Consider the following 230,686-nt stretch of genomic DNA (forward strand, 5'->3'; position numbering starts at 1 on the left):
CGGCGTAATCGTTAGCAAGACGGTCTGGAAACTGGGGAAAATTATCCCGACAGCAACTGCCTCAAGCAACCGCCCGATCATCAAAACGGTAAAATTCGGCGCCCAGATACATAGCCCGGTCCCGATCGCAAAAATCAGTTCAATCGCCTGAAATAACCGTTGAAACGGAACGTTATGCAAAAGCCACGGGCTAACCGGAATCATTAACGTCATCACCAGCATAAAACCGGTTGTCAGCCACGCGACCGTATCCGCGCCTAGGCCAAATGCCTTCATAAACGCCGGATACGCGGTACTCAAAGAAGACTGCGAAATTGACATCGAGAACGTTCCTGTCAGCAAAGTTGCCACAAACGCACCGCGATGTCTTATCGTTGAAACACTCATAACATCATCGATTTCTATTTAGTATGGTTGGAGCCTCACATTTTCATGCCCATTTTTTCATAGGACTGCATACCGCCCATCCATAATTCAGATGGCTTGACGCCGCGCTCTTTTGCCAACGCCTTCATCAACGTATCCATGTCCATCAACTTATATTCCTGTTTTGGCTTATTCGGATCAAACGTTTCGATTTGCGCCATCATGCCGCCATCTTCATGCTCGAGGATGTGGCAGTGATACATGTAAACGCCGGGCAAATCAAACCGAACCAGTAGCCGAACCGTTTCACCTGGGTTAACGCCAATGGTATCTTTGTAGCCATGCTCATTCGGATAAGGTGCGTGACCGTTACGTGACAGAACCAAAAATTGTGTGCCATGCACATGGAACGGGTGAACCATACCCGGTGCCTCATTGCTGTTAGTGACATCCCAATACTGGGCCTTGCCAATCGGTTGAGTAGCGTCAATTCGCTGCATTTCAAATTTCTTGCCGTCAATGGCGACACTTTCATCCATGCCCTGCATGACCACATGCCGAATTGGCAAAGCAGGATCCACTGCCAGCGCATTCACGGTGAATAACTTATCCGGCAACTGGGTGTGATCCGGCTCAAATGCATGAATCCGGAACTTTAAGATTGGCACGTCATCCGTGAACAGAGTCACCTCGTCGCCTTCATGATACTGACCAAAATCAACGATGACTTCATCCCGTTCAGCACAGGTCATCATCAAATGGGTCAATGAAACTGGCTCAGGCAATAATGAACCATCCCCGCCAATCTGGGTAAATGGCAGATCATCGGAAAAATGCAGACGCCATTCACGACGATTGGCACCGTTCAAAAAGCGTAACCGAACTTTTTGCGTCGTGACGTCAAAATAAGGATTAACTGTCCCGTTGATCATAACAGTCGGGCCGGCAATCCCATCAGGATCATAATCAGCGCGGTAATCCCACTGATTGTTCTCATGAAAGCGCCGATCCTGCAAAATGACCGGAATGTCATCCACGCCATAATTCCGTGGCAATGGCAGACGCTCCTCATGGTCATCTTTGACAATGACCATCGCCGCTAGTCCATGCCATACCTGCTCCGCCGTTTCCGGGCACGGATGGGCGTGCAGCCACAGCGTCGTAGCCGGTTGATCCAGCGTGAAATCAATTTGCTTACTTTCACCAGGATAAACCGGCGCGTGACAGCCGCCGTCCACATAAGGGCCACTCACATCGGCCCCATGCCAATGAAACGTTGTTACTTCAGGCAACGCATTTTTCAACGTCACGTGAACGTGCTGACCACGACGATAAACAATGGTCTGCCCCAACAAGCTGGCATTGTATCCCCAAGTTTTGGTCTTGGGTCCCGGCAGCAGTTGCGTCTCACCCGCTTCTGCCGTGACTGTGTAATAAACATCAGTTGCCGTCTCTTTGTCAGGCTTCAACAAAGGCGGTACGTTCAAGGGTTTGGCTGGCGCATCGCTTACCTCAAGCGGCACATAGCCGCCATCATGCAAGTCAAACGCCGGCTCATCAAAGAAATAGTCGGTATAGGTTTTCATCATCGGTCCCCCCTTAATTTGAATTTTAGCACTTTTTAGGGTTGCCATAAATACAATTTAGAATTAATCTAAACTAGGCGCGTATCCATCAGCGCCGTTTGGGGAACTTTTTTGAAAAAGGAGGAAATGAACATGCAAACAATGTCAAAGTCAATGGGCTGGTTCATGCTGGCCCTCAATGTCGTGTTGCTGGTGCTAATTGCTACCATGCACAACATGGCTGCGATGTGGTTAATGGGTATTATCATGTCGCTTGATGCCATCTCGGGGTTAATCTCAGCCTATCACGCTGACCGCGAAACGCATCATCAAGGCCACGCTCCGCAACATTAATGTGCCCAACCAGCTGTCCGATTTCGACCATCGATGAACCCCTCAATCAGTTATATATGTTGACACATACATATGTTAAATGCATCATGTGTTAGCAATCAAGATGAACCAGGGGGGATGAGCATGCAGCCACTTTCCATTACGAAAAAGCATGATATGACCGCAGCCCTTCGGGTTGAATACTTCTCGACGGCTTGGATGGCTTTTGAATTCATCATCGGTTTATGGTCAGGTCTTCAAGCCGGTTCGATTCTATTAATCGCGTTTGGGCTAGATAGTTTTCTTGAAATCATTTCAGGAGCAACCTTAATCTGGCGACTTAAAAAAGAAAACAGCGGCGCACCCGCAGCCGTTGTAGCCGAGGCTGAACGGCGCTCGAGTCTTGTGGTCGGCAGCGTTTTGCTACTGCTGAGTCTTTATGTGATCGGTGTTTCCGGCTTCAACCTTGTGACCCATGCTGCGGCCGAAAGCAGCTTTAGCGGGATTGGAATTGCCATTGCCTCTGTGTTGTTGATGCCGATTCTGACGTTGAAAAAACGCCATCTTGGCCAAAAGCTGGCTTCTGCAGCATTAGTCGAAGACGGCATGTGCAACATCACCTGTGCGTATATGGCCGCTACGGTTTTGCTTGGCAGTTTGTTAACCTGGCTGCTTAATTGGTGGTGGGCTGATTCAGTGGCTGCCTTGATTCTGGTTTACTTTGTTGCGAGTGAAGGTTGGGAAAGCCTACAAACGGGATTAGACCGTGATTGAATTCATGGTTCATTACCACCTCGAATCAAAATGACCTTAAAGTAACATGCCTTGAATGTTAAGACATCTTGCTTTAAGGTCGTTTTATATTCAAAAAACAATCCGCCAAACCCATTTCAGAAAAGAGCGATGACATTTATGACTGCCAACTCGTTAAAATTAGTCGAATCAGCTAAGCTTGCTGAAGCCGAACGCATTTTTAAGCTGCTGAGCAACCCGATCCGACTACAGATGTTGAAGTTACTCGAACAGCGGGAACTCAACGTCAGCAAGCTCGGCGACTTATTGGGGCTCGAACAATCGGTTGTCTCCCATCAGCTGGCACTCCTGCGTAAGCATCAGCTGGTCAGCGCCAAGCGAGTGGGCAAGGCGAATTACTACCGCTTGGACGATCCTCACATTATCACGGTGATCGACGCCATGCTCGCCCACGCCGACCACGTCGCCCGTGGTAAACGACATGGTGAGTAACAACACGCGTAGCAAGGCCCCCTTATGCCAACTAAACAGCGCCACCCGCAGATTCCTTTACGAAAATCCGCGAGCAGCGCTGTTTTTGATGCGAATCCGGCCAATTACTAGCCGACTTCACACATGAGCATGTCTCTGTACTTTATCAAAGGCTTCGAGCACTACCCCGCCAAGTCATCGTGGATCTTGTCGAGATTCCACTTCATCATCATATAATACGTGTCGCCTTGCTTGCCTTTTGCCGCAAGGGAGTCGGTGAAGATCTTGGAATAGATCGAAAGTCCGGTTTCTTTAGCTACTTTGTTCATCGACTTCGGTGAGACCGATATTTCGACGAATAAGTGTTTAACCTCTGACGCCCGGATCTTAGCCAAAACCGTTTGCATTTGCTCTGGCGTCCCTTGAGCTTCGGTGTTGATTTCCCAAATGTAGGCCGGAGTCACGTGATAAGCCTTGGAGAAGTACTTAAAAGCACCTTCTGATGTTACCAAAACGCGTTGTTTTTCCGGAATGTCCAGGAACCGTGATTGCGCCGTTTTATGCAGCTTTTGTAACTTGGCAACATACTGATCACTGTTCTTCTGATAATAATCGGCATTCTTGGCATCTTTTTCCTTAAGCACCTTGGTGATGGTCTTAACGTATTGAATCCCGTTAGCCAAATCCAGCCACGCATGCGGATCTTCTTCCTTGACGTTGGTTGTCAAATGTTCTGGTGTAACCCCGGCAATTGCGGAAAAGACGTCCTTACCAAAAGCTTTGTGTGATGTTTTTACCAGTTTTTTGAACCAGCCATTGCCACCGGTTTCGAGATTCAAGCCATTGTGGAAAACAAGATTGGCTTCGCTTGTCGCCGCCACATCGGTCGGTCGCGGTTCGTATTCATGCGGATCGGTACCGCGCTTCACAATACTATAAAGTTTGATCCGCTCACCACCGACATTTTGCACCATATCTTCGAGAATCGAGTTGGTTGTCACAACCCGTAACTTTTGGCCGGTGCTGGCAGCGTCTTTTTGCGCATTACTGCGGCTATTGACGAACCAAAATACGCCACCGATCATAACAATTAACGCGCCAACTGTGATTAAAATCTTTTTCATCGAACAATCTCCTCCGCTGTCTGAGTCGTCGCGGCTTCCTTGGTCCGCTGACGCTTGCTAAAACTAAAGAATGCCTGCTTCGGCGAGAAAATAAATGAGATAGCGAATAGGACGGCGGCTACGAGCACGATGGCCGGACCGGATGCCCAGTTTAAGGTAAAGCTGAAGTACAGGCCGGTGATAGATGAGATCACACCCACACTAGCTGCCATGATAAGCATGGTTTCGAGACGGTCAGTCCACAGAAAGGCCGTTGCTGCTGGAGTGATCAGCATCGCAACCACCAGAATGATCCCGACTGTCTGCAAGGCTGAAACTGTCACCAAAGTCAAAACAAGCATCAAGGCATAGTGAATGGCCGTGGTGTTTAACCCATACGTCTTGGCGAAGGTATTATCGAAGGACGTGATCAACAGTTCCTTATAGAACAGAACCACGAACAGGACGACGATGCCTAAGACGATCGCGGTGGTCATGATGTCGCTATCGCTAACCGCCAAAATGTTACCGAACAGAATGTGGTGTAAATTCGTGGCGCTTTCTGCCATTGAAATCAAAATGAATCCTAAGGCATAAAACGCACTGAACACAACGCCGATCGGGGTGTCGGTTTTAATCTTGCTGTTAGCGGCTACAAAACCGATTAATAAGGCGGCAATAATCCCAAACACCGACGCGCCGATCATCACGTTGACGCCCAGCATATAGGCAACCGCCACACCCGGCAGCACCGCATGGGAGATCGCATCGCCCATCAACGACATGCCGCGCAAAATAATGAAGCTACCGATCAATCCGGACATGATACCGACCATAATCGCGGTCACTAATGCGTTTTGCAGAAAGTCATACTTGCCTAACGCGTTAAAAAATTCAATCAATGAGTTCATGCGCTCGCCCCCTCCTTAGTTGCAAACAATACATTGGAAAGGTCCGCCGAGAATGCCCGTTCAATATTTCGGGCCGTATAAACTTCTTCAACCGGTCCTTCAGCAATAATGCCGTGGTTCATGACGACAAGTTCGTCAAAATAATTCGATACCTTATTCAAATCGTGATGCACGACGATTAATGTTTTACCGGCATCCCGCCACTGGTTCAGAATCGTCATGATCTCTTGCTCACTTTTCATGTCAATACCGACAAATGGTTCGTCGAGAATCATGATGTCAGCTTGCTGGACGATCGCCCGTGCAACAAAGACCCGCTGTAGCTGGCCACCGGACAACTGACTGATTTGACGTTTGGTAAATTCCTCCAATCCCACTTGTTCAAGCGCATCATAGGCTGCCTGACGTTCTTTTTTCCCGGGACTTTTCAATAAGCCCAAGCGCCCATACGTCCCGGTCAGCACCAGATCCAGAACATTAATCGGAAATGTCAGATCCAGATCTTTACGCTGTTCAACATAAGCAATGGCTTGCTGGACTTCTTTGAGTGTTTTGCCAGAAAAGTCCACTGTTCCTGATTGGACCTTGATCAAGCCCAGTATGGCTTTGATCAAGGTCGATTTACCTGCTCCGTTAGGCCCAATGATCCCGGTGATTTTGCCTGCGTTAAAATGAACGGCAACATCAGCAAACACCGGTGTGTCAGCGTAGGCAACGGTCAGGTTCTTGACTGTTAACATAAGAACCTCCAATTTTAGGGTGACCTAATTTGCTTTCATCCTTAGCTTACAGAAAGCCGCGCCTACTGACAAGTGTTTTTAAGGCATACTTAAAAAATATTGGTAACCCATTTAAAGTTATAACTCATTAACCAAATTTCTTCGTGATGACCGCTAATTAAGCTAAATTAATAAGCAATGAAATCGAATACATAAATTCATCACTATTAGCCATAAAAAAAGGCCCATGAGCAATCTCATTGATTGTTCATAGGACTATGTTTATCTCTTTGTTATTTTAAGCATTTTCACGGCTCAATGTCTCGCTAAAAGCAATGAATCTTTTCAGCGGTAAGCCACTACTACCAACTGGCTTTGCGGACACCCGGAATCTGTCCTTTGTGTGCCAACTCGCGAAAGTTGAGTCGGGAAAGGCCGAATTTACGCATATACGCATGTGGTCGGCCATCCAATGCATCACGATGGTGTAGTCGAACCGGACTCGAATCACGCGGCAATTTGCTAAGTCCGATGTAATCACCTTTTGCTTTGAGTTCCGCACGCTTCGCCGCATACTGTTGAACTAATTTTTCCTGGCGCTCGGCCTTGGCGATCTTTGATTTTTTTGCCATTCGCTTACCTCTTTCTGTTATGAAGTGACCACACTGTCATTGTTGGTTTCGCAAATTGACAGGCGTATACTTCCTTTTATCGATTCTTTTGTTGTTTGCGTTTTGCCTCATGTAAAATCTTCAAGGCGCGCTTACGGGTTTTAATGTTTGGGCTTTTCATACGCCGCCGTGCACTCGCCAAATCGGTTTTTTCCAAAATTTTTCAGCTCCTTTTAATCGTAATCATTACGCTTAAACGACGGATTTAACCTTATCATGCCGGCCTTTTTGTTGTCAATGAAATTTTGGCAGCAATTGTTTTCGGATTAGAATTTAAAAATTTTGCTTGTCAATTTGCTCAGCTTACTTTATGGTTTAAAGCGTAATTATTACGTTTTGGAAGGAAGCGGGTATTTCTGATGAAGCGATTACTTGCAGGTATCAGTGTCGTACTGCTAGCCATTTTCGGCGTAGCGTGCGGTAACAATGGTGCCGCAAAGCAATCCAGCACTAGCAACAGCAAAATTCAGGTTGTTGCCAGCGTCGATTTTTATGGTGAGGTCGCCAAAGCGGTTGGCGGTAATAAAGTTTCGGTTCAGTCGATTATCGACAATCCGGCCGTGGATCCGCATGATTATGAACCAACTACTAAAGTCGGCAAGTCAGTTGCAAAATCTGACTTAGTGGTTGCCAGCGGTATCGGCTATGACGGTTGGATGGACAAAGTCGTCAAGTCAGAAAACAAGTCGAAAAATTACTTAAAAGTTGCTGACGATCTGATGGGCAAAAAGGAAGGCGACAACGAACATATCTGGTATGATCCGCGAACCATGCCGAAGTTGGCTAATGCCTTAGCCAACAAGTTCGCCAAGAAGGACCCGGCTGACAAGGCTAAGTTCAAAGCCAACGCGAAGAAGTATATCGCTTCCTTGGATGATCTCAACGCTTTAATCAACAAACTAAAAGCTAATGCAAATGGCAAACTCGTTGACGTTTCCGAACCAGTCTTCGGCTATGCCTTGGATTACATGGGTTATAAAGTCAACGATGAACACTTCTCCAAGTCTACTGAAGACGGTACCGATTACAGTGCCAAGGATATCCACGGTATCGAAACCGACATTAAAGAAAAGAAGATTGCCTTCTTCGTTAATAACATCCAGGCATCTTCCAAGACTGTAACACGTTTGGTTAAATTAGCCGAACAGAACAATGTTCCGGTCTTAAAGGTTACCGAAACGCTGCCAAAAGGTAAAAACTACCGCACTTGGATGACAAGCCAATATGAGCAGCTTGAAAAAATCCAGGATCAGTCATCATCCAGCGCCACTTCGGTAAGCAAATAACCTCTTTCTGGCCACGAGGGTTTGCCACACTTTTTCTCCTTTACTTTTAATTTCGGCAAGACACATCCCCTGTCGAATTCGTCAATCGCTTAGCTTTGATTACATGACAAACCATAGCTCCGGGTCAAAAGCACCGGACAACCCCGGCCAGAAGGAAAGCACGCATCGTAAACGGTGCGTGCTTTTTTTGTGTGAGCGTGAGTCGGCGCGTTTAGGGGTCGGAGTGTAAGCGGCCTCAGGCGCGATGACCCGGGCTTGCTCATTGCGACTGAGGTCCTTACACGCAGACTCCTGCGCCAGCGAACGCGTTATAGAAGCCAACACCTCCCTTCCGCCGCCTTCCACCCAAAATCGACAGTGTTACAATAAAATTGACTTACGAACAAGAAAGGAAGATGACCATGGCAAATGTCATGATTCTAGGCGCCCACGGACAAATTGCAACATTGGTACGCCAGCGCCTGTTGAAAGAAACTCAGCATCATCTTAACTTGTTTCTGCGTCACGCTGAGCGGCTGCAAAACGTTAATGACCAGCGGGAAACCGTTGTTGACGGAGATGTCACCGACACTCCCCTTCTGACAAAAGCCATGAACGGCAGTGATCTTGTCTATGCCAATCTAGGCAACAAAGGCATTGAAAACCAAGCCAAGTCAGTGGTCCAAGCCATGGATGCCAACAACATTAAACGGTTAATCTGGATTTCAACGCTGGGCATTTATGATGAAGTTCCCGGTGCATTTGGCCGCTGGAATCACAAAATGTTAGACGGTGGCTATCTGGAAACTTATGCGGCGGCCGCTAAAGTCATTGAGACGTCTGATTTAGCTTATACGATTATCCGTCCGGCATGGCTGTCCAACAAAAATATCGTGAGCTACGAGATCACCCAAAAAGGTGAGCCGTTCAAGGGAACAGAGGTTTCACGCCGCAGCATCGCGGATCTAGTCGTCAATTTAATCAACGATCCTAGCCAGCACATTGGTCAATCACTTGGGGTTGACCAACCGAATACGCAAGGCGACAAACCTTCCTTCTATTGAAACCCGTTCTTTGCCAATTAAAAAAGATTTCACCGGAAGCCTGCTCAGTAGGTAGCAACTTTTTAAGAGGACTCGGCGAATTTTTTTATATTATTAATTCCATAAACCGCGATCTGATATAAATAAATTGGAATCTAATTTTTAAGAGGGAATGTATCTATGCAAATTCAAAACCGCATCCGAAAATATACGTCGAGTTGGTTACTGTTAACGCTGCTGCTTGCAAGTCTAACGTTCTTGTTCAGCCCGCTAATCAGCCCGCCGACCGTCGTTGATGCGGGAAAGAATGTCCCGGTTTCTGGTTTAAATCGCAATGATGCAACGATTACCGACATTAATCAAAAAGATGTGACCCATACAGCGCGTCTTTCACGAGGCCAGCTTTATTACTTAACGTACCATTGGCAAATTTCCGATGGGGTCACCGTTAATGCCGGCGACACTGCCGAATTTTCACTGCCATCATCGGTGTTGCCGCAATCCGACATTAGCTTCAAAATATTAAACCCCGGCACCCAGGAAACGATTGGCAATGTTTTTGTTAAAGCAGGCAGCTCCCAAGGGCTCATCACCTTTACCGACTTTTTCAGCCAAAAGACGGTTAAACGCGAAGGCACCTTAAAACTCCAAGTCAATGGCCGCTTTAACGATCCCGATCACCAGCAGGTTAGCTGGTATATCAATAAAGCCGGCTGGGTGGTGACGCCGCCTAAGGGTAATCATGCAGCGGATTCGAACCAATATGTCGATTCACTGGGCAGACCAAAACTCTTTCAATGGCAAATCACGTTAAACCCTCAAGGCAAAACTATCCACGATGTTGTCCTGCATGATACTTTGGATGCAGGTCAGACATTTGATGCTTCGCATGCATTGACCGTAGCCACTGGCACATACAGTCAGAACGCCTTTCATCAAAATGGTACGATTAAAGTTACTCCTCAAGTAAACGATCGGGAAATGACGATCCCCTTAGGCACCATTACCACAGCCGTTGAAGTCAGCTTATGGACCAATCCGCTTTCAACCAGTTTTGGAAGTTTTAGCGGTGACAAGAACACCTGGAACAATCAGGTCACGGCAACAGGCTCGCAAGATAGCGGGCTGAATCCAACCGCCAAGGGTAAAATCACTTGGAATAACACTGGTGTTGGTATTGGCTCAGTCAGTCAGGTGAAGCTAACTAAAGTAGGTGCGACAAGACCGCAGCAACCATTAAAAGGGGAAACTTTTGCACTTTACCGCAATGATGGCAAACTTGTTAAAAACGGGCTGACGACTGACAAGAATGGCAGCTTATCAATTTCTCAGCTACTGGCTGGTCAGTATCAGTTTGTCGAAACCAAAGCACTCGCTGGCTACCGACTCAACCGACAGCCAATTAAATTCACTTTGACCAAAGATCATCCGCGGGTGGCCATCAAGTCAGCGGATATGCCGATAACACCTGCTTCATCATCAAATTCATCGAGCACTTCCAATTCGTCTGCATCATCGGCTAAGCCATCTTCTAAAGTATCGAGCAGCTCTAAGCCATCAAAACCTTCGTCTAAAGCCTCAAGAAGTTCAAAACCATCAGAGCCCTCGTCTAAGGCATCCAGCAGTTCAGAAACTTCATCTAAATCACCGAGCAGCAGCCCCAAGCCATCTGAGTCGTCATCTCAGGCATCGAGCAGCGTCAAACCGTCGAAACCATCCTCAAGCACCAAGCCGTCTAACCCGCCGTCAACGTCATCAAGCGCGCAGTCGTCTGCATCTTCCTCAAGCCATCAGGTTGCCTCTTCTAAATCGAGTTCGTCAGTTCCTGAATCAGCTTCCAGTACTGGGTCAAGTGATTCATCAGCAAGTCTTAAGCCATCAATGGGCGCTTCTTCATCAGCCCCTACTAGAGAATCCGCCAGTTCGACCTCTGAAAGTCATACGTCTCAGCCAGCCAAATCTGCAGTAACTTCTTCGGTAGCCAGTTCCGATACAGCTTTGCCAACGGACTCAGACACGAACACGCAATCCGGGCAAGACGATCCCTCAACTGAAACAATTAATCCCCACAGCAAGCACGCCTCCAAGCGATGGATGATCCTACCCAAGACAGGTGAACGCCTTGTAAGCGCCCTGTCCACTGCGATCGGCATCGTGTTAACTGTAGTCGGTAGCGTTCTGTTCTTTAAGAATCATCGATAAACATCAATTCAAACGCTTTTACTGAAAAGAATAGGCCAAATCAAGGGCTTATTCTTTTTCTCGTCTTTAGAACAAAACCGCGGTCATCCTTGATTCGATTATGGATCCCTCAAGACTGACAGCTGATCAAACGAATATTTTACTTGCGTCTATAGCCCTCAATACGCTACGCTTATGCTCGTAACGATTACGGTTAAAGGGGTTTTACGAATGATGAAACGAGTATTGACAGTCATCAGTCTACTATTATTGTCGGTTGTGGCGGGCGCTTGTGGCACAACCGCTAAGCAGTCCGGTGACAATGATAAAATTCAAGTCGTCGCTTCTGTTGATTTTTATGGTGAAGTTGCCAAAGCTGTCGGCGGCAAAGAGGTGCAAGTCACTTCGATTATTGACAACCCGGCAATTGATCCCCACGATTATGAACCAACCACCCAAGTTGGCAAGCAGATAGCGACTGCCAATGTGGTGATTGCTAATGGCATCGGCTACGACGGCTGGATGACCAAATTGATCAAGTCCGAGAACAAGTCTAAACAGTCTTTACGGGTCGCGGAAGATATCATGGGTAAACATGAAGGCGACAATGAGCACATCTGGTACGATCCGCGAACCATGCCGAAACTCGCAAACGCGCTAGCTGCCAGATTTGCAAAACAGAATCCAGACAAAAAGGCGACGTTTAAAGCTAACGCCAAGCACTATATTGCTTCACTCGGTAAACTCAATGACCTGATCGGAAAACTTAGGCAAAACGCCAAAGGCAAGAAAGTAGATGTTTCCGAACCGGTCTTCGGTTATGCGCTCGATTACCTCGGCTATCAGATTAACAACCGCCACTTTGCCCAGGCGACTGAAGAAGGTACCGATTATAGCGCTAAAGATATTCATAGCGTCGAAGAAGACATTAAGACAAAGAAAATTGCCTTTTTCGTTAACAATAGTCAAGCCAGTTCTAAAGTTGTCGATAGTTTCATTAAACTCGCAAAAGAAAATAAGGTTCCGGTTCTTAATGTCACCGAAACCTTACCTAAAGGCAAAAACTATCGCAGCTGGATGCTCAGTCAGTATCAGCAGTTAGAAAAGATTCAAAACCAAATAGCTGCTAAGTAATTTTGACCACCAATCGCTCCGATTTCGCTGTTTATTTTAGGAACTTTTCTTGGTCGCTTGTGAAACATTGTAACATCTGCAATCTTTTCGTAAACTTTTTGCAATGAATTCGTTTTCATTTGCCCTAGACCGATTGAATTTCTTTGACGTAGCTCCTACAATGTAGTTGTAAACAGGAGCAACCAAAGGGGAGATGTTTCTAATGTCATTGATCAAGCATACTTTTAAACGCGTTGAGCATCTGATCGCCACACCACGCGATCCCCACGAAGAAGAACAAGCCCGTTTGCAGGCTGACTTGTTCTACACAAATCTCAGTAGCCTACAACCAAAAACAAATGCAAGATTTTGATTGATGGTTACCACGGTTCTGGCTGTCTCGACGTTGGTTGAGGCGGCTTTTTTATGCGCAAAAGTTGCACACTTAAGCTCCGGACAATGTCAATCCTGTTACCATTGCCAGTATCCCTAACAGCACACTACTCAGACCATAAAGTGCTGCCAATCGCCATTGACGGTTCCTCAGCAAAATAAACGTGTCCGTCGTGAAAGTTGAGAATGTCGTAAATCCACCACAAAAGCCAGTTAACAAAAGTGGCCGTAAATTCGAAAGTACTGGCAATCCGGCCAGAAGACCAGCTAAAAATGCACCCAAAACATTAATCAACAGCGTAGCAAATGGCTTACCTGGCCATAAAGTTCGTCCCAACACGGTCACCCCGTAGCGACACACTGCTCCAAATCCTGTTCCAATCCCTATCAGTATTACCATAAAGCGCCATGATCCTTTCCAACCGTGAATTTGGCGACTAGTACGCCTACCACTACAGCTAGCATCCCTCCCAAAAGATTCACACTTAGCATCAAGATAGCCGCAAGCATATTCGTTCTGATCAGACTTACGAAGTTCAACATAAGCGTGGAAAATGTTGTGAACCCCCCGATCAAGCCTGTTCCAATCGCTAACAGTAACCATTCAGGCAAATCAAACTTCAAGTCCAATCCATAAGTGGTTACTGCCAACAAAAAGCTTCCTAGCAAATTCACGATCGTTGTTCCCATCATAGTTGCTTGATCTGCTGTTACTGCACTAATCAAGTAACGCAAAACACCACCGAAAAAACCGCCAACAAAAATACCTACCAGCCAGCCAAACCGTACTTGTTCTCGCTGTATCATAACTGTTCATTCTCCTTTTCGTGCGTCTCCTGCCAGCCATACATAAAAAGACACCTACCCTGTCATATATCCCAAGGTAGGTGTCATCAACTAAACGTATAGGCGAACACCATCGCCATTCATTTCAAAAAATTATAGCAAACTTTTCTCCACGAAAAAACCCGCATTCACCTGAACACGGGTTTTTCATTTTGCCATGTACATCGGATTTATGTTTCCGGTGGCCATGGTTTACGTTGTGCGTTGTTCCGCTCGTTGCGGCAGAAATTGATTGAATTGGGAGTAAATCAAATGACAACGCTCTCTAAAGCCTTTTTTGAGTAGCTGCGTGAACACCTCAGACGATGTTGTTGTGACCCCAAAGATGATCATACTTAAATCCGGTTAGGTTTTCAACTTGCGCTTTAACCTTCGGATCAACATCGGACATCTTACCACCGGCCTTCAGACGATCGATTTCGTCACGCAGAGCCTTGTGACTTTCACGATCCAATTTGAAGAAGTAAGAAGTGACAAATGCCAAGAGCAGCATGAGGGCGGTACCAAGCAGCATCCATAAGATCAAACCGTTTAACGCACCTGCACTTTGGCTTTTGGCTGATTCATTGAAGCCAAATGCTGATAGCACAATCCCGGTTAAGAACGGTGCCAGTGCAGAAGTGGTCTTGCGAGCAAACGTCATGATGCCGGCAAAAATACCTTCGCGCCGTTGTTTGGTGACCATTTCATCCACATCAGGAATGAAGGTGTAAACCGTCCACGGAACATAACCGGTACCAGAGTTTGAAATGCCCCACGTAACCTGAAGTGCGTACAAGGTCATGATGCCCCAGCTGGTACCTGCAGCCGAACCATAATAAAGACCGGCATAGCAAGCAACCGTAAAGAACATCATTAAGTACATAATCCGCAATAACTTAGACGGGCCAAGTTTGCTCATGATCTTCGGCCAGAACAGGTTACATGGAATACCAATGATTGAACCAACTGTCAGGATGTTCGAAGCTTCGGTTGGGTTACTCTGCATCGCATAAACAATGTAGAAGACATACGTCGCACCCACAATATCGCGGGCGGTAAATGAACTAAGATAAATAACTAAGTGAAGTGCAAAGGACTTGATTCGGAAAACCGAACCCATATCCTTAATCATGTTCCAAAGCGTTACCAAAGGATTTTCGCCTTTGTTGCGGCTTTCTTCGATGATCGCTTTACGTTCTTCAGGCGTACCGTCAGTTTCCCGCTCGAAAGTGGAGAAGTAGGTTAAGCCGATCGCAAGAATAAAGATGATGGCTAGGACAATACCAAGCGTTAAGAACGCGTTGGGATTGTTTTTACCCATAATAGCAAAGATCCGACCTGGCAACCATGATGCAAGGAACGTTGCAAGCGCTGACCAAAGCATCCGGGAACTGGACAAACGAGCTTTCATATCGTAATCATCTGTCATTTCAGCAGCTAAGGTCTCATAAGGAATCATGACCAGCGCCGTGAATGCTTCCATGAGCAGATAGGTAAACAGATAATACCAGAAGCCCATATGTGAAACCCAGATGACAACGTAGATAAACATTAACGGAATGGAGATCAGCAGGAAGAATCGTCTGCGTCCAAATCTCCGTCCCATTTTAGTTGCGCCAAAATGATCGGTTAAATACCCCATCAATGGACTAATTAATGAGTCAGCTACACGAGCAATGGCAAGAATCGTACCACCAAGGACTGGTGACAAGCCACCAAAGGATGTGTAGAAGAAAAGCATCCACGTTGAGGCAACCGTTAGCGCCCCATTACCAAATAAATCTGCGGCACCGTAACCAATAACATTACGCCACCGGACTTTCCTCTTCACGATGAAAGACCTCCCTGTTTGATTAACAACAAATATGAATCCGAATCCGCTTTTCGTAAACGTTTACAAAAATGAGATTAACATCGTTTTCGTAAAACCACTACCAAAATTAGGAGATTTTAGTAAAAGAAACGCGATTGCTATTGATATGTCCCAAAACCGGAACAAATCTACAGAGTCCGTTCATTTTGAGCCATCTGTCCAATCGGCAGGGTTTATAATCCCTGCCGCGAAAACTTGTGAAACATGCGGCAAGCGCTTCTTAAAACGTAGACCTTTTTACTAGAATGACCCGGAATTTACCGGTATCGACCATTGTTTCGAAGTTTCTCTTCACGCTGTTCGTCAAAAAAAGCGCCTGTTTTGGTCGCGTATTTTCACTTTGGGACAATGAAATACTAAGTTTGGAACAAATACACATTTCGCCAATCCTACTATTCTCGAGAATAGGTGATATTACGCAATTTATGCTCGCCTAGTCGCTTTGATTTTTAGTAAACGCTTAAACGCCATATTGATTTTTCAATATTTACAACGTACGCTAAGAAAAAGCGTTCTTTACTTATAAAGGAGTAAGTTAAATCATGTCAAACATAACAGCAGCATTGTACGCGCCAGATCATTTAAGCGTTAACTTGCAGCACTTTGCCTATAACGTTCAGCAACATCCCCGCTTCAGTTGGTGGAATCATAGTAGTTTCTCTGATGCCTCCCAAGCGGCGTATCAGCTAGTTGTCTTCAAGCGGCTTCAGGATCGCGATCACCAAACCTACCTATACGACAGCGGCTGGGTCCATTCAGCACAAAACTCAGCCGTCACTGCCGCAAACTTAGCAGACAGCTTGCATCCTGGCGATCTCTATTACTGGCAGGTCCGGATTAAAGACAATCTTGGCCACACCAGTGATTTCTCACAGCCAGCGAAATTCATTTGTGCTGACCCCGCACTGCCCGTTCAGCAAGGCATCTGGCGGCAATCGCAACCAAAATCTGGTGAAGAACTAGCCCATATCGGCAACGTCGTCTTTCTTCGCAGTCCGCAGTTGACCATTGACACGAACGATGTCGACACGGCAGTTGTGGTTGCCTTCGCGCGCGGCAATGAACCGATTTTTGCCCAAAGCTTTGACCTATACGTTAATGGCCACTGCCTCGGGGTCGGTTCCGCGCGTCAGCAAGAACACGATCACGGCACGGACCGCACGGCAGTTTACTATAATGTCTACGATGCCACTGATTACCTGGAAAGTGGCACCAATACGGTAGCAGCGCTGGCAACCGGCAGTTCAGACCGACGCGCTTTTTGGTGCCAGTTGATTGTGTACAAACATGACGGTACCAAAGAAGTCGTCACCACAGCTGATCCTAGCTGGCGGGCGCTGGACGGCAGCAGTGCTTTTGGCGACTTCGGGGTCAAAATCCGCTCCCAATATTTTGGCATGGTCAGTGAAAATATCGATATGCGCTACTACCCACAAAACTGGGCAAGCAAGACCTTCGATGACCATGATTGGCCAGCTGCTTGGCGCAACCCGCAACCGATGATCGCTGATGACGAAGTTCTGGTTCCCTATCGCAGTGAAAATACCGAGCGCATTGAGGTCCATGACGCCAATAAACGTATCGTCACTTTTTCACCGCAAAATCGGTTAATCGATCTAGGTAAAGAAATTATCGGCGGCCTGACCGTTGATCTTGCCAGTGATACGGATCAACGCGTGACTGTGCTGATGGGTGAACAACTCGAAGACAACGGCCACGTCCGCCACAACATGGCTTGCGGCCCTGACTACGTTGAAAATTGGACGCTGGTCAAGGGTGAAAATCATTTCACCACTTTGCAAATGAAAAATTTCCGCTATGTTGAACTACTTGGTTTCGAAGGTGACCTACACCTCGATGCCATTAATGGTTGGGCCATGCAGCAGCGTTTCCCGGACAACGAAGGCAACTTCCAAAGCGATAGCGACCTGCTAAACCGTGAATACGAGCTATCTAAGTACACGATTAAGGCCACTAATCAGGATGTTTTTGTTGACTCGCAGGCCCGTGAACGGCGGCCGTATGAAGGCGACTTGTTGGTTAACGCGAATACAAGCTACACAGTATCCGCGAATTATTCACTGGCCCGCCACTCCTTGGATTATTTAATCGACAACCCGACCTGGCCGGAAGATTACAAGCTGTTCGCAATTGAAATGGCTTGGCTTGATTTTCTTTACACCGGCGACGATACGCTACTCAAGACCCGTTACACGGCCTTGCAGTACAAGTTGAACCGCGGCAAATCCGCCGAAAGTTTTGACGGCGCATCGCAGAGTTTCAAAGGTTCACTAAAAAATAGCAAAGGTGTCGACAATTTCGATGAAAAAGTCGGATTGGTGACTAACGACGGCTTGGTCGATTGGCCAATTTCGGAACGCGATGGCTTTGTGGAAGGCACCTATAATACACCGTTCAACGCCATTTTCTACGGTGCTTACTCGACCATGGCCAAAATCGCCAAGGTTCTGCATCATGACGACGACGCGGCGCACTATCAAGATCGGGCAGCAACGATTAAAAAGAATCTGATCGACAAGTTGTACGATGACCAGACAGGCCGATTCTTTGATTCACTGAATGCCGACCAACCCTCAACCGCCATACCTCACACCATGCTTCAGCCTATGCGCTTTGCTATGGCGTGTATACTGACCAGGCAATGGCTGATCGTTTGAGCCAGTTTGTCGCTAACAACGGCCAATTCGTCGGCAGCATTTACTTTATCTACTTCATGCTCAAAGGCCTGTTCGAATCCGGTCACGCGGCAGACGCGATTACGTTGCTGACAGACCCGAACGATCAAAAGGATCACAAATCATTCGCCGCGATTCTCGACAGTCTGAAAGCCACCATCGCCCCGGAAGCTTGGAGCAATCACTACAAGCCGAACTTGACGCTGTCCCATCCGTGGGGTGCCACCCCGGGATTAACCATCGTTCAGGGCATTGCGGGCATCATGCCAATCGAACCCGGATTTTCTACATTCAGAATCAAAGTTCGTGCGGGCAACCTGACCCACCTGAACCTCACCACCCCGTCCGTGAAGGGCCTCATCACCGTTCATTATCAGCAAGACGCAGGCAACCAAACTCTAGAAGTTGCCGTACCGATGAATGCAAAAGCACAAGTCGAACTCCCCGCCCAAGCACACCAAGTGGCCGTGCAGGATCAATTCGGCAAAGATTGGACAACTGCCGTCCAGCACGATGATCAGACCTTGACCATTCCGGCCGGCAGCTACCGGATTACTTATCAACAAGGTACTGCGGGTAAGTAATGCGCATGCGTTTGAAAAAGGGAACGTAATCAAAAAAGAAGATGCGGAGTCCCTTGAGTTTGGTATGTAATTTCTTTGTCTGCAAAAAATGCCCTGAAATTCCAAACAAAATGGAATCTCAGGGCATTTTAGTTTGAAGTTAGTGTTACGAGAGTGAGTCATAGTTCTGCTGACTTGGTTTTAATTTGTTTTCGGATATTTTGATTTCCTCGGTTGAATAACTAGGCGGCGTTGGGATTTTCCAGATGTGGTATTCAAAACCGGGATCATTTCCATCCAGTAGTGCATCAAGCTCGTTAATTCCCCGCTGAACCTTGCTGATTGATTTTATATTGTCACTCATTCTAAACGCCCCTCAGCTTTTTGCTTTCCGGTACTTAGACAAACAGAGCGCACCGAAGAAACTCGAAACGACCAACAAGTGATGGCTAATGTGTTTATCTCGTTGAGCTAAGACCGATTAACGATTGGACCGCTTCTCTTGAGCTTCTTTGAAGCGCGTATTGAAACGGTCTAGGTCGATTTGATCACGCGGCGTTAAATGTCCGATTTCTTTAAAATGCAAGCCGTGTTTAGGAAAACTATAAAGACGGCCAATATCAATCCACGAGGGTTGTCTAAGACCGACGACCTGCCAGTCTTGAATCTGATAATACTGTCGTCGAATAAAAGCTGACTTATTTGCATACTTAGTCGTGATCTTGAAACCTGTGACGCGCGTTTCTGTCACACTTCGAACTAACACCGGCCGCTTTTTACCTCCGCTACCTTCGACAAAAGCAACATAAAGACTCACGAGATCATTCGTCTTCATTGAGCCACTCATCGACTTCTTTCGCGTCCTTGAAAACTGTTACTGGTGTATCTTCAGTGCTTTTAAGGAAATGTAAAGTCGCTTTCTCATTCTCGGTTAAAGCCGGCTTAAACGGTAGCGCACCAGTAGCAACAATTCGCTTATACAACATTGTGATTGCTGTCGTTTGCGTCAATCCGAGCCGCTCCAAGACCTGCTCAGTATCGTCGGCTAGTTCCTTATCAACTTGAACCTGTATCCGCTTCTTCTCTTGAACCGCCATGGTAAACATCACCTTCTTGTGGTTTGTACTCATTATATACTACTTTCTGAGTATAAAACAGGATCAACTCTGCATCTGCATAAAAACACCTTGAAATTCCAAATTGCTAGGAGTTTCAGGGCATTTTAGTTTGAAGCCGGAATATGTCACCGAGCCTTTTTCCCGGGCTCATAGAAATTCATATTTCGCTCTATTTCAAGAAAGTCAGATGAACGTTCTTGCCTCTTTGGGATTCTGTGCAATTATCTGAATAAGTTTACGTGTGGGCCCCTTTGAACGACGCCTACCGGATTCCCATGCGTCAGCAGTTTTCGGTGAAACTGCGATAATTCGTGCAAAAACACGTTGCATAGTTGGGGTTGGTTACCAGATTTTTTTGATTTCATCAGCCGAGCAATTGAGCGGTGTTGGGATTTTTCGAACGCGAAATACAAAACCTAACTCTTTCCCGTTTCAGTAGTACATCAAGCTCGTTGATTCATTGCTGAACCTTACTGGCTGATTTTACATTGTCGCCCTTAGCAAATGCTGACAAAAACTCGCTTGGCCTTTTTAGCATTATGGTATCTTCTTGTGTCCGGACGAAAATTAATGAAATATAGCTCAAGGGTGACTACTGAAAGTAACTGTAGGCTCTTGCACAAACTCTTTAGAAGTTCTGCGCAAAATACCAAAGTACGACAAGTTGAATAAAGGTGAAAGTAAGATCATAGGTCAACGCCCATTTGCTGTTTTCCGCTGTAAGAAAATACGCAGCAAAATTTGCAGTGATCAACAGGACATTGATAATCCAGATTAAGCCCTTTGTCCTTTTATCAAGTTTACCTTTGGATGTCTTAAGAATCCAAATGATGACAATCGTAGTAAAAACAATTTGAGTTGCATCACCAATATTCATTCGCCCACCCCTAACCTCTAAGTGATGCCGTTCACCGCGCGTCTTCCGAAAGTGACTTCAGACTTTTAAAATGAACCTTTAGAAGTTTCGCGCAAACGACCACATGATGACTAACTGGATAAAGGCAAATGTGTAGTTATAGGCAATTGCCCAATGGCTTCGTTCAGTCGCAATGATATAACCTGCGACATTCCCGACAATCACTAAGAGAACAACAATCCAAATTAGTTCCTTAGTTCTGCGATCAATTTTGCCCTTCGACGTGGCAATAATCCAGATAATCACGACTGGGGCGAACATAATTTGAACGATATCCCAGACAGTCATTTACGTCAGCTCCCTGCCTATTAGTCGTGTCAGACACCGGTCTTCAAAGTAAAAGGTCTTGTATAAGCGTAATTTATACCCATTCATTCATATCGGTCAACAAATTATACTCAGTCTTCTATTGCCGAACTATCAACATCCAAGTACCGTATATTAAAAAGAGCGTCTATAAATTATTTGTTATTTATATCCTGAGATTCTCACTAGGTTGATGCCCTGACTTTAAACTTTTCGAATTCAGGGAATTTTAAAAATACCGAGGTCAAATAACTTTCAATTTCATCCGGAAAACGCTATCATAAAGTTACCGGAGCATAGACTCCGTGTAAATTTAGTGGACCTCGAGTCCGTAGTATCGGCAACGATACTTGATGCCTGCCATAATGATGGCGAAAGGCATTTCTGTGGCTTGATAAACAAGCCACAGTGGCAACCTTATCCTTTTGGATGGGGTTGCTTTTTTGTGAGCGTGAACAGGAGCGCCTAGAAATCGGAGTGTAAGTGGCCTCAGACCTAAATGGCTGGTCTTTGGCCATTTAGGTCTGAGGCCCTTACACGTAGATTTCTGCGACTGTGAGCGCGTTATAGAAAGCGGAAGTCTGGTCTCACATTTGCCTAAAATAGAACCATCTTCCACTGAAACTATTTGGCGATTGCGACCAAGCTCCTTACACACAGACTCCTGCGCGGGGGAGCGCGGTGAGCGTGAGCCGGCGCGGTTAAAAGTCGGCCTGAAGATAGCTTTGGGTGAGAGGACTTCCACCTTGCAAGCACATCATATTAGGCATTCACCACTTCCCAATATTCACACCATCAAGCCAAACCTCGCCGACGGTTCGCAAGCTCCGTCAAAGCCAAGCCAACAATGAACAACCCTGCAAAGACAATACAAACGATCAAGGAGAAGTGCGTTGGGCTGATCATCCCGGTAAGACCATTCATGTAGAAAAACCAGAATAGCGCCATCAGCAACGCCAACAAATGCCCTGAGTTCAGTAAGCTTCCCATCCCTTGCGCCAATGCAACTGTCGCCACAGCCACAAATAGTAGCTGAAGCGCAGCACTAGGCGTCCGGACGATGAAAGGTACCATGATGACCAGTGCCAATCCGCCGCTGACCAACAATTCGGCCCATTTTTGGTGTTGATTCGCTGCCGGAACCGTATTCAGCCATGACTGCCAGCCGCGTGGTGATGAGCCTAACGCACTCAGCCATGGCAAGGCCAAAAGCCATACGATCGGCAAACCCGCTTCTTGTTGTGCTGCGGTGGGAACAAACCAGACAATCAACCAACTTCCCAGCAAAAGCGCGCGATAACGCCACGAACCGATGTGCCACTGACGTTTTGCTTCCACTTGCAGGAGTTGCGGCCACTGAAAATGTCCAGCCTGAATGGGAACATAGTCCGCTGGTACTGAAGCGCTAGACGTTGGCACTTGGGCTTGATGCCTTACTTTTAATCCACCGGTTTGCCGCGCCTTGTGCATCAGTAATGCCGCCACCAGTGCAATGCCTACCGCAATCAACATCTCACCGAGCATATAGGCCAGTGTTGTCCGGTCAAACGCCACGGGGCCAAAATGTAGCGACAGCTTGCCTTGCTGTCCTGCATAACTGCTGAACATTTGAATCCCATCGATTGGGCGACCGATGACACGTTCACTAGCGCGACTGACCGTATCTTGCAGTGACGTCAAGCCGCTGAGACTCAACAAGCGATGCCAAAATGCGTGCGGCTCCGATAGCTGCGTGGCATACACATACAGGAGACCGAACATAAAGACTGTGACCAATCCACTGCGGCGTTTAGCTGTGATACTTTCGACCAGTAACGCCAGCGCCGCAATCAAGGCCATACTCGGCAACAAGGCCAGAAACGGCGACAAAAGGGTGGCCAACCCTATGCTTTGTCCGGGAAACCGGATCACCACCATCAAACCGGTAGCAAACAGTGTTACGAACCACATTGACAGCAACACCAAAAAGTTACCGACAAATAAAGCCAGTCCATACGATAGCCGCGCAAACCGCGTTGCTGCAATCCATGGCCATACGCCACTAGTGCGATCGGTTTGCAGCGCATTTTCAACCGCGCCTATGCCAAAAAATGGCAACGTGAAGCCGAAAATCAGCGCAGCACAGATTGGCAACCAAGTCGGATTATCCGCCTGCCGAAAAATCTTAGGATCTAACGATAGGACTTTAATACCGGTGTTAAACCGCGGGGTACACAGAATCGCTAACACGACCACTGTTCCGATCATCAGCCAGAATGAGTGCTGGCGGGCTCTTTCTTTGAACGATGTTTTGATCATGGTTAACATGCTGATCACCGGCTTTCCAAAGCACTTAACGTTGCATCTTCCAACGTAGGCGTCACCGCCACTGCCTGAGGTGTTGGTGATTGCTTGGCAACGGTCCGAATATGAATGCCATCAGTGGCTTGCCGCATTTCGCTCATCGCCTGATCGGTCTGCGGTTCCGTCCCTTGCGGTAGCACATACTCCCACACGTGACCCGTCGCGGCTTGAATCAGTGCCGGCGCAGTGCCTTGGAAGACCAACTGCCCGCCTTTTAGCAACAACAATTGACTGGCAACGGCTTCGACATCTGAAACAATGTGCGTTGACAACAAGACAATCCGTGTTTGGGCCAGTTCACTTAACAAATTACGCATCATAATCCGCTCAATTGGATCAAGTCCGGCAGACGGCTCATCGACAATAATGATCTGCGGATCGCCTAACAATGCGGCTGCCAAGCCCACACGTTGCCGCATACCACCGGAAAAACCACCTAAACGTGCATGGGCGGCACCTTGCAAATGCATTTGCTGCAACAATGCCTTGATTTGGCGATTAGCCTTGGTCGTTGGCACCCCTTTGAGTGCGGACAAGTATTGCAAATACTCCGTTGCGGTCAACTGCGGAATAATCGGTACGGTTTGCGGCATATAACCCAATACCCGCCGCATTTTGCCAGGATGCCGTAAGATGCTTTGCCCGTTCAGCAAAACATCTCCAGCCGTGGGGCGCATTAACGTCGCCAAAATTTTCATAAACGTCGACTTTCCGGCCCCATTTGGCCCAATCAAACCAACTAAGCCACCGCTTTCAATCGTCACTGAAACATGATTCAAGGCCATTTTATTGTGAAATTGCATGGTCAAATTTTTCGTTGTTAGTTTCATAAAAATCAACCTCCGAACGCGTTATTTCACCTGATTGTCGCCATTGTGCGTCACTAGGCGAAGCTGCGTATCAGCCGGCCGGTTATAAGTGACGTTGTTTTCAGTTGTGGCACGTGTAAATATCTTGTTATCGCCAGAACCGGTGCGTAATTCATAGCCGCTTTGCTTATCTGCGCCGGTGACGACATTATCGCCATACGTATTGTTAACCTGATTCTTCCCTTTCAGCTCACTGTGCTTCATGTGAAAATCGCCACTGCTCAAGGTAAATTGTCCTTGGGTGATTGCGCTGTCGGTGACAAACAGATCACCGTATTTCGTCGTGACTTTTGGTTCACGCAATGTTGCGTTCGTCACGCGAACATTGCCGGAATCTGACTGCAACTGCAGCTCTGCCTGCTGAACATCGCTGACCGTCATATCGCCGCTGCTTGCGCTGAGCTTGAGCTGGCCGGTTTTGGCAACGGCGTAAGTTAAGTTACCGGAGTCAGTGTGGATCATCGCCGCCGTAATGGTTTGATCGCGTGGCACCGTAATCGTAATTTGCGGTGAACGTGTCTGACCGAGCATCATGCCAAAAATCGGCTTTCCTTTTTGCGTCAACTTGAGCTGACCGGAATGAACCGTTTGCTTAACGTGTCCTGATCCCACTGATCTGACTTGAACTTGATACCGCGCGCCGGTTTTCACAACCACGTCCATATCATTGGCAGTCACCGAGAGTCGCGAGAACGGTTTGACTTGCTGCGTTTTGGTTGTCGGGTTGGCGATAATGGGCTGTCCATGTACCACCGCAATCGGCTGCAACCCGTCATGAGCGGCACCGATGCCCAGCATGGTCAAACCAAGCACGATTAGCAGTCCACCAATTGCCAGGAATCTTTTCATCATAACCGGGTCACCTCCAAATGTTGCTTGCGGACACGCCGATAGATCCACCGGAAGAAGCGGGCCACCACGTTAAACATGCCTTGGGTCGTCCATTTCAGTAACGGTATCAGGAAAAGTCCCACGCCAATGGCTGCGATTCCTAAGCCCACGTAGCTCAACGCCACCATGGGATGGGCCAGCAGGAACAGTCCGGCGAAGATCGAAAAGGCACCGACGCCTAAGCCAAGGCCAGTGGCACCGGCGAGCACCAGCAGAATCGCCAAGCTAACTGCCGCAATCACAATCAGCAGTGCCAAAACGATGACAAACAACGCAATGGCAACCGGAACTGTCATCGGCGCCGACAAAATCGCCAATACAATGGTCTTGATCTGTCGAGCGTTGGCTTTAGGCGATGCCGCGGAGCCAGAAGCCGTGCTGCTTTTAATCGCATAATCTGCCAAAATCTGGCGACCAAGCTGCTGCGGTGTGCCGAGCGCCTTGGTAATTGCATCACCGTCCGTCAAGCCGCCATCTTCGGCATAATCCTGAAAAAAGGCAACGGCTTCTGCCCGTTCATCGCTGGTTAGCGGCGACAGTATTTGCGTTAGTGCCTGAAAATAAGCTTCACTACTCATGACCGTTTCTCCTCCTTCGCTTGGTTACCTGCGTCGGGCAGAAAATGCTCAATCTGCTGCTTGAAAGTTTGCCAATTGGTTTCGGTTTCCTGTAACAACTTGGTTCCGGCAGGCGTAATCCGATAATAGCGACGATTGCGCCCTTCGTATGGCTGATCGTAAGTCGTTAACGCACCTTGAGCTTTTAGGCGGCGCAACACTGGGTACAACGTGGAAGGGGAAATGCTAATCACCGCTTGAATTTGTTGGGTCAGTGCGTATCCGTATGCATCGGATTGTTGCAACACGGCGAGCACAATGCCATCTAATAGTTCCGCACTGAGCGGCATACTCATGAACCCAACCTCCTTCCTTATTACATCGTCGCCTATATTATACGTCATATAATATCATATGCAAGAAAGCTAAGCGAAAAAGGCTCAAACTCTTTGACAGTTATAAGCACGAAAAAACGGCCAACTCCTTCATACCAAAGGGATTGACCGCTTAGTGATACTTAGCGATTTATCGTAAACTTTCACTTATTAGGTCTATTCGTCGACTAACGTTGTTTTCATATCCACTTCTTTAGTGACAACGCCAGCTTGATACAGCGCCTTAGCAATGGCGTTTTCTTCAGCCACAATCGTGCTGTTGCCGTTAATCAGGGTCATGGAATAGGTTCGCCGTTCGACCATCTTTTGGATCACCGCATCTGAAAGCTTGAGGGTCTTGCTTAGCATGGCAATCAGTTGGGTATGGTGCGCATTCGCCCACGTCATGTCGTCATTCAACGCTGTGGTCAGCAACTTGCTTAATGACGTGTGATTCTTGGCATAGCTTTGCGTCGAAATCAGGAAGTCCCGGTTTTTGGACAGGCCGGTGCCGTTGGTCAGCAACTTGGCATTGTTGTTTACTTGCGCGGTTGCCGTGTACGGATCCCAGGTGACCCAGGCATCCACACTGCCTTTAGCAAAAGCAACCGACGCCGAACTCTGATCCATATTCACCAACTTGACATCGCTGGTTGATAGTCCGGCTTTCTTGAGCGCCTGGATGATCAGGTACTGGGCAGCAGTGCCTTTTTGATAAGCAATCGTCTTGCCTTTGAGTTGCTTGAGACTGGTGATGCCGCTATTTTTGCCAACCAGAATGCCGCTGCCGTATTCTTTCGTGGCCCCTGCGGCAATCAAAGCGATGTCGGTACCGGATGCCTTAGCCGTGACCGGTGGCGTATCGCCGACTCGCGCGTAGTCAATGGCGCCGCTTTTAAGAGCGGTCATCAGTGCCGCGCCATCCGAGAATTCCTTGAAGACCACTTGATAGTCTTTTGCCTTCAATTTCTTGGCTAGTTCGCCGCGCTGACGGGAGATGTCCACCGGGTCGGCTTTTTGGTAGCCAATCGTGACGGTTTCCTGATTGGTCGAAGCCGTGGTAGTTTGGGTATAGCCATACACGGCAACGCTGAACCACGCAAAGAGACTGACTAACAGTAAAATGAATCGAAATTTACGCTTCATAAAGTTTCCCGCCTCGCATGAGTTGGTCGCGTAGTTTCGGTCGCAAAACCTTGCCAGTAGTATTCACTGGAAAAGCTTTAACAAACACGACTTCGGTCGGACATTCGTAAGCAGCAAGGTGGTGGCGGGCAAAATCGAGTAAGTCAGCCTTGGCTTTTTGCGGATCAGCAGTTGGATCCTGCCGAATGACCACAGCCGTGACGGCCTCTCCGTACAGATTGTCCGGTAATCCAATGACCGCCACTTGTGCGATCCAGTCCAGTTCGTTAAGCACATTCTCGACTTTGGCTGGTGCCACCTTTTCACCGCCGCGATTGATCATCTCTTTGCGGCGGCCTTTGACAAAGAGGTAACCGTCTTGATCCAGATAGCCAATATCGCCGGTCAAGAACCAGCCATCGGCAAATGAATCAGGATGCGGCTCGAGATAATCGTGAATCACGTGGTCGCCGCGAAGGACAATCTCACCTTCGACAAATGGTTTTTTGGTCAACGTGCCGTCTGCCAATCTGATACGAAGATCCGTACCAACCGGTTTGCCTGCTGACCCGATTTTGGGTGCCTGAATCGGATTCAGGGTGCTTTGACTGGCCGTTTCCGTCATGCCGTAACCTTCCAAAACCTGCGTGTGAAACCGCGATTGAAACGCCACGAGTTTGTCTTCTGGCAAGGCGAAAGAAGAACTGCGGACAAACCGCAAATGGATATTGTCGTGATACGCTTTTAAGGCATTTTGGTTCATCAGCAGAATCGAAATGATCGTCGGAACCACCGACACCCAGGTCACGTGATTGTCTTCAATGGTTGGCCAAAAGGCACTTGCCGAAAACTTAGGCGCAATGACCAACTTACCACCGGATAGTCGGGTGGCCAAAACCGAAATCACCTGCGCATTGATATGAAACATCGGCATCACGACCATTGCCGTGTCATCCGGCGTTAGTGCGTGGCTCATAATGTCATAGTGGGCGGCGTTAACCAGCATTCGGTGCGTCAGGCCGACCCGTTTCGGTTTTCCCGTGGTGCCTGAGGTGTTCAGAATTAAAGCCAGATCATCTTCACGCGGCGCCATTTGTGGGGCGTTGATGCGATAAGCCAGCTGGCCTGCATCGGTTAGAATCGCCAATTCCGGCATGGTATGCAAGCGAACCCGCGCCCATGGGATCAAGGGTGCTTCCATGGCTTCTCCCAGGGCTGGCAGGGTGATGACCGCTTGATAGTGATAAGTGGTCCACTCGTTAAGCAATTCCGGTACCGGCGTTTTAGCCGCGATCGGATGGGCGACCGCACCAATTTCCCAAAGCGCCTGATTAAGCGGCAGGAAGACCGGTGAATTCGGCAAGACGATCAAAACCTGGTCCCCAGCGCCGATTTTCCGTTCGGCAAATTGCTCGCGTAAGGCAGCAACATCTTCTTCTAAGTCGCGCCCCGTGTACCACGTATTGGCAGCAACGGACTTAACTAAGGGATAATCACGATGATTGATGAGATTCTGAGATAACTGATCGGTGAGCTTGCTCATGATGCAGGACTCCTTTCGCAGATAACGACAACGATTGCGGACGGCCTATTAACCATCCAAACGGTGAAACTTTGTAACAGAACCAGGCGATCCCAAAAGAGACGCCGAGAATACCTAGATAACCAAGCGGCAACAGTAACAGCAGGGTCAGATTGCTAAGATGCATCAATCCCAGCACCCCGCTTAATAACGACAGTGCGATCGTTTGGCAAAGATAGACCCCAAAAGAAACTTGGGCACCATTACCAACTAAGCAAGCGAACCAGTGGGTAGGTTGCTTGGCGTGCCAGGTAGCATACTTTTGGCCAAGCAGTGCCACAAAAGCAATCATCACCACGTCATAGACCAACATATAAGGTTGATGCGGTGAAACGGCGGCGCTATGGGTCATGCCCAAAATCTGTTTATTAAAGACATAAAGCCCAATTGTGCCAAAACTGAGTATCAATGTGCTGATGCCGATGAGCAGTTGATGATCCAGCAACCAATCCTTGACTGCCTTAGCATGTAAGCTGAAAAGGCCACCGGCAATGAAGAAGAATTGATACGTGAAGACATTGACGCCATAAGCACGGAACCACCATAGCCAACCACTGGTATCGATGTGGGGCAGTCCGTATTTAATCCCGGCCACAATCAGCAGTTGTAAGCCAAAACTGGCCAGTGCCAAAGCACCGTGATGCCCTTCTGTCTTTTTAAACAGCCAAAGCATCGCCGGAAACAACAGATACAGTTGCAACGTGACTAAGACGTAATATAGGTAGAACTGATCGCCATGCAGGATAGCGCTGAGATAGTCCGGCCAGAAATTGGCAATGGTAAAACCGCCAATACCAAGCAAGATGGATCCGATCATCAGCAACGTATTCCACAAAACATAGGGAATGCCGACAGTTGTGAACCGTTTTTTGAAAAACAACGGCCAATTACGTTTCCGCGAATAGTAAACCATGGTCAGAACCAGTCCGGTCATGAACATGAAGCCCATCCGCGTGAAGTGGATCATCAAGTGCGTAGCAAGTAAGGCGGTGCTTGCGAATCCGGATGACAGCTGATGCTCAAACGCGGTTGTCGTATGATTCAACAAGACCCCGGCAATGAAAATCAGTCGCATCAAGTCAATTTCATATAGGTAACGATGTTTCTTAGCAGGCTTGGCAGCAGTAGCGGTTAATACTGGCTCTTTCATGAGGTCACCGGCTCTTCTGACAAGATCGCTTGCAACACCCGGGCAGCGGTTTGGGCCACTACTTCAGGCGACTGCCCCCGGGCTCCGGTCGTTTCGGCAACCAACTGGCCATCCCTGACGACAATAATCCGATCCGCCATCCGGGCTGCTTCGTTGACATCATGCGTGATAAGCAACGTACTCAGCTTTTGCTCGGTAAAAATTTTCAAAATGAGATCCTGCATCCGTTGCCGCGTCAACGCATCTAACGCGCCCAGCGGTTCATCAAGGAGCAACAATTGCGGCTTAGCCAGTAACGCCCGGGCCAACGCCAGCCGTTGCTTCTGCCCGCCGGAAAGTTGCGCCGGATAACCGGTGCTTTTATCGGTTAAGCCAACTGCATGCAAGAGACTTTTCGCCTCGCTGATGACCTCCGGATCCCGATTCTTAAACGAGACATTATCCAGATTGGTCAGCCACGGTAACAGACGGTCATTTTGAAACATCACCCGCATCACTAAGCCTTTTTCACGACTTAGGTGACCGGCTGTCGGCGCTTCAAGCCCAGCGATCAAGCGTAAAATCGTGCTTTTTCCGCCGCCGCTCATCCCAACCAAGGCCAGGAACTCACCTGGGTACAAGTTGAGCTGAATATCGTTCAGGACGGTTTTGTCACCGTATACTTTTTCCACATGTTGCAGTTTCACAATTGGGTTGGTCATGCGTCAACGCCTCCTTGTCGCCAGCTGAGGAAAAGTCGTTCCAGATTCTTAGCAATTACATCAGAAAGTTTTCCTAGCAAGGCGTAAATCAAAATACAAAGTAGAACCGTATCCATGCGCATAAATTCTTGGGCGTTGGTGGCCATGTATCCTAAACCGGAAGTGGCCGAAATCGTCTCGGCAACAATCAGAGTCGTCCACATGACACCAAGTGCGTAGCGAACACCCATCAGAATGTTGGCCAAGGCGCCCGGGAAAATCACGCGGGTGAACAATGCCCGTCTGGAAAGTCCATAAGCCCGGCCCATTTCCAGTAGCTCCGGGTCAGCGCCCGTAATCCCTTGATACGTATTGATATACATCGGGAACATGACCCCGATCGCCACCAACGCGATCTTAGCGGGTTCGCCAATCCCCATCAGAATAATCATCAAAGGAATCAATGACAGATGCGGGATATTGCGCAACATCTGAATGGGACTATCCAGCAGCGCGCGGATCGGTTTGACCAAGCCGTTGATGAGGCCAAGCACAAAGCCGACACTGCCGCCGATGGCAAAACCGGCCGTGGCCCGATATAGGCTAATCGCAATGTTCTTTGGCAATTCACCGTTTTGCCACAACGTGATGCCATCTTGGATAACGGTCGTCGGAGCCGGGATCAATGAACTGGTGACCCAGTTAAAACTGACTACAGCCTGCCAGCCAATCAGCACCGCCAGTGGCACGATCCATGGCAGTACCTTCAACCAATTCACGGATCGTCTCGTCCGCTTTTTTGGCTGTTGCGTCAGTGTCGTTACTTCTTGCATCAGCGCCATCTCCTTTAAGTTGATGGTGTTCATACTACGGGCAGCGACTTAAAGCTGACTTAAGTCAATTTGAAGAGTTTATGACCAAACCGTCATGAAAAAATGTCTTTTCGGGCGGGAAACGGCGTTGGGCCAGTAAATGAGCGGGTTGAGGGAAACGAAAATAACGGTTTTATCCCTTAAAAGCCGTTTTGCTAAATCACGAAGAGCCAAAAGATTTTTGACAGTTCGTTTTTGTAGACGCTTTCATAAAACCTGAAGTACACTAAGGAAAATGTCTTGCTGTTGGGGTAACCAAGGCGGTGATCATATCTCATGCTTACTATTTATGCCAATACTTAGGGGAAATATTGTCATGGCTGGTGTTAAACTATTTACCTCCGAATCCACCACTTTTTCACTTAACAAGGACAGTGACAATCATAAGAGTCCTCTATAAAGGCAAACCAGCCTCTGTTTGGGAGATCAGCCAAACTAGTGAGCGTCCTGATTGGGTAAAGGATGCTTTAGCCAAAAATCAAATCTACTGGCTAGACGACCGCGTTCGCATTCTAATGGCAGCACTGAGACCGCCAATTTCTGAAAAACCAAACATGGTTGCGGGTGACACTGATGCTGGATTTGGCGTCTACGCATATGGGTATGCAGGCGATTTTCTGGATGCCACTAATCAACGTGTGGTGTCGCGAAGAAGATTTTTGAAGGAATATGAAGTCCTGGAGTAGAAGAGAAAAGCTGAATAGTGACAGAAAGCCCCGGTCATGCGAGACTTTTTGCCACTGTTCAGCTTTTTGAAATTTATTCGATCATTTTAAACGAGCGATTCCGCCAGCAAACCGGCCATTGCCACAATTAATTCAGCAACTTCCCCTGCCCACCAAGATACTTGGTCGTCAAAGCGATAACCTGTTCAGCCGTTTGATCCACAAACTCTTGGCTAGTCTGCTGATTGCCTTGCACAATGTAGTACAGATGATTTGTTTCTGCCGTCACCTTTGTCTTTTCCACCTGGCGCGTCTCCAAGTGGCAGATGATTTCGTTGCTGTCATCAATGTAAGCATATTCGCCTGCTTTGACAGGCTCGGGTTGACCATTTGCACCGATGGGGATGAATTTCTCGGTGCCAGTCGTGAGTCGCAAATTGACATTGCCATCTATGCGGTCAACATCGTGGGCGCCAAGCGCTAAATGACTTTGAATCGAAATCAAATTATATAAGTCAACGACCGGATTAATCGGGGCCAACTCACCACGTTTCAGGATGAGCTTCAGCAACGTTGCCGGTGCCGGCGTGTTATTGCGTTTTGGCAAATGCACCGCGCGATGCAAATCCCAAAAGCCTTGAATGACCGGATCCGTTTTAATTTGGTCTCGATCCAACGTCGTCAGGACTTGTCTAATCTCGTTAGCAATCATTTCTTTTAGCGCCTGCGGATACGCGTGGTTATCCACGCCAGTTAATTCAGCGCCGCGGATTTTGACACCAAGTGCTAGTACTCTGGGGTCTACGATAAAGTTCATGTGAATGGCCTCTTTCTTTTTGCGTTGTGGGGATATTTGCGCAGATTGGGAGGACGGTTAAATGCTACTTTTGTGTTCTATAACGCGCTCCCCGGCGCAGAAGTCTGCGTGTAAGGACCTTGGTCGCAATGGCCTAAACCCGGGCCATCACGCCCAAGGCCACTTACACTCCGACTTCTAACCGCGCCGGCTCACGCTCACACCAAAAAAGCACCCATCCCCTATCATCAAAGGGACGAGTGCTGTCACGTGGTACCACCCAAATTTACATTACCTTCACAAGCAATGCCTCAACGACGCCGCAACAGCGTGCCGTTGCAGCGCCCATTGCGAGGTCCGGAAAGTTAACGGTTCCGACCGGCTAGCCTGCGTCAACAAACTAACAATATCGCAGGGCTCATCTTCACGGCTCGCTTGGTTATCCTTTCCCATCTTCCGGACTCGCTGCATACCTGCATCGCCGCTACTCTTCTCTGCATTTTTGAAGGATTAAATTGCTTTTATACTAGTGTCAAAGTTGCGGAAAGTCAATGACCCAAGTAGGAACTTTTTGAACGGCACCATTTTCCAATCAAGCACAAACTAACCTTTGATCATGTCTCATAGAAGGACTTTATTTGCTTGGAATCGTTGTAACGGCCTGGCGATTCTGGGAAAAGTTTTGAATGGAGACCGGCAATTGGCCGTTAAAGTACTGCTTGCCGATGCTGGCAGCTTGACTGAAGAAGTTCTTGACGTCCGACTGAAAAGCATTGGAATCATTTCCTTGCAGGCTCTTCAAGGCATCGGTGGCGGTTTGGCTGTATGTAATCAGCGCTTTGGTTAAGTCACCATTGGTATTTTTTGTGCCGATTCCGGATGCTGGCTGATTGTTCTGCAATTCCAAGGTAATTTTATCTAAATCGTCAACGCCTTTTTTAGCTGAAGCCATAATGTCTTTTTGGTCGTCTTTCACCGTGATCTTGGTTAAGGTTTGGATCACAGTATCCGAGATCTTGGTGTAGCGTTTCTGAAGCGCCTTTTGGTCAAACTTATTGGTCGTCACCATCGTCGAAGATTTTTTTGCCGACGAATCTGACGATTTTGACTGACAGCCAGCAATGCCGACAATCGTCACCATTAAGACCAATAAGCTCATTAATTTTCGCACGTTCCATTCCTCCAATGCGTTGTCATTCCTGTATGCCTGATAATTTCACCATGTCAATGGCTACAATACCATTTTCCATAGCTCCCAGCCAGTCAAGCCCTGCAATGGTTTGGCCGCTGCAAGCGCATGATCACTGACTTCCTGCCACCAAGTTTGATCCGTCAATAATTTCAATATATCAGTCGCCGCGTCAAGCACTTGCTCACTCGGCTTGACAATTCCCAGCTCGCCATTGGTTGCGCCATTCAGCATCTGATCGGCAATTTTTGCAAACGTGATGACCGGCGTGCCATAAGTGAGCGAGCTCAACAAATCAGCATCCCCCAAGTTGCCTAGATCTGCCACGATAAATGCCATTACCTGCCCCAAGTCGCCTGACTCCGCTAATGATTGGGTTTGAATATCCAAAAGTGAAGACAATCCGAGCGGCTCAATTCTTTTTAGCAATTGCTGAGCCAACGCTTGATCTTGATGCTTGACGAAAAGATCCAACTTCACTTGATTTTCTTTGACCTTAACCATTGCTAACGTGCTCAATAGCTGTTCAAAAATCGCCAAATTTTGATTGTCCAGCTCCATCGCCACTCGGCCTGGCAAGCGCTGTGCCCATGGCTTCACCCCAGGAACGGCGGACTGCTGGCTCACTGCTGCCGCAATGGGCACAACTTTTGCATATTGGGTTAAAGACGACGTAAAGGTCGCCTGAGGATCAGCAATTAATTGTCCAAAAGTAGCACGACCGCCGTTTGACTGCTCGGCTTGCTTGACGACGCTAACATCATCTTCGGTTCTGACAACTGGCACAGAATCAGTCATCATTTCTTGTCCCAACATGGGCAAAACGCGGCTTGGTTGATCCACCAATAGTTTACCCGGATGTTGCTTCATCACATGTGCTAAGCAGTATTTGGCAAACGACGTCCAATCCGTAAACTCAGCTGATTGTCCAGCCAAGTCCAACACGGTCAGATGTTGCAAAATGCCGTTACCATCATATTGACAAAACAAAAGTGGCATTCCATTCGCATAAAAATACACGGCTAGCCGCAATTGCCCATCCGCTTGAAAATACACGGTTTTCACCTTATTGCCTTGACGATCATAAACCTCGGCATAACTCTTACGGTTGTTATCGCCAAAGAACGTAATGGTATGTATCCGCTGTGCGGTCAACTCAGCTTCATCGTCAAAAGCTGTAACAGCATACATCAAATGGTCACCATTCAAAAATTGTAAATGGTGATCAACCGTCTTGGTTTGATAATCGTTCAGCTTCATAATGTCGCCAATCGTGTAAAGTGGTTTTCCCTCACTGGTGTCAGTGCCACGTAAAACATCGATAAGTGACATGACCTGATCCGACCGTAAATGAGCCTTTTGAACCTGCTCATCCAGATCTTCTTGCGCGCTCAAGACAATGATACTTGCCGGCACTTGGTGATCCGCAAATAATTGAAGTCGTTGTACCTGCTCTTTACCACTAGGTGTATCGCCTTCAAATCGATATGTTAAAAAATAAACCATGATTCTCCTCCGCATTCATTCTACCGATACCAACCCGCTCAATGAGGCATATATTCATGCCAACTCAAGATCGGCAACACCTCGCCTGCCAACCTCTTAACATCCGGTTGATTGACAAATTGCTGACTGATTAAATACGCCTGTGCCTTCACATTCGCCAGCAACGCAGTGTCAGGTTTGTCATAAACAATTGGCACCAAATGCGGATGCATGGCCGGCTCGTCAATAAGTTGCGCAAACAGGTCACTATCAGCATCGATATAAAGTTTGCGCTTAGTATGTTGAAAGTTTTGTAACAACCACCAAACCATTAGCTCATTTTCATCATCTAAGGCCTTAATCGGTTCCCCCCTCTCCGACTCTACCCAAAACTGATTAAAAGTCGGCAATGCCACAATGACTGGACGCCCGCTCATGTCAACCAGCATACGGTGCACCGAAGTCGTCACAAAAAACGGATCTGTTGCATTTTGCCGATGGATATTCGGCATTTCAGCGAAACGTTCAGTCATCATCAAGCGCCCTTGATGATCGTAACTATCCTCGCGACGCAACTTACCATCGCGAAAATAACTCACAACCTGCACCCGCTCCTGGTCATCACGTTCGACTTTAATCGCAGTTTGTCCATCTTGATCGACATAACGCGTCACGTGACTCCCCAAAGTTTGCTTAGGTGTCAGTTCCTTGGTGAACTCACTACCAAATGTGGCCGTTGCGCGACTAACACTGCCGCGTTGGTGTAAGGATGTATAAAAATTATGGTACGACGTTGGTGGTAAAAATAGCTTTTCTTTGTCACGATAACGCATGAACCGGGAAACTTTGCCAAAACCGAACCCGCCATCAATGATCGCTGGGGCCAACCCTTTATTTTTAAAATAATTCATCACCGTTGCAATCTTTGCCCACAGCTGCTGTGACATATCTTCTGGCAAAGTCTCTAAGTAAAAAAAGTCTTGCTTATCATCGCTTATTACGAAATCATTCGTTTTTTCAGTCGCATTCGTTGTTTCCTGTTTCTTTTTTGATCTATTCGACAACCAGCCCATGACTACACCCTACCTTCATTTAATGAGTGTTCTTTGGTGAAACAAACCAGACGCGCATGGCCAAAACAATGTCACTGTCACAAACAAAAACGCCAAAAGTCACTTATGTACTCATTATTTGGCAACCTTTTAATGCTTATGAACAAAGAAATATTTTGCATCTTCCATAGTAAATGACAAAAGTCAACGACACTAATAATTATAACATGGTCGTGATTCAGAACGCACTTCTACACCCACTTTTGGATTGGATATCTCTTGAAACGTCAGTCAAGATCAAAAAGTCGAAAAGAATTTTCAACTTTAGAGTAATTAATATTCAACAATAAAATTCTTTTTTAAATCGGCTCTTTGCTGTAAAATAGGCACATGGGATTTTGCCTGTTTCTCATTATTTAATTGTACTTAAATGAACGGTTTTATTTGGCTGATCGTCATCACGTCGGTTAGTCAGACAATGTTGTTGCTTGATGCTAATGTTTCGCCAGAACCTCTGGAGATTAAAGACAACAAGTTTAATAATACGTGCATCGGTCATGCGATTATGCCTTATAATACGATTGAGATTAGGTAATGTGTCAACTGGAATCAGCAATCTGGGCGAAAACGATGCCGGACTGGCACAAAGAACAAGACAATTAGCAGGTGAGAAATAATGCTTCAATTGTTTAGTAGAAATAGAAAACTTAATTTATGGGGTGGTTTAAAAATGAGTATCTTTGGGAAAAAAGGGCGGATCCAGTTTTTGCGCAATCAGCCAAACAAGCTCCAACAGGAAAGCGAACAAAACTTGAGCGCGGCGACAGGAGATAGCTATACTGGTCTGTTTTCGTCTGAATCATCTGTTAAGTCCAAACCAGAAGCTGCCTCCAAACCGCGTGTGCTTCCGGAAACCGGGACGAAAACCGCAGTGACAGATCGTCCGGTTGCCAATTTGCGTTCTGCGACTGCGTCTACCACAACGACGGCTACTGCCAAGTCGACATCTTCGTCACTAACGCAATCTGCCTCAACATCAACCTCTAACATGCACACAGGCTCGCAATCATCGTCAGCCGCTTCACGCACCAGTGTGGCAACTTCTGCAAAGTCAACGATGTCAGCTAAGTCACCAGAGGCTAGCAAACCGGCGATGGCAAAACCAACACAGAGCGAGCGCAAATCAGGAGAGGTACCAAGTTCGGCTCCAAAAACCGAAGCAACAAACATCACCGCCAGTTCGGCTAAAATTGACAATGCCAAGAACACCTTGAAACAAGCGATTTCTACATACAATGAGGCACGGCGAACGCTTCAAGCGAATATGTTTGCTAAACGTGCCGATTTGCAGGCAGCCCTAACCCAAAACAAGTTGACGTTGGCCCAAACACAACGCGACATCAAAGTCATGCAAAAACGCATGGCCCAAAATGATGGTAGTGAGTTAGTTCCTGCGCAAAATACAATTAGCGATTTGCAAAACCAAGCCAATAAAATTGCGAGCCAACTCAAGTCCAAGCAAGGCATCCTTGACGATCTCAACCGCCAACGCCGATCTCTAGAAAAGCAAGCGCAAATGACCCTTGAGCAGGGTAAGAAATTCAAGCAGGATGAAGAGGCAATCATGGCCGCTTTTTCCGGCATCAAAGATCCGGAAAAAGTTCTCGCCTTTGCCGATGCTCATCGTAAGCAAATCGATGACATTAAGGCCGGTGAAAAAAAAGCTAACCGCAACGCAGCTCAGCTTGAAGAAGCAGCTTGAAGATATTATCAATGAAATTAACCAAGCTAAAGATGAAATCACCAAAATCAATAGCGAACAAAATGCCAATGGCCAAGCCATCACCAATGCGCAACGCAAGCTTGATACATTAAAGGCTAAAGTGGCCAGTGATCAGGCTGACGACAAAGCCCAATTAGACAAGCTTCAGCATCAACAGGCCGATTTAACAGACGAGTCTAAACGTTTGCATGACCAGTTGCATACGCTCAGTGACGGCATCACCGCATGGCTGAACTTCTCGGAGCCGGTTCATGCTTTGGGTGAAGCTGATTATGCACCATTAATTCTGGATATTGATTCGTTCTCTGCACATGATTTTGAAGCGCTGGCCCCATTAAGTGACATGTTACAATCAATGCCAAAGAAACAGGTCGGTATTTTCACGACCTATTTCAACATCGATTTGGTTCCGACCATCGATGCCTGGTCAACGGCTAACAACTTCAATCCAGATGAAATCCAAATCATCAACTGCCTTTATCAATTGCAAAATGCTGGCGAGGGCGCCGAGAATGCCGCAACGTTACCTGCTAATATCAAAAATCGCCAATGGAATGAAAACCACACGGCCGAAACCATCACCATGCCGGATGGTCAAACCAACATGCTTGTCACCTATCAACTCGACGCCCAAAAGAAGCCGACCAAGCTCATTGCAAAGATTGCCTATCGCCAAGGTGACAAACTCACGAAAGAAAGTTTCTTCCGTAAGAATGGTGTGCTATCGGCCAACATATTCTATGACGTTGCCAACGGGATCACACGCAAAGAGTTCTACCGTCGTGACGGTTTGCTCGTCGTTTCAGCAACTTATGAAGGTCAGAAGTTAAGCGACATCAGCGTCTTCAACGAAGCCGGTCTGCAAATCAACTCTTTCGACTCCCTTACGGCTCTCAACGTTTGGTGGCTACAAAAGTCATTCCCACAGGAAGGCGCTATGATCGGCAACTTCAAGTCCAAAGCCTACCGTGATTTGACCGCCAAATCCGGCGTCAAGTTAGTGCCATTTGTCGATGAAGCCGTTGTCGACACAGACGACTTTACTCGCTGGATGGCCGATCACAAGCAACAGGCCTTTATCACCAACAACGTCACGACACAAAGCGCCTTAGCCAAAAAGGCCAAGCTGCCACTTTATGTTAATGTGCTCAATCAGGCACCATTACCGGTTCAACTTTCGATGCCCGCTGATTGATCATTAAACAAAATTTCCATAGAAAAAGGACTAGGCTGCAAGCCGGTCGTAATAAGAACCCAGCGCGGCGAGCTCATCCAAGTGAGCGCCAGCGCTGGGTTCTTATTGTTGTCTCTTCTGGTACTGACCGAAAAGATCGTTTATTCAGCTTGAATCATTTTACTGTCCTCAATCTGATGTTGTAACTGCAAATTTTCAAAACGCAGATTGTTGACCTTATCTTGCAGTGTCTTTGTTTGCTCTTGACTTTCTGCATACTTGTCGGTTAATCCCTTGATCGACTTTTGTGCCTCTTGGAGTTTGGCCTGCAATTCAGTCACAAACGCTTGTTGGCTTTCGCTTTGAACTTTTTGGCGATCAAGCACCTCTTCATGGGTTTGTCTGACCTGCTCGCGAATCTTGCCAAGCGCTTCATTCGTATCATTTAAATCCTTTTTGGTGTTTTCCAGCTCGTTCTTAGTCACAATCAGGTTGATTAAAATCTCACTGAGTTTATTGATCGTCTTGCTATGTGTGCGCTCGAATTCAGCGGAAGCATCCAAGTGTTGCGTAAGTTTTGTGGATAGAGCCGCCACTTGTTCTTGGTTCATTTGGCTTTGTTGCTGAAGTGCTTTGATGGCGACCATCACAGCGGTCTCTGTCTCTGAGCTGCGACCTGTAGCACTATGCACTTCAGTTGAGTCGGAAGTTTGGTCTGATACCTTTGGCTTTTCAGTAGTGACATGCTCAACACTCGATTGATTCTCCGAAACTTGTGTCATCTGTTGGTTAGGTACAGATGCGCCAGCGTCACCCTCAGTTGGAGCCTGTGAATGGGTTGAGTTTGCTGTAGAACTCAATTCTTCATTCTTTTCTGATGAGACTTCGATAACTTTTTCAACTGCGGCTTGTGAAGCTGACTTGGCTACATTCATTTCCGGCGTCGAGCCATTCTCCCCATCCTGAAGTTGTTGTGTTGTTTTTGCCGGATCCGATGAGGCGGTTGCAGCTATCTCGGTACGAGTATCACCTGCTGATGCAATGGCCGCAGCATCGGAAGCTTGCGCATCAGCTTCAGAGAGACTTTTATGATTGAAATGATCAATGTCAATCACATTGTCCGGTTTAAAGGCCATGCCTGCTGCCGGAGTTGACGCTTCGCCTTCTTTTTTCTCTTTTTCAGTAGCAGTTACTTTCAAATCCGCAGCATCATTAGCATCAGCCGCTGAAGCCGAAGATGCCGATTGACTGCTCGCAGATTGTTCAGAATCAACATAAAGTGTTAACTGATCGTTAGCAAAGCTCAGCTGCGCACCTTTGGAAATGCTCATTGTCCAGTTTTTGCTTTTCACTACTTCAGACTTTTCAGGAACGTCATCCGCCTGAGCTTGTTCCGCGTTACCGGATGGCTCTGATTCACTGGCTGTCGCTGTCCCTGCGATCCCTGTCTGTAAACCGTTGGCGTCCGTTCGGGGCAACAACTCCGCAAGGCCTGCGAGACCGTCATCCCCAGCCCTACGCAATTGCTTCTCCAACGCACCGAGAAGATCATCCTGATCTGACGTTTTTTTCTTAGCAAATAGGCCCATCTTCATCTTCCTTTCTAAAATCGGTTCACACGTTTCATTGTCAGTAATTTTTAAAGCAATGACGTGTGAGATTATCTCGCAACGTCAATTTTTTGCAGCAAATAGCCAAATTACGCGACCGCCACGGTTTTAATCGCAGGGTCAGCATTCGGCGTGGTCGCTTTTTGGTCAGCTTGCAACTGCTTCAATTGTGCTTGAAGGCTTGCAAATTTCGGCGAGTCAACATAAACAAAAGTTGTGTCTGGAAGCGGCACCGTCTGGGGATTAGTTTTCACATTGGCCATTGCCAAAGCTTTATCATACAGACTTTTATCACTGTAGGTTGGGGCTTCAAAAGCGTAATAATAGCTGTACTGATTTTTTTCGCTCGGCGATTGGGTAAATGCTAACCCCATCGTCGGACCGCCATACAGCAAATTTGCCCGATGTCCATAATGCCCATCGCCAATTGGCTCCGGATTATCCGATTCATCATATCAATCCATGACCAGATAATAGGCAATTTCCTGATTAAAGTGCATGCCCTCGATAATCCCCTTGCTGGCACCAATATCTTCAGTCGATCCGTGAGAACCATCGTGACTAAAGTTCGTCATAATCTCTTGAACCCGCTTAGTGGCAAAAGCCTCTTCACTGGCTGAATAACTCAGCGGTTTCTGGCCATTTGACGTGCGCAACTGATTCACATATTGTAGAAATTCACCAGCGATTTCTTTGGCGTCCGGCTTAAAGTCCGGATTAACGGCAAGATAAACTGCTTCTTTGCTCGGATAGTTAGTGGTGGAAGTGAATCTGGAGGCAGGGTTGCTGTCAGAGTGCGGTAAGGATTGGATAGCATTCTTTATACTAGCAAGTGTGGCACTGTCAGAAGGGATGGTGTACGATTCTTTACCTCCCACTCTTACTTTTCCCATTTTGGTAACGATAGTGCCGTTGGGATCGGTAAATTCGAAACGTTGAAAATAAATTCCTGGTAATGTTACCGGAACCGTACCATCAATTCTGATGTCTGACAAGCTAACCGCTTTCCCGGTGGAATTGACAGCAGATATTAACATTTTAGTTGGATTCCAACGCGTGCCCAAGGGAATGCTCATATCGAAAAGATTAATGTATGGTGTTAGCGTGGTGCTCTTCGATGTGTCTGTACTGTCACTATCGGTGGCGTCAGGGGTTTTAGGGGCAGGCGTCTTTGAGTCACCATTTTGATGGTCCTTGCCATTATTGTTATTTGTCGTTGCACCGGTACTGGATGAACCCGGAAACAATCCTTGGATCGTTGTTTTCACTTGGTTAATCACCCATTGAATCGGTGCCATGATGCCGCCAAGAACATCTTTAAACATCGTCATTGCCGATCCGGCAAACGAAGCAATCCCATTGACCACTGACACACTGATATTCAAAACGCCTTGCAGTGCGTTAATGATTGTTGGTGCAACTGTGGCCGTGATGTTTGAAACGCCGGTCAAAACACCTGAAAGTCCAACAACCCCCGCCACCGCCTTGACGATCGAAGCTGGTCCTAGATTCGTCGCAGTATCTAAAAGTGGGTTAATGGAGTTTGCCAGATTCTGACCAATAAATGGAATGGTTTTTAATACCGGTGAGATCACACCTTGAATCGCTTTACCAATCGTGTTAATGCCAAGGTTTAGCGCGCCGGAAACCAAACCGGTTGGGTCAATGCCAAGTGAATTAGCAACAGTAACTGCATCTTGAGCAGCTTTGATTGCACCACTGGCAAGTGGCAAAATCACATTAACAATTGGCAGCGATCCTGCTACGGACCGCAACCCGGAAACGATTGCGGAAAGCCCATCTAGAGCACCGTTAACGCCATTTTTGATGGCCCACTTAACCGCATCTCCAAGTGTCAAATTGTAGACGTCACTAATTTGCTTAACCAGTTGACTCAGGTCCGGAGCCGTAAGCCACGGTTGCGCCGCTGACGTACTCGTTGCGCCCAGTATGATTGCTGACGCGTGATCAGCTGCTGCTGCTGATGTGATTTCTTCCAGCTTTGCCTCATTTTGACTCTGTTTGACATTGGATACGTACTGATCAATGTGAAGACTGGCATTGATGGCTTGACGAACCCTAGCTTCTTGATTTTTTTCTACTTCATCGCTGGTTGCGTTAGAAGTGATTGATATAGGATCTTGGCTGCCACTAGAACTAGTCTTGATCTCACTTTCAGCGATACTTTGACGTTCAGGACTCATCGAAGGTCCCTCTTCACCATATTTATCGCTTTTGGTTAATCCAAGTGTGGTAGCAGGTTGCGAAACGTTTTGTGCGTTGCGACTTGGGCTGTTCTCGGAAGCTGTGGATGCCGAGTGTACAACCGGCTGTTCTGTCGTTGTTGCGGCCGTGTCATTTTTTTGGTGCGAGACAGCTTCATTTGCCAACGATTCCTCGTTGGCTGACGAGATTTTTTGCGCCTCCTGCTGCGGTGATATTGTTGGTTTTTCTTGAGCATCAACAGTTGCCCGATTATTTTGGTCCGGAGTCGCTTGCAAATCAGCCTTAATACCCTCTGGTGCTTCCGAATTCTGTGAATTAGCAGCTTGAGTTGTCTCCTTCTGAACCTGATCCGTCACTTTAATAGCAGTTTCTATATCCGATTGTGTATCTGCATTGACGTGATTTGTCATGACTGCATCCGCCAAAAACGCCGCGCTTGCAAAAGTTACAATCACACTTGAAGCATACAACCACTTTTTCCCAGATTTCCATCTTCTAAACCGGGTGATCTTAGTTTGTTGATTAAGCCACCTTTGCCCACTATGGTTCCCCATTATCTAATCTCCTTCTCCATAATTGCCAGCGTCAACGTTTAAGCAGTTCGCTCATAACCGCAAAAACAGTCTCCTTGTTCGTTTCATGATCTTTTGCACTGAAACTTAAAAAAGAAGTCAACCCAAAAGCTCGGATTAACTTCTTTCCCGCTTTCAGTGAACAAACGTGACTGTTCACATAAAAACTTTCTTACTCAACTTCGTGGACTGTGACAATTGTCTTTTCTTCAACTCTCTTACCAGATACCTCGTCATAAAATGCAACTTTAACAGGATAGAAACCTGGATTAGTAGGCCAAACTTGACCTTCGTATTCAAGCTTAGCTGATGGCACGTTAGCACCATCTGAATACGTAGCGTTTACAACGACATCGCTTGGATCAAAACGCAATCCAACTGGCAGCGAGATTGGTTTTAGTTTCAATTCTTCTTGCATAAATATCACCTAGGCGACCGTGACTGTCGCGTAACCGGTAACAACCTCGTTATCGTTCATTTCATTAACGAAGGAGTGCTTAACATAAAACTTACCTGGCAAATTAGTATAGATATTTCCTTCAACCTTGATGTTAGATTTTGAAATATCCTTACCATTACCATCCTGAGCGCTGACAATCGCATCAAAAGGATTAAAGCGTGCACCACGGAACAACTTAATGTCCTTCGTTTTCAACTTGCCAGCCTTAGAAGCAAGACTTTGGACCGTGTTGATCAAATCAGAGATTCCTGGCAATGAGCCGACATCTTTGATCAACAACTGAAGGTTTGGCAAATGAAGATTCAAACCAAGTAGGCTTGCGACCGCACCGATTCCACACCAATGGCACCGCCTATAACTGATCCGATTGGTGTCCCAACCAGCGTTGCAATCGTATCCGTCAAGGCAGTGATCCAACCAACTACAAATAACATGATTGGATCAACAATAATCCCAAGGCCGATAACACCGATAACACCACCGATGAAACCTGCAATCCCATCAACAAGCGTGCCAATAGGGAATGAGATAATCCAGTCGCCTAAAGTTTCACCGACAAGTGCACCGATGGCAGATCCTAAGGCTGTCCCGCTGACAATAGTATCAAGATTGCCATCTTTATCAGCTAATCCTGGCCCTGAGGTGGCCCCATAATAAGCACCAAGTGGAGCACCAATCAACCCGGTTAGCCAGCCCGTGATGCCAGGAGCCCAACCAAGGTCACCGGCCGTACTTGGATTGGCAACCATCCCAACGATCGGAATTAATCCAAGGATTGAGTTCAGAATGGTTCGGGGAATCCCCGCAACCAGATAAGCACCAAAGCCCCCTACAGCCGTTGCGATTGTGCCATAGAACGTACTACCAATGGCACCGCCAACCAACGATTCAACAAACTTACCGATTTCACCAAGTCCCGTCAGATCCGGAACAAGTCGCACTGGGTTGATATTCGTCGCCAGCCATGAAACGACATTCCAGATCGTTCCGGTAATGCCACTCACAATCCCGCCCAAGTCAAACCCAGCGAGTGAAGTTGACATGCTTGCCTTCGAGATGGACGACTTCAGCTCATTGGCAACGGCATCCTGTGCATCATTAATTTGCTTGGTCATCGCCTTATAAGAATCCTTGGCTTCGTATTTCTGCAAATCATCGGCAAAAGCCTTACCGATATCTGTTGCAAAGAACGATGCAGCTAAGGATTGAATGGCTGTCGCATCGGAAGCCTTTTCTGCTGCCGTCATGGCTTTGCTGAACGCGGCAAACTCAGGAATATCTGCATACGACTTCAAGGTTTCCAATAATGCCTTACCATCAGCAGTCTGCAGATATGCCGTCACAGCCGCAGAACTCTGAGCAGCACCCGAATCGGCTGCCAGCTTAGCTTCATCAAGAAGTTTCTTGCCGGCATCGGTTTTCATGAACTCAGCGACAGCAGCAGAATTAGCGGCTGCTTTTTTAGTAGCGTTAGCTGATGCCGCTGAAATACTCGATGACAGCGAGTTCAGCATTGCTTTTGCTTCGGGCTTACTTGCCAATGATTCTAACGATGCTTTGACGGCTGCTAACGAATTTAACGCCTTGCCTTGTGACGTTGTGTTAAATTCCGCAATCAATGCCCGTTGCTTGGCAGGATCAGCAGCTGCATCTGATAGCTGTTTCTTAAAAGCCAAAACAGCAGGATCATTCGCCAACGAGCCAGCTTCACTCAAAAGACTTGCTGCACTCTGGAGCTTATCGCCAAGCTGGGCAAAAGCAGCACTGCCAGCCGGCGTTTTCGCGTAAGATGCCGCGGATGATAAGAGATCAGCAAATTGTTGCGATGTTGGTGCACTGGAACTTGCTGTTGTGGCATCAATTGATGCTGCAAAGTCCATTCCTGCCTTTGTAGCGGCAACCGCAGCAGCGGAGGATGCCGCATTGGTCGTAGTTGCTGCGCCACTGTTTGCAGGTGCAGGTGTTGCAGCCGTTGCAACAGTAGCTTGTGAAGCTGCTGCACTCGGCGCCTGTGTCGAAGTTGCGACTGGCGCTGCTGCAGAACTTTCCACTGCTTTGACTGTCTCTGTTGCCACTGATGGCGCAGAAGGCTGCTCAACGTTTTTAGTTGTCTCCGCTGAAGCCTCACTTTGGACAGCCGCCGATGAAGCAGCTTTAGCACTTGCTGCAGCCTGGTCAACTTGCTGTGCCACTTGAATCGTGTCGGTTGTGACGTCGGCCTTAACTGTTTTCCCTGATTCTAAGGCACCCGCACCGATAATTGAAACCACCAGCGAAGAAGCGAATAACCACTTCTTGCCTTTCTTCCAAGAACGAAAATGCGTATTTTTAATCTGCGCTTTTTCGTTCCCCCTTTGTCTTTGTAAATTTTTCTTCATATGATTCGGCCCCACTTTTTCATTGTTTGCCCTTAGTTCATTCAAGCAAATTCAGACCACATTACGCTTCATGACGACGGTGACGTGTTGCACCGTAAAGAGATAATGCAGCCATCAAGCTAACGCCGGCTAACGCAATAGCGCCTGTAGCTTCGTCTTCGCCTGTTTGTGGTAGTGAATGGTCGCCACTAGTAGAACCATTGCCAAACTGATTTCCATTGTTTGCGGTTGATCCATTCGTAACACCGGTTGCTGACAATTTACCCACACTGTTGGCACCGGTTGTTGAACCACTACCATTCGTGCCATTGCCATTCAGACCAGTTCCAGTACCATTGGTTCCACTACCACCATTGTTGGTCGTATTAGCACCCGTACCATTAGTACCGGTTCCTTGACCGTTGCTACCATTACTGTTCGAACCGTTGCCACTATTGGTACCATTGTGATTAGCATCAGCGCCAGTACCCGTACCATTAGCGCCGGTTCCTTGGCCGTTGTTCCCATTACCGTTCGAACCATTTTCGTTATTAGTGCCATTGCTACCATTGTGATTAGCATCAGTGCCAGTACCCGTACCGTTATTACCGGTTCCTTGTCCGTTGTCACTACTACCGTTCGAACCGTTGCCATTATTAGCAGCATTGCTATTAGTACCGGAACCATTTGTACCATTCCCGTTACCACTGGCATTGTTACCGCTATTGGTACCATTACCATTGCCATTAGTATCAGGAAGTGCGCCATTGTTAGCTTGAGTAGCAAGATCCTTAGCAAGATCGCGATCAGCTTCAGCACGACTTGCCGCATTTGCAGCATTGTTAGCATCAGCAATCGCAGCATCGGCGTATCGCTTAGCAGCTGCTGTGTACTTAGCAGCTTCATCAGCTTTGCCAGCTTCTTTAAAGACGCCAGCTAAGGACTGAGCAATTTTGGCTGAATTTGCATTGGTCGCGGCATCTGTTGCATAAGATGCAGCATTTGAACTAGCCGTCGATGCATCAGTATTCAAGTATGCGATTTGCTTATTATTCGGATCATTCTTTGCAATAGCGGCAGTGGATGCTGCTGCATCAGAGGCCAAGGCCGCGGACTGTTTAGCAGTTTCTGCAGCCTTGGCTGCTGCGCCAGCATAATCTTGCGCCGCAGCAGCATTGCTAGCAGCTTTAGAGGCGGCGTCATTCGCCGCGTCGGTTGCTGTACTTGTTGCCTGAGCTGCGTCACTTGCTGCTTGAGAGGCTGCAGATGCGTCACCCTTAGATGCTGCATCACTCGCTTTAGCGGCGTCACTATTGATGGCCGCATCAGAAGGGTTGTTCTTCGCATCATTTGCAGCATTCTTCGCGGCATCGCTTGCTTTCGCGGCATCGTTGGCGGCAGCTTTGGCAGCATTGTTAGCTGCCTCCTGAGCAGCTGTCCGTGCCGCATCACTTGCCGTCTTGGCATCACTAGCTGCTACATTCGCTGCATCACTAGCCTTGCTTGCATCGCCTGCTTTAGCTGCTTGTTCAGCAGTTTTGGCAGCATCAGCCGCATGACTGGCAGCATCGGAAGCAGTCTTGTTTGCGTCCGCAATCGTCTTGTCATTTGGATATTCATTTGCATATGAACCAGTTTGCTTAGCAGAATCAGCTGCATCTTTAGCAGACTTATTTGCAGCATCGGCATAACCATTTGCGGCTGTGCTTGTGCCAGTATCGCCGGCTGACGAAGCGGCCTTCGCGGCATCCTTTGCCGCATTGGCCGCTTTCACAGCATCGGCTTCAGCACGACTTGCTGCGTTTGAGGCAGCTGATACATCGCCAGTCTTGGCAGCTGTATCAGCATCTTGTGCCGCTTTGGCAGCATCAGCGGCGGCAGCGGACGCCTGCTTGAGCGCATCAGCAATAACTGCATTATCACGGTACTTATTAGCGTAATCACTTGTCTGATTTGCTGAATCAGATGCCTGATTTGCAAAACTGTGGGCGTTAGCTGCGTAATCCTTAGCCGCGTTCAATGCAGCTTGAGAGGCCTTGGCTGCTGCCTTGGCCGCATCATTTGCTGCATTAGAAGCCCTTACAGCATCATCTGCTGCACGACTTGCCGCGTTCGACGCATCAGCAACGTTGCCACTCTTAGCAGCCACGTCAGCATCTTGAGCAGCTTTGGCGGCTGCCTTGGCTGCATCATTTGCCGCATTAGAAGCCTTCAAAGCATCATCCGCGGCACGACTTGCTGCATCGGATGCTTCCGCCACATTGCCACTCTTGGCAGCTGTGTCAGCGGCTTGAGCAGCCTTGGCCGCATCAGCTGCAGCGTCAGATGCTTTCTTGGCAGCATTTGAAACAGCAGAATCGTCAGGATACTTGCTTGCATAATCATTAGCCTGAGTTGCTGAGTCGGAAGCATCATTCGCTGAACTGTGTGCATTATCTGCGTAACCTTTTGCAGCATTCAATGCTGCTTCAGAGGCTTTTGCGCCAGCCTTGGCCGCGTCGTTTGCGGCATTGGATGCTTTCAACGCATCGTCCGCTGCACGACTTGCTGCATCAGATGCGTCTGAAACATTACCACTCTTAGCTGCCTTGTCAGCTGCTTGAGCAGCTTTGGCGGCATCGGTCGCAGCATCAGAAGCTTTCTTGTAAGCAGTTGAAACAGCCGCATCATCAGGATACTTGTTGGCGTAATCGCTTGCCTGGCTTGCAGCGGCTGCGGCATCGTTTGCTGAACTATGCGCATCATCAGCATATTCTGTAGCTGCCTGAGAAGCTGCTTCAGAAGCTCGTTGTGCTGCTTTTGCTGCGTCGTTTGCAGCATTTGCTGCTTTCGCGGCAGCATTTGCTGCGCGTTTGGCCGCTTCAGAAGCACTAGCTGCATCATGGTTCTTGGCAGCACTGTCAGCATCTTTGGCTGCTTTTGCAGCATCGGCTGCGGCATCAGCCGCTTTCTTGGCAGCATTTGAAACAGCAGCATTGTCAGGATAATTATTTGCAAAGTCGCTTGCCTGACTCGCTGAATCAGAGGCTGCGTCAGCCGATTTGTGAGCATCGGATGCGGCATTGTTTGCCGCACGCGATGCAGCGTCACTCGCAGCCTTCACTGAGCATTAGCTGCGTTTGAAGCGTCCGTGGCCGCTTTAGCAGCTGTCGAACTATCGCCATTACGAGCGGCATCACTCGCTTTGGCAGCAGCTGAACTTGCTGTGCTTGCTGCAGCGCTTGCGTTATTTGCATCGTTTTGGATATTGGCATCTGACGGATTATCAAAAGCATTTGAAGCGGCACTGGCAGCAGCATCACTCGCTTTGGCTGCGTCATCGGCTGCAGCTTTAGCGGCATTGCTTGCTGCACGTGATGCAGCATCACTAGCCGCGTCAGTCGCTGCCTTGGCAGCATTCGAAGCATCCGTGGCCGCTTTTGAAGCCGTAGAACTATCGCCTTTGCTTGCAGCGTCACTCGCCTTGGCAGCTGCTGTACTTGCCTGGCTTGCCGCGGCATTTGCCTTGTCCGCGTCACTTTGGATATTGGCATCAGACGGGTTGTTCGCAGCGTCACTCGCAGCCTTCTTGGCCGCATCGCTAGCTTTGGCTGCATCATCTGCCGCTGCTTTTGCTGCATTGTTCGCTGCGCGTGATGCAGCATCACTTGCGGCTTCATTCGCTGTCTTTGCAGCGTTTAAAGCGTCATTGGCTGCTTTGCCAGCCGTGGAACTGTCACCTTTGCTTGCAGCGTCACTTGCCTTGGCTGCTGCTGTACTTGCCTGGCTTGCTGCTGCATTTGCTTTGTCCGCGTCACTTTGGATATTGGCATCAGACGGGTTGTTCGCAGCGTCACTCGCAGCTTTCTTAGCTGCATCGCTAGCTTTGGCTGCATCATCTGCCGCTGCTTTTGCTGCATTGTTTGCCGCGCGTGATGCAGCATCGCTAGCTGCGTCGTTTGCTGTCTTGGCAGCGTTCGAAGCGTCCGTAGCCGCTTTTGAAGCCGTAGAACTATCGCCCTTGCTTTGTCTGCATCACTTTGGATATTGGCATCAGACTTGTTGCCTGCAGCGTCACTCGCAGCCTTCTTAGCCGCGTCGCTAGCTTTGGCAGCATCATCTGCCGCTGCTTTCGCCGCATTGGCTGCTGCGCGTGATGCAGCGTCACTGGCTGCGTCACGTGCCGTCTTGGCGGCGTTTGAAGCATCCGCGGCCGCTTTTGAGGCAGTTGCACTGTCACCCTTGCTTGCGGCATCACTTGCCTTTGCAGCTGCTGAATTTGCGGCACTAGCTGCTGTGCTTGCCGTATCCGCATCACTTTGGATATTGGCATCAGACTTATTGTTGGCAGCATCACTGGCTGCGTCGTTTGCTGTCTTGGCAGCGTTCGAAGCGTCCGCAGCCGCTTTTGAAGCCGTAGAACTATCGCCTTTGCTTGCGGCATCACTTGCTTTGGCTGCTGCAGTGCTTGCTTGGCTTGCTGCCGCGCTTGCTTTGTCTGCATCACTTTGGATACTGGCATCAGACTTGTTGTTAGCGGCATCGTTTGCAGCATTCTTGGCTGCGTCACTGGCCTTGGCAGCATCATTTGCCGCTGCTTTGGCAGCATCACTGGCAGCCTTAGAAGCAGCCTGACTTGCAGCTTCTGCAGCTTTAGCCGCTGTGTTAGCAGCATCGGAAGCAATGCGCGCATCACTTTCTGCTGTACTTGCGGCATTACTTGCTTTTGCAACATCCCCCGTTTTGGCAGCATCACTTGCAGCATCAGCTGCTTTTGCAGCGTCGGCAGCCGCTGAACTTGCTGTGCTTGCTGCAGTAGAGACAGCGCTATCAGAAGGGTACTTGTTGTGATTTGCTTCCGCCTGTTTTGCAGAATCAGATGCGGCATTGGCAGCTTTTCGAGCAGCATCGGCATAGATACCTGCCTGCGAATTAGAAGTGCTGCCGCCATTATCATTGCCACCGTCACCGTATGCAGCAGCTGCCTTCGCAGCGTCACTGGCAGCTGCACTAGCTACCTGAGCAGCGTTGGCAGCCTCATAAGCCTTCTCAAGTGCGGTTGGCACATCACCACTCTTTGCGGCGGTTGCTGCATCACTTGCTGCAGTGGATGCAACAGCGGCGGCAGAGGTCGCAGTACTTGTGGCTTTAGAAATTGCAGCATCGGAAGGATATTGTTTTGCATAACCTTCTGCTTTAGTCGCAGAGGCCGCGGCTTGGTCAGCAGAATTCTTTGCCTGACCAGCCAGTTCTTTTGCTCGCACCACATTAGCTTCACTTGTAGCCAAGCTTGCAGCATCGGAAGCATCCTTTGCAAATCCAGCAGCCTGATTAGCCGCGTCAGATGCTCCAGAAACGTTGCCGTTCTTGGCGGCGGTTGCGGCCGCTGTAGCAGCATCGGAAGCTTTAGCTGCAGCACTGCTTGCGGTATCCGCAGCATGAACAATCAGTGGATCGCTTGGATACTTATCTTTCGTTGATCCTGCCTGCTTAGCGGAGGTAGCAGCATCATCTGCAGACTTCTTAGCTGCATCTGCAAATTTTCCGGCATCGCTAACGGCAGCACTGCTGTTCGCATCTGATGCTGCAGACGCTGCTTTTGCCGCTTCAGCCGCTGCATCAGATGCAGTTGCGGCCGCTTGGAAAGCAATAGCAGCCTGACTGAATGCAGTATGCCGATCGGTCTTTGAAGCGGCTTCATCAGCAGCCTTAGCTGCATCAGAAGCTACCTTGGCAGCGGTGTCTGCTTTGGCAGCAGCCGCGGAAACCTTCGCATCAGAAGGATACTTTTTGGCAAAATCATCTGCCTGACTTGCAGATGTCGAGGCTTGATTTGCAGAAGCTTTAGCATTGTCAGCATAGCCTCGCGCCTCATTGGCATTTGCCTGGCTATGAGCCGTGGCAGCTGCATCAGAAGCAATTTTTGCGTCGCTCGCCGCGTCACTCGCTGCATTGGAAGCAGCAGATTCATTGCCATTCTTTGCAGCATCAGACGCTTGAGTTGCAGCATCAGACGCTTTAGCCGTCGCAGAAGAGGCGGTACTTGCAGCATTAGAAATCAAAGTGTCAGAAGGATACTTCTTAGCGTCAGTGCTTGCTTGGCTTGCTGAATCAGAGGCCGCATCTGCGGATTTCTTAGCATCACTCGCAAAGTCTTTTGCATCCGCTGCTGCGCCAATTGTCTTAGCTTTGTTCATGGCATCGGTCGCAACCTTGGCGGCGTCAGCTGCATCATTGGCTTCCTGCAAGGCTTTCGCAGCTTGTTCATTTGCTTTGGCAGCAAGTGACGAGGCGTTACTTGCTGCTTTTGCTGCTTCGTTAGCATACGAACCAGCAGCATCATAGTCGCCGGCTTTATTGGCCGCGTCTACTTGAGCAACTGCACTCTCAACCGCCTTATTTGCATCCGCAACCGAAGTAGCCAGTCCCTTAGCGCCTGCAGCGTCACTAGCTGCTGCTGACGCAAGTCCTGCTGTCTTAGTGTTAGCAGCAGACGCAACACTATTGAGATCTGCTAGGTCCTTGTTATCTGGATGTCTTGATGTAGCGCCAGAGGTATAGACGTACGCAGAACTGGCAGCTGTACTTGCCGTGTTTGCAATATCAGCGGCCGAATTTGCCGTCACCGTTGCTTGGCTTGCTGAAGTGCTTGCTGTAGAAGCATCAGAAGTTGGTTTCGTTGTATCTGTAGCTGGGATAACCCGAATAAAGAAATACCCTGTAAAGGCTCCGACAAATTCTGTTGCACCGGTTGCTTGTGCAGCTTGAACGGTATAAACAACTGCATACGTCCCCGGCTTGTTATAGTCTTCAACACTGTTCCATACGGGAATATTGGCATCCGTCTCCGGACGGCCAACTTGCTTGGCAAGCTCTGTGCTGATCTTAGGTAAAGGCGTGATTGCCGCAAATGGCCCATGAAACTGGCCATCCCCGACATCGGTTGTCTGTGAATAGTCAATGACACCTTCCGCTAAGCTTGCACTGAGCGTCACCCCATTACCTAAGTCAAAGGTTACAAGTTGTTCGCCTTGTGTTGCAGCACTCGCGACCGCATTGTCAGGAAAGGCGCTCTTGAAAGCTGCGTCCCCCGCATGAATCGTCAAGTTGTTGGCAGTCATCAAAACAGACTTATCGCCATTTTGATCCATGGTCAGCGATTTGGGAAAATCACCGCTATCACTCGCGACAGACCCCGAAGCCAGCGTAACCGAGCTTGCGGCTACTGGGTTTGCAGTTGCTGAACTTGCAGCTGCTGATGAAGCCGACGCAGATGCCGGAGTCGTTGCTGTTTGCACCTGTGACGCCGTACTTTGTGTCTGCACATTGGTAGCAGCTGCTGAACTTGGTGCAGCAGCTTGTGCCTGGGAAGCTACCTGAACGCTTGCCTGAATTGCAGCATCATTAGCCTGACTCTGTTGGGCAACCGCACTTTGCGGCGCACGACTCTGCGCGCTGGAAGCTGCTGATTGTTGTGCAACAGATGATGTTGGCGTCGAAGTATTGCTGAGTGCCGCCGCTGCCGCAATGGACTGCTCAACATTCGAGTCCGCATGAACCGGCGCCGATTCAGAAATAGCGACGCCAGCACCGCCGGCTAAGAACGCAAGGATACTATAAGCAAATACCCAACGCTTCCCCGCCTTATACATTTTGAAGTTCGTATTTTTCTTTACGAGCTTCTGCTTTTTATTGAACTTTTCCATTTGCTCGCCCCACTTAATTAAAAAATTGGGACACCATTGACCACATTCTTGATTAAAAATGTGAAAACGATGTCGCATAAATCTGTGGTCCAGTGGCAAAATCGAGTCTCAAGTTCGATTTACCATTTTTTCGCGCATTTTAGAATCAAGTTAGCCACTGTCTCAAAATTTTTTGGACAATAAAAAACATCAAGAACAGATATCCTGTATCATTGAAGTTCCTACACAAACAATGGAAGAGGATATTGTCTTGATGCAGAAACAGGATAGCACACACCGCCAAAAAGGTCAGCACTTAACATCACTCGAGCGCGGAAAAGTGGCCGGATTCCGCCAAGCTGGGAAGTCCAATCGTTGGATTGCTGCTGAAATTGGCGTCTGCCCGCAGACCATTAATAATGAAATCAAGCGAGGTACAGTAGATCAGGTCAAGAAGAGTAATGGCAAGCGCGTCTACCATCGACAATACCTGCCAGAGGCTGCTCAGGCACGTTACGAGACTGCACGCTTGAGCTGCCATCGTCCTGACAAGTTCGCCAGCGTACAGGTCTTCTTAGCCTGGTACGTACAGCGAGCTAAGCAGGACAAATGGTCGCCGGATGCTTCAATCGGCTATGCCAAGCGACACAAGCTGTTTACTCCTGAAGAGCTTGTTTGTGCCTCGACTTTGTACCAGCACATTGACGACCAACGCCTAGAGATTCGAAATATCGACCTGTTGGAGAAGACTAAGCGGAAGACCTCTCACCAGCACCACACCAAGGCTAAGCGCCTGGCTGGCCGCAGTATCGAGGAACGGCCTAAGGTCGTTGAACGATGCAGGCAGTTCGGTCACTGGGAGATGGATACCATTGTCGGTAAACGCAATGGCAAGGAGAGCGTCATCTTGACTCTGATTGAGCGCAAGACCCGTTGCCAACTTCTCCGCTTGATCGAAGGACGAGATGCAGACTCTGTGAGCTATGCATTGCGTGGAATCAAGCGCGAATGGGGAGCTTGCATCAAGACCATCACAGCCGACAACGGACCCGAGTTCACCGCCTTAAATACTGCTTTTGCTGGGACGGAAACTGAGATCTTCTACGCCCATCCTTACACGTCCTGCGACCGTGGCACCAACGAGGCACATAACCGGATGATCCGCCAGGACTTCCCTAAGGGCATGTCCCTAGATGACATTAGCCCTAGTCAAGTGCAGGCCACGCAAGACCGCTTGAATCAGTTGCCTCGCAAACAACAGGGCTACTGCACACCCCAGCAAAACTTTGAGGCCGAAGCTCGGCGCGTTCGCCGCATGGCCCAGTAGTCTCTCTAGCGCCACAACTTCTATTTGATAACGGCCTGTTCTGGGATTGTCCTCAACGACTGGCTAACTTGTTCTTGCAATTTACGTTTACCATTTTTTACAAAAGCTGCTGAAATACCGACTTAAGCCGGCCGACCACCATTAGTCTTACGTGATGTTTTAAAATCCGAAAAAGGCTAGTCAGGTATTGGCGTTCTAGCATGACCAATATTGCTAGCATTTGGCGATCAGCAAGCCCACAGCAACCCACCCAAGAGCTGGTATACGTCAGACAGCTTGATGATTGCATTTGTGGTTTCGCTTAAAATTTGATGACAGGCAAGTCACTATTCATTTGCCTGTAATTACGATCACCCCCAGATATTATGCCTGTTATTTTGACACATTCACATGTTATAACATTTCTCATACCATCACAACTCCAATGTTATAAAAAGATTTTTCAGTATTTTGACAACGTGTTATTTACTTTAAAAAATATTGTCAAAAGTTGACAATGTCAGCCTTTTATTGGCTATTTATGAACCTTTTACGATTTTTTGAGTTCTCAAAGATTCTTAAAAAGTCCACTAACGCCACTATTTTATAATTATTAATATTTTAAAATCTAAAATATCAGAATCTTAGTTGAATGTTATTTTTTCAATTTTTTGACTATCTGGAATTCTTGATGCATTCAATCTAGCTGCTTTCGAATTCTAGTTGCTTACTCATTCGCCTCAAATTTTAAGGTAAAAAAAGAGATGGTCATCGCCATCTCTTCCATACGTTAACAATTCAATTCTAAGGGTTCTAAATTTTGAAATTATAGTGCTTCTGCTGCCAACACTTTTGCACGCTTTTTCGCGGCGTAGTCGAACAGCGTCTGCCATTGTTCAAACGTATTATCGTCCGTAAAGCGCAACGCATTTTGATAAGCTTCCTCACTGAAGGCTGCCAGCTTGTCCTTATGCGTAAGCAAATCAATGATGGCGTCTGCCAAGCCATCATTATCGCCGTTTTTAGTCAGAATGCCGCTTTTACCATCTTCGAGAATGTCTGCCGGCCCATAGTGAATATCGTTTGCGATCATGGGTAATCCATGCGACTGAGCTTCGATTAAGGTTAGTGGAAAACCCTCAGCCCTTGATGGCAATAGCCCGACTTGGGCACGATTGTAAACCTCTGCGATGTTGCTGGTGTACCCTTTAAATAAAACACTATCTTCTAAGTGCATTTCTCTGACTAAGGCGCGCATCTTATCACCCACATCACCGTTAGCGTAACCCCACAATTCAAGCTTAGCATCAGGAATAACTTTGAGTACTTTTTCGAAGGCTTTAATTGAACTGTCCTGTTGCTTCTCTGGTGCTAGGCGGGCGACATGGACGACGAGATTATTTTCCCGTTGTGCAAACGGCACTTTACTGGCTTCAACATCCGCAGCCTTAACAAATGCAACCCTAATATTGAAGACTGGCGGCTTGGTTCCCCATCGTGCCTCCACGTCCTTTTTCTGCTGCGAAGATGGCGCAATAATACCGTCCCACTTATCAAGATTGTTCAGTGAGCTGGCATAGAAATTGTTCAATCGGTCATGCATGATATCTTTGTCATCAGCCAAATGGTTGTTGTGTAAATGCAACACTTTAAATGCTGTCGTCTCCATATATCGTAGTCCCCAGCCAGTCTCCGTAGTCCGATCGCTAATAAACACATTGTACCCACCATCGACTTTATTCAGCTGATCGTAGAAAAACCGTGTCAAATCATGTAGGCCATCGAACAAATAGTCCACACCTTCAAAATCATCTAACTTGTAAGAAAACTTCTCCTTGTTTGCCCGATTGAGATAATGCAGTTTTTCAAGCTTAACGTTCCCTTCCAAGTCCAGATAATGTTCTTGGAAGATATTACCGGCATTGTCAAAATACTGGTTCAGGCAAAGAAAGCCACGAGAATTCCACCAGCTCATCTTTGTTGTGCGACCGGTTGTATCAAAGTATTGAACATTACTGATTTCTCGTGGATTGGTGGCGCCTTGACGCAAATAGGCAATCCGATAGAGTTTATTGTCTTTTAAATACGTGATTTTGTTGTCTTCGGCTTTCTGCGTGATGTCATCCCCAACGGCAATGACATCATCAACCGTGGTTACGGTTTTTTCGACATGTGTGGTGCCGCAAAAATAATCGAACAGATTCACAAAATGATCGTCGCTGATCTTGGCATCAGTGGTCACATCATGCAGATTCATGGCAAAAACTCGCGTCACGATTTTCGCCGGAACTTGATGCTGATTGAATAAGTTCAGTCGCTGAATTTCTGCGCCTTCAATGCCTGATTTAGCAAACTGCATATTCTCATTTAAAAAATAATACATAACCCAACCTCCATTACAGACCTAAGACTTGCTGCCACTGCTTGTATACGCTGGCTTCATCCAAACGTTGGCTGACATTTTCCAACGCTTTTTGCCCAAACGCCGCGCGCTTTTCCGGATGTTGCAATAAATCAACAATGAGCTTTGCCATGATTGCCAAATCATTTTGCGGAACCAAATACCCGTCTTCTTTGTTGGCAATTTCATCGCTTGGGCCGTAATGGAACCGATAGCTGATAACCGGAAGGCCATGCGTCTGTGCTTCCAAGATTGCCAGCGGCCCACCGTCAGTTGCCGCTGTATTCAGCAGCATCGTGTACTGCTCATATCGCTGAGCCAAATCAGTCACGTAATCTTTAAAATGAACCTGCTTATCAAGTTTTAAGTCTTTGGTTAACGCTTCAAGCTTCTTTTGGTAATCAGCATCCCCATAACCGTACAAGTCCAATTCAACGCCAGGAATCTTATTGTTGACTAAACCCAACGCCCGGATCATCTGGTCAAGCTGCCGTTCTTCAGCAATTCGGCCGACGTACATTAACTTTTTATTGTCGACAGCAGTTGTAGCTTCAGTAGGTTTTTGCGGTAACGCCTTGGGATCGACCGTGACTGCTGGAATAGCTGTCACTTTTGCTGCCGGGAACCGCTTTACGATAGCATCACGTTGACTTGGTGTTTGAACGATGAAACCATCGATTTTGGCTGGATCGGCAAAAGCGGGTTTCAAATAACCATCTACGGGATTCGTTTGTGGATTGCCATTATTCACGACATGATTAATCGGAATGTAAATGAACTTTTTAGCCGCCTGCTGCATATTCCTTAATGGCAAAACGCCAACACCCGGGCGGTCGCTAATAAAGATGGTTTCACCCGGATCTGCATCTGCCAATTCATCTAGGAAATGTGTAAACAAGCCGTCCAGATCATCAAACTCCCGATCATCAAGAATCGTTTTGCCCTTCAAGACAACCCGAGTGAGCTGCATTTGATCGGCCTGATTACCGGCATAATAAGTTTCAATGACCGGCTTGCCATCCAAATCATAGTAGCGCTCAAATGTCAGCAGCCCATCACGACCAAAATATTGTGTAGCAGACCGAAAGCCGCGTGCATCCCATAAATCGCGTTCGACTTCATTGCCTTGATCATCCAAATAATTCTGGTAAAAAACGTGCCCAAAGGTTTCCGGTATGTACCCTACTTGCCGACGAAGCCGATCGCCATCAGTCACTTGACTCTGATTAGCATCAACTGATACCTCGTCAAGTGTTGGCAGATTCATTTCATCGTTTAGCACCGTTTTTTCCGGCATATCACTAGGAATGTGCTGAAAATAATCAAACATGTTCAACACATCCGTTTGCGCGAGCTTCATTTTTTCCAACGTTCGCACGCTTAGCCGATCAAAATCCCGGGTCAAAATGACAGCCGGTTGGTTGAATCGCTTGAACAAAGCCAAGCGTTTGGCCGCCGCGTGTTCAACACTCGAATTCTTTTGTAATAAATACTCATCCAAGAAAAAAATCATTTTTCTCCTCCACCATCCCAAATCAATATTGGCAAAGCATCATCTGTTCAACAACCTGCGATCATCACCTGCTGATCTGTATTTTGAAATTGAACATGGCTATATAACAATAGCTATTCTCATATAGCGCAAACTTAATATAACATACCCATCCTGATGACAAAATTATGAAGACTCGATATTATAAATAAATTTGTCATCAGGTCGTTTGAAAAACCGCCACGTCGATCTCTAGACTACTTTTGTGGCGTATCTGTCGGGAACTTAATCCCAACCATTTGGCGCAAATGATACACCACATTGTTGACATCTTCTGCTAACTGCAACCATTCCCGATACTTTTTACGATTTTCCGCCGTATACGAGTGTTCCAGCACTTCAGTAAAAGCCAATAACTCGCCAGTAAAGTGATACGTATAATCGGCTGACATCAGCGGCGTAACCTTCTTTTGGGCATCATAATGCTGAACCAGATGCATTTCGGTTAAATCATCAACCTGAATCAGTTCATGGTGGCCATTAACTTCCGTGGGCATATATGAATCCGTGGTAAACCCAAAGTGAAGCGTCACATAAAAATGGTCATATTGCAGGAAAGCTACTCCGGTACCGTCAACACCGGTTTCAACAGCAGTCGCAAAGTATGTTGCCGAGTTTAGCCGGCCAAATAGCTTCAAAGCTGCATAAATGGCGTAAACGCCTTTTTGCTGCAACGCGCCACCACAGGATGCCAAAGTAAATCCTTCAGGTTGGGCTCCTTCCAAAATGGCATCATATTCCGGTTGTTCCCGCATCGCAACCAAAGTAGCCCCTTGAATCATGGTCATTTTTTCAACTGCCGTTTCAATATTTTTAAAGTTTGGCATGTGAATCGGATAAGCCCCTTCAAAAAATAAAGCTCGGGGATGATCGGTCAACAACTGTTCCACCTCGGCAAACTCAGTGGGATTTGTCAAAGCTGGCGGCTGCACAATGACATGCTTATCAGCCTGAATTGCCTGCTTAATATGGCTAAAATGATCGCCATTAGGGGAGGCAATGAAAACTGTGTCAAAATTGCCGTTTTTAAAAAAATCAGCAATGTCAAAAAAGGTCTGATTCGTGCCATATTTTTTGGCATATTGATCTGCTTGATCAACATTACTGGCATACAAAGCGCCGAGCTCCCATTTGTTCGTCACACTTGCTGCCTGCACGAAATCGTCTGTTGCTTGGTTCGTGCCAATAAGACCGTAATGTATCATTTGAATTCTCCTCCAAAAATACGTCGTATAAGCGTACAGCATAACCTAAAGATAACATTTAATAAAGCTATTATATTCGGCATTTTATAATGAGTGTCAAGTGTTCGATATGCACCTCCTGATCATTTGATTCATAAATGAGGTTGCCGCACCAACCAGATAAATTGTTGAGCCTATCAACTAAAGCTCATATGTTAATAGGCAATGAAATATTTATTGATAGTACAATATCAAGATTTCGATGCCTAATTTTACCGTCCTTGTACAGACTTGTGCTACCATTTATACCAACAACAACAGGAGGTATTTAATCACATGAAAGCATACAGCTCTCCCTGGTTTTGGTGGTACTTTGTCCAGGGACTTATATTAACAGCCGGTTATTTACTAGCGGCCCAAGGCGCACAGTTCTGGTTATGGGCGCTTGTCTTAACCATTATCGAAGGTGGCTTGTTACTGGTCAGCGCCATTTCGGCACCCAAGCATTTGATCAGTCGCTTATTCAAGCTGCTAGCCGTTTTAATTCAGCTTATTGTGTATCCGCTTATTGTTTTCTACAGCGGTCAGCAATTCTTGCGTGTTTTGCCAGGCAATTTAAGTTTGATTCTGATAACGGTGCTGATTTTACTGGCTCATGTTCCATTTGCAAAAGTTCTATTCACGCCGGACCAGCACTATTTGACGCGGGTTATCACAACACTGGTGGTTGCGTTTATGGTGATTTACGCAGGAACCACTTTTACTGAAGGTTTGACTAAATCGGCGTTTGCTTCGCCTCTTTGGAGCTTTGCCGAAGCAGGCGTTTTGGCGGCAATTGTTTCAGTGCTAGTCGGCGCTATCGCCATGCGTCAGTGGGGGCTACCCCTCCCTAGCTGGCGTTTCAACCCGAATATGCAAGCCGGGGTCTTGATTGTTCTGGTTGTCTTTATCATTTACTTTACGCTCTGGAATGCTTTTAGCACGAACGATTCGTTTCAAAGCCTGTTCATCTGGTCATGGCATTCAAATCCCCTAACCTTTAACTGGTTTACTCAAGGACTTGAGCCGGGTATTGCCGAGGAATGGGAGTACCGTTATATGGTCTTAACTTTGCTGCTAGTCTGGTTGGGCCGGCATCGGTTGGCATTATCGGGCAGCATCTTCATAAGTGGTCTATTGTTTGGTGCTTCCCACCTGATCAATGTTTTGGGGGAACAAAATTGGTTTGATACACTTTCGCAGATTCAGTTTGCCGTTGTCTTCGGCTGGTTTATAGCCGCCGTTCATCTTTACGTTGGCTCCTTTAGTATCCCGATGCTTGTCCACGCGGCGGTCGATATTCTTAGCATGGTTGTCAGCAACACTGAGGCTTCAATCACCGGATCAATAACGGTTTATTTGTTCCAAGCCATCGTGGAAGTTGTCATGATTGGGCTGACCGTTTGGCTGTTGACTGGACCGCGGCGCCAAACCATGCAATAGACCCTAGATCGGATTATGCCGAAACAGAGCTCACTAGCCATTTGAACCCAATGTTAAACGCCGGCATACCTTCCACAATAAACGTGTGAAAAGTATGCCGGCGTTTTTATGTTGTCATCATCAAAAGCCGTTATGGCAAACTAATCATCTAACGGGCCTTTCCCAAGGTACGCGTTTAACATCCAAATATTTTTGTCCGTTTCTTCTTTGTACCCGTTGATCATGTCTTGAGTTGGAAAGTCGCGCTCTTGATCGGTGATTTCAATGGCTTTCTGATACTGGTCAGCCAAATACTTAAACTGCTTAACGAGACGTTGCATTAACTCCACCAGCGTGTACTGGCCAAACGCCACCTTTTCATCAGGCAACCCAGTATGTTCGATAAACTCATGGGTGGTCGCATACGGTGAGCCGCCTAAAGCAATGAGCCGCTCTGCAATTGCATCCAACGCTTCGGCTAGTTGATCTTTGTAATCATCCATCAATGGGTGAAGACGAAAGAAGTTATGCCCGCGCATATACCAGTGAATCTGTTGCACATTTGTTTGAAGCTGCATCAAATCCGCAATCAATTGGTTAAGCTGGTCAATGGTTTGCGGGTACTTAACATCAGACATCAATCATTCCTCCTTGTGTTTGGCACATAGTTTGCAACAACAACTTCATTATGGCACAGAGGAATTGTGAGGTTCTAGCAAAAAGCTCGGAGACATTAATTAATCATCAATCAATGACAAACCATCTGCTACCATTGAATGGCCGGAGACTGAACTGTACATTATTTGGCTGGCCAACGTAAGTCCATCCTAGACTTCGAATGAATTTAATCGCATCAACCATCGTCTTTGGAATTGTGTTGTAATTATCACTCCTGCCATCTGAGGCTATATACATCAAGTTAGATGGGGTCGTATAAAATGACCATGCAGCGCCGTCCGCGCCAGAATGACCTAACCCAAGCGCATGTCCGATTTCATGTTCGATGATGTTAGCAGTACCTTCGCTATCAATATATTTATTGACTGTAAGACTTGCCGAACCTGTGGTATTAAGCTCTATGGTGACAATATTTGCCGCGCCATAATGTACCGTTGATGCCCAAGAATTAGGGTTGTCCAAACTTTTTTCTTCAAAATTAATATTTACATTCGATGGGGAGTCGGCCTTTTCAAAGAGACCTGGAATCTCTGAATTCCATTTATCAATGGCGATTTGAATCTCATTAGCTAACGGATCATCATTACCAATCCAGTATTTGATTGCCCCATTCAAACCGTTTCCAGTGACCCCCTCATAAGCAGTTTTGTAACCATCCTGCCCCAAACTCAACGCATTTTTGTCAACCCAGTACCAATTTACGTTGTCATTCGAAATATGAACAGCTGTAATTTTTTTGCCACTTGGATTTAAGACGATTGCTTCTTCATTGGCCAAATAATATGTTCCGACCAAGTTGCTTGAATCATCCAAAACATGCCCGCTTCCAAATGTGTCCTGATATATTGGATAGTCGGTTGCTGTTGGTTTTATTGTATATATTCTACTACCATCACTTCGAAAATCCTGCCAATACGTTGGATTCGACTTGTCAACTTGGTACTTTTCTACGGATAAGACTTGATAATCAACCGCTAATGAGTTTTTATCCACCCAATACGAGAAATTGTCCGGCAATGTAACCAAAGCAGCTATTACACCATCACCTCGATCAATTTCACGAGTTACTGTTACAGTTTGTCCAACATAATTTTTGCCATTCACGTTAGAAAAATAAGCTAACGTATGCCATGGTTCTGAACATAAATTCCAGTCAGAAGCGACTTTTGCTTTATAGAAAACAATTTCCGCATTAGGTAGATTTAATGCTGGGCCGTTTTGATAAATATCTGAGGTGATAGCTAAGCTCTTCTTATCTACCCAGTATGAATAACCATCAGGCAATGTAACCAAAACAGCTATTACACCATTACCGAGATTAATTTCACGAGTTACTCTAACTGCTTGTCCAACATAATTTTTGCCATTCACGCTAGAAAATAAGCTAACGTATGCCATGGTTCTGAACATAAATTCCAGTCAGAAATTACTTTGGCATTATAGTCAACAGCTCTTGAGTTGGGTAGATTCACCGCAGGACCGTTTTGGTAAACATCTGAGGTGATAGTTAGACTACGTTCATCCACCCAGTAAGATTTTCCTGATGGCAAAGTAATAAGATCCGCGTACGCTATTACCCCCTTAACACGCTCGCTAATTGTCACCTTTGTCCCAATGTAACTGGCACCAATTATTGAACTGTAATAGCCAACCGTTTGATACCCAGGTGCTGTAAAGGACTTATTGAGCAAATTCCAGTCACTCTTAACAACTGCCTGATAGTTAACCTTTGTTGCTGTTGGCATATCATAAGCGGGGCCGCCTTTAAAAATGTCTGCTTTATTCTCTTCAGCTTGAACTGGCTGAGGTGCCAATGTCGGCACATTTAACAAAGTACCGGAAAATGCCATTAACATGATTACAATAACATTAACAATTTGATTAGTGATTTTCGAATGATTTCCAGCCATCATTATCACTCCTTAAAAATTTTTACAAATTACATAATTACACATTTCTTTCGTCTCCATACTCATCTAATTGGTTATTAAGCCAATATTCATTATTTCTTATTTTACAATAGATCTTTACAAAGAATATCGATTATCATTACGAATTAATTATTCGAAAATTCAATCAAGCAATCAACGTCCGCTACTCAACAACACTCAAGAAACTAGCGAGGAATAAATGAGATAACAACCATCAGCAATACGAAGGACCTCCGTTTTTAAGGTTATTAAAAAGAGCCAAACCGTTTTTAAAACAATGTCTCTTCTTGCATTATTCGCTTCTTTCTTCTTTTGTTAGTTTGAGCCGAATCATAACCGTTAAAAAATCTATTTATTCCCCACTACTGAACCGTGACATAGGTATAGCTAACAACATCAGTCTCGTTGGCTAGTGTATATTCAGCAAACCAAGACTTAATTCGATAGGTACCCGATTTTGCCACATCAACGTTCCCATCAACATTAATCTTGGATAGTGAAACAGGACTGATATCCCTGTAAAACGCCGCCACGATATTTTTTGGCGGATCGTAGTTTTGATCAGTATGAATTTCCAAGTTTTTAATGCTTAATTGCCCAATACCTTTTGCCACTTGTGCCGTCGTTGGATTTTAACGGAGGCTGTTAGAACCTACGACTCCTGGTGTATTTACAGCGGCCCGGATTGGTTGTTGTGCGAATGATAGGTCATCGAATAACAAGATGGCTGCAACTCCTGTATACACCCATTTTGGGATCTTATTCTAAAGGGTTCCCCTCCTTGCTTAGTGGCTCCTCCAACTTGGTTCCTAGGATTTTCCCCATGTTAACCACTTTATTTTTTCCATGTAGTGCATTTTTTAGTAACAATGTTAAACGCACGCACTATTTGTAAAATTAAACAGCGTCTTTCATCTGATTAATTTAATGTCAAGCGTTCTTCTTACGAATCAACATTATTACCGCGACATAAATATACGCTTTTGCCACATATATTCAAGAAATCGGTTTTTAAAAGTTGCATTTAAAGAGAAAATGAACCGCTCGTGATGTTCTAGAATCATTTAACGATAAAATAATTAAACGTATTCGATTATCAAATTTGGTTGAAGACCGATCCGCACTGTGGGCCATAGCAAAAGATTTGACTTACTTTTCCCACTATGGCATCAATAAATAAAGATGTTTATTAGCAATCTTAAAGCTGAGGAGCAGAGTATTTTGAAAAAATGGATTTGGGTGACAATCGGAACCCTTGTAAGTGTGGCAGTGCTTGGTATTGGCGGATGGTGGCTAATTGACCATTATCATTATCAGCAGCTGGTTGATCAGCCTACCGACGTCAAAAAATGGCAGGCAGATCCACGGCCTTTGCAGTCTGAAAGTGAAGCACAAAAACGAATTACCGAAATTCGGCAACCGTCGTCTAGTGTGCACCTGGCAAAGAAGACGAAGATGGCGGTGATCCCGGGGTTGCGAGGCACGTGGTCAATGGACAACAAAACCCGGCAAGCGGCCTTTGGAACTAACTGGGTGCCACAAGGGGTTACGCAATCTAAAAAAGCGCTCTATGTCAGCATGTACGATGGTGATCATCGGTTAAACTCCATTATTATCGAAATTGATGCCAAAACCGGTCGTTACAATAAGACGCTTATTTTGCGCTCCAAGGCGCATGTTGGCGGCATTACCTACGATCTCGACAAGCAGCGTTTGCTTTGGTCGGATGACAATTCGAAAGCAGGCGGTGCCGGGATCAGTTATGCCGCACAACGCGAAATTGACGCCTATCAGCCGCAAGTCAACCAGGCACCGCTGGCTTCGACACGGATTCCATTCCACCTGGCTAACCGCACCTCGGCCATGACCCTTTACAACCATCAATTGGTCTTGGTGAAGTACGGCAAAAAGACCACCGGCCGCTCGCTGATTGCCTTGCCTTTAAATGACGAGAACCTGCCAAATGCGATCACGCAAAAACAGTTTGACAAGATCGTCACCGACCTCGCCCCGCAGACGCAACATAAAAGCACGACCCAAATGTTAGACATTCTTTTCAAAACCCTCATCAAAAAGAAAATCATCAACTCTTACAATCCGGCGTGGGATCGACTTCAAGGCGTTGCGATTGCCAAAGATGGCGTGACGTTGTTCAGCCAGTCAAATGGCAGTGCGCCAGGCAAAATCTGGATCCGCATGGCCGTGGATAAAGGGTGGGAAAAGTTAGATTTTAAATCGCCAAAAGCTGGCGATAAAATGATCAATGTACCGAACTCAGTTGAGGAAATCAGCTTTAACCCTGATCAAAATGAGTTGCTCCTTATCTTCGAAAGTGGCGCAAAGGCTTATCGTGAAGAAGGCTGGTTCTTCCATCGGCCGCATTACATGGATCGGATCATGTACCTGCCTTTAACCGTTTAGAGCATTTTGCCTGAACATTAGTGATTGGAAATCATAAAACAGCCGTAACCTACTCGTCAGTTCAATGACTGCGAGAGGTTACGACTGTTTATTTTTAAGTCGGATAATTTTAACGGCATCATCTGCGTCACGGAAATCGATCGGCGAACAAAAACACAACGATCCTAAGATCATTGTGCCTGATCAACTATCCACCGCCTAACTTGATGTCTCACGTTTACCGCTCACGCTGGATCAACCTATACATAACTTGATCACCACCAACTTGGCTTGATTGTCTTGAGGTGGCAGTAATCGGATAATGCCGCGCGTCAAATAGTTTTCCTATGGATAGCGTTCTAAAGCGGACCAATATGTTAACTCGGTAAGTCGTTTGGCTTTCTTTTTGAAAACGTTTACGATAATATTCAAGCTATACATAACGCTCTATGGACGAAGCCATAAATGAAGAACATGAATGTTTCGTTAAACGACTTGCCGCGGAGGCTTTGGTTTCGGATGGCGTACAGTTGCCGCTAAGGGAAATCATTGCGATTCTTCCCTTGCCAGCCAATTTTCTGTCCGGGAAAATGCTGGCGCTAACAGCAACTGCCAACTATCTGTTGCCGAATACCTCTTTAAGCTTTGTCCGTTATCACGAAGACGAATCTATTTATTCGCAATCGGTACATCAAGTTATCGTGACGAAATTATATCATGGTAACGCTGAAAAGTTGCCGAAGATGCTTGCCGGTCCCGGCTATGCGTTTATTCCGTTATCTGCGCCTGATCATCGCAGTGTCATTTGGGTTGCTTCCCATCACCTAGTTGACCATGCTATTCAGCGTCGCGGAGGCAAGCAGATCATTACCGTCAAATTTTGCGGGAATATGAAAATGACTTTACCGACGTCTTATCATGCCGCGCATTTTTCGGAAATTTTGGCAGGCAGTCGGCTTTTGATGGATGTGACGGAACAACTGGCGCGGATCAGCGCAGGTCACGCACCGTTAGCTGACGATCCGCAGCATGAACACACAGTGCTGGTGGATCATCAGACTGCCAAGATATTGATGCATCACGTCAATGGGCGGCTTTGGCAACAAGGCGCTAAGCAGGCCGTTGGGGAAGATAGGTATATGTTGCAGTCGGTTAAGGAAAAAGGGCGCAATCCAGACGGCGTTTAGTTTTGCCTGTGCCTATCTAATTTGAATATAGTCTATTACAAATTTGCAAATTTTATTTAGTTGAAAAAGTGGTTAATGAATAATGCGATTGTTTATCAGCGCCTTTCCGAGTTAAGTCGGCTCTAGCTTAATCATCGGCAAATAAGGTACTATTGTCATAGAAGTATCAACGCAGAACTACAGCAACTTTCAATGATAAATGGCTGGTTAACAACGTTGATAACGGTCACCTGCCGGAATCAACGCACAAGACTGACGGAGGATTGATGATGATTAAACTAATCGCAACCGACATGGATGGCACTTTCTTGCGGAATGACATGAGCTACGATCGCAACTGGTTCGACCGACTCTATCACCAGCTGCAAGCACACCACATTTATTGGGTCATCGCAAGCGGCAATCAGTACTTTCAGCTACGGTCTTTCTTTGAGGACTATCCCGAAACCATTTTTGTCGCGGAAAATGGGGCCTACATTCGCGATGTCAACCACATCTATGCCCTAAATGCCTTTGCTCCCTCGATTATCCATCCGATCCTAACCCACCTTGAACAGATTCCTGATTTAAAAGTCTCCGTCAGTGGTCAAGCCGGCGCCTACACACTGGACACCATGGATCCAGATCATTTGGCGATCATGCGAAAATATTATCCTAAGCTGACGTTACTACATGACTACCATGAACTCGACGACAAAATCCTTAAGTTCTCCATCGGCTGTCCCCCAGAGCGTACAGATGCGATTGTTGCTGAATTGCGCAGTGCGCTGGCTGGCGTTGCGACTCCGACTAGCAGCGGTCACGGCGACATTGATTTGATTCGTCCAAACGTGAACAAAGCGCAAGGGCTTGCGCTGCTTGGGCAAAAGCTTGGGATTGACTTGTCCGAAATGTGTGCCTTCGGTGACGGCGGTAATGACTTGGAGATGCTGCAAGAAGTCGGTTTAGGTGTGGCCATGGCCAATGCCGATCCGCGTGTGGCCGCTATCGCTGATGCCACGACGACAAGTAACGAAGAACAAGGCGTTTTGAAGTTTATGGAAACACTGATAACAACCGATCAACGGCATGCCGTCAAAAGTCGCTGAACATCAACGCAACGCTTGCGATAAAGCTATCATTAAGTGAAAGACACCGCGAAAAGGGCGCTAGTTTTCCTAAGTCGAAAACTAACGCCCTTAATAGTTGATCTGCCTGATTGGGACCAAGTCTCAGTTTTAACCTTTAGTAGCCAGATCCTTGTTGATCACGATACTCTGATACATCCAAGTGGTGATCAGATAGTATAAACCATAAAGTACGATGAATACGCCGAACGGCACGATTAGGTTGTCATAAGGTGCCTGCAGAATCATTTTGAACAATTGTAATCCGAACAAAACGTGGATCATGCCGACGATACCTGGTAGAAGGAAGAGCACGCCGATTTCTTGCCGAATGGAGCGACGTAGCACCTGGGGACGTGCGCCGATTTTCTGCAACATCAGGTAGCGGCGCTTGTCGTAGTTAGCGCCGGATAAAATCTTAAACATCAAGGTCGAAGCCAACATTGCCAAGAACGACAGCCCTAAGAAGAAGCCCATAAAGGCAAGGCCAGAGTACATACCATTGAGAATGGAATACGACACGAATTTCTGATCGCTTTCATGTCCCCACAGCTTGGGATACTGTTTATTTTGCAAGTTTATAATCTTTTCAATGGTGTCATAATTTTGGTTGAAGTTTTTGACTCTAAAGGTCGTCAATGTTTCGGCATTCCCGAGTTTGGCAAAGGTCGCGTCATCTGCAACCCGCATTTGTTTTCCGCGGTTATTACCAATAAAGATCCCAATAGCGCCTGAGTATTGCGTTGCGATTTTGTTAAAGTTGCGGCTTGTTAACGTGACCGAGCGCAACTTGCCACTCCTACTCTGATCACGGATCTGGACCTTTAGCGGATGAGCGTCAAGTGCACGCTGGCTGATATAAACCGTTTTGGCATCTGACTTGAGCGTATACTGCTGCTTCTCAGTGACGCCTTGCAACTTTTTGATCTCAGCTTGCGTTTGGGCATTTGGTGATGCAACCGTCAAATCATAAGCAGTGTACTGACTGGCCAGCACGGGAATATCATGAGTAAACCCTAATCCAACCGTAATCGCCCCTAGTGCCAAGGCTACCAAAATGGACACAACGGACAGAATCCGCGTATAGTCGCGAATCCGGAAACTCAATTGCGACAATGTGAAAGTGTGCAGCTGTTTGGAAGCAAAGGAATGGTTGCGCTTCAACAAGGCAATCAAGGCCACAAAGACAGCGTTGAATAAGAAATATGTCCCCATCACGATGGTAACCAATGCAGTCGGGATGGCTTTAATGCCAATATGAAGCGCATTACCCATACAGTAATAGCCAATCGCCAGTAAAATTAAACCCAATACGATTTGCAAAGCGAAAAAGATTTTTTTCTGCTTAACCCGATTCGGCGTTTGCGCCTGCCGCAATAGCCGCATCATCGGCATTTTTAGCAACTTAGCCGTATTGTAAATCGCCGATAAAATGAACAAAACAACGAAGAACCCGAAAGTCCATAAAATCGCCGGTACCCAGATAGCGGAGAAGCCGGTTGCTTGGGCGTGCAAGGCATTAATCAACCATTTACCAATAAAATTGGTGCCGACTAACCCAATCAAAACGCCCGCAAACGTTGCGAAAATCCCAATCGCAACTGTTTCAAGAAAAATGAGCTGTCCGATCTTCCGCCCTTTTGCTCCGAGCATCATAAACATCGCATAATCACGTTGCCGCATACTCAGCAGGAAACTGTTGGCGTAAACAATATAGACAAACGTAATGATTGCCAGCAGTACCGCCCCAAAGCCAAAAATAAACGGCGTGTAGCTAATCGGCGAATTTTGTTTTAAGAAGCTGGTGTTCGTTGCCAGCGCCATGAACATATAAAAGACGGCACTGGCAATCACCAGACCAGAAAATAACACCGCATAGTCGCGGAAGCGGTTCTTTAAGCCGCCAAGTGCAAGTTTGCTTAACATAGATGCCGCTCCTTATTTTTGAAATGTGCCAAGCGTTTCCAGAATTTCCTGGTAGAACGCTTCCTGGCTCTTATCCCCATGCACCAACTCAGATTCAATTTGACCGTCTTTAATGAAAAGAATCCGACTTGCATAACTCGCTGAAAACGGATCATGCGTCACGAGTAAAATCGAAACCCCGTGATTCTTATTTAAATCATCCATCGTATCCAGCAACTCGCGCGCCGCTTTGGAGTCCAAGGCGCCGGTCGGTTCATCCCCAAACAAAATGTCCGGTTGCTGAACCAAGGCCCGTGCCGCGGCCACCCGTTGCTTTTGGCCGCCGGATAACTCGGTCGGATAATGATCCAACACCGCGGCAATGCCAAGCGTTGCCGCAATTTGATCAACCGCTGCCTGTTGCTTTTTGGCACTGACATTCTGTAGCGCCAGCGGCAAGGCGATGTTTTCACGCCCGGTTAAGTTCTCCAATAAATTGAAGTCCTGGAAAATGAAGCCGATTTTCTTGGCCCGAAAATCCGAAAGTGCATTGCCTTTTAACTTGGTCACATCTTCGCCTTTAATGCGAACAGCACCAGAAGTCGGGCGATCAAGTGTACTGAGAATGTTCAACAAGGTTGTCTTCCCTGAGCCAGACGCCCCCATGATGCCAACGAATTCACCGGGTTCAACCTGGAAACTAACACCTTTCAATGCTGGCGTCTGCTTTTCACCGCGTTTGCCATAAGTTTTGGTCACATTTTCAACCGTTACAACTGGTTGTTTGTCCATGATAATCCTCCATTTGCCTGTTTGCTTTTTTGAATAATGTCATCATACCAGCTCTAGACCGGCATTTCCTGATAATGGGCTAACAAACAGCCTTTTCAAGCTAACGTCTTTGTAAGCCACTTTAACTTTTCTTTACTTCTGGTTTTTCACAGCTGCGACTGTTTCGACAGCTGCGAAAAGAAAGTTGCTGGTGTACCGCCTGTTAATGAAGAGGCGGTCGTGTATCAGTGAGCATATCGTGGCAAAAGAAAAACAAGGCTTTGATCTTTTAAATCCCATCAACCGAAACCTTGTCGCTTCTTAATACTCACGCTATTGACCAAAGAGCAGTCGCTTAATCTAATTTCTGTCTTGCCGCTTTTGGCACATCTTTAGACGGAACACTTTGCCAGCGGGTAACGCCGCGATTTTTGTTGTAAGTCATTTTTAGGTACGCATTCATCTTCAAATGCCGGTCACGATAAACTTTAAACTTGAGTTGCTTGGCTTGACCCTTTTCATCATAACCGGTCAACTTATAGTCATACTGCTTGTTGCCTTCACTATCATTTGATTCTTTACCTTTTTCCGTAATCTTCGTATAGTAGCTCGGACCGCCGTAGCTAAAATGTTGATAAGCTTTCATGGCACCGAATCCCAGCACAATCAGGACAACCAATCCTATTAGCATTTTTTTCAATGTCGTTTCGCCCCTTTTTTAATTTCCAGCCGCCAGCTATTCAAAGAGAGGTTTGTTCCCATAGCTCTCAGGCTTTCAGTTAGTTTATCAAGCGTGCGTCCCTATTGAAAATAGAATTGTCTAACAAATCACAAGACGTAACTAACGGGTTTGTAAGCAAGTTCACTGTTACGACTTTTCGACGGGAAAAAAGTTGTGCAGCTCAATAGCGCGGCGCACCAGCGGGGATATGCTGACCACTTGAATGCTCATTGACCGCCAGCAAAGCACAACTAAACTTCACTCACTCGTCGTGCAAAACTATCTGGCTGGCACTTACCTCCAAGCTAGCCAAGACATCTTGCTGTTCGATGAAAGTGATCCAAGCCTGCCGCGAATCTTGATCTTCCTCTTTAATATAGCGTTTCAAGTTGCAATAAGCGCTGCACACAAATCGCTCCACCATTGCGTCAACAGCTTTATCTGCCATTTTAGCGTCGCACTGACTTGTCGCCTGTTTAAGCCGTTGGTAGACAACCGCGCGCCGCCGAAAATCACGTACAGCATGGCAATGGGACATCACATATTCTTTAAATGTATCATGATTCAAACTTCCGCCTTCTTTGGTTAATTGAGAGACCTAACTTGTTATCATTTTAACATGGTCTTTGGAAATTCAGAATATGAAGTGCGATGGCGGCTTTTTGTTTGTGATTGTCACGTTATAGGGAACGTTTTACGGCAGTGCATGAGGCAGATGATTCATGATCTCATTGTAGTATCTCAAACTGAAAGACACCTCCATAATGACGTTAAACACATAAAAATGTGAACTGCTGAATACCATAACGAAGGTAGTTCTCATAAATATCTGGTTGTATCAGACAATAAAGGCCACACGTAAAGGGTCACGAATTACAGTTCACACTTTTTATGCATTTGCTAAGGCTTTTCGGTCTAGCCATGATATACTGCCTATATAAAGCACAAAGGAGGGGCCCCATCATGCTTATTGAATTTTCCGTCCAGAATGCTACTTCTATCAAAGACGAAATGATCCTTTCAGCTGAAACAGGTGAACGTCTCAGCCGCCTCAAGGAAACTAATACCATCAGGGAAAACAACAGTTCACTGCTAAAAAATCTCATGATTATTGGTCCAAACGGCTCTGGCAAGGCAAATATCATCAATGCACTCAAATTGATGCGATCCATGGTCTTAAACGACCCTGATAAAATCACTACATCATTGCCGTATAATCCATTTAGGTTAAATACGCTTAATGCCAAAGCACCGACCAAATTTCAAGTTAAATTCAATTATGGAAATCAAACCTTTCAATATTCCTTCTCTTATGTTTCCAAAGCAATCGTTGCCGAGAAACTAACCCAGGTTCTCAAAACAACTGAACGGACGATTTTTGCTAGGGAGGGTCAAAATTATCCGGTGCTGGATGAGGAGCTTAAGAAAGTTGCCGCAAATACCAAAAAGAACTCACTTTTTCTTTTCAATGCACAAAAGGCAAATATCTCCGCGGCAATTACCGTTCTCGAATGGTTTCAAAAGGATCTTGTTTTCGTCAATAGCAAGAACATTATTCCTGACCAGCTAACCGAGTTAATGGATGACAAACGAATCAAAGATGAATTTCTACGCTTTCTTCGCTTTGCTGACTTCAATATTATTGATGTTAAAGTCAGAGATATTCCTTTGAGCCTCCCGGAAGAGATCAAAAAAATCATGGCGACTTTGCAACCAGAGATTGACCTTCCTGATACTCGAAAAGAACTCTATGCTTCCCACAAACAATACGATGGTAACGGCAACGTTATTGGTACTGAGGAAATCCCACTTACTCAAGAATCACGGGGCACCCAAAAAATTTTCCTGATTGCACTCTCTATCATCAATGCCCATCTTAACGGCAATGGTAAGACAATTCTCTTCGACGAATTTGATGATTCCTTACATTTCGAATTATCAAAAGCGTTAGTCGAAATCTTCAACTCTAAGCAAAATAGAAACCAGTTCATTCTGACCACCCACGAACTGCAACTGCTCAATTCGGAATTGCGAACGGATCAAATTTATCTGGTCGAGAAAGATTTTCAAGGCAGAAGTTCGCTTTACTCTGTTTTTGATTTCAAGGACAGCAAGAACACGGCTCGCCATGACGTTCAATATATGAAGCGCTATATTGAAGGCCGATTCGGCTCCCTGCCGCAAATTGATGTCGACGAGATGCTCAGCGCATTGAATGCCAGCAATCCACCAGCGAGGAAGTAATGATGCCCCGAAAATCACGGAAGATGCCTTATAAAAAGATCATCGCAATTTACTGCGAAGGCGAGTCAGAAAAAGCTTATTTCAAAATGTTAAAAAGAAAGTATCATGCAGCCAATGTACACGTCCACTCACCTAAATTGGTCATCACTTCCGTTGGCCTGAGTGGCATGTCGCTACTTAAAAAAGCCTTCCAAAAAGTTCAGCGACTAAAAAGCAATGAGCAGGCAGAAGAAGTCTATGTCGTATTTGATAGAGACAGCTTGGGACCAAGTGAAATTGCGGATTGTCGCAGGTTCGCCATGCAACACAACATGTCTATCATTTCTCAAATGTCAATCTTGAAATCTGGATCTTGATGCATTTTCAATCCGTCCGGCGCCCATACACACCAACTGAGTTAAACAGTATTCTGTCAGGTCCTGCTTTCTTCAACACCAATTACGAACGTTTTAAGGGAAAGCCTTACGATGACCTTCTTTATGACAAGGTGAAAACAGCTAAAATGAATGCTGATGCTCTAGAAAATGGATATTCTGAACCGCTTTTCCTAAATGATCCTTTCACAAATATGAACCATGCGATTCAAGAAATATTTGACGTCACCGAATTTTAAAAGCCACGCACTAAATGGCCGTTTGTCATGCAACAACCGATATGAAAGGCATTAAGCCATAACTTCTCCCAGCCCTATCACAATTAAGACAAGCGAAGTAGGTACCAAAACAATGCCACCCACTAACGAAGCGCGACGGTAAGGATCGTTTACGCCAAGGAGTTTAGCAACTTTCCCTGCCAATAAGACAAACAGGATGATGTTGGATGGTGAATCTTCAAGTGTCTCGCGAGCATCGTTTTCACGAAGCTTCAAGAAGACAGTGATAAACACGCAGCCGTTGAAAGCCAAGAGGAGCCCGAGTAAAAGTGTGAACATATCAGCATCCCTTTTTTCTAAATTGGGCTACATATCAAAAATCAATTTTGTTAAGTTTAAGATATTCCCACCACCTTGGCTGGTCAAGAGCCCTCTTTACTTTTTCAAGTTATATACCGCCGTTTTACACACACTCCGATAACAGCTGTGTAAAATGGCGGCATATGTCCGTGGTCAGAGGAATTATTGAAGGTTTAAGCTTATTTTAAAATAACACTCTGCACCTTAAACATTCACCGAGGCTTCCTGAAATCACTATGATATACTTGTCCTATAAAAAAGCGAGGACTAATCATGACCATTAAAAAGGGTGTTTATCTAATCAAGACACTTTCAGGCTCAGTTTATAAATTGGTCAACACCGACAATCAAAAATGGCTTGAAAGGGTTCCTTCTCAGGAATCCAGTTCATTGCGGCGGGACAATGAACGAATAATTGTTTATGAAGTTCTGAATCTTGCCGTTGGAAAACCAGCATTATTTGCGATAGAACCTCTCGGGTTAGGAAATGTAACTTTACGAGAAACTACTACGGTTCTCGAAATGATAGTCGTAGATCAAGCGGAGTGCTAAAGCAGACAGGGAGCTGTCAGTCCGCTTGGCAGTCTTAAACAAAGTGCCAAAAATGGCTGATGTCAGAATATGCTCCCTTAGCAATTGAGACCTGCTGAACTGCATCAACAAACGAACCTGTAAAAGGTTGAGATAATGGTCAACAACTGAATCGACACTGTCACTGCAAAGCTTGCAATGACAGCGTCGATTTTTTTTCAACAAAAAAACACCTTCCCAGATTTCGGGAAAGTGTCGATGCTCCAAATATTGATCGAATGATTAACGCTTGGAGAATTGTGAAGCTTTACGAGCCTTCTTCAGACCGTACTTTACGTTCCTCGGTTTTATACGGTTTAACCGAGTTTCAAAATCCCTTTATATCAACGTTTCTATTCACTCACTTTTATGGAATTTCAACGAGTTTTGAGCGTGACGCCCTAATTTGGTACAAAATGGGCATTTCGTAAAGCTACGATTAACGCAAAGCAAACGTACAAATGAACGTAAAGCAGGTTGCTCCCAGACCTGCTTTTTTCGTCCCTCAAAGTTCGCTTTATTCAAGAACAAATCAATAAATATGGAGGAAATTACATTGATGAAAGCAGCCCGGCGAACCCCCATTTTCGCCGCATTGATTATGCTATTCGCCCAACTCTTTGTCCCCGCCTCAATCGCCTTCGCCGCCAGTATGACCAACATCAAGGTTGCTGACTGGCATAACACTTGGCATCTATATTTGTTCAACGGTCTACATTGGACAGATAACGGTATGCATATGAAGAAAGTGGACGGCAAGGTTTCCTTCTGTGTGGAGCACGGGGTTAATCTCGATGCGAGTGGCTCCGGCTACAATCCCAGCGCCTACTCCGACAGTAAGAAGGATCAACTAGCCAAGATCGCGTACTATGGCTACTACCAGAACCCAACCAACCGTAACTACGCTGTGACCCAGATGATTATTTGGGAAACTCTTGGTGACACGCTACTAACGACACCGAACAAGACCTACCAGGCTGAAAAGAATGCAATTCTTGATAAGGTCTCCGCGCATGATCGCAAGCCATCGTTCAACGGCAAACAGATCACGCTCGCAGTTGGCGATTCAATCACGCTGACGGATACCAACGGACGGCTCGCGGCTTTCGCCCAGCAAACGTCGAACACCGCGAACCTCAAGATTGCAAAATCTGGCAACAAGCTCACGCTAACGGCCACTTCCCAGTCTAAGGAATCCGGTAAGGTGGCTTATGCAATCGCCAAGGCCGCTGATGTAGGTACCTCTTTCGTCTACACGAAAGGCTCACAACAGAAACTGGTCAACTTCAAGTTGTCCAGCAATGGTGAGTTCAGCCTGCCAATCAAGGTCAACTTGAATGGTAACGTGAAAGCCAAAAAAGTTGACGCCGACACCAACAAGGCGCTGCCGGGTGCCACGCTCCAATTTGAATACAATGGCACCACCAAGGCAGTCACAACTGGCACTGACGGCTATGCTGCTCTGAACGGGATCAAGGCTGGTACCAAAATCAAGATCAGCGAAGTTACCGCCCCGAACGGCTACGTAAATAAGGGTGAACTCAAGGAAGTCACCATCGAACCCGGCAAGACCGTTGAAGTTGTCCTCGGCAACAAGGAACAGCTCGGTAACGTGACCCTCACCAAGATTGGGCGTGAGTTCGGTAGTGACATGTTCAATGCCTACTACTCACTGAACGGCGCCGTCTATGGAATCTATACCAGCACCGGAACACGGGTTGGCGCAATCACAACTGATGGTAACGGCAAAGGCACCTTGCAAAATCTCAAGCTCGGTAGCTACTACGCACTGGAAGAAAAAGCCCCTGCTGGCTATGTTCTGAACACGACCAAGCTGCCGTTTGAATTGAAGTATGCTGGTCAAGCTGTCGCGGTCACTACGGCTCACGTCGATACGACCGATCAAGAACAACGCGGCACTGCCACCATCATCAAGGAAGACACCGTTACGGGTAAGCAGCCACAAGGCGCTGCCAGTCTTAACGGTGCTGTCTACGAACTCCACCGCGCAGCCGATGACAAGCTCGTGAAGTCGGTGACGATTGCCAACAACGCTGCATCTGTTTCCGGATTGGAACTGGACGATTACTACTGGCAAGAAGTGAAGGCCCCGACTGGCTACGTACTTGATCCGCAAAAGCATGCCTTCAAGCTGGCTTACGCAGGTCAAAACACCACCACTGCAACTGCACCCACGACGGTCAAGGAACAAGTCATCACTGGTGATCTCGACTTGCTCAAGTACGGGAACTACGACTGGACAACCCAAGGCAAGGGCACTAAACCGGTCATGCTCAAGGACACCCAGTTCACTGTAACCAGCAAGACTACCGGTAAGGTTGTTCGTACCGGTCTCACCGATACCCAAGGCTACGTAAAGTTCATGGATCTGCCTTACGACACCTACACCGTCACTGAAACCAAGCCCCCCACAGGCTACAACGGGATCAAGCCGTTCACAGTCGTTGTTGACGGTACCCAAAAGTCCCAGCATTACAGCATCGAAAACAAGGCTATCGAAGAAAAGCTGCGTGTTGTTAAGGTCGATACCGAAACCGGTAAGACCGTGCTGCGCGCTGGCGCGATCTTCCGGATCAAGAACTTGCAAACCAACAAGTACGAAGTCCAGCCAACTGCCGACAAGACTGGTACAACTGACAAGTTTGCTACTGACAACTCCGGGGAGTTGATCACAGCCGAAGCGCTCGGCTACGGCAAGTACCAACTCGAAGAAGTTCAAGCTCCAGAAGGCTATGTGCTGGCTAAGAAACCAGCCAAGTTCACCATCGACGGTAGCCATAAGGACGGCATCGTGGTCATTAAGTTTGCTGACCTCTCCCAAAAGGGTGTCGCTACCTTGACCAAGACCGGGGCTACCCCAGTCGCCGTCGAAAAGGTTGAAACTGAATACGGCGATCAGTACAAGTTCAAGTACGATTACACCGCACTCGCTGGTGCGAAGTTCGAGTTCAAAGCAGCCGAAGATATTACGACTGCTGACGGCACCGTTCGTGCCCACAAGGGTGCCGTGGTTGCTACCGGCACCACTGACGCTCAAGGTCAGATTCAGACCCCAGAACTCTATCTTGGCAAGTACACGGCAACTGAAATCTCTGCACCAAACGAGTTCATTATGAATACCGATCCGATTGCTTTTGAACTCAAGTATGCCGGGCAAGAAGTGACGGTAACCTCCACCTCACTTGAAGCAAAGAACGACTTCCAGCAGCTCGACGTTTCGCTAAACAAGCAAGAAGAAAGCATCACCGGCTGGAAGGACAACCTCCCAGTTATCAAGAACATCGCGGCCAACGGTCAGACTTTCGGCTTGTTCACGCAAGGCGAAACCAAAATCGGCGATACTGTGATTCCTTCTGAATCACTCGTCGCCACCACGACGGTCAAAGACGGCAAAGGTGAATTTGGCGCGATCCAGTTGCCAGAAGGCTACTACTACGTCAAGGAACTTGATGCCAGTGAGAAGCACGACTTGAATACCACGATGTACGGCTTCCATTTCCACACCACTGACAATGAGAAAATCAAGCACATCGACCTCAATGACGGCAAGGTGATTAGCAACAAGCTCCACGAAAACGAACTGTCATTCAAGAAGATCAATGAAATTGCCACGCTGGTTGCAGGTAAAGGCTACTCCTACGCGATGACCGGTAACGCTGCTGGTGCGATTTTTGAACTGCTCGATGCTGACAAGAAGGTCATTCAGACCATCACCGTTGGCAAGGATTCCACTGGTTCGATCAAGCACCTGCCTGTGGGCACCTTCTACCTCCGTGAATCCAAGCCTTCTGCTACCAACCTCGTTCTTTCCAAGGAAACCCTCAAGCTCGTATCCACTAAGAACGGCGTGACGGTTTTCGATAGCAAGGATAAGCAGATTGGCGAGACAAAAGCTGATACCAAGAAACCAACTATCGCCTTTGAACTGACCAACGACTTGATCAAGGGCACGGGCGAACTGACCAAGACCGACGTTTCTACTGGGAAGCGGCTGCCAAACACCAGCATCCGCATTCTGGACGAAAACGGCAATACGGTTGTATCTGGTCGCACTGACAAGAACGGGGTCTTCTCCTTTGGCAATCTGCCTGCTGGCAAGTACAGCTTCCAAGAATACGATGCACCAAAGGGCTACGAAATTAGCGAAGCCCTCGTGCCATTCGAAATCACTAAGAACGGTGAAATCGTGAAGGCCGTCATGACCGACAAGCAGACGCCTAAGCCAAACCTCCCACAAACCGGTAACGTGATGTCCGGCTGGCTCGTGGTTATCGGTGTTGCGATGCTAATCGGCGTCCTTGCCGCAATGGTTGTGATTGGCGGTGCCAAGAAGAAAGATGGCCAGTAACATGCGTATTTCTTCTATAAATATGTACCCAGATCCCGGTGGCGACGTCCTACTCCAGGGCGACATCGTCCTGGATCATGTGTTGATCTTGAAAAACGTGAAGCTCATCGAAGGTCAGTATCGCTGGTATATCCAGTTCCCGCGATACGCGGATGGTCGCACGGTTCACCCAATCTCCAAATCGTTTTATGACCACCTACTTCAACAACTAACCGAATACCATCACCAAGCCACAGCCGAGTAGCCCAACTACCCGGCTTTTTGAATACGAAAGGAAGGCTACACCATGGAACTCAAATTCGTTGCACCAAATATTGAAAAGACGTTCGGTCACCTGTACTTCGGCTCGCTCAAGCGCGAAGCATTAGAAGGTGATCGCGATAATCGCAAGGTCGTGTCGCGCACTTACGAGTTGTTCTCCGACTTGCAGCGTACCGACAACATCGAGATCACCATTCCGGCGAAGAAAGGTGACAAGGCCGAAAGCATTGAGGTTGATGCGCCAGTCACCATCATCAAACCGCGCATTGCGACCGTTGGCTACCGAATCGGTGAACAAGCCTTTGTGCGCTACATCTGCAATGCCGACGATATTGTCCCAGTCAAATAAGAGAAAAGAGGAACTTACATGCGATTAGCAGAAGGCATCGTTATCGACCTAGAAGAAACCTTTGGCGTCTTGAAATTCTCCGGCCAGCGCCGTGAACGCTTCGTGCAAGACGAGGACGGCAACCGTACCGACGACGTGAAGGAGCGCACCTATGACTTGAAGTCTATGAAACAAGGAATGATGATTCAGGTTTCCATTCCGGCCGAGGCTGGGGTCAAAGACTTCAAGTACAACCAAATCGTCACCTTAGTTGACCCAGTGATCGACACCGTAGCAAACGCGAACTTCAACCGCGTTGAAACTTCGTGGTACATGAAGGCCAAGAATCTCGTTATTGCCACCGCACCGGTCAAGCCGCAGGAGAAGCCAAACAACAATGACAAGAAATAGCTCACAGCGCCACTCCTCGCGCGCACCGCCACTGCGGCGGTGGCCTACCACTAACGAAAGGAGTTGATCACAGATGATGACTTCTACCCTGACCATAGTTGGTCGTGAAGTGTTCATTGACGACTATAACGAAGAAATCGACAACGACTACCGCCTTGACCCAGACGAGATCCTGCAAGACATGGTGGCACTCATGGAAGAAAGCCCTGAATCCTACCAACACCTGCATATCGACAGCGAACAGACTCTAACGACGGCATGAATAAGCTGTTCTCGTTCACTTCATACGAGGGTGAGGATGGCTTACGGCTCTCGTATCTGGGCGTCAACGATGAATAAGGATGTGAGATCGATGAAGCCACAAAATCTTGAAATCAACGAATTCATCGAAGACTACACCAGACTTGTCAGAACGGATGGCGTTCCCCCAAGCGCTGATTTTTTACGGGAATTGGTCGCTGATGCCGCAGCACAGGCAATGGACGGTCAATTCATTATCTGGGTTGATGACAACATGATTGATGACAAGCCAAAGGAATTCATTTTCAACTTGCTTGAAGACACCGTGATTTATATGGGGGTGGATTGAATTTCGTATTATCACAAATGAAAGGAGCTCGAAAATGTCCGCAATGAATATCGACGGATTCTTGGAAGACTACCCCGCGCTAGTTGACCCTGATTTCCACGACCCTAGCCCGGAAGCTTTGATCGACATGGTGCTGATGGCTGCCGAACAGGCAACTGCTGGCGAACCGTTTTCCATTTGGGTAGACGGCGAATGTACCCGCGATCACGAATCCAAAGAATTCAGCTTTAATATCGACACCGAAGACCGACAACCCGCTATCAAATACATTGGCGTCAAGTAACGCCCAAAGGAGAAAACTATAAACGATCAAGTAACTCTCGTCAACTTGGACGACTTTCAACTTCACTACGAACGCATTGCTGACTTTGACAACGGTGCATCACCCACTGGTGACGTCATCATCAATTTAATCAACGCGGCTAATCACGCGGTTCAAGCTGGTATGAATGCTTGTGATTTAATTTTAGCCAACGAGCAATGTGCGAAACCCGAAGCCTATCTCCAAGGCGCGCGCTTTAGTTTCAACGTTTCAAGTAGCCCACTTGGTCTTGTAATTGGCTACGACGGCGTAAATCTTGACGAATGAAAATCACGTATCGCGGTACACGGGTCTATCCGCGTCAACGCAACCTGCTTTACAACACTGCGATGACCATTGTGGTTAGCTTGTGGGTAATTGGGGCTGTGATTGCCTATTGGCCGCTGCTAAGACAAATCAACTGGAAATTCTTTAGTTGGCCGGACGTGGTGGCCTTGCCTTGGTCATGGCTGCCGCTGGTTATTAACAGTTTATGCACGGCACTACTCTTTGGCGTTGGTCTGTGGGCATATCGAACTTGGTTTGCGGATTCCTACAAGCAGATGGAACACCGCCAAAAGCTCGCCCGCATGATCATGGAGAACAAGTGGTACCAAACTGACCAGTCCAACAGCGAGAGTTTCTTCAAGGACTTAGGCTCAACGCGCACCAAAGAGAAGATCTCGCACTTTCCAAAAATCTATTACCAGCTCAAGGATGGGCTGATTCACGTTTCCGTTGAAATCGTCATGTCTTCCTATCAAGATCAGCTCCTGCACTTGGAAAAGAAGCTAGAAGCTGGTCTTTACTGTGAGCTGGTCGACAAGATCCTGCACGATTCTTATGTCAAGTACACCTTGCTTTACGACACTATTGGCAAGCGTATCACCATCGCTGACGTGACCTGTGAACATGGCTCCATGCAGCTCATGGAAACTGTGGCTTGGCACTATGATGCGCTGCCTCACATGTTAATCGCTGGTGGCACGGGTGGTGGTAAGACCTACTTCATTTTGACGCTGATTGAAGCGTTGCTGAAAGACGGTGCCCAACTCACTATTCTTGACCCGAAAAATGCTGACCTCGCTGATTTAGCTGATGTGATGCCAGGAGTTTATTCCAAGAAGGAAGCCATGCTGGGTGCAGTGGAAACCTTCTATCAGGATATGATGGCACGTAACGACAAGATGAAACAAATGGACGGGTACAAGACCGGCGAGAACTACGCCTATCTTGGACTACCCGCCCACTTCCTGATTTTTGATGAATACGTTGCCTTCATGGATGCCTTGGGACGCGATGCCATGCAAGTCATGTCCAAGCTCAAACAGATCGTCATGCTTGGCCGTCAAGCGGGCTTCTTTCTCGTATTGGCCTGCCAACGCCCTGACGCAAAGTATCTGGGCGATGGGATCAGAGATCAGTTTATGTTCCGCATTGCGCTTGGGCGCATGAATGAGCTGGGCTATTCCATGATGTTCGGCGAAACCAATAAAGACTTCTTTCAAAAGCCAATCAAGGGACGCGGCTACGTTGATACTGGCGGTAGCGTGATCTCTGAATTTTACACACCGCTAGTACCGCACGGCTATGACTTTCTGGCCGAAATTGGTGCCGCAGCCAATACCATTCCTGCAACCCCAACAAAACAAGAGGTGCCAAATGAGCACTGATGTCAAAATCGAAAACCGCACGCAATTCCTCAATGACTTTCAGGGAAACGTTCCTTTCCAGTCTGACGAAGACACGGAAAATCAACTTGAATGTATGGCGATGCACGATCGCGAGTACCCAAACGCGAGTACCCAAATTGAAGGATCTGGATGCGTTCCCGGCGGACTGACCGTTTTCAGAAACTATTTTGGTTCAGTATGAGTTCAGACGGAGTTAGCAAAATAATTTTGACTTATTTCACCGTAGACGGCGAAACCAATGAAAATTACGCCGGCTCCTCATCCACATCTAATTGCGGTAAGTCAACTCCCCAGTATGCCTCGAAATGTTCAGACGCGCCCAGTGAGCAAAAGACCGAATAAAACGCTCGGAGCAGCGAATCCATGTTTCGATCTGAAAGATCTAGATCCGTGTCAATTCCTATATGAGAGTTGACGTGAAGACTTTTTAGCAGCGATGTAAACAACACACGATCGATATCGTTTGAGAGATGATATTTTGATTCAGTGGGTGTTTGATTAGCATAATTAAAACGTCCATACGTCTCAAGAATTCGCCGCATGCAATTCCAAGTAGATACGACTCGGCCTTTGCTATACAAAAACTTGAGCTCTGCCCAGAGATCCTCATATATACTGCTCAGATCTTCGGACTCAGAGGTAATTCGATTGACGGTGGTTTTATTTGCACGGCGAAGATGTATGAAACATTTCTTTGAATAGTCCGGCTTATTCGGCCGGAGCTGTACGTAAAAATGGTTATTGTGGGTGAAGATAAAAAACTGATCAAGTTGATTTTTTTCAATCAGCGCCTGTATCTCCGCCATGATTAGATATTGAGAGCTGTCGTCGTTGCTATTCACAGGATCATCAAAGATTATCACTCGCTGCCGTCCATCATTATTATCAATATCATCTAGTTGATAACGAAACCACAAAAACGCAACTAAATTGAGCTCCCCTGTACTCAAGGTGGACAATTTTCTTGGTTGCTTGTCCCGACCAATGATTTGATAAAGACCCTTCTGCCCATCGTCACGGACGACGGGATGCAAACTAAAGCTCTCATCACCAAGATTACGAACAAGCCGATTTATTTCGACTGCAGCTTGCTCTTCACTGGCAGTCTTAGCTAATTCATCAGCCCTCTGATCTTCTAACTGAATCTTGTCTTGTTCTTTCTTTGAATATTGCTGATCCAATGCTTTCCTTGTTCCTTCTGCTTCTAAATATGATGACCGCAGCTTGTCGTAGTCACCATCTTGCATCTCAAGATATACGTAATGGTGTAACAGCTCGGAACTGATGGATGTTTTTTTCTCGCCCAGCTGGTTATTATAGGCTATGTTTTGCTGCCATAAATCCGACAAAGTAGCCTGCATCGCACTAAAATCTGGTGGAACTTCAGCATCAATTGGTGATACCTTTTGAAAAATTTTCTCTTGCTTGTTGATTAAGGCTCGCTGAAGCATATCTAGGTACTTTCCAATGCGTAGACGCAGTTCATTTGCTGAAGCCTGAGCCGAACTCTGATTAGGCCAAAGTGTTGGTTGCCAATCCTTCTGCGGAAAAAAGATTTCTTTATCGACCTGTCGAAGTGCTGGTTCAATAAGCTTTAATCCATTTCTGATGCGATTTTGAAGTTTTTCTACTTCATTTGAAAAATAATTGTCGAGTTCTTTCCAACGTTCTTCACTAATAAGATTTCCACAAAACGCACATCTTTCCTCCGCATTCCGTGAATGAATCTGCATTCCCTGATACGCAAAGTTCTGCTTCTCAGGTTTGTTCTCAAATTCTTCTAGAACGACGCGTGATTGCACTGAAGCCTCTAGAATATCGTTAACAGCATCTTTAAGACTCAAAAGTTGAGGAAGCTGTGGCAGGTGAGGGGCTTTTGAGCCACTGAGTTCAATAGTCTGCGCGGAAAGAATCGTGTTGACATTCTTCATTTCCCCCTCAGTCATTTCTCTCGCATTGGGAATATCCTTTTGAAAATTTGGGGAATAATAATTTGGTCCAGTCAATAAGGTATGTTCATCCTTTAACTTCTTGGCGGCCTTTTGGTAAAACCGATTTAGCTTGGAGCTTGAGTCTTTTTCTGCCTGTATCGCCTGGCTACGCTGCTGGTATAAATTTGCGCTTTTATTCTCTGTTTTGGGAGGGAGTAAATCTGCATCAAGGTTTGAAATTGCCTTATTTATCCTTTTAATTTCTTTGGCTGCTTGTGCATTTTCCTGGCCTAGAGAGATTGCTCCGATTTGCTCATTCTTGAAGATAACTGAAGTGCTTCCAGAAAATACCTCAATGTTGTACTCATCCCCATATTGTGCAATCAACGTTCTAACTATGCTGGACTTTCCTGTACCGTTCTTACCATAGAAATAATTTACGTGTTTAAGATCGTTCACCACAGAATTAGCATCAAAAGCAAAGTCCACCTTGGACATGTCAATATCCTTAATCATATAAACGCCCACCCCCTCGGTTAAAGTTTCCTGATTCATCCTCAGACACTGACACTTTAAATAAAAAGAAAACGGATCCTTAATAGTGTCTCTCCTTCGTAATATCTTTATTATAATCATCATCAAGTCTTATGTCATCGATTGGAATATCCACCAATTGGTGATTCGTGCCACCACGCGCGGCGTGCGGCGCGAAAGCCGCAAGCGTGAGTGGCTGCGGTCGGCGTCAGCCGACCGCATACCCCCAGTACTCTAACAGGGGGGTATTAAATACAACGTCTGTGCCTGAACACAAGGTAGAAAGCCTGATATGACAGGTTTAAATTGAATAATCACAAAATGATGGATTGCACCCGGCATCCATCATTTTTTTGTTCAAAAATCAAAGGAGGCTAAAATGTGGTTTCTTGGCATGAACAAGTTAAGCTGCATCGCAAACAATTACAACTGACGCAAGCTCAAGTCGCCCGACGCTTAGGTGTCACACGGATGCATTACGTCCAAGTGGAAAACGGTAAGACTAGCCCTAGTGCGTCGCTGCAAATGGAAATCGACCGGCTGCTCAAGAACTGGAACGATGAACCGGAGTTGACGCTAATGTTTGACTACATGCGCGTGCGGTTCCCCACACATGACGCCAAGTCCGTGATCACCAAGATTCTCAGACTGACCCCGGAGCACCTGATATTCGAGGAACACGGCTTCTACGGCTATTCGGCCATGTATATCTTCTCTAATATTCAGGTCATGGTCGCACCAGTTGGCTCCAATCTCGGCACGTTAGTTGAAATGAAAGGCCAAGGCTGCCGAGAGTTTGAAGGTATTCTCCTTAGCCACGGTGAGAACTGGTACGACTACTTCCTACGGGTCGATGAAGCTGGCGGCATTTTCAAGCGGGTCGATATTGCGATTAACGACATGGTTGGCCTGCTGAATATCCCTGAACTGGTCGACAAGTGTCTGAACAACGAGTGCATCTTTGTCATGCGGTCATTCCAAGGGCTGCAATCAGGCAAGCTCGTGGATCTCGACGAGGCTGGCCGGGGCAATACGCTTTATGTCGGCACGATGAAAAGCGACGTGTATTTCTGCATCTACGAAAAGGCTGCCGAACAAGCTGCCAAGCGTGGCATCTCGATTGCCGACACGCCAATCATCAACCGGTTTGAAATTCGTTTAAAAAACGAACGGGCGATTAAGGCGATTGAGAACATGCTGATTACCCGTGACGCCGAAAAGGTCGCATTTGGCATCATCACCCGCTACATGCGTTTTGTGGATGAAGTCCAGGACAAAAGCCGCTTAAAGTGGCCGCTCAACGAACGCTGGGCATACTTCCTTGGCAAAGGCCGCCAGCCGATCCGTCTGACTACCGATCCCCAGCCCTTTGACCTGAACAAAACCAAGGCGTGGCTCCAAAAACAAGTCATGCCCACACTCAAAGTCATCAAGGAAATTGACAACTACTTCGGCACCACTGACTTGCAGCTCATGATCAAAGAGCTGAACTAACCGACAAGCACCTCAAACTAATTGAGCAACAGACTGTCGGTAGCGAGGAGCTAGGAGGTGACATGTTTGGTCAATGACGTGCTTGCTTCCCACCCGCTGCGAGGCAAGGCATTCAAAGACTGCGTGCTGAACGTCTACGTTTACGAGGCCGCACTAGTCGGCGTAGTCGAGCACAAGAAGTACCGACGTATCTGCGATATGAACAGTTTTGGCTTCACGGCACAAGACTACATCGCTTGGCGGCACCAGCAACAAGAACACCCGGCGGCACTGATTGGCCGCGATGGGCGCGCCTTGAACTACGGCGAACTGCGCTGGCTGCTTTATCAAACTGCCGAAGAATCAGGCTGGCCGGTTTTCACGTTACCGGTGGAAGACCTGTTTTTCAATCCTGTTTTTCGATTAACCCACTTGGTCGCGATTGACCGCGCCAAAACAATCGCAATTCAAAAAGGAGTGATGGTTACAAATTCAACTAAAGGAGTATCAATGCAATCGAACTAGACGTCATCTACAATCGCGAGTGTCTGGCAGGCATGGCAGAATTACCGACAGCCTCCATCGACATGATTCTGTGCGACTTGCCGTATGGCACCACCGCCAACGCTTGGGACAAGGGGATCCCGTTTGAACACCTCTGGGTTCAATACGAACGGCTCATCAAATCTCAAGGCGCAATTGTGCTCACCGCAACTGAACATTTCTCTGCGGACTTAGTACAATCAAACCCGGCCTTGTATCGCTACAAGTGGGTCTGGATCAAGAACACTGTCACCAACTTCGTCAATGCTAAGAACCGCCCGCTATCCCGGTTCGAGGAGATTCTTGTCTTCTCCAAGTCAGGTACGGCCAACTTTGGCAACTCCCCTGATAACAAAGGTATGAACTACTTCCCCCAAGGACTGCTCCCCTATAACAAAACCGTCAACTCACGCAAATACGAGAACTCAAATCAGCTGCACCCGTGGAACGCTCCCGATAGCTACACGTAAGAATGGACGAACTACCCGTCTGACGTGCTCAACTACAAGTCTGATCGCACCGGCTGGCACCCGACACAAAAGCCCGTCGATCTTTTTGCCTACCTCATCAAGACTTACACCCAGCCCAGTGAAATCGTGCTGGATTACTGTATGGGGTCTGGCACCACCGCGATCGCCGCAATGGACACTGACCGTCATTTCATCGGTTATGAAATTAGTGAAGAATACTGGCGGCGTGCCCTTGATCGCATCAAGCACCACCACGCAACTCAAACCGAGCTTTTCTGATTCGTTATCCCTGATCCGGTCGCCGCTGACCGCGACAAAACAGCGGCATATTTGAAAGGAGCTCTGTTCACAAAACTAAAAATCAAAGGATGATTATTATGAATTTCGGACAAAACTTGTTTAATTGGTTCACTTCAAACGCCCAGAGCTTGGTACTGATGGCGATTGCCATTATTGGGGTCTACCTCGGCTTCAAGCGTGAATTTTCCAAGCTCATCGGCTTCTTAGTCATTGCGATCATTGCCGTGGGGCTGGTGTTCAACACCGCTGGCGTCAAAGACGTGCTGCTGAATCTGTTCAATCGCGTCATGGGGGCTTAGCCTATGGACGACATCAAAGTCTTTATTGCTAATCTTGGCAAATATAATGAAGGTAAAATTGTTGGTGCCTGGTTCACGCCACCAATCAACAACGAAGAATTCACCGAAAAGCTAGGACTGAACGACCAGTACGAAGAGTACATGGTTCAGGACTACGAAGGCCCTGTTGTCTTTAGTGAGTATTCAACGATTGGGGAAATCAACGAAGCTGCCGCAGCCATTGAAGCGTTGAAAGGCACCGAGATTTACCCTGCCATCAAAGAGCTTATCGGCGAATGGTACGACAACGTGATCGAACTTGCTGCCCACAAGGATGACATAGCCTGCTACCACGTTGCGAACATGACGGAGTTGGCCGAAGAACTGGCTGATGAAGGCTGGTTCGGCGACATTCCGCCACAAGTCGAAAACTATATCGATTATGCCAAGGTCGGACGTGACCTCGAAATTGAAGGAGGTTTCGTTGAAACACCTTATGGCATCTACCAATTATTAGACTAACTATCTGAGCTGACGCTGCAAAAGGCGTCAGCCTTTTTATCTCACTACGAAAGGAGATCACATGAAGAAAGTCAGATCTTACACCAGCATCTGGTCAGTGGAAAAGGTGCTGTATGCCATCAATGACCTACAACTACCATTTCCAATCACCTTTACCCAGATGACATGGTTCATCGTCAGTCTGTTTGCGATCATGCTGCTGGGCGACTTGCCTCCACTGTCATTCATTGACGGCGCATTTCTCAAGCACGTTGGCATTCCTGCCGGGCTCACGTGGTTCATGAGTCAAAAGACCTTCGACAACAAGAAGCCACTGGGATTCTTGCGGTCGGTGATCAACTATGCCATTACCCCGAAGCTCACCTATGCTGGTAAACCCGTGAAGTCGCAAAAAGAGAAACAAGACACAGCGGTGACCTACGTTTGGAGGTACCACAATGAACTTTCCAATTAAGTATATCGAAGACAATCTCGTCTGGAACACTGACGGGGAGTGTTTCGCCTATTTTGAACTAGTCCCTTACAATTACAGTTTTCTGTCACCCGAACAGAAGCAACAAGTCCATGAGAACTTCCGTCAACTGATCTCCCAGAACCGTGACGGCAAGCTCCATTTATTGCAGCTCGCCACCGAAGCCAGTGTCCGGGACACCCTCGACCGCTCGAAGAAGTTGGTCAAAGGAACGCTCAAAGACATCGCCTTCCAGCATATCGACGGCCAAGCCGAAGCGTTGACCGAAAACGTCGGTGACAATCAAGTGGACTACCGCTTCTTCATCGGCTTTAAGCTACTACTGAACGACACAGAGGTTACCGCCAAGTCTATCTTCAAGGATATGTCCTTGGGCATTCGGGACTTCTTCGCCGAGTTCAACACAACGTTTGCTGGTGACTTCTTCACGATGAACAACGCCGAAGTGGAACGTTACGCCAAGTCCGCAAAATTTCTCGACGAGAAGATCGGCCGTCGGTTCAAAGTCCGTCCGCTCGATAAAAACGACTTTGGCTACCTGCTCGAACACCTCTACGGCATGACGGGTCAGGACTACGACGACTACGACTATCACCTACCCCGCAAGAAGTCTAAGCGCGACACGATTATCAAACGCTATGATTTGATCAAGCCAACCCGCTCACTGATTGAGCAGCACCAACGCTTAATCAAGATTACCCACGGTTTGGATAGCAGTTACGTGACGTACCTGACGCTTTCCGACATCGTGGGTGAACTCGAATTTCCCGGCAGCGAGATCTTCTACTTCCAGCAAAGTCAGTTTGACTTTCCAATCGACACTAGCTTGAACGTTGAGATCGTGACAAACAAGAAGGCATTGACTAAGGTGCGTAACAAAAAGAAGGAGTTGAAAGACCTCGACGAACATGCTTATCAGTCCGGCAACGAGACCACACGCGGCGTCAGCGACGCCTTGGATTCAGTCGATGAGCTTGAAGGCAACCTTGATCAGACTAAGGACGCCATGTACAAGATCAGCTATGTCATTCGCGTAGCTGGGCGTTCCAAAGATGAAATGAAGCGCCGTGCCGATCAGCTACTTGACTTCTACGACAGCCTCAACATCAAGCTCGTGCGCCCATTCGGCGACATGCTGGGACTGCACGGTGAGTTTATCCCTGCCTCGAAGCGCTACATCAACGACTATATTCAATATGTGACCAGCGATTTCATCGCCTCACTAGGCTTTGGTGCGACACAATCGCTCGGCGAAAAAGAAGGCATCTACATCGGGTACAACGTGGACACCGGACGCAACGTCTACTTGCAGCCAGATATTGCGGCGCAAGGCATTAAAGGCACTGTTACCAATGCCTTATCCGCCACCTTCCTCGGCTCACTGGGTGGTGGTAAGTCCTTCTCCAACAACTTACTTGTCTACTACGCCGTTCTTTACGGGGCACAGGCACTGATTCTTGATCCGAAGTCAGAGCGTACTGGGTGGGCAGAAAACCTAGACTTCATGGACAACGAGATAAACATCGTCAATCTGACCAGTGAGGAACAAAACCGTGGGCTGCTTGATCCTTATATCATCTTGTCCAACTTGAAAGATTCGGAATCGTTGGCCGTTGACACCCTGACCTTCCTCACGGGGATCTCAAGCCGTGACGCCGACCGCTTCCCGACGCTGCGCAAAGCGATTCGCGCGGTAACACAAGCACCCGAACCGGGACTGTTGAAAGTCATTGATGAACTCCGCCGCGAAGACACGCCTATTGCGCGCAACATTGCCGATCATATCGAATCCTTTACGGACTATGATTTTGCGGCATTGTTGTTCTCTGACGGGACCGCGCGCCGAACGATCGCGCTTGATCGCAAAATCAACATCGTGCAAATCGCAGACTTGGTACTACCGGACGCCGACAAGACGCAGGAAGAATATATCACTGCTGAAATGCTGTCCGTCGCCATGCTCATGATTATCAGCACGTTCGCCATCGACTTCATTCACCAAGACCGCGCCCAGTTCAAGATTGTGGACTTGGACGAAGCCTGGGCGTTCTTGAACGTGGCACAGGGTAAGGCGTTATCCATGAAGCTAATTCGTGAAGGTCGTTCCATGAACGCCGGGGTCTACCTCGTCACTCAAAATGCGGACGACTTACTCGACGAAAAGATGAAGAACAATATCGCCCAGAAGTTTGCCTTCCGTAGTACCGACATCACGGAAATCAAGAACACGCTGAACTTCTTTGGCCTTGATGCCGAAGACGAAGGCAATCAGAACCGGCTTCGATCACTAGATAATGGGGAATGCTTATTCCAAGACATTTGGGGGCACGTCGGTGTGCTGCACTTCGACTACATCTTTGAGCACTTACACCACGCCTTTGACACTCGGCCACCGAAGCCCGTGGAGGTGATCGCTGATGACGAAAGCTAAACGTCGACGGCTACTGCTGTTCCTCGGTGTTGTCGCGGCATTCATGTTGGTGTTGGTGCTTGCCGGCGGTCAACCAGTACACGCTGCCGGGCTAGTTGATGATCAGTCTGGCGGCTCTAACGAGTATTCCAAGTATCCATTGTCACACTACCAGCTCGACTACTTCGTCGATACGAGTTGGGACTGGCTCCCGTGGAACTGGGGCGATGGCATCGGTAAGTCTGTGAGCTATGGCCTGTATGCCATCACCAACTTCTTGTGGACACTCTCGGTCTACCTCTCAAACGCTGCGGGCTACCTGATTCAGCAAGCCTACTCGCTGGATTTCATCAAAGATACGTCCGACGCGATTGGGAAGAACATGCAGCTCTTGGCTGGCGTGTCCAAAAATGGCTTCACCACTAACGGCTTTTATCCCGGAATGCTCCTGATGATTACGCTAGTGGTCGGTATCTACGTCGCGTATACCGGTATCATCAAGCGCGAAACTTCAAAAGCTATCTCGGCGATCGTCAACTTCGTGGTGATCTTCATCACGTCAGCCAGCTTTATCGCCTACGCCCCGGACTATGTCAACAAAATCAACGAGTTCAGTTCTGACATCAGCACCAGCGCCCTCAACACTGGCTCCAAGATGATCATGGGTACTGATACGGCTACCGATAAATCAGGCGTCGATGCAATCCGCGATACCCTCTTTGAGATTCAAGTGAAGCAGCCGTGGACACTTTTGCAGTTCGGCGACAGCGACGCCGATACCGTCGGCAACGGCCGTGTAAACACGTTGATGAAAACCGACCCGTTTGGCGACAAAGGCAAAACTCGCACCGACGTGGTGAAAGCCGAAATTGAAGACAATGACAACGATAACCTCTCACCAACCATGACGATCAATCGGCTGGGCACTACTACCTTTGTTGTCTTGTTCAATATCGCAATCACCTTGTTTGTCTTCTTCTTGACGGCAATGATGCTGTTCAGCCAGATACTCTTTATCATCTACGCAACATTTTGGCCGGTATCATTCTTGCTTGCCATGCTACCGTCATTTAACGGCCTGATGAAGCAAAACATCATGAAACTATTCAACACGATCATGACGCGGGTTGGCGTGACGCTGGTAATCACGATGGCATTCTCGCTATCGGCAATGGTCTATGGGTTGTCGGCTACCTCACCGTTCTTCCTCGTGGCCTTCCTGCAAGTCACTATCTTCGCCGGTATTTGGATGAAACTGGGCGACTTGATGGGCATGATGCAGCTCCACAGCTCTGACGCACAACAAGGCGCACAACGCTTCTCGCGTCGTAGTAACCGAATGATTCGGCAGTTCGTTGGTAGTGCAATGGGTGGCGCGATGGCAGGACGTTTCTTGTCACGAGGTTATGGTAAGGGGCGCGGAATGCCGCAATTCCCAGCTGGCACGCAACGCGAGCAAACTGCGGACGCTGCCAAGCCGCAAGAACCCAAGAAGTCACGCAGCCAACGACTGGGTGAGAAACTCGCCGATGTATCTGATGTCGGTAACAATCTCAAAGACAAGACCAAGCGTGGCCTTGATCAAGTGAAGGACGCACCAACCAACGTTTTGTATGGTCTTCATCGAGGCAAACAACTGACTAAAGACGCCGCCGAAACCGCGAAGGATAGCTTCAAGGGTCGGCGTGAAGCCAATCAGCAAGAACGTGATAAGCAGCTTGAGCAGCGGCGTAAGCAAATGCAAGAACGCAAACTCGCAATCAAGCCGAAAGCTGATCCTGAAAAGCCAAAACCAACGGCTACCAAACCACCGGTTGAGCCAACTCGTAAGCCAACAACTGCCACACCCATAGAACCAAAACCAAAACAAACTGATACTAGCGGTCAACCAAAGCGCGCTGCCACGAGGCCAACTTCAACTCGGCCTCCACGTCCAGTCACGAAACCACAAGCAGAACCCACCATCAAACCGCAGCAAGAACCAGCCCCACCAACGAATAGACCCAAGAAGCCACTGACCCTCGTTTCCGAAAAGCCAGCCAAGCCACGCACCCCAAAGCCACAGCGGATCAAAAAGGCTAAGGGGCATAAGAAGCGATGAAACTTTGGCGCTGGTTAGCTCTTGCCGCACTCCCAATACTGTTGATTGGCGGTCTGTTCTTTGCAGTCATCGCCTCTGATGATGACGAAGATCAGCCGGCCTCTGCGATCACAGCCGATGCAATGAACTTATCCGCTGAAGTCTACAAGCACAAGCTGACGGTTGAAAAGTATTGCAAGGAGTTCGGCATTTCAGACCAGGTGATGGTGATACTTGCCATCATGCAGGTTGAATCCGGTGGCAAGGGTGGCGATGTGATGCAAGCTAGTGAATCACTAGGACTGCCGGTCAATACGCTAGATACCGAAGCGTCCATCAAGCAAGGCGTGAAGTATTTCGCGTCACTACTCAAAAGCATGAAGACTGCCGGTGTAGATCTCAATACCGCGATTCAAAGCTATAACTACGGTGGCGGCTTTATTGATCACGTTGCGAAGCACGGCAACAAGTACACGCTGGCGCTGGCGACGTCGTTTGCCAAAGAAAAGTCTGGTGGCAAGAAAGTCACCTATACCAACGCGGTTGCTAAGGACGGTTGGCGCTACGCCTATGGGAACATGTACTACGTGCCTGTCATTTCGCAATACCTCGTCACTGGTGGCACGAAGTTTGATGACAAGGCGGTGCAAGCCATCATGGACGAAGCGCTCAAGTATCAAGGCTCACGCTATGTGTTTGGTGGCTCAACGCCATCAACTGGCTTTGACTGTTCCGGGCTGACTAGTTGGTGCTACGGCAAAGCTGGGATCAAACTTCCCCGCACCGCACAAGCCCAATACGACGCTACGGCACATCTGAACATCAAAGACGCCAAACCAGGCGACTTGGTGTTCTTCCACTCAACCTATGACACAGCCGACTATGTGACCCATGTTGGAATCTATGTCGGCAACATGAAGATGTACAACGCAGGTGATCCGCTCGGCTACGCTGACTTGAACTCAAGCTATTGGCAAGCCCACCTGATCGGCGCTGGGCGTGTGAAGAAGTAGGTGACGACAATGGATCAAAACGGTATCGGTTATTTTGACTGGATGGATCTCATCACTAACACCTACGACGACGCGCTGCAAAAGGCGCACGTTGATCCTAAATTCGGTGACAATCGCGCGCTAAGAAACAAAGAACTCGACTTCGCTTCCAGCGAATGGGAACGCATCAAGTTCTTCAAACAACGCTTGCCTAACACTGACGATCTCTGCCGCGTTCTCGACCGCTTTGTTGATCGAATGCCGGAGATGGAATATGGACACCGGCGCGAGTATCGCCTAGCCGTCGCGCATGAAGTGGCCGTTGATCGATGGCTCAAGGGCAAGGTCTTCGTTCCAGAAGATCGCCAGTATATTCTCGACCGCGAACGCTACTTGGCCGAAGAATATTTCAACAACGATCGTGATCTCGGTCAGTATATCGAAACCGACTACGAGGGCTACAAACGTATCTCGCTACAACGCCTGTTCGTGCGCTTTCTCGATATTTACGATGACTTTTACCGCTGCTATGAAATTAGAAAGGACAAGGTGAACGAACCTTGAATAAAAATAAAAACCGAAAGAACGGCTGGTTCACGAAAAAACCAGCTGAGCCAAAGCCGCCCAAAATTAAACACCACGGATTACGCCGTCCGGTTACGCTGTTTTGCTGGGCAGTACTGATTGGTAGCACCAGTTTCGGCGTTTACAAGAATATGACCGCCATTGACACCCACACGGTGCATGAAGTCCAAGTGATCAAGACCAAGGTGATCGACACGCACGCCTTGGCAACCTTCACCACCGACTTCGCAAAAATCTACTACTCGTGGCAACCTAACCACGAAGCGCTCGACCAACGTCAGAAAGCCTTGCAGCCGTACCTCGTGGCGCAGCTTCAAGCATTGAACGGTGACACCGTGCGAAGTGATATTCCGACGACGGCCACAGTTAGCGAGGTCAAAGTCTGGGATGTGAGCAAAACTGCCAAAGACACATTTCGCGTGTTATTCACGGTGAAGCAAGATCTTATCAAGGGCAAAGACAGGAAGTCTGTGACCAGCACCTACACCATTAACATCATGCAAAATAGCAACGGTGATATGGTGATCACCAGGAATCCGACCATCGCTGCGGAACCGGCGACGGCACGGATCAAGCTGCCAGATACGCAATCCGACAACTCGGTAGACAGTGCCACCGCAGACGACGTAGCCAAGTTCCTCAAGACGTTCTTCACCTTGTACCCGAAAAGTGATCGCAACGAACTCAAGTATTACGTCAAGGACGGCACGCGCCCAATCGAACGCAATCTCAAGTTCGTGGAACTGCTAGATCCGGTCTTCAAGCAGACGAAGAATGGTCTCACCGTCAACTTATCTGTGAAGTACCTCGACACTGACAATAATATGAGCCAAGTATCGCAATACAGCTTGACCCTTTCCAAGCAAAGCAACAACTGGATAATCACTGACGGCATCTAAAAGAATACCCGGCACGACCTCACGCTGAAACTAGCGTAGTAGGTCGTGCCGGGTATTGTCGTTATTCTGGCTGTGTAGCCGTATTACGGGCGCGGACTTCACGAATGAGTACGTATGGTAGGTAGCCGAAGACGATGGCTAAGATTGCAATTTTAGTAAGCACTCTACCGACCTGAAACATGAAGAAGATTGCTAACGCTGTAACCGCTAGGATGACGACCACGCGCATGACTGAATAGAAGAACCACAAGAACAGCGGTAATGCGAAGTATGCCAGCACACAGACTAGCAGTGTCACTGTAATCATCACCCAGCCTTGCATGAAGAACGGAGATAGCACATGCCACCACAGTACGCTAACCGCATTACTGCAGCCCGTAATCAGTACCACAAGCAATCCGCCGACGGCATTCGCAACAAAGTCAATGCAAGCATCAAGTCCAGAATTCACCGTTGAAATCAACGATCCAATCATCAATGACTCCTCCACCCATTTCATATTGGAGCTTGAGGATACCAGATGCTGACGCAGGATTGCAACTAATTAGTGAAGCAGCTCGGTTCACTAATGAATTCCGAGCAGAATAAGGCTGCAAATTCTAGGGATTGATTAGGATTATGAACCGATATTAAGAACACCATCGCTCATTTTCACTATCTGGTCCCACGTGTCAATCTGAGTCAGGTCATATATGGTAGCGATTATTAATTGATTTTTAGAAAAATCTGAATGTATCAGCTGTAACATTTTAGTCAGATTCCCAATATCAAGTTCACCAGACAAGGGAGAGTCAAGGATGATTGGATATGTCTCTCCAAACCGTTCTTGAACCTCCTTCAACAAAGCCAGTCTGTATGCGAAGACCAGCAGATGTAACTTAGCACCGCTGTATCTTTTTAAATTGCTAGTAAAGATAAAATCAGAGCCAGTATCAAGCATGTCCTCTACACCGAGTTTTTTAGAAAATTCAATGATGCGCGAGTATAGTTTGCTTGAAATATCTGTTTTTTGGAGAATATTCTTAATTTTTATGTTTATTTTCCTTATATTATCAGTATAGTTCTTGAGAATCTTATCTAAATCGTCCGTGGATATACTTAAATCTGATATTGCCAAATTAAAACGATCCATTTGGCTATCAACGTCAATCAGCGATAACCTGGAATTTAGTTTCCTCCTAATCTGATTTCCCTCGTCAGATAGTTCATCTAACATTCTCTTATAACGCGCAATTTGAGCCGTAATAAGCGCCTGATTACTATCAAAGTCAATGATATTTTCTTTTGTAACACGCTCTTCGGTTCCGTCCGTTGTCTTGATACGTACATTCATTCCTTCGATCAACGAGATTAGTCTTGAATTATCTTTCTTTACTCCTTGCAACTTGGCCATGCTGTTTTGAATTTTTCGAATTTCCATCTCCGTCGAACGTAAGTCGCTCTGAAGCTTATCAATCGGTGACCACTCAATTGAATCTTCTTGGTCTGAAACTTCTTCACGCGCGGACAAAACCTCACGAATCTGTCTATAGGCTCGCTGCTCACGTTTCAACGAGGCTAATTCTACATTTAGATCACTGAGTTTGGAACTTGTCAGCCCCTCAATAAACGTTTCCACACTAAATCTAATATTGCCAACTACCTTCCCCCGGTTTAGAAGAGTCCAGCCCTTCTCTTGATCAAAATAATGAAGGCCCAAGATACTATCAAGAATCTTCGGTTCTGAAATCGAATAAATAATAGACTGAATTTCCGTGAAGTCATTCTTGACATTGTATACAGCCTCGTCCTGATCGCCATTCGATACAAATAATGTACTGTCATTTCGATGAATTGTATATTCACTATCACCAACCTCAAGGTCAACGGAAAGATTCATTTTTGAGAACCTAAGTCCTTTGGTGGAAGGTATGGGATACCCAAGCGTATACAGAAGCAGCCGAATCAAGGTTGTTTTCCCTGCACTATTTTTTTCGCTATAAATTAGCGTCGACTGGCCGCCAAACTTAATAGCATTACCGTTAATCGATAAGGACTTAATTTTCAAGGCCAATCGCCTCCTCAACTGATTTGAAATAACTTGCTTTACTAATTACCAACCAGATTATCAATTTGCTCACTTCAAGATCCTGTTCATTGTCCTGTAATCCCAGATCAGCCAATATTTCTTTTGAAAATTCATTGGTAAATGTATTTTTGAGTTCCTTATGCCTTAATCCACCTAGAGTCTTTTTCTGAAAATCGGAGAATCCCCCGGTTATCTTGGACAGAATGGCATAATCATGGCTAATTATTTCTAGATGATCGCGATACTCATTCCTTATAAATTCTTCGGTTTCAACTTCAACATTAAATTCATCAAAGAAGGTATCGAAATCCGGTGAGTCTATCAACGTTGCCTCAGTATGGGCTGCAAATTGTTGCTTGTCTATCACCTGAGTAGGATTCTCGGTTGAATCCGAAATAAGTAACCTCCAGGTATTCATTAACTTGGGAGCTTGTTCTGGTTTGATTCCAGCGGTGACGAGGAATTCACGTACCATGTCTTTTAGGGATTGCAGACGAGACTCTTCATCTTCTCCGGAATACTGAATCTTTACAATTGTAAGCTGAGTTGGATCAAAATCGGTTTCAAACAACTTTGGATTTTCTTGCTTGGCGTCTTTGAAATGTTTCTGAATTTTCTTCTGGTTACTTTCTGAGAGGTTCTGGAAAGAAACCTTCATATAAGACGAATCAAAGACGCTTTCTGAAGTCTTACCAAAAGGTTTACTTGTATTTGTTACGATGGCCAGTTCAGGAATTTCATTGTTTATTTGCCCAGATTCAAGGTCGCTTGAGAGCACTCTAATTGCGTCTCTTACTGAACTTGCTGGGATTTGAGCGGCTATATTCTTTACCTCCTTAACCTGAAAGTAATGCATTGAACCATCCTCGTATCTTATATCTATATCATCTTGGCCCTCCACGTTGATCCACTCAACTTCCTTTATCCTTAAAATTAGCAAATACAGCGCAGCAAAGTCTTGATAATGAAAGCCTCTCTGAGTCCCCGAAGCGTTTGTACTGCCCACACTCATTCCGCCACCTCCAATCCGTAATGACAATTGACTTAAGCCAGGCGCTTTCTATCTTGCCAACCCTCGTTCGTCTCTTAACACCTTAAACGTCACCCCTGTATCCAGAGCCTCAAAATGCGCCTTCCCAGACCGAAGCTGCAACCGCTCGTGACCACGCAATGCTTCCTCATCAGGATTGGCTTTAGTATCCGCAACAAAATAAAGCCGCGTTCCGGCATCTTCCTCATACAAGATCGCCCAGTCAGGATTGTATGTTCCAAGCGGTGTCTTCACCTTGAACCAGTCAGGCATCTTAATATAGAACCTGACATTATCATCCTGCTCACAGTCCCGCGCGAATTGCTTTTCAGTGTCGGAGTCAGTGACGATGCAATTATAGACGGTTTTCCCGCCATCAACGGCCACGGCGTTACCTTCTTGTCCGTCGTGGTCCAAATAAGCATAAAGCGTCTCTGTCGTGAATAAGCGCTGTTCGTACTCGTCTCCGGTCTTTCGGTATTCAATCCCGTCAACCATCAGCTGACGTTTCTCCCAGTTAATCAACTTGGCAGCCTGCGTCATGTAGCTTTGTGGGTTCGCCTCAAACGCAGCTAAACTATCAACGCCGTTCAATATTTTGGCTAATGTTCGCCGAGTCAATTGTGTCTCATTCTGCAGGAATGTAAGAATATCAGGAAGCTCATATGGCGTCTGATCACTGCTCGATAGGCGTCGTTCGTGCGGATCATGTATTTCCATCCCGGCAGCAGTATTTTGAATCAGTGCCTTGGAGTAAGTGAAGTTTCCTTTGTGAGTCGTGATATTATTTAGTTTTTTCACTGCGCGATCAATCAGAGCTTCTGTGTCAAAATGCACACGATAAGTCGTCTTTTCCTTTATCCGGTCCCAAAGAGCAAGAAAATCATCACTCAGTGCTTCCTTATTCACATCCACCTCATGCCGATCAGCGCGGTTCCGGATTTCTAGAGACTTGACGTGTTTCTCTGCAATCGCCAGGACGGGTGCCTCAAATGGTGCATATTCTTCTGGTAGTTCTATTTGCTTATTCTTAATCGCACTTCTTAGCTTATCAGTGGCCTTGTGAGCGGTGTTCAAAAAGCCATCGTCTGTTAAGGCTTGCACTAGAGCTTTGGAACGTTTTTTACCGAGCACTTCTTGTTCACCAGTAAATTCGTCTTTACTCAGAACAATCGTTGCAAATGTGTCAGGCCCAAATACGCCGAACTTAACACCATCGTCGGCATATTCTTTCTGTAAGGTCTCGGCAAAGTCTTTATAGCTCTCGTTCGCCATCACCGTCAGCGTATTGACTTCGAAACCAGGGATTCGCCGCCCGGATTGATCAACAGCAATGCGCAGACCACGACCCACTTTTTGTCGCTTAGTCATCGTGTCCTTCGTGTCCGCCAACGTACAGATCTGAAAAATATTAGGATTATCCCAGCCTTCACGAAGCGCGGAGTGAGAAAAGACGAAACGTAATTTGTTAACGCTTGCCACCGCCCCAGTATCGGGATCGTATGTTGTCAGTAACCCCTCTTTGTCTTTCATAATCATACTGTACGTTGATTCATCCGCTGCCGTATCTCCACGCGTATTTTTGAAGCGTTTCTTACCGTCACGCGAAAAATATCCATCATGTACTTCTGAGACTGGCACCTTGGCATCACGGAGGCCGCTAAATTTTTTGGAATGAATTAAGGCGTTATATTCTTCTTCGAAGATCTTCGCATACTTACCAAGACTCGTGGTGCCATCATCGTTGTATTCACGGTAGTTCTCGACCTTATCCAAGAAAAACAGGCTGAGCACCTTTACTGGAATCTTGGCCTTCTGAAAGCGCAGTTCCTTCTCTAAGTGTTCCTGGATTGTCTGTTTGATTTGGTCGCGTTTCAAAGCTTCATCTTCTGCATTCGAAGAGGCTAAGGTTATCTCACTTGGCTCGCCAGAAAAATAGACGGTTTCAGCCCCCGGAGTCGTATCTATATCAGTGACAAATCCAACTTTACTGTATGTCTGAAGTTTAGTCTTGCTGGCAATATCCGTATCCTTCTTCACGGTTATGATTGCCTTATCAGCGTCTTGTTTAGTCTTCTTATAGACCTCAATTCGGGCAGAGATAGCGCCTTTCTTATTGCTCGTACTTACGAGACGCAAATATGCTCGATTGCCGTCCTCATCCATCTGGACACCAGAAACCTCAATTTGTTTAACCAATTGTTGGTCATACGCCTCTACCGGCCCTAGTCGGTAAATAGTTGGATAACTTTCCTTGTGAGTGGCTGAGTACCTGAAACCAATACAAGGATTGAGCCTATTAATCGCAGCCTTCGAATTGGGAGTCCCATCTACCGACTGTGGTTCGTCAATAATCAATATAGGCCTGGTCTGTGCCAGAAAGTCAATCGGACGATCACCACCCAGCTTGTCGTTCTCCTGATTCATGACGTTAGTATCCTTATTGAACGCTTGAATGGTCGTGATCATGATTTGAATGTTGCTGGAGCTTGCAAACTCCCTCACTCGGTTGAGATCATTGCTGGAATAGACAAATGAGTCATAGATTGCACCATTGTATTGCGATGATAGATAACCACGCGTTATCTCGATAGACTTCTGCACCCCTTCACGTATGGCCACCGAGGGTACCACAATGATAAACTTCAAGAAGCCGTATTGTTTATTGAGCTCAAGAATCGTCTTCAAATAAACTAGCGTCTTCCCTGTGCCAGTCTCCATTTCAATATTGAAAGACGGGAATTGTTTATTCTCGCCCGTCAGTTCATCATCTGGGGCAATTCCGTTGCTAATCTGAATCTGCTGCATGTTCTTAATTAATTCAGCACGAGTAATATTGACGCTGTTGCCGACCCCAATCCCGTCTTCAGAAAAGAATGCGCCTTGTGCGTTTGAATTCGACAAAGTGAAGTTAGCTTGCCGAACCGTTTGACCTTTAAATAATAGGGTGGCAGCTTGGACTGCTTGAAGCTGGTACTCCAGCTCATCAAACTTAATCTTCATTACAAGCACCCCCTATATCGACTGAATATCTGCATATTGAAAACCCGCATCGTTTAAAATTTCAATCGCGTTTAGTTTTTCACTATCGTCTTTAAAACCATTGTCTTGAAATACAACCGTAGCCCGTTCCATGTTAGAACGACGAAAGTCGTCAGCGACTGCAGCAGCAGTAGATAACGTAATTGTTTGATTACCAAGAACAACATAAAGTACGCCACCGGCGACAATGTACAGATCAGCGCCATCAATGTGCTGATCTTCAACTGGATAGCTAAGATCTAGTCCTTGTTTTAGTATAACTTCAGTTAGGATATCGTCATTAGAGCGACCCGGTATAAAATTATCTTCTAAAAGATTGATGTTGGAAACCGAAGATTCCGTATTCCACTGTGCAAAATTTGATTCTGAAATCGAATAAACCCTAAAGCCTCGGTCAAAAACAGCTTTAGAATTTTCTTTGGCAATCGTTGTCCCTGCAATTCTAATTCGTTCTTCACCAATTTCGGTTAATTTATGATAACCGGCCTTATAGGCTCCACTGCCTGCATCTAGTTCTTCAGCGATTTGTACTAAAATAAATCTTCTCTGCCCATGATCTTCAGCATTTAATTCCATTACTGCCTGTGCTGTGGTTGCACTTCCTGAAAAGAAATCCATAACTATTGCATTCTTCGAATTCGACCATATTAGAAATCTCTTAATCAACGCAACTGGCTTAGGGTAATCAAATACCTTAAATCCAAACATGCTCATTAACTCTTTAGTACCAGTCTTCGTTGTCCCTGCATCCAGTAGAATAGAACTCGGTGTCTTTACATCACCTTTTGCTATTCTTTCTTTGTAAAACATCTTCCTCTTGGGGGCGGAATCTCCGCGAAGTCCAAATGCGATTCTTCCATCAGCAAGTAATTCTTTGAAAGTCTTCTCATTGTATGCCCAAATACGTCCATTCACGGGCATATATGACTCGCCTGTTGCTGGATTCACAATGGGATAAACTGTTGCGCCACCGGTATGGTTTGCATCAATTGGAACTAATTTCCATGGTCCTCTCGGATCATCGTCCGGGTTGCTGTACTCAGTTGGATCAATTGGATCTCCACCAAAATCTAAGTTACTTTTAGATTTTGCAAATATCAAAGTGTGATTATGGTTTAGGGAAATTTCATGATCGTTAGAAATGGACGTGCGCGACTGCCAAATAACGTCGTTTAGAAAATTTTGCTCACCAAAAATCTCGTCCATCATCTTTTTTAGATTGGCTTGTTCACCATCATCAATGCTGACAAAGATCACGCCGTCATCTCTCAAAAAAGTTTGCGCCAATTTCAACCGACTATACATCATGTTTAACCAATCAGTGTGGAACTTTCCATTTGACTCTGTATTGGTTGCGTAATGTGAACCCAAAGAATCAGTCTGGTTAGTCTCAGCCAGATAAGAATCTGTATCAGTGGTGAAGTCATCGTGATACACAAAATCCTTGCCCGTGTTGTAAGGTGGATCAATATAGATTACCTTCACCTTGTGAGCGTAACTCTTCTGAATAATCTTTAGAGCGTCTAAGTTATCTCCCTCAATGTAGATATTGCCTGTATTCTCCCAGTCTAACGAAGATTGTTTCTGCGGCAGGAGTGTCTTCATCGTTGGCTGTTGAGCGGTTTGCATTGCGGCAAGTTTCCCATGCCACGTAAACTTATACTTCTCTTCAGATTCATCCACCTCTTCACCGAGAATCGTTTTCAACACGTCAAAATCAATCTTTCCCTCAGTAACAACCTCCGGGAAAAGGGCCTTTAATTGATTAATATTCTCTTCTGTGAGATTAGATGAAGTTCCCTCCATTGGCTTAAAGCTACGATCATTTGTCATAATGTTCTCCCTGTTAGTTTGACAATAATTGATTAAGTAATTTTTTCTTCTCAGCAAGCTTTAGCTGCAATTCAACTCTCAAATTAAGCTGGTCTTCTTTCATGACTTCATCATGAAGCGTCTCGATCTCAGCCTGCAAACGCAAAACTTCAGAGTAACTCTTAATATCGATGTCCATCGGTGATTTATTAAAATTGGCTTGAAGTGTCACCGATAAGACCCGATTTTGAATTCCCTTATAATATTCAAAGAGCGTTGTTCCAGGTTCTTTTGTAGGGACCAGCATTGAATCCATAAAATGATTGCTCAGGATGCTTGAAATCACGACTCGTTCTATGCCCATCTCATGAGCCTTGCCATAACTATATTCTGCAACACCAACTGTGATTCGATTGTCAAGGTCAAAGAAAATGATTAGTGGATACGGAATAGCAGAATTAATCTGGCGAAATATTGCTTCTTCTCGGTCACTGTTCCTGACCCGGACGTAGAACACTTCGATTTCTTCAACTGGTGTCTCACCATCATTAGTAATCGTAAATCCGCTATTATTCGGCCGCACACTACTCAACCAATAGACCGTGTCGACATCTGACTGTATCAGTCCTTGCCCCTTTGATGATGACATATGTTCATAAAACTGACGCTTAGGAACGTTTCGGTTGATTATTGTCGGCTGCGGAAGGCGCAATATCTTAATTAGATCACTTGTTTCCATCGATGGCCTCCTTAACAATCAAAAATGAAATCAGTTCAAAGTCGCTTTCCTGTGCAACTGCTTCGGCAGCATCCATAGCAGTCCCACCTGGGGTAAAGAGCGAATTAATGCCCACCTCAATTTTCTTTCCTTTAATTGACTGGATTGCCTCATTCAGCAGTTCAGAGTAGTGACTCATATCGCGTCCACCATTGGTCTCGGCATTAAAACGCGTAACTACGTCCTCTAAAATACTAGTTTGGCCCAGACACAAACGTTTAAAGTAATCAAGAATCTGCTTTGCATACATGTAATTTAACTTCACTTCTCCGTCCGTCGACATGTATACCAGCAAGAATGGGGCAAGACTATTATCCTGACGTTGCGTCTCCCCAGATTGACGCAACACAAGAATTGCTCCGGGTACTGCTTCATTTAATAGGCTTGCAGAGGTGACCGCGTACATCCCCTTGGGAGCGCGGTTTAACTCTGCTTCATGTTCCTTTAAAGCTCCCGTCAAATCCTGTTTGAACTCATTGAAAGTTAAATCTGTGATTGAGATGGAGCCATTCATGTCTTCGAGATCCACCACCTCATTCTGCAATTGTTGTAGCTGTTCTCGCCGATAATCGAGGTCCGTATGTTCGCGTTCAGTCTGAAGGACATTATCATCCCCAGTCGCAGACACGTCCAACAGCGTCATTCTGCTCCGCACCCTGTCTTCCAAATCAAGGTAGACGTCAAGATCAACATCTGGCCAGAAATTAACAAGTTGAATTTGAGAATTCTTGGATCCGATGCGATCGATTCGACCAAAGCGCTGAATGATTCGCACCGGATTCCAATGAATGTCATAGTTTACGAGGTAGTCCGCGTCCTGCAAGTTTTGGCCTTCAGAGATAGCATCGGTAGCAATCAGGACATCAATTTCTTCTGGTGCACGTCTATCGTTGGCATCGCGCTGCTTCGCTAACGGGGCGAAGTTAAGCAGTATATCGTTCATGTCCGTTACTTTCACGCCAGCCATATTTGTCTTATTCTTCGACTGACCGCCTGTAATCAACGCTGTATTAAGTCCGTACTTTGTTTTGATAGTTCCCGCTAAATTATCGTACAAATAAGCGGCTGTATCCGCGAAAGCCGTGAAAATAATAATCTTCTTATTATTGGCGTTGAGCGGGTGCTGCCATTTTTCTTCCATCAGTCCGTATAAATCAGCAAGTTTTGCATCGTTCTCTGGTTTAACTGTGGTTGCATCGTTTGCAAGGTTTCGAAGAATGTTTCGATCATCCTCGAGATCCTGACGCCAGCGAATTCTATCAATATCACCTATTAAGATTTTGACCTTTTTACCTACCGCTTCAGCATCAAACGCATCCGCGATATCGTCATCATCTTCGAAAGCCGTGATGCTAGCCAGTTCGTCAACGTTCTGGTTAGCCTCATCAATTTTTCTGATTGCATCGTCAACGGAATCCAGCATTCTCTGAAGTGTCAGCCCAAATGAATTGACTGAACTTTCAAGCCGCTTCAATAAGTTGGTTCGAATTAAGCCCGTTAAGGCCTGCTCACGATCTTCTTGCCGGAATGTGGCATTGCCTCTTCCAGTCTTAGTATCGTAAAGAGCGGCATACTTAGCCTTTTTATTCGGCATAACGTATGCCATTGGCTGAAATAATGCTAACCGCAACCGTCCAATCGATTCGTACGTATCGTTGAGTGGCGGGAACTGTCCTGATAAATCGATTTGAGACTTGATGGTCTTTGGTCGTAGTCGTATTGGAAAGCTGCCGAGTGCGGCAGAATCATAGAATTTTTCAATATGCTTCCGACTACGGGCAATCGTAAATCTATCTAGTATCTCAAAATAGCCAGGATTAACCATGTCTAGGAAACGCTGGGTGGTGCGCTTGCTCGGCTGAAGTAGTGACCACTCGTTAAAACGCGTTTGAGCGCGACGCAACTCCTCGTCGATATTTGCAACCCCGTACTTCCGTAGTGCATGCTCGTCGCCCTCTGTAATGAAGCTAATCTGGTTTTTAATGTCATTCATGCGATTGTTGACCGGTGTTGCTGATAGCATCAGTACCTTCGTTTTTGTGCCTTGCTTGATAATGTCTTCCATCAAACGCTCATAGCGACTCTGACGGCCATCGTAATGATTATTGTTACGGAAATTATGTGACTCATCAATCACGACAAGATCATAATTCGCCCAGTTCAACGTGGACAAATTGATATCCCCAGAATAGCCTGAGGTACGACTTAAATCGGTATGATTCAGAACGTCAAAGCCAAATCGGTCAGCAGCCAGAAAGTTCGTCTTAGTGTTCTGCGTCCACGTCACCCAGTTCTCGCGTAAACGTTTCGGTGCCAGTACCAAGACGCGATCGTTTCTCAATTCGTAATACTTAATAACTGCTAGGGCTGAGAAGGTCTTCCCCAAGCCAACCGAATCCGCTAACAGTGCACCGTTGTACTTCTCTAGTTTTTCAATCAGGCCAACAACACCATCTCGCTGAAATGGATACAGGGCATTCCACACCTTTGTCTCTTTGAAACCGGTACCCTTTCGAATGATATTGTCTTCGTCTAATTCGTCAAGGCGATCGTTAAATAAATGGTAGAGCGACACGAAATAGAGCCACTCCGGGCTCTTCTCCTGTGCCATTTTTTGAATCCTATCGATGACCGACTGGTCAACTGAGACAGTTTTGCTTTTGTCGTTCCAGGCTGCATTAAACGAGTCTGTCATGCTCGCATTCACCTCAGACAGATTCATTAATGCTGTCATTGGCGTAAGATTGCTCGACTCCGTTAAACCGATACCATCACCCGTAAAGCTAAAAGTGCTCTGAATGACAAAGGAGCTTGCACCCTCTGTATTACCATTGAGAATCAACATCGGGGCCATTGTCGTTTGCCCTTTAATCTTCTTGAACTCAATCTTTCGTTTAATCATCTTTGAAATATCTTTAGCGATGGACGCATTCATCATCTGATTGCGAAGTCGAATCTCATAATTATTGCCAGCAATCTGATTCCGTTTCTGGGCAATCTCATAACGCCGTAAATAATCAGATACTGGTTGTTCAAAAATATCTTCGATGAGGATGATCCTAACCCGACTCAAATTTCTAAGCTGATCCATCAACGCATTTAAGGCAAAGATAGAAAAGGCTGGCGTTACAATGTCTAGGGAACTCCCTGAGGCAATACTGGTCTGCAACAAATGTAGAACAGTATTGTCACCTTGATTTGTAATAACTTTAACTGGGTTACTCTCTGACATACGCTTACCTCTTTCCGACTAATTTCTACTTGTTGGTGTAAACACTAATATGTGCTCGGTACGCGACCCATTGAATATCGGGAAGTACAATTCACAACAGAATGCAAACCCGAGTATTTATTTTCGGTTCTCGGACTTAATACTAACGATGTCGCCGATATCAACATTTAGAGCTTCACCAATTTTAATGAGTGACTCCATCGAAACAGGCTGATCTTTTCCTAACTTTGCGATGACATTTGCGCTCACACCAGCTTGCTCTTTCAACTGTGTTTTATTGATGTCTTGGTCAATTAAGGTCTTCCAGAGTCCTTTATATGAAATCGTCATCATGCCACCTCACTTATCATTTTAGTATATCATTAACTAGCAATATTAGCTCACGGATTCGTGATGTAACCTTTTATTTTATGTAGAAATATTTGCATATTGGATTCCCATGTACCTCATCCGATTTAGAATCGATTAAATCTATAAAAATATTCAGCTCGGCTGCGCTGTGACCATGAATCCAAGCGCATATTTAGCTCACTGTAACGTGTTACCAACAGGAACACCGTTTTAGTAAATGGGGCGCATTGAATTGGATCCTCACCAATGCTGGCTCTATCGCAGTATCTGTTACGCTGTATCTCAACCCGGTTCTATAGGTTACGCACTCAAACCATCGGCATTTTTACCGATGGTTTTTATTTTGTGTCATTTACACAAAAATATATTGAAACCGGTTTCACATCTCGATTTTTTTTCGTCTGTTATTAAGAAGAGCTCAAAATATTAGGAGGTTATCACGATGAGTAGCGAACGTGAAGTGTCAAAGATGTTCATCAGGTATGTTCAAGACGGGTTAAGAAACGAACGCATCGATCGATACCGCGCCGGTCTTAGACTGATTAATACAACACCGCTTGAAGACTGGCTACTTGAAGAAATCCGGGAGCCTTACCATCTCCAAGATTTCACCTTGACCCTTGAGGAAATTGCAGAGTTGGAGAATTTTGTTGACGACGAGCGGTTGTCAAAGGCCGTCGCAACTCTTTCAACAGCTGATAAGATGGTTTTGTATCAGTATTACTACGATGAACTCAACGACGTGGAAATCGGTAGTCAGGTAGGTATAACTAGCCAAGGAGCAAATAAGCGCAGGCGGCGCGCATTGCAAAGGATTAAGGCAGCATACGAAAATATGTAGCGCGTGCGGAGGAGTATTCAATGCATTACACACAGATCGATAACCTGATCCCGGTTATCTTGGCAGCGCAGGGTGGAGATGATGAGGCAATGTCCCAACTACTAATAATGTTCAATCACGACTTCAACCGTGAGGCGGCATTTGGAAAAAGCTATGTCGATCCGGATTTGAAGCAAGAACTTCAAATTAAATTTGTGTACATCGTCAAACACTTCGACGTTGAAAAGCATTTGGCAGAGTCGTCCACAAACTCAAGTCGGAAACTCAAGTTCACGTCATTAAATAATAATTAATTTCGGATATGGTTTCATTTCCGAACTCACCTGTCGTCTGATATATCAGAGGCAGGTTTTTATTTGGCCCGCCATGTCCTTTGATAACTTAATAGCATCATTCAGCAACGAAGGCTCCGCAACGCCATGACCTCTCACGAGCGAGCGACTAACCCAGTGAGCCGGATACTTGTACGTCACCCTGACGAAACGAGGGAAAGAGGCTCTCTTTGAGATTCTCGATAGCCGATTGGAATCGGGCTGAATGATGAACTGTTCTTCACAACATCAGTTTCGCCAACACTGCGAAGAAGGAGGTGTGTCATATTTCAGCGCAAGCAATAGAAGCGCCAATCGATTTTCCAATGGACGATCAGAACGTGATTGCGATTCGTAACGCTCTGTCTACCTTGTTTCTCGATGAAGTTAACAGGGCTCGCGAAGAACAATCACAGCATGATCGGTACCTGTTGAAGATGGAGTTGTGCGCGTACTTGAAGATTTCTAACAATACCTTGGACAAGTGGATTGAGCTTGGCCTACCAAGAATCAACATCTGTGGTGTTGTTCGCTATGATCGCGACGCAGTTGATGGATGGCTTCGCAAACGCGTTGAAGGATGGTAATATGTCGATGTAGCTTTACATCCTGTTCAAGCTCGTTGACAAACAACAGGAGGTAAATATCATGTCTATTACTAAAACTGATGCAGGCACTTACTTTGTGGAGGTGTTCTACCCTAAAGATATTCGCGGCATTCTTGGCGTGAAAGTTCCACGTTACCGTAAAACCGTAGCGACAAAGTTGGAAGCCAGAACGCTGCAAAAACAGGTCGATGAGAAAATTAAGGAGGCTCAAAAAACACAATCAGCAAGTGCTATCAAGAAGAACGGGGAAATGCTATTCAAGAACTTTTACCGCGAAGTCTGGTGGCCGCTGTACGCTGCTGGCGCAACCGGACGTATTCGTATTATTCCTTCAGAGGAAACTCAAGCGAATACACGCAATATTTTCCGACTTCACCTGCTTCCAATGTTCGGCGAGTATTCAATGACTTACTTAAATCTCAATAAGCAGTTCGTCATGCAAGAACTGGCAATTCTGTCAGAGAAGTACGCAAACATTCGCACAGTCAAGTCTTACGTCAGTCAGATGTTTGATACCGCCGAAATGGTGGACTTCATCGATGTGAACCGGCTAGAAAAAGCTATTTCCTCCATCGGCAGTCCCAAAAAGGAACGGCTCGCCACTCGTCGCAAGATGACTGGCGAATCACTTTCCGCTGATGAAATGGTGGCTTGGCTCGACGCTGCCAACACAGATCACGAAAACGGCAAGTTAAGTGATCAAGATTATCTGTTACTTCTCCTTACACTCCACCTCGGAGATCGCAAGGGTGAATCATACGGATTGCAATGGAAGCACGTTGACTTCAACACCGGCTATGTTCTGATTATTCAAGCACTCAAGAAAAGCGGTAAGGTCGGTCCAACCAAGGCCAAGAAGGAAACCTCCCACGCTTTACCGCCGATTTTGATCCCGATGTTGAGAGAATGGCACGACAAACAAGCCATTGAACTCGTAGAAGTAAACCTAGAGTCTGGGCCAAACCAGTTTCTGTTTACCTACACGAACTTCCAAGGTGGGATCAACCAACCGTTACATGCCGACTATCTCAACTATCGTCTGAATTCAATCTATAAGCGCCACCCTGACCTCGTTCGGGTCACACCGCACAAGTTGCGGCATACGTTCTCAACACTTGCACGTCAAGGTGGTGCCAGCTTACAGCTGATCTCCGAAGCACTGTCACATTCCAGCATCAAGACCACGCGCGTGTATGTCAACACGCCTGATATTGTTGGTCTGGATGTTCATGATAAGTTCGCTGAACGAATCGCACAAGCAAGAGCGAACTCACTCGCACAGGAAATGAAACTCAACGAAATTCATTAAAATTGACGCACAAAAGAACGTAAGACTAGGACACGCGCCCCAAAAATTCTTGGAGCCAGGATTTCTCAAGCGAAAGACGCGCACAAATTACGCCCTAATTGAGGGGTCAAAAAAAGTGGCTCGCCCTAATTGGGAGAACCACTTTCCGAGTTCGAGATATGCTTGAAACGTTGTCGTAGCAACGTTTCCATATCGATAGCATAACGCTATTACCGTTTGCTAAATTGTGATGCTTTACGTGCCTTCTTGAGACCGTACTTCTTCCGTTCCTTCATACGAGGGTCACGGGTCAGCATGCCGGCCTTCTTAAGTGGGCCGCGGAAGTCAGGGTCAACTGTCAACAGGGCACGGGCAATGCCGTGACGAGTTGCGCCAGCTTGGCCAGAGAAGCCGCCGCCATTGACGTTAACAAGAACGTCGTAGCTGCCAGTGGTTTCGGTGATGCCAAATGGCTGAGTTAAATCGGTGATCAGGTTTTCATATGGAAGGTAGTCGCGAACGTCTTTACCGTTCATCGTGATCTTGCCGGTGCCGGGAACCAAACGGACCCGGGCAACGGAGTTCTTGCGACGACCTGTACCTGCATATTGTACTTGTGCCACAGTAATTGCCTCCTTAGATTAAGTTTGAAATGTCGAGTACTTCTGGCTTCTGTGCCAAATGCGGGTGTTCCTCCCCAGCATAGACATGAAGCTTCAGGAATTGCTGATGGCCAAGTGTATTCTTGGTCGGAAGCATCTTCTTAACAGAATATTCAACCAGACGTGCCGGGTTGTCCCGCAAGAGATCCCCAGCAATTTCATGTTTCAAACCACCTGGATGCTGACTGTGACGATAGTAAATCTTGTCTGAGGCTTTTTTGCCAGTCAACTTTAGCTTGGAAGCATTGATAACGATCACATTGTCACCGGTATCAACGTTTGGGGTGAATTGCGGCTTGTTCTTACCACGCAAGATCGAAGCAACGACAGATGACAGACGACCCAACGCGATATCCGTTGCGTCAATCACATACCATTTACGTTCGATTTCACCTGGCTTAGCCAAAAATGTTGTACGCACGATTTGTTTCCTCCATAATTCTGTGCTTGTTTGAACACGTTAAGTTTCCGGGGCTTATCGTGGGGCAAACAATACCAGCTACTAGAATACCAACGATTCAGGCCTAAGTCAATGTTAAATTACAATGCTAGTGAGCGTAACTCGACATGTTTTTTACATAACCACAAAACTTCTTACATTAAATGCCAAGTTTCCGCACCAATGCCTGCCAGGAAGATTGCGAGCCAGTAACGATCGAAGCATCTACCGTTATTCTGTCATGAAGCCGGGCAAGTTGCGATCGACTAACCCGACTCTGAACCGTTATCTGCAAGTTTTCTTGCTGCAACTGATTTACTGACGGTATCTGCGTGACTTTTCCGGTAAGTATAGGTGTGTCCCCAGCATTTGGTTCGACTTTTACACGCACCTGCTGACCACGTTTAACGCTAGAAAAGTCCTTTTTTGCGACCTTCAAGTTGAAGCTAATTGAAGATTGGTGATTTTGCTCGGGTAAAATCCGGCCAATTACCTGTTTTTTACCGATGATTTGCTGATTAGCCACCGCTGACTGGCGAAAATAGATCAACCCTGTTACTGGTGCTTTAATAGTTTGCGGTTGGCTAGCGTGCCTTAAGTCATCGGCTTTTGCCTCAAGCTTTCCAAGGGTTTGCTGGATGCGTTTCGCGTCTGCTACGATCGTTTGTTCAGTTATGGTTTGCAAAGTCGTTAGAAAAGTTTCTGCACTGGCCTGACCAGTTCCTGTCGTTTGTTGATTTTCTTGCTGCTATGCTTGCAAGGCAGCCAGTTGTTTTTGCCGATCATTTAATCGACCTTGCAGTTGGGCAAGATCTTGGGTTTGAATGGCCGCCTTCCCCGCTGCATCTGCGGTGGCGACTGCCTGCTGGTAATGTTGATAAAAGCCAGCATAAGGATTCTCGGCGGCAACACTTCCTTGACCGTGAATGGCAGCTTCAGCAACTTGAATCTGGCTGATCTCGGTCGCCGTCTGAGCGATTATCGTTGTCAGCAGCTGGTCAACTTCCTGCTTTTTGCTAGTAAGCGCCTGGTTGTCACTCGCCGCCGCATTTCCAGATAACGTCTGCGTCACCATTTGCCGTTGGTTTAAATAAGTCTGTACCGCTTGTTGATAGCCATATTGATCGGTTTCGGAAAAAAGATTCTTATTTTGGTCAACGCTTTGTCCGAACATTTGCAATTGCTTTTGTTGTTTTTTCAGGTCGGTTATCTGACTGGCAAGATCGTCAATTCGATCAGTATCAGCGGTTACGCGATAAACCAAAATAGGCTGATTTTTGCGAACCCTTTGGCCGAACTGCATCATGACTCGGGTGATAGTCGCCGGACCTTGTACATAAAGCGCCCGGCCTCGCTGACTGGTAGCCATGGTGCCATTTGCCTGAATGGCTTTTTCTTGTTTGGTGAAGGCCAAAAACAGAACGACGAGACAAACAAACACGATGAATGGTAAGGCAATCCAACGCTTAAAATGCTTGAAACGCCGGGTAAAATCAGTAGCCGTCACCAATTGATTTTCTCTTTGACTCATGGCGACTACCTCCTCAGCATTTGGACATAATACCCGTGCTTGGCAAACAAAATCGGATAGCTTCCCTGCTCAACGATGCGGCCATTAACCAACACAACAATTTTATCGGCATTACGCGCTAGCTGCGGTTGTTGCGTCATTAAAATAATCGTTCGGTCCTTGATCGCAAATAGGCGATCAAGGATTCGCTCAGCCATGGCACTTTCGATCTGACTAAAAGTCCCGTCAAAAATAAGCACTTTTGCCGGCGATAGTAGCGCCCGGGCGATTGCCAGCCGCTGTTTTTGACTCGCTGTCAGCGTTGCAGTATTGGCATCAACCAGTGTGTAGACTAGGTTTGGCAGGTTTGTAATGTCATCGGCAATCTCGGCCGTTTCAGAAGCAGCATCCATATCATCATCAGTCACGTCAGATCGATTGCCAAGACGCAGATTGTCCAGGATGGAGCCGGAGAAAATCACCGGTCGTTCTGGAACATAGGCAACATATTGGCGTAGTAGCGACAAGTGAATGTCATTGATATTCGTTTGGTTAAAAGTGATCGTTTCACTTCCGGCGTCGAGTGGCCATAAGCCATCAATCAAACGTGCCAAAGTCGTTTTACCAGCACCACTTGCGCCAACGATTGCCATGTTATGATTTGGCATAATCGATAAATCAATCTTTTGTAAAACCGGCTGTTTTTGCCGATAGCCAAACGTAACTTGGCTTAATTTAATCGTCCCGGCAATTTGTTGCGTCTCACTGACGCGCCGTTGTTGATCAGCCGCACTGCTTGACGGAAGATCACGCAAACGGCTGTCGGCAACAGCGATTAATTGCCGTTGCGGCTGCAACCGCACCACCTGTGTCAAGTGGCTGATAAAGTAAACGAATAAGGCAGCAAATGCTACCAATTGGCCGAGGCTAAGTTGTTGCGTTAAGACCATGCCGGCACCTAGCCATAAAAGACCGACTGTTAAAATGAAATGAAACGCCCGCTGCACCGCCCGTTCAAGTTGCACAAACTGCAGCTGAGCAAACTTTTTATGTAAATCATCGGCAAACGCCTGATCAACTCGCCGAAAAAGATCAGGTTCGGCACGTAACGCCTGCATTGCCTCAACGCCACGAAGGCCTTCAGTAATTTCGGTGCTAAGCGCCACATCGGACTGACTCGTAGCGTAACCGGCTGCTCGCAAACGATCACGAAAAAGCCACATCAGTAAGGCATCCCGAATATAGCCAGAACGGCTAGTAGCGCCAACTTCCAGTTCATACCAACCAGTAAAACAAGTAATATTGTCGCAGCAAGTGTTTCAAGCCATTGGGTCGCAAGTGTTTTGGCAGCAACCCCAATGAGTCGATTCGTTTCAGCCACTTGCGCAGTGAGCGCTTGTCGTTGTCGATTCAAAAAAGGCAACGGCATTGCGTATAACCGCCGCACGTAGGCCAAGGTCACATCAATCATGAGCCGCTGATCCAACATCCCCAACAAAAGCTCACGGCCCCAGGTCAGCACTGCTTCAAAAAGCCCTGCTCCCATTAGTGCAAGCGCCATGATGGCTAACGGCCTCATTAATCCATTCGGCAGATAAGTATCCACAATGATCTGGAGGAAAAAAGCTCCTGCAACACTGGTACCTGTTGTCGCTAGCACCGCAAGTATCAAATGCACCAAAGCCACTTTTTGCTGCAAAATCAACGCTTTAATCGTCCGTAAAGGTGATGAAGGCATTTTAACGGCTGTATGGTTCAATCTCTGTTTAATAATAGCGCCAGCTGCAGCCCAGGTTTGGTTGAATTGTTGATAGGATAACCACTTAACACCAACCGTCACATCAGGATCTGCTACCAACAAATGCCGTTTGGTGATTTTGAAGACAACAGCAAAGCGCTGCTGGCCGGCCTGCGCGTCTCGGCTCGCCACAATAAGCGGGGTTTCGTTTAAACGCTTCGGGGTGATGCTGATACCACTTTTCGTTGTGAAATGAAGTGCCTCGGCAGCATGAATCAGGTCATCTAATGTCGTCCCGGTCTGGTCCACTTCAGCCAGTGCCCGCAAACGCGTCGGTGATATCTCTGCCCCATAAAATTTTAAAACCATGCGCAAAGCTGCAACGCTGCTTTCTCGCGCGTCAGCTTGTGGCACATAGTCACACCGATTGACATGTCTCACCCAAAAATTCCCGGTAACCCTCATGCGCGTGCTCCCCTTGTTGCTATGCTTGATCAACCTTTAATTAATACTAAGCTTATCACAAAAATTAAAATGTTTGTTATTTAAAAGAGGACTGAGGCCGTTAATCTCATGAACAAAAGAAGTCCCCACATCACTTTTTTTCGTCCGTTCGGCTAACACCCGTACAAAACATCTGCAACGCCCGATCAAGTGGCAGTTGTTGTTGGAAGCCACCGTTTTCTGCAGTATTAGACGGTCGCAAATAAACAGCCAGAACGTTTAAAAAATATAACGTGACTTCGCGAGGCTGATACACCTTCAGTAATTCTGATTGAAAACCCGCAAAAAAGCGATCTAACGGCGCGAGCAGACTGTCCTGCCATGCCTTGAAAACCCGTCCGCGCGCGCTGGCCTTCAAGCTGGCGATATCGTGAATCACCATCTGCAGGTTCATATCATTGTCATCGGTCAAAACATGCCCTAAATGGTTCACCTTAGCGGCTAGACTGCCACTGCCGGTTTGCGCCGATGCGATTTTGGCCGCCATGCTGTCACTCACCTGCATCACCACTGCCAAGTACAGTTTTTCTTTGGTGCCGAAGTAGTGATACAGCAACGGTTGCTGCACGTTGCTGGCTTCAGCAATCATCCGCGTCGTGACGCTGGCATAGCCGTTAGTCATAAATAATGTCTGCGCTGCGGCCAAAATGCGTGCAATGGTCGCCTTCTTTTGCTGTTCTCGTTGATTCATTTTTACCAAGCCCTTTTTATTTATCAATTGATAAACGAGTGCTATAATGATTTTACAAAATTCAAGTGGAGGTGATCGAAATGTTTCTTGCCATTAAAGAAATTCTACACAACAAGGCGCGCTATCTTTTAGTTGTCGTCACGTTTGTCCTCATTGCCTACCTTGTCTTCTTCTTGACGGGGCTGGCAACCGGACTGGCACGCAACAACCGCACTGCGATTGACGCCTTGCCTGGTGATTATGTGTTGATGTCCAAATACGCTAACAAAAACCTGCTGAGCTCCAGCCTGACCAAACAGCAGGTCGACAAAGTTGCTAACAAGCACACCGCCGTGCTCGGCCAGGTTTCGGTGGTCGCCGAGAATACCAGCACAGACAAGAAAGTCAATAGCAACGTTTTTGGGATTAACCTCGATGGTAAGTTGAAGCCGACTGTCACCAGTGGCCGCATGCCGAGAAACAATCATGAGGTTCTGGCCGACGATAGTGTGACCAACGAAGGTCTGCACAAAGGTGATCGCATCACACTCAATGGCAGTGACCAAAAGTACCGGATTGTCGGGTTCACGCATGATCGCCGCTTCTACACTGTACCTGTATTTTATACAACTTTGACAACTTTTCGCCAATTAAAGTATGGCCAAGCCAACGCGGCCAATGTTTCAATCGTCATCAGTAGTCGCCCGTTTAAGACAATTCCCGCCAAAACCCAACAAATTGATCGAGCGACCTTGATCAACAACATCCCTGGCTATACCGCCGAAACATCCACCTTTGCACTGATGATTGGCGCTATGATCGGGATTATGTTACTGATTATCGGCATTTTTATGTATATTTTGACGATTCAAAAAATCTCGATGTACGGCGTCATGCGAGCGCAAGGTATTCGTACCCGATCTATTATCGCTGCGTTGTTCTGGCAAATTCTGATCCTTGCCGTCATCGGGGTTGGCATTGGCGCCGGATTGCTAGGACTCACTCAGTTCATTTTGCCAAAAACGATGCCGTTCTATGCTAACACCGCACTCTTCTCAAGTATTGCCGCTGCTCTGATTGTGATGTCATTAGTCGGTGGCCTGTTCTCGCTGCGCCGCATTATTAAAGTCGACCCATTAGCTGCCATCGGAGGAGGAGAATAGCATGACCAATCTCGTTGAATTAACCCAAGTAACGAAAATATACGGCAGCGGCCGCACTGCAGTCACGGCCTTGCAACCAACCGATTTCGTTTTGAAAGCCGGTGAATTTTCCGCGATTATCGGTCCTTCAGGCTCGGGAAAAACCACGCTGCTCACCATTATCGGTAATTTGCAGCGTCCTAGTGACGGCAAGGTCATCATCAATCATCAAGACACCACACACTTTACAGAGCATCAACGAACTGACCTGCGTTTCAACACATTCGGTTTTATCCTGCAAGCCAGCAATCTGATTCCCTTTTTAACTGTCAAAGATCAGCTGGCGTTAGTCGATCGGTTCAATCACCATAAACAGCACAAAATGTCGAAAAGCGAGTTATTCGACATGCTGGGCATCACCGACCTTGCTGACAACTACCCAGCCGCTCTTTCCGGCGGCGAACGCCAGCGGGTGGCGATTGCTCGAGCGCTCTACAATGATCCGCCTATTGTCTTAGCCGATGAGCCGACCGCCAGCCTAGACACCAAGCGTGCGCTGCAAGTCGTACAACAACTCGCCGATATTGCGCACAATACCGACCGTGGCGTCATCATGATCACTCACGACACCCGATTACTCGATCCCGTCGACACCGTTTATGAAATGCGCGACGGCCACCTCAGAGCCCTTCCTAAGTCCAGCTTGGAAAAAATTCAGGAAACCGCGATTTAGTCAAAATTATTTAATTTTTAGCACTCAATTAAAAACAGTGCTAAAAATTTGCATCATTAACCGGTAAAAGGCTTATAATGAACCTGTATCAAAATTGAGTCTAAATCATGGAGGTAATTCATTATGGCATCAGTAGATCCTGAAAAGACATTGTTTCTCGATGAACCAATGAACAAGGTATTTGACTGGAGCGACAGCGAAGCACCTGTTCGTGACGCGCTGTGGGATTATTACATGGAAAAGAACAGCCGCGACACCATCAAGACCGAGGAAGAAATGAAACCAGTCCTCGACATGTCCGACGATGAAGTCAAGGCACTCGCAGAAAAGGTTCTCAAGAAGTAATCAAAAACTGAACATCATGAACCGCGAACCGCAGCCCCGGGCCGCGGTTCTTTTGGTGTAAGCGCGAACTGATCATGGCAAAACGCGATCAACCGAGTTTACTGCTGCAAACCTTGGATCAAACTTTAGAAAAGGGGGTTGAAACTTTGACTGATGATGAGAAATTCGCAGCCTTTAAAAATCGGGCAATCAATGATAATGAACAAACTTTTGGCAAAGAAGTCCGCGAACAATACGGTGAGGACATTGTGAACGCCAGTAACGAGAAATTCCGCAAAATGTCGCAAGCACAGGTGGCACAGCTCACTGCATTGCAACAAAAGATTCTAGATGAATTAAAACCCCTTGTCGGCACAACCGACTTCAACACGCCAGAAGCCAAACATCTCTTCAAGCTGCATAAACAATTTTTGCAGCTTACCTGGCCATCCAAACAATATTCACCAAAAGCCCATCGCAGCCTTGCCGCCCTGTACGTCTCAGATCCACGGTTCAGCAAATATTATGAAGATGGTACCGGCAAAAATGGTGCCGCCGAAACGCTCAACGCCATTATTCGCCACTATACACGGTAATTTGGAAAAGTTCGGCAAGCATGTCTTCTGAATGCGAAGACAGTTCATCAAACGCAATTGAAAAATCAAGCTTAACAAAAAAAGGCGGTGACACTGTGTCATCGCCTTTTTTAAGCTTAATAATAAACTTCCTTCAAGTACAATCCCGAAGCAGGCGCTGTCCCTCTTGCCTGCTGCCGGTCCTTAACTTCAAACAGCCGTTGAAAGTCATGGACTTCACGTCGGCCGTTGCCGATCTCAAGCGCCGTGGCAACCAATATCCGTACCATGTTGTACAAGAAACCATTGCCATAAAACTCAAAAATGAGTTCATTTGTCGCCGTATCTTCGCGAACCGTCGCCTCGTAAATCTTCCGGACCTTATCCTTAATCACACCGCCACTGGCAGCGAAGCTCGTAAAGTCATGTGTACCGACGAGATCCTTCAGAGCAACTTCAATTCGGGCAACATCCAGCTTATAGGGATAGTGGCCAGTATAAAGCCGATTAAACGGATTCGTATAATAGCCGCGCGCAACCCGATACATGTAACGCTTGCCTTTAGCCGAGTAGCGCGCATGAAAGTCCGCGGCGACAATTTCTGCCTTCAATATCTCGATATCTAAAGGCATCAATGAATTCATCGCCCGCAGCATTGACTCGGCAGGAATATTTCCCGGGTAATCAAAGCTAATCACCTGACCTAAAGCATGAACGCCTGAATCGGTACGCCCCGATCCGTCTACATGCACCGGCTGGCCCTTCGTCATTTTGGTCAAGGCTTTTTGCAACACGCCTTGAACCGTCCGTTGTTTTGGCTGAACCTGATAGCCGGCAAAGTTGGTGCCATCGTAAGCTAATGTCACTTTATAATGCGTCAAAAACCATGTTTCCTTTCTAATACGCCCGCAGCAAAAGCAACAACCCAGTCAAAACAGCCATCCCGCCTGCAGCAATCCAATCGCGCTGATGGTAACGTAAGATTCGATACTTCGTGCGATCATCGCCGCCTTGATAGCCACGTGCTTCCATCGCCGTGGCCAGCTCATCCGCAGTGGTAAAACTGGAAACAAACAGTGGAATCAGCAATGGTACGACAGCTTTCATCTGTTGGAAAATGTTACCTTCACCGAAATCGACGCCGCGCGCACGCTGCGCATTCATAATTTTAGTCGTCTGATCCATTAAAGTCGGGACGAAACGCAAGGCAATCTGCAAAACCAGTGCCAGTTCGGTGACCGGTACCCGAATCACGCGTAATGGTTTGAGCAAGCTTTCAACCGCATCCGCCAACGACAATGGCTGCGTGGTCAAGGTTAATAAGGTCGACATGAAAATGATCAACACAAACCGAACGAAAATAAAGGCACCATTAATCAGCCCAAGCTTCGTGATCCATAACCAGCCCCAATGCCAGTAAACCGTACCGCCACGCACAAACAGAACCTGGAGGGCAACGGTAAACAGAATCAGCCAAATCAACGGTCGCACGCCACGCAGGAAAAAGCCAATCCGAATACCGGATAGCCAGATCATGAATAAGGTGGCAACAAACATCATTAAATATGTCTGCCAGTTGTTGGCGAGAAAAACAATGCCAATATAATAGAAACTCGCCATCAGTTTAGTCCGCGGATCCAACTCATGAATCCATGAATGGCCCGGAATATACCGGCCAAGCAGAAGCTTATCCACGCTGGCCACCCCCAATCTGCGGTAACAGCTGATCAGCCAGCTCGGTCTCAGTCAACGGCTGCGGATCAAAATGGAACCCCTTTGCTGTCAACTGTTGCGCCATCTGGGCGGTTTTAGGTAGTCCCAACTGGTTGGCTTTCAACCATTCTGGATCACTGAAGATTTCCCGCGGCGTGCCCGTTTTAATCAGGCGTCCCTTTGCCATCACCCATACGGTGTCGGCATAATCAGCTACGTCGTCCATTTGGTGGGTCACAAGGACGATGGTTTGGCCTTGTTCTCGATGCAACCGTTCAAACATCGTCATCATCTCGTGGCGACCGGCCGGATCCAATCCAGCTGTGGGCTCATCCAGAACCAAGACTTCAGGCTGCATGGCCAATACTCCGGCAATGGCAACCCGCCGCATTTGCCCACCAGATAAGTCGAAAGGCGACTTTTCTAGCACATCATGTGGTAATCCAACCATGGCGACCATTTTGTCAGCCAATGCCAAAGCATCCTGTTCACTTACACCGAAATTCTGCGGACCAAACGCAATGTCTTTGGCAACGGTTTGTTCAAACAACTGGTTTTCGGCAAACTGAAACACCATGCCGACTTTTTGCCGCAATGGTTTTAAATTTTTATTATTCGTTTCGTTGGTGATCACCTTGTCACCAATCGTCACCGTACCGGATGTTGGCTTTAACAACGCATTTAAGTGCTGGAGAATCGTTGACTTCCCAGAACCTGTATGGCCAATGATCGCGGTATAACTGCCATCATGAATCGTGCCGGAAACATCTTTAATGCCATCACCGGCGAAAGGTGTACCTGCCTGATAGGTAAAGCTCACATGGTCGAATGTAATGTCCACAGGTAGTCTACCAACCTTTCATTATCCAAATATGCTTTCGGCATTGCCACCCCACGCTGAATCAAGGCATCTTTCAGCTTTTCCGAATACGGAACGTCCAATCCCAAGCGCAACAAGTCCGTACCATGGGCAAAGATGTCGCTTGGCGTTCCAATTTCGTTGATTTTACCATCGTTAAGCAAAATAATCCGATGAGCAACCGCGGCTTCGTCAATATCATGTGTAATCGACAAGACAGTCAGGTTAAGTTCGTCTTTTAACTCACGAATGACCCCTAACACTTCCTGGCGACCAGCCGGATCCAGCATTGACGTTGATTCATCCAAAATGATAATCTCCGGCCGCTGGGCAATAATCCCGGCGATTGCGACCCGCTGCTTTTGACCACCCGACAACCGCGCAGGCTCGCGATCGGCAAATGCCGTCATACCAACCCGTTTCAGTGACTCATCAACGCGTTTGACCATTTCATCACGGGGAACACCCCGATTTTCCAAACCAAATGCGACATCATCAGCCACTGTTGCACCGACAAACTGATTATCGGGATTTTGGAAAACAATGCCGACTTTGGCGCGAATATCCCAGACCGTTTCTTCACTGAGCGTCATTCCGGCAACTTCGACCGTACCCGACTCAGGCGCCAGCAACCCATTCAGATTCTTCGCCAGCGTACTTTTGCCGCTGCCATTATGCCCGATAATGGCGAGCCATTCACCCTTAGCCACATCAAAAGAAACATCCGTCAGTGCTTGATGTTTTGCCTCGGGATAAGTGTAATTCAAGTGTTGAACACGAATGACGTTGCCCACGACGACCCTTCTTCCTACGCTTTGTATACCGAACAATAATACCATATTTTACTGAGTTGTTGGGAATAAGCACTTGCAAATAGTACCTTTGCAGATAGACCTTCGCAATGAAAAGTATGGCAGAAAGTAGTCGGTTAAAATTCCTTCTTAACTACCTCAGGATCTGTACTCATAAAGGCAAAAAAAGCAACGCAAGTATCGTCAAAATCCAAGCTTCCCATTTCACTGGATCCCCATGCATCAACGTCATGCCGACGTGACTTTTGCCATTCACAATCCATAAATACGGACGCTGCATTTGCATCAAAAAGATAAAGAAGACCGCCCAAATCCACCGGCTTCCTTTTCGAAATAATCCTATGTAGGCAGACATGATTCCTGCTGGAAAAATGCATAAAAAGCTCAGCATCACGACTAAGAAAAAGCCCGCCGTTGACTTTGGAAATGTTTGAGTTGCCAGCGGATGCCACTGGGTTAGAGCAATCAAAATAAGCCACATGGAAAAAAGTGGTATCAAAGTTTTAATCAAACGTGGCGACTGTTGGCGTTTGCGATACTGTCTGCCAGTCAAGTAGCCGCAAACAATCGCAAAAATCCACACTTCGGCCAACCACGTCACGGTCACATCGCCATTGGCAGCGCGGTAAACACTTGGAACAAATGGTCCGCCGGTAATGCCAGCCGTGGGAGTCACACTGATTAGCAAAGTAACAAAGGTTAAAGACAGTATCAGCCAACAGCCGACCACTAGTAACCCGATCTGCCATCGTGCGCGTTGTTTCAACCAATTGTGCATGCCATTCACCTCCGATATTGTGCAGTATACAGGAAAAATGACGGCTGTGCTGGATTGGTAGTGACTTTTTTATTGACTGCCTGCATCTTGAATATGGACAGATCGCAGACGACCGGGCAATAAGAAAAGTGGCGGTAAAAAGGAATCGCTTCAGGTCTGGGCGATTGCTTTTTACTGCCACTTGGGTGTGGTTGTTTGGTCAGTAGGAAGTTCTATTGACGGCAGGTGTGGATTTTAGGTTTGGCTTTCTGTAACGCGCTCGCAGTCGCAGAAATCTGCGTGTAAGGACCTCAAGCCTAAATGGCCAAAACCCTATTCTTTGAGACTTGTGCTACTGAAGGCTTGGTGAAGGTTTAGCTTCCGCTTTCTATAACGCGCTCGCCAGCGCAGAAGCCTGCATGTAAGGACCCCAGACCACAATGGCCAAAACCCAGCCATTGTGGTCTGGGGCCACTTACACTCCGGCTTCTGACCGCGCTGGCTCGCGCTCACACAAAAAAATCATTTAATGATGGAGACACCGGTTGCCCGGTGCTCTCAAGCTAGACTAAGCAGGACTGGGCCTGCCACCATCGTAACGCTCCATCGATCAAATGATCAAAGTTGGTTGACCTTCAAGGGCCAGCCGGTTTTTAACTGTGTTTAGACGAGCTCAATGATAACCATTGGGGCACCGTCACCGCGACGTGGCGCAGTCTTCAAGATGCGGGTGTAACCGCCATTGCGATCTGCGTATTTTGGTGCCAGGTCACTGAACAACTTTTGCAAAGCGGACTTCACAATAACGCTGTCTTCTTGTTCCTCGACACTTGCAATTTCGTTGCGGACATAAGCTGCTGCTTGGCGGCGTGCATGTAAATCGCCACGCTTGCCCAAAGTGATCATTTTTTCAGCAGTCGAACGAACTTCCTTAGCGCGGGCTTCGGTTGTGACGATCCGTTCATTGATCAGCAGATCAGTTGTCAGATCACGCAACATTGCTTTACGCTGTGAGCTGGTCCGCCCTAATTTACGGTAACTCATGGATTGGCCTCCTTTTCGAAATTTTAGTCTTCTTTACGCAACCCTAAGCCAAGATCAGCCAACTTGTTTTTAACTTCTTCAAGTGACTTGCGGCCTAAGTTGCGCACTTTCATCATATCGGCTTCTGTTTTGTTGGTTAACTCCTGGACCGTGTTGATCCCGGCACGCTTCAAACAGTTGTAAGAACGAACCGACAAGTCAAGCTCTTCGATGGTCATCTCAAGCATCTTTTCCTTGTGTGTTTCTTCTTTTTCAACCATAATCTCGGCGTTTTTAGCCTCATCCGTCAGATTGACGAAAATATCCAGGTGTTCGGTCAGGATCTTCGCTGCTAAACTGATGGCTTCACGTGGTGAGATTGAGCCATTAGTCCAAACATCCAGCGTTAACTTGTCGAAATCATTCCGACGGCCAACACGGGTGCTTTCAACTTGATAGTTAACCCGGCTGATCGGGGTGAAAATCGAGTCGATCGGCAAAACACCGATTGGCATGTCATCAGACTTGTTCTGGTCAGCTGCCACATACCCGCGACCCTTTTTAACAGTCATACGTACATGGAAGTGCCCGCCGTCTGCAACAGTACAGATATACTGTTCAGGATTTAAGACCTCAACATCAGGATCAGTGACGATATCAGCAGCAGTTACCTTAGCCGGACCGTTGACATCAATTTCGATGTTCTTGTCTTCATCGGTATTCATCTTGAGTGCCAATTTTTTGATATTCAAAATGATTTGGGTGACATCTTCCAGCACACCATCGATTGTCGAGAACTCATGAAGTACCCCGTCAATCTGGATGCTGCTGACAGCTGCGCCCGGCAATGAAGAAAGAAGGATCCGCCGCAACGAGTTACCTAACGTAGTACCGTAGCCGCGTTCCAACGGTTCAACCACAAACTTGCCATAGTTGGTGCTGTCATCAACTTTGGTAATGTTCGGCTTTTCGAATTCGATCATCTAGTTTGTACCCCTTTCAAAACGAGAAGTGAAGATTTGTCTGCCTGACCGCCATAACGGTCGAAGGGTAACAATTAAACACGACGACGCTTTGGAGGACGAGAACCGTTATGCGGAACCGGTGTAACATCACGGATCGCAGTAACTTCAAGACCTGTTGCCTGAAGCGAACGGATTGCAGCTTCACGACCAGAGCCAGGGCCCTTAACCGCAACTTCAACCGACTTCATGCCATGTTCCATTGATTCTTTCGCAGCCGCTTCAGCTGCCATCTGCGCAGCAAACGGCGTTGACTTACGACTACCTTTAAAACCGAGTGCACCAGCAGAGGACCAAGCGATCGCATTGCCGCGAGGGTCCGTGATCATTACTAAGGTGTTGTTGAAAGTTGAGTGGATATGAGCCACGCCAGATTCAACGTTCTTGCGGACACGGCGCTTCCGCGTAGTTTTTCTACCTGCCATCGATCAATGACCTCCTTTAATTATTTTTTCTTACCTGCCATGCTTGCTTTCTTCCCTTTACGGGTGCGAGCATTGTTTTTGGTGTTTTGCCCGCGAACCGGCAAGCCACGACGATGACGGATGCCGCGATATGAACCGATTTCCATCAAACGTTTGATGTTCAGGTTCACTTCACGACGGAGATCGCCTTCAACTTTGTATGAATCCAAAGCTGCACGAATCTTGTCTTCTTGTTCTGGGGTCAGGTCATCTTGACGAACGTCTTCCGGAACACCGGCAGTCTTGAGAATCTTTTGAGCGGTTGTCTTGCCAACACCATAAATATAGGTTAAGGCAATGACGATTTGCTTACCACGTGGTAAGTCGACACCTGCGATACGAGCCATGTACAATGACACCTCCTATTGTTTTAGTTTGTATTATCCCTGACGCTGTTTATGCTTTGGGTTTGCAGAGCAGATAATCATGACCCGACCCTTACGACGGACCACTTTGCAGTGCTCGCACATCTTTTTAACAGATGGACGTACTTTCATGAGAATTTAGCCTCCTTGAGTTGGCAACTACTTGAAACGGTAGGTGATCCGGCCTTTGGTCAAATCGTATGGTGATAATTCAACCGTTACCTTGTCCCCTGGGAGAATTCGAATATAGTGCATCCGAATCTTACCGGAAACATGAGCGAGAATTTCCGCACCGTTTTCAAGTTTGACTTTGAACATCGCGTTGGGTAAGGTATCCGTCACGGTGCCTTGGATCTCAATTACATCGTCTTTTGCCACGAAGTGTTTCCTCCTAAAAATTATTGGTTCTATTAACGCGCGAAAAGGGTGAGGCCGATTGGCACTCACCGCATACCGCGATATTGTACCATAATTCTTCGACTTTGAAAACAGTCATGAGGGGCGTGCAATCGTCCAAGCACTTATTTTGCCACAGTCGCCAAAATCGCTTTGATATCGGCAAACACCTTATCGATGTCCTGGTCGCCATTAACCGTGTGCAGCAGGCCCTTCTTCTTATAGAAGTCCAATAGCGGCGTGTTCATCTCGATGTTTACTTTAAGTCGATTCTTAACCGTTGCCGGCTTGTCATCTTCACGTTGGAAAAATTCGTGACCGCCGCAACGATCACAAGTGCCGGCAACCTTTGGCGGGTTGTAGATTTTGTGATAAGTTGCTCCGCATGTCTTGCAGATAAACCGGCCAGACAAACGGTCAACCAATTTTGCAGGCGCAACATCAATGTTGATAACAGCATCTAACGGCTTCTTGAGATCAGCTGTGATCGTTTCGAGTGCCTCTGCTTGTTGAATGGTGCGCGGAAAGCCGTCAAGCATGTAACCGGCGTCGGTATCAGATTCAGCAAGACGTTCTTTGACAATGCCGTTGGTCACGGAATCCGGTACCAACTGTCCCTTATCAATAAACCCCTTTGCTTCTTTACCCAATGCCGTGCCAGCAGCCATTGCAGCTCGAAACATATCCCCAGTAGAAATATGTGCAATCGGATAAGTATCCTCAATCCGTTCTGCCTGCGTGCCTTTCCCTGCACCGGGAAGTCCCATTAAAATGAGATTCACGTTGCATCCTCCTCTAAATATACATGCCAGCGTAACAGCAAAGTTTGAATTCAGACAAAATATCTGAATCTTTTTGCTGCCAAGTGCACCGGCACGTACACTGCTTTTGCCGCGTTAGCCGATTCGAAAATCGAACCGGTTAACGTACGATTTTGTTTACTTCTTCTGATCATCCTTAACCAAATCACCACGGATAAAGCCGACATACTCACGTTTCATGAGCAAGCCGTCTAACTGCCGAACTAATTCAATCGCAGTCATGACAACAATCAGCAGGCTGGTACCGCCAAGTCCAATTGATTGTGGCAGACCCCAAATGTTAGCAGCCAGTTGCGGTAGTAAGGCAACCAAACCAAGGAATAATGCCCCGACTGTTGACAAACGCATAAGCAGTCGCGAGATATAATTCTCAGTTTCCTTACCCGGCCAAACACCGGGAATGTAGCTGCCTTGTTTGGTTAGGTTTTCTGCGACCTTTTCGGGATTGACCTGAACGAACGCATAGAAGAATGTGAACAGGATAATCAAAATCGTATAGATCGCAGTTCCGGCAGGCTTTTGCATATTGAAGATGTTGGTCATGACCTGATACCAGCCATCACTACCATGATTCTTCTGAAAAGCCATTAAAATTGTCTGCGGCGTTACAATGAAGGAACTCGCAAAAATAACCGGAATAACACCAGCAACGTTCACCTTAAGTGGCAGGTAACTATTGCTACCTGCACTGGTAACGCGGCGGGTATACTGAATTGGAATCTTGTAGTTTGCTTGTTGTACCCAAGTAACGAAAGTGATCACGATAATCACAATCACTGCCAAGGCGGCCAAGAACGCAATTCCTTTCCAGATCTCGGCGCCAGAGTATACCTGAACATTGTCCCGATATAACTCCTGAAGACCTGAAGGCAGGCGTGCAACGATCCCTGAGAAGATCAGCAGCGAAACACCATTACCAAGCCCCTTATCGGTGATTTGTTCACCCATCCAGGTCAGCAACATAGTACCGCCGGTGAGGATGATCCCGATCGTAATGTAGGTGCTAACAGACGGATTCTTGACCAAGCCCATCGAACTTAACGTTTGAAAGCCAGCTGTAATCCCAATTGCCTGAAAGAACCCAAAAATGATGGTTAGATAACGGGTGACCTGATTCAGCTTGCGCCGACCGACTTCCCCTTGCTTGCTCCACTCAACAAATTTCGGAACGATATCCATTTGCAGCAGCTGAACCACAATTTGCGCCGTAATATACGGCGAAACCCCCATCGAAAAGATGGAGTATTGCGCAAGTCCGCCACCGCTGACGGTATCCAGCAGTGAGATCAAGCCTGTCGAGCCAATTGACTGCAGCGCCTTGGCGTTAACGCCTGGCACCGCGATCAGTGTACCTAATCGATAGACCAATAAAACCGCTAAAGTGAAGAGGATCTTGTTACGGATGTCTTTAACCTTGAGCGCGTTTTTTAGGGTCCTCAGCATTAGATCACCTCAATCGAACCGCCAGCTGCTTCAACAGCAGCTTTTGCTGCGGTTGAAGCTTTTGCAACCTTAATGGTCAATTTTTTCTCAAGTTTGCCGTCTGCCAGCAACTTGACACCGTTCTTTTCGTTCTTAACAATACCAGCGTCGATCAAGGCTGCTGGCGTTACTTCGGCACCATCGTCGAAACGGTTAAGATCGGAAAGGTTAACGATTGCGTATTCTTTGCGGTTAATGTTGTTGAAACCGCGTTTAGGCATCCGCCGGAACAATGGCATCTGGCCACCTTCGAAGCCAAGACGCGTCTTGCCGCCCTGACGTGCCAATTGACCCTTTGTCCCTTTACCGGCTGTCTTACCTTGACCGCTAGAAGTACCGCGGCCCAGACGTTTGCGGGCATGACGGGAGCCGACGCTCGGCTTTAATTCGTGCAATTGCATACTCTTGGGCACCTCCTTGTCGAAATAATGTATTAATCCTTGATTTCTTCAACAGAAACCAAGTGTGAAATTTGGAAAATCGCACCGCGAGTGGCTGCGTTGTCTGGCTTAATCACCGAGCTATTTACCCGGTTTAAACCTAATTCCTTCACAATCTTACGTTGCTTAGGAAGACGGTGGGCAGCACTACGGGTCAAAGTAATCTTCAATTGAGCCATGTGTTTACCTCCTAGTCTTCAAGCGATGACGCAGAAACGCCGCGCAATTCAGCAACTTGTTCCCGAGTCCGCAATTGTGAAAGGCCGTCCATTGTTGCGCGAATCATGTTGATTGGCGTGTTCCGGCCGAGGGACTTACTGGTGATATCGGCAATGCCGGCAAGTTCCATGACGGAACGGATAACGCCACCAGCAGCAACCCCGGAACCTTCTTCAGCAGGCTTCAACAGCACTTCACCAGCGCCGAAGTGACCAATAACTTCGTGAGGAATGGTGGTTCCCACGATCGGCACTTCGATGAGGCTCTTCTTGGCTGCGTCAACAGCTTTACGGATTGCTTCAGGTACTTCTTGGGCTTTACCGGTTGCAAAGCCGACGTGACCGTTCTTGTCGCCGACAATTGCAATTGCAGCAAAACGCAGGCGCCGACCACCTTTAACAACCTTTGTAACACGGTTGATGGCAACGACCTGGTCTTCTAAGTCCAATTGGTTTGGATCGATAAATGATGCCATGTGTTGGTTATCCTCCTTTTTACTAGAATTCGAGGCCATTTTCACGTGCTGCTTCAGCTAACGCAGCAACGCGACCATGGTACAGATAACCACCACGGTCAAAGACCACAACTTTATGACCATCAGCAACAGCGCGCTTGGCAATCAATGCGCCAACCTGTGCAGCAGCGTCGGTCTTGTTTTCAGGATCTTTAATGTCCTTATCAAGAGTGGAGGCACTTGCTAGCGTCACACCCGCTACGTCATCAATTAATTGCGCGTAGATGTTTTTATTGGAACGGAAAACGTTCAAGCGTGGGCGCTCGCTCGTACCAGAAATCTTGCCTCGTACGCGGGCGTGACGCCGTTGCCGAGTCTTGTTCTTATCTGGCTTTGAAATCACAATGTTCACCTCTTGTTAAATTTGTTGAAGGTTACGACTACTTACCAGTCTTACCTTCCTTACGACGGACATGTTCGTCAACGTAACGAATCCCTTTACCCTTATAAGGTTCAGGTGCACGGACGGAACGAACAACGGCTGCGAATTGGCCAACAACCTGTTTTGAGATCCCACTGATGATGATCTGGGTGGTGCTTGGAACTTCAACAGTAATCCCTTTTGGTGCGGTCATTTCAACTGGGTGTGAGTAACCGACGTTCAAAACAAGCTTCTCGCCTTGCTTTTGGGCACGATAACCAACACCGACCAGTTTCATTTCCTTCTTGTAGCCTTCGGTAACACCGACGACCATATTGTTTAAGTTGGCACGCATGGTACCGTGGATAGCCTTATACGAATCATCAGGACGGGTGAAACTGATTTCGTCGCCTTCTTGATGCATTTCGATTTCCGGGACAAAATGACGCGTCAATTCGCCTTTAGGACCCTTAACCGTGATGTTGTCGCCATCTTTGGTGACAGTGACACCGGCTGGGACTTTAATGACTTTATAACCAATACGACTCACTTATCGGCACCTCCTTTTTGATGTAATGAATTACCAAACGTAAGCGAGTACTTCGCCGCCGACGTTCTTGGCGCGAGCTTCCTTATCGGTGATAACACCTTCGGAAGTTGAGATAATTGCAATCCCTAAGCCATTCAAAACCTTAGGAACCGCATCGCTCTTAACGTATGAGCGCAGACCCGGTTTGGAAATCCGCTTCAAGCCAGAGATAACCCGTTCATTGTTCTTACCATACTTCAAGAAAATGCGGATCATGCCTTGCTTGTCATCATCGATAACTTCGTAGTCACGGATGAACCCTTCACGTTTAAGAATCTCAGAAATGTCTTTCTTCATCTTTGATGCAGGTACGACCAAGGACTCGTGACGCACCATATTAGCGTTACGGATCCGGGTTAAGTAATCTGCGATTGGATCGGTCAAGACCATTGATTTAACCTCCTTTGTCTAGTGATTACCAGCTAGCTTTGCGCATGCCTGGAATTTGGCCGGCATGTGCTAACTCACGAAGGCAAATCCGGCAGAGTTTGAATTTACGATATACGGAATGCGGACGGCCACACCGTTGGCACCGCGTATATTCTTGGACTGCAAATTTTGCAGGCCGATTGTTTTTAGCGATCATTGACTTCTTAGCCAAGTAGCGGACCTCCCTTATTTGGCGAATGGCATCCCGACTTGCGTAAGCAATTCGAGTGCTTCTTCATCAGTATTTGCCGTTGTGACAATAACAACATCCAATCCACGAACCCGATTAACCTTATCGTAATCGATTTCTGGGAAAATCAGTTGTTCCTTAACACCCAACGTATAATTCCCGCGGCCGTCGAAGGACTTAGGGGAAATACCATGGAAGTCACGCACACGCGGCAGGGAGACATTGATCAGCTTATCTAAGAAATCATACATGCGTTCGCCGCGCAGGGTCACCTTTGCGCCGATTGGCATGCCTTCACGCAGACGGAAGCCCGCGATACTCTTCTTGGCCTTGGTGATCAGCGGATGCTGGCCAGAGATCAGTGTCAATTCATCAACAGCTTCATTCAGCAACTTAGCATTCTGGGTTGCATCACCAACACCCATGTTCAACACGATCTTTTCGATCTTAGGTGCCTGCATGGTGCTCTTATAGTTGAACTTGCTTACCAATGCAGGGGCGATTTCTTTGCTATAACGTTCTTCAAGACGATTCTCCATGAAAAAGTTTGTCCTCCTTCCCTATTATTTATCGATTGCGGTGCCAGACTTCTTAGCAATCCGCACTTTGTTGCCATCTTTAACTTCAGAACCGACCCGGGTCGGCTTGTTGGTTTCAGGATCCAGAAGCATCACGTTGGAAACGTGAATAGGTGCTTCTTTATCGATGATACCGCCTTGCGGATTGGCGTTGTTCGGCTTTTGGTGCTTTTTGATCATGTTGATGCCTTCAACGACAACTTTATCAGCGTCTTTCAGGACCTTTGTGATCTGGCCTTCTTTGCCGGCATCTTTGCCGCGCATAACCCGCACTTTGTCACCAGTTTTGAACTTCATGTATCGCACCTCCTATTTGGTCAGAATGATTAAAGCACTTCGGGCGCTAAGGAGACGATCTTCATGAAATCGCCGTCACGCAATTCACGTGCCACAGGTCCAAAGATACGAGTCCCACGTGGGCTCTTGTCAGCGTTGATGATGACAGCTGCGTTCTCATCGAACTTGATGTAGGAACCGTCGGCACGGTGAGCACCGGACTTGGTACGAACAATGACAGCCTTAACAACATCAGCCTTCTTGACAACGCCACCTGGTGTTGCTTGTTTTACAGTTGCGACAACGATATCACCGATGTTACCGGTCTTGCGGTATGAGCCGCCAAGTACCTTGATAACAAGGATTTCGCGCGCGCCTGAGTTATCTGCTACTTTAAGACGACTTTCTTGCTGAATCACGGATTTGGTCCTCCTTTCATTCTAAAAATGATTAGATGATAACTGCCTTTTCGACAATGTTCAATAAACGGAAACGCTTATTGCGTGATAAAGGACGAGTCTCCGCGATTTGCACAATATCGCCAACTTTAGCGCTATTGTCTTCGTCATGCGCATAAAACTTCTTGGAATACTTAACACGCTTGCCATAAACAGGGTGTGTTTTGTATGTGCTGACTTCCACGGTGATGGTCTTGTCCATTTTATCCGAGACCACGCGGCCTTGATAAACTTTACGAGAATTACGTTCTGCCAAGGTAAATGTCTCCTTTCCGATTATTTATTGAGTTCCTGTTGTCGAAGGACCGTTTTGATCCGTGCAATGTTTTTGCGAACCTGCTTCAAGCGAGCGGTGTTTTCCAATTGGCCAGTCGCCTGTTGGAAGCGCAAGTTGAACAGCTCTTCTTTATATTGCTTCTCTTTGTCGAGCATCTCAGCAGTGGTTAATGCAGTAATTTCTTTAGCCTTCATTTGATTGCCCACCTACTTCCTCGCGTGAAACGATCTTGGTGCGGATTGGGAGTTTGTTGGATGCTAAGCGCAAAGCTTCCTTTGCGACTGCTTCGGATACGCCGCCGACTTCAAACATGATCTTCTCACGTTTAACGACTGCAACCCATCCGGTAGGTGCACCTTTACCATTACCCATCCGGACGCCGACACCTTTACTGGTGTAGGACTTGTGAGGGAAAATGCGGATCCATACTTTCCCACCACGCTTCATATAACGGGTCATCGCAACACGCGCTGCTTCGATCTGGCGGTTGGTGATCCAATGGGATTCCAATGCTTCCAAACCATATTCGCCGAAGTCAACGTTCTTGCCGCCCTTGGCTGCACCGCGCATCTTCCCACGGAATTCACGACGATGCTTGACACGCTTAGGTACTAACATTGATTATTTCCCTCCTTTCGCACTATTTTGCTGTGGCTTTTCAGGTAAAATTTCACCACGATTGATCCAGGTTTTGATCCCGATCCGGCCATAAGTGGTAGCTGCTTCTTCCCATGCATAGTCGATATCGGCACGCAAGGTGTGCAGCGGTACTAAGCCTTCGTTGTAATGTTCGCGACGAGCAATATCGGCACCATTCAAACGACCGGAAGCCTGGGTTTTGATCCCCTTGGCGCCTGCCCGCATGGTCCGTTGCATTGCTTGACGCATTGCACGACGGAATGCAATCCGCTGTTCAAGCTGACGAGCGATGTTCTCGCCGACAAGCTTGGCATCCAGATCAGGTTTCTTGATTTCAATAATATTGATGTGAACTTGACGACCGGTCAGCTTGTTAAGCTGCTTGCGCAAGTTTTCAACTTCAGAACCGCCTTTACCGATAACCATACCCGGCTTAGCAGTATGAATGGAAATGTTGACGCGCTTTGCGGCACGTTCGATTTCGATACGTGATACGGAAGCTTCTGACAGCTTCTTATTGATGAAGTTTCGGATTTCAATGTCTTCATGCAAGTAGTCAGCAAAGTCTTTGTCTGCATACCACTTGGCATCCCAGTCACGGATGACACCGACACGGAAACCGGTTGGATTAATCTTTTGACCCACGCGTTATCCCTCCTTATGCTTCTTTTTCGGATACGACCACGGTGACGTGGCTTGTCCGTTTATTGATCGGTGATGCGCTCCCCTTGGCACGAGGACGGAACCGCTTGAGGGTCGGGCCTTCGTTGACATAAGCTTTGCTTACATAAAGGTTTTGTGCATCTAAGTCATAGTTATGTTCTGCATTTGCAATAGCAGATTTGAGCACTTTCTCGATGATCGGTGAACCAGATCGAGGGGTAAACTCAAGAATTGCCAGAGCTTCAGCAACATCGCGACCACGAATCAAGTCGATTACCAAGCGCGCTTTGCGAGCAGCAATCCGAACTGTCTTGGCCGTTGCCGTTGCAGACGTAATTTGATCAGCCATGAATGTTGTGCTCCTTTCTAGCGTGCTGTTGTCTTCTTGTCATCGGTGTTGTGACCGCGGAAGGTACGCGTAGGAACAAACTCGCCCAACTTGTGACCAACCATGTCTTCACTCACGAAAACCGGGACATGTTTGCGACCATCGTAAACTGCGATGGTGTAACCAATGAAACTTGGAAAAATTGTGGAACGACGGGACCATGTACGAATAACGGTCTTCTTGTCGTTATCTGCCTGCGCTTCAATCTTCTTCAGGAGATGAGCGTCGGCAAAAGGTCCTTTTTTAAGACTGCGACCCATTGTGTGACCTCCTTTAATCGATGTAACACATTAATGTGTTTACTTCGTCTTGCGGTGACGAACGATGAACTTCTCGGACTTAGCCTTGTGATCCCGGGTCTTCTTACCCAAGGTCTTCTTGCCCCATGGTGATAATGGTGACGGACGGCCGATTGGCGCTTTACCTTCACCACCACCATGCGGGTGATCGTTAGGGTTCATAACAGAACCACGAACCGTCGGACGGAAGCCTAACCAGCGCTTACGGCCAGCTTTACCAATGCTGATCAATTCGTGTTGTTCATTACCGACAGCACCGATTGTGGCACGGTTTTCACCCAGAACCAAGCGAACTTCGCCGGAAGCCAGCTTGATGGTGACGTACTTGTCGTTGTCTTTACCCAGTAACTGAGCTGAAACACCGGCTGAACGTGCTAACTGAGCACCCTTACCTGGCTTTAATTCGATGTTATGAATCGTGGTACCTGCTGGGATATTCTTCAACTGCAGCGTATTGCCGACTTTGATATCAACATTTTCGCCAGAGTAAACTTTATCGCCAACCTTGAGACCTTTTGGTGCCAAGATGTAAGACTTAACCCCGTCTTCATAATGCAGTAAAGCGATGTTTGCGGTCCGGTTTGGATCGTATTCAATGGCTTTAACCGTTGCGGCCATGCCATCTTTATTCCGCTTGAAGTCAATCACACGGTAGAATTGCTTGTGGCCGCCGCCACGATGACGAACCGTGATATGGCCGTGGGCATTGCGTCCTGCCGTATGGCTTTGGCTGACCAGCAAAGTCTTTTCAGGCTTCGTCTTGGTGATTTCAGCAAAGTCGGAACCGGACATGTTACGCCGACCGTTGCTTGTTGGTTTGTATTTTCTAATCGCCACGTGTTTTACCTCCTATAACGAATTTTTATTACTTGTTATCGTTATCTTCATCAGCGAAGATCTTGATTTCTTTGGAATCGGCGCTCAAGGCAACTAAGGCCTTGCGACGACGACGCGTCATGCCTTCGTAACGGCCCTGACGCTTCTTCTTACCGCGAACATTGGCAATGTTGACATTAACCACTTTCACGCCGAAGATTTCTTCAACAGCCTTGCGAACCTGCTGTTTCGTTGCATGCAGTGCAACTTCGAATGTGTATTTACGGTTATCCATTTCAGCCATCGATTGCTCGGTGACGATCGGGCGTAAAATGATATCGCGTGCTTCCATTATGCAAGCACCTCCTCAATCTTTTGGAGCGCAGATTGGGTTAAGATCAATTTCTTGTAATCAACAGCGTCCAAGACGTTGATACCCTCTGCAGGAACAACTTTCACATTCGGCAGGTTGCGTGCGGCTTTGGCAGCAACTTCATTGCCGTCTTCCAGCACAACCAATGCCTTTTCATTAACCTTGAGGCCATCTAAAACATTTTGGAATGCCTTAGTCTTCGGTGCGTCAAAGTTCAAGCCATCAACAACGACAAGGTCGCTATCAAGAAGCTTTTGTGAAAGTACGGATTTGATCGCCAAACGACGAACCTTCTTAGGCAGCTTGTAAGCATAGCTGCGTGGGGTCGGTCCGAAGACGATCCCACCGCCACGCCATTGCGGGCTGCGGATTGAACCTTGGCGGGCACGACCGGTACCCTTTTGGCGCCAAGGCTTGCGACCGCCACCGGAAACAGCGGAACGGTTCTTAACGGCGTGAGTACCTTGACGAAGGGAAGCTCGTTGCATCACGACTGCGTCAAACACGACGTTTTCATTTGGTTCGACTGCCCAGATGGCATCGTTGAGTTCAACCGTGCCGTTTTCTGAGCCATCTTGCTTATATAAAGTAACGTTAGCCATTAGTTATTGTCCTCCCTTCGTATTATTTAGCTGCTTTAACAGCAGAACGGATTGTAACAAAGGACTTATTTGCCCCTGGAACGTTGCCCTTGATCAACAGAACATTGTGATCTGTGTCAGCAGCAACGACTTGCAGGTTTTGCATGGTGCGGGTACGGTTACCCATCCGGCCAGGCAATTTCTTACCCTTGAAGACCTTGTTGATGATGGCTCCAAGAGAACCTGGACGACGATGGTAACGAGAACCGTGAGCCATAGGACCGCGGGACTGACCATCTTTCTTGATGTTACCTTGATAACCGTGACCTTTGGAAGTACCGGTGACGTCCACAATGTCGCCTGCTGCGAATTCGTCAGCTTTAACTTCGCTGCCGACTTCATAATCACTAAGCGCTACATCGCGGATTTCGCGAACGAAGCGCTTAGGGGTCGTGTCAGCCTTTTTGGCGTGACCGACGCTTGGCTTATTCGTCAAGACTTCACGCATATCGCCGTAGCCCAGTTGAACTGCTTCATAACCGTCAGATTCAACGGTCTTGACTTGCATTACAACGTTGGGCGTTACGTCGATGACGGTAACGGGAACAAGTTCGCCGTTTTCGGTGAAGACCTGCGTCATGCCAACTTTTTTGCCTAAGATTCCTTTACGTGCCATGGGTACACCTCCTATTTTCTATAGATTATAATTTGATTTCGATATCGACGCCGCTTGGCAAGTCGAGCTTCATCAAAGCATCAACTGTCTTCGGTGTTGGGTTCACAATATCGATCAGACGTTTATGTGTCCGCATTTCGAATTGTTCACGTGAATCCTTGTACTTATGCGGGGAACGCAGCACCGTATAGATTGTGCGTTCCGTTGGCAGTGGGATCGGACCTGAAATTGTTGCGCCAGTGCGCTTTGCAGTGTCCACGATCTTGTCTGCGGATTGATCGAGAATCCGGTGTTCGTAAGCCTTGAGCCGGATCCGAATCTTTTGTTTTGCCATTGTGTGACCTCCTTCGTCTATTATCAGTTAGTAGACTAGCTCCGTGAAAATTACCAACTCGCCACCGTGGCAAAGCGGCCGGGCGTGTCGCAACCTCTCACATCCACGCTACTCTGGTTCACCTTTGGAACCAAGTGCACAGTTATCCCCTTCGAGAAACAGCACTCTTGATAGTATACAAAAACATTCATGCCATTACAAGCATTTCTTGAGGTTTGCAGAAAAAAATGCGCGCTGCGATCTGTTTCTACCATAATATACGTCAATCATTTCATCGGTAAGTTTTTTGGGCTCCGCCAGCGCGTAACGCACTGATCTAAGCAAACTTGTTTTCTCAAGAAGCGGTCTGTGCTACATTCAATTCAAGTAAGTTCATTTTCGCAACGGATTGGAGACCACTCATGAAATTTGACCACTATAAGAAAATTGTCAACGCAGCCTTAGACATTCTACTCGGCTTGCTTGCCATTGTTGTCGTTGTCTTCATGCTCCGTTACATCATCGATATCGGCAGCATGATCCTCCGGCCACTTTCAGCTGACCTTTTTGGCAAGGTCATTCAGGAAGTCACCAGCTTCTTCATGCTGTTCGAGTTCGTGATCATGCTCATTCGTTACATTGAGGAAGGCCACCACATCCCTATTCGTTACCTTATTCTGATTTCGATGACGGCCATTCTGCGTCAGCTGCTCGTCCTCCACGACCGCGGCACGGAAACTTTATTGCTGACGCTCGCGATTCTCGTGTTAGCGGGGGTTCTTACCGTCTTCTCGTACGTCAGCGGTGATTTCAAGCACTCACGCGATGAAAAAGATGCGTAAATTGCAAGAACAAGTTAGCCAGTCGTTGAGGACAATCCCAGAACAGGCCGTTATCAAATAGAAGTTGTGGCGCTAGAGAGACTACTGGGCCATGCGGCGAACGCGCCGAGCTTCGGCCTCAAAGTTTTGCTGGGGTGTGCAGTAGCCCTGTTGTTTGCGAGGCAACTGATTCAAGCGGTCTTGCGTGGCCTGCACTTGACTAGGGCTAATGTCATCTAGGGACATGCCCTTAGGGAAGTCCTGGCGGATCATCCGGTTATGTGCCTCGTTGGTGCCACGGTCGCAGGACGTGTAAGGATGGGCGTAGAAGATCTCAGTTTCCGTCCCAGCAAAAGCAGTATTTAAGGCGGTGAACTCGGGTCCGTTGTCGGCTGTGATGGTCTTGATGCAAGCTCCCCATTCGCGCTTGATTCCACGCAATGCATAGCTCACAGAGTCTGCATCTCGTCCTTCGATCAAGCGGAGAAGTTGGCAACGGGTCTTGCGCTCAATCAGAGTCAAGATGACGCTCTCCTTGCCATTGCGTTTACCGACAATGGTATCCATCTCCCAGTGACCGAACTGCCTGCGTCGTTCAACGACCTTAGGCCGTTCCTCGATACTGCGGCCAGCCAGGCGCTTAGCCTTGGTGTGGTGCTGGTGAGAGGTCTTCCGCTTAGTCTTCTCCAACAGGTCGATATTTCGAATCTCTAGGCGTTGGTCGTCAATGTACTGGTACAAAGTCGAGGCACAAACAAGCTCTTCAGGAGTAAACAGCTTGTGTCGCTTGGCATAGCCGATTGAAGCATCCGGCGACCATTTGTCCTGCTTAGCTCGCTGTACGTACCAGGCTAAGAAGACCTGTACGCTGGCGAACTTGTCAGGACGATGACAGCTCAAGCGTGCAGTCTCGTAACGTACCTGAGCAGCCTCTGGCAGGTATTGTCGATGGTAGACGCGCTTGCCATTACTCTTCTTGACCTGATCTACTGTACCTCGCTTGATTTCATTATTAATGGTCTGCGGGCAGACGCCAATTTCAGCAGCAATCCAACGATTGGACTTCCCAGCTTGGCGGAATCCGGCCACTTTTCCGCGCTCGAGTGATGTTAAGTGCTGACCTTTTTGGCGGTGTGTGCTATCCTGTTTCTGCATCAAGACAATATCCTCTTCCATTGTTTGGGTAGGAACTTCAATGATACAGGATATCTGTTCTTGATGTTTTTTATTGTCCAAAAAATTTTGAGACAGTGGCTAACTTGATTCTAAAATGCGCGAAGTTTTTCAAATTCTGCATCGTCTTTTTCTTTTTGAGCTTCTGCTTGGCTAACAACGTTGTCCCCAAAAGCACTTTTAGCCGCTTCTGTTTTAGTTTTCGCATCCGCTTCCTGCTTTGCCGCATCCGCCTTAGCCTGATCATACTTAGCCTTAGCTGCCTTCCACTGCTCATCTGTCATACTTGCCGAAGAAGGTACTGGTACATTGTTTTGCACCGCAGCAGTAGCTGCCTTTGCCGCAGCACTGGCTGGTTGTGCAACTTGAACGGAAGTTGTTGATGCCGCTTTTTGTTCTGCCGGCGCTGCAGTCTGCGCCGTTGCGACCGTTGCTTCCTGAGCCTGTGCTGCCTGACTTGAAGCAGCTGAAGAAGGCGTTGCGGCGTCAGTCTTATGAACCTCTTTGACTGACTGCACGGTCAACTGCGGCTGCGTTTCCGCAGCCTGAACGGATTGTGTCTGGGTTACGCCGAAGCCACCGATTGCTAAGGCAAATGCTGAAGCAACCACCCATTGGCTGCCGCGTTTGTACATTTTCTTCTTATCATTTACCACATGTTGTGCAAATCGATTGCATAACATGATGTCCCCTCCAATTTAGGTATGTACTCGTGGTTCTGTTAACATTAAAATTATATAAAGCCATTAGGTGCGTTATACCTAGTGAAGCTTAGAGGGACATTTTTTAAGCAAATCCTGTGTCAGCAGTTGATTGCCTTCGCCAGCGCTCATTGCTGTAGTGTCTTCTTTTTACGCCATGCAATTTAATTTCGTCCAAATCAGCCATGTCATTGATAACAACAACAAGCTCCCGCAAGACAACAAAAAGCCGTTTATGTCACCAGACACCTCAGTTTAGGTGTTGGTGACATAAACGGCTTTTTAACTTAATACAATTAATTGGCGATTAAATCTTCCCCACCAGCGCTGCACCAGGCTTCAATGTCTTTTCACCAGGTCGCCAGTTTGCTGGGCATACTTGGTCGCCATGGGCTGCCACAAATTGGGCTGCTTGCAAGGTGCGGATAATTTCATTCGCATTGCGGCCGATGCCGAAGTTGTTGACGGAATAGGTTTGGATGACGCCATCCGGATCAACGATGAAGGTGCCACGGAAAGCCTGGCCGCTTGCGGCATCGCGGACGTCTAACGCACTGGCTAAGGTGCCAGCCGGATCGGCGACCATCGGATACGCAACCTTCTTGATGGTCGGGCTTGCTTCTGCCCATGCCATGTGAACAAACTCGGTGTCTTCGGAAACGGAATAAACTTCAGCGCCGACTGATTTGAATTGATCGTAATGATCTTGCAAATCGCCTAATTCGGTTGGGCAAACAAAGGAAAAGTCAGCCGGATAGAAGCAGATCACCGCCCACTTACCGCGCATGTCTTGATCGGTCACCGTATGAAAATCCCCATTTTGATAGGCGGTCAAACTGAACGCCGGTAATTTTTGTCCAATAAAGCTCATAATATTGCCTACAATGTTAGAATGATTATGATCTACATATTAAGGATAGCCGTTTGCTCGGTTTTTGACAAGGGCGGTTTTGGGCAATGGCGGTTTAAATGGCATAAAAATACCGCAACCAGTTTGAATGAATTCACTGGTTGCGGATAGCTAAATGTCATCTGATAGGTGGTAATGTGACAGGTTGGAAATTCCATAACGCTCTTTGAGTGACGTGGCAAAAACCCCGACCACATAGTCACGTAGATATTTTGGTGCCAGTATTTTGACCAGTCCACCCTGGCCTAGCAGCCACATGCGAATGCCGAAGCCGTCGTTGACTGCAATTTCAATGTGGTAAACCCGTCGTGCATAAGGATTGGCATTGTCTGGATCTACGCGAATCGGCTTGGGGTCGACTTTGGCTTGCGGGAAGCGATCGGTCACATAAGCTGGGTCATAAGCATATTCGATTTCCAGGTTGATGGGTCTGCCGAGATACGGATACCAGGTGTGCACTTGCAGCCGCCCACCTTGGAACCGGTCATCGTGATTGTGGGTCGGATGATGGCCATAGAACTTCAGGTTGCTGATGGCATCCAAGCGAAACTTGGCAAACTTACCGTGATCGGGATTTTCAAATTGTTCGTCGCTGCCATCGACAATCAGATAGAAGAACAGGTCGCCGAAGAAGGGTCCTGTCGGCAGTTTATGGTCAAAATGATGCTGCTCGCCATGATGCGTGAAGTCGAAACTGATCAGTTCATGATTGACAATCGCCTGGCTGAGTCGTTCCAACCGGTCACTCAACAGCATCTTCGGGACACCGCGATATTCAAAGATCGGATTCCGCATCACCGCATCGCTGCCTTTATGATCGGCACCGGTCGGCATGAGCTGTCGCAACAACGTTTTCATCTCATCTGTTGCCAAGCCGCGGCTAGCCATTAAAATCAAGCCGACCGCCATTAACTGGCCGTCCGTTAACTTGGTCCCTTGAGCACGCAAGCCCGACTGCAGACGATAGTGGCCGGCTGGCATTTTGGCAAAGGCATCGGGTTCGTCCAGCTCCCGGTCAAACAGCCGTCTGATCGCGGCAATATCCCGGCGAATGGCTGATTCGTCTTTTCCAAATTCCGCCATCAAATCTTGCTTGGTCAATACATCCCCGCGCAGCAAGCGTAACAAAATCGTGACAATCCGTTCCTGACTCGACACCCAACCTGCCTCCAATACAAGGGTTATTATATAACGTCGAGTATACTATACTGCCGAACAGAGCGGGAGGTGATTTTTGCAGTTGATCATCCGAAACTGGCGGCATCCCTGTCATCGCAGGTCATGAACGCTTGTGATGGTAGCCTAATCATCTTCAAGTCGCTTAAAAAGATCTTTCAGCGGGCTCTGATTTTCCGCTGTTTTCGCATCGGCGACATTCTGTTCGTGCAATTTCAAGATGGCGATTCGCTCCTGCAAAGCCTTTTTGACATACGTCGCGACCAGTCGTGCGAATGGGTCCATATCGTGCTTGCTGCGGCTTATCTCTAATGCATCCATGTACGCCGATCGCGCCTTTGGATCCGGCTGAATATTAATCAACGGATAGCCGTGTCGCGTTAAGGCCATGTTCATCAGTAGACGCGCTGTTCTACCATTACCATCCAAGAACGGGTGAATCGCAACAAATTTGGCATGAAGTTGGGCAGCATACAAAACCGGATGCAACTCTTTTTCAGCTTGCTTCATCCATTGAATCAACGTCGCCATCGCCGGTTTGATTTCGAACGGCTCCAGGTACGGCCGGTCTTTTGCTCCACTCGGCCAAACGAGCAGCGTCCGGAACTGACCGGCCTCACTACGCTGTCTGACTGTTTGCAGGGTCACAATGCGGTTAATGTCGCGAATATCCCGTTCACTAATCGGTTCATTGCCAATGGCCAGCTTCTCAACAAAATCATACGCTTCACTGAGATCGAGCGTTTCCAGAATATCTTTCACCGGTGCGCCATGGATTGTCAGACCAGCATCCAGAATCGACTCGGTTTCCGCCTGACTCAGACTGTTGCCTTCGATCGCGTTTGACGACCAGACATGGTCAACTTTGATCTGCTGCCGCAACATTTTAGCCTGGGTGGCATCTAACGGGCGATATTGCTGCATTTCATTGTGCAATTTTATCAGTTCGCTCAAAATTTCATCGAGATCCATACTAACACCTCTTCAGTGGCTTTTCTCAGTGGGACACTATTGTCTGAAAAAACATCCTGGCACCGCTCGCTTTTATCATATCAGTCCGCCAACAAAAAAACACGGTAGACATGTCAACATGTTCAGTTGACTGTCTGCCGTGCTTTTATTCAATGTTGACGCTGGGCATTCAAGGATTATTCCTTGGTTGCGACACCGCCGCCATTTTTCTTGATGATTTCTGCTTGGATGCTCTTTGGTACTGGTTCGTAGTGGTCGAAGGTCATGGTAAAGGTACCACGGCCCTGGGTTGCACTACGCAAGGTGGTTGCATAACCGAACATTTCGGCAAGCGGCACCATGGCGTTAACCAACTGCGCATTCCCACGAGCTTCCATACCTTCAACGCGACCGCGACGTGCCGTGATTTGGCCCATCACATCGCCAAGGTATTCTTCAGGTGCGACAACTTCAACATGCATGATTGGTTCAAGAATAACCGCACCGGCACTCTTTGAAGCATTCTTCAGCGCCATGGAAGCAGCCACTTTAAAGGCAGCTTCGGAAGAATCGACTTCGTGGTAAGAACCATCGTAAAGCTTGGCTTTAACGTCGATTAATGGATAACCGGCAAGAACACCATTGGCCATGGCTTCTTTCAGACCTTGCTCAACGGCTGGGATATATTCACGCGGAACAACCCCACCGACGATCGCATTTTCGAATTCAAAGCCTTTGCCTTCGTCGTTTGGTGTGAATTGGATCCAAACATCACCATACTGACCTTTACCACCAGACTGACGAACGAACTTACCTTGAGCAGATGCTTCCTTCGTGAAGGTTTCACGATAAGCAACTTGTGGTTCGCCGACTTTGGCAGCCACTTTGAATTCACGCTTCAAACGATCAACCATGATATCCAAATGCAGTTCGCCCATGCCGGCAATCAAAGTTTCACCGGTTTCAGGGTTGGTTTCAGCCTTGAAGGTCGGATCTTCTTCGGAAAGCTTCTGCAAGCCAACATCCAGCTTGTCTTGGTCTTCCTTGGAATCAGGTTCGATGGAAACCTGGATAACCGGATCCGGAACATCCAAGGATTCAAGAATCAACGGATGATCGACGTCGGTTAAGGAATCCCCGGTTGTGGTATTCTTCAAGCCGATCGCCGCAGCAATATCACCGGAGAATACTTCAGGAATTTCTTCCCGGTGATTACTGTGCATCTGCAACAGACGGCCGACACGTTCACGGTTGTCCTTAGTTGCATTCAAGACATACGAACCGGCTTCCAGTGTGCCACTGTATACCCGGATGTAGGTCAAACGGCCAACGAACGGATCAGTCGCAACTTTGAAGGCCAAGGCAGCAAACGGCTTGTCGTCGCCCGCCGTCAACTCAACAGCATCCCCGGATTCAGGATCGGTCGCGTGATACGGCCGAACATCCAGCGGTGATGGCAAGTAGTCGATAACGGCATCCAGTAACATCTGAACACCTTTGTTCTTGAAAGCAGAACCGGCAAGAACCGGGTAGAATTCCAAGTTGATGGTAGCCTTACGAATCGCTGCCTTTAATTCAGCATTGGAAATTTCTTCGCCTTCAAGGTACTTGTCCATGATGCCATCATCAACATCAGCAACGGCTTCAATCAATTCGTTGTGAGCCTTTTGGGCTGCTTCCTTGTAGTCATCAGGAATGTCAACCGTATCCCACTTGGTGCCGAGTTCATCTTCGTCATACAAATCGGCCTTCATGTCGATCAGGTCAATGACCCCTTCGAACTTATCTTCAGCACCGATTGGTAATTGAACAGCGTGGGCGTTGGCTTGCAGACGATCATGCAAAGTCTGCAGGGAATAGTTAAAGTCCGCACCGATCTTATCCATCTTGTTAACGAAAACCAACCGCGGAACGCCGTAAGTTGTCGCTTGACGCCAAACGTTTTCAGTCTGCGGCTCAACACCGGATTGGGCATCCAAAACGGTGATCGCACCATCTAACACACGCAGCGAACGTTCAACTTCAATGGTGAAGTCAACGTGCCCTGGGGTATCGATGATGTTGACCCGGTGATCCTTCCAGAAAGCCGTAGTAGCAGCACTGGTGATGGTGATCCCACGTTCCTGTTCCTGTGGCATCCAGTCCATCTGTGAAGCTCCTTCATGAGTTTCACCGATTTTATGAATTTTACCGGTATAATACAAAATCCGTTCAGTCGTGGTCGTTTTACCGGCATCGATGTGAGCCATGATCCCGATATTACGGGTACGGTCTAACGGAAATTCACGTTTGTTGGCCATGTGGCGTATTGCTCCTCTCTTGTTTCAACTGGCTTTATACAAAGAATGGCTACTATATACCAAGCCGCGGATATAATAGCCAAATCATCTTACCAACGATAATGTGCAAATGCCCGGTTGGCGTCTGCCATCTTGTGGGTATCTTCACGCTTCTTCACTGCGGCGCCGGTGTTGTTAGCGGCGTCCATGATTTCCTTAGCCAACCGTTCGTCCATCGTATGTTCACCGCGTTGACGGGAATACTGAACGATCCAGCGAAGACCAAGTGTGGTCCGACGATCCGGACGAACTTCGATCGGCACCTGGTAGTTAGAACCACCGATACGGCGAGCCTTAACTTCCAAGACCGGCATAACGTTCTTCATTGCTTCTTCAAAAACGTCTAACGGTTCGTTCCCGGTTTGTTTCTTAATCATATCAAATGCATCATATAAAATTGTTGATGCCTTACCGCGCTTGCCGTCAATCATCAAGTGGTTGATCAAGCGAGTCACCAGTTTTGAATTGTAAACTGGATCAGGTAATACATCGCGTTTTGCAACACTGCCTTTACGTGGCATGTATTTTGGCCTCCTCTTTAAACGCGTTCTCGGAAAACACAAACTTCCCGATCACGCTCTCCTTTAACCGCACAAAGCGGCACTAGAAAATTTTTATCATGATCATCTGCGGTTTAAACCGCGATCAATGTTTTACTTCTTCTTAGGGCGCTTTGCACCATACTTGGAGCGACCTTGCATCCGGCCGTCAACACCGGCAGTATCAAGCGCACCACGAACAATGTGATAACGAACCCCTGGCAAGTCCTTAACACGGCCGCCACGGATCAAGACAACACTATGTTCCTGCAGGTTGTGGCCAATCCCCGGAATGTAAGCTGTCACTTCGATCAAGTTGGACAGACGAACACGGGCATACTTCCGCAAAGCAGAGTTAGGTTTCTTAGGCGTCATGGTGCCGACACGTGTAGCAACCCCACGTTTTTGCGGTGCTGGATTACTGGTAAGGCTCTTCTTCTTGCTGTTGTAACCGAAGTTCAACGCAGGAGAGTCTGACTTGGTTGTTTTGGATTTACGACCTTGGCGAACTAATTGATTAATAGTAGGCATTAAGCTTCTCCTTCCTTATTTTGCATCATTTTTAAGTCCACACATCCAGGCGGTTCATTTTTTCTGATAAAAAATGGCCAACCGAATGGCGACGGCTCTTAACCCAGTCAGCACGTCCGGATAACCCGAATAAACTGGAAAAAGCACCTTTGATAGTGTACTATCCTGTACGCATCAGTGTCAAGCGTAACCTGAACTAGATCAGGTTAACTTGTCGACCGCAAGCGATGTTGTCTTAAGTAAGCAGTTAGCCAAAGTGTCACAAAAACTGTAACCTCTTAGAAGATACATCTAGGAGGAATCACATGAAGAAGGTTGTCTTAACAATGAAAGAAGAAGAACGTTACCGAGTCATCAAAGCAGTGGTCAATGGTAAGACCTCCGTGCAACGCGCAGCCGTTAAGCTCAAGCGCTCCGAACGAACCATCTACCGACTGATCAAGCTTTACAAGCAACAAGGCAAAGACGGCTTTATCCATGGTAATGCCGGCCGTGAGCCTGCCAACAAACGCAACGCGCAACTCGAACGCCAGATCATTCATCTGTACACCAACAAGTATGCCGGTTTCAACATCGCTCATTTCCACGAGTTCTTAACCACTGCCGAACAAATCGCCATCTCCGAATCCTCACTCCGGCTCTTATTCAGACACCACCACATCCTTTCACCCAAAGCCCACAAGGCCACGAAACGTCGGGTCAAGCGTGAGTTAAAAGAGAAAGAAAAGAAGGCCAAGCTCCTATCCAAACGTGATGAAGCCACCTTGTCAGCCATCGAGGTCGTTGAAAACATCAAAGCCCATCCAGAACGTCCTCGGAAACATTATTCTGGTGAACAGGTACAAATGGATGCTTCCTGGGAGTATTGGTTTGGTACTCAAAAAACCACCTTACACGCAGCCATTGATGATCAGTCCGGGAACGTTGTCGGCGGCTACTTTGCCAAACAAGAAACACTCAGCGGCTATTATCATGTGTTTGCCCAAGTCCTTCGCGATTATGGCGCTCCAGCAGAATTCCTAACGGATCGGCGCACCGTGTTTAACAGCAACAAAAAAGAGGGCTCACCTTCGACCGAGAACCCTCTTACACGTTTCGGTTATGCCTGCCAGACACTTGGAACAGAACTTTCGGCCACCAGTATTCCGCAAGCCAAAGACCGTATAGAACGTCTTCTGGAGACTTTTCAAGATCGGCTCACAAGTGAACTGCGGTTGCATAACATCACCACAATCGCAGATGCCAATCGGTTTTTGGTCGGCTTTATCAAGCGTTACAATGACCGCTTCGCATCTACCATCAAAAGTAGCATGTCGATGTTTGAGAAGCAACTAACACCCAAGGAAATTGACAATATTTTGATCATTGCCAATGAACGCAGCATCGGCCACGGACATTGTGTTCGCTTTGATAACAAACGCTATCTGCCACACCGGAATGGCGAATTGGTTTACTTACCACCGCATACAAAGGTCTTAGTCATCAAAAGCTTCACGGGCAGACTTTATATGACCACTGATGATGACCAGGTGTACGATCTTTTCTGTGTGCCAAAAGAACAGTTCATGTCAGCCAAATTCGATCTTACACCAGCTGCGGCACCAACTCCTAAACGAACCAAGAAAATCCCGGCAATTACGCATCCGTGGCGCCGCACCAACTATCGCGATTACCTTGATTCTCTTGGCATTAACAGGACAAGGGTTAAACAGTTGGTCGCCGAACGATATCCATACAAGAATTCACAAGCGATTCAAGTCTAATCAGGATCATCTCGCGTCCAGTTTTCGGACGCATGTTTTATGGAATTTACTGTCAAAGTCGAAAATCGCTTGACAGCGTAACCTGAACTAGATCAGGTTAACTAACAACTTCTAATCATAACAAAATTGTTCTACAAAGCAAGCACCTTGACTCAGAGCAAGAGCGTGAACTGGCGCGGTTAGAAGCTGGCGTGTAAGTGGCCTTGGGTGATGGGCCCGGGCTTAGGTCATCGCGCCCAAGGCCCTTACACGCAAGTTTCTGCGCCAGTGAGCGCGGTTCAGCACAAAAATAGTCCCACGAGGCAAGCCCTCATCAGAGCTTACTTCGCGGAACTATTTTTCAATCTGATACTAACTGACTAACATCTCACCCGTTACGACTGCTTACGCCGCCGCAGGATGACCGTGCTGCCGGCAATGATAAGAATCAAAACACCTGCAAGGATCAACGTCATAGCGTCCCGATCGCCAAAGCTGCCAAAGAGCAGTCGTCGTGACGGTTGTTCGTGCCGAACATTGTTGCTGTGAGCACTCGGGCTGCTTGGGGTACTTGGCGTGCCACTCGGGTTAGTAGCTCCACCGTTATTCCCACCATTACCACCTGTATCTGGCAACGTTTTGTGCGGTTGATCGGCGATGGTCATTCGGACGGCATCACCGCTCTTGATTTCAACAGTGACCGGCTTCGCATAATCCGAATTAATCGTATAACCACTCGGCGCTTTGATTTCAGTGAGCCAGTAGCGGCCTAACTTCAAATTGTCAAAGGTTGCTAAGCCCTTTGCGTCAGTCGTGATTTCTTTGCTGTAGCCTTGATCGTTGGTCAACCGGAAGACTGCGCCGGCCAATACTTTCTGCTGATCGGCCGCATCTACCTTCTGGATGATAAGCGAATTAATCTGATAATTGGCAACCTGAACGGTAATCGGTTGCTGCTTATTTTGGGTAGCTAAGGCACTGGCCGTCAGGGTCAAACTGGTTTGTTCAACCTTGAAGCGGATCTTATCGGTGGTCAATGCATACTTCGGCAAGGTCTTCGTCTCTTCAAAGTAATAATCACCGATTGGCAAGTTAAATGGCAAATCGATCTGCCCATTCTTGTCGGTTACCAGATCTTTGGCCAGGATATTCCCGCTGCTACCGTATAAGTTGAAGGTAATGCCGGCTAATCGATTGCCAAAATCGCCATCGGTCTTTTGCAACTGAACGCTACGCTTGAATTCAGGCTCGATGATCGGATCCAGGTCGATCTTTTGGTCGCCCTTCACATTCACATCAATCCCCTTAGCCAAGTTGTCCGGAATGACATACCCGCGTGGCGCTTGGGTTTCAACCAGTTGATACTTGCCTTCGTAAAGATCGTGATCGTTGAAGGTCACAATGCCGTTCTGGTTGGTAATCGTTGCCTTCCATGACCGGCTGTGATCAACCGTACCGTCATCGCGATAACGATAAAGCGCAAACTGAGCGCCAATCATCGTCATTTTGGCTGGGAAGCGGTCATCATGCGTGGTGGCTGCTTTCTTGGTAATAACGATTTGGCCGGCCTTCTTTTGGTTGGTGGCCGTTAACTTAAGCTGGGCCTGATTGGCTGTCAACGTGAAATCGACGCTGCCAGCTTCCAGACTTTGCTGCCACGACTGTTTAGCGGTACCGTTTGTGTCACGGGCTTGATCAGTCGCATCACCTTCGTAGTGCTTAGGCGCTTCGGTTTCAACCAGACGGTATGCGTTATCCGGCTTCAAGCCTTCAATCGCATACTCTCCGGCTTTAAGCGGCGTATCAAAACTACTTGCGGCACCAAAGGTCAATTGACCGTCCGCGTTCGTCTTCATGTCGGCTTTAAGCGTCTTGCCAGTGACTTCATCGACAAGTTTATACGTTGCGCCTGGCAACAGATACTTCTTAAGCGCGGCCGCGTCGTCAGTCTTCTTAACCCGGTTGTCGTACTTGGTTAAGGTGACTTGATATGGATCATCAGCGATTTCCTTGTTGACCGTGATCGCACTAGGCGTGGCCGCGGATGCCAACGTAATCGGATAAATCGTGGTATCAAGTCGGTAGCCTGCTGGTGCTTTTACTTCAGTCAGTGAATGGTGACCCAACAGCAAATCGCCAAATGAGGCAACGCCATTTTCATCCGTGGTAACGTCTCGGCTGTAGCCAGTACTGTTCGTGAGTCGGAAGACGGCGCCCGGTAATGCATGTTTGGCATAAGTGCGGTCAACCTTCTTCACGTTCAAGGTCTTGACTTGATAGTTCGTAACATTCACGGTGACAGGCTTCTGCTTGTTATCGCTGGCTAATGCGGCTGCGGTCTGCGTTTGATCCGTTTGCTTAATGGTAAACGCATGCTTATCGGTATTCAGCCGATAAGGCGGCAGCGTCTTGGTTTCCTTAAAATAATATTGTCCGGCTGGCAAGTCAAATGGTAAAGCAACCTCGCCATCCTTATTGGTGACCAGATCCTTGGCAAGTTCGGTACCGTCTTCTTGATAGAGCGCATAGGTAATCCCCGCAATCAGATTGCCAAAGTTGCCATCACTCTTTTTCAAAACAACTGTGCGTCGGAAAACCGGTTCTTCAATCGTTGGATACGTCAATGTTTGATCGCCGGTGATGTTGACGTCGACGCCTTTAGCCAAGTCATTAGGAATGACATAGCCTTCAGGTGCTTTCGTCTCGATCAGCTGATACTTGCCTTCATATAAGTCATTATCAGAAAACGAAATGGTTCCGTCATTGTTCGTGACGGTTGCTTCCCATGATTTGTCATAGTCAAGCTTGCCGTCACCGCCATACCGATAAAGCTTAAAGGTCGCACCGGTCATTGGCTGGCGATCCGGAAAATGATCATCCTTAATGGTTTCTGCCTGCTTCTTGATGGCCAATTGACCGGGCTTCTTCTGGTTGTAAGCCGTAACTTGCGCGTTTTGCGTTTTGTCATCAATGGTGGTATTGACACTGCCAGCGTTGAGGCTATCAATCCAGAGTTGCTTGTCAGGCCCGCTTGTCACAGTTGTCTGATCATGCGCGTCCCCACGGTAATGGGTCGGGGCTTCGCGTTCAACCAACCGGTAATGACCGGGTTTTAGCCCTTCAAGGACATATTGCCCGGCTTTCAGATCAGGCTTGAACTTGTCATCGGTATAACTGCCAGCAAAACTGGTTGCCGTACCAACCGTGATTTGACCGTCATCATTGGTCTTCAGACCTGACAGTAATTTCTGCTGGTTATCAGTGTCGATGAGGTCATGGGTTGCACTCGACAAGCGATATTGTTTGCTGTCGGCTGCCGATTGGCCTTTCGCACGATTATCATACTTTGAAAGGGTAATTTGATAAGGCTCATTTTTAACCGCTTCATTCTGAATCGCGGTGCCGGTATCAGAAGTCGCTTTCAGTCGGATTTTCTGTGGCGCTAACGGCTTGTAGCCAGCAGGCGTGTTGAGTTCTGTCAGTGTATAATCCACGCCGATTGGCAAGCCTTGGAAAGTTGCAGTTGCCTTGTGCGTCTGATCATCGAGTTTGGTAGTTGCTTCAAAAGTATGCGTACCGTCACTCAACCGGAACTTGACGCCCGGAATCGGTGCGCCGCCGACTTTATCTTTTTTCTCAACCACCAAGTTAGCCAGCTGCGTGATGGTTTCACCACTTATGCCGGAGTCCCAAGATGGTAGATAGCCCTGCGTCGACGCCGTTCGGCCACTTTCAGGAACACCGTCGCTAGGTTGATTGGTAGTCTCCTCGCCACTCCACGAAACTTTGCTGGTGTTGTAAACACTGCCGGCATTTTTGCTACTGGTAGCGTAGTACACGTTGACATGATAATTATTTAACGGACTGCCATCTGTTTGTGTCAGATTACCAAAAGTCCGGTGGAACGTGACGGTGAATTTATCGCCGTTCAAGGCAAGATCGTAATCCTTGCCTTGTTTCAACGTGACCTCATTGGCTGATCCAACCTACAAGGTAACCTTGAAACTAGTGGCATTGATTTCCGCACCAGTACCAGATGGATCAATCGTATCTTCAATAACCGGATTCACCATCGGCCGGTACTTGTCTTGGATATTTTCTAGTTGAACATGCCAGTTAAGGACATTTTTCAGCTTTGAGTCCCGACTAACAGTTTTGTTAATTGGCGTCCAATAGCTCTGCGCCGACTTGGAAGCAGACGGCGTGAACTTCGGAATGTCGGTTGTTGCTTGGTTCTTGTCCGTCACAGTCGCCGTATTGGTGAAGTTAGGGTCGTTATAGCTCCACTGGTTGGCCCGTTTCGTTTCAAAGACAACCCAGACTCGGCCGTTACCGATATTAGGAAAATCAAAATCTAACTGTTGCGCTAAATCTTTATTGTCCGTCAACCAAGTATTCGGTGTGTTGGTCGGCAACAGATTTTGCTGCGCGGCGTCATCCGCCTTCAGTGCGGTTGTTGACCAGCCACTGGTGCCGTAATAAGGATTGGTCTTGATCTCTTTGACGTCACCCGATGTGGTCGGATCGCCAGTATTGGAAGGATCGATACCATCTGACCCGGTCACTTCGTAAAATTTAATCGAATCAGGAATCAGCTCATAATTGACCCCGTCAAATCTCGGCAAAATATCTGTCAAATGCAAATGCCCATATTTGACGCCCAAGCGGTTCACCAAAACGCCCCAATATTGGGTATCCGGTGTATCACTCCACGAATTCTTCAAGGCACCACTAAAGGCACCCTCTTCAGGAGTCGGCGTATTGCTGCTGGAACCACTGGCAGTATCATGGCTGCCCGGTGGTAAATCAAAGAAGAAGAAGGCCCGGTTGTTTAAAGCCTTTTTCAATGCATCTGGGTCATTGGCAACTTGGCCCAGTTTTAACATGTCCAGTTTGGTGTACGTGTAGATCACAATCTGGGAATCGGTGTCTGCATACTTGCCTTTAAGCGTCACGACAAACCCGCGAATGCCTTTGGTCTGGCCATCTGCATCAATCGGATTTTCCTTATCTTTCGCGTTATACTGCTTAACTGCCGTCTGAACATCGTTATCACTTGTGCTCATCGCATAATCGGTACCAGACTTCAGCAGCGTGCGCTTGCCATCAGGATCCTGCGCATAAACCAAAATCCCGTCATTGCTGCCATCCTGATCATCTGTCGACGCATTTTCGCCATTGATCGTGTTGATATCGGCAGCGGTTGGATCGTCGCCAAGTTTATCAACGCCATCAGGGAATAAATCAAAAATCTTGCCGTTACGCATCTCGCGGAACGTTTGGTTAGCATTGATCCGCCACATCATCTGAGCATTGTAGGTATCGATGTTCCCGGCTGTCTTGTCGATGCTATTCGGTAAACTCACCTGATAAGTCGCATTGGCATAATGGTCCTTCTGATCATTGACAATGTTGGTTAGCTTAGTCCCATTAGCTGGCGTCGTTCTCAGCTTGGTTTGGTATTGCACTTGGAATGACGCATTGTCCGGCAGCTTTGCACCGCCGAGATACGTCAACGTGAAGGTGCCGTCACCTTTATCCGTCAGCTTAAAGTATTTGGCAATATTGTCTTCGGAAACCGTTGGCGAGGCATTTTGGTCAAAAGTAACTTGGAAGACTTTCAGTGAGCTGGTATCGAGCGACTGATTAGCATCCTGCTCGATTTTGGGCTGATTGTGATCGTCGGTTCCTCCAATTTGCTTACCAAAATGGTCGGTTAACGTCGCCCCGGCCTTCATGGTGTCCATGCTATAGTTCCAATTAATCTTCCACTTTAACGCGCGGAAGTTATTCGTAATGTCCCCGGCCTTGGTGATCGCGACCCCGGAGTTACGCATGGTCACGCTGCTGTAATCATAGCCATCATAGCCCTTAGTGCCAGTTAAATAGCGATAGCCTTCAACCAAAGCGCTACCGACTTTACCGGTATCGTCTAAAGAGCGATCAATGCTGGCTGTGTAATCGACCTGATAGCCGGTTGATTTTTTGAGGCCGTCAGTCAAATAAATTTTGACCGTGCGTTTGTCATCCGATAAAACCGCATGGTAATCCCGACCAGCAACCAATGGCTTCAACGCTTCGGAAAAGTCGCCTAAGACATTGACCGGAGCAGAAGAAACTTTGATTTTTGCCAGATCGCTGTCGCTAAACGTCAGCGACTTCGGATAAGTCGTCCCGCTACCTTGCGCAGTGACGGTCAACTCCATGTCAGCATTCTTGGAGCGCTTGGCCGGATCGCTATCCCACTTAGGCGGGTTCGTTTTATCACTTTCGGCTCCGTTCAAATTAAACTTGGCACTTCCGGACATACCAGTTGGATTCAAGTTCTGTGGTGTGACTTTTGGCGCATTCACCACCACTGGCTTTGCGTTCGACCGAAACGTAATTGGAAACTTGGTATCATTGTCTTTTGTATGGAAAATCAAGGTCTGATTCAATGAGTCATTGGCGGTCAGCGCTTTAAAACTCGCAGTAATATTGACCCGCCATGAGCCATTATCCGTGGCCTTCAAAAGCTTGATCGTCAACTTTCCGGTTGTTTGGTCAAACTGATACTCTGCAACACCGCCGTCAAAGACACCTGTACTGCTTGGCGGAAAATCAATTTGATCTTTCGGCAGCTGCGTGGTAAACGAAGCGCCTGCCGGAAACGGCGTGCTGGTTTCCGGCAACGTGAACGTTAATTCCATTTTCACGGTACTCTGTTGATTAACTTCCGTCCCCAACGGCTGTCCGTTACCGTCTTTCAATACGACCTTCGTGAAAATGTTTGGCAATGTCGTGTCAGCTTTTACATCTGGCATGGCGCTTTTAGCCGGTTCCTGCGCACTGGCCGTCTGCGCTGCCGATGACGCCACAGCACTACTGCTACTACTGCTGCTTGTGATCGTTGCCGATGCACGACTCTTAAACAACAGTGTTTCATTGCCTGACGCCGTGACACTCACATTCTTGGTCTGCTCAATGGCTGTATAACCTGAAGCAGACTGCGTTTCGGTAGCCGTATAATTTCCGACGGGCAGATTCGGTACAATTGTCTGGCCGTCTTTGCTAATGGCGCTGTTAGCCACAACCTGATGGGATTCATTACGAACCTCATACTTTGCGCCATTCAGCGACTTGCCTTGCTCATCCTGGTTCTTAATCGTCAGTGTACCAGTCACTGCTTGTGTCGGATTCTCGGCGGCAAGGGTCAGCGCTGGCGAAAGCAACTGCACAATCATGCCAAGAATGACAGTAAAATAAACGCCAATCTTGAACAGTTTGTGCCTGACTTTTTTGACACCCAACTCCCTCATGATGTTCCCACTCCTCCTTCTAAAAGACTTTCATGGCAACTCCCCCGCGAAACCATTAACTTGTGAATTATGAATACATTAACTAAAACTACACCCACTGTCATTGTATAACATTGCCATAAATATTGAAGCGGTTAACAAAAATCCTCATCAAATATACATTTAATTCTTTGTGTGTTTATAGGTTTATTTTTTAAAACAAGGTGCATAATCTCAAAAAGAAACAATATAATCCCTTAACTAAATATAGGTACGTTATTTTGCTTACTTATCGTCACCGAAACGGCTTACTCACTTTTTAAAAGTTAGTGCGATTATTATTTTCTAGGTTCTTTTACTTTTTTAAGCGGAATCTACCTTATGAAGGAGGATTGTCGCTATGATTCCAGGAATAATGTTACTTGGTGTTGCGAAGTTCACCATGGACTTGACGGCAGATAACCGGTATTTCCACTGTTGCCTGGCTGTGCTTTTAGGGATGGTTGCCCAAACTTGGCTAACGTTACTGCTGAGTGTGGGTTTATTGGTTTTTAGTGTGGCTGATTGGCGGGAGCGGGCGGTGTCTGCCGTTTGGTTTGGGAGTTGGTGTTCTCTGCTCCTCATCCGCTTTCCTTGCGATTGGTTTAACCTGTGTTTGCTGGCTGCTTTGCTTGGTGGGCTTGCAATTGCCTCGCACGGACTAAGCAGTGCTGATGTGATCCTCATTGCCGTGTTAGGTGGCGTTCTTCAACTTTAAACCGCACTTTTCATCACGTTAACGGCATGTATCAGTGCTGCCATCCACTGGTTAGTTGCCCATCCACCGTCCATCCCGCTCATTAGTCATTTAGCGGTTGGTTATGGCTGTGTGCAACTAGCAAGCGGTTGGCTGTTTTGAGACGATGATGAGTGCCGTAAAAACGTGCCCATCCATAACGCGCGAACCGGCGCAGGAGTCGGTCCGTGCTCACAACAAAAAAGCACGACGTAAACGCCCTTAAAGGACACTTACGCCGTGCTTGTTTGTACCTAGATTATTCGATTAGCTTGGCAGCTAACATGATGATTACTTGTTGTCAGTATCATCCTGTTGGTCGTCTTTTTGCTGGCTGTCTTTTTCCTTCATCTGCTTTTCAATGTCAGAAATCGAATAGACACTGTCGGAAACGGTACCGACACTCTTTGGTTCTTCGTGACGATACGTTGCCATCCCGGGGCCAGCCGGAATGATCTTCCCGATGATGACATTTTCCTTCAAGCCAACTAACGGATCGTTCTTGCCGCGAATAGAAGCATCGGTCAGAACCCGTGTTGTTTCCTGGAAGGAAGCAGCTGACAGGAAGCTGTTGGTTTCCAAGGAAGCTTTGGTAATCCCTAACAGCACCGGACGGCCGGTAGCCGGAATGCCACCACTGATGATCGCTTGCGTGTTCTTCTCTTTGAAGTCCGCAATGTCGAGCAATGTTCCTGGCAAGATGTTTGTATCGCCCGGATCCATGACGCGGATCTTGCGTAACATCTGCCGAACCATGACTTCAACGTGCTTATCACCAATATCAACACCCTGCATACGGTAAACTTTCTGGACTTCAGAAAGCAGGTAGTTTTCGGTTGCCATCACATCGCGCACTTTGATCAACTGCTTAGGATCAATTGACCCACCTGTCAGTCGTTCGCCGCGGTTAACATGATCGCCTTCCGCAACTGCCACACTGGATGCATAGGGTACGCTATAGGTTCGGGTATCAGTCTCACCCTTCACCGTAATTTCACGCGTATGCTCAGCCGGATTTTCATCAATAGCAGTTACTTCACCGGTTACTTCCGTGATCACAGCTTCACCTTTAGGGTTCCGTGCTTCAAAAATTTCCTGAACACGAGGCAGCCCTTGGGTAATATCTTCGCCACCGGCAACACCACCGGTATGGAAGTTACGCATGGTCAACTGGGTACCTGGTTCACCGATTGACTGGGCAGCAACGGTTCCGACTGCTTCGCCGACTTCAACCTGTTCGCCGGTTGCCATATTACGACCGTAGCACTTCTGGCAAACACCGTGTTTGGTATTGCAGGTGAAGACCGAACGGATAGTGACGGCTTCAACACCGGCATCCACAATCTTCTGTGCCATATCTTCGTCCATCAAGGTATTGCGCTTAACCAGGACTTTGCCGCTCTTAGGATCAAGAACGTCTTTCATGGTAAACCGACCGACAAGTCGATCATACAGTGGCTCAATCATTTCGTTACCTTCACGGATAGCGCGAACGACCAAACCACGATCGGTGCCGCAGTCTTCTTCACGAACAATGACATCCTGCGCCACATCAACCAGCCGCCGGGTCAGGTAACCTGAATCAGCCGTCTTCAGCGCCGTATCGGTCATCCCTTTACGAGCACCGTGAGTGGACATGAACATTTCCATAACGGTCAAACCTTCACGGAAGTTCGAGATAACCGGCACTTCCATCATCCCACCGTTAGGCGCAGCCATCAGACCACGCATACCGGCAAGCTGAGTGAAGTTCGAGATATTACCACGGGCACCGGAATCAGACATCATGGAGATTGGGTTGTTCGGGTCAAAAGAATCAACCAGCTTTTGCTGAATTTCATCTTTGGCATCGTTCCAAATCTGGATAACCCGATCATGGCGTTCATCATCGGTGATCAACCCACGCCGGAACTGCTTAGAAACAGTTGCAACCTTCTTATGGGCAGCAGCCACAATTTCCGGCTTTTCCTTCAGGTTAGTGATGTCGGAAATTCCGACAGTTAACCCGGAATTAGTTGATTGCGTGTAGCCCAAAGTCTTCATGTCATCCAACAAATCACTGGTCCGCTGAACCTTATAAACCTTGAAGACCTGCGCAATGATATCGGATAAGAAGCCCTTCTTAAACGGATCGATCAAAGGTGCATCCGCGAGATAAGCGTGAATGTCTTCACCTTTATCAATGAAGTACTTATCTGGCACACCATTGACGATGTTGTCTTGCGTCGGCTCATTCAGATACGGGAAGTCTTTTGGCATAATCTCGTTAAAGATCGCCTTGCCGACACTTGTCACCATGATCTTTTGCTTCTGATCGTCAGTGAATGGCTTGTTAGTGAAGGAATTGGCTGCGACGCCAACGCGACTGTGCAAATGAACGTAGCCATTTTGCAGTGCCATCAAGATTTCGTTGGTGTCCTTGAAGATCATGCCTTCGCCTTCGCGACCCTTTTGCTCCATGGTCAGGTAATAGTTACCTAACACAACGTCCTGCGAAGGGGTAACGATTGGCTTGCCGTCTTTTGGCGCCAAAATGTGGTGTGCCGCAAGCATGAGCATCCGTGCTTCAGCCATTGCTTCATCAGACAACGGCACGTGGATCGCCATTTGGTCACCGTCAAAGTCCGCGTTATACGCTTCGCAGACCAGTGGGTGCAACCGAATGGATTTCCCATCAACCAAAACAGGTTCAAACGCTTGAATACCAAGTCGATGCAACGTAGGCGCACGGTTTAAGAGTACCGGCCGTTCCTTGATAACATCTTCAAGCACATCCCAAACGTCATCATCCTGCCGATCGATCTTGCGCCGGGCATTCTTGATGTTGCTTGCCATGTCCCGCTTAACCAGTTCGCGCATCACGAATGGCTTAAAGAGTTCCAAAGCCATTTCACGCGGCACGCCACACTGATAAAACTTCAGCCATGGGCCGACATCGATAACGGAACGACCAGAGTAGTCAACCCGCTTACCAAGCAAGTTCTGACGGAACCGGCCTTGCTTCCCTTTAAGCATGTGTGACAGGGACTTAAGCGGACGATTGCCTGGGCCGGTAACCGGACGACCACGCCGACCATTATCGATCAAAGCGTCAACCGCTTCCTGCAGCATCCGCTTTTCATTTTGGACAATGATGCTTGGTGCATTCAGGTCAAGCAGGCGCTTTAGACGGTTGTTACGGTTGATGACCCGCCGATACAAGTCGTTCAGATCAGACGTCGCAAACCGGCCGCCTTCGAGCTGAACCATTGGTCGCAGATCCGGTGGAATGACCGGAATGGTATCCATGACCATCCATGCCGGATCATTACCGGATTCCTTGAAGGCATCCAAAATGTCCAACCGGCGAATCGCGCGCGTCCGTTTTTGGCCTTGCGCTGACTTCAGGTCGTCTTTTAATTCGGTAACTTCTTTGTCGAGATCGACATCCTGCAACAATTCCTTGATGGCTTCAGCGCCCATCTTGGCATTGAAGGTTTTGCCGTATTCTTCGCGCTTTTCACGATATTCGCGTTCGGTCAGAAGTTGTTTTTTCTCCATTGGCGTATCGCCTGGATCAATCACAACGTAAGAAGCAAAATAGATAATTTCTTCAAGTGACCGTGGCGACATATCCAGTACCAGACCCATCCGACTCGGGATGCCCTTGAAGTACCAGATGTGGGTGACCGGTGCGGCTAATTCGATATGGCCCATCCGCTCACGCCGAACCTTGGAACGTGTGACTTCAACCCCGCAGCGATCACAAACAATCCCCTTATAGCGGATCCGCTTGTACTTACCACAGGCACATTCCCAGTCCTTAGTCGGTCCGAAGATGCGTTCATCGAACAAGCCGTCCCGCTCAGGCTTTAAGGTTCGGTAGTTGATCGTTTCAGGCTTTTTGACTTCCCCATACGACCAGCTGCGAATCTTGTCCGGCGAGGCTAAGCCGATTTGCATACTTTCAAACTTATTGACATCAATCAAAGGGCTAACCTCCTATTTTTTATCGTCGGTACTGTTATCGGCAGGCTTAGCGTCGCTCGCTTGAGCTGCGGCTTCGTGTGCCTTCTTTTCTTCTTGCTGGGCTGCGAACTTCGCCAAAGCATCGACTGAAACAACGTCGTCTTCGTCATCATCCATGTCCCGCAATTCAATTTCTTTCTTATCCGCGCCAAGCACCTTCATGTCCAGACCCAAGGCTTGCAATTCTTTAACAAGCACACGGAAGGATTCCGGTACACCTGGCTTTGGAATCGGTTCGCCTTTGACAATGGCTTCATAGGTCTTGACCCGCCCGACAACGTCATCTGACTTATAGGTCAGAATTTCTTGCAAGGTGTAAGCCGCGCCATAAGCTTCAAGGGCCCAAACTTCCATTTCACCAAACCGCTGGCCACCAAATTGTGCTTTACCACCAAGTGGCTGTTGGGTAACCAAACTGTAAGGTCCAATTGAACGAGCGTGGATCTTATCGTCAACCATGTGTGACAGCTTCATGTAGTACATAACCCCTACAGATACCCGGTTTTCAAATGGTTCACCGGTACGGCCATCATACAGAACTGACTTACCATCGGAGGCCATGCCGGCTTCCTTAACGGTTGACCACAGATCTTTATCGTTGGCACCATCGAAAACAGGGGTTGCCACGTGAATACCCAAGTTACGTGCGGCCATGCCCAGATGCAGTTCAAGCACCTGGCCAATGTTCATACGACTTGGCACACCCATTGGCGATAGGCAGATGTCAACCGGTGTCCCGTCTGGCAAGTATGGCATGTCTTCTTCAGGAACCACGACGGAAACCGTCCCTTTGTTCCCATGACGACCGGCCATCTTATCGCCGACCTGAATCTTCCGCTTCTGGGTGATGTAGACACGAACCATCATGTTGACACCAGGAGACAATTCATCGCCCGCTTCACGAGTGAAGATCTTGACGTCCTGAATGATCCCGCCGCCGCCATGAGGTACCCGCAATGAAGTGTCGCGGACTTCACGAGCCTTTTCACCGAAAATAGCGTGTAACAATCGCTCTTCAGCAGACAGCTCGGTAACCCCTTTAGGTGTCACCTTGCCGACCAAAATGTCGCCATCACGAACCTCGGCGCCGACACGAACAACACCGAACTCGTCAAGATCCTTGAGGGCTTCTTCACCGACGTTTGGAATTTCACGAGTCACTTCTTCAGGCCCAAGTTTGGTATCACGTGCTTCGGATTCATATTCTTCAATATGAATGGACGTGTAAACATCGTCTTTAACCAACCGTTCAGACAGCACAATCGCGTCTTCGTAGTTGTACATGTTCCAAGTCATGAAGGCGATAATTGGGTTTTGACCCAATGCCAGTTCGCCGTTTTGCATGGCTGGCCCATCAGCGATGATTTCATCAACATCAACGTGATCGCCAATCGTGACAATCGGCCGCTGGTTGTAGTTCTTGCCGGCGTTACTACGCTTGAATTTCATCAAGTTGTAGGAATCCAAGGCACCGTCTTCACGGCGAACCCGGATTTGCTTAGCGTCAACATATTCAACTGTCCCGGCATTTGTAGCCAGAACTGCTGTCCCGGAGTCATGCGCCGCCTTATATTCCATCCCGGTCCCAACAAGTGGGGCATGCGGATTGATCAATGGCACCGCCTGACGCTGCATGTTCGCACCCATCAAGGCACGGTTGGAGTCATCGTTTTCCAAGAATGGAATGCATGCCGTCGCAACCGCAACAACCTGCTTAGGCGAAACGTCCATGTAGTCAACTTTGTCCGGAGAAATTTCAATGTTGTTGTCTTTGTGACGCGCCAAAACGGTATCGTCAACGAAAGAACCATCATCGTTCAATGGCGAGTTTGCCTGCGCAACGATGTAGTTATCTTCTTCATCGGCGGTCAGATAGTCAATCTTATCGGTAACCTTATGCGTATCCCAAGAAACACGGCGATACGGGGTTTCGATGAAGCCATAAGGATTAACCACCGCATAAGAAGCCAAGCTGTTAATCAACCCGATGTTCGGGCCTTCAGGTGTTTCAATCGGACACATCCGGCCATAATGGGTGTAATGAACATCTCGAACTTCATAACCCGCACGATCACGCGTCAAGCCACCGGGTCCAAGGGCAGAAAGACGACGCTTGTGGGTTAATTCGCCAAGCGGGTTGGTCTGATCCATGAACTGTGACAGCTGGGAACTGCCAAAGAATTCCTTGATCGAAGCAACAACCGGACGAATATTGATCAATTGTTGCGGCGTCACGGTGGCAGTATCTTGAATCGACATCCGCTCACGCACAACCCGTTCCATCCGGGAAAGCCCGATCCGGAACTGGTTTTGCAGCAATTCACCGACGGAACGAATCCGACGATTGCCCAAGTGATCGATATCATCGACTGAGCCAAGGCCTTCTTGCAAGTTAAGGAAATAGTTCATGGATGCCAAAACATCAGCCGGAACAATATGCTTAACTTTCTTGCCAATGTGGCCGTTGCCGATTAAATTGATTTCTTTATCCGGCGTTACTTGTGAGTAGACCTTAATGCTTTGCAGCACAATCGGATCCGTCACAACGCCTTGATCGGAAGGCTGGTAGGTCACGGTCTTAAAATCATCGCGATCCAAATAAGCCCCTAATTTGTCCATCACTTGACGGTCAACTTTGGTTCCCTTTTGGGCAATAACTTCACCGGTATCCGGATCAGCCAACGTTTCAGCCAAAACCTGATTCAACAGGCGCGTCTTCAAGCTCAACTTCTTGTTAACCTTATAGCGGCCAACTGAAGCCAAATCGTAGCGCTTCGGATCAAAGAAGCGCGCATACAAAAGTGACCGTGACGAATCAGCGGTTTTAGGTTCGCCTGGGCGTAGGCGTTCATAAATATCCTTCAAGGCTTCATCGGTACGGGAGTCATCTGTGTTCTTATGCACATCTTTTTCAAGTGTGAGCATCAGCGAATCGTTATCGCCGAACATGTTGATAATATCTTGATCAGACCCGAAGCCCAAAGCACGAACCAGTTCAGTCAACGGGATCTTCCGCGTCCGGTCGATCCGGACATAAGCAATATTCTTGGCGTCTGTTTCATATTCCAACCAAGCACCACGGTTAGGGATGACAGTTGTGCCATAGGTAACCCGTGAGTTCTTATCGGTTTCGCTATGGAAATAAACACCAGGTGAACGAACCAGCTGGGAAACAATAACCCGTTCCGCCCCGTTGATGATGAAAGTCCCTTGTTTGGTCATCAGTGGAAAATCGCCAAAGAAAACATCCTGGCTCTTGATTTCACCGGTTTCATGATTCGTTAAACGTAAGGTTACATGCAAAGGTGCAGAGTAGTTTGCATCGTGTTGGCGTGCTTCCTCGACAGTATATTTCGGTTCCAGCAGTTGATAGCCGACAAATTCCAGTGACAGTTTCCCTTGAAAGTCATCGATCGGCATAATATCGTCGAACATTTCTTTAAGACCTTCATCGAGGAACCATTGGTAAGAATTCGTTTGGATCTCGATCAGATTAGGAAGATCCAAAACTTCCTTGATCCGGGCATAAGACCGGCGTGTCCGGTGCTTACCATAATTCACTAAGTGTCCTGCCAAATTATTCACCCCTTGTAAGATTTTCCGGCTTGGTCGATTGTAAAAATAATGTAAATATTGTTAAATTTACATGACAATGACGATCTCGCAGACATTTTGAGCAAAAAAAAACCAAAAACAGATCAGCCTTCAACCAGCCTGCTGTTTTTGCTTTTTCCATTAGCCAGAACGGACAATAGATCGTCCTGACAGCCTGTCCAAACCGAAATGCGATTGACTTAATAATACGCGGTGGTGTCAAGAAAGTCAAGCGGTAAAATTTTCCGTCTCAGACTCACAAACCCCTTCGCATATCGTACATTCAAAAAAGCCGTAACCACAGTTGATTACGACTTTTTATCATCTAAAGTTACGCCTTAACCGGTTCCTTCGAAGCACCGTTTTCTTTATGCTTGCCTTTGTTTTCCTTGACAGTAAACGTTAGCTTGCCTTTTTTGGCACCGATCTGGATCAAATCACCAGTCTTCGCTTGGCCTGTCAACAAAAGTTCGCTCAGTTGATCTTCAACATCCATTTGCAAAGCCCGTCGGTTCGGACGTGCCCCGTATTCAGGATCGAATCCGGCAGCCGCGATGGCATCGATGCCTGCTGGCGTAATTTTGACATCGATTCCCTGATCCTTAATGCGACTGAGCACGGTCTTGGTCATGATCTTGACGATCTCATGCAGTTCTTCCTTGTTCAGGCTGTGGAAGACAACCGTTTCATCAATTCGGTTCAGGAACTCAGGACGGAAACTCTTCTTCAATTCATCTAACATCCGACTCTTCATGGCTTGGAAGTCTACGGTTGGATCTTTGGCGCCAAACCCAACCGTTTTATCATCGCGAATGGCAGTTGCCCCGATGTTACTGGTCATGATCAAAATCGTATTACGGAAATCAACCCGGCGACCCTTCGCATCGGTCAAATAGCCATCATCCAAGACTTGAAGCAAAATGTTAAAGACATCCGGATGCGCCTTTTCGACTTCATCCAGCAGCACAACGGAATATGGCTTGTTGCGAACCTTTTCCGTCAACTGGCCGCCTTCATCGTAACCGACATAACCTGGTGCCGCGCCAATCAGACGACTGGTGCTGAATTTCTCCATGTATTCGGACATGTCAACCCGAATCATGGCATCCTCTGATCCAAACATCGCTTCAGCTAGGGCTTTCGCCAGCTCGGTTTTCCCGACACCGGTTGGCCCAAGGAACATGAAGGAACCAATTGGGCGGGTAGGATCTTTCAATCCAGAACGTGCCCGGCGGATGGCCCGTGCAACTGCGGAAACAGCTTCATCCTGACCAACAACCCGTTGATGGAGAATCTTCTCCAGGTTGACCAAACGTTCGGATTCCTTCTTCTGTAACTGGGTAACCGGCACACCGGTCCATTGTGACACAACTTCTGCTACATCGGCGCCTGTCACTTTGATATCGGTTCGAACGCCACTTTCGTTCACGGGTTCCGGCGTATCGGCAAGTTTGGCCGTAACGTCCGCCTCTTTGGTGCGAATGGTAGCCGCTGTTTCGAAGTCTTGATGATCAATCGCGTCTTCTTTGTCCGCGACTAACTTAGCCAGCTCGTCCTGAAGCTTGTCGGATTTGGTCTCGACATTAGCTTTATCTAATCGTACCTTGGCAGCACTTTCGTCAACTAAGTCGATCGCCTTGTCAGGCAGGAAGCGCGTTGTAATGTAACGTGAGGACAAAACAACTGCTTCATGCAAAGCTTCATCAGTAATCGTGACGCCATGATGCGCCTCATACCGTGGACGCAGCCCTTTCAAAATCTGTTCTGCTTCTTCTTCCGTTGGTTCGTCGACTTGGATGGTCGCAAACCGCCGTTCCAAAGCAGCATCTTTTTCAATATACTTCTGATATTCGTCTAAGGTTGTCGCACCGATCAACTGCAACTCGCCACGAGCCAAAGCCGGCTTGAGAATGTTGGAAGCGTCAATGGCACCTTCAGCACCCCCCGCACCGATTAGCGTATGCAATTCATCAATGAACAAAATGACATTGCCATCTTTATAAATCTCATCAATGATTTTCTTCAGGCGATCTTCAAATTCACCACGATACTTCGTGCCAGCAACCAGTGAGCCCATATCAAGCATCATCAGTCGCTTATTCAGCATGTCATCCGGAACTTTGCCCGCGACAATCTTTTCGGCAAAGCCTTCCGCAATCGCGGTTTTCCCGACACCTGGTTCACCAATCAACACAGGGTTGTTCTTGGTGCGCCGGGCCAGAATCTGAATCAAACGCCGAACTTCCTTTTCGCGGCCAACCACCGGATCCATCCGGTTTTCCCGTGCCATTTGGGTTAAATCCCGCGCAAGGCCATCAAGTGTCGGGGTCCCTTGGCTATCTTGGCGAGCACCGCCACGCGCCATTGGCCGGCGTTTGGCCGCTGTGTCCGCAATGCCCATTTTCTTAAACACCATTTGCCGCGTCTTCGAAAGACTAAGCCCCAGATTCTGGAGAATCCGCGCGGCTAAAATATCATCTTCACGAAGCAACCCCAGCAGAATATGCTCGGTGCCGATCTTCAAAGCACCTAAGCGCTTTGCTTCGTCGCCGGCAAACGCCAGAATTTCCTTACCTTTAGGTGAATAAGGTAAATAACTATCGCTAGCTTGACCGGCGGCATCAACAGTTCCATACCCTGTGAAGCGCTCGATCTCGTCATGGACATCATTCTCTGTGACCCCTAACTGACGCAGCGTCTTACCAGCGATTCCATCTTTTTCCATAACCAGCGCCATAAGCAAATGTTCAGTGCCTACAGCATGATGATGGAAATACTTCGCTTGTTCCTGGGCTAAAAGCAAAACATTTTTGGCACTAGGGGTAAATAAGTTGTCCATAAGCACGCTCCTTTTTAGAAAACTAATTATAAACTGTTCTATCTTTCATACCGCAAACGATCCAAAAATGCAAGGAACATGCGCGACCGTAAATGCTCTTCTGTCCCTTGATCAAGAATGCCCAAAGTCTCATGATTCATGACCGCCAACAACAAATTACCTGATTGCTGGGAAATAAGGTCATTGTCAAACAGTTCCTGAATCAAATCACGTGCATCGCGTAACCGCAAGCGCTTGGGAATGTGCTGCCGCATAATTTGAATGAGATCCTGATCATCTGTCAATTTGACCTTCACGATGCGAATGTAGCCCCCGCCACCACGTTTACTCTCAACAATGTAGCCGCGAGCCGGTGTGAACCGGGTCTTAATGACATAATTGATTTGCGAAGGAACGCAATTAAAACGACGCGCAATCTCGGCTCGCCGTATTTCAACGGCGGCCTCCTGTGCCAGTATCGTTTTTAGATAAGCCTCAATAATGTCCGAAATATTCTCACGCTGCATGTCGTTCAATCCTTTTTGACTTTGACCAATCTTGACTATTACACATTATACTGGCATTGGTCAGTTTATACAAATTTCTGCATTTGAAAACGAAAAAAGGACCACGATTTTTCGTGATCCAAGAATCGGGAAGACAAGATTCGAACTTGCGACCCCTACGTCCCGAACGTAGTGCTCTACCAAGCTGAGCTACTTCCCGGTAAAGCGGAAGACGGGATTCGAACCCGCGACCCCCACCATGGCAAGGTGATGTTCTACCACTGAACTACTTCCGCATACCGCATATTCAATTGATCGGCGCCAGCTTAGCTTCATAGGCGATCGACGATGCACCCAGTAGGAGTCGAACCTACAACCTTCTGATTCGTAGTCAGACACTCTATCCAGTTGCGCTATGGGTGCTTCAACAAAATGCCGAGGACCGGGATCGAACCGGTACGGTCATCACTGACCGCAGGATTTTAAGTCCTGTGCGTCTGCCAATTCCGCCACCCCGGCATAAAGTGAAAAGCGGAAGACGGGATTCGAACCCGCGACCCCCACCATGGCAAGGTGATGTTCTACCACTGAACTACTTCCGCATATCAAACCTATTCAATTATGACCGAGGAGCGGCCTTCAACGACCCGAGCATTCCATTCAAGATACGATGCGGGTGAAGGGACTCGAACCCCCACGGTCAAAAACCACTAGAACCTAAATCTAGCGCGTCTGCCAGTTCCGCCACACCCGCAAAAGGTGGGTTAAATGAGCCGTGACAGGCTCGAACTGTCGACCCACTGATTAAAAGTCAGTTGCTCTACCAACTGAGCTAACGGCTCAATGGAGGATACAGGGCTCGAACCTGTGACCCTCTGCTTGTAAGGCAGACGCTCTCCCAACTGAGCTAATCCTCCATATGTAAGCGTGGCAGCTTCCTACCCTCGCAGGCAGTTTCCCACCAACTACTCTCGGCGTGAAGAAGCTTAACTTCTGTGTTCGGCATGGGAACAGGTGTATCCTTCTTGCTATCGCCACCACACTTATGAGAACTTTGCGCTCTCAAAACTGGCTATCATTGTTGTTTTTGTGTTGTCGGGAACCAGTGTATTTCATCGAAACGCGTTCGCAGTCGCAGAAACCTCCACATAAGAACCCTGAATCCATTGGCCAAAACCCGGCCAACGAACTCAGGCCCGCTTATGCTCCGGTTTCTAAGCGCTCCTGCTCACGCTCTACTTGGTTAAGTCCTCGACCGATTAGTACTGGTCCGCTCCATGCATCGCTGCACTTCCACTTCCAGCCTATCTACCTGATCATCTCTCAGGGGTCTTACTTCCATATAGGAATGGGAAATCTCATCTCGAGGGGGGCTTCACACTTAGATGCTTTCAGCGTTTATCCCTTCCGTTCATAGCTACCCAGCGATGCGCCTGGCGGCACAACTGGTACACCAGCGGAACGTCCATCCCGGTCCTCTCGTACTAAGGACAGCTCCTCTCAAATTTCCTGCGCCCGCGACGGATAGGGACCGAACTGTCTCACGACGTTCTGAACCCAGCTCGCGTACCGCTTTAATGGGCGAACAGCCCAACCCTTGGGACCGACTACAGCCCCAGGATGCGATGAGCCGACATCGAGGTGCCAAACCTCCCCGTCGATGTGGACTCTTGGGGGAGATAAGCCTGTTATCCCCAGGGTAGCTTTTATCCGTTGAGCGATGGCCCTTCCATACGGAACCACCGGATCACTAAGCCCGACTTTCGTCCCTGCTCGACTTGTCAGTCTCGCAGTCAAGCTCCCTTCTACCTTTACACTCTGCGAATGATTTCCAACCATTCTGAGGGAACCTTTGGGCGCCTCCGTTACATTTTAGGAGGCGACCGCCCCAGTCAAACTGCCTACCTGACACTGTCTCCCGCCACGATCAGTGGCGCGGGTTAGAGTGTTCATACAGCTAGGGTAGTATCCCACCAACGCCTCCATCGAAACTAGCGTTCCGATCTCTACGGCTCCTACCTATCCTGTACAAGCGGTACCAACACTCAATATCAAGCTACAGTAAAGCTCCATGGGGTCTTTCCGTCCTGTCGCGGGTAACCCGCATCTTCACGGGTACTATAATTTCACCGAGTCTCTCGTTGAGACAGTGCCCAAATCATTACGCCTTTCGTGCGGGTCGGAACTTACCCGACAAGGAATTTCGCTACCTTAGGACCGTTATAGTTACGGCCGCCGTTTACTGGGGCTTCAATTCTGGGCTTCGCTTGCGCTAACTCATCCTCTTAACCTTCCAGCACCGGGCAGGCGTCAGCCCCTATACATCATCTTTCGATTTAGCAGAGACCTGTGTTTTTGATAAACAGTTGTTTGGGCCTATTCACTGCGGCTGACCTTGCGGTCAGCACCCCTTCTTCCGAAGTTACGGGGTCATTTTGCCGAGTTCCTTAACGAGAGTTCGCTCGCTCACCTGAGGATACTCTCCTCGACTACCTGTGTCGGTTTGCGGTACGGGTAGTTTATTTCTCACTAGAAGCTTTTCTTGGCAGTGTGACATCAGGAACTTCGCTACTTTAATTTCGCTCCCCATCACCGCTTGTCCTTATGGTCGCAAGCATTTCACTCGCCACCAGACTTGCGGCTTGGACGCACTTTTCCAGCTGTGCGCTTTCCTTAGCCTCCTGCGTCCCTCCATCGCTTAAACAAAATAAACTAGTGCAGGAATCTCAACCTGCTTGTCATCGACTACGCCTTGCGGCCTCGCCTTAGATCCCGACTAACCCTGGGAGGACGAGCCTTCCCCAGGAAACCTTAGTCATACGGTGGATCAGATTCTCACTGATCTTTCGCTACTCATGCCGGCATTCTCACTTCTAAGCGCTCCAGCCGTCCTCACGATCGACCTTCAACGCCCTTAGAACGCTCTCCTACCGCGCACCCTTACGGGTGCACCCACAGTTTCGGTATTATGCTTAGCCCCGGTATATTTTCGGCGCAGTGCCACTCGACTAGTGAGCTATTACGCACTCTTTAAATGGTGGCTGCTTCTGAGCCAACATCCTAGTTGTCTGTGCAACGCCACATCCTTTTCCACTTAGCATAAATTTAGGGACCTTAACTGGTGATCTGGGCTGTTCCCCTTTCGACAATGGACCTTATCGCTCACTGTCTGACTCCCGGAGTAAGATCGATGGTATTCGGAGTTTATCTGAATTCAGTAACCCTTGATGGGCCCCTAGTTCAAACAGTGCTCTACCTCCATGATCCATCCTCCGAGGCTAACCCTAAAGCTATTTCGGAGAGAACCAGCTATCTCCAAGTTCGTTTGGAATTTCACCGCTACCCACAACTCATCCCAGCATTTTTCAACATACATGGGTTCGGTCCTCCAGTGTGTTTCACCACACCTTCAACCTGGTCATGGGTAGGTCACTTGGTTTCGGGTCTACATCTGCCTACTCATTCGCCCTGTTCAGACTCGCTTTCGCTCCGGCTCCGACTTTTCATCTTAACCTCGCAGGCAAACGTAACTCGCCGGTTCATTCTACAAAAGGCACGCCATTACCCCTTAACGGGCTTTGACTAATTGTAGGCACACGGTTTCAGGAACTGTTTCACTCCCCTTCCGGGGTGCTTTTCACCTTTCCCTCACGGTACTGGTTCACTATCGGTCACTAGGGAGTATTTAGCCTTGGGAGATGGTCCTCCCGGATTCCGACGGAATTTCACGTGTTCCGCTGTACTCAGGATTCTGGACGGAGAGTCCGCCGTTTCGCTTACAGGGCTTTCACCTTCTATGGCGCAGCTTTCCAGCTGACTTCGACTACGTCGAACTTTGGTAACTCCAATGTCCAGTCCTACAACCCCGAGAAGCAAGCTTCTCGGTTTGGGCTCTTCCCACTTCGCTCGCCGCTACTATGGGAATCGAGTTTTCTTTCTCTTCCTGCGGGTACTGAGATGTTTCAGTTCCCCGCGTCTGCCGCCAACAAGCTATGAATTCACTTGCAGGCAATACACTGATGTGTACTGGGTTCCCCCATTCGGAAATCTCCGGATCAAAGCTTACTTATAGCTCCCCGAAGCATATCGGTATTAGTTCCGTCCTTCATCGGCTCCTAGTGCCAAGGCATCCACCGTGCGCCCTTTGTAACTTAACCTGTACTGACTTGCGTCAGCGGTTATGCGATGCGAATTTCTATATTAGAAACTCATACAAATACGCTGTGTTCTCGGCAATTTAAAACATTTACAACAATGATATCCAGTTTTCAAAGAACAAAGTCGCCGACTTACGTCGGTGAATTGGCCTGACGGCCAATGGAGGATAACGGGATCGAACCGATGACCTCCTGCTTGCAAAGCAGGCGCTCTCCCAGCTGAGCTAATCCCCCATAAGGGTTGTTCAATTAACAAGCGAACGCTTGATGGGCCTAGATGGACTTGAACCATCGACCTCACGCTTATCAAGCGTGCGCTCTAACCAACTGAGCTATAGGCCCGATAGGCGTAAAAAGAGAGGTCGTCCCCTCAAAACTAAACAAAGTTTCGTGTGTGCAGGTTTCCGTCAGACTTAAAGTCTGTTTCCTTAGAAAGGAGGTGATCCAGCCGCAGGTTCTCCTACGGCTACCTTGTTACGACTTCACCCTAATCATTTGTCCCACCTTAGACGGCTCGCTCCCTAAAAGGGTTACGCCACCGGCTTCGGGTGTTACAAACTCTCATGGTGTGACGGGCGGTGTGTACAAGGCCCGGGAACGTATTCACCGCGGCGTGCTGATCCGCGATTACTAGCGATTCCGACTTCGTGTAGGCGAGTTGCAGCCTACAGTCCGAACTGAGAATGGCTTTAAGAGATTAGCTTGACCTCGCGGTCTCGCAACTCGTTGTACCATCCATTGTAGCACGTGTGTAGCCCAGGTCATAAGGGGCATGATGATTTGACGTCATCCCCACCTTCCTCCGGTTTGTCACCGGCAGTCTTACTAGAGTGCCCAACTCAATGCTGGCAACTAGTCATAAGGGTTGCGCTCGTTGCGGGACTTAACCCAACATCTCACGACACGAGCTGACGACAACCATGCACCACCTGTTATTTTGCCCCCGAAGGGGAAACCTGATCTCTCAGGTGATCAAAAGATGTCAAGACCTGGTAAGGTTCTTCGCGTTGCTTCGAATTAAACCACATGCTCCACCGCTTGTGCGGGCCCCCGTCAATTCCTTTGAGTTTCAACCTTGCGGTCGTACTCCCCAGGCGGAATGCTTAATGCGTTAGCTGCGGCACTGAAGGGCGGAAACCCTCCAACACCTAGCATTCATCGTTTACGGCATGGACTACCAGGGTATCTAATCCTGTTCGCTACCCATGCTTTCGAGCCTCAGCGTCAGTTACAGACCAGACAGCCGCCTTCGCCACTGGTGTTCTTCCATATATCTACGCATTTCACCGCTACACATGGAGTTCCACTGTCCTCTTCTGCACTCAAGTTTCCCAGTTTCCGATGCGCTTCCTCGGTTAAGCCGAGGGCTTTCACATCAGACTTAAAAAACCGCCTGCGCTCGCTTTACGCCCAATAAATCCGGATAACGCTTGCCACCTACGTATTACCGCGGCTGCTGGCACGTAGTTAGCCGTGGCTTTCTGGTTGGATACCGTCACGCCGACAACAGTTACTCTGCCGACCATTCTTCTCCAACAACAGAGTTTTACGACCCGAAAGCCTTCTTCACTCACGCGGCGTTGCTCCATCAGACTTGCGTCCATTGTGGAAGATTCCCTACTGCTGCCTCCCGTAGGAGTTTGGGCCGTGTCTCAGTCCCAATGTGGCCGATCAACCTCTCAGTTCGGCTACGTATCATCGCCTTGGTGAGCCGTTACCTCACCAACTAGCTAATACGCCGCGGGTCCATCCAAAAGCGATAGCTTACGCCATCTTTCAGCCAAGAACCATGCGGTTCTTGGATTTATGCGGTATTAGCATCTGTTTCCAAATGTTATCCCCCACTTAAGGGCAGGTTACCCACGTGTTACTCACCCGTCCGCCACTCGTTTTAAGTTGAATCACAGTGCAAACACCGTTCATCGACCAAAACTCGTTCGACTTGCATGTATTAGGCACGCCGCCAGCGTTCATCCTGAGCCAGGATCAAACTCTCATATAAATATGAGCTGTTCGAATAGCTCGATTTGTTGTTCTAGCGAATTGACTTCGCAAATGTTACTTTTGCCTCGATACCGAAGTATCAAGGACCCTGCACATTTAAACGAAACTTTGTTCAGTTTTCAAAGGACGACCTTGTCAAAAGACAACTTTGATAGATTATCACAGGCAAGCAATACCTGTCAATAACTTTTTCTGATGTTTTGAAGCACATCAGCGTTGCTCATTTACGACGCTTATTATCATACCAACGGTTTGCGCCATCGTCAACAACTTTTTTAAATAAAAATACTATCCGTATATTATGTGTGCCATTGGTGATTTTCATTCGTGAATAAGCCTATAATAAACTTACTCACAGCGCAATCTTTCGGAAAACAAAAAGTGCCGCCAAAATGGCGACACATAAGTTTAGGTTATGGGCGCAATGTCGGGAACAAAAGGACATCGCGAATTGAAGGCGCATCTGTCAACAGCATGACAAGACGATCGATACCGATGCCTAAGCCACCAGTTGGCGGCATGCCGTATTCCAATGCCTCAACATAATCATCATCGATACCTTGCGCTTCCTCATTGCCTGCGCTCTTTTCTGCTGCCTGGGCTTCAAACCGTTGGCGCTGATCAATTGGATCGTTCAATTCAGTGAAGGCATTGGCGTATTCCCCACCGCCGACAAAAAGTTCGAACCGTTCGACAAAACGAGGATCCTTAGGGTTTTTCTTTGCAAGAGGGGACACTTCGATTGGATGTCCGGTAATGAAAGTCGGTTGAATCAGTGTTGATTCAACAAACTGGTCAAAGAAGGCACTGATAATGTGACCGACCTTCCAATAAGGCTCGTAATGGACATCATGTTCGTCTGCCAACTTGCGCGCATCATCAACGCTCATTTCCGGCCAAAAGTCCACGCCAGTTTTATCTTTAATGGCGTCGACCATGTTAATGCGGGCAAACGGCGCATCTAGGTCGATGTCCATGCCTTGATAGGTTAATTTACCGGAATCAAGAACCTTATGGGCAGCAAAACGGAAAATGCCCTCGGTTTCAGTCATAACATCGGTCAGATCCCAGTAAGCTGCGTAGGTTTCAAGCTCGGTGAATTCCGGATTATGTTTGGTATCAATGCCTTCATTACGGAAAACCCGACCAATTTCGTAAACTCGTTCCATCCCACCGACAATGAGCCGCTTCAGATGTAGTTCAAGCGCGATTCGTAGATAAAGATCGATATCCAGTGCATTGTGATGCGTGATGAACGGACGGGCATTGGCGCCACCGGCTTGGTTATGCAACACCGGCGTCTCGACTTCAAGGAAGCCGTGGTTATCTAAATATTCACGAACAGCACTCACAATTTTGGTCCGTTTAACAAACCGGTCAAAACTGTCAGGGTTGGAAATAAGATCCAAATAACGTTTGCGGTACTTCTGCTCAACGTCCGTCAAGCCATGCCACTTGTCCGGTAATGGCCGTAATGCCTTAGCCAAGTGGGTAACATGGTTTGCTTTGACCGTCAGCTCGCCGGAATCGGTTTTCATGACTTCGCCACTGATACCAAGAATGTCGCCAAGATCGGCCTTCTTGAAAATCATGTAGTTCTCATCGCCGACAACATCTTTACGAACGTAGATCTGCATTTTGCCACTACGATCACGGATATCTGCAAATCCGACTTTACCCTTTCCACGTTTGGACATCATGCGTCCTGCGATCGTCACTTTCGGTTTTTCTTCAAGCAACGTTTCCTTGTCGTCTTCACCGAAGTCTTCGCGCACTTGCGCTGCCGAGTGGGTTCGATCAAACCGATGACCGAATGGATCAATCCCTGCTTCGCGCAAGGCTTCCATCTTTTCCCGCCGCGCAATCATCTGATCGTTCATTTCTGGTTGCTGTCCGTTTTCCTTAGCCAACACATGTTCCTCCGTTCCAATTTATAGCACTCTTTGATGATGACAATTTTACTGCGAAAAAGCAACCTTCTAAGCATTAAAAGACGCTCCCAATGATTGATTGGCCAACAAATCATCGCAGAACGTCTTTTTCGTCTAAAGCTCTAGTAAGTTAATGACTGCGCTGACGCTCGCGGGCGCGCGCTTCGGTCTGCTCAACAAAATCGTCAAAAATATGATTTACTTCAGCTTGCGTATCAACCATGTTAACGGCTGCTTTGGTCTTCGCTGAACGCGGGATGCCTTTCAAATAATAAGCTGCCTGCATCCGGAATTCGCGCACGGCCTGATGCTCACCGTGTAAGTCAACCAGCCGTTGTAGCTGTAACTTGGCGGTCGCGATTTTCTCTCGAGGCGTTGGTTCCGGAATTAACTCGCCGTCATCCAGATATGCTGCCATCTGTTTCAAGACCCACGGATTCCCTAACGCCGCGCGGCCGACCATCACTGCGTCGGCGCCAACTTCTTCAAGCATACGTTTGGCGTCTTGCGGTGTCCGCACATCGCCATTGCCGATGAATGGAATCGTCAGATGTTGTTTGACTTCTTTTAAAATATTCCAATCCGCATGTCCAGAATAAAGCTGTTTACGCGTACGGCCATGCATCGCCAATGCCGCTGCACCACCGCGCTCAGCAGCCAACGCATTTTGAACCGCATAAATGTGGTCTTCATCCCAGCCGGTTCGCATTTTGACGGTGACCGGTTTGGAAACGGCGTCAGTGACTGCCGCCACCATTTCATAAACTTTTTCTGGATCCAGTAACCAATGGGCACCTGCGTCAGTTTTAGTGACTTTTGGAACCGGGCAACCCATATTAATGTCAATAATATCAGCCGCGGTATTTTGGTCGATAAATTTTGCCGCATTGACTAACGCTTCTTTGGTGCCGCCAAAAATCTGAATCGAAATTGGATGTTCCCGTGGATCCACAAACATCATACTCAACGTTTTCTTATTTTTGTACATAATTCCACGGTCACTGATCATTTCGCACACAACCAGACCCGCACCGAATTCTTTGGCGGTTACCCGAAAGGCTGCATTGGTAACCCCGGCCATCGGGGCAACAACGAGTCGATTGGGAATTTCAACATTGGCAATATGCCACATACAAGCCACCTCTTTCTTGCTTTCGCGATGCTAACTTTACTTAAAATAAGCAAAAATCGCAACTATTCGTGTCGGGTTATTAACGCTTCAAGATCCGCAACGCTGTAATGGTACTGATTACCGCAAAACTTGCAGGTCGTCTCCGCACCGCCATCTTCATCAATCATTTCCTGTAATTGTTCGTGCGGCAAGGTTGCCATGATATCGCCAAAATGGGCTTTAGAACAATTACATGCAAACCGCAGTGAATGGGTATCCAGGAATTGCACCGGTGCATCCCCAGCGATACGTTGAATAATTTGCTCTGGTGTCAGGCCGCTTTTTAAAAGTTCCGACACAAGCGGCAATGTTTTGACGTTGGCTTCCAGTGCGGACAATTCTGCATCATCGGCCCCCGGCAACGCCTGTAGCATGAAGCCGCCAGCGACCTGAACCGAGTTGTCGGCGTTGACGAAAACGGATAATCCCACTGCGGCAGGAATTTGTTCGGATTTTGCCAGATAATACGTGAAATCCTCGGCAATTTCGCCTGATACCAGCGGCACTTGGCCGGTAAATGGTTCACCGATCCCGATATCTTTGGTGACCGCAAGCATGCCATGTTTACCGACAGCACGGGCGACATCGATTTTTCCGACAAGGTTGAGCGGCAAATTGACGTGCGGCTCTTGCACATAGCCGCGAACCGTGCCGATCTCTGTGCCATCGGTGATGATAGAACCAACCGGGCCATCTCCCTTAATGCGCACCGTCAGCATATCATCACGGTTTTTTAATCCGGAAGCGGACAATAACGCCGTTGCAACGAGCGTCCGTCCCAGCGCCGCCGACGCCGCACTCCAAGTATCATGACGGCGCTGCGCCTCGCGTACTGTCTCCGTCGCATCGACAGCGAAAATTCGAAAATGGGTATCACGCGACAATGCGCTCGCGATATAGTCACTCATGTTGGGTCCTCTTTTCTGAAAGTTAAACGTGGCTATTCTACCAAAATTGTGCGCTATTGAAAAGTCAGTGTACTCATCAGTATGCCCGATTGAAGCCCAACGGCACCATTTAAGTCAAAGTAGGTTTCGGGTTTACACGTTTTTCCCCATTGGCGATGCCTATGCGCACTATGTCAATCTTCATCACGAAAATTGCGCCGAATGCCTTCTTGATTTCGAAAAACGCGTAAAATAGAATTATTAATTAACCTTGAAAGGACTTGGTATTTTTGATCAGTCATATCGGCGTTATCCTAGGTACAACCCGAAGAAATGCGCTAGGTGCCCGTATTTTCAATTATTTAAAACAAGCATTTCCCGACACATCAGAGGTTCATTATACGTGGCTTGATCTTCGGGATTATCCGTTGCCACTTTATGACCATCCCGAAACGCCACTCGAAGATCCGATCCAAGAGCTAACCCCAATCGAAACAAAATGGTTAACCGCGGTGGTCAACCAGGATGGTTACGTGATATTAACGCCAGAATACGATCAGACGCTACCCGGCGGTTTAAAAAATGCCTTGGATCTAATCGGTCCGGAAGTTGAACATAAACCTGTTCAAATCATTGGGTATTCGCATTTTTCTGATGGCGGGATGCTGGCAGCAGCCAGTTTAGTGCCGATTTTACAAATGCTGAAAATGATCGTCCTCCCCACGCCGACGTTACTTTGGTCGGCCGATCCGTGTTTTGACGAAAACGGGCAGATCAATTCCGCTGCCGAGAACAGCCAGCATTTTGCCCGACGCTTGCACGAGACGATGCACGATATTGGCTTTTACACACGCCTACTTAAGGAACATCCGTACCAACCACTAGGCAGCGATACTGCAGCTAACCAAACCTCGGCAACAAAGTGACTCAAACCACAGCTGACCTCTGGAATTTTTCATGATAATGCGTAACAAAAAAACACCACCAACTTGGGCGGTGTTTTTTTGTTACGCTTGCGGATCCTGATGTTCATTGTTGTCTGAAGAACCACTGTCAGCCGACGTATCATCTGGCTTTTCGACGCCGCCTGTATCATCATCCTGGCTGGCCTGATCTTGGCTTGCCTGGGAGTCTGATTCAGATTTCGCGTTGGCTTCTTCGTCTGCTTGCTTTTCTTTATCCTTATGCTCAAGCGCTGCTTTGGATTGTTCGAAAGTAGCGGCCTTTTCGCTTGGAAATTCGTCTTGATCACGTTCTGGCATCTTGCCATCGTTGAACAAGCTGAGGATTTCCTTTTCGTTCAAGGTTTCGTACTTGAGCAAGGCTTCGGCAATCAGCTTATGCTGCTGACGGTGGGCCTGAATAATCTCGTAAGCCTGCTTATGGGCTTCGTCAATGATCCGCCGCACTTCATCATCAATCGCTGTTGCTGTCGTCTCAGAATAAGGTGGTGTCTGGCCATACTGAGCACCAAGGAATGGCTGGCCCTCGGTTTCGAGTTGAACCGTTCCCAAGCGATCGGACATCCCGTACTGAGTGACCATGCTCCGGGCAATTTGCGTTGCCTGTTCAAAGTCATTGGACGCCCCGGTGGATTCGACCCCGAAGATAATTTCTTCGGCGGTCCGACCACCAAGTAAGCCGACAATCTGTTCGGTCAATTCCTTCTTGGTCAGCAAGAATTGATCATCTTTTGGCAGCATAATCGCATACCCGCCTGCACGACCACGCGGAATAATCGTAACCTTACGCACAGTTCGCGAGTCGCTTAAGAACAGACCGACAATCGCGTGTCCGGCTTCGTGGAAGGCCACCATATTGCGTTCTTTTGGACTGATGACCCGGTCTTTCTTCGCCGGACCGGCAATGACCCGATCTTCCGCTTCATCCACATCAGCAGCATCAATGGCTTTCTTGCTTCGTCTTGCAGCAACCAAGGCCGCTTCATTCAGCAGGTTTTCCAAATCAGCACCGACAAAACCAGGCGTTTGCCGCGCAATTTCTTTAAGGTCAACATTCGGTGCAAGCGGCTTGTTCTTCGCGTGCACTTTCAAAATCGCTTCACGGCCCTTAACATCCGGACGGCCAACCAGAATCTTCCGGTCAAATCGGCCTGGGCGCAGTAACGCCGGATCAAGGACATCAGAACGGTTGGTTGCGGCAATGACAATAACGCCTTCATTACCGGTAAACCCGTCCATTTCAACCAGCAACTGGTTCAATGTCTGCTCACGTTCGTCATGGCCGCCGCCCATTCCGGCACCACGCTGACGACCAACCGCATCAATTTCATCGATGAAGATGATCGAAGGCGCTGCTTTTTTGGCTTGGTCAAAAAGATCACGAACACGGGAAGCCCCGACACCCACGAACATTTCAACGAAGTCAGAACCGGAAATCGAGAAGAACGGTACACCGGCTTCACCGGCAACCGCCTTGGCTAGCAAGGTTTTACCAGTACCAGGAGGACCCTCAAGCAGCACACCGGCTGGAATACGGGCACCCAATGCCGAGAACTTCCGCGGATCCTTCAGGAACTCAACCACTTCAACCAGTTCCTGCTTCTCTTCTTCGGCACCGGCAACATCGGAGAACCGCACTTTGTTGGCATTTTTATCTGCCTGCTTAGCGCGTGATTTGCCAAAACTCATGACCCGACCAGAACCGCCGCCTTGGCCAGCCTGATTCATCATCATATAGAAGAAGATCATCATGATGACAATCGGCACAACCGTGATCAGTAAGCTAAACCAGACCCCAGACTGTGATTCTTCCTGGGTATCCGTTTTAACATTGTTAGCACTGGTCATCTTCTGAATCTGGCTCAAAGTCGCGTCGTTCGTCGGAATATAGGTGGAGAACTTCGTCACCTTGGTCGTCTGATTGCCAAATAAACTCAGTGAATTATTCGCACCGGAAGACTTCTGGGCCTTCTTATATTCACCGCTGACTTTATAGACGCCGCCAGATGGCTGGAGCGAATAACTCTTGACATTGTCCTTCTTTAATTCGGACATGAAGGTGCTTGTTTCAATTTCTTGGGACGATGTTGTCCCATTATCGCGCATATAATACGCAAAACCGGTGACCAGCAGCACAAAAATGATGATATACGTTAGTGTGCTACTGAACAGGCCGTTTTGTTTTTCCTTCATTTAGAACCTCCGGCAACATTCAATTAGTACCTTATATACTACCACAAACACGGCGCACAGATTAAGATTTTGCCGCGTAGACTTCTGGTTTTAATACCCCAATATAAGGCAAATTACGATAACGTTCTGCGTAATCCAAACCATAACCGACCACAAACTCATTAGGCACCGTGGTTCCCACGTAATCTGCCTGAACATCGACCACGCGTCCCTCCGGCTTGTCCATCAAGGCGCAAATCCGCACAGACTTCGCTTGACGGGTTTTAAAGATATCGGTTAAGTATTTCAGGGTTCGACCGGTATCGACAATATCTTCTACGATCAAAACGTTCCGATCCTTCACACTTGCATCAAGATCCTTGATAATCTTGACTTCGCCACTAGATTCGGTCGCGTCACTGTAGCTAGACACATCCATAAAGTCAAGTTCCATATAGTCATCAATCTCACGGACAAGATCAGTCATGAACATAATGGCACCTTTTAAGATGCACACCACTAAGGGGTTCTTCCCTGCGTAATCACGCTTGAGTTCAGCGCCGAGCCGCGCCGTGATGGCATGGATGTCGTCTTGAGAGTACAACACCTTTAAAATATCGGGATTCATCATCTATCCTCACTTCTGTCAACATCTGGCAAGTGCACCAGTACAACATGGAGTATATCAGTTTGAGCTGGGGGCGACAATCGTTCTAAAGGCTGACCTTCAATCCAAAAAACCTGATGGTCCTGCGCCAATAAAAGTAATTGATCACGTTGACTTGCCGGCACTTTTTCATTAATAAAAAACCGCCGCAATTTCTGGGTCACCCCATTTGGCAGCCGAACTTGATCACCGGCTTGACGGGTACGCAATGTCACCGGCAACCGCACCTGTACCGGCATGCCTTCGCAATGCAATGCCTCTGTTTGTAAACTAAACGTTCCACGCGGGGTTTTCACAGTCTGCCCAATCTGCGTAAACGTCACTGGGGTCATTGCCGGTTGCAAAACTAGCTCCCTGATCCGGCCGTTCTGAACGACAATGCTAACGCCGGCGCCAAGGTCAAAGTGGTGTTCACTTTGAGCAAACAAATGGTGCATAACCTCTGGCAGTAGTTTTTCGTCAACTTCGGGCTGCCACTGCCGCAACATTCTTTTTAAAAGCACAAGCTGCGCCGCTTTTTTCAGACGCGTCGCTGCTTGCCAGTCAATCGTCACCGGATCTATTTGCAGATACCGCTGCCATCGATCGGCTTCGGCTTCTGCCAGTGCCAACATCCCCGCCTGCTCCACCGTAAACCGTTGAATGTGCGCCAACAATTGCGGATTTTGCCTTTTATATGCGGGAATGACCTCGTGGCGCAATTGATTGCGAGCATAACGGGTATCGTTATTCGAGGCATCATCACGAAATTCAATGTCGTGCGCCTGAGCATATGCCCGAAGCGCGGCCTTACTGTAACCTAACAAGGGGCGAACCAACCGTTTCCCATGCCACGACTGATCTGCCCGAATGCCAACCAACGCGGCCGGATCGCCGGAGCGTCCCAGCCGAAACAAGACTGTTTCAAGTTGGTCATCGGCATGATGGGCAGTCATGACCACGGTCGCATGCTGTGTCTCGGCACTTGCAGCCAAAAACTCATAGCGTGCCTGACGCGCCGCCGCTTCGCTCGCAGTATCCGTCGACTCGCGGTGCCAAACACCGGTGACAACGGGAACCTGATACTGTGCTGCAGCCGCCACCACAAATGCTTGTTCCTGGCGACTTTCCGACCGCAAGCGGTGATCAAAAGTGGCCACAACCACATCCAGATCCGGTGCCCGAACCGCCAGATCCAACAGCACCATTGAGTCAACGCCGCCGGAAACGGCCACAAGCACACGGGTATGCGGTGCGAAACCGAATGTTTGAAAAAGTTTCGGGCTCATACGTCTCCTCCACGTTAACCTCGTTTCAGCATTAAGTCAGTCAAAAAAGGCAATCCAAGAAAATAGGCCCAGAACAAATCATAATTTGTCCCAGACCCGATTTCTAACTGCGCCGACCGCCTCGGCCGCCGCGTTTGCCTTCGGTATTACGACGAAGAACACTTAACCGATCTTCGCTTTCTTTCAAATAACCGGACATCATCGCGTCAAAATCACCTTTAGCCGGTTGTTGGGCTTTATGGCCAAAGTGATTGCCACCATTGCGGGCACCACCACCCTGGAACCGATTATTGCCCGGATGCGCTGACGGCGCGTGCCGGCCTTCATGATGATTGTTCTCATGTTCACGCTGTTGCGGCTTATCAACCGCTTTCCGGATAGACAGGCCAATCTTACCATCTTGGATCGAAAGAACTTTAACCGTCACCGGTTCGCCAACATGCAACACATCATGAATGTCTTTGACATAAGCATCAGAGACCTCGCTGATATGCACCAATCCGGTTTTCCCATCGCCTAACTCAACGAATGCACCGAATTTCGTGATCCCGGTGACCTTACCAGTCACTTTCGTACCAACTTCAACTGCCATAAAAAAAGAAGTCCTCCTAATTAAATGTGTCTATAAGTATAGCATGGGTAACAAGACACGCAAGCAGCGCGTGAACCTGTCACAATCAAAACTGTATGCCACTTTCGCACGCTTCAAGCATACCACTCAATCACAAACCAACAAACTACCGAAACCTGACAACATCCATTCGCCGACACAAAAGCTGCACCAATCAGGGCCAAAAAGCTCATTGACTGACATTCAGATTCGGAATCTTATTGGCTTTATCCGGCAAGTTAAAAATCACCTCACCGGGTTTTGAATACAGATATTTCTCCCGAATCAATTTGGCCGTGTAGTCATCATTGTGAAGCTGATCAACCTGGACTTTAAGTGCCGCTTTGTTGGCCTTTAGTTTATCTAGATTAGCCTTGGCTTTCGTCACGGCATGATTGGTTTCACCCAGTGTCATTTGCGTCCGAACCACACTAAAGCCCCCCAGACCCAAAATTACCACCATCAGAATCAGCAAATTCCGAATGCGTTTCATATGTACCGCGTGTGCCCGGGACTTGGGCGCACGCTGCTTTTTTGCTGTGTGCTCACGCGTATACGCATTATTTAATTGACTGATATTATTCTTTGCCATCTGATCGCACCCTCGTTTTCACCAGCCACGTGTTACGACTTCAGTAAATCAAGTATAACAAATCAAAGGGGCTACAGACCAACAAATCCGCATTAAAATGTTTCTTTATAATTTTCTTTCAGCACCGTGTACATGTCTGCCGCATCGTTTTTCTTGGTTGTTTCGACCAAATCATCGGCGCGCACCGTCAGTGTTTTGTTGCCAAAGTTAATGACCAGCGTGTCGCCTACACTGACGTCGCTACTGGATTTGGCCACTTTACCATTAATCGTGATGCGTCCTTTGTCGGCAATCTCTTTTGCCACGGTGCGTCGTTTGATAATTCGGGAAACTTTGAGAAACTTGTCTAACCGCATATCTTTACCTCGCTTTTATTTTTCGTACAAATTTTAAATACTTTTTACCGCCGGGCAGATCAAGCATTTCGCGCAACGTCAAAAGTTTGAACCAGGTACCTGTCAGTAAAAAGACGATGACGCCAAGAACCACGCCTAATAAGGTAACACCAAGCGCAACCAGCCGTGAGCTCAGCGGAATCCACCCAACTGCCAGGTAAACCGCCAACACCATGAGACCGGTCACTGCAAGCAATTTTGGCACAAACAGCCGCAGCGCACTTCTGCCTTTGATCGTCTCAGGAACGGCATAATAAATCAAGCAAAGGATCACGCCCAATGCCAGAATGGTTGCACCACTGGCGCCGGCCGTCCCAAACCGGGCAACCAGCGGCTGGTTAATCCCGGCCTTGATCAAAATACCGATCAGCAGCGCCACGCTAATGCCCTTATACCGATCCAAGCTCTGCAAGATGGCGTTATACGCATTAATCATGGCAACAACGGCAATCGCAATGGCATACAATTGTAAGACAAACGCGCCGGCGGTATCGCCAAAAAGCAGTAAATCAATTGCCGGCATCAAAACCGCCAACCCGGAAGTCGCCGCAAGTGCAAAAGCTAAATTAAAATGCACCAATTCTGCGCCACGTTGAATAAATTGCCGACGTTGCTGTAGCTGGCGCGCCTGGGTCAGACTAGGCAGCAAAGTTGTGGACAGTGAAGCCGCCACCACAAGCCCCAACTGAACAAGGGGTTGGCCACGGTCATAGATCCCTTTTAAACTTTTGGCCGTTGCCATGGCAATACCGGAACTGGTCAAACCTTTTGTCACCGTGAAGCTGTCAACCAATTGTAACAAAATCAGCAGCGCGGCATACAGTGTAATCGCGCCGCCTTCCCTGACGAAGCGACTAATCAGGTGGGCATATGCCTGAACGCCAGGAAAACGAAAGCGGCGGCGACCAAATATCCGGTGATACGGCCGCCACAATGTCAGCACTGCTGCCAAGCCGCCAAAAAAGGCCCCGCTCATGGCAATCGCACCCATCTGGTAGACACTCCAATGATATTGGACGAACCACCATGCCGCCAATAAGATCACGCCAACCCGAACAATCTGCTCAACCACTTGGCTCGTAGCCGTTTTCACCATATCGAACGTCCCTTGAAAATAACCGCGTCCCGTCGCCAAAACCGGCATCGTCAGGAACATAAACGCCACGATTTGGATTAACGGTAACAGTTCGGGATCAGCCATCGCACGGGCAATTTCCTGACCAAAAAATTCAAGGCCCAAAAACAACCCCCACGAAACCCAGTTCAAAATCACGTTGCTCTGGTGAGCCACCATTAACTTTGCTTCGTCACCGTCAGCTTCCGCGACAAGTTTGGAAATATAAACCGGAAATCCGGACAACGCAAACGTCATCCCTAGCCCGTAGATAGGGTAGATTTGCTGATAAGTGTAAAATCCCGTGTCGCCAACCATATTCTGAAATGGCACCCGGTAAACTGCGCTGAGGATCTTGGCAATCAGTGAGCTGAGGCTCAAGATCCATGCACCGCGCATTAAATACTTCATTTGTTGATTATGCATGGTGGTCTCCTGTTAACATGGTCACAGCTGACCGCTCGATTCGCGAAACCCTTGCTGGCCAATCATAAGGCATTAAGCTGCCGGCTTTTTCTCCGGCTGGGGATTGACAACGTTCACCAATCCCTGCATAAAAGCTGTCAGTTGCGCCAACCAGGTCTCGGCCTGCATGGTTTTAGGAATTGTCAACGTCACGGTCAGCTTACCATCAGCAATCGCAACCTGAGCTTTAAGCGTCGTTGCGGCCAACGCCTTAAAAATCGGCTCGCCTTGCGCTTTAGTGGTTGCTTGTGGCGATAACACAACTGCGATTTTTTGATCCGTCTTTTGTACGCTATTGACCCAAGCCAAGTCGGCAAACCGTTTGAGGTGCGCGATCGCAAGCAAGTTAGTCACCGGTTGCGGATAATCACCGAACCGATCAATCAAGTCTTCGCTGATTTCCGTTTCAGCTTCATCACTATCCGCTTCACGAATGCGCTTGTACAATTCGATTTTTTGCCGCGAATCAGCTACATAGTCGGTCGGCAAATAAGCTTCCAAGCCCAGATCGATTTCAGCATCGGTTTTCTGTGCCGTTTTAATCCCGCGCCGTTTATTCACCGCTTCTTGAAGCATCTGGGTGTACAGATCATAGCCAACCGAATCGATGAAGCCATGTTGCTGCTTGCCCAACAGATTGCCGGCTCCGCGAATCGACAGGTCACGCATGGCAATTTTGAAGCCACTGCCTAATTCCGTAAAATCTTTAATCGCCTGCAGTCGTTTTTCCGCCTCCTCATTAAGCACCTTCATCGGCTGATACATGAAGTAGGCATACGCTACCCGACTCGAACGACCGATCCGTCCCCGCAGTTGATACAACTGAGATAAGCCGTAATGATCGGCATTTTCGATAATTAACGTATTTGCATTTGGCATATCAACGCCGGTTTCGATGATCGTCGTTGTGACAAGCACATCATAGGCACCGTGCAGAAAATCATAAATGACGTTTTCCAGCTGCGTTTCGGTCATCTGCCCATGCGCGTAGCCGATACTGGCATCTGGCACCAGCTCTTCCAACTGACTCACGGTGCGCTCCATATCTTCCACCCGATTATGCAGGTAAAAGACCTGGCCGCCGCGCTCCATTTCGCGTTCAATTGCCTCGCGAATCACCCCGGGATTTTGCTCCATGACAAACGTCTGAATCGGGTAACGATTGGTCGGCGGTGTCTCGATGACACTCAGATCGCGCACGCCCAGCATCGACATATTCAAGGTACGCGGAATGGGAGTCGCCGTTAACGTTAAGACGTCCACATTGCTTTTCAGCTGCTTGATACGCTCCTTATGCTTAACACCAAAACGCTGCTCTTCATCGATGACCAGCAAACCAAGATCACGAAAAGCCACATCTTTTGACAACAACCGGTGTGTCCCGACGACAATGTCAATCGTGCCATTCTTCAAGGCTTTGATGGTCTCTTTATTTTGGTGCGGCGTCTGAAAACGAGATAGCAACCCGACTTTAATCGGAAAATCGGCAAAGCGTTCTTTCATGGTGTCAAAATGCTGCTGCGCCAAAATCGTCGTGGGCACCAAAATGGCCACCTGTTTGCCATAATCAATCGCTTTAAATGCTGCCCGCAACGCAACTTCGGTTTTGCCAAAGCCGACATCCCCGACAAGCAAGCGATCCATTGGCTTCGGTTTTTCCATGTCGCGTTTGATTTCTTTGGCTGACCGCAACTGATCCGGCGTCTCCGGATAAGGAAACTCGTCTTCAAATTTTTGCTGCAAGTCATCATCCGGGCCAAATGCATAGCCCTTTTCTGCTTCACGTTTGGCGTATAAATCAATCAACTCATCCGCAATGTCTTCAATGCGGGCCGCCACTTTGCGTTTGGTTTTCTGCCATTCGGTGCCACCTAACTTATTGACGCTTGGCGCCTTGCCGTCAGCGGAGACATATTTTTGCACCAGATTCAGCTGATCAACCGGAATAAAAAGCTTGTCGTTATTGCGGTAGACGATGGTGATGTAGTCGCGGTGAATGCCGTCGACTTCCATCGTCTCCATCCCGGTATACTGCCCAATCCCGTGATTCACGTGCACCACATAATCGCCAGGCTTCAGCTCATTGTAGCTGCGTAACCGCTCCGTATTGGCCAATGTCTGGTGCCGTGCCCGCCGTCGCTGCCGTGCATTGAACAACTCGTGCTCGGTGACAACGACCAGCTTCATGTCCGGCAGCTCGAAGCCATTCTTCAAACTGCCTTCCGTCAATTGAACTTGACCCGGCAATAAATGATTGGGTTCGGTCAGAACATTGCTAATTTCAAAATCTTTCAACGTTCCGCTCAGCTTATCTAGCCGATTCTTGTCCGCAATCAGAAAGACCACGGTTTGTTTTTGTTTCACCCAGCGATCGGTTTCTGTTTTGAGCAAGGGCATCTGACTAAAGAACTGTTGGACATTACGACTCGGCACATTGGTTAGGCTATCAAGCCGCAATTGTCCCATACCTTTTTGAAAAAGGCTTAAATACAGCCGTGGATGCGGTTCATGCTGATTAAGTTCTTGAATTTTTGGATTAGGTGTCTTGGGCAGCAACCGGCCTTCCGTTTGCAATTGAGCATACCACTCTGCGGTTTCCTGGACTAAATGGGTATCGCTATCCAGTAACCTGCTGTAATCGTCAAAGGCAACGAGTGCATCTGGTGTGAGGTAGTCAGTGATGCGCTGATGTTCCGGATAAAGTTCCGGTGCATACAGAGCCAGATTCTCTGGCCGCTCCAGTGCCTGCAGCTGTTGGCCGGTGGTTAAAAGTCCATCGGTGATTGCTTGTTTGGTATCCGCATCTTTGACCTTGGCCTTGTAAGCCGTTGCCTGCTTCACAAGACGCTCACCGGTTGCACTTAGCACCTGATCTGACGCGATCATATCGGTCGCCGGTGAAATCACGATGCGCGTCAGCTTTTTCAAACTACGCTGCGTCGCAATGTCAAAAGTGCGAATCGAATCGACGGCCGTATCAAATAATTCAATGCGAATCGGATCATCCTGATTGAGCGGATAGATATCAATAATGCCACCGCGAATGGCGAATTGCCCCGGCGCGCTAACCAGTGAATCGCGGCGATACCCCATTGCAATCAATTGCTTAGCAACATCTTGCGGCTCAAGCTCTGAATCCATATCGATGGTCAGCTCACTAGCCGCCCAAACCGCTGGCGCCGGCAAAATACGCTTGTACCCAGCCAGGCTGGTCACAATAATGCCAGGCTTACCGCTTTGCAAGAAAGTTAGTGCATTAATCCGATCATTGCGGGTCTCCGGTGAGCTCACTGCAACTTCAGCAGCCAGTACGTCTTCAACCGGAAAATCATAAACCAGCGCATCGCCTAATAAACTACTCAAGTCAGCCGCTAATTCATCCGCATGAAAACGATTATTCTCGACAATCAGAAGTTGTTGCTGACGCTGTTGCAAGAGCGCGCCAAAAAAGACCGTCTTGGCGGAACCCGAAAGCCCTGTCACCAAATGACGGCCGGTTTTGAGTTTAGGCCATAATGCCGACAGTTCTGGATCTGCCTGCACCATGTCGATCAAATTCATCGCTTCACCTACTTCTTTCTTCTACTAAGTTTACCTAATCGGCCGCGTGCGATCACGAACAAGCCACCGACTTTTAATTAAACTTATTCATCAGTTGCGGAAACGGCATGCCATTTAGCCAGTCTTCCAACGCATCATCTGCTCTGGTAATGGCCTCATCGATCGTTGGCTGATCAGCTTGGGAAAAGGGCGTGAGCACCCAGTCAACAACCCGCTGACGCTGAGGGTGTTGAATGCCGATTTTCAACCGGTAAAATTCATCGCTGCCGGTTGCGCTAATAATATCCTTGATCCCGTTATGGCCGCCTGCTGAACCGCGTTGCCGCAACCGTAATTTGCCGAGCGTCAGATCCATGTCATCATGAACCACCAGGATTTCGTCTAACCGAATTTGATAAAACATCATCAGTTCGCGTACGGCCCGCCCTGAAGCATTCATATAAGTCTGGGGCTTCACCAAAAACACTTTTTCATCATGAATCCGGGTAGTCGCCGTGGCAGCATCAAATTCAAGCTTATCAAGTTTGAGTCCCAAACGTTTAGCCAGTTCGTCTACAACCATAAAACCCATGTTGTGTTTGGTTCCTGCATATTTTCGTCCGGGATTACCCAGACCCACGATCATTTTCATTTTGTCTCCTTAAATTAAAGCTTTTCTCTCAACGGCTACCGATTACGCACGACTGGCACCTTTTTTGCAACACCAGCAAGCTGCCGCCTTTTTCACGCGCCAATTCTTGCGTAACCAAGCCAAGCGAAGGACACCAAACACTAACCAACATCACAAGGTTAAGCGCTTGGTGTCACTTCGCTATACACCGTCATCCACATACTGGGACGTGAATTTCTATTAGTATGCAGTATAACACATCAGGACTGATTAACTGTGCACATTCATTTTGTGAACTGTTAAGCTTTTAGTCCTCGTGAAAATCGCTCATGCAAGCGTTTTCGTTCCTGAAAGCGAGCTTGTCACAGGATTCACAAGTCTTGCTATTGTAAGGCTGAGCGCGACTTTTTAACCATGGCAAAATTATGAAAAAGTCTGTCAATTTTGTTTCGGCGAATTGATAATGTGTTATACTCACAATGAAATGCAGTTTGCATGCACATAAGAAAGGATGATATCACCGTGGCAAGTATTACGGATAAGGATCACCAAAAAGTTATTCTCGTTGGTGACGGCGCCGTTGGTTCAAGTTATGCCTATGCAATGGTATTGCAAGGTATTGCACAAGAAATCGGGATCGTTGACATTTTTAAGGACAAGACGAAGGGTGACGCGATTGACTTAAGCAACGCGCTGCCATTCACCAGCCCAAAGAAGATTTATTCAGCTGAATACAGCGATGCCAAGGATGCTGATCTGGTTGTTATCACTGCTGGTGCTCCTCAGAAGCCAGGCGAAACCCGCTTGGATCTGGTTAACAAGAACTTGAAGATCTTGAAGTCCATTGTTGATCCGATTGTGGATTCTGGCTTTAACGGTATCTTCTTGGTTGCTGCCAACCCAGTTGATATCTTGACCTATGCAACTTGGAAACTTTCCGGCTTCCCGAAGAACCGGGTTGTTGGTTCAGGTACTTCATTGGATACCGCACGTTTCCGTCAGTCCATTGCTGAAATGGTTAACGTTGATGCACGTTCGGTCCACGCTTACATCATGGGTGAACATGGTGACACTGAATTCCCTGTATGGTCACACGCTAACATCGGTGGCGTTACCATTGCCGAATGGGTTAAAGCACATCCGGAAATCAAGGAAGACAAGCTTGTTAAGATGTTTGAAGACGTTCGTGACGCTGCTTACGAAATCATCAAACTCAAGGGCGCAACCTTCTATGGTATCGCAACTGCTTTGGCACGTATCTCCAAGGCTATCCTGAACGATGAAAATGCTGTTCTGCCACTGTCCGTTTACATGGATGGTCAATATGGCTTGAACGACATCTACATCGGTACCCCAGCTGTGATCAACCGCAATGGTATCCAGAACATTCTGGAAATTCCATTGACCGACCACGAAGAGGAATCCATGCAGAAATCTGCTTCACAATTGAAGAAGGTTCTGACTGATGCCTTCGCGAAGAACGACATCGAAACCCGTCAGTAATCATCATCATGACTGAGTCTAGAACAGCCGGGCAACTGCCCGGTTGTTCTTTTTTTAATCTCGAAAATGATTAGGGACTTTAGCGCATTTCTCTCGCTTGGCAGCATCCTGAAAGTATAATGTTTTTTTAAAGTTGTCAGATGCCGCTCCGCTAATGGTTAACACACCCGAAATGCCTATAGCTGAACGAGGCGTACCGCTTTTAATTCTGGGCTTGTTACCTTATAATGGGCAAGAACAATGTCATTTTTTTGAGGAAGTGCTTGCTACGAAACAGGAACAAACAAGGAGCAGGAGGCAGCGATCAGTGAATAAGAATAAACGGTGGCTCCTCGTTGTCGGCGCGCTAGTCGTTCTTCTAGGCGGGTTTTATATCGTCCGGAGCATGCACTATCGCGATCATTTTTTACCTAACACGGAAATTCTGGGAATTGATGTATCAGGTCAATCGGTTAATGCGGCCAATAAGAAGCTGGTACAACAGTTCAATGAGCGCCAATATACGTTTGTTGAAGGCAATAAAAAAGTCATGAAGGTCAAAGGCCGAGCCCTGGGCTTAAGCCAGGATTTCAAAAAGGGTCTCAATCAGGCACTGAATAAGCAAAATCCGTGGTTGTGGACCACTTCGATTTTTGCGGGTCAAAAGACTCATGCTGATGAGGATCCTTCGATTAACAGTGTTTCCCTAAAACAGTTTGCGGACACCACTGCCAATAAACTGAACCAAGGACGCCAGGAACCGGTCAATGCCAAACTCGTTGCAGATGGCACCCAGTTCAAGATTCAAAAAGAAGTCAACGGTAATCAGATTGACGCTGATAAACTTGCTAAAACGGTGACGACCGCCTTGGATAATCATCGGCAAACCGTTAATTTAACGGATACGTACAAAAAGCCGACCGTTAAGGCGTCTGACAGTAGTCTGCAAACGACAGAACGGGATATGAATAAGCTTGCCGGAACCAAAGTATCCTTGCAAATTCAGTCCAAGACCGTCACAGTTCCTCAAGCAACCGTGATGAGCTGGGTTACCAACGACAACGGCAAGGCAACAGTCTCCAGTCAGGCCATTACCAATTATGTCTCGACGCTATCACAGCAGTACAGCACCATTAATAAGACCCGGCAGTTTAACTCGCAACAGCAAGGGACAGTTTCGGTTCCTGCTGGCACGTATGGCTGGAGCATTAATGTCACCTCGACCGCAGCGATGATTCTTGCCAGCGTCAAAGCTGGACAGGATCTTAACAAGGAAGTCGTCCACAGCGGTTCCGGTTACGCAACTGACGGCGATATCGGCAAAACCTACGTTGAAGTTTCAAAAGAGAAACAACACGAATGGTTCATTAAAGATGGGAAGGTCGTCATGGATTCCGATATCGTAACCGGTAAGCCGAGCCAGGAAACCCCATCTGGTGTCTTCTATGTTTGGTCGAAGCAACGTAATGCAACGTTGCGCGGTAAAAATGATGACGGCAGCTCCTATGCCAGCCCGGTTTCTTACTGGATGCCAATCGATTACACGGGTGTCGGTCTTCACGACAGCCCGTGGCAACCTAAATACGGTGGCGATTGGTACAAGGAACACGGTTCTCACGGCTGTGTCAACAACCCGCCTGATTTCATGGCGAAGTTATATGCCGCAGTTGATGAAGGAACGCCGGTTATCATTTATTAAGCTTTCCAATCTATATCATCTTAGTCAGCAACAATTAACATCGGCTCATGTGACGCACCCGTCTGCTGAGCCGATTTTTTGTGCCCAATTGTGAAGCAACATCCGGCGGTGACTTTTTACTCGGAAAGACCGTTACACCGTCAAAAAACTATGGTATCATAGGACAAGATTAGAACATTTTAATAAAGTGTGCACCTTTGATGGAGGAAAACGAATGTTAATTAAGTCGTTAGTATTAAAAAAGGAATTCCTGACCACTGTCAAGGAAACAGTCACCCTTGAAGAAGCATTGAAGATCCTTGAAGACTCCGGCTTTCGTTGTGTGCCGATCTTGGATGAAAGCGGCACGATCTTCCGCGGCAATATTTACAAGATGCATATCTATCGCCATAAGTCCCAAGGCGGCGATATGAGTCTGCCGGTTACTTATCTGCTGAAGAATGCGACCAAGACGATTCCGGTGAATGCCCCATTTTTCAAAGTCTTCTTCAACATCAAGGATCTGCCTTACATCGCGGTCTTGGACGAAAATGCCAACTTTTACGGGATTCTCACACATGCCAAATTGCTTGGGATGCTGTCTGAGGCTTGGAACGTTGACGTTGGCTCCTATGTTCTGACCGTGATGTCCACCGGCGAACGCGGCGACTTGGCAAAAATGAGCAAGATTTTGGCTAAGTATGTGTCCATTTCCGGTTGTATCACCTTGGATGCCAAACGCGACGAATTCGTCCGCCGTACCTTGTTCACATTACCTGCAGGGACCGATGAAAACACGTTAAATGAAATTGTCTCACGCCTGGAGAAAAAGAGTTTCCGCGTGGTTGAAATTGACGATCTGCAATCCGGACAGCCGATTCGGGTAGATGAAGAATTGTAATCCGATTTTAAAAAGCTCGGCAACGTTATGACTACTGCCGAGCTTTTTTATATGGTGAGCGTGAACCGGCGCGGTCAGAAGCTGGAGCGTAAGTGGCCTTGAAGCCTAAATGGCTGGGCTTTGGCCATCTAGGCTTCAAGGTCCTTACACACGCAAGCTTCTGTGCCGGTGAACGCGTATGGCGCGCATTTCTCGCTGCTTAGATCGCCTATTAGCATTGGCGCCAATTCGGTTTACTGGTTTAAGCAGTGCAGATCCTTTATAATACGTTGGCATAAGTATCTAGGTCTAATGATCGTGACACGGGGGAGGAAAACCTCGCATGAAAACTCTGACGCATTTTTGGGATCGAATCGTCTTCACTGTTCGTTTCCTTCGTAGCCATCATTTCAAACCAAAATTTCGCAAGCAGCTGTTTTTCTTCGCGGTCTTGGTACCAGTATGTTTGGTGACCATCATCACCGGCCAACAAGTAGAAAAATCGGTTCCCGCTGCCACCATTTTTCGCACCGGAACAACACTCGCCAAGGTGAGCCAGTCTTCACATCAGCCTACTAGCAAAGTCGCTCTTAACGTGACAAAGAAAATCGACTGGCAAGCTCCCTCTGAAAATCAGCCTTATCCCGACTTGACGCAACACCCGCACCTTTCGCTGGTTGTCAGTTTGAACAAGCAACGGGTATTTGTTAAAGATGGTGCTAAAACCCTTTACACCATGTATGCTTCAACTGGTATCGACGACTCGACACCGCATGGGCACTTTAAGATTCAGTCTGAACGCGGCTATGACTTTTTCAATCCTGAAGAACAAATGGGCGCGCATTATTACACGAGCTTTTACTTACACGGGACCTACTTATTCCACACCGTGCCGACTGACGTCAACGGTCAATATATTGAATCTGAAGCGGCAAAGTTGGGCCAGAAACCCGGTTCACATGGCTGTGTACGCCTCAGTATTCCGGATGCCAAGTGGATTTTCGAAACCGTCCCAACTGGTACGCCAGTTGTTGTCGAATAAACCAAAAGCCGCACCCATCTCAATCAATTTATCACTGAGGTGGGGGCGGCTTTTTGCCAAAATATTGCGTTAATTTTTATTGTATGTTTTTGGTTTGGGCAAACTAACGAGCCCTACTGAAATTGCCAACGCACGGTCAACAGCCGCCATTTTTGCGCTTGATAAAGCCGTCACACGCGCCTGTAATCGCTGCTTATCGATGGTGCGAATCTGCTCTAGCAAAATCACCGAGTTACGTTCAACCCCATCTTGTTTTGCCCGTAAGCCAACATGAGTGGGCATCTTGGGTTTCTGAATCTTGGAGGTAATGGCCGCCACAATAACCGTAGGGCTGTAGTGGTTACCAACGTTATTTTGAATAATAAGTACAGGTCGATTGCCACCCTGTTCGGATCCAACAACCGGCGATAAATCGGCGAAGAATACATCTCCGCGTTTTACGGTTACATCCATGCTTTTGCCCCCCGTTGCTTATCGAATATGGGCGTATGCCTCACTTTCGCAGGCGGAGAAAGCATGACTGATCTCTGTATTGATCTGTCCCATGACAACGTAGCCGGAAATCAGCTGGTTGATATCGGGTGCTTGTGACTGCAAAAATTTGGCCACTGCTGTCGTGATCACATCTTGAGTATCCGTGTCATTCAACTCACAATAGGCATCTAACCGCGCCTTAATAGCAGCATCAAACGTTACCGTTACTGACGTTTGCTTCTTCATGACAACTTCCTCCAACTTCCCAAGTTCATGTTGCTACTTTATCACAAAATCGATTCAGGAGCTACCGCACTTAGCCAATCATCTGAAAAACTGCCTTGTTATTTGCCGATCAGATTGATGCTTTGCCGTTTTAACCGCGGCGTCAAATTGCAGGCAATTTCGTAATGAATCGTGTCGCTATACTTGGCGACATCTAAGAGCGTGATTTCCTGATCGCCGCTTTGCCCGATTAAAACGACTTTGGTGCCTGCCGGATAGGCTTTTGGTAGACGAATCATGAACTGATCCATGCAAATTCGGCCAACAATCTCGCAGGCATGGCCATCAACCAACACATGGAACCCTTGCAGCCGCCGCAGCCATCCATCAGCATACCCAATCGGAACGGTACCGATAAACTCGTCACCTTTAGCGCGATAGGTGACACCATAGGAAATACCGTCACCGGCATGAACCTGCTTGCAGTAAGTCAATTCACTTTCCAGTGACAAGGCAGGTTCCAGCGGGAAAGGTGTTGTCGGAATCGCATCACCAGATGGGTTCAGGCCATAAATCGCCACACCGTAGCGAATCATGTTGCCGTTACATGCTGCATGCCACAGACTGGTCGCCGAGTTCGAGACGTGCACGTACCGGGGCCGGGTTGGCAATAAGTCCACCATGTGATTAAACTTGGCCACTTGCTGTTTGAAATAGGCATCGTCCGGATCATCTGCTGTGGCAAAATGGGTGAAAATGCCTTCAACCGTAAACTGTTTGGGATGTTCCTGAATGAACTTCAGGGCATCCAAAAGTGCCTGATCTTCCGTAAAGCCAATCCGCCCCATTCCGGTATCCAACGCAAGATGAATGCGTAAAGGCGGCAACTCCGGTTGGGCTTCCAACACCGGTAACGCCTGCTCAAGCCATTCGACACTGCTAATCGGTAACGAAATCGTTTGTGCCGCAGCCATCGCAGCGTACTGGCTTGGCACAATGCCTAAAACCAGAATTGGCTCGACAAAATTGGCGTCCCGTAAATCTAACGCCTCGTCAAGCAGCGCCACACAAAAGCCGCTTGCGCCAGCGGCTTTCGCAACCCGTGCCACCCGCAACATGCCGTGACCATAAGCATCGGCTTTGACAACGGCAAAAAGTTGGGTCTTCTTTTTTAACCGCGCCACCTCATGCTGGACATTATGCAAAATAGCTGTTTCATCAATCAAAACTGTTGCTGGTCGGAAGTTACCGATCGTCACGTTCAGGACCTTCTTTTTCTAAAATTACCTCGGTGAACACCAAAGTTTCACTATGGGAAATGGAAACAAACGCATTGCCGGCAAATGGGTGTTTCGTCAGAATCGGCTTGCCAAGTTCGTTATTCAGAATTTCAACATCCTGCAAAGCGACCTTGCCTAGTCCGGTGCCGAAAGCTTTGGAATAAGATTCCTTAGCCGAAAACCGGCCAGAAAGATACTCAACAGCACGGCGGCCATCCAATTGTTGATAGTTTGCTAATTCTACGGGTGTCAGAATCTTCGCGGCGAATCCATGGTTCTTTTCCTGAGCGGCTTGAATTCGGTCTAAATCTGTCACATCAACCCCGATGCCATAAATCATACTTGGCCTCCAATACATTTGATAAAGTCATTTTAGCATGCTTTGATTAAAAATCGGCCATGTTCGGCAATTTGGCTGCTATATGTTGCCATGAAGAAACCGTAAATTGCAAGAACAAGTTAGCCAGTCGTTGAGGACAATCCCAGAACAGGCCGTTATCAAATAGAAGTTGTGGCGCTAGAGAGACTACTGGGCCATGCGGCGAACGCGCCGAGCTTCGGCCTCAAAGTTTTGCTGGGGTGTGCAGTAGCCCTGTTGTTTGCGAGGCAACTGATTCAAGCGGTCTTGCGTGGCCTGCACTTGACTAGGGCTAATGTCATCTAGGGACATGCCCTTAGGGAAGTCCTGGCGGATCATCCGGTTATGTGCCTCGTTGGTGCCACGGTCGCAGGACGTGTAAGGATGGGCGTAGAAGATCTCAGTTTCCGTCCCAGCAAAAGCAGTATTTAAGGCGGTGAACTCGGGTCCGTTGTCGGCTGTGATGGTCTTGATGCAAGCTCCCCATTCGCGCTTGATTCCACGCAATGCATAGCTCACAGAGTCTGCATCTCGTCCTTCGATCAAGCGGAGAAGTTGGCAACGGGTCTTGCGCTCAATCAGAGTCAAGATGACGCTCTCCTTGCCATTGCGTTTACCGACAATGGTATCCATCTCCCAGTGACCGAACTGCCTGCGTCGTTCAACGACCTTAGGCCGTTCCTCGATACTGCGGCCAGCCAGGCGCTTAGCCTTGGTGTGGTGCTGGTGAGAGGTCTTCCGCTTAGTCTTCTCCAACAGGTCGATATTTCGAATCTCTAGGCGTTGGTCGTCAATGTACTGGTACAAAGTCGAGGCACAAACAAGCTCTTCAGGAGTAAACAGCTTGTGTCGCTTGGCATAGCCGATTGAAGCATCCGGCGACCATTTGTCCTGCTTAGCTCGCTGTACGTACCAGGCTAAGAAGACCTGTACGCTGGCGAACTTGTCAGGACGATGGCAGCTCAAGCGTGCAGTCTCGTAACGTGCCTGAGCAGCCTCTGGCAGGTATTGTCGATGGTAGACGCGCTTGCCATTACTCTTCTTGACCTGATCTACTGTACCTCGCTTGATTTCATTATTAATGGTCTGCGGGCAGACGCCAATTTCAGCAGCAATCCAACGATTGGACTTCCCAGCTTGGTGGAATCCGGCCACTTTTCCGCGCTCGAGTGATGTTAAGTGCTGACCTTTTTGGCGGTGTGTGCTATCCTGTTTCTGCATCAAGACAATATCCTCTTCCATTGTTTGTGTAGGAACTTCAATGATACAGGATATCTGTTCTTGATGTTTTTTATTGTCCAAAAAATTTTGAGACAGTGGCTAACTTGATTCTAAAATGCGCGGCCATGAAGAAACCATTTTCTTTCCATAAAAAAGCACCGAGACGATATCAGCCTCGGTGCCTGTTTTATTTTAACCGTCAATTTTCGTGTTAGGAACTTTGACTCGTGAAAGCTTATTCGCCTGAACGAATTTTGAAGTTACGTTTGACATTCTTACGTTTGTCGCCGAAGTTGCGCTTCTTGTCATAGTTGCGCCGGCCGTCACGGTTGCCTTGATAGCCACCTTCGCGCCGCTTAGCTTTGTAGCCGCCTTTATAACCGCCGCCACGATTGTTTCCGTGGCCGTGATTGTTGCGACCGCGATGTGGCAGTGGCCGTTCTGGTGTGATTTTGACCGGAACCGCGCTGGCATCATCCGGGCTGACTGCTTTAAGGTATGCAGAAACCAATTGCAGCGGGGTGTAGTTTTCCAAAAGCGTTTCCGCCATGGCTTCATACTTTTCAGTGTCGTTGGCTTCGACTTGTTCTTTGATCGTGGAGAAGCCACTGGAAATCTGGCCCATCAACGCTTCTTCAGCGGTTGGCGGCTTCATCGGCAACATCCGCTTCTTCGTCAAGTCTTCGATCGTGTGCAGGTATTCAATTTCATTTGGTGTGACAAATGTTACCGAAACCCCTTTGTGTCCCGCACGACCGGTCCGACCGATACGGTGCACATATGAATCAGGATCTTGCGGAATGTCATAGTTATAAACATGCGTCACGCCAGAAATGTCCAACCCACGGGCCGCAACATCCGTCGCCACCAAAAAGTCCAATTGGCCGCTCTTGAATTGGCGCAAAACGCTCATGCGCTTTTGCTGCGTCAAATCACCATGAATCCCTTCAGCCCGATAACCACGAGCTTTCAAGCCGCGGGTTAATTCATCAACGCGCCGTTTTGTCCGGCCAAAAATCAATGCCAGATCAGGATCCTGAACGTCGAACAAACGCGTCATCACATCGAACTTTTCATAGTCCTTTGCGCGAACATAATATTGTTCAACGGTGTCAGCCGTCAGCTCTTTAGCCTTAATCTTAACAACGACCGGGCTCTTCATGAACTTGTTGGTCAAGCGCATGATGGCTGCCGGCATGGTGGCAGAAAACAGCAAGGTCTGACGTTCTGTTGGCATCTGTTCAACGATCTTTTCAATATCGTCAATAAAGCCCATGTCGAGCATTTCGTCGGCTTCATCCAATACCAAGGTATCAAGATGTTCCAGTTTCAAGGTGTGACGCCCGATATGATCAAGAATCCGCCCTGGGGTTCCGACCACAATTTGTGGGTGGTCAGCAAGCTGACGAATCTGGCGGCGAATATCAGCACCACCATAAACTGCTTGCACCTTGATCTTCTTGTCGCGACCTAAACGATAAAGTTCTTCTTGGGTCTGAATCGCCAATTCCCGGGTTGGGGAAATGACCAGTGCTTGGATACTCCGGTCAGCTTTATCGATGTGTTGCAGAATCGGCAAGCCAAATGCTGCCGTTTTCCCGGTACCGGTCTGTGCTTGACCGATCACATCTTTGCCTTCCAGAACCAGTGGGATCGTCTCTGCTTGAATCGGGGTCGCTTCTTCAAAACCTGACTGTGCGATTGCCTTTAAGAGATCATGATCCAAACCTAGTTCTTTAAACTTCAAATGAGTTCCTCCTTGAGAATTCCTGCACGCGTTTACCCAAGCGTGTTTTCAAGGAATCCGCGGGCATCACGTGCATTTTCAGTAAATGACAAAAAAACATATCTCAACAACAATAGCACGTTCACAATTGAAAAACAAGAACGAGTGTCATTGCAGAATTGTGGTGGTAATGGACTTACAATTTTCGACCAAACGCGGCGGTGTCGCGATGATAGCGCTTTGATACTGGGGTATGGCTGTTTATTTCATGAAAATTTACAAGATAATAGGGAGGCCGCACTATAAGTTAGTAAGAATTGTTATAGTTTAGTGAATTCTAAATGATCTAAAAAGCTTAGGCAATAAGTCCCGAGCCGTGCCAAACTCCGCAATCTCCGACCAGCTGGGGCTGGAACGCTGTGACGGCGCTTTGAGCCAGAAAATCGCTGTCTCAAAGTCGCCTAACAACATCAGCGACAGAACCGGTCGCTGTGTTGTTTGCACGGCTGAGCCCCATCTGGCCTACGATTGCTACGCTTTGGCACTGACGACTTAATAATCTTAATGAATTTGTCCCCCCGGAAAACAAAAAGGCGAGCATACTCTCTGCGGTTGGAGAGTATGCTCGCCTTTTTAGTATGAACCAGTCTCTTACTCGATGCTTTCAATTAGACTTTCGTTTAGAAAATGAGCCTGTGTCAAGCGTGACCCCCAGCGATCAGCGCTGCCAAAACCGTTTCCAGATGCAAGCCGTGACTTGCCTTTAACAGCACCATGTCGTCATGGCCGACGTCATTTTGCAAATCGCGAATCATCTGGTTTTTGGCTGATAGCGGGTAATAATGCAGGTTATCGGGTGAATACTTGTCGGCCAAGGCATCGGCCAGTGCGTGCATCTCCGACCCATATAGATAGACAACTTGCACTTCATGAGGATCAAGGGCATCGGCCAAGCCTGCATGCAGCGCCTGGCTTTGGTCGCCAAGTTCCAGCATGTCGCCTAACACTGCGATGTGCCGGCCGGTTGCCGTAAATTCACTAAAGTCGCGGATCACAGCCCGCATCGCCGTTGGATTGGCGTTATAAACATCACTGAGAATTTGTTCGCCGGCATCGCCGATCAGCCACTGCGTCCGATTGGCAGTCACCTGAAAATGCGCGAGTGCTTTTTGCATGACCTCGGGCTTCACATGAAATTGCCGACCGACAAGCAGCGCGGCCAATGCATTCACTACGTTATACTCGCCCATAATCGGAATCGAAAAAGTCAGATCTGGCCACTGTTCAACCGTAAACTCGGTATGATTGCGATGGCCGTTAATGGAATGTGCAAACAAGGTATTTTCCGGATGCAACCCAAAAGTCTCCTGCTTTTGAGTAATCTTTTTGGCACGTTCCATAAGCAATGGCTCATCCCCGTTATAGATAAAAGTACCGTCTTCTTTCAGTCCATCGGTGATTTCCATTTTGGCATCGGCAATTTTAGCGCGGGTTTTGAAAAACTCGATATGTGCTTCGCCAATCATGGTGATAACTGCAACATCCGGTTCGGCCAAAGATGACAACGCGTGCAACTGGCCCGGATGATCCATGCCCATCTCAAGGACCAGCACTTCGGTATTGGGCTCCATACTCAAAATCGTCATCGGTACGCCAATTTCGTTATTATAATTGTCTGGCGTTTTCACAACATGATATTGCGTCGCCAAAATCGCCGCCGTCATATCTTTAGTCGTTGTTTTCCCGTTGCTACCGGTAATGGCAACAACTTTGGGATTGACCTTCATCAACAAGTAATACTGGGCCAGCTGTTGCATGGCCGTCAGCGGATCCGGAACAACCAAGGCGGCCAATTTAGTTTTGATCGGTGCATGATCCGCCGCAACAAAAGTCGCCACCGCCCCCGCAGCAGCGGCAGCCGGAATAAACTCGTGACCGTCACGTTCACCTTGTAAGGGAACAAATAACATCCCTGGCTTCAATCGACGCGAATCAAAGGTCAGTCCAGTGACCACGCGCGAACTATCCGCTTCAGAAAGCGGCTGTGCTTTAACGACACGCGCAACCTCTGCCAATGTCATTTTCATCATTAACTCGACTCCAATTCTTAAACGTAGAGCGTGAGCTGGCGCGCTTAGGAGTCGGAGTGTAAGTGGCCTTGAGCGTGATGGCCCGGGCCTAGGCCATTGCCGATCAAGGTCCTTACACGCAGACTCCTGCGCCAGCAAACGCGTTTCAACAAGAGCGTGAACCAGCCCGGTTAGAAACCGGAGTGTAAGTGGCCTTGAGCGTGATGGCCGCTCTTTGGCCATTGCTCTCAGGTCCTTACACGTAGGTTTCTGGGCTGGTGAACGCGTTTCAACAAGAGCGTGAGCTGGGCCGGTTAGAAACCGGAGCATAAGTGGCCTTGGGCGTAATGGCCCGACCTTGGCCATTGCGACCAAGGTCCTTATGTGCAGGTTTCTGGCCCAGCGAACGCGTTTTCAACAAAGCGTGAACCGGCGCGCTTAGAAGCCGGAGTGTAAGTGGCCTCGGGCGTGATGGCCGCTCTTTGGCCATTGCGACCGAGGTCCTTACACGCAGGCTTCTGCGCCGGTGAACGCGTTTCAACATGCAGAAAAAAGGCCACATCAACCTTTTTCCAGTCAAACATATTCATTATAAGCAGGAAACTGCCCTTTTGCAGGCAGTTTCTTAAAGTTACGCTTTTTTGGCAGTTTCAGTCGGCACCATCTGCCACTGATTTTTCTGGCGCATCAAGACCAATTTACCAAGCTTCCGAACGGCATTGTCAGGAAACGCGCTATCCGGAATAAACCGATTGCTTGGCTCCAGTAACGGAATCCTGATTTGTTCACGGGAAAACCGCACATTGCGAAAATCAAAAAGCACCCCCTCCTCCATTAATGGGAACAGCTGGGTATAGGCTTCATCTGACAAAGGTGAAAAGTGTTGTTGCCTCAACCGTAACCAAAACGGCTGCTCGTTGGCAATGCGTCGCAAATATTTGTTAATCGCTGCGGCCAAAAAGGCTTCAAACAACGTCTCATGCCGCAAATACATGTTCACCATGCCATTACGCAACGGCAAGTAAACCAATTCATTTTGTAGTTTATAATAAAAAGGTGAACTGAGATGCGTTTTGACATGGCCTAAGTATAGCAGTTCTGCAATCTCGTTAGGGGTCAGTTCCTGCAAAAAACGCGGACGGGCATAATCTAACCAGCAACAAGTCTGACCCTCTTTACTTCGCAGAAACTCACGCACTTGATCCCGTCCGTTAATAATATTAAACCAAGTATGTGGATCAATCTGTTCCTGTTCGTTAACCGGTGGCAATAACAGCAAATGACTTGGGATTTTTTGCTGACTGTTCAGCAAATCACTTGCCGAAATACCATAAGTCAAAAATAAATGTGCCAACGGTTCGTGATGAACATAAATCATTGCGTTTCGCATGATTAAAACCCCTTATAACTCCCACAACCATTATACGACTTTCAGCGGCATTCTTGACCTTCCAATCAAAAAAGGAGTTCTGCACATGTTACCCTGGCCAAACAAGATCCCACAACCTAATTTACCAACAATTCCACATACTGACCTCATACCTTCGACTTATTTTTCCACGATTAAAACCGGTTGCCTGCCAAAAAGATGGTGGTTGCCAACTTCGGAACCAACCAGTGATGGCCTGGACGGTGTTGGTATTCACGCCTTCGGAACACCGGGAGCCGCCATCACTGCAGACGATCTACCAGCAGACTTTTTGCCTTTCGCTCATACCGGTCATCAATACTTCGGCTTTGATCTGAGTCATGACCCGCGACGGATTCGTTACATTGATACCGAAGTCGACCAATGGCTCACCGTTGCACCTGATTTTGATACGTTTCTCAAACAATTGCAGCCACATCCGGTTCGTCTACCTGAACTACCTGTCCATCCGCAAGTCTTTGGCCACATGGCGGTCATTGCTACCGCCGCCGATTGGCCTGCCTTATTCGATCACGCGCGGACGTTTATGACCGGCGCGGAGCTTGGCCCGTGGCTCGTTTGGCTGGCAACCTCGGATGAGTCAGCCAAACGTCAGGCCGCCGCCGAGGAATATCATTTTCTTAGCCGTTATCAGCCAAACTTTCTCACGCCGAATACAACAATCGAGTTGCAAAAATTGTTGTCCTGAGTTAGTTTCCTTCATTGTCGCTTACCGCGATCTTCGGATTGGAATTTAAAAGTATCTAACCACCGCAAGTCGCGTTTAATGCCAAAATACCCAAACACCGCCAAGCCTAGCGAGCCAAAGAAGTCCATGAACAAATCGCCCATGGTATCCATCAACGCGGCCCGACCGCGCAGCAACACGCCACCTGCCGCCATGTACCGTTGCATATTCATGCTCAGCAAGCCGTCAAACGTAAATTCATAAAATTCCCACAATACGCCGATGGTTGTACCAAATGCGAGCGCAAATAACGCCATTAACAAAGGACTCGTCGTCGCTAACCGTTTTGCGGGCGTTAACGCTGCAAAAATGGCAAAGCCCAACCCAGCTAACATGGCCGCGCTGAAGAGATTCTCGAACTTGTCCCAATATGGCACGCTGTAGCACTGCAACCCCGTACCTAACAAAACGCTCAACAAAATAAAAATTTCAAAAAAGTAAATCAAGAGCGGCGGAAACCGGAAATGCCACCAGTGTTCCATTAACCTAGGCAGACTGACAATTAAGATTCCTGACGCAACTTGCGCCAGCAACATTGCCTGCCCATGGAATAATGGCCGCCCACTTATGAAAAGCCCGCCGACAATCAGCAGGTAAAGCAGGTCGCCACCGATATTTAACCAATATAAAAAATTCGATCGTTTAGTCATGACGTTTCCTCTTTTCCTCAAAGGTTCCAGGCACCGATGCAATTAATATGTTTTTGTAAGCACTTGGTGTAGACTCAGCTTTAGGAGGTGGTCCCATGCCAATCAAAACGTTGCCTGAAGATCAACTGGTCGCCATGAGTCAGTCCGTCGTCAAAGAAGTCGCCCAAGCGTTTGCCTTTCCTTATTATGTCAATGATTTAACGCATGACGCAAATTTTGACACCGATCACACTGCAACCAAGCTCGAATTCGAGCTTACGCTGCTAAATGATCCCGACCCTGATCGCACGATTAGTTTTTACAGCGATGCGGATGCTGACCCGATTATGGGCGGTGCCGCATCGGCGCAAGTCGTTGTAGCAGCCCGCATCACATTTATTTATCTGAATGACGGATATAAAGATTCTTATCTCATTATTATTCACGATGGCAAAGTCGTTCAAAACCTCAAGCTAGAACAACAAATTCTCTCGGGTCCTGAAGTCGAGGACTTGATCGAGCACGTCATCCCTAACGCCAAATAAGTCTAAGAATAAAAATCGAAAGCGGCTAAGTCTGGCTGCTTTTTATTATTGCTTACTAATATTGGCGGACTGAGGCATCGCTGGGCACAATACCAGACATCGGGTTGCGCCATTTTCCCCAATAAAAAAACCACCATAACGGTGGAAAAGTTTGGGGGAACTTTTTTGGGAGTGTAAGTTAATGTGTAAGCCTAAGGCAGAAATACCTCCGCCTCATTGACATCAGTATAACAAGTTCTTAACGACTCCGTGATTCCATTTTCGACAAGTTATCCCTTTAATTAATAAATCGACTTATATTATTATAAGTTATCGCTAACAAAAAAGCAGCCCAACCGGACTGCTTTTTGTTATTATTTCTTATCCAAACCGTACTTCTTGTTGAACCGGTCAACCCGTCCATCGGCCTGCGTGAACTTCTGCTTGCCGGTGTAGAACGGATGAGAATCAGACGAAATTTCTACCCGAACCAATGGGTATTCTTTGCCGTCTTCCCACTTGATAGTTTCTTTGGAAGTCTTGGTGGAGCCGGAAATAAATTTAAAGCCAGTTGCTGAATCCATGAAAACAACCGGATGATAATCTGGATGGATGCCTTGCTTCATAATCAATTACTCCTTTTGCCCTAAATCATTGCCTGATCTAGAGATACTATGACTACAACTCTAATAGTCTATCACGCGCAACCTATAAACGCAATCTCAATCAATCAATTCGACATCCGCGCCTAAACCGCGCAGTTTCATCACAACCCGATCATAGCCGCGCAGGATATTATCGACCTTGGTGATCGTCGTTGTCCCTTCAGCCATCAACCCGGCAATCATGAGACAGGCGCCGGCGCGAATTTCCTCAGCCACGACCTCGGTTCCCTGCAGATGATCGCAATGATGCAGGATGATCACATCATTTTCAATCGTAATGTCCGCGCCCATCCGCAATAATTCCGGTATATGGCGGACACGTTTAGGGTAAATTGTATCAATGATGAGTCCTTCACCATGGGCTTTTAACATCAACGGTGTAATTGGCTGTTGCAAGTCGGTTGCAAATCCCGGGTACGGCATCGTTTTGATTTGGACCATTTTTAAATCGCCTGACGGATAGACAAAAATGCTGTCCTCACCCACGTCCATGACGACGCCCATTTCTTCCAATTTAGCCAAAAAGGCGTCTAAATGTTCCGAAATAATGTTCTTAACTTTAACGCCTTCGCCAACCGCTGCGGCCATGGCCAAATAAGTACCGGCTTCAATGCGATCAGGGATGATGGTGTGCGAGTTGTGTGCTTCAAGCGTCGGCACGCCGCTAATCCGGATCACATCCGTACCGGCACCCCGCACCTTGGCGCCCATATTATTTAAGTAAGTCGCTAAGTCGATGATTTCCGGCTCTTTAGCAGCATTTTCGATCACCGTGCGGCCTTTCGCCGTCACTGCCGCCAAAATCACGTTAATGGTGGCGCCAACCGAGACCATATCCAAGAAAATCCGGGCACCGTGTAGACCTTCAGCAGGTGCTTTAATCGCCATTGCACCGTGTTCATTACTCACGGAAGCCCCTAACGCTTCAAACCCCTTAATATGTTGATCAATCGGCCGCGGACCGATATCATCGCCACCAGGCAATCCAACAATGGCTTTCCCAAACCGCCCTAATAACGCCCCCATAAAATAATAGGAAGCGCGCAGACTCTTAATCTTACCGTTTGGCAACGGTACATCGTGAATTTCTGTTGGATCAATCGTCAAAACATTTTCGGTAAAATCAGATTTGACGTTCATATCATCCAAAATGGCCATCAAATTATAGACATCCTGGATGTGCGGCACTGAATCGAGTGTCACCGGGGTGCGCGACAAAATTGCAGCCGGAATTAAAGCAACCGTGCTGTTCTTCGCACCGCCGATCACAACTTCACCGGACAATTTCTTTCCGCCGTGGATCAGCATTTTTTCCATTTGACTTAAATCCTCGCTTAAGGTCGTTCATTTCAAGTAGGCTGAAGCTGACCTGCATCTTTTGCTTCAAATATAAAACGCGATTTCTGGTAGGCAAGCCCATGACTCATCCGCCATGCACTCAATATACAAGTTTAATGAATCTAAAAGGAAAAAACAAGGACCAAAAGGAGAGAGCGTGAACTGGCTGTCGACCGCAAGCGATATTGTCTTAAGTAAGCAGTTAGCCAAAGTGTCACAAAAACTGTAACCTCTTAGAAGATACATCTAGGAGGAATCACATGAAGAAGGTTGTCTTAACAATGAAAGAAGAAGAACGTTACCGAGTCATCAAAGCAGTGGTCAATGGTAAGACCTCCGTGCAACGCGCAGCCGTTAAGCTCAAGCGCTCCGAACGAACCATCTACCGACTGATCAAGCTTTACAAGCAACAAGGCAAAGACGGCTTTATCCATGGTAATGCCGGCCGTGAGCCTGCCAACAAACGCAACGCGCAACTCGAACGCCAGATCATTCATCTGTACACCAACAAGTATGCCGGTTTCAACATCGCTCATTTCCACGAGTTCTTAACCACTGCCGAACAAATCGCCATCTCCGAATCCTCACTCCGGCTCTTATTCAGACACCACCACATCCTTTCACCCAAAGCCCACAAGGCCACGAAACGTCGGGTCAAGCGTGAGTTAAAAGAGAAAGAAAAGAAGGCCAAGCTCCTATCCAAACGTGATGAAGCCACCTTGTCAGCCATCGAGGTCGTTGAAAACATCAAAGCCCATCCAGAACGTCCTCGGAAACATTATTCTGGTGAACAGGTACAAATGGATGCTTCCTGGGAGTATTGGTTTGGTACTCAAAAAACCACCTTACACGCAGCCATTGATGATCAGTCCGGGAACGTTGTCGGCGGCTACTTTGCCAAACAAGAAACACTCAGCGGCTATTATCATGTGTTTGCCCAAGTCCTTCGCGATTATGGCGCTCCAGCAGAATTCCTAACGGATCGGCGCACCGTGTTTAACAGCAACAAAAAAGAGGGCTCACCTTCGACCGAGAACCCTCTTACACGTTTCGGTTATGCCTGCCAGACACTTGGAACAGAACTTTCGGCCACCAGTATTCCGCAAGCCAAAGACCGTATAGAACGTCTTCTGGAGACTTTTCAAGATCGGCTCACAAGTGAACTGCGGTTGCATAACATCACCACAATCGCAGATGCCAATCGGTTTTTGGTCGGCTTTATCAAGCGTTACAATGACCGCTTCGCATCTACCATCAAAAGTAGCATGTCGATGTTTGAGAAGCAACTAACACCCAAGGAAATTGACAATATTTTGATCATTGCCAATGAACGCAGCATCGGCCACGGACATTGTGTTCGCTTTGATAACAAACGCTATCTGCCACACCGGAATGGCGAATTGGTTTACTTACCACCGCATACAAAGGTCTTAGTCATCAAAAGCTTCACGGGCAGACTTTATATGACCACTGATGATGACCAGGTGTACGATCTTTTCTGTGTGCCAAAAGAACAGTTCATGTCAGCCAAATTCGATCTTACACCAGCTGCGGCACCAACTCCTAAACGAACCAAGAAAATCCCGGCAATTACGCATCCGTGGCGCCGCACCAACTATCGCGATTACCTTGATTCTCTTGGCATTAACAGGACAAGGGTTAAACAGTTGGTCGCCGAACGATATCCATACAAGAATTCACAAGCGATTCAAGTCTAATCAGGATCATCTCGCGTCCAGTTTTCGGACGCATGTTTTATGGAATTTACTGTCAAAGTCGAAAATCGCTTGACAGGACCAAAAGGAGAGAGCGTGAACTGGCGCGGTTAGAAGTCGGAGTGTAAGCGGCCTCAGGCGTGATGGCCCGGTCTTGGCCATTGCGACTGAGGTCCTTACACGCAGACTTCTGCGCCAGTGAACGCGTTTGGAGAGAGCGTGAACCGGCGCGCTTAGGAGCCGAAGTGTAAGTGGCCTCTAGAATCAAATGGCTGGGCTTTGACCATTTGAGTCTAGAGGTCCTTACACGCAGGCTCCTGCGCTAAGCTTTGACCAAGCCACCGCAACAAAAAAGCCGCCCAAAGCATCCCGCTTCAAGGCAGCAATGATCAACGATTAATTTTTAAAATCGCCAGCCGATTGGATAAAGGCCTTAAACAAGCCTTCAGGTTTATTCGGACGTGACTGGAATTCCGGGTGATACTGGGAAGCAACAAAGAATTTGTTCTTCGGATATTCAATGATTTCCATCAAGCGGTTGTCCGGGCTAACACCGGAAAATACTAAGCCTTTGTCTTCCATCGGCTTGCGATACTTGGTGTTGAACTCATAGCGATGACGATGACGCTTCTGGATTTCATGAACATTGTCGTACGCCTTAGCTGCAACGGAACCAGGCTTAAGCACGCATGGATAAAGGCCAAGCCGCAGCGTCCCACCGAGGTTCTTCACGCCAACCTGGTCGCGCATCAAGTCAATGACCGGATCCTTGACATCAGGATGGGTTTCGGTCGTACCGGCACCTTTAAGTCCCAAAACATTCCGGGCAAATTCGATTGATGCCATCTGCATGCCGAGGCAAATGCCTAAGAATGGAATATCATTTTCGCGCGCGTAACGAATAGCCGCAATTTTACCTTCTAAGCCGCGATCGCCGAAGCCGCCAGGAACCAAGATGCCATCAAAGCCTTGCAGCAGGCTTTCGACGTTATCATCATTGACATCTTCTGCTTGGAACATTTCCAAATCAATATCGGAGTCCCAATAATAACCGGCATGTTTGAGCGCTTCGGCAACGGAGATATAGGCATCTTTTAACGCAACATATTTACCGACCAACGCAATTTTGGTGTGGTGGGTCAAATGCTGAACCTTATGCTCAAGTTTCATCCACTCAGTCATATCAGCGGCCGGTACATCAAAGCCAAAATGATCAACGACGATCTGATCCATTTTTTGCGCCTGCAATGCTAACGGAACGGAGTAAAGCGTTTTGGCGTCTCGGGATTCAATCACGGCATTTTCCGGCACATCGGTAAACAACGCGATTTTCTTCTTCATGTCTTCCGTGATCGGCTTTTCGGTCCGAACAACGAGCATGTTCGGCTGGATACCGATGCTGCGCAGCTCTTTGACACTGTGCTGGGTCGGCTTGGTCTTCATTTCGTCGGCTGCCCGCAAATAAGGCACCAGACTGGCATGGATGTAGAAAACATTATCCGAGCCGACATCGCGCTTCATCTGCCGAATTGCTTCGAGAAACGGCAAGGACTCGATATCGCCAACCGTTCCGCCGATTTCCGTGATGATCACATCGGAATCGCTGTGCTTAGCGGCGCGCATGATCTTCTCTTTAATCATGTTGGTGATGTGGGGGATTACCTGAACGGTCGCACCAAGGTATTCGCCGCGGCGTTCACGTTGCAAAACTTCAGAATAAATCTTCCCGGTTGTGACATTGCTATACTTGTTCAGGTTAATATCGATGAACCGTTCATAATGGCCAAGGTCGAGGTCAGTCTCGGCGCCATCATCGGTGACGAACACTTCACCATGCTGATAAGGATTCATGGTGCCTGGGTCAACATTGATGTACGGATCGAATTTTTGAATGGTGATCTTCAAACCACGATTCTTCAACAAACGACCTAGGGATGCGGCAACGATCCCTTTACCTAATGACGATACGACCCCACCGGTAACAAAAATATACTTGGTCATAGTCAGTCTCCTTTTTTAATAATCGGGAAAAAACAAAAACAAGCTCCCTATTCATACGAACAGGGAGCTTGAACCGTATTGGCTTTACACTTTTGTAAAGCGCCCAAAACGTATATTAACCAATTGTAAGGGACTCGTCAAGTATTAAAGTGAATTGAGTAAAATCAAGATTGGTGCGATCGATCTATAACGCGCTCACCGAACCAAAAAAGCCGCGCCTTTTTAAAGGGCACGGCCTAAACGACTAGTGCTTATCGCTGTCACTGTCGTCATCATCACTATCATCGTCGTCGCTGTCATCATCAGTTGCGGCAGCTTTGCCGATCTTATCATGAAAGCCGGTATGATCATCGTCGTCAAAATCATCGTCATCGTTATCGGCGTCGAGATCTTCATCTTCGGGATCATCGTCGTTGTAATCAATGACATCATCGTCATCGGCTACGTCAGCCAAGAAGGCATTAACCTTCTTGCGCTTCTTGCGACGTGGTACTTCTTCTTCATCTTCCGGATGGTTAACTTCTTCATCGACGGAATCGTATGGATACCAAGCGCGCAGGCCCCAAACGTTATCGCCTAAAGAAATGAAACTGCCATCCACGTTCAGATCCGTGTAGAATTGCGGCAAGCGTTCACGAATTTCTTCGTCACTCTTACCGAGATAAGTCTGGATCTCGTTGGCCAGATCAACGAACGCCATGGTGTCCCCTTTTTCTTCGAGGATCTCATGGGCTACTTCGATCATTGATAATTCTGATTTATCGGCATTGGCAAATGCTTTGAGTTTCAACCGATACACGCCCTTTCCAAGTCTTTACAGTCTGTTTCTTATAGTACACGCTCATGCCTTGAATTGCAATCTTAACCGATAATTTCCCAGATGTTGGTGATTTGCGAACAACTCATACTCAACGTAAATCTCGCCTGCTACCGGATCGGTTGTCATGCGGGCATCAATACGCGGGGTGACTGTCTCCACCGGAATAATGCCATATGGTGTTCGATAGCGCGTCAAAACCCGCTTTTCGTTGGCAAAGAAAAGCTTCAATTGCGTATCGCCATTGCTGCTGCCGCGCGAAAGCTGAATGTCGCCGTCATCGCGCAGTTTCATGGTCACCGGCATACTGGTTCCAGCGTCTTCATCGACTTCTTGATATCGAATATACAGTGCGTTGCCCATTTGAACCAACGTTCCTGGTTCATCAAAAACATGTGTCTCAGTGTCATCACCTTGCGTGACAAACGTCTCAAGGTGAATTTGAATCGGCACTCCTTGTGAAAGATCCATAATGTCAATCCTTTCTATAACGTATTGTACGCTCACGGGTCAACTCGGTCGAGTTTAAGCAGGGAAAATGTCTTTGTGACTGACGTGCCCTGCCACCTTCGTTATAATATAGGTAATCTACTATTAAGAAAGAGGGCGCACGATGGACCTGACGTCGCTGGCTGGACAACAAGCTGCCATTTTCCAACAGGATTTCACCAAAGAAGAAGCTCCGCTCAGCTTTGCCCATACCAATGCCCTGTTAGCACATCCTGAGTTGCACCCACCGCTAATGCTGCATTTTTGGACAGCCGAGCAAACCGTGATCCTTGGAATGCAGGATTTAAAATTACCGCAATTCGGGCACGGCTTGCCAGTCCTCGCCAGTGATCATTACGGCGTCTTTGTTCGTAATTCCGGCGGTTTGGCAGTGATTGCCGATAGCGGCGTCTTGAATGTCTCACTTTTTTTACCTAATGAAGACTACCTATCCATCGACACTGCCTACGATATGATGACCGCTCTTTTTCGAACGGCATTTCCGAGCCTGCCCATTGCCACCAGCGAAATTATTCATTCGTATTGTCCTGGCAAATACGACCTCAGTGTTCACGGGCGAAAGTTTGCCGGGATGGCCCAGCGACGCAATCATGCTGGTGTCGTCGTCATGCTGTATTGCAGCATCTTCGGTGATCAAAATGCCCGGTGCGACTTATTACGCCGCTTCTATCGGGCAGGACATGCCAGCGCCAGTCCACACTTCAAGTTTCCAATTATTCGTTCTGAAACCATGACCACGCTCAGCGATTTGCTGGGTCGTCCGCTGACCCGCAACGAAGCCATTTTAGCACTGTTAAATGCTTTGGCTGCTAATGGCATTGCCGCAGATATGAACTCGATGCCGGCGATTTTACGCGATCCTGCCTACCACAAGGCACTCGCTGCGGCCACTGCGGATCTGCGCAATCGCAATCGTCATTTATCATAACGCGCTCCCCGGCGCAGAAGTACCTTGGTCGCAATGGCCTAAACCCGGGTCATCACGCCCAAGGCCACTTACACTTCGACTTCCAACCGCGCCGGCTCACGCTCACTTAAGAAAGATAGGGGAACAGCATGCAATTTGAAAAATTACCGCGCGAAAAAGTTTTTCGCGATCCGGTTCATAATTATATTCACGTGCAGCATCGCGTGATTCTTGATTTGATCAATACGCCGGAGTTTCAGCGTTTGCGCCGGATTAAGCAGTTAGGCGTTTCGGACTATGTATTCCAAGGGGCCGAGCATACCCGGTTTGCGCATTCGTTAGGGGTTTATGAAATTGCCCGTGAAATGTGCGACAATTTTGTCACGAATTACCCTAGCAAAACGCCGGGAGACGGCCTTTGGGATGATCGGGAGCGCCCCGTTGTTCTGTGTGCCGCACTGCTGCACGATATTGGCCATGGCGCCTATTCCCACACTTTTGAGCATATCTTCAATACTGATCACGAAGCCATTACCCGCGCCATTCTTACGGATCCGCATACCAACGTCAACCGTATTTTGCGCAGTGTTAGTTCCGATTTTCCAGAGCGAGTAGCTTCGGTCATCAACCATACTTATCCGAATCCACAAGTCGTCCAGATGATTTCCAGTCAAATCGACGCCGACCGGATGGATTATCTGTTGCATGATGCTTACTATACCGGAACTAAATATGGTTTGTTCGATTTGTCTCGCATTTTGCGGGTCATGCGGCCTTACTCAGACGGCATTGCGTATGAAGCCAATGGGATGCATGCGGTTGAAGACTATGTTGTCAGTCGCTTCCAAATGTATCAGCAAGTCTATTTCCACCCGGTATCGCGCGGGATGGAAGTTATCTTGTCCCACTTGCTGAAACGCGCCAAGTTTCTTTATGAGTCTGGCCAGTTCGAACCGGGTTTTTCGCCACGATTATTAGTGCCATTCTTTGAACAGTCATTTACCTTAAGCGATTATCTCAAGTTGGATGACGGCGTGCTCAATACCTACTTTACTTACTGGCTCGATTATCCAGACAGCATTCTGAGTGACTTTGCCGATCGCTTTCTGAACCGGCGGCCGCTTAAGTCAGTCACCTTCACCGATCAAACGGCTGAACTGCTGCCGAAACTGCGCCACCTAGTGACAGAAGCCGGCTTTGACGCCCAGTACTACACAGCGGAAAATGACAGCTTCGATTTGCCATACGATCAATATGATCCGGCCTCTGCCAATCCGAAAACTCAAATCGAAATCATGCAAAAAGACGGCACCCTCGAGGAGTTGTCGACTTTATCCCCGTTGGTGGCCGCGCTTAGTGGTCGGGCTACCGGTGATAAACGATTCTATTTTCCAAAAGAAATGCTCGCCACCGAGGACAGCAATCTTTTTTCATCGATTTATGAAAAGTTCCAGCATTACCTACTAAATGGCGGCGTTATTGACCCCCACTTGCACGATTAGCCTCTTCGCCTTCAGCGTTTAGGTTGTTGGGCCAGCCATTTGGCAACGGCCCAGCGATGCGTCGGACGCTTGAGTTCTGCCAGTGCCAGATCGATGGGCATCAGCATCAACGTATTGAACGTTTCCAAGGGATCTTGGACAAATGCCAGCTCATCACAGGCAAAAAAGGTTGCCGGATGGTAATACGCGGTTTGCCGATGGTGGGAATAAAAATATTCTGACGACTTGCCCAGTTCTTTGGTCACGTGAACCGTTGCACCAAATTCCTCAAGCAACTCGCGCGCCAAAGTCGCTTGAGGCGTTTCGCCTTTTTCAACCCCGCCACCCGGTAAAAACAACGCATGGTTCGGGGCTTGTAAAATCAGCAATCGTGCACCGCTGTGGTCCGGAATCACGCCATACGCGCCAATTCGGGTGTGATAATCTAACTTAGGATCTTTTCGACCAAACACTGGATCAATCATATGGCATCCCTCCGCTCTTGATCACATTATACCCTAATCAATTTCTAACCTCTACACAAGGAGTCCTTTCGATGATTGTTCAGGAAACATTATTTGTTTTTTCAATCCCCATCGTGCTGGGAATCATCTTCGCCATCAGCTTTACGGTTGAGCCGCGCCGTCTGATTAATGGCTGGTTGTTCAACCTGTTTGCTGTTGCCTTCTTATTCGCACTGGCATTAGCCATTTTAGGGTCAAGTAATCTTCTGTTGATTTCGGTTACGGGTACCCTCTTCATCATCACAGTGTTGATCGTCATTCTCATATTCACCTTACACTTGTTCTGGCTGCTGTGGAACGCCATCTTGGTTTGGCGGCGTGAAGGCCATTCATTGAGCAACATGCTGACGCTTTACATCGCCATCGGATTACTTTTGCTGGAAATCGCCGCTTCATTCGGACGCCGTTTTATTCCAGAGCCGATCTACATCACTTTAGCTGTTTTCTTCAGCTTCGGCGGTCTGTATGTCCTGTTGACACTTTACAACTTCCTGACGGTACTAATTCTGTATAACCTGCGTCCCCAGCCGCACAATCGCACGTTTCTCATCGTGCTCGGTGCCGGGCTGTTGCATGGTGACCAGGTTTCGCCATTGCTCGCTAGCCGCATCGACACCGCCATCAAGTTTTATCATAAGCAGATTAAAAAAGGCCGCCCGGCTCCGCGAATTATTTTTTCCGGGGGCAAGGGTGGCGACGAAACGATTTCCGAAGCACTGGCCATGCAGCGCTATGCTTTGGGAAAAGGCATCCCTGAAAAGGATACCTTGTTAGAAGACAAGTCAACGACGACGCTGGAAAATATGACCTTTTCCAAACGCCTGATTACGCAGGAAGTCGGCGAAGCACCGTATAAGGCTAGCTTCTTTACCAACAACTACCACCTTTTCCGTGCCGGTATTTACGCGCGCATGGCCGGCATTGATGCCAATGGCGTTGGCGGTAACACCTCCTTTTACTTTCTGCCTAATGCGGTTATCCGCGAATATCTTGCCTTGGTGGTGCTGTACAAACGGCGGCATGCCGTTGCGTTTGGCATTATTGTGTTCATGGCCCTTGCTCAGCTACTGAGGGCATGCTAACCACTGCGAGCCATTCACGTGCAGAAAGGCGGGTCATTTCGATATACTGAACTTGACCGTAACATGTTTCAAACCATAGGAGTGTGAGCGATGTTAAAAGAATTCCAGAAATTCATCATGCGCGGTAACGTCTTGGATCTTGCTGTCGGGGTTATCATCGGGAGTGCTTTTACCGGCTTAGTCAAGTCCTTGACAAAGAATCTGATCAACCCGATTCTGTCCATGTTTGCCGGCAAAACCGATTTGAGCGGTTTGTCGTTCACGCTGTTAGGTGCCAAGTTTACATACGGCGATTTTCTGAACGATGTGATCAACTTTTTGATCATTGCCTTTGTCGTCTTCTTAATCGTGCGCAGCGTCAATCGCTTCCTCCCTGCCAAGCCGGCAAAACCCGCTGGCCCGACACAAACCGAATTGCTTGAAGAAATTCGCGATCTCTTGAAGGACCAGGATGCTAAGGCTAAAAATTAACGGTTGATCATATGAACATCCGTTAGCGGAACAAAAACCGGATCAGGTGAGTTGCAAAGCTCACTTGATCCGGTTTTTTGGTCTTCGCTATTATTCTGCAAAAAGTGTCTCAATTGAGTCGCCGCCAAACGTACTTTAACCATTTGCTGAGCAGCGCTCCGATCCAAATCACCGGGGCAGTCAAAACAAGAAATAACTGAAAAGTAAATCTAACGATGACTGCGCCGACACGATCCATACCGCCGCTTTCTAGTATTGATGCCATGACAGGCGTGGTACTGTAAATGAAATTCTGATAGACATTCATATCCTTTTTCGTTTCTGCGACGTAATCTTTGGTGGATCGACCAGTAGCTGCCAGACGTTGCGCATTACGTTCGATTTTATCGAGAAAATTCGGTGCTGCGCCCAACCAGCTTACTAATAAATAAACGTCGCCGAGTGTCAATCCGAAATTAAGTCCACTCGTTTTTTTCAAGTGGAAAAATAGCGTTAATAAGGCATATGCCGCAAATAATCTGATCCGTTTTTGCATAGGCAACAATCCTATCTCTGACACCAAGGCTGCACAGGTCCATATTTTTGCTATTAGCATACGCCAAAAGACATCATCATGCTGCTCATTCCAAGTGGATCGCTAAAACACCATGTTCGGCTTCCTGCTGTTTCGAATAAATCCGGTAAGTATCACTAACCATCTTAGCCACCGAATCAGTTGGGGCGCTGCCTACGACGATTCCTTGATAATGATCATACAACTGCACGAAACTGACGAATTTTTCAAGTTTAGCAACCTGTTTGCTTAATCGCTGTTGTGTCGTCAAATCTTCAAATACAATCGGGTCGCCCACTCGTAACTGTTGGCGTTTTTGGTCATTCAATCTGATTTCAATAGTTTTGCTGCCTTCTCGTACCAGCTCAAATTGATCGTGCATGAGCCCCATTTTCAAATTGTCACCATCTTTCGTGAAAATCGGTGCGAATCTAAGCTTGTAGCCAAGTTCATCAGGCTGTATATCTCTCTTAGATAAGAGCATTCAAGTTAGTTATTTCCCAAATTATAATTCAAGAAACAAAAAGCCGCACTTCAAATGTGAAGGTGCGGTTTTTGTATATTCTCTCAAATTATTTCGTAAACCGATTCTCAAACAACGGAGTAACGGAACGGTTCTCCTGAATCCGCATGATGGCACGACCCATCAATGGGCCAACCGAAACAACGTCGAGTTTGTCCATGTGCTTGTCAGCTGGCAAATTGATTGAGTCAGTGACAACGACCTTTTCAATGGCCGAGTGGGTCAAGCGTTCAACCGCCGGGCCAGAGAAAATGGCGTGGGTTGCGGCAACCAGCACTTCAGTTGCGCCGGCATCCCTTAAGGCTTGAGCCGCCAGCGTGATGGTGCCGGCAGTGTCGATCATGTCGTCGATGATGATACATTGCTTGCCGGTCACATTACCGACAATGTTCATGACCTCGGCAACGTTTGGCCGCGGACGCCGCTTGTCGATAATGGCAATTGGGGCTTTAAGGAATTCCGCTAACTTACGGGCGCGGGTCACACCGCCATGATCGGGCGAAACCACAACCGTATCGGCACCGTCATAATGATTACGCAAGAAGTAGTCAGCCAACAAAGGCGCGCCCACAAGGTGATCCACCGGAATATCGAAGAAGCCTTGAATTTGGGCGGCGTGCAAGTCAAGTGCCAGCACACGGGTCGCACCCGCGTGTTCAAGCATGTTGGCTACCAGTTTCGCCGTAATCGGTTCGCGGGAACGGGCTTTGCGATCCTGCCGCGCGTAACCGTAATAAGGCATCACAACATTGATCGTATGGGCAGATGCCCGCCGCAACGCATCAATCATAATCAGCAATTCCATCAAGTTGTCATTCACTGGGCTGGATGTCGACTGGATCAGATAAACATCATCCCCGCGAATACTTTCTTCGATGTTGATCTGAATCTCACCATCGCTAAAACGTTTCACTGAGGACTTCCCTAGCTTGACGCCAACCTCAGCAGCAATTTTTTCTGCTAACGGCTTGTTCGAATTCAAGGCAAAAATCTTTAATCTCGGGTCACCGTATTGCTCAGACATATGTTCCTCCATGAAATATTATAGGCTGCGAAAAATTGTTCCACAAAAAGCTTAGCGGATTGACGGAAAAAAGCAAGCACATGAGACGAATTATAACCTAATTCCAATCTGGATCGTTCGCGACCGGCAACCGTTTCCAGTAATCCTCTTTGGTTGTTTGCCGGGCACGAGCGATGGCCATTGCGTGAAACGGTACGTCTTTGGTAATAGTGGATCCGGCCGCGATAAAGCTGTGGTCTGCCACTTCAACCGGCGCAACGATATTCGAATTGGAGCCGATAAATGCATGATCGCCGATGGTACTTTCCCACTTTTTGACCCCGTCATAGTTGACGAATACCACGCCGCACCCTACGTTAATGTCAGTACCGAGTGTTGCGTTGCCGACATATGTGAGATGGCCAACCTTAGTGCGTGCACCGATTTTGGCCTTCTTAATTTCCACAAAGTTGCCCAAATGGACATATTCGCCAATGTCAGCATCCGGCCGCAAATGCGAGTTCGGACCGATGTCGCTGTGGGCATGCATGATGGCGTGTTCGATCGTTGAACTCGTGACCGTTACATCATTTTCCAGAGTGGCATCGACGAGTTCGGAATGCGTGCCAATGTGGCAATCTTCGCCGATCACGGTCTTACCTTTCAAATAAACGCCCGGTTCGATCACGGTGTCGGCGCCAATTTGAACATCTGAATCAATGTAGGTGGTTGCCGGATCGATTAAGGTAACGCCGTTGCGCACATGCTGTTCGTTGATCCGTTGTTGCATGATCCGAGTCGCCTTGGCCAGCGCGACCCGATCATTGACGCCTAGCGATTCGGTATAATACGGCATTTGATATGCGGCTACCTTTTCACCGGCTTCACGCAAAATACCGAGAACATCCGGCAAATAATATTCGCCTTGCGCATTGTTGTTCTTAACCGAATGCAGTGCCTTAAACAGCGACTGATTATCGAAAACGTAAACACCTGTGTTGATTTCAGAAATGAGTGCCTCTTCTGGGGTGGCATCTTTTTGCTCGACGTTCTTGATGACATTGCCATCAGCGTCGCGAATAATCCGGCCATATCCAGTCGGGTCAGGTGCATTGGCCGTCAAAATAGTGGCTTTTGCGCCCTTAGCTTCATGATAGGCAAACAAGTCATTTAACGTTTTTGCGGTAAACAGTGGCGTGTCACCGCTGATGATCAACGTGGCACCGTCTTTTTGGCCTAATAACGGCTCAGCTTGCAAAACCGCATGACCGGTGCCAAGTTGCTCTTCTTGTAAAACAAATTTAGTCCGGTCCCCAAGCGTTTTCTCAACTGCTTCGGCACCGTGCCCCACGATCGTCACAATGGCGTCCGGATGAATCGCTTCAACCTGACTCACCACATGCTCAACCATGCTCTTACCACAAACCGGCTGTAAAACTTTATAATACTTCGACTTCATCCGCGTCCCCTTACCGGCCGCAAGAATGATGGTGAATTTCTTTGACATGCTAAAGCTCCATTCCTAATTGTCTTATTTCATAATAGACCAGCGCGAATGCGGTGACAACATGTAGAGCGCGAGCAGGAGCGCTTAGAAATCGGAGCATAAGTGGCCTCAAGCCTAAATGGCTGGTCTTTGGCCATTTAGGCTTGAGGTCCTTATGTGGAGATTTCTGCGACTGTGAGCGCGTTTTTGTATCGGAAAACTCAGGCCCGGGCTTAGGCCATCGCGCCCAAGGTCCTTATACGCAGACTTCTGCGCCGGTGAGCGCGTTTGAGAAAGCCGCAGAGAACCCAATAGCCTCTAACATACTACGTCAAGCTTAAGCTATTGCGACTAAGACCCTTATGTGCAAGCTCCCTAGTCCAGTAAACACTTTTTGAGACCAACACCCTTCCACACCCTCAAACTCCAAACAAAAACAGACCCGCATCACGACGGATCTGCCTACAAAACTACCCTTACTGCTCATTCTCAGCCGCATGTTGCTTAACATCATCCGACACTTTCAACGTACTAATCTGAGTCGTGTCCGCCCACGCATCATAGAAGAACCGATAATGCCTGGTGATCGTTTCCCAAATAAAGTTGAGAATAAACAACATCGCCAAAATGCCGAAAAATCCCAGCGCAGCAAGATTGATCTCGGTTCGATGTCCCTCTCCAAAATACTCGATGAGAAAGTTGCTGAACCCAATCAGACTTGAATAGGCCACACCATATAACAAGCCTTCTCGCAATAAGAGCCGCCAAAAACCAACCGGCCGGCCATCAGTACGAACGATTTTAATCCGAACCAGCCCCTTGCCTAAGGTTTGCCCATCATTAAAGGCGGGCCAGATAACGAAAACAAAGAGCAGCGGTAAAACCATTTCGCTCAAAAAGTCCGGCAACTGCGCTAACCCCAGTAAATGGAACAGGAACCTGATCATCAAGCCAACGATGGTGCTTAATATTATAAAATCAACGAAAAAAGCAACCAGGCGGCGCATCAACGTCACTCGAACGCCACGCGCCTGACTTTTGGCATCCATCGTATCCCGAGATGGCAACGCCCGCATGAAAATCGGGGCCAAAACGCCGCCAATCAAGCCGCCGGTGGTGTTAAGAATCAAATCGTCCACATCAAACAGTCGATACGGCCGCACATAGACGCCATATAGCCCTGACAACTGAGTCAGTTCAAAAAAAAGACTCAAGCCAAAACTCATCATGATGATCTGCGGCACACTGCGCTTGAAATAATAGCGCAGGTAAAAGCCAAATGGGATCGTCAAAACGACGTTAAAGAATGGCTGGATAAACGCGGATTGTTTCAACGCCGCTAACCACGTGTGCGGGTTAGTCGGGGAAAAGACCGTCGTGTGAATAAAGTAGCGCAAAGCCATGAACGGGGTCAGATTATATTTTGGCCCGGTAAACTGCGCCACCGCCTCGCGTGATGGAAGTGGTAAGATAATCAAAAAATAAGCCGATAATAGGTAAAATATGAACGAATAGATCACAATCGCGCGCCACCAGCTAAACGCACCGTAGCGCCGATAAACAATCACCAGAAACGGTAGTGCAAGCACCAATGCTAAAAACGGAAACGTGATCAGTGCCGTTTTAACCGGCCCGAGGTAAGCACTCATTGATGGCTCACCTCAAGTAGCTGCTGATTCTGGCTAAGGAAGTTCCCGGCAGTGGCATGAAGAGTGTTTGCCTTAGTGTCGACCTTATCAACCCGAATCAGTGAAGTATATTCATTGACCATCCGATCGCCATCAAACTTGCCTTCCGCAAAGACGGTGATGCCAACCATTTCGGCGTTGAATTCGTCAATCAACGCCTTCATGCCATTGACCGTGCCGCCGCCTTTCATGAAGTCGTCGACAATCAGTACCCGCGAATTTGCCGGAAGACTACGCTTACTTAGCTCCATTTTCTCGATCCGCGCTGATGATCCGGAGACATAGTTAACCGAGACTGTCGAGCCCTCAGTAATCTTGGAATCACGCCGCACAATCACGAACGGCACATTCAGATACTGGCTAACACTTTGGGCAATGGGAATACCCTTGGTCGCGACGGTCATCACCGCATCAACCTTGGCATCGCGATACTGGGTGGCAATCAAGCGACCAATTTGCCGTAACACACTTGGCGTTCCAAGCAAATCGGAAAGATAAACATACCCGCCTGGCAACAAGCGATCGGTTTCCGATAGCCGCTTAGCCATGGCAGAAATAAAGTTTTCTGCCTCATCTTCACCCATGATCGGGATGTACCGCACACCGCCTGCCGCTCCCGGAACCGTTTCAAGAATCCCGGTTTGCCGTTGCGCGAAGGTTCGTCTTACGATTGCCAGATCTTCACTAATCGAGGATTTGGCACTTTCATACCGCTTAGAAAAAAACGTCAAGGGTATCAGCGTATGCGGCCGTTCTAACAAGTACCTCGTCATATCAATCAAGCGATCACTGCGTCTTACTTTCATTAATCCCGCTCCTAACTCCGAATATTTAGCTCTGTGTTAACATTACGTGATAATCTTACCCAGTATAAATGCTTTTACCGAAAATTTCGACCCTTTAACTCGATTTTCTCACCGAACGTTCGCATTTGTTTATTTTGACGTCTGCCGCCTCGCGAGTCGTATCAGTGGCCTCCCACCTCATTCTATATTAGAATGGTTATAAAGAAGGGTAGGGAAAAGTATGAATGCTTTTGAATTACACCATATGACTTTCGCGCCGACAAAAACGGCTATCCTGAATGACATCAATCTGGACATTCCTTGGGGGATTGATCTTACCATTGCCGGGCATTCCGGGTCGGGTAAAAGTACCTTGCTGCGCTTGCTTGCCACGTTACTGACGCCAACAAGCGGCACGATTTTGTATAATGGCAAGCCTCAATCTGATTACGATCCGATTCTTTATCGGCGGGAGGTATCTTATTGCGCCCAGCAACCTGCCTTGTTTGGCGCCACCGTCGCCGATGATCTACGTTTTCCATTCGCAATTCGCAACACTGAAATGCCGCGTGAACAAGCTGAAGCGGCACTGGAAAGCGTCGATCTGGCAAAAACCATGCTTGACGCGCCGACGCAAAATCTGTCCGGCGGTGAACGTCAGCGCGTTGCCTTATTGCGCCATCTGTTCTTTCCGCCTAAAGTCCTGCTGCTGGATGAAGTCACGACTGGACTGGATCCGGACACAAAAGCCGTGATTCACGACCTGTTGGACCGCCAAAACAAAAAGGGGATCACCCTCGTCAGCGTGACCCATGACGAAGGCGAACTGCACATGGCAAAGAACCTCATGACGTTGGTAGACGGTCAATTTGAGGAGGTGCCAACCGCATGAATAGTCAGTTAATTGTATCACCCTTAGCGCTTTTGTTGGCGTTAATCTTAGTGGTCATTGCGTTAACGATCAACTTAAAAGAAGAGTTGGGGATGACCAAAGACTTAATCGTTGGTGTCGTGCGCGCCGTCATCCAGCTAACTGTTGTCGGCTTTGTTTTGACCTATATCATCAAAGTCAACACAGTTTGGTTAACGCTAGCTATGGTGGCCATCATTATTTTCAATGCTGCATGGAACGCCAAAAAGCGGGCTGGCACCATCCCCGATGCCTTTGTCACCAGCTTGCTCGCCGTCACCACAGCAACCGGACTCACGCTGATCATGCTAGTTTCTGTTCGCGCCATTCGCTTCATTCCCGCCCAGATCGTCCCGATCAGCGGCATGATTGCCAGTAATGTCATGGTGGCGACAGGTTTGGCATACCGCAGTCTGAACACCGAATTTACGGATCTGCGGCCGCAAGTCCTCGAACGCCTCGCTTTGGGCGCCACCCTCAAACAAGCCAGTCAAAAACTCATCGTCAACGCGATCAAAACCGGCATGGCCCCAACGATCGACTCAGCGAAAACAGTCGGGCTCGTCAGCTTGCCCGGCATGATGTCCGGTTTGATCTTTGCCGGCATTGATCCAACAAAAGCCATTATGTACCAGATCATGGTCACCTTCATGTTACTTGGCGCCACGAGCCTCGGCAGTTTCATTGCCGTTTATCGCAGTTATTCACGCTTTTATAATGAGCAAAAGCAGTTACGGTAGTCATCCAGCCAGTTCGCGCAGAATCAGCGTAAAGAGGCTGGGTCATAATTCACAGCCACAGCAAAAAGGTGAACATGCTCTGCATTGAACGCAAAGTATATTCGCCTTTTTTGTTTCTGCGAGTTAATTCGGTGAGGTTATTTAAGATGTTAGTGCCAAAGCGGAGCAATCGTAGGCCAGATGGGGCTCAGCCGTGCAAACAACACAGCGACTGGTTTTGTCGCTGATGTTGTTAGGCGACTTTGAGACAGCGGTTTTCTGGCTCAAAGCGCCGTCTCCGCTCTAGCTTCGCGTCGCCACCCCAGCTGGCCGGAGATTGCGGAGTTTGGCGCGGCAAGGAACTTATTGCCCAAGATTTTTTGATCGTTCGGGATTCACCAAATTATGAACGTTCTCACAAAATTATGGCTCAACCTCTTTTTAATTCCAAAATGCTGAGCGCTCAGTAAGGATTTTCCATCTTGTTATCCGGTAAGTACGGGCCATATTCGACTTGAATGGTCGTATGCGCGATGTCAAAGCTCTCCCGCAACGACAGGCTCAAGGCGTCTAGAAAGACGTCGTTGCCCTCCGGTGTCGTCCGAACCACATGGACCGTCAGCGCCACATCAGTTGTGCTGAGCGCCCAGATGTGCAGATCGTGGCACGAAGCAACGGTCGGGTACGCATTGACCAGCGTTTTAACGGCAATCGGGTCGATTTCCTTGGGAACGGCCGCCATAGCCAAGTTGACCGCATCCCGCAGTAAGTTCCAGGTGCCAATCAAGACCACAATGGCAACCACAATCGACATGACCGGATCAAGCCATTCCCAGCCTGTCAGCATGATCAAGCCCCCGGCTAACACAACGCCCAGCGAAACGCCCGCATCGGCTGCCATATGCATGAACGCGCCGCGAATATTCAGATCGTGCTGCGAACCACTGTGGAAAAGGACTGCCGTCGCGCCGTTAACTAAAATCCCGACACCGGCAACCAGCATCATCCAGCCGCCTTCGACCGGCGCATTTTGCGACAGCCGGGTAATCGCTTCGACAATGATCGCGCCCATTGCGACTAACAAAAAGGCTGCATTCGCCAAAGCTGCCAAAATCGATGAACTTTTGTAACCGTATGTACGCTGAACCGTCGGATGGCGATTGGACAGCCACTCGGCAAACCACGCCAGCCCTAAGCCTAAAACATCGCTCATATTGTGAATCGCATCGGCAACCAACGCAACCGAACCGATCCCGATCCCAAAAGCAATCTCCGCAATAATGTAAACCAGATTAAGCAAAATACCCCAAAAGAACGCCTTGTTTGGCTGAACCTGTTCCATATCGTCAATGCCTCATTTCTTCCCCCATCATGGTTTAGTGATCCCTAAAAATCAACCCCTAAGCCCGCGATCATTTGCGGGCAGGCAAAACGGCCGCAACAAATAAACCTCGCGGCAGAAGCCTTTCATGCTGTTGTAAACGCGCATCGCCCGCGAATGTTTCTGGCAAAGGCCAAACACGGTCGGGCCGCTTCCGGACATCTGGGCAATCTCGGCACCATACTTCTCTAACCGATGTTTAAGCGCCGTCATCTCGGGATACCGACTGGCCGTAATCTTCTCCAGAGTATTCCCCATACCGCTGATCATTTGATTAAAATCGTGATTTTGAATCCCGGCGACGACACGCTGGGTATCCGGATGTTCAAGCCCGGCTTGATAATCAATCGCGTTGAGGATGGTTGGCGTTGACACTGATACGCGCGGCTTAGCTAACACCACCCAAAAGTTGGGCAAACTTCCCAACGGCGTCACGACATCCCCACGTCCCGTAACCAGCGACGTCTCCGAATAAACACAGTACGGGACATCGCTATCGACACTCAACCCGATACGCGCCAATTGCGAACGACTATAGCCTAACTCCCAAAGTGAATTCAGGCCGCGCAACACAGCAGCGGCATCACTTGATCCACCGCCCAGTCCAGCCGCAACCGGAATATGTTTTTCGATATGAATCCGCGCACCTTGGCGGATGTTGGCATGACGTTGTAACGCCAGTGCCGCTTTATAAGCCAGATTGCGCGGATCCTCCGGTAAAAAGCCGCTGTCCGTGGAAACCTTGATCGTGCGGCTCGGCTGAATCGTCACATAATCAGCCAAGTCGACTGATGTCATCACCATCTGCCACTCATGTTCGCCGTCAGCATGGCGATACAAGGCATCCAAACTGAGATTAATCTTGGCGGGTGCTTTTTCGATTAGTTCCATGCTAACCACCAGTCTTTGGCGATGCATACCTTTATAGCTACCAAAGTCTAGCTACAAGCGCCGTTGCATGCATCCACCGTATAGTTATTTTTAGTATACTGTTTTGCGTTGTGATTTTCATTGTCGGATTTTAAAAACGG

208 protein-coding genes, 10 tRNA genes, 3 rRNA genes, 9 pseudogenes and 1 riboswitch (1 of these 231 running past the window's edge) are annotated in these 230,686 nt (G+C 47.8%); of the genes and pseudogenes, 66 read left to right on the forward strand and 164 right to left on the reverse strand.

The genetic code is table 11. The annotated features are described in order from the left end of the window. Together LBCZ_RS11115 and LBCZ_RS11120 are read right to left on the reverse strand one after the other, a co-directional pair. Window positions 1-387, reverse strand: the 5' portion of a protein-coding gene (locus LBCZ_RS11115) for an MFS transporter (RefSeq protein ID WP_025012867.1). The gene continues 984 nt to the left of window position 1, outside the view; the window shows 387 of its 1,371 coding nt (coding positions 1-387); the start codon lies at window positions 385-387; the stop codon falls past the left edge of the window. A gap of 35 nt (window positions 388-422) precedes the next feature. Next, window positions 423-1,952, reverse strand: a complete 1,530-nt coding sequence (locus LBCZ_RS11120) for a multicopper oxidase family protein (protein WP_039639994.1) — start codon at window positions 1,950-1,952, stop codon at window positions 423-425. A 132-nt stretch (window positions 1,953-2,084) separates the two neighbouring features. Here LBCZ_RS11120 and LBCZ_RS11125 point away from each other — a divergent pair, with 132 nt between their 5' ends. From LBCZ_RS11125 to LBCZ_RS11135, 3 genes are all read left to right on the forward strand, one after another. Further along, complete coding sequence (locus tag LBCZ_RS11125; RefSeq protein ID WP_010492431.1) at window positions 2,085-2,285, forward strand: hypothetical protein; 201 nt, start codon at window positions 2,085-2,087, stop codon at window positions 2,283-2,285. Between the two features lie 123 nt (window positions 2,286-2,408). After that, window positions 2,409-3,038 (forward strand): cation efflux transmembrane domain-containing protein, encoded by a 630-nt coding sequence (locus LBCZ_RS11130; RefSeq protein WP_039639992.1) that lies wholly within the window; start codon window positions 2,409-2,411, stop codon window positions 3,036-3,038. A gap of 138 nt (window positions 3,039-3,176) precedes the next feature. Continuing rightward, a complete protein-coding gene (locus tag LBCZ_RS11135; RefSeq protein ID WP_025012866.1) occupies window positions 3,177-3,509 on the forward strand; it encodes an ArsR/SmtB family transcription factor in 333 nt (110 codons plus the stop codon). A 161-nt stretch (window positions 3,510-3,670) separates the two neighbouring features. Here LBCZ_RS11135 and LBCZ_RS11140 read toward each other — a convergent pair whose 3' ends face one another. The 5 genes from LBCZ_RS11140 to LBCZ_RS15705 all read right to left on the reverse strand — a co-directional run bounded on the left by LBCZ_RS11140 (window position 3,671) and on the right by LBCZ_RS15705 (window position 7,049). Beyond that, on the reverse strand, window positions 3,671-4,612 hold the full coding sequence (locus LBCZ_RS11140) for a metal ABC transporter solute-binding protein, Zn/Mn family (protein WP_025012865.1): 942 nt from the start codon (window positions 4,610-4,612) through the stop codon (window positions 3,671-3,673). Then, window positions 4,609-5,502, reverse strand: coding sequence for a metal ABC transporter permease (locus tag LBCZ_RS11145; RefSeq protein WP_039639990.1), 894 nt, complete (start codon window positions 5,500-5,502; stop codon window positions 4,609-4,611). The genes LBCZ_RS11140 and LBCZ_RS11145 overlap by 4 nt, the downstream gene beginning before the upstream one ends. Beyond that, window positions 5,499-6,242, reverse strand: a complete 744-nt coding sequence (locus LBCZ_RS11150) for a metal ABC transporter ATP-binding protein (protein WP_010492443.1) — start codon at window positions 6,240-6,242, stop codon at window positions 5,499-5,501. Before LBCZ_RS11150 ends, LBCZ_RS11145 begins: the two co-directional genes overlap by 4 nt. Window positions 6,243-6,583: 341 nt before the next feature. Next, window positions 6,584-6,853, reverse strand: coding sequence for a 30S ribosomal protein S14 (gene rpsN / locus LBCZ_RS11155; RefSeq protein ID WP_025012864.1), 270 nt, complete (start codon window positions 6,851-6,853; stop codon window positions 6,584-6,586). 76 nt (window positions 6,854-6,929) lie between these two features. Next, window positions 6,930-7,049: a putative metal homeostasis protein gene (locus LBCZ_RS15705; protein WP_010492447.1), complete on the reverse strand. Its 120-nt coding sequence runs from the start codon at window positions 7,047-7,049 to the stop codon at window positions 6,930-6,932. 199 nt (window positions 7,050-7,248) lie between these two features. Between LBCZ_RS15705 and LBCZ_RS11165 the strand changes: the two genes are divergently transcribed. The 4 genes from LBCZ_RS11165 to LBCZ_RS11180 all read left to right on the forward strand — a co-directional run bounded on the left by LBCZ_RS11165 (window position 7,249) and on the right by LBCZ_RS11180 (window position 12,515). Further along, window positions 7,249-8,178: a metal ABC transporter solute-binding protein, Zn/Mn family gene (locus tag LBCZ_RS11165; RefSeq protein WP_025012863.1), complete on the forward strand. Its 930-nt coding sequence runs from the start codon at window positions 7,249-7,251 to the stop codon at window positions 8,176-8,178. A gap of 401 nt (window positions 8,179-8,579) precedes the next feature. Next, on the forward strand, window positions 8,580-9,221 hold the full coding sequence (locus tag LBCZ_RS11170) for an NAD(P)H-binding protein (RefSeq protein WP_010492451.1): 642 nt from the start codon (window positions 8,580-8,582) through the stop codon (window positions 9,219-9,221). A 159-nt stretch (window positions 9,222-9,380) separates the two neighbouring features. Next, window positions 9,381-11,402: a SpaA isopeptide-forming pilin-related protein gene (locus tag LBCZ_RS11175; RefSeq protein ID WP_039639988.1), complete on the forward strand. Its 2,022-nt coding sequence runs from the start codon at window positions 9,381-9,383 to the stop codon at window positions 11,400-11,402. A gap of 210 nt (window positions 11,403-11,612) precedes the next feature. After that, window positions 11,613-12,515, forward strand: coding sequence for a metal ABC transporter solute-binding protein (locus LBCZ_RS11180; RefSeq protein ID WP_025012862.1), 903 nt, complete (start codon window positions 11,613-11,615; stop codon window positions 12,513-12,515). A gap of 424 nt (window positions 12,516-12,939) precedes the next feature. Here the strand turns inward: LBCZ_RS11180 and LBCZ_RS15030 are convergent, their stop codons facing one another. The 3 genes from LBCZ_RS15030 to LBCZ_RS11200 form a co-directional block, all read right to left on the reverse strand. After that, on the reverse strand, window positions 12,940-13,287 hold the full coding sequence (locus tag LBCZ_RS15030) for a fluoride efflux transporter FluC (protein ID WP_025012861.1): 348 nt from the start codon (window positions 13,285-13,287) through the stop codon (window positions 12,940-12,942). After that, a complete protein-coding gene (locus LBCZ_RS11195; protein ID WP_025012860.1) occupies window positions 13,281-13,694 on the reverse strand; it encodes a fluoride efflux transporter FluC in 414 nt (137 codons plus the stop codon). Before LBCZ_RS11195 ends, LBCZ_RS15030 begins: the two co-directional genes overlap by 7 nt. 70 nt (window positions 13,695-13,764) lie before the next feature. Next, window positions 13,765-13,820, reverse strand: a riboswitch (Fluoride riboswitch). A gap of 211 nt (window positions 13,821-14,031) precedes the next feature. Continuing rightward, window positions 14,032-15,546 carry an MFS transporter gene (locus tag LBCZ_RS11200; protein ID WP_025012859.1) on the reverse strand — a complete coding sequence of 505 codons (1,515 nt, stop codon included), beginning with the start codon at window positions 15,544-15,546 and terminating at the stop codon, window positions 14,032-14,034. 584 nt (window positions 15,547-16,130) lie between these two features. Here LBCZ_RS11200 and LBCZ_RS11205 point away from each other — a divergent pair. Further along, window positions 16,131-18,868, forward strand: a pseudogene (locus LBCZ_RS11205) (family 78 glycoside hydrolase catalytic domain). 145 nt (window positions 18,869-19,013) lie between these two features. Here the strand turns inward: LBCZ_RS11205 and LBCZ_RS11210 are convergent. The 15 genes and pseudogenes from LBCZ_RS11210 to LBCZ_RS11280 all read right to left on the reverse strand — a co-directional run bounded on the left by LBCZ_RS11210 (window position 19,014) and on the right by LBCZ_RS11280 (window position 31,591). Beyond that, window positions 19,014-19,211, reverse strand: coding sequence for a hypothetical protein (locus tag LBCZ_RS11210; protein ID WP_025012858.1), 198 nt, complete (start codon window positions 19,209-19,211; stop codon window positions 19,014-19,016). 179 nt (window positions 19,212-19,390) lie between these two features. Continuing rightward, window positions 19,391-19,682, reverse strand: a pseudogene (locus LBCZ_RS11215) (hypothetical protein); the annotation flags it as partial. After that, the gene (locus LBCZ_RS11220; protein ID WP_025012856.1) at window positions 19,669-19,944 is read right to left on the reverse strand and encodes a type II toxin-antitoxin system RelB/DinJ family antitoxin; all 276 of its coding nucleotides are present in this window, start codon (window positions 19,942-19,944) and stop codon (window positions 19,669-19,671) included. The gene LBCZ_RS11220 and the pseudogene LBCZ_RS11215, both read right to left, overlap by 14 nt. A 649-nt stretch (window positions 19,945-20,593) precedes the next feature. Beyond that, window positions 20,594-20,842, reverse strand: coding sequence for a hypothetical protein (locus LBCZ_RS11225; protein WP_025012855.1), 249 nt, complete (start codon window positions 20,840-20,842; stop codon window positions 20,594-20,596). Window positions 20,843-20,920: 78 nt separating this feature from the next. Continuing rightward, window positions 20,921-21,169 carry a hypothetical protein gene (locus LBCZ_RS11230; RefSeq protein ID WP_025012854.1) on the reverse strand — a complete coding sequence of 83 codons (249 nt, stop codon included), beginning with the start codon at window positions 21,167-21,169 and terminating at the stop codon, window positions 20,921-20,923. 813 nt (window positions 21,170-21,982) lie between these two features. Beyond that, a complete protein-coding gene (locus LBCZ_RS11235) occupies window positions 21,983-23,494 on the reverse strand; it encodes a hypothetical protein (protein WP_041084773.1) in 1,512 nt (503 codons plus the stop codon). A gap of 5 nt (window positions 23,495-23,499) precedes the next feature. Next, on the reverse strand, window positions 23,500-24,360 hold the full coding sequence (locus tag LBCZ_RS11240) for an ATP-binding cassette domain-containing protein (protein ID WP_025012851.1): 861 nt from the start codon (window positions 24,358-24,360) through the stop codon (window positions 23,500-23,502). Between the two features lie 21 nt (window positions 24,361-24,381). Continuing rightward, window positions 24,382-25,251 (reverse strand): DUF4097 family beta strand repeat-containing protein, encoded by an 870-nt coding sequence (locus LBCZ_RS11245; protein WP_025012850.1) that lies wholly within the window; start codon window positions 25,249-25,251, stop codon window positions 24,382-24,384. After that, window positions 25,248-25,868, reverse strand: coding sequence for a DUF1700 domain-containing protein (locus tag LBCZ_RS11250; protein ID WP_025012849.1), 621 nt, complete (start codon window positions 25,866-25,868; stop codon window positions 25,248-25,250). The genes LBCZ_RS11245 and LBCZ_RS11250 overlap by 4 nt, the downstream gene beginning before the upstream one ends. After that, window positions 25,865-26,203, reverse strand: coding sequence for a PadR family transcriptional regulator (locus LBCZ_RS11255; RefSeq protein WP_025012848.1), 339 nt, complete (start codon window positions 26,201-26,203; stop codon window positions 25,865-25,867). The genes LBCZ_RS11250 and LBCZ_RS11255 overlap by 4 nt, the downstream gene beginning before the upstream one ends. Before the next feature lie 195 nt (window positions 26,204-26,398). After that, window positions 26,399-27,367 (reverse strand): aliphatic sulfonate ABC transporter substrate-binding protein, encoded by a 969-nt coding sequence (locus tag LBCZ_RS11260; protein WP_025012847.1) that lies wholly within the window; start codon window positions 27,365-27,367, stop codon window positions 26,399-26,401. Next, complete coding sequence (locus LBCZ_RS11265; protein WP_025012846.1) at window positions 27,357-28,889, reverse strand: AMP-binding protein; 1,533 nt, start codon at window positions 28,887-28,889, stop codon at window positions 27,357-27,359. The genes LBCZ_RS11260 and LBCZ_RS11265 overlap by 11 nt, the downstream gene beginning before the upstream one ends. Continuing rightward, on the reverse strand, window positions 28,840-30,078 hold the full coding sequence (locus LBCZ_RS11270; RefSeq protein WP_025012845.1) for an acyltransferase family protein: 1,239 nt from the start codon (window positions 30,076-30,078) through the stop codon (window positions 28,840-28,842). Before LBCZ_RS11270 ends, LBCZ_RS11265 begins: the two co-directional genes overlap by 50 nt. Continuing rightward, on the reverse strand, window positions 30,075-30,779 hold the full coding sequence (locus LBCZ_RS11275) for an ABC transporter ATP-binding protein (RefSeq protein WP_025012844.1): 705 nt from the start codon (window positions 30,777-30,779) through the stop codon (window positions 30,075-30,077). Before LBCZ_RS11275 ends, LBCZ_RS11270 begins: the two co-directional genes overlap by 4 nt. Continuing rightward, window positions 30,776-31,591: an ABC transporter permease subunit gene (locus LBCZ_RS11280; protein ID WP_025012843.1), complete on the reverse strand. Its 816-nt coding sequence runs from the start codon at window positions 31,589-31,591 to the stop codon at window positions 30,776-30,778. Before LBCZ_RS11280 ends, LBCZ_RS11275 begins: the two co-directional genes overlap by 4 nt. Window positions 31,592-32,013: 422 nt before the next feature. On the opposite strand from LBCZ_RS11280, the gene LBCZ_RS11285 reads away from it, so the two are divergent. Next, window positions 32,014-32,316, forward strand: a complete 303-nt coding sequence (locus LBCZ_RS11285; RefSeq protein WP_025012842.1) for a hypothetical protein — start codon at window positions 32,014-32,016, stop codon at window positions 32,314-32,316. A gap of 127 nt (window positions 32,317-32,443) precedes the next feature. Here LBCZ_RS11285 and LBCZ_RS11290 read toward each other — a convergent pair whose 3' ends face one another. From LBCZ_RS11290 to LBCZ_RS11305, 4 genes are all read right to left on the reverse strand, one after another. Beyond that, complete coding sequence (locus LBCZ_RS11290; RefSeq protein ID WP_025012841.1) at window positions 32,444-33,112, reverse strand: B3/B4 domain-containing protein; 669 nt, start codon at window positions 33,110-33,112, stop codon at window positions 32,444-32,446. A 613-nt stretch (window positions 33,113-33,725) separates the two neighbouring features. Continuing rightward, a complete protein-coding gene (locus tag LBCZ_RS11295; protein WP_025012840.1) occupies window positions 33,726-34,262 on the reverse strand; it encodes a hypothetical protein in 537 nt (178 codons plus the stop codon). A gap of 60 nt (window positions 34,263-34,322) precedes the next feature. Further along, window positions 34,323-35,786: a hypothetical protein gene (locus LBCZ_RS11300; RefSeq protein WP_025012839.1), complete on the reverse strand. Its 1,464-nt coding sequence runs from the start codon at window positions 35,784-35,786 to the stop codon at window positions 34,323-34,325. 38 nt (window positions 35,787-35,824) lie between these two features. After that, complete coding sequence (locus tag LBCZ_RS11305) at window positions 35,825-36,838, reverse strand: hypothetical protein (RefSeq protein ID WP_025012838.1); 1,014 nt, start codon at window positions 36,836-36,838, stop codon at window positions 35,825-35,827. A gap of 709 nt (window positions 36,839-37,547) precedes the next feature. Here LBCZ_RS11305 and LBCZ_RS11310 point away from each other — a divergent pair. After that, on the forward strand, window positions 37,548-38,579 hold the full coding sequence (locus LBCZ_RS11310; RefSeq protein WP_025012837.1) for a coiled-coil domain-containing protein: 1,032 nt from the start codon (window positions 37,548-37,550) through the stop codon (window positions 38,577-38,579). Continuing rightward, window positions 38,515-39,795, forward strand: a complete 1,281-nt coding sequence (locus tag LBCZ_RS11315) for a hypothetical protein (RefSeq protein ID WP_144340547.1) — start codon at window positions 38,515-38,517, stop codon at window positions 39,793-39,795. Before LBCZ_RS11310 ends, LBCZ_RS11315 begins: the two co-directional genes overlap by 65 nt. 140 nt (window positions 39,796-39,935) lie before the next feature. Here the strand turns inward: LBCZ_RS11315 and LBCZ_RS11320 are convergent, their stop codons facing one another. The 10 genes and pseudogenes from LBCZ_RS11320 to LBCZ_RS11350 all read right to left on the reverse strand — a co-directional run bounded on the left by LBCZ_RS11320 (window position 39,936) and on the right by LBCZ_RS11350 (window position 54,684). Beyond that, window positions 39,936-41,363 (reverse strand): hypothetical protein, encoded by a 1,428-nt coding sequence (locus LBCZ_RS11320; RefSeq protein ID WP_025012835.1) that lies wholly within the window; start codon window positions 41,361-41,363, stop codon window positions 39,936-39,938. Between the two features lie 110 nt (window positions 41,364-41,473). Next, the gene (locus tag LBCZ_RS14360) at window positions 41,474-41,758 is read right to left on the reverse strand and encodes a hypothetical protein (RefSeq protein WP_025012834.1); all 285 of its coding nucleotides are present in this window, start codon (window positions 41,756-41,758) and stop codon (window positions 41,474-41,476) included. An 81-nt stretch (window positions 41,759-41,839) separates the two neighbouring features. Then, window positions 41,840-44,020, reverse strand: a complete 2,181-nt coding sequence (locus LBCZ_RS14365; protein WP_225421681.1) for a hypothetical protein — start codon at window positions 44,018-44,020, stop codon at window positions 41,840-41,842. 36 nt (window positions 44,021-44,056) lie between these two features. Further along, window positions 44,057-44,164: pseudogene (locus tag LBCZ_RS16750) on the reverse strand (KxYKxGKxW signal peptide domain-containing protein); the annotation flags it as partial. A gap of 190 nt (window positions 44,165-44,354) precedes the next feature. Next, window positions 44,355-44,600: a bacterial Ig-like domain-containing protein gene (locus LBCZ_RS11330; protein WP_025012831.1), complete on the reverse strand. Its 246-nt coding sequence runs from the start codon at window positions 44,598-44,600 to the stop codon at window positions 44,355-44,357. 9 nt (window positions 44,601-44,609) lie between these two features. Continuing rightward, on the reverse strand, window positions 44,610-44,879 hold the full coding sequence (locus LBCZ_RS16405; protein ID WP_225421678.1) for a hypothetical protein: 270 nt from the start codon (window positions 44,877-44,879) through the stop codon (window positions 44,610-44,612). A gap of 65 nt (window positions 44,880-44,944) precedes the next feature. After that, the gene (locus LBCZ_RS11335) at window positions 44,945-47,020 is read right to left on the reverse strand and encodes a KxYKxGKxW signal peptide domain-containing protein (RefSeq protein WP_052253391.1); all 2,076 of its coding nucleotides are present in this window, start codon (window positions 47,018-47,020) and stop codon (window positions 44,945-44,947) included. A 61-nt stretch (window positions 47,021-47,081) separates the two neighbouring features. Next, window positions 47,082-50,102, reverse strand: coding sequence for an LPXTG cell wall anchor domain-containing protein (locus LBCZ_RS11340; RefSeq protein WP_025012830.1), 3,021 nt, complete (start codon window positions 50,100-50,102; stop codon window positions 47,082-47,084). Then, on the reverse strand, window positions 50,086-50,556 hold the full coding sequence (locus LBCZ_RS11345; RefSeq protein ID WP_144340548.1) for a hypothetical protein: 471 nt from the start codon (window positions 50,554-50,556) through the stop codon (window positions 50,086-50,088). Before LBCZ_RS11345 ends, LBCZ_RS11340 begins: the two co-directional genes overlap by 17 nt. Before the next feature lie 120 nt (window positions 50,557-50,676). Next, window positions 50,677-54,684, reverse strand: coding sequence for a Ser-Ala-175 repeat protein (locus LBCZ_RS11350; RefSeq protein WP_025012828.1), 4,008 nt, complete (start codon window positions 54,682-54,684; stop codon window positions 50,677-50,679). Window positions 54,685-54,937: 253 nt separating this feature from the next. On the opposite strand from LBCZ_RS11350, the gene LBCZ_RS11355 reads away from it, so the two are divergent. Further along, window positions 54,938-55,990 carry an IS30 family transposase gene (locus tag LBCZ_RS11355; protein ID WP_041084699.1) on the forward strand — a complete coding sequence of 351 codons (1,053 nt, stop codon included), beginning with the start codon at window positions 54,938-54,940 and terminating at the stop codon, window positions 55,988-55,990. An 805-nt stretch (window positions 55,991-56,795) separates the two neighbouring features. Here LBCZ_RS11355 and LBCZ_RS11360 read toward each other — a convergent pair. The 3 genes from LBCZ_RS11360 to LBCZ_RS11370 all read right to left on the reverse strand — a co-directional run bounded on the left by LBCZ_RS11360 (window position 56,796) and on the right by LBCZ_RS11370 (window position 61,127). Next, window positions 56,796-58,352 (reverse strand): glycosyltransferase family 4 protein, encoded by a 1,557-nt coding sequence (locus LBCZ_RS11360; protein ID WP_025012594.1) that lies wholly within the window; start codon window positions 58,350-58,352, stop codon window positions 56,796-56,798. Between the two features lie 13 nt (window positions 58,353-58,365). Next, complete coding sequence (locus LBCZ_RS11365; RefSeq protein WP_025012593.1) at window positions 58,366-59,883, reverse strand: glycosyltransferase; 1,518 nt, start codon at window positions 59,881-59,883, stop codon at window positions 58,366-58,368. A 236-nt stretch (window positions 59,884-60,119) separates the two neighbouring features. After that, window positions 60,120-61,127 (reverse strand): Gfo/Idh/MocA family protein, encoded by a 1,008-nt coding sequence (locus LBCZ_RS11370; protein ID WP_025012592.1) that lies wholly within the window; start codon window positions 61,125-61,127, stop codon window positions 60,120-60,122. 315 nt (window positions 61,128-61,442) lie between these two features. Here LBCZ_RS11370 and LBCZ_RS11375 point away from each other — a divergent pair, with 315 nt between their 5' ends. Beyond that, a complete protein-coding gene (locus tag LBCZ_RS11375; protein ID WP_025012591.1) occupies window positions 61,443-62,588 on the forward strand; it encodes a CPBP family glutamic-type intramembrane protease in 1,146 nt (381 codons plus the stop codon). A 140-nt stretch (window positions 62,589-62,728) separates the two neighbouring features. Here LBCZ_RS11375 and LBCZ_RS11380 read toward each other — a convergent pair whose 3' ends face one another. From LBCZ_RS11380 to LBCZ_RS11395, 4 genes are all read right to left on the reverse strand, one after another. After that, on the reverse strand, window positions 62,729-63,205 hold the full coding sequence (locus tag LBCZ_RS11380; protein WP_025012590.1) for a Dps family protein: 477 nt from the start codon (window positions 63,203-63,205) through the stop codon (window positions 62,729-62,731). A gap of 106 nt (window positions 63,206-63,311) precedes the next feature. Continuing rightward, entirely contained in the window at window positions 63,312-64,643 is a 1,332-nt protein-coding gene (locus tag LBCZ_RS11385) for a GW dipeptide domain-containing protein (protein WP_158423306.1), read from the reverse strand. Beyond that, window positions 64,613-65,155: a GW dipeptide domain-containing protein gene (locus tag LBCZ_RS11390; RefSeq protein WP_025012588.1), complete on the reverse strand. Its 543-nt coding sequence runs from the start codon at window positions 65,153-65,155 to the stop codon at window positions 64,613-64,615. Before LBCZ_RS11390 ends, LBCZ_RS11385 begins: the two co-directional genes overlap by 31 nt. 383 nt (window positions 65,156-65,538) lie before the next feature. Further along, the gene (locus LBCZ_RS11395; protein WP_025012587.1) at window positions 65,539-65,790 is read right to left on the reverse strand and encodes a hypothetical protein; all 252 of its coding nucleotides are present in this window, start codon (window positions 65,788-65,790) and stop codon (window positions 65,539-65,541) included. A 604-nt stretch (window positions 65,791-66,394) separates the two neighbouring features. Between LBCZ_RS11395 and LBCZ_RS11400 the strand changes: the two genes are divergently transcribed. The 3 genes from LBCZ_RS11400 to LBCZ_RS11410 all read left to right on the forward strand — a co-directional run bounded on the left by LBCZ_RS11400 (window position 66,395) and on the right by LBCZ_RS11410 (window position 69,851). Continuing rightward, complete coding sequence (locus tag LBCZ_RS11400) at window positions 66,395-67,597, forward strand: YncE family protein (RefSeq protein WP_032958437.1); 1,203 nt, start codon at window positions 66,395-66,397, stop codon at window positions 67,595-67,597. A gap of 428 nt (window positions 67,598-68,025) precedes the next feature. After that, window positions 68,026-68,763, forward strand: a complete 738-nt coding sequence (locus LBCZ_RS11405; RefSeq protein WP_025012586.1) for a hypothetical protein — start codon at window positions 68,026-68,028, stop codon at window positions 68,761-68,763. A 269-nt stretch (window positions 68,764-69,032) separates the two neighbouring features. Then, the gene (locus LBCZ_RS11410) at window positions 69,033-69,851 is read left to right on the forward strand and encodes a Cof-type HAD-IIB family hydrolase (RefSeq protein ID WP_025012585.1); all 819 of its coding nucleotides are present in this window, start codon (window positions 69,033-69,035) and stop codon (window positions 69,849-69,851) included. Between the two features lie 129 nt (window positions 69,852-69,980). Here the strand turns inward: LBCZ_RS11410 and LBCZ_RS11415 are convergent, their stop codons facing one another. From LBCZ_RS11415 to LBCZ_RS14375, 4 genes are all read right to left on the reverse strand, one after another. Further along, window positions 69,981-71,795, reverse strand: a complete 1,815-nt coding sequence (locus LBCZ_RS11415) for an FtsX-like permease family protein (RefSeq protein WP_039639980.1) — start codon at window positions 71,793-71,795, stop codon at window positions 69,981-69,983. A gap of 12 nt (window positions 71,796-71,807) precedes the next feature. Beyond that, the gene (locus LBCZ_RS11420; RefSeq protein WP_039639979.1) at window positions 71,808-72,566 is read right to left on the reverse strand and encodes an ABC transporter ATP-binding protein; all 759 of its coding nucleotides are present in this window, start codon (window positions 72,564-72,566) and stop codon (window positions 71,808-71,810) included. A 334-nt stretch (window positions 72,567-72,900) separates the two neighbouring features. Then, entirely contained in the window at window positions 72,901-73,245 is a 345-nt protein-coding gene (locus LBCZ_RS11425; RefSeq protein ID WP_025012584.1) for a YxeA family protein, read from the reverse strand. A 283-nt stretch (window positions 73,246-73,528) separates the two neighbouring features. Beyond that, window positions 73,529-73,834, reverse strand: a complete 306-nt coding sequence (locus LBCZ_RS14375) for a hypothetical protein (protein ID WP_025012583.1) — start codon at window positions 73,832-73,834, stop codon at window positions 73,529-73,531. A 395-nt stretch (window positions 73,835-74,229) separates the two neighbouring features. Between LBCZ_RS14375 and LBCZ_RS11435 the strand changes: the two genes are divergently transcribed. Next, window positions 74,230-75,510 carry an AAA family ATPase gene (locus LBCZ_RS11435; protein WP_025012582.1) on the forward strand — a complete coding sequence of 427 codons (1,281 nt, stop codon included), beginning with the start codon at window positions 74,230-74,232 and terminating at the stop codon, window positions 75,508-75,510. A gap of 2 nt (window positions 75,511-75,512) precedes the next feature. Beyond that, window positions 75,513-75,866 carry an RloB domain-containing protein gene (locus tag LBCZ_RS11440; RefSeq protein WP_032958417.1) on the forward strand — a complete coding sequence of 118 codons (354 nt, stop codon included), beginning with the start codon at window positions 75,513-75,515 and terminating at the stop codon, window positions 75,864-75,866. A 308-nt stretch (window positions 75,867-76,174) separates the two neighbouring features. Here LBCZ_RS11440 and LBCZ_RS11450 read toward each other — a convergent pair whose 3' ends face one another. Next, a complete protein-coding gene (locus LBCZ_RS11450; protein WP_025012581.1) occupies window positions 76,175-76,441 on the reverse strand; it encodes a hypothetical protein in 267 nt (88 codons plus the stop codon). Window positions 76,442-76,735: 294 nt separating this feature from the next. On the opposite strand from LBCZ_RS11450, the gene LBCZ_RS11455 reads away from it, so the two are divergent. Further along, window positions 76,736-77,014 carry a hypothetical protein gene (locus LBCZ_RS11455; protein ID WP_025012580.1) on the forward strand — a complete coding sequence of 93 codons (279 nt, stop codon included), beginning with the start codon at window positions 76,736-76,738 and terminating at the stop codon, window positions 77,012-77,014. Window positions 77,015-77,275: 261 nt separating this feature from the next. On the opposite strand, the pseudogene rpsI (LBCZ_RS15720) reads toward LBCZ_RS11455, so the two are convergent. Continuing rightward, a pseudogene (gene rpsI / locus LBCZ_RS15720) lies at window positions 77,276-77,359 on the reverse strand (30S ribosomal protein S9); the annotation flags it as partial. Window positions 77,360-77,591: 232 nt separating this feature from the next. Between rpsI (LBCZ_RS15720) and LBCZ_RS11460 the strand changes: the two are divergent. The 10 genes from LBCZ_RS11460 (at window position 77,592) to LBCZ_RS11505 (ending at window position 85,166) form a co-directional block, all read left to right on the forward strand. Continuing rightward, on the forward strand, window positions 77,592-81,401 hold the full coding sequence (locus LBCZ_RS11460; protein ID WP_171020829.1) for a SpaA isopeptide-forming pilin-related protein: 3,810 nt from the start codon (window positions 77,592-77,594) through the stop codon (window positions 81,399-81,401). A gap of 1 nt (window position 81,402) precedes the next feature. Then, complete coding sequence (locus tag LBCZ_RS16635) at window positions 81,403-81,645, forward strand: hypothetical protein (protein WP_025012579.1); 243 nt, start codon at window positions 81,403-81,405, stop codon at window positions 81,643-81,645. Between the two features lie 42 nt (window positions 81,646-81,687). Next, the gene (locus LBCZ_RS11470) at window positions 81,688-82,011 is read left to right on the forward strand and encodes a DUF961 family protein (protein WP_025012578.1); all 324 of its coding nucleotides are present in this window, start codon (window positions 81,688-81,690) and stop codon (window positions 82,009-82,011) included. 18 nt (window positions 82,012-82,029) lie between these two features. After that, window positions 82,030-82,401: a YdcP family protein gene (locus LBCZ_RS11475; protein WP_025012577.1), complete on the forward strand. Its 372-nt coding sequence runs from the start codon at window positions 82,030-82,032 to the stop codon at window positions 82,399-82,401. A gap of 73 nt (window positions 82,402-82,474) precedes the next feature. Continuing rightward, on the forward strand, window positions 82,475-82,663 hold the full coding sequence (locus LBCZ_RS11480; RefSeq protein WP_225421667.1) for a hypothetical protein: 189 nt from the start codon (window positions 82,475-82,477) through the stop codon (window positions 82,661-82,663). Window positions 82,664-82,753: 90 nt separating this feature from the next. Continuing rightward, window positions 82,754-82,990 carry a hypothetical protein gene (locus LBCZ_RS11485; RefSeq protein ID WP_025012576.1) on the forward strand — a complete coding sequence of 79 codons (237 nt, stop codon included), beginning with the start codon at window positions 82,754-82,756 and terminating at the stop codon, window positions 82,988-82,990. Window positions 82,991-83,024: 34 nt separating this feature from the next. Next, window positions 83,025-83,273, forward strand: coding sequence for a hypothetical protein (locus LBCZ_RS11490; RefSeq protein WP_025012575.1), 249 nt, complete (start codon window positions 83,025-83,027; stop codon window positions 83,271-83,273). Between the two features lie 45 nt (window positions 83,274-83,318). Continuing rightward, the gene (locus LBCZ_RS11495; RefSeq protein WP_191995924.1) at window positions 83,319-83,579 is read left to right on the forward strand and encodes a hypothetical protein; all 261 of its coding nucleotides are present in this window, start codon (window positions 83,319-83,321) and stop codon (window positions 83,577-83,579) included. Then, the gene (locus LBCZ_RS11500) at window positions 83,576-84,964 is read left to right on the forward strand and encodes an FtsK/SpoIIIE domain-containing protein (RefSeq protein WP_025012573.1); all 1,389 of its coding nucleotides are present in this window, start codon (window positions 83,576-83,578) and stop codon (window positions 84,962-84,964) included. Before LBCZ_RS11495 ends, LBCZ_RS11500 begins: the two co-directional genes overlap by 4 nt. Continuing rightward, entirely contained in the window at window positions 84,954-85,166 is a 213-nt protein-coding gene (locus tag LBCZ_RS11505; protein WP_070098475.1) for a hypothetical protein, read from the forward strand. Before LBCZ_RS11500 ends, LBCZ_RS11505 begins: the two co-directional genes overlap by 11 nt. A gap of 64 nt (window positions 85,167-85,230) precedes the next feature. On the opposite strand, the gene LBCZ_RS11510 is transcribed toward LBCZ_RS11505, so the two are convergent. Further along, complete coding sequence (locus LBCZ_RS11510; RefSeq protein ID WP_025012572.1) at window positions 85,231-87,432, reverse strand: AAA family ATPase; 2,202 nt, start codon at window positions 87,430-87,432, stop codon at window positions 85,231-85,233. Between the two features lie 399 nt (window positions 87,433-87,831). Between LBCZ_RS11510 and LBCZ_RS11515 the strand changes: the two are divergent. The 11 genes and pseudogenes from LBCZ_RS11515 to LBCZ_RS11565 all read left to right on the forward strand — a co-directional run bounded on the left by LBCZ_RS11515 (window position 87,832) and on the right by LBCZ_RS11565 (window position 98,474). Continuing rightward, window positions 87,832-89,021, forward strand: a pseudogene (locus tag LBCZ_RS11515) (replication initiation factor domain-containing protein). Further along, window positions 89,011-89,448, forward strand: coding sequence for a hypothetical protein (locus LBCZ_RS11520; protein WP_025012571.1), 438 nt, complete (start codon window positions 89,011-89,013; stop codon window positions 89,446-89,448). The pseudogene LBCZ_RS11515 and the gene LBCZ_RS11520 overlap by 11 nt, the downstream one beginning before the upstream one ends. Window positions 89,449-89,480: 32 nt before the next feature. Continuing rightward, window positions 89,481-90,215: pseudogene (locus LBCZ_RS16640) on the forward strand (DNA-methyltransferase). Window positions 90,216-90,313: 98 nt separating this feature from the next. Further along, complete coding sequence (locus tag LBCZ_RS11530) at window positions 90,314-90,535, forward strand: hypothetical protein (protein ID WP_003606383.1); 222 nt, start codon at window positions 90,314-90,316, stop codon at window positions 90,533-90,535. A gap of 3 nt (window positions 90,536-90,538) precedes the next feature. Then, window positions 90,539-91,036, forward strand: a complete 498-nt coding sequence (locus LBCZ_RS11535) for an antirestriction protein ArdA (RefSeq protein WP_039639973.1) — start codon at window positions 90,539-90,541, stop codon at window positions 91,034-91,036. Between the two features lie 61 nt (window positions 91,037-91,097). Then, window positions 91,098-91,490 carry a conjugal transfer protein gene (locus LBCZ_RS11540; protein WP_025012570.1) on the forward strand — a complete coding sequence of 131 codons (393 nt, stop codon included), beginning with the start codon at window positions 91,098-91,100 and terminating at the stop codon, window positions 91,488-91,490. Next, window positions 91,474-93,939, forward strand: a complete 2,466-nt coding sequence (gene tcpF / locus LBCZ_RS11545; RefSeq protein WP_039639972.1) for a conjugal transfer ATPase TcpF — start codon at window positions 91,474-91,476, stop codon at window positions 93,937-93,939. The genes LBCZ_RS11540 and tcpF overlap by 17 nt, the downstream gene beginning before the upstream one ends. Further along, a complete protein-coding gene (locus LBCZ_RS11550; RefSeq protein ID WP_025012569.1) occupies window positions 93,926-96,019 on the forward strand; it encodes a CD3337/EF1877 family mobilome membrane protein in 2,094 nt (697 codons plus the stop codon). Before tcpF ends, LBCZ_RS11550 begins: the two co-directional genes overlap by 14 nt. Beyond that, window positions 96,016-97,011, forward strand: a complete 996-nt coding sequence (locus LBCZ_RS11555) for a bifunctional lytic transglycosylase/C40 family peptidase (RefSeq protein ID WP_025012568.1) — start codon at window positions 96,016-96,018, stop codon at window positions 97,009-97,011. The genes LBCZ_RS11550 and LBCZ_RS11555 overlap by 4 nt, the downstream gene beginning before the upstream one ends. Window positions 97,012-97,020: 9 nt before the next feature. Continuing rightward, window positions 97,021-97,554 (forward strand): hypothetical protein, encoded by a 534-nt coding sequence (locus LBCZ_RS11560; RefSeq protein ID WP_025012567.1) that lies wholly within the window; start codon window positions 97,021-97,023, stop codon window positions 97,552-97,554. Further along, window positions 97,551-98,474: a conjugal transfer protein gene (locus LBCZ_RS11565; protein ID WP_025012566.1), complete on the forward strand. Its 924-nt coding sequence runs from the start codon at window positions 97,551-97,553 to the stop codon at window positions 98,472-98,474. Before LBCZ_RS11560 ends, LBCZ_RS11565 begins: the two co-directional genes overlap by 4 nt. 61 nt (window positions 98,475-98,535) lie before the next feature. On the opposite strand, the gene LBCZ_RS11570 is transcribed toward LBCZ_RS11565, so the two are convergent. The 8 genes from LBCZ_RS11570 to LBCZ_RS11605 form a co-directional block, all read right to left on the reverse strand. Further along, complete coding sequence (locus tag LBCZ_RS11570; protein WP_025012565.1) at window positions 98,536-98,949, reverse strand: hypothetical protein; 414 nt, start codon at window positions 98,947-98,949, stop codon at window positions 98,536-98,538. 141 nt (window positions 98,950-99,090) lie between these two features. Then, window positions 99,091-100,521, reverse strand: a complete 1,431-nt coding sequence (locus LBCZ_RS11575) for an ATP-binding protein (RefSeq protein WP_025012564.1) — start codon at window positions 100,519-100,521, stop codon at window positions 99,091-99,093. Then, window positions 100,511-101,554: a dsDNA nuclease domain-containing protein gene (locus tag LBCZ_RS11580; protein WP_025012563.1), complete on the reverse strand. Its 1,044-nt coding sequence runs from the start codon at window positions 101,552-101,554 to the stop codon at window positions 100,511-100,513. Before LBCZ_RS11580 ends, LBCZ_RS11575 begins: the two co-directional genes overlap by 11 nt. A 48-nt stretch (window positions 101,555-101,602) precedes the next feature. Further along, window positions 101,603-104,575, reverse strand: a complete 2,973-nt coding sequence (locus LBCZ_RS11585) for a restriction endonuclease (RefSeq protein WP_025012562.1) — start codon at window positions 104,573-104,575, stop codon at window positions 101,603-101,605. 12 nt (window positions 104,576-104,587) lie between these two features. Next, window positions 104,588-106,447: a site-specific DNA-methyltransferase gene (locus tag LBCZ_RS11590; RefSeq protein ID WP_025012561.1), complete on the reverse strand. Its 1,860-nt coding sequence runs from the start codon at window positions 106,445-106,447 to the stop codon at window positions 104,588-104,590. 13 nt (window positions 106,448-106,460) lie between these two features. Next, window positions 106,461-107,165, reverse strand: a complete 705-nt coding sequence (locus tag LBCZ_RS11595; protein ID WP_025012560.1) for a DUF4391 domain-containing protein — start codon at window positions 107,163-107,165, stop codon at window positions 106,461-106,463. Further along, complete coding sequence (locus LBCZ_RS11600; RefSeq protein WP_025012559.1) at window positions 107,152-110,436, reverse strand: helicase-related protein; 3,285 nt, start codon at window positions 110,434-110,436, stop codon at window positions 107,152-107,154. The genes LBCZ_RS11595 and LBCZ_RS11600 overlap by 14 nt, the downstream gene beginning before the upstream one ends. 117 nt (window positions 110,437-110,553) lie before the next feature. Continuing rightward, a complete protein-coding gene (locus LBCZ_RS11605; RefSeq protein ID WP_025012558.1) occupies window positions 110,554-110,766 on the reverse strand; it encodes a helix-turn-helix domain-containing protein in 213 nt (70 codons plus the stop codon). Between the two features lie 463 nt (window positions 110,767-111,229). Between LBCZ_RS11605 and LBCZ_RS11610 the strand changes: the two genes are divergently transcribed. From LBCZ_RS11610 to LBCZ_RS11625, 4 genes are all read left to right on the forward strand, one after another. After that, on the forward strand, window positions 111,230-111,628 hold the full coding sequence (locus LBCZ_RS11610) for a sigma factor-like helix-turn-helix DNA-binding protein (RefSeq protein WP_025012557.1): 399 nt from the start codon (window positions 111,230-111,232) through the stop codon (window positions 111,626-111,628). A gap of 20 nt (window positions 111,629-111,648) precedes the next feature. Beyond that, window positions 111,649-111,921: a helix-turn-helix domain-containing protein gene (locus tag LBCZ_RS11615; protein WP_025012556.1), complete on the forward strand. Its 273-nt coding sequence runs from the start codon at window positions 111,649-111,651 to the stop codon at window positions 111,919-111,921. A gap of 344 nt (window positions 111,922-112,265) precedes the next feature. Next, on the forward strand, window positions 112,266-112,526 hold the full coding sequence (locus LBCZ_RS11620; protein WP_032958427.1) for a helix-turn-helix transcriptional regulator: 261 nt from the start codon (window positions 112,266-112,268) through the stop codon (window positions 112,524-112,526). A 61-nt stretch (window positions 112,527-112,587) separates the two neighbouring features. After that, window positions 112,588-113,856: a site-specific integrase gene (locus LBCZ_RS11625; RefSeq protein ID WP_025012554.1), complete on the forward strand. Its 1,269-nt coding sequence runs from the start codon at window positions 112,588-112,590 to the stop codon at window positions 113,854-113,856. 209 nt (window positions 113,857-114,065) lie between these two features. Here LBCZ_RS11625 and rpsI (LBCZ_RS11630) read toward each other — a convergent pair whose 3' ends face one another. From rpsI (LBCZ_RS11630) to LBCZ_RS11660, 7 genes are all read right to left on the reverse strand, one after another. Then, window positions 114,066-114,458: a 30S ribosomal protein S9 gene (gene rpsI / locus LBCZ_RS11630; protein ID WP_010492533.1), complete on the reverse strand. Its 393-nt coding sequence runs from the start codon at window positions 114,456-114,458 to the stop codon at window positions 114,066-114,068. A 13-nt stretch (window positions 114,459-114,471) separates the two neighbouring features. After that, a complete protein-coding gene (gene rplM / locus LBCZ_RS11635) occupies window positions 114,472-114,918 on the reverse strand; it encodes a 50S ribosomal protein L13 (protein WP_005686771.1) in 447 nt (148 codons plus the stop codon). Window positions 114,919-115,096: 178 nt separating this feature from the next. Next, entirely contained in the window at window positions 115,097-115,621 is a 525-nt protein-coding gene (locus LBCZ_RS11640) for an efflux RND transporter periplasmic adaptor subunit (protein WP_025012553.1), read from the reverse strand. Window positions 115,622-115,684: 63 nt separating this feature from the next. Next, window positions 115,685-116,467, reverse strand: coding sequence for an HlyD family secretion protein (locus LBCZ_RS11645; protein ID WP_025012552.1), 783 nt, complete (start codon window positions 116,465-116,467; stop codon window positions 115,685-115,687). Window positions 116,468-116,472: 5 nt separating this feature from the next. Beyond that, on the reverse strand, window positions 116,473-117,669 hold the full coding sequence (locus tag LBCZ_RS16585) for an ATP-binding cassette domain-containing protein (RefSeq protein ID WP_025012551.1): 1,197 nt from the start codon (window positions 117,667-117,669) through the stop codon (window positions 116,473-116,475). Beyond that, window positions 117,669-118,649: a cysteine peptidase family C39 domain-containing protein gene (locus LBCZ_RS11655; RefSeq protein WP_039639968.1), complete on the reverse strand. Its 981-nt coding sequence runs from the start codon at window positions 118,647-118,649 to the stop codon at window positions 117,669-117,671. The genes LBCZ_RS16585 and LBCZ_RS11655 overlap by 1 nt, the downstream gene beginning before the upstream one ends. A 130-nt stretch (window positions 118,650-118,779) precedes the next feature. Then, entirely contained in the window at window positions 118,780-119,379 is a 600-nt protein-coding gene (locus LBCZ_RS11660) for a TetR/AcrR family transcriptional regulator (protein ID WP_025012548.1), read from the reverse strand. Between the two features lie 80 nt (window positions 119,380-119,459). Between LBCZ_RS11660 and LBCZ_RS11665 the strand changes: the two genes are divergently transcribed. The 4 genes and pseudogenes from LBCZ_RS11665 to LBCZ_RS11680 all read left to right on the forward strand — a co-directional run. Next, window positions 119,460-120,521: an ABC transporter permease gene (locus tag LBCZ_RS11665; protein ID WP_025012547.1), complete on the forward strand. Its 1,062-nt coding sequence runs from the start codon at window positions 119,460-119,462 to the stop codon at window positions 120,519-120,521. A 1-nt stretch (window position 120,522) separates the two neighbouring features. Then, window positions 120,523-121,233 carry an ABC transporter ATP-binding protein gene (locus tag LBCZ_RS11670; RefSeq protein ID WP_025012546.1) on the forward strand — a complete coding sequence of 237 codons (711 nt, stop codon included), beginning with the start codon at window positions 120,523-120,525 and terminating at the stop codon, window positions 121,231-121,233. A gap of 123 nt (window positions 121,234-121,356) precedes the next feature. Next, window positions 121,357-121,578 (forward strand): P8 family protein, encoded by a 222-nt coding sequence (locus LBCZ_RS11675; RefSeq protein WP_003567496.1) that lies wholly within the window; start codon window positions 121,357-121,359, stop codon window positions 121,576-121,578. A 59-nt stretch (window positions 121,579-121,637) separates the two neighbouring features. Continuing rightward, window positions 121,638-122,153: pseudogene (locus tag LBCZ_RS11680) on the forward strand (TipAS antibiotic-recognition domain-containing protein); the annotation flags it as partial. 116 nt (window positions 122,154-122,269) lie between these two features. On the opposite strand, the gene truA reads toward LBCZ_RS11680, so the two are convergent. The 34 genes from truA to rpsJ all read right to left on the reverse strand — a co-directional run bounded on the left by truA (window position 122,270) and on the right by rpsJ (window position 140,946). Beyond that, window positions 122,270-123,013 carry a tRNA pseudouridine(38-40) synthase TruA gene (gene truA / locus LBCZ_RS11685; protein ID WP_025012545.1) on the reverse strand — a complete coding sequence of 248 codons (744 nt, stop codon included), beginning with the start codon at window positions 123,011-123,013 and terminating at the stop codon, window positions 122,270-122,272. Window positions 123,014-123,029: 16 nt separating this feature from the next. Next, window positions 123,030-123,827 carry an energy-coupling factor transporter transmembrane component T family protein gene (locus LBCZ_RS11690; protein ID WP_010492569.1) on the reverse strand — a complete coding sequence of 266 codons (798 nt, stop codon included), beginning with the start codon at window positions 123,825-123,827 and terminating at the stop codon, window positions 123,030-123,032. After that, window positions 123,820-124,686: an energy-coupling factor ABC transporter ATP-binding protein gene (locus tag LBCZ_RS11695; RefSeq protein WP_010492570.1), complete on the reverse strand. Its 867-nt coding sequence runs from the start codon at window positions 124,684-124,686 to the stop codon at window positions 123,820-123,822. Before LBCZ_RS11695 ends, LBCZ_RS11690 begins: the two co-directional genes overlap by 8 nt. Further along, on the reverse strand, window positions 124,662-125,498 hold the full coding sequence (locus LBCZ_RS11700) for an energy-coupling factor ABC transporter ATP-binding protein (protein WP_025012544.1): 837 nt from the start codon (window positions 125,496-125,498) through the stop codon (window positions 124,662-124,664). The genes LBCZ_RS11695 and LBCZ_RS11700 overlap by 25 nt, the downstream gene beginning before the upstream one ends. A gap of 169 nt (window positions 125,499-125,667) precedes the next feature. Next, window positions 125,668-126,294 carry a hypothetical protein gene (locus tag LBCZ_RS15940; protein WP_070098476.1) on the reverse strand — a complete coding sequence of 209 codons (627 nt, stop codon included), beginning with the start codon at window positions 126,292-126,294 and terminating at the stop codon, window positions 125,668-125,670. Window positions 126,295-126,936: 642 nt separating this feature from the next. Continuing rightward, entirely contained in the window at window positions 126,937-127,317 is a 381-nt protein-coding gene (gene rplQ, locus LBCZ_RS11710) for a 50S ribosomal protein L17 (RefSeq protein ID WP_010492577.1), read from the reverse strand. A gap of 23 nt (window positions 127,318-127,340) precedes the next feature. Beyond that, entirely contained in the window at window positions 127,341-128,279 is a 939-nt protein-coding gene (locus LBCZ_RS11715; RefSeq protein WP_025012543.1) for a DNA-directed RNA polymerase subunit alpha, read from the reverse strand. Window positions 128,280-128,353: 74 nt separating this feature from the next. Continuing rightward, window positions 128,354-128,743: a 30S ribosomal protein S11 gene (gene rpsK / locus LBCZ_RS11720; protein WP_003567514.1), complete on the reverse strand. Its 390-nt coding sequence runs from the start codon at window positions 128,741-128,743 to the stop codon at window positions 128,354-128,356. 20 nt (window positions 128,744-128,763) lie between these two features. Continuing rightward, window positions 128,764-129,129, reverse strand: a complete 366-nt coding sequence (gene rpsM / locus LBCZ_RS11725; RefSeq protein ID WP_039639965.1) for a 30S ribosomal protein S13 — start codon at window positions 129,127-129,129, stop codon at window positions 128,764-128,766. A 33-nt stretch (window positions 129,130-129,162) separates the two neighbouring features. Beyond that, window positions 129,163-129,279, reverse strand: coding sequence for a 50S ribosomal protein L36 (gene rpmJ, locus LBCZ_RS15045; RefSeq protein ID WP_003567518.1), 117 nt, complete (start codon window positions 129,277-129,279; stop codon window positions 129,163-129,165). Window positions 129,280-129,306: 27 nt separating this feature from the next. Next, window positions 129,307-129,525 carry a translation initiation factor IF-1 gene (infA, locus tag LBCZ_RS11730; RefSeq protein ID WP_003567521.1) on the reverse strand — a complete coding sequence of 73 codons (219 nt, stop codon included), beginning with the start codon at window positions 129,523-129,525 and terminating at the stop codon, window positions 129,307-129,309. 143 nt (window positions 129,526-129,668) lie between these two features. After that, window positions 129,669-130,325 carry an adenylate kinase gene (locus tag LBCZ_RS11735; RefSeq protein ID WP_010492594.1) on the reverse strand — a complete coding sequence of 219 codons (657 nt, stop codon included), beginning with the start codon at window positions 130,323-130,325 and terminating at the stop codon, window positions 129,669-129,671. A gap of 156 nt (window positions 130,326-130,481) precedes the next feature. Then, entirely contained in the window at window positions 130,482-131,807 is a 1,326-nt protein-coding gene (gene secY / locus LBCZ_RS11740; protein WP_025012541.1) for a preprotein translocase subunit SecY, read from the reverse strand. Beyond that, the gene (rplO, locus tag LBCZ_RS11745) at window positions 131,807-132,247 is read right to left on the reverse strand and encodes a 50S ribosomal protein L15 (RefSeq protein WP_005692118.1); all 441 of its coding nucleotides are present in this window, start codon (window positions 132,245-132,247) and stop codon (window positions 131,807-131,809) included. The genes secY and rplO overlap by 1 nt, the downstream gene beginning before the upstream one ends. Window positions 132,248-132,279: 32 nt before the next feature. Further along, window positions 132,280-132,465, reverse strand: coding sequence for a 50S ribosomal protein L30 (rpmD, locus tag LBCZ_RS11750; RefSeq protein WP_005686735.1), 186 nt, complete (start codon window positions 132,463-132,465; stop codon window positions 132,280-132,282). Window positions 132,466-132,476: 11 nt separating this feature from the next. Then, entirely contained in the window at window positions 132,477-132,980 is a 504-nt protein-coding gene (gene rpsE, locus LBCZ_RS11755; protein WP_025012540.1) for a 30S ribosomal protein S5, read from the reverse strand. Window positions 132,981-133,002: 22 nt separating this feature from the next. Next, window positions 133,003-133,362: a 50S ribosomal protein L18 gene (gene rplR, locus LBCZ_RS11760; protein ID WP_005686733.1), complete on the reverse strand. Its 360-nt coding sequence runs from the start codon at window positions 133,360-133,362 to the stop codon at window positions 133,003-133,005. 37 nt (window positions 133,363-133,399) lie between these two features. Beyond that, on the reverse strand, window positions 133,400-133,930 hold the full coding sequence (gene rplF, locus LBCZ_RS11765; protein ID WP_025012539.1) for a 50S ribosomal protein L6: 531 nt from the start codon (window positions 133,928-133,930) through the stop codon (window positions 133,400-133,402). Window positions 133,931-133,960: 30 nt separating this feature from the next. Beyond that, the gene (rpsH, locus tag LBCZ_RS11770; protein ID WP_010492608.1) at window positions 133,961-134,359 is read right to left on the reverse strand and encodes a 30S ribosomal protein S8; all 399 of its coding nucleotides are present in this window, start codon (window positions 134,357-134,359) and stop codon (window positions 133,961-133,963) included. Between the two features lie 25 nt (window positions 134,360-134,384). Continuing rightward, a complete protein-coding gene (locus LBCZ_RS15050) occupies window positions 134,385-134,570 on the reverse strand; it encodes a type Z 30S ribosomal protein S14 (RefSeq protein WP_003567540.1) in 186 nt (61 codons plus the stop codon). 14 nt (window positions 134,571-134,584) lie between these two features. Next, window positions 134,585-135,127, reverse strand: a complete 543-nt coding sequence (gene rplE, locus LBCZ_RS11775; RefSeq protein WP_025012538.1) for a 50S ribosomal protein L5 — start codon at window positions 135,125-135,127, stop codon at window positions 134,585-134,587. Window positions 135,128-135,151: 24 nt separating this feature from the next. Next, window positions 135,152-135,463 (reverse strand): 50S ribosomal protein L24, encoded by a 312-nt coding sequence (gene rplX / locus LBCZ_RS11780; protein ID WP_010492612.1) that lies wholly within the window; start codon window positions 135,461-135,463, stop codon window positions 135,152-135,154. A 29-nt stretch (window positions 135,464-135,492) separates the two neighbouring features. Beyond that, on the reverse strand, window positions 135,493-135,861 hold the full coding sequence (rplN, locus tag LBCZ_RS11785; protein ID WP_010492614.1) for a 50S ribosomal protein L14: 369 nt from the start codon (window positions 135,859-135,861) through the stop codon (window positions 135,493-135,495). A 31-nt stretch (window positions 135,862-135,892) separates the two neighbouring features. After that, window positions 135,893-136,156, reverse strand: a complete 264-nt coding sequence (rpsQ, locus tag LBCZ_RS11790; protein ID WP_005699404.1) for a 30S ribosomal protein S17 — start codon at window positions 136,154-136,156, stop codon at window positions 135,893-135,895. Between the two features lie 20 nt (window positions 136,157-136,176). Beyond that, window positions 136,177-136,371 carry a 50S ribosomal protein L29 gene (gene rpmC, locus LBCZ_RS11795; RefSeq protein ID WP_005686721.1) on the reverse strand — a complete coding sequence of 65 codons (195 nt, stop codon included), beginning with the start codon at window positions 136,369-136,371 and terminating at the stop codon, window positions 136,177-136,179. After that, the gene (rplP, locus tag LBCZ_RS11800; RefSeq protein WP_005686719.1) at window positions 136,361-136,795 is read right to left on the reverse strand and encodes a 50S ribosomal protein L16; all 435 of its coding nucleotides are present in this window, start codon (window positions 136,793-136,795) and stop codon (window positions 136,361-136,363) included. Before rplP ends, rpmC begins: the two co-directional genes overlap by 11 nt. Before the next feature lie 3 nt (window positions 136,796-136,798). After that, window positions 136,799-137,461, reverse strand: coding sequence for a 30S ribosomal protein S3 (gene rpsC, locus LBCZ_RS11805; protein ID WP_010492622.1), 663 nt, complete (start codon window positions 137,459-137,461; stop codon window positions 136,799-136,801). 13 nt (window positions 137,462-137,474) lie between these two features. Next, complete coding sequence (gene rplV, locus LBCZ_RS11810) at window positions 137,475-137,828, reverse strand: 50S ribosomal protein L22 (protein ID WP_003567555.1); 354 nt, start codon at window positions 137,826-137,828, stop codon at window positions 137,475-137,477. 17 nt (window positions 137,829-137,845) lie between these two features. After that, on the reverse strand, window positions 137,846-138,127 hold the full coding sequence (gene rpsS / locus LBCZ_RS11815) for a 30S ribosomal protein S19 (protein WP_003567557.1): 282 nt from the start codon (window positions 138,125-138,127) through the stop codon (window positions 137,846-137,848). A 39-nt stretch (window positions 138,128-138,166) separates the two neighbouring features. Further along, window positions 138,167-139,003: a 50S ribosomal protein L2 gene (gene rplB / locus LBCZ_RS11820; protein ID WP_039639959.1), complete on the reverse strand. Its 837-nt coding sequence runs from the start codon at window positions 139,001-139,003 to the stop codon at window positions 138,167-138,169. A 28-nt stretch (window positions 139,004-139,031) separates the two neighbouring features. Beyond that, window positions 139,032-139,334 carry a 50S ribosomal protein L23 gene (gene rplW, locus LBCZ_RS11825; RefSeq protein WP_010492629.1) on the reverse strand — a complete coding sequence of 101 codons (303 nt, stop codon included), beginning with the start codon at window positions 139,332-139,334 and terminating at the stop codon, window positions 139,032-139,034. Continuing rightward, window positions 139,334-139,957 carry a 50S ribosomal protein L4 gene (gene rplD / locus LBCZ_RS11830; RefSeq protein ID WP_025012537.1) on the reverse strand — a complete coding sequence of 208 codons (624 nt, stop codon included), beginning with the start codon at window positions 139,955-139,957 and terminating at the stop codon, window positions 139,334-139,336. The genes rplW and rplD overlap by 1 nt, the downstream gene beginning before the upstream one ends. A gap of 22 nt (window positions 139,958-139,979) precedes the next feature. Further along, window positions 139,980-140,612 (reverse strand): 50S ribosomal protein L3, encoded by a 633-nt coding sequence (gene rplC / locus LBCZ_RS11835; protein ID WP_010492633.1) that lies wholly within the window; start codon window positions 140,610-140,612, stop codon window positions 139,980-139,982. A 25-nt stretch (window positions 140,613-140,637) separates the two neighbouring features. Then, window positions 140,638-140,946 carry a 30S ribosomal protein S10 gene (rpsJ, locus tag LBCZ_RS11840; protein WP_005686699.1) on the reverse strand — a complete coding sequence of 103 codons (309 nt, stop codon included), beginning with the start codon at window positions 140,944-140,946 and terminating at the stop codon, window positions 140,638-140,640. Window positions 140,947-141,347: 401 nt separating this feature from the next. Between rpsJ and psiE the strand changes: the two genes are divergently transcribed. After that, the gene (gene psiE, locus LBCZ_RS11845) at window positions 141,348-141,767 is read left to right on the forward strand and encodes a phosphate-starvation-inducible protein PsiE (protein ID WP_025012536.1); all 420 of its coding nucleotides are present in this window, start codon (window positions 141,348-141,350) and stop codon (window positions 141,765-141,767) included. A gap of 81 nt (window positions 141,768-141,848) precedes the next feature. Here the strand turns inward: psiE and LBCZ_RS11850 are convergent, their stop codons facing one another. The 8 genes from LBCZ_RS11850 to rpsL form a co-directional block, all read right to left on the reverse strand. Beyond that, on the reverse strand, window positions 141,849-142,901 hold the full coding sequence (locus LBCZ_RS11850; protein ID WP_039639785.1) for an IS30 family transposase: 1,053 nt from the start codon (window positions 142,899-142,901) through the stop codon (window positions 141,849-141,851). Window positions 142,902-143,011: 110 nt separating this feature from the next. Next, complete coding sequence (locus LBCZ_RS11855) at window positions 143,012-143,602, reverse strand: KxYKxGKxW signal peptide domain-containing protein (protein ID WP_052253389.1); 591 nt, start codon at window positions 143,600-143,602, stop codon at window positions 143,012-143,014. A gap of 325 nt (window positions 143,603-143,927) precedes the next feature. Further along, window positions 143,928-144,491 carry a redoxin domain-containing protein gene (locus LBCZ_RS11860; RefSeq protein ID WP_025013845.1) on the reverse strand — a complete coding sequence of 188 codons (564 nt, stop codon included), beginning with the start codon at window positions 144,489-144,491 and terminating at the stop codon, window positions 143,928-143,930. Between the two features lie 150 nt (window positions 144,492-144,641). Continuing rightward, window positions 144,642-145,688, reverse strand: a complete 1,047-nt coding sequence (locus tag LBCZ_RS11865) for a helix-turn-helix transcriptional regulator (protein WP_039639955.1) — start codon at window positions 145,686-145,688, stop codon at window positions 144,642-144,644. A 144-nt stretch (window positions 145,689-145,832) separates the two neighbouring features. Then, complete coding sequence (locus tag LBCZ_RS11870; RefSeq protein ID WP_025013846.1) at window positions 145,833-146,678, reverse strand: Fic family protein; 846 nt, start codon at window positions 146,676-146,678, stop codon at window positions 145,833-145,835. A gap of 176 nt (window positions 146,679-146,854) precedes the next feature. Next, complete coding sequence (gene fusA, locus LBCZ_RS11875; RefSeq protein WP_010492653.1) at window positions 146,855-148,957, reverse strand: elongation factor G; 2,103 nt, start codon at window positions 148,955-148,957, stop codon at window positions 146,855-146,857. Between the two features lie 89 nt (window positions 148,958-149,046). Further along, on the reverse strand, window positions 149,047-149,517 hold the full coding sequence (gene rpsG / locus LBCZ_RS11880) for a 30S ribosomal protein S7 (protein WP_003567577.1): 471 nt from the start codon (window positions 149,515-149,517) through the stop codon (window positions 149,047-149,049). 132 nt (window positions 149,518-149,649) lie between these two features. Further along, window positions 149,650-150,066, reverse strand: a complete 417-nt coding sequence (gene rpsL / locus LBCZ_RS11885) for a 30S ribosomal protein S12 (protein WP_010492654.1) — start codon at window positions 150,064-150,066, stop codon at window positions 149,650-149,652. A 305-nt stretch (window positions 150,067-150,371) separates the two neighbouring features. Between rpsL and LBCZ_RS11890 the strand changes: the two genes are divergently transcribed. After that, window positions 150,372-151,829 carry an ISNCY family transposase gene (locus LBCZ_RS11890; protein WP_041084794.1) on the forward strand — a complete coding sequence of 486 codons (1,458 nt, stop codon included), beginning with the start codon at window positions 150,372-150,374 and terminating at the stop codon, window positions 151,827-151,829. A 374-nt stretch (window positions 151,830-152,203) separates the two neighbouring features. Here the strand turns inward: LBCZ_RS11890 and LBCZ_RS11895 are convergent. Next, a pseudogene (locus LBCZ_RS11895) lies at window positions 152,204-159,106 on the reverse strand (SpaA isopeptide-forming pilin-related protein). 379 nt (window positions 159,107-159,485) lie between these two features. Here LBCZ_RS11895 and LBCZ_RS11900 point away from each other — a divergent pair. Beyond that, window positions 159,486-159,842 (forward strand): peptidase, encoded by a 357-nt coding sequence (locus LBCZ_RS11900; protein WP_225421685.1) that lies wholly within the window; start codon window positions 159,486-159,488, stop codon window positions 159,840-159,842. A gap of 309 nt (window positions 159,843-160,151) precedes the next feature. Here the strand turns inward: LBCZ_RS11900 and rpoC are convergent, their stop codons facing one another. From rpoC to hslO, 20 genes are all read right to left on the reverse strand, one after another. Then, window positions 160,152-163,829: a DNA-directed RNA polymerase subunit beta' gene (gene rpoC / locus LBCZ_RS11905; protein ID WP_039639950.1), complete on the reverse strand. Its 3,678-nt coding sequence runs from the start codon at window positions 163,827-163,829 to the stop codon at window positions 160,152-160,154. A gap of 12 nt (window positions 163,830-163,841) precedes the next feature. Beyond that, window positions 163,842-167,444 (reverse strand): DNA-directed RNA polymerase subunit beta, encoded by a 3,603-nt coding sequence (gene rpoB / locus LBCZ_RS11910; protein ID WP_025013528.1) that lies wholly within the window; start codon window positions 167,442-167,444, stop codon window positions 163,842-163,844. A gap of 349 nt (window positions 167,445-167,793) precedes the next feature. Continuing rightward, on the reverse strand, window positions 167,794-170,301 hold the full coding sequence (locus LBCZ_RS11915) for an ATP-dependent Clp protease ATP-binding subunit (protein ID WP_039639948.1): 2,508 nt from the start codon (window positions 170,299-170,301) through the stop codon (window positions 167,794-167,796). A gap of 38 nt (window positions 170,302-170,339) precedes the next feature. Next, a complete protein-coding gene (locus LBCZ_RS11920; protein ID WP_039639946.1) occupies window positions 170,340-170,807 on the reverse strand; it encodes a CtsR family transcriptional regulator in 468 nt (155 codons plus the stop codon). Between the two features lie 125 nt (window positions 170,808-170,932). Beyond that, a tRNA-Pro gene (locus LBCZ_RS11925) sits at window positions 170,933-171,006 on the reverse strand. Between the two features lie 4 nt (window positions 171,007-171,010). Beyond that, window positions 171,011-171,082 (reverse strand) — tRNA-Gly (locus tag LBCZ_RS11930). 53 nt (window positions 171,083-171,135) lie between these two features. Beyond that, window positions 171,136-171,209 (reverse strand) — tRNA-Arg (locus LBCZ_RS11935). 10 nt (window positions 171,210-171,219) lie between these two features. Continuing rightward, a tRNA-Leu gene (locus LBCZ_RS11940) sits at window positions 171,220-171,305 on the reverse strand. 11 nt (window positions 171,306-171,316) lie between these two features. Further along, window positions 171,317-171,388, reverse strand: a tRNA-Gly gene (locus LBCZ_RS11945). A gap of 69 nt (window positions 171,389-171,457) precedes the next feature. Continuing rightward, window positions 171,458-171,540 (reverse strand) — tRNA-Leu (locus LBCZ_RS11950). A 15-nt stretch (window positions 171,541-171,555) separates the two neighbouring features. Beyond that, a tRNA-Lys gene (locus LBCZ_RS11955) sits at window positions 171,556-171,628 on the reverse strand. A 2-nt stretch (window positions 171,629-171,630) separates the two neighbouring features. Further along, window positions 171,631-171,703: transfer RNA gene (locus tag LBCZ_RS11960), tRNA-Val, on the reverse strand. 8 nt (window positions 171,704-171,711) lie between these two features. Continuing rightward, window positions 171,712-171,828: ribosomal RNA gene (gene rrf / locus LBCZ_RS11965) — 5S ribosomal RNA — on the reverse strand. A 197-nt stretch (window positions 171,829-172,025) separates the two neighbouring features. Then, a 23S ribosomal RNA gene (locus LBCZ_RS11970) occupies window positions 172,026-174,943 on the reverse strand. A 161-nt stretch (window positions 174,944-175,104) separates the two neighbouring features. Next, window positions 175,105-175,177 (reverse strand) — tRNA-Ala (locus LBCZ_RS11975). A 34-nt stretch (window positions 175,178-175,211) separates the two neighbouring features. Beyond that, a tRNA-Ile gene (locus tag LBCZ_RS11980) sits at window positions 175,212-175,285 on the reverse strand. 90 nt (window positions 175,286-175,375) lie between these two features. Beyond that, window positions 175,376-176,945, reverse strand: a 16S ribosomal RNA gene (locus tag LBCZ_RS11985). Together the 16S, 23S and 5S rRNA genes with 10 tRNA genes alongside form the textbook arrangement of a ribosomal RNA operon. Window positions 176,946-177,360: 415 nt before the next feature. Further along, window positions 177,361-178,860 (reverse strand): lysine--tRNA ligase, encoded by a 1,500-nt coding sequence (lysS, locus tag LBCZ_RS11990; RefSeq protein ID WP_025013390.1) that lies wholly within the window; start codon window positions 178,858-178,860, stop codon window positions 177,361-177,363. A 148-nt stretch (window positions 178,861-179,008) separates the two neighbouring features. Continuing rightward, window positions 179,009-180,010 carry a tRNA dihydrouridine synthase DusB gene (dusB, locus tag LBCZ_RS11995; RefSeq protein ID WP_025013389.1) on the reverse strand — a complete coding sequence of 334 codons (1,002 nt, stop codon included), beginning with the start codon at window positions 180,008-180,010 and terminating at the stop codon, window positions 179,009-179,011. A 62-nt stretch (window positions 180,011-180,072) separates the two neighbouring features. Then, window positions 180,073-180,957 carry an Hsp33 family molecular chaperone HslO gene (gene hslO / locus LBCZ_RS12000; protein ID WP_025013388.1) on the reverse strand — a complete coding sequence of 295 codons (885 nt, stop codon included), beginning with the start codon at window positions 180,955-180,957 and terminating at the stop codon, window positions 180,073-180,075. A gap of 269 nt (window positions 180,958-181,226) precedes the next feature. Here hslO and LBCZ_RS12005 point away from each other — a divergent pair, with 269 nt between their 5' ends. Further along, window positions 181,227-181,862: an NADPH-dependent FMN reductase gene (locus tag LBCZ_RS12005; RefSeq protein WP_039639944.1), complete on the forward strand. Its 636-nt coding sequence runs from the start codon at window positions 181,227-181,229 to the stop codon at window positions 181,860-181,862. Window positions 181,863-181,943: 81 nt separating this feature from the next. On the opposite strand, the gene ftsH is transcribed toward LBCZ_RS12005, so the two are convergent. From ftsH to pth, 9 genes are all read right to left on the reverse strand, one after another. Next, entirely contained in the window at window positions 181,944-184,091 is a 2,148-nt protein-coding gene (gene ftsH / locus LBCZ_RS12010) for an ATP-dependent zinc metalloprotease FtsH (RefSeq protein ID WP_025013386.1), read from the reverse strand. 61 nt (window positions 184,092-184,152) lie between these two features. Next, window positions 184,153-184,698 (reverse strand): hypoxanthine phosphoribosyltransferase, encoded by a 546-nt coding sequence (gene hpt, locus LBCZ_RS12015; RefSeq protein ID WP_025013385.1) that lies wholly within the window; start codon window positions 184,696-184,698, stop codon window positions 184,153-184,155. Continuing rightward, entirely contained in the window at window positions 184,698-186,005 is a 1,308-nt protein-coding gene (gene tilS / locus LBCZ_RS12020) for a tRNA lysidine(34) synthetase TilS (RefSeq protein ID WP_025013384.1), read from the reverse strand. The genes hpt and tilS overlap by 1 nt, the downstream gene beginning before the upstream one ends. A 103-nt stretch (window positions 186,006-186,108) precedes the next feature. Beyond that, the gene (locus LBCZ_RS12025; protein WP_025013383.1) at window positions 186,109-186,597 is read right to left on the reverse strand and encodes a S1 domain-containing RNA-binding protein; all 489 of its coding nucleotides are present in this window, start codon (window positions 186,595-186,597) and stop codon (window positions 186,109-186,111) included. Between the two features lie 208 nt (window positions 186,598-186,805). Beyond that, window positions 186,806-187,207, reverse strand: a complete 402-nt coding sequence (locus LBCZ_RS12030; protein WP_025013382.1) for an FtsB family cell division protein — start codon at window positions 187,205-187,207, stop codon at window positions 186,806-186,808. A 92-nt stretch (window positions 187,208-187,299) separates the two neighbouring features. Next, window positions 187,300-187,563, reverse strand: coding sequence for an RNA-binding S4 domain-containing protein (locus LBCZ_RS12035; protein WP_010491289.1), 264 nt, complete (start codon window positions 187,561-187,563; stop codon window positions 187,300-187,302). A 4-nt stretch (window positions 187,564-187,567) separates the two neighbouring features. Continuing rightward, complete coding sequence (locus LBCZ_RS12040) at window positions 187,568-189,142, reverse strand: putative polysaccharide biosynthesis protein (protein ID WP_039639941.1); 1,575 nt, start codon at window positions 189,140-189,142, stop codon at window positions 187,568-187,570. A 72-nt stretch (window positions 189,143-189,214) separates the two neighbouring features. Then, on the reverse strand, window positions 189,215-192,742 hold the full coding sequence (gene mfd / locus LBCZ_RS12045) for a transcription-repair coupling factor (protein WP_025013381.1): 3,528 nt from the start codon (window positions 192,740-192,742) through the stop codon (window positions 189,215-189,217). Between the two features lie 73 nt (window positions 192,743-192,815). Next, window positions 192,816-193,373, reverse strand: coding sequence for an aminoacyl-tRNA hydrolase (gene pth / locus LBCZ_RS12050; RefSeq protein WP_025013380.1), 558 nt, complete (start codon window positions 193,371-193,373; stop codon window positions 192,816-192,818). A gap of 474 nt (window positions 193,374-193,847) precedes the next feature. Here pth and LBCZ_RS12055 point away from each other — a divergent pair, with 474 nt between their 5' ends. The 4 genes from LBCZ_RS12055 to LBCZ_RS12070 all read left to right on the forward strand — a co-directional run bounded on the left by LBCZ_RS12055 (window position 193,848) and on the right by LBCZ_RS12070 (window position 198,434). After that, window positions 193,848-194,855: an L-lactate dehydrogenase gene (locus LBCZ_RS12055; protein ID WP_003662706.1), complete on the forward strand. Its 1,008-nt coding sequence runs from the start codon at window positions 193,848-193,850 to the stop codon at window positions 194,853-194,855. 307 nt (window positions 194,856-195,162) lie between these two features. Next, on the forward strand, window positions 195,163-196,533 hold the full coding sequence (locus tag LBCZ_RS12060; RefSeq protein WP_025013379.1) for a L,D-transpeptidase family protein: 1,371 nt from the start codon (window positions 195,163-195,165) through the stop codon (window positions 196,531-196,533). 214 nt (window positions 196,534-196,747) lie between these two features. Continuing rightward, a complete protein-coding gene (cbpA, locus tag LBCZ_RS12065; protein ID WP_010491258.1) occupies window positions 196,748-197,413 on the forward strand; it encodes a cyclic di-AMP binding protein CbpA in 666 nt (221 codons plus the stop codon). A gap of 322 nt (window positions 197,414-197,735) precedes the next feature. Then, a complete protein-coding gene (locus tag LBCZ_RS12070) occupies window positions 197,736-198,434 on the forward strand; it encodes a L,D-transpeptidase (RefSeq protein WP_025013378.1) in 699 nt (232 codons plus the stop codon). A gap of 69 nt (window positions 198,435-198,503) precedes the next feature. On the opposite strand, the gene LBCZ_RS12075 is transcribed toward LBCZ_RS12070, so the two are convergent. From LBCZ_RS12075 to LBCZ_RS12115, 9 genes are all read right to left on the reverse strand, one after another. Continuing rightward, entirely contained in the window at window positions 198,504-198,887 is a 384-nt protein-coding gene (locus LBCZ_RS12075) for a type II toxin-antitoxin system PemK/MazF family toxin (protein WP_005686631.1), read from the reverse strand. Between the two features lie 18 nt (window positions 198,888-198,905). Continuing rightward, complete coding sequence (locus tag LBCZ_RS12080; protein WP_025013377.1) at window positions 198,906-199,154, reverse strand: antitoxin; 249 nt, start codon at window positions 199,152-199,154, stop codon at window positions 198,906-198,908. Between the two features lie 98 nt (window positions 199,155-199,252). After that, window positions 199,253-200,392 carry an alanine racemase gene (gene alr, locus LBCZ_RS12085; protein WP_025013376.1) on the reverse strand — a complete coding sequence of 380 codons (1,140 nt, stop codon included), beginning with the start codon at window positions 200,390-200,392 and terminating at the stop codon, window positions 199,253-199,255. Further along, a complete protein-coding gene (gene acpS, locus LBCZ_RS12090; protein WP_039639939.1) occupies window positions 200,379-200,753 on the reverse strand; it encodes a holo-ACP synthase in 375 nt (124 codons plus the stop codon). The genes alr and acpS overlap by 14 nt, the downstream gene beginning before the upstream one ends. Window positions 200,754-200,939: 186 nt before the next feature. Then, window positions 200,940-201,992: an IS30 family transposase gene (locus LBCZ_RS12095; protein ID WP_039638840.1), complete on the reverse strand. Its 1,053-nt coding sequence runs from the start codon at window positions 201,990-201,992 to the stop codon at window positions 200,940-200,942. A gap of 235 nt (window positions 201,993-202,227) precedes the next feature. Continuing rightward, the gene (cshA, locus tag LBCZ_RS12100) at window positions 202,228-203,739 is read right to left on the reverse strand and encodes a degradosome RNA helicase CshA (protein WP_025013796.1); all 1,512 of its coding nucleotides are present in this window, start codon (window positions 203,737-203,739) and stop codon (window positions 202,228-202,230) included. 306 nt (window positions 203,740-204,045) lie between these two features. Beyond that, entirely contained in the window at window positions 204,046-204,222 is a 177-nt protein-coding gene (locus LBCZ_RS15975) for a hypothetical protein (RefSeq protein WP_162483685.1), read from the reverse strand. A 194-nt stretch (window positions 204,223-204,416) separates the two neighbouring features. After that, window positions 204,417-205,805: a UDP-N-acetylmuramoyl-tripeptide--D-alanyl-D-alanine ligase gene (locus LBCZ_RS12105; RefSeq protein ID WP_039640078.1), complete on the reverse strand. Its 1,389-nt coding sequence runs from the start codon at window positions 205,803-205,805 to the stop codon at window positions 204,417-204,419. 613 nt (window positions 205,806-206,418) lie between these two features. Further along, window positions 206,419-207,177, reverse strand: coding sequence for a hypothetical protein (locus LBCZ_RS12115; RefSeq protein ID WP_025013794.1), 759 nt, complete (start codon window positions 207,175-207,177; stop codon window positions 206,419-206,421). An 85-nt stretch (window positions 207,178-207,262) separates the two neighbouring features. Here LBCZ_RS12115 and LBCZ_RS12120 point away from each other — a divergent pair, with 85 nt between their 5' ends. After that, window positions 207,263-207,904, forward strand: a complete 642-nt coding sequence (locus tag LBCZ_RS12120) for an SMI1/KNR4 family protein (protein WP_032959070.1) — start codon at window positions 207,263-207,265, stop codon at window positions 207,902-207,904. 11 nt (window positions 207,905-207,915) lie between these two features. Here the strand turns inward: LBCZ_RS12120 and LBCZ_RS12125 are convergent, their stop codons facing one another. Further along, the gene (locus LBCZ_RS12125; RefSeq protein WP_025013792.1) at window positions 207,916-208,593 is read right to left on the reverse strand and encodes a DUF2238 domain-containing protein; all 678 of its coding nucleotides are present in this window, start codon (window positions 208,591-208,593) and stop codon (window positions 207,916-207,918) included. Between the two features lie 95 nt (window positions 208,594-208,688). On the opposite strand from LBCZ_RS12125, the gene LBCZ_RS12130 reads away from it, so the two are divergent. Beyond that, a complete protein-coding gene (locus tag LBCZ_RS12130) occupies window positions 208,689-209,117 on the forward strand; it encodes a hypothetical protein (protein ID WP_025013791.1) in 429 nt (142 codons plus the stop codon). 353 nt (window positions 209,118-209,470) lie between these two features. Here LBCZ_RS12130 and LBCZ_RS12135 read toward each other — a convergent pair whose 3' ends face one another. Then, window positions 209,471-209,722, reverse strand: a complete 252-nt coding sequence (locus tag LBCZ_RS12135; RefSeq protein ID WP_025013790.1) for a type B 50S ribosomal protein L31 — start codon at window positions 209,720-209,722, stop codon at window positions 209,471-209,473. Window positions 209,723-209,818: 96 nt separating this feature from the next. After that, the gene (locus tag LBCZ_RS12140) at window positions 209,819-211,078 is read right to left on the reverse strand and encodes a UDP-N-acetylglucosamine 1-carboxyvinyltransferase (protein ID WP_039639933.1); all 1,260 of its coding nucleotides are present in this window, start codon (window positions 211,076-211,078) and stop codon (window positions 209,819-209,821) included. A 281-nt stretch (window positions 211,079-211,359) separates the two neighbouring features. Between LBCZ_RS12140 and LBCZ_RS12145 the strand changes: the two genes are divergently transcribed. Next, window positions 211,360-212,817 (forward strand): ISNCY family transposase, encoded by a 1,458-nt coding sequence (locus LBCZ_RS12145; protein WP_041084794.1) that lies wholly within the window; start codon window positions 211,360-211,362, stop codon window positions 212,815-212,817. Between the two features lie 393 nt (window positions 212,818-213,210). On the opposite strand, the gene LBCZ_RS12150 is transcribed toward LBCZ_RS12145, so the two are convergent. The 3 genes from LBCZ_RS12150 to LBCZ_RS12160 form a co-directional block, all read right to left on the reverse strand. After that, a complete protein-coding gene (locus LBCZ_RS12150; RefSeq protein WP_025012785.1) occupies window positions 213,211-214,815 on the reverse strand; it encodes a CTP synthase in 1,605 nt (534 codons plus the stop codon). Window positions 214,816-215,059: 244 nt separating this feature from the next. Continuing rightward, window positions 215,060-215,605: a DNA-directed RNA polymerase subunit delta gene (gene rpoE, locus LBCZ_RS12155; protein WP_052253387.1), complete on the reverse strand. Its 546-nt coding sequence runs from the start codon at window positions 215,603-215,605 to the stop codon at window positions 215,060-215,062. A gap of 51 nt (window positions 215,606-215,656) precedes the next feature. After that, window positions 215,657-216,103, reverse strand: a complete 447-nt coding sequence (locus tag LBCZ_RS12160) for a YwiB family protein (protein WP_010490984.1) — start codon at window positions 216,101-216,103, stop codon at window positions 215,657-215,659. Between the two features lie 142 nt (window positions 216,104-216,245). Here LBCZ_RS12160 and LBCZ_RS12165 point away from each other — a divergent pair, with 142 nt between their 5' ends. Together LBCZ_RS12165 and LBCZ_RS12170 are read left to right on the forward strand one after the other, a co-directional pair. Then, a complete protein-coding gene (locus LBCZ_RS12165) occupies window positions 216,246-217,070 on the forward strand; it encodes a lipoate--protein ligase family protein (protein ID WP_025012787.1) in 825 nt (274 codons plus the stop codon). 128 nt (window positions 217,071-217,198) lie between these two features. After that, window positions 217,199-218,551 carry an HD domain-containing protein gene (locus tag LBCZ_RS12170; protein WP_010490976.1) on the forward strand — a complete coding sequence of 451 codons (1,353 nt, stop codon included), beginning with the start codon at window positions 217,199-217,201 and terminating at the stop codon, window positions 218,549-218,551. 11 nt (window positions 218,552-218,562) lie between these two features. Here LBCZ_RS12170 and LBCZ_RS12175 read toward each other — a convergent pair whose 3' ends face one another. Then, complete coding sequence (locus tag LBCZ_RS12175; protein ID WP_025012788.1) at window positions 218,563-219,015, reverse strand: NUDIX hydrolase; 453 nt, start codon at window positions 219,013-219,015, stop codon at window positions 218,563-218,565. Between the two features lie 71 nt (window positions 219,016-219,086). On the opposite strand from LBCZ_RS12175, the gene LBCZ_RS12180 reads away from it, so the two are divergent. Further along, a complete protein-coding gene (locus tag LBCZ_RS12180; protein ID WP_025012789.1) occupies window positions 219,087-220,136 on the forward strand; it encodes a YdcF family protein in 1,050 nt (349 codons plus the stop codon). 90 nt (window positions 220,137-220,226) lie between these two features. Further along, window positions 220,227-220,607 carry a large-conductance mechanosensitive channel protein MscL gene (gene mscL / locus LBCZ_RS12185; RefSeq protein WP_025012790.1) on the forward strand — a complete coding sequence of 127 codons (381 nt, stop codon included), beginning with the start codon at window positions 220,227-220,229 and terminating at the stop codon, window positions 220,605-220,607. Between the two features lie 109 nt (window positions 220,608-220,716). On the opposite strand, the gene LBCZ_RS12190 is transcribed toward mscL, so the two are convergent. The 6 genes from LBCZ_RS12190 to purR all read right to left on the reverse strand — a co-directional run bounded on the left by LBCZ_RS12190 (window position 220,717) and on the right by purR (window position 226,666). Beyond that, entirely contained in the window at window positions 220,717-221,142 is a 426-nt protein-coding gene (locus LBCZ_RS12190) for a hypothetical protein (protein ID WP_025012791.1), read from the reverse strand. A gap of 85 nt (window positions 221,143-221,227) precedes the next feature. After that, a complete protein-coding gene (locus tag LBCZ_RS12195; protein ID WP_025012792.1) occupies window positions 221,228-221,557 on the reverse strand; it encodes an ASCH domain-containing protein in 330 nt (109 codons plus the stop codon). 175 nt (window positions 221,558-221,732) lie between these two features. Further along, window positions 221,733-222,707: a ribose-phosphate diphosphokinase gene (locus tag LBCZ_RS12200; protein ID WP_039639928.1), complete on the reverse strand. Its 975-nt coding sequence runs from the start codon at window positions 222,705-222,707 to the stop codon at window positions 221,733-221,735. A gap of 97 nt (window positions 222,708-222,804) precedes the next feature. Then, entirely contained in the window at window positions 222,805-224,193 is a 1,389-nt protein-coding gene (glmU, locus tag LBCZ_RS12205; RefSeq protein WP_025012793.1) for a bifunctional UDP-N-acetylglucosamine diphosphorylase/glucosamine-1-phosphate N-acetyltransferase GlmU, read from the reverse strand. A gap of 455 nt (window positions 224,194-224,648) precedes the next feature. Next, complete coding sequence (locus LBCZ_RS12210; protein ID WP_025012794.1) at window positions 224,649-225,821, reverse strand: VanZ family protein; 1,173 nt, start codon at window positions 225,819-225,821, stop codon at window positions 224,649-224,651. Next, window positions 225,818-226,666 (reverse strand): pur operon repressor, encoded by an 849-nt coding sequence (gene purR, locus LBCZ_RS12215; RefSeq protein ID WP_039639926.1) that lies wholly within the window; start codon window positions 226,664-226,666, stop codon window positions 225,818-225,820. The genes LBCZ_RS12210 and purR overlap by 4 nt, the downstream gene beginning before the upstream one ends. A gap of 220 nt (window positions 226,667-226,886) precedes the next feature. Here purR and LBCZ_RS12220 point away from each other — a divergent pair, with 220 nt between their 5' ends. The 3 genes and pseudogenes from LBCZ_RS12220 (at window position 226,887) to LBCZ_RS16755 (ending at window position 228,658) form a co-directional block, all read left to right on the forward strand. After that, window positions 226,887-227,537, forward strand: a complete 651-nt coding sequence (locus LBCZ_RS12220; protein WP_010490962.1) for an ABC transporter ATP-binding protein — start codon at window positions 226,887-226,889, stop codon at window positions 227,535-227,537. Beyond that, window positions 227,534-228,295, forward strand: coding sequence for an ABC transporter permease (locus tag LBCZ_RS12225; RefSeq protein ID WP_010490961.1), 762 nt, complete (start codon window positions 227,534-227,536; stop codon window positions 228,293-228,295). Before LBCZ_RS12220 ends, LBCZ_RS12225 begins: the two co-directional genes overlap by 4 nt. Before the next feature lie 152 nt (window positions 228,296-228,447). After that, a pseudogene (locus LBCZ_RS16755) lies at window positions 228,448-228,658 on the forward strand (hypothetical protein). Between the two features lie 79 nt (window positions 228,659-228,737). Here LBCZ_RS16755 and LBCZ_RS12230 read toward each other — a convergent pair. Next, window positions 228,738-229,616: a cation diffusion facilitator family transporter gene (locus tag LBCZ_RS12230; RefSeq protein WP_039639923.1), complete on the reverse strand. Its 879-nt coding sequence runs from the start codon at window positions 229,614-229,616 to the stop codon at window positions 228,738-228,740. Between the two features lie 51 nt (window positions 229,617-229,667). After that, window positions 229,668-230,546, reverse strand: coding sequence for a 4-(cytidine 5'-diphospho)-2-C-methyl-D-erythritol kinase (gene ispE, locus LBCZ_RS12235; RefSeq protein ID WP_025012795.1), 879 nt, complete (start codon window positions 230,544-230,546; stop codon window positions 229,668-229,670). Window positions 230,547-230,686: the final 140 nt, after the last annotated feature.

The sequence above is a fragment of the Lacticaseibacillus casei DSM 20011 = JCM 1134 = ATCC 393 genome (genome assembly GCF_000829055.1).
Lineage (GTDB): Bacteria > Bacillota > Bacilli > Lactobacillales > Lactobacillaceae > Lacticaseibacillus > Lacticaseibacillus casei.

Excerpts from the sequence above, each read along its gene's own strand:
- rpsS (WP_003567557.1), bottom strand. The coding sequence starts at position 138,127 with ATGGGTCGCAGTCTTAAAAAAGGACCTTTTGCCGACGCTCATCTCCTG.
- LBCZ_RS11555 (WP_025012568.1), top strand. The coding sequence starts at position 96,016 with ATGAAACTTTGGCGCTGGTTAGCTCTTGCCGCACTCCCAATACTGTTG.
- LBCZ_RS11320 (WP_025012835.1), bottom strand. The coding sequence starts at position 41,363 with ATGGGCCTATTTGCTAAGAAAAAAACGTCAGATCAGGATGATCTTCTC.
- rplV (WP_003567555.1), bottom strand. The coding sequence starts at position 137,828 with ATGGCTGATCAAATTACGTCTGCAACGGCAACGGCCAAGACAGTTCGG.
- LBCZ_RS11610 (WP_025012557.1), top strand. The coding sequence starts at position 111,230 with ATGAGTAGCGAACGTGAAGTGTCAAAGATGTTCATCAGGTATGTTCAA.
- rplC (WP_010492633.1), bottom strand. The coding sequence starts at position 140,612 with ATGGCACGTAAAGGAATCTTAGGCAAAAAAGTTGGCATGACGCAGGTC.
- LBCZ_RS11405 (WP_025012586.1), top strand. The coding sequence starts at position 68,026 with ATGGACGAAGCCATAAATGAAGAACATGAATGTTTCGTTAAACGACTT.
- LBCZ_RS12095 (WP_039638840.1), bottom strand. The coding sequence starts at position 201,992 with ATGCAGAAACAGGATAGCACACACCGCCAAAAAGGTCAGCACTTAACA.
- LBCZ_RS12035 (WP_010491289.1), bottom strand. The coding sequence starts at position 187,563 with ATGCGGTTAGACAAGTTTCTCAAAGTTTCCCGAATTATCAAACGACGC.
- LBCZ_RS11920 (WP_039639946.1), bottom strand. The coding sequence starts at position 170,807 with ATGCAGCGTGAGAATATTTCGGACATTATTGAGGCTTATCTAAAAACG.
- rpsL (WP_010492654.1), bottom strand. The coding sequence starts at position 150,066 with ATGCCTACTATTAATCAATTAGTTCGCCAAGGTCGTAAATCCAAAACA.
- LBCZ_RS11375 (WP_025012591.1), top strand. The coding sequence starts at position 61,443 with ATGAAAGCATACAGCTCTCCCTGGTTTTGGTGGTACTTTGTCCAGGGA.
- LBCZ_RS12105 (WP_039640078.1), bottom strand. The coding sequence starts at position 205,805 with ATGAAAATGACATTGGCAGAGGTTGCGCGTGTCGTTAAAGCACAGCCG.
- LBCZ_RS11550 (WP_025012569.1), top strand. The coding sequence starts at position 93,926 with ATGACGAAAGCTAAACGTCGACGGCTACTGCTGTTCCTCGGTGTTGTC.
- LBCZ_RS11415 (WP_039639980.1), bottom strand. The coding sequence starts at position 71,795 with ATGTTAAGCAAACTTGCACTTGGCGGCTTAAAGAACCGCTTCCGCGAC.
- LBCZ_RS11475 (WP_025012577.1), top strand. The coding sequence starts at position 82,030 with ATGCGATTAGCAGAAGGCATCGTTATCGACCTAGAAGAAACCTTTGGC.
- LBCZ_RS11860 (WP_025013845.1), bottom strand. The coding sequence starts at position 144,491 with ATGAGCTTTATTGGACAAAAATTACCGGCGTTCAGTTTGACCGCCTAT.
- LBCZ_RS11230 (WP_025012854.1), bottom strand. The coding sequence starts at position 21,169 with ATGACTGTCTGGGATATCGTTCAAATTATGTTCGCCCCAGTCGTGATT.
- hpt (WP_025013385.1), bottom strand. The coding sequence starts at position 184,698 with ATGAATCCCGATATTTTAAAGGTGTTGTACTCTCAAGACGACATCCAT.
- LBCZ_RS11580 (WP_025012563.1), bottom strand. The coding sequence starts at position 101,554 with ATGAGTGTGGGCAGTACAAACGCTTCGGGGACTCAGAGAGGCTTTCAT.
- LBCZ_RS11270 (WP_025012845.1), bottom strand. The coding sequence starts at position 30,078 with ATGAAAGAGCCAGTATTAACCGCTACTGCTGCCAAGCCTGCTAAGAAA.
- LBCZ_RS11605 (WP_025012558.1), bottom strand. The coding sequence starts at position 110,766 with ATGACGATTTCATATAAAGGACTCTGGAAGACCTTAATTGACCAAGAC.
- LBCZ_RS11600 (WP_025012559.1), bottom strand. The coding sequence starts at position 110,436 with ATGTCAGAGAGTAACCCAGTTAAAGTTATTACAAATCAAGGTGACAAT.
- LBCZ_RS16585 (WP_025012551.1), bottom strand. The coding sequence starts at position 117,669 with ATGTGGCTTTTTCGTGATCGTTTGCGAGCAGCCGGTTACGCTACGAGT.
- LBCZ_RS11350 (WP_025012828.1), bottom strand. The coding sequence starts at position 54,684 with ATGGAAAAGTTCAATAAAAAGCAGAAGCTCGTAAAGAAAAATACGAAC.
- LBCZ_RS15940 (WP_070098476.1), bottom strand. The coding sequence starts at position 126,294 with ATGCACAATTGGTTGAAACAACGCGCACGATGGCAGATCGGGTTACTA.
- LBCZ_RS12120 (WP_032959070.1), top strand. The coding sequence starts at position 207,263 with ATGTTACCCTGGCCAAACAAGATCCCACAACCTAATTTACCAACAATT.
- LBCZ_RS11300 (WP_025012839.1), bottom strand. The coding sequence starts at position 35,786 with ATGGTTTATTTTTTAACATATCGATTTGAAGGCGATACACCTAGTGGT.
- rplP (WP_005686719.1), bottom strand. The coding sequence starts at position 136,795 with ATGTTAGTACCTAAGCGTGTCAAGCATCGTCGTGAATTCCGTGGGAAG.
- LBCZ_RS12025 (WP_025013383.1), bottom strand. The coding sequence starts at position 186,597 with ATGGCAGTTGAAGTTGGTACGAAAGTGACTGGTAAGGTCACCGGGATC.
- LBCZ_RS11585 (WP_025012562.1), bottom strand. The coding sequence starts at position 104,575 with ATGAAGATTAAGTTTGATGAGCTGGAGTACCAGCTTCAAGCAGTCCAA.
- rpmD (WP_005686735.1), bottom strand. The coding sequence starts at position 132,465 with ATGGCTCAATTGAAGATTACTTTGACCCGTAGTGCTGCCCACCGTCTT.
- LBCZ_RS12165 (WP_025012787.1), top strand. The coding sequence starts at position 216,246 with ATGGACCTGACGTCGCTGGCTGGACAACAAGCTGCCATTTTCCAACAG.
- LBCZ_RS12150 (WP_025012785.1), bottom strand. The coding sequence starts at position 214,815 with ATGACCAAGTATATTTTTGTTACCGGTGGGGTCGTATCGTCATTAGGT.
- LBCZ_RS11715 (WP_025012543.1), bottom strand. The coding sequence starts at position 128,279 with ATGATCGAATTCGAAAAGCCGAACATTACCAAAGTTGATGACAGCACC.
- LBCZ_RS11195 (WP_025012860.1), bottom strand. The coding sequence starts at position 13,694 with ATGATACAGCGAGAACAAGTACGGTTTGGCTGGCTGGTAGGTATTTTT.
- LBCZ_RS11355 (WP_041084699.1), top strand. The coding sequence starts at position 54,938 with ATGCAGAAACAGGATAGCACACACCGCCAAAAAGGTCAGCACTTAACA.
- LBCZ_RS12075 (WP_005686631.1), bottom strand. The coding sequence starts at position 198,887 with ATGGATGTAACCGTAAAACGCGGAGATGTATTCTTCGCCGATTTATCG.
- LBCZ_RS11305 (WP_025012838.1), bottom strand. The coding sequence starts at position 36,838 with ATGGGCTGGTTGTCGAATAGATCAAAAAAGAAACAGGAAACAACGAAT.
- LBCZ_RS11890 (WP_041084794.1), top strand. The coding sequence starts at position 150,372 with ATGAAGAAGGTTGTCTTAACAATGAAAGAAGAAGAACGTTACCGAGTC.
- LBCZ_RS11540 (WP_025012570.1), top strand. The coding sequence starts at position 91,098 with ATGAAGAAAGTCAGATCTTACACCAGCATCTGGTCAGTGGAAAAGGTG.
- LBCZ_RS11670 (WP_025012546.1), top strand. The coding sequence starts at position 120,523 with ATGACCAATCTCGTTGAATTAACCCAAGTAACGAAAATATACGGCAGC.
- hslO (WP_025013388.1), bottom strand. The coding sequence starts at position 180,957 with ATGAGTGACTATATCGCGAGCGCATTGTCGCGTGATACCCATTTTCGA.
- LBCZ_RS12125 (WP_025013792.1), bottom strand. The coding sequence starts at position 208,593 with ATGACTAAACGATCGAATTTTTTATATTGGTTAAATATCGGTGGCGAC.
- LBCZ_RS12115 (WP_025013794.1), bottom strand. The coding sequence starts at position 207,177 with ATGCGAAACGCAATGATTTATGTTCATCACGAACCGTTGGCACATTTA.
- rplO (WP_005692118.1), bottom strand. The coding sequence starts at position 132,247 with ATGCAATTGCACGAATTAAAGCCGAGCGTCGGCTCCCGTCATGCCCGC.
- rpsN (WP_025012864.1), bottom strand. The coding sequence starts at position 6,853 with ATGGCAAAAAAATCAAAGATCGCCAAGGCCGAGCGCCAGGAAAAATTA.
- LBCZ_RS12135 (WP_025013790.1), bottom strand. The coding sequence starts at position 209,722 with ATGAAGCAAGGCATCCATCCAGATTATCATCCGGTTGTTTTCATGGAT.
- LBCZ_RS11675 (WP_003567496.1), top strand. The coding sequence starts at position 121,357 with ATGGCATCAGTAGATCCTGAAAAGACATTGTTTCTCGATGAACCAATG.
- LBCZ_RS12190 (WP_025012791.1), bottom strand. The coding sequence starts at position 221,142 with ATGCAAAAACGGATCAGATTATTTGCGGCATATGCCTTATTAACGCTA.
- LBCZ_RS11150 (WP_010492443.1), bottom strand. The coding sequence starts at position 6,242 with ATGTTAACAGTCAAGAACCTGACCGTTGCCTACGCTGACACACCGGTG.
- LBCZ_RS11210 (WP_025012858.1), bottom strand. The coding sequence starts at position 19,211 with ATGAGTGACAATATAAAATCAATCAGCAAGGTTCAGCGGGGAATTAAC.
- LBCZ_RS11280 (WP_025012843.1), bottom strand. The coding sequence starts at position 31,591 with ATGCAAGAAGTAACGACACTGACGCAACAGCCAAAAAAGCGGACGAGA.
- rpsH (WP_010492608.1), bottom strand. The coding sequence starts at position 134,359 with ATGGTCTTGACCGATCCAATCGCAGATTACTTAACCCGGATCCGTAAC.
- LBCZ_RS12055 (WP_003662706.1), top strand. The coding sequence starts at position 193,848 with ATGCACATAAGAAAGGATGATATCACCGTGGCAAGTATTACGGATAAG.
- LBCZ_RS11535 (WP_039639973.1), top strand. The coding sequence starts at position 90,539 with ATGGACGACATCAAAGTCTTTATTGCTAATCTTGGCAAATATAATGAA.
- LBCZ_RS12030 (WP_025013382.1), bottom strand. The coding sequence starts at position 187,207 with ATGGCAAAGAATAATATCAGTCAATTAAATAATGCGTATACGCGTGAG.
- tilS (WP_025013384.1), bottom strand. The coding sequence starts at position 186,005 with ATGAGCCCGAAACTTTTTCAAACATTCGGTTTCGCACCGCATACCCGT.
- rplW (WP_010492629.1), bottom strand. The coding sequence starts at position 139,334 with ATGGAAGCACGCGATATCATTTTACGCCCGATCGTCACCGAGCAATCG.
- LBCZ_RS12225 (WP_010490961.1), top strand. The coding sequence starts at position 227,534 with ATGAATAGTCAGTTAATTGTATCACCCTTAGCGCTTTTGTTGGCGTTA.
- mfd (WP_025013381.1), bottom strand. The coding sequence starts at position 192,742 with ATGAATTTGATCGACATGGTGCAGGCAGATCCAGAACTGTCGGCATTA.
- rpsE (WP_025012540.1), bottom strand. The coding sequence starts at position 132,980 with ATGGCATCATTTATCGATCCAAACCAATTGGACTTAGAAGACCAGGTC.
- LBCZ_RS11330 (WP_025012831.1), bottom strand. The coding sequence starts at position 44,600 with ATGCAAGAAGAATTGAAACTAAAACCAATCTCGCTGCCAGTTGGATTG.
- LBCZ_RS16635 (WP_025012579.1), top strand. The coding sequence starts at position 81,403 with ATGCGTATTTCTTCTATAAATATGTACCCAGATCCCGGTGGCGACGTC.
- ispE (WP_025012795.1), bottom strand. The coding sequence starts at position 230,546 with ATGGAACTAATCGAAAAAGCACCCGCCAAGATTAATCTCAGTTTGGAT.
- tcpF (WP_039639972.1), top strand. The coding sequence starts at position 91,474 with ATGAACTTTCCAATTAAGTATATCGAAGACAATCTCGTCTGGAACACT.
- LBCZ_RS11130 (WP_039639992.1), top strand. The coding sequence starts at position 2,409 with ATGCAGCCACTTTCCATTACGAAAAAGCATGATATGACCGCAGCCCTT.
- LBCZ_RS11435 (WP_025012582.1), top strand. The coding sequence starts at position 74,230 with ATGCTTATTGAATTTTCCGTCCAGAATGCTACTTCTATCAAAGACGAA.
- LBCZ_RS11590 (WP_025012561.1), bottom strand. The coding sequence starts at position 106,447 with ATGACAAATGATCGTAGCTTTAAGCCAATGGAGGGAACTTCATCTAAT.
- rpmJ (WP_003567518.1), bottom strand. The coding sequence starts at position 129,279 with ATGAAAGTACGTCCATCTGTTAAAAAGATGTGCGAGCACTGCAAAGTG.
- LBCZ_RS11595 (WP_025012560.1), bottom strand. The coding sequence starts at position 107,165 with ATGGAAACAAGTGATCTAATTAAGATATTGCGCCTTCCGCAGCCGACA.
- LBCZ_RS12170 (WP_010490976.1), top strand. The coding sequence starts at position 217,199 with ATGCAATTTGAAAAATTACCGCGCGAAAAAGTTTTTCGCGATCCGGTT.
- LBCZ_RS12145 (WP_041084794.1), top strand. The coding sequence starts at position 211,360 with ATGAAGAAGGTTGTCTTAACAATGAAAGAAGAAGAACGTTACCGAGTC.
- rpmC (WP_005686721.1), bottom strand. The coding sequence starts at position 136,371 with ATGAAGGCTAAAGAAATTACTGCATTAACCACTGCTGAGATGCTCGAC.
- LBCZ_RS11370 (WP_025012592.1), bottom strand. The coding sequence starts at position 61,127 with ATGATACATTACGGTCTTATTGGCACGAACCAAGCAACAGACGATTTC.
- LBCZ_RS11315 (WP_144340547.1), top strand. The coding sequence starts at position 38,515 with ATGACATTAAGGCCGGTGAAAAAAAAGCTAACCGCAACGCAGCTCAGC.
- LBCZ_RS11915 (WP_039639948.1), bottom strand. The coding sequence starts at position 170,301 with ATGGACAACTTATTTACCCCTAGTGCCAAAAATGTTTTGCTTTTAGCC.
- LBCZ_RS12070 (WP_025013378.1), top strand. The coding sequence starts at position 197,736 with ATGAAAACTCTGACGCATTTTTGGGATCGAATCGTCTTCACTGTTCGT.
- cbpA (WP_010491258.1), top strand. The coding sequence starts at position 196,748 with ATGTTAATTAAGTCGTTAGTATTAAAAAAGGAATTCCTGACCACTGTC.
- LBCZ_RS15030 (WP_025012861.1), bottom strand. The coding sequence starts at position 13,287 with ATGGTAATACTGATAGGGATTGGAACAGGATTTGGAGCAGTGTGTCGC.
- LBCZ_RS12040 (WP_039639941.1), bottom strand. The coding sequence starts at position 189,142 with ATGCATAATCAACAAATGAAGTATTTAATGCGCGGTGCATGGATCTTG.
- LBCZ_RS11135 (WP_025012866.1), top strand. The coding sequence starts at position 3,177 with ATGACTGCCAACTCGTTAAAATTAGTCGAATCAGCTAAGCTTGCTGAA.
- LBCZ_RS11470 (WP_025012578.1), top strand. The coding sequence starts at position 81,688 with ATGGAACTCAAATTCGTTGCACCAAATATTGAAAAGACGTTCGGTCAC.
- acpS (WP_039639939.1), bottom strand. The coding sequence starts at position 200,753 with ATGATTTATGGCATCGGGGTTGATGTGACAGATTTAGACCGAATTCAA.
- LBCZ_RS11460 (WP_171020829.1), top strand. The coding sequence starts at position 77,592 with ATGAAAGCAGCCCGGCGAACCCCCATTTTCGCCGCATTGATTATGCTA.
- LBCZ_RS11385 (WP_158423306.1), bottom strand. The coding sequence starts at position 64,643 with ATGGCATACGTTAGCTTATTTTCTAGCGTGAATGGCAAAAATTATGTT.
- rpsM (WP_039639965.1), bottom strand. The coding sequence starts at position 129,129 with ATGGCTCGTATCGCAGGTGTCGACTTACCACGTGGTAAGCAAATCGTC.
- rpsK (WP_003567514.1), bottom strand. The coding sequence starts at position 128,743 with ATGGCAGGTAGAAAAACTACGCGGAAGCGCCGTGTCCGCAAGAACGTT.
- LBCZ_RS11360 (WP_025012594.1), bottom strand. The coding sequence starts at position 58,352 with ATGTATTATTTTTTAAATGAGAATATGCAGTTTGCTAAATCAGGCATT.
- LBCZ_RS11410 (WP_025012585.1), top strand. The coding sequence starts at position 69,033 with ATGATTAAACTAATCGCAACCGACATGGATGGCACTTTCTTGCGGAAT.
- LBCZ_RS11255 (WP_025012848.1), bottom strand. The coding sequence starts at position 26,203 with ATGAGTATGCCGCTCAGTGCGGAACTATTAGATGGCATTGTGCTCGCC.
- rpsG (WP_003567577.1), bottom strand. The coding sequence starts at position 149,517 with ATGCCACGTAAAGGCAGTGTTGCAAAACGCGATGTATTACCTGATCCA.
- purR (WP_039639926.1), bottom strand. The coding sequence starts at position 226,666 with ATGAAAGTAAGACGCAGTGATCGCTTGATTGATATGACGAGGTACTTG.
- LBCZ_RS12180 (WP_025012789.1), top strand. The coding sequence starts at position 219,087 with ATGATTGTTCAGGAAACATTATTTGTTTTTTCAATCCCCATCGTGCTG.
- LBCZ_RS11530 (WP_003606383.1), top strand. The coding sequence starts at position 90,314 with ATGAATTTCGGACAAAACTTGTTTAATTGGTTCACTTCAAACGCCCAG.
- rplQ (WP_010492577.1), bottom strand. The coding sequence starts at position 127,317 with ATGAGTTACCGTAAATTAGGGCGGACCAGCTCACAGCGTAAAGCAATG.
- LBCZ_RS11505 (WP_070098475.1), top strand. The coding sequence starts at position 84,954 with ATGAGCACTGATGTCAAAATCGAAAACCGCACGCAATTCCTCAATGAC.
- LBCZ_RS11665 (WP_025012547.1), top strand. The coding sequence starts at position 119,460 with ATGTTTCTTGCCATTAAAGAAATTCTACACAACAAGGCGCGCTATCTT.
- LBCZ_RS11625 (WP_025012554.1), top strand. The coding sequence starts at position 112,588 with ATGTCTATTACTAAAACTGATGCAGGCACTTACTTTGTGGAGGTGTTC.
- LBCZ_RS11390 (WP_025012588.1), bottom strand. The coding sequence starts at position 65,155 with ATGGCTGGAAATCATTCGAAAATCACTAATCAAATTGTTAATGTTATT.
- LBCZ_RS11260 (WP_025012847.1), bottom strand. The coding sequence starts at position 27,367 with ATGAAGCGTAAATTTCGATTCATTTTACTGTTAGTCAGTCTCTTTGCG.
- LBCZ_RS11850 (WP_039639785.1), bottom strand. The coding sequence starts at position 142,901 with ATGCAGAAACAGGATAGCACACACCGCCAAAAAGGTCAGCACTTAACA.
- LBCZ_RS11310 (WP_025012837.1), top strand. The coding sequence starts at position 37,548 with ATGAGTATCTTTGGGAAAAAAGGGCGGATCCAGTTTTTGCGCAATCAG.
- LBCZ_RS11855 (WP_052253389.1), bottom strand. The coding sequence starts at position 143,602 with ATGTTATGCAATCGATTTGCACAACATGTGGTAAATGATAAGAAGAAA.
- LBCZ_RS12210 (WP_025012794.1), bottom strand. The coding sequence starts at position 225,821 with ATGAGTGCTTACCTCGGGCCGGTTAAAACGGCACTGATCACGTTTCCG.
- LBCZ_RS11180 (WP_025012862.1), top strand. The coding sequence starts at position 11,613 with ATGATGAAACGAGTATTGACAGTCATCAGTCTACTATTATTGTCGGTT.
- LBCZ_RS11245 (WP_025012850.1), bottom strand. The coding sequence starts at position 25,251 with ATGATGAAAAGATTCCTGGCAATTGGTGGACTGCTAATCGTGCTTGGT.
- LBCZ_RS11170 (WP_010492451.1), top strand. The coding sequence starts at position 8,580 with ATGGCAAATGTCATGATTCTAGGCGCCCACGGACAAATTGCAACATTG.
- LBCZ_RS12175 (WP_025012788.1), bottom strand. The coding sequence starts at position 219,015 with ATGATTGATCCAGTGTTTGGTCGAAAAGATCCTAAGTTAGATTATCAC.
- LBCZ_RS11225 (WP_025012855.1), bottom strand. The coding sequence starts at position 20,842 with ATGAATATTGGTGATGCAACTCAAATTGTTTTTACTACGATTGTCATC.
- LBCZ_RS11510 (WP_025012572.1), bottom strand. The coding sequence starts at position 87,432 with ATGATTAAGGATATTGACATGTCCAAGGTGGACTTTGCTTTTGATGCT.
- rpsJ (WP_005686699.1), bottom strand. The coding sequence starts at position 140,946 with ATGGCAAAACAAAAGATTCGGATCCGGCTCAAGGCTTACGAACACCGG.
- ftsH (WP_025013386.1), bottom strand. The coding sequence starts at position 184,091 with ATGAAGGAAAAACAAAACGGCCTGTTCAGTAGCACACTAACGTATATC.
- LBCZ_RS11440 (WP_032958417.1), top strand. The coding sequence starts at position 75,513 with ATGCCCCGAAAATCACGGAAGATGCCTTATAAAAAGATCATCGCAATT.
- mscL (WP_025012790.1), top strand. The coding sequence starts at position 220,227 with ATGTTAAAAGAATTCCAGAAATTCATCATGCGCGGTAACGTCTTGGAT.
- LBCZ_RS11490 (WP_025012575.1), top strand. The coding sequence starts at position 83,025 with ATGTCCGCAATGAATATCGACGGATTCTTGGAAGACTACCCCGCGCTA.
- pth (WP_025013380.1), bottom strand. The coding sequence starts at position 193,373 with ATGAAAATGATCGTGGGTCTGGGTAATCCCGGACGAAAATATGCAGGA.
- LBCZ_RS11250 (WP_025012849.1), bottom strand. The coding sequence starts at position 25,868 with ATGAGTAGTGAAGCTTATTTTCAGGCACTAACGCAAATACTGTCGCCG.
- LBCZ_RS11870 (WP_025013846.1), bottom strand. The coding sequence starts at position 146,678 with ATGGATCTCGATGAAATTTTGAGCGAACTGATAAAATTGCACAATGAA.
- LBCZ_RS11125 (WP_010492431.1), top strand. The coding sequence starts at position 2,085 with ATGCAAACAATGTCAAAGTCAATGGGCTGGTTCATGCTGGCCCTCAAT.
- LBCZ_RS11450 (WP_025012581.1), bottom strand. The coding sequence starts at position 76,441 with ATGTTCACACTTTTACTCGGGCTCCTCTTGGCTTTCAACGGCTGCGTG.
- LBCZ_RS11240 (WP_025012851.1), bottom strand. The coding sequence starts at position 24,360 with ATGAAACTAACAACGAAAAATTTGACCATGCAATTTCACAATAAAATG.
- LBCZ_RS11220 (WP_025012856.1), bottom strand. The coding sequence starts at position 19,944 with ATGGCGGTTCAAGAGAAGAAGCGGATACAGGTTCAAGTTGATAAGGAA.
- dusB (WP_025013389.1), bottom strand. The coding sequence starts at position 180,010 with ATGTGGCATATTGCCAATGTTGAAATTCCCAATCGACTCGTTGTTGCC.
- secY (WP_025012541.1), bottom strand. The coding sequence starts at position 131,807 with ATGCTGAGGACCCTAAAAAACGCGCTCAAGGTTAAAGACATCCGTAAC.
- LBCZ_RS14365 (WP_225421681.1), bottom strand. The coding sequence starts at position 44,020 with ATGACAAATCACGTCAATGCAGATACACAATCGGATATAGAAACTGCT.
- LBCZ_RS14360 (WP_025012834.1), bottom strand. The coding sequence starts at position 41,758 with ATGGGGTTAGCATTTACCCAATCGCCGAGCGAAAAAAATCAGTACAGC.
- rplE (WP_025012538.1), bottom strand. The coding sequence starts at position 135,127 with ATGGAGAATCGTCTTGAAGAACGTTATAGCAAAGAAATCGCCCCTGCA.
- LBCZ_RS11140 (WP_025012865.1), bottom strand. The coding sequence starts at position 4,612 with ATGAAAAAGATTTTAATCACAGTTGGCGCGTTAATTGTTATGATCGGT.
- LBCZ_RS11290 (WP_025012841.1), bottom strand. The coding sequence starts at position 33,112 with ATGAACTTTATCGTAGACCCCAGAGTACTAGCACTTGGTGTCAAAATC.
- rplX (WP_010492612.1), bottom strand. The coding sequence starts at position 135,463 with ATGAAGTTCAAAACTGGTGACAAAGTGCGGGTTATGCGCGGCAAAGAT.
- LBCZ_RS11145 (WP_039639990.1), bottom strand. The coding sequence starts at position 5,502 with ATGAACTCATTGATTGAATTTTTTAACGCGTTAGGCAAGTATGACTTT.
- LBCZ_RS11645 (WP_025012552.1), bottom strand. The coding sequence starts at position 116,467 with ATGAGTCAAAGAGAAAATCAATTGGTGACGGCTACTGATTTTACCCGG.
- LBCZ_RS11615 (WP_025012556.1), top strand. The coding sequence starts at position 111,649 with ATGCATTACACACAGATCGATAACCTGATCCCGGTTATCTTGGCAGCG.
- LBCZ_RS12080 (WP_025013377.1), bottom strand. The coding sequence starts at position 199,154 with ATGAAGAAGCAAACGTCAGTAACGGTAACGTTTGATGCTGCTATTAAG.
- LBCZ_RS12140 (WP_039639933.1), bottom strand. The coding sequence starts at position 211,078 with ATGGAAAAAATGCTGATCCACGGCGGAAAGAAATTGTCCGGTGAAGTT.
- glmU (WP_025012793.1), bottom strand. The coding sequence starts at position 224,193 with ATGTCAAAGAAATTCACCATCATTCTTGCGGCCGGTAAGGGGACGCGG.
- fusA (WP_010492653.1), bottom strand. The coding sequence starts at position 148,957 with ATGGCCAACAAACGTGAATTTCCGTTAGACCGTACCCGTAATATCGGG.
- LBCZ_RS11380 (WP_025012590.1), bottom strand. The coding sequence starts at position 63,205 with ATGTCTGATGTTAAGTACCCGCAAACCATTGACCAGCTTAACCAATTG.
- LBCZ_RS12230 (WP_039639923.1), bottom strand. The coding sequence starts at position 229,616 with ATGGAACAGGTTCAGCCAAACAAGGCGTTCTTTTGGGGTATTTTGCTT.
- LBCZ_RS11420 (WP_039639979.1), bottom strand. The coding sequence starts at position 72,566 with ATGGACAAACAACCAGTTGTAACGGTTGAAAATGTGACCAAAACTTAT.
- LBCZ_RS12160 (WP_010490984.1), bottom strand. The coding sequence starts at position 216,103 with ATGGATCTTTCACAAGGAGTGCCGATTCAAATTCACCTTGAGACGTTT.
- LBCZ_RS11480 (WP_225421667.1), top strand. The coding sequence starts at position 82,475 with ATGATGACTTCTACCCTGACCATAGTTGGTCGTGAAGTGTTCATTGAC.
- LBCZ_RS12130 (WP_025013791.1), top strand. The coding sequence starts at position 208,689 with ATGCCAATCAAAACGTTGCCTGAAGATCAACTGGTCGCCATGAGTCAG.
- LBCZ_RS12220 (WP_010490962.1), top strand. The coding sequence starts at position 226,887 with ATGAATGCTTTTGAATTACACCATATGACTTTCGCGCCGACAAAAACG.
- LBCZ_RS11235 (WP_041084773.1), bottom strand. The coding sequence starts at position 23,494 with ATGTTAACCATGATCAAAACATCGTTCAAAGAAAGAGCCCGCCAGCAC.
- LBCZ_RS11175 (WP_039639988.1), top strand. The coding sequence starts at position 9,381 with ATGCAAATTCAAAACCGCATCCGAAAATATACGTCGAGTTGGTTACTG.
- LBCZ_RS11500 (WP_025012573.1), top strand. The coding sequence starts at position 83,576 with ATGAAAATCACGTATCGCGGTACACGGGTCTATCCGCGTCAACGCAAC.
- rplD (WP_025012537.1), bottom strand. The coding sequence starts at position 139,957 with ATGGCTAACGTTACTTTATATAAGCAAGATGGCTCAGAAAACGGCACG.
- LBCZ_RS11365 (WP_025012593.1), bottom strand. The coding sequence starts at position 59,883 with ATGATTTTTTTCTTGGATGAGTATTTATTACAAAAGAATTCGAGTGTT.
- LBCZ_RS11485 (WP_025012576.1), top strand. The coding sequence starts at position 82,754 with ATGAAGCCACAAAATCTTGAAATCAACGAATTCATCGAAGACTACACC.
- LBCZ_RS11655 (WP_039639968.1), bottom strand. The coding sequence starts at position 118,649 with ATGAGGGTTACCGGGAATTTTTGGGTGAGACATGTCAATCGGTGTGAC.
- LBCZ_RS11560 (WP_025012567.1), top strand. The coding sequence starts at position 97,021 with ATGGATCAAAACGGTATCGGTTATTTTGACTGGATGGATCTCATCACT.
- LBCZ_RS11335 (WP_052253391.1), bottom strand. The coding sequence starts at position 47,020 with ATGAAGAAAAATTTACAAAGACAAAGGGGGAACGAAAAAGCGCAGATT.
- LBCZ_RS11660 (WP_025012548.1), bottom strand. The coding sequence starts at position 119,379 with ATGAATCAACGAGAACAGCAAAAGAAGGCGACCATTGCACGCATTTTG.
- LBCZ_RS11275 (WP_025012844.1), bottom strand. The coding sequence starts at position 30,779 with ATGACCAACCCAATTGTGAAACTGCAACATGTGGAAAAAGTATACGGT.
- LBCZ_RS11120 (WP_039639994.1), bottom strand. The coding sequence starts at position 1,952 with ATGAAAACCTATACCGACTATTTCTTTGATGAGCCGGCGTTTGACTTG.
- LBCZ_RS12200 (WP_039639928.1), bottom strand. The coding sequence starts at position 222,707 with ATGTCTGAGCAATACGGTGACCCGAGATTAAAGATTTTTGCCTTGAAT.
- LBCZ_RS11620 (WP_032958427.1), top strand. The coding sequence starts at position 112,266 with ATGGACGATCAGAACGTGATTGCGATTCGTAACGCTCTGTCTACCTTG.
- psiE (WP_025012536.1), top strand. The coding sequence starts at position 141,348 with ATGAAATTTGACCACTATAAGAAAATTGTCAACGCAGCCTTAGACATT.
- LBCZ_RS11265 (WP_025012846.1), bottom strand. The coding sequence starts at position 28,889 with ATGAGCAAGCTCACCGATCAGTTATCTCAGAATCTCATCAATCATCGT.
- LBCZ_RS11570 (WP_025012565.1), bottom strand. The coding sequence starts at position 98,949 with ATGATTGGATCGTTGATTTCAACGGTGAATTCTGGACTTGATGCTTGC.
- LBCZ_RS11900 (WP_225421685.1), top strand. The coding sequence starts at position 159,486 with ATGATTCCAGGAATAATGTTACTTGGTGTTGCGAAGTTCACCATGGAC.
- LBCZ_RS11455 (WP_025012580.1), top strand. The coding sequence starts at position 76,736 with ATGACCATTAAAAAGGGTGTTTATCTAATCAAGACACTTTCAGGCTCA.